The following is a 172227-nucleotide window of genomic DNA, read 5'->3' on the forward strand; positions in this document are numbered from 1 at the left end:
CTGCCCATAAGTCATGAAAACTGACTTATGGGCAGCCCGTTTTTATGCCTCACCAGATGGCCCCCACGTTTTTTGAAAAAAGTTGAATGTTTTTGATTTATCAATTATTTGATATGATTTGATTGAGTTTCTTCCAAAATGTAGTCAGAACACAAGTTCACCCTAGGGAAAGAGAACAATAAATCCAAGCATATTAATAAGTGGAAATCCTTTGTTAATTTATCTCTTGAAGAATATCAAGGGAATGAATCTGAACAAACATTACAAAATATTGTTCGACAGCATATTGCTACTAAGATCATAGAAGGCCTAGCGCATAGTTTGTTTATACTATAATTATCATGTTTGCAAAAAATAAAAACTAGTAAAATATAACTATGAATAAGAAAAACTTACCAGGTGATTATTATGATTAAATTTTTGAGGAAATGTAGAGTATTTTATTTAAGATTAATCATTAAAGATTGCATTGACGAATCTGTAAAAGTAAAAATAAAAGGAAAGATTATTCATCATGAAAATAAACTCAAAGAATATCAAGTTAATTCTTAGACAAAAGCACTCAGTTTGGGTGCTTTTTTTATACCCAAAATAGATAGAAGGGGGTCGTGATAGAAGAAGATGGGAGAGGTTAATATCGAAGCTTAGAAGCTGTGAGAATGTATCTTTTCGGAAATGTAAAGTTCTTGCATTTATTATTGTTGTTGATGGCATTAGATATAGTGACAGATGTATTTAAAGCAATAAAGAATGGTTGATTGTGTTCGCGTAAATTATTATACGGATACGCTAGTAAATTATTAATACTAGTAGTAATAATTTTAGCAAATGTAGTAGATCAAATACTTGGATTGAATGGTGTAGTCAATTATGCGACTGTGCTTTTTTATATTGCCAACGAAGGTCTAAGTATGAAATCTTGCTGAAGTATGAGTGGCTAGTGCAAGCTGGACTAGCTGAAAAGCTAAGAGCGATTGAAAAAGAGAATAGTCAAAGCATTACCGAAGAAATCCGGAATGAATTTAATGATAAGCAGGCAAAATAAGATGGTAAACATTAAAAAAATGATTGTTCTAGATGATGTTGTTTCCAAAGTAATATTAAATAATTCCTCCAACTTTAACAATAAATAATTAAATTCTAGCACATATAGCATATGATATGTAAAATGAAAGGCCCAGGTGAGGCCTGGGCTTAACTTTTTAGAAACATTAAAATACAGAAACAGCAGGTAAGCAAGTAATAGCGCAGAAGCAATTTAAGTCTACTGTAATACAGATACCAGTACGCTCTAAATCTTCCACTTTTTCGTGGTCAAGTTGATCGCAAGGGTCGCCGCAAGTTTCCTTATCGTTATCGAATACTAATAGTTCTAATACTGCACAACAGTCGTCCACTTCATTTACTCGGAAAATAAAACTACTAAAGCATTTAAATTTCCCTCTTTTAGCTTCTGTTCCGAATCCCTTGAATGGTTTCCCTTTTTTATCATATAAAATGAAAGGTACTGTATCTAAACCGTTACGCTGTACAGGTGATACTAAATCTTGAATGGATCTCGCACAGCTTACATCACATTCCATTTCCACAACGTTATCTTGTGCGTCAGCAATTGCACGGACAACATCGCACACACAGCCTTCTTTATTACTGATTACCTCGCCGACATTGTCTCGACGTTTTCCCATTATAATACACTCCTCCCAGGAAAGTTTTCGCTAGCAATAGTAGTTTATGTAGGAATGATACATTGGTATAGATGGACGTCTTGTTTTTCATAAATCAAATAACTGAAATTCCAATAAAATTTCTGCTGCATCATTTTTATAAGTTTACCTATACTAATAAGCGATGGGTTTATCTTCATTACAATTATTTGGAAATGTTATTTTATTGTGCTAAAATGTCATTCAAGGGAGTGTTTTCTCCCTTCTCACATTGTGTTCAGCCCTTACTATTACAGTCATGTAAAATTCCCCTAACCATTTACAGTTGTTTTGGTAAGGGCTAAAACAGGACATACACCTATACATAATTGTTGCTCAGTAAGATAATGAAGAGTAACCCCTCTTCTTTGGAAGTGCGATGTAAATTGTGTAAGTAAGAGTGCGTCCGGATATTTATTGTTGCAATTAAAATAGACAGCCTTAGCTGCCTACTTTTACCTTATTCGATTCAAACAACTCTTCAAGTAAAACCAATACCTTCTTTTGTATAGCCGGATTAAAATACCTCTGTTTTTCTTCTTTGCCGTTTAACATAAAAAGTATATTCTGTGAACTGATCATTGTATGTAGCGAAGATACAGAAGGATTTCTGTATCCTAAAATAAGAAGGGATCATGGTTGTGAGAAAAATTAACAATAACCACCATATCCACCAACATAAGATGCGCCAATGATGATTAGTAAGATAAACAGTACAACTACTAATGCAAAACCACTACCATATCCATAACCGGCTTTACCACTCATTTCTAGTAACACCTCCCTTAGCTTATATTGTGTATTGTATGTTTATCTCAGAAAATTGTATGGGCGCAAACGACATAGTGTAAAATGAGTAGGAGTTCTCAATTGATTGTGACAATCACTTATTTCAACAAAGCAGTGATGTTGATATGGAAAAATGTTATTGTACCTGAGACAGTTAAGACCTCTAGAAGATTCAATCATAAAGTACCTGGTCCAAAAAAATAACCAATTCATAGTGATAATGGAGGCTTTTCAAATGAGAAGTCTCTTTTTAATCTCAAAAATTGATAAAGTGAGACTATGCTCAGTGGGGGTACCTCTACTACTCATTAACGAAAGTTATAAGTGGATAGCGTCTGTTACCTCTAAACTTATCTTCTTGTTACTTGAAAGTTTGAAGTGGAGTTTTACAGACGGTTAGCACCCTGATAAAAGGTAATGAAAAGTAGATAAGAGATGGGCGCAGAATCAGTATGCAGTATGAGTAATCTCATCAAGAATTTTGATCAAGTTAATGTGTTGGCACCGTCCAACCTAGCAAATAAGCAAAAGCATATAAATGAATGAAGTGGCAAAGCCTGAGGGAAGAATTTCGAGAAGAGTTTGATGATCAGAGGAGGATAATGATGGTTAAAATTTATATTGATCCAGGTCATGGTGGTAATGATCCAGGTGCAACGGGTAACGGACTAAGAGAAAAAGATTTAAACTTAGCCATATCGTTGAAAATAAGAGAAAAGTTAAATCAGTATCAAGGCCTGTCTGTTCGTCTAAGTCGTACTACAGATAAAACATTATCGTTAAAGCAACGTACGAATGATGCTAATAAATGGGGAGCAGATTATTTAGTATCTGTTCATATTAATGCAGGTGGTGGAACTGGCTATGAAGATTATATTTATAATGGATTATCTAATAGCTCACATTCAGCTAAGTATCGTAACGTGATGCACCGGGCCATTATTGGCCAAGTTAATTTGTCTAATCGTGGTCAAAAAAAAGCTAATTTCCATATGCTGCGTGAATCTAATATGCCAGCATTACTAACGGAAAATGGCTTTATTGATACTGCTAGTGATGCAGCTAGGTTACAAAAGGATTCTTTTTTAGAGGACATTGCTCAAGGGCATGTAGATGGTTTGATTAAAATCTTTAATTTGAAGAAAAAAGTCAAAGCGATTAATCCTGATGCGGTTATTGGAAGGAAAAAAAGCAAGAAAGCTAATCTAAAAATAGATGGATGGTGGGGAGAACAAACGACACGAGCACTTCAAGAATATCTTGGTACCGTGGTTGATGGTGTTATCAGCAATCAATTACGCAATAAAGTTACGTCAAAGATCGTATCAGGCATCAGCTTTGGTAAAGGCGGCAGCTTAGTTATTAAGGCATTACAAGGTAAGATTGGCGCTAAGATTGACGGTTATTTAGGGCCACAAACAATCCGGAAACTCCAGCAATATCTAGGTACTGTGGTAGATGGGAAATTAAGTGAACCTTCACTTGTCGTCAAAGAATTGCAACGGAATTTAAACGATGGAACATTTTAATAAGTCGTGAATACAACAAAATCGCTGTAACGAAGGGGCGATGTGAAAAGAGCTCCTTATTCAAAAGTAAAGTGAGGCTATGCTCAGCGAGGATCTTATAGACGATTAGCACTGTGATAAAGAGCTTCAATTTATGGGCGAGTCTATCTATATATTTGTCAAGTAGTTCATACACTAGTTTCTTATTTGATAACTTAATTCTATTATTACATCTCATAGGTGCTGTTAAATTAAAATTTGAACTTTTATACCATATTATGTAATAAATGCCCACACAAAAACGCTCAAAATAAGTAAAATAAAGAGAATCCGAAATGGGTTAAAAAAACAACAGAAAGGGATGGAATAATATGACTCATCATAATTGTGGTGTAAAAGTTGAAGTTCCGGGAAAAATTCCTATAAAACCAAAAAACAAAAGGAAAAAGTATGACTGTCCACCAAAAAAACATGCAGCCGGTTGCGAGTGTAATGTTAAAAAACCCGCTCTTCAACCAGCACAATTGACGAATGATTGTGTAGTAGTTAATTCACTTGTAGGAACAAAGTCTGTTCAAAAGGTTGCAGAACTGACATTACCAATAACAGCTTTTGCAGGTTTAGATGTTTTAGAAGATCTTGTATCAGTCCAACTAGTTCCAAATATTAATGAGGTTACTCAAAATGCTCGTGTTTTAAGGGATAAAGTTGTTAACATTGGTTTGCTTCCAGTGACGATTACCGTTACAATTGCAGGTGTTGAGGCACCGGTCACGTTAGATACTACAATTCCTTTCCAGGAGCATACAGACTTCCCTGGAGCTTGTCCAGAAGATACCTTACAAGAAACACCTCTTGAAGTGGAAGGAATATTTACTCAACCTGGGGTACCAATAGTAACCGGACCTGTGGTTGGAGATTTGGTTACAGGTATTTTATTTAAAGTGGTGCTAAGAACAAATATAACTGTTACTCGACCAGTTATACAGGATGCACATGGAAATGTGTGTGATGTCAATCCAAATCGTTGTGATAACTTAGGGAATGCACCTTCTTTCACACTGCCTGCACCAGAAGGTAACGGTGGTATAATTCCAGTAACGTAATTAAAAGCTTGATGGGAATTTGAAAATTATATGCTTGGAAAGTCTTATACAGGTAGATGAAAGAGAAATAAGACCATATTTATAAGTGATGTAACCCTTGGCTTTTATGTCGGGGGTTTTCTATTTTAGCATATTATCTTAATTATTACATTTAATTTAATCTTAATACACCATTTCGAAATAAAAAATATAGCCTTAAAAGAATTAAAGAAGTAACTTATGTTAGTTAGCTTAGGATAGAAAATTATCAATAACGGATAGAAGAGAACTTTCATTTAAATACTATGCATAATAAAATTATGGGGAATAAGGGATAGTAATAAAGATAAAAATAAAAGTGCGACTTATATAAAGTACGCACTTTTTATTATGACTAGCTCATTTAGATATTACGATACAACCCAACTACTTTTCCTAAAATACTGACATTATTATAGATTAATGGCTCCATTGTCGCATTTTCAGGTTGCAGGCGAATATGATCCTTTTCTTTAAAGAAACGTTTCACAGTAGCTTCACTATCCTCTGTCATGGCAACTACAATATCCCCATTTTCTGCTGTGTTTTGTTGTTTAACGATTACCTTGTCTCCATCCAATATACCAGCTTCAATCATACTGTCTCCCTCAATGATCAATACAAATAATTGTTCACTTACATGCATTTCATTGTGTGGTATCGGAATATATTCTTCAATATTTTCGACTGCTGTAATTGGAAGACCAGCTGTTACTTTCCCGATAACTGGCGCAAATGTGGCTTCCGTTTTCGGGATTTCTAGTTCTCCATCTTGTGGAAGGACTTCTATCGCTCTTGGTTTAGTTGGATCACGTCTGATATAACCTTTCTTCTCCAATCTGGCTAGATGACCGTGAACGGTTGAACTTGATGCTAAACCAACTGCTTCTCCAATCTCACGAACAGATGGTGGATATCCTTTTAGCTCTACTTGCTCTTTAATATAAGCTAATATCTCCTCTTGTCGTTTTGATAGATTTGTCATATTTAAATCTCCTTATACGTATTATTTATTAATCAAAGTATAGCATAACAAGGTAATATTTACAAACATTAGTTCGATAAAACTGTTGACATGAACATCTGTTCGTGTATAATAAAGGTACGAACAAAAGTTCTGTGGAGGGATTTATCATGTTAAAAAATATTTCTAAGGTTGACATTTTCTATTTGGTTGCATTTATACTAGCTCTTATCTTTTTTTATGTTTCAGCAGTAACTAGTTTATAGAATGAAGGTGTAAATCTATGACGAAAGCAATCATTTATTGTCGTGTAAGTACAGAAAAAGAAGCACAAGAAACTTCTATTAAACGGCAGCAAGAAGAATTACAATTGTTTGCAAATAAATATCATTTCGAGATCATCAATATAATAGAAGAAAAACAGAGTGGATATGAAATTGAACGAGAAGGTATTTTTGAAATGTTAGAGTCATTTCAAAATGGAAATGCAGATACATTACTCATTCAAGATGAAACAAGACTTGGCAGAGGAAATACAAAGATAGCACTACTTCATCAGTTAAATCGATTAAAGGTCAACATATATACACTTTCACACCAGGGTGAACTACAACTATCGGAAGGCGATTCGATGGTGCTACAAATTGTATCGATAGTAGAGGAATATCAACGGAAATTACATAATGCGAAAATTAAAAGAGGGATGAAAAAGGCGGTAAGTAATGGATTTAACCCGGCTGAAAATCTTTCTAATCAACATCTCGCCAAAGGTAGAGAACGAAAAGAATTTCCGATAGAAGAAGTAGTCAGGTTAAAAGGGAATAATTTAACTTTCCAAGAGATCGCGTCCGTTTTAAGAGGAATGGGTTACGATGTATCTAAAGCAACTGTGCATCGCCGTTATCAGGAATATCAATCACTTGAAAACTGACTAAATCAAGATTAGAATGAAGAGAGAGAGTATACGATTCGTGTATACTCTTTTTTCATTGTAAACTAGGATAAATCAACCGTTATTATGGTATAGAAAAGAGGTGTCAAATCTCTATGTTATCAAAGGAAAAAATTGCTCGTATTAACGAATTAGCAAATAAAGCGAAAAAAGAAGGCTTATCAGATGAAGAAAAGCAGGAACAAAAATCTTTGCGCGAAGCCTATCTGAAAAATGTCAGAAAATCGTTTACAAATCATATGAAAGGGATGACTGTTGTTGACCCGAACGGGAATGATGTCACTCCAGAAAAGTTAAAACAACTAAAAGAGAAGAAAAAGTAGAGCATGCTACTTTTTCTTCAAAAACTAAAAAAATTTAGCAAAAACTGATATTTCTAAAGAAATTACGCGCTTTTTGTCTTGATACACTTGTCTTTAAACTGATTTCGTTATAGGATTATAAATGTGCGTACATATTTTGCAATTTTGAAAGGGGACAAATGAAAAGATGGCAAATCAAATTGAACAAATGTCTATTAATGCAATAAGAACATTGTCAATAGACGCGATTGAGAAAGCTAATTCTGGTCATCCAGGGTTGCCAATGGGCGCTGCTCCAATGGCATATACGCTTTGGACACAACACATGAACCATAATCCAAAAAGCTCTAAATGGTTTAATCGTGACCGTTTTGTATTATCTGCAGGGCATGGCTCCATGTTACTGTACAGCTTACTTCACTTGTCAGGTTATGATGTAAAAATTGATGATCTAAAAGGATTCCGTCAATGGGATTCCAAAACTCCTGGTCATCCGGAAGTACATCATACGGATGGGGTAGAAGCAACTACAGGACCACTAGGTCAAGGTATTGCGATGAGTGTTGGTATGGCTATGGCTGAAAAACACTTAGCAGCTAAATACAATAAAGATAAATATAACGTAGTAGATCACTATACATTTGCACTTGTTAGTGATGGAGATTTAATGGAAGGTATTTCACATGAATCTGCATCTCTTGCAGGTCATCTAAAACTTGGCAAGCTTATTGCTTTATATGACTCTAATGATATTTCATTAGATGGTGAGTTAAACAAAGCATTCTCTGAGAATGTAGAAGATCGTTTTAAAGCCTATGGATGGCAAGTAATTCGTGTTGAAGATGGTACGGATACAGAGTCGATTTCACAAGCTATTGCAGATGCAAAAGCAAATACGGACCAACCGACATTGATTGAAGTAAAAACAGTAATTGGTTATGGTTCTCCTAATAAATCTGCTTCAGCTGCTTCACATGGAGCACCACTTGGAGAAGATGAAGTAAAATTAACAAAAGAATTCTATAATTGGGAACATGAAGATTTCCATGTACCTGATGAAGTATATCAGGACTTTAATACGAAAATTGTTGAAAACGGTAAAGCAGTGGAGCAAGAATGGAATGAATTATTCGCTGCCTACAAGAAAGCATACCCTGAATTAGGTCAGGAACTAGATGAGGCTATTAACAATAAATTACCGGAAGGCTGGGATAAAGACTTACCAGTATATGAAGCAGGTAAAGACGAAGCTGCTACTCGTGCTACATCTGGTGAAGTGTTGAATGCTATTGCGAAAACTGTACCTTCCTTATTCGGTGGAAGTGCAGACTTAGCAGGTTCTAACAAAACAAATCTAAAAGGTGCTGGAGATTTCTCAGCTGCAGAACCAGACAAACGTAATATCTGGTTTGGTGTACGTGAATTTGCGATGGCAGCTGCGTTAAATGGTATGGCATTACACGGAGGTCTTAAAGTATTCGGTGGTACGTTCTTTGTATTCAGTGATTATTTACGTCCAGCAGTTCGTCTGTCTGCTATTCAGAATCTCCCTGTAACCTACGTATTGACACACGATTCAATAGCTGTAGGGGAAGACGGACCAACACACGAACCAGTAGAACAACTAGCTGCGTTTAGAGCTATGCCAAACCTGTCTGTTATCCGTCCAGCAGATGGTAATGAAGTACAAGCTGCATGGCGCTTAGCATTGGAATCCACATCACAGCCAACTGCATTAGTGCTTACTCGTCAAGGACTTCCTACACTAGCAGGTACTGCTGAAAAAGCATACGAAGGTGTAAAAAAAGGTGGTTATGTAGTAAGCCCTGCTTCTAAAGAAACTCCTGATGCAATTCTTGTTGCAACTGGTTCTGAAGTACAGCTTGCAGTGAAAGCACAAAAAGCTTTAAAAGAAGAAGGAAAAGACGTAAGTGTTGTAAGTATTCCTTCGTGGGATCGCTTTGACAAACAAGATGTAGCATATAAAGAATCTGTATTACCAAGTGCGGTAACGAAACGAGTTGCTATTGAAATGGCTTCTTCGTTAGGCTGGGAGCGTTATGTAGGCCTTGAAGGAAAAACTATTACAATCGACACATTCGGTGCATCTGCAAACGGAAACAAAATTATTGAAGAATACGGCTTTACTGTAGAAAATGTCGTTAAACACGTAAACGAATTATTCTAAGGTTAAACTAAATGGGACAGAGGAGCAGGTTCCTCGTCCCTTTTTTTGCTGTTGGAAATGAGTTGGAACGAATTGAAACCATTGTAGGCGTAAACTAAAATATGATCATATGCATTCTTTTTAAAGCGTAGACAAATTCACAAGCAAGTGCTTGTATTATTAAAGGACTTTTACTATACTGTATAAGAGACAACTTGAAGGAGGAACAAACGAATGAGCACTGTTCTTTGGATTATATTTATCGTGGTTGCTCTTTTAGCCGGGGTTGCCTTAGGCTTTTTTATCGCGAGAAAGTATATGATGAACTATTTAAAGAAAAACCCACCAATTAATGAACAAATGCTAAGAACAATGATGATGCAGATGGGGCAAAAACCATCGCAAAAGAAAATTAAACAAATGATGCGTGCAATGAACAACCAAATGGATAATAAATAACCTTAGGTTGTAACATAATTGTCGAATTAGAATCCTTGCTAATCTACAGCAAGGGTTTTATCATATGTATAGAGATAAAAGTTCTATAAAGTGAGACTATGATCATTAGCGAAATTTATCAAGGTGTTAGTGACTGTTAAACTTACACTTGTGTTATTAGAAGCCAGAAAAAGGGGTTTACAAAAGTTTAGCACCATGATAAATATCGAGGAGTCTGGAGTGACCGACTTGAATGAAGTAAATATTTTTATTGCATTTGGTGCAGGTTTTTTATCATTTATCTCCCCATGTGTATTACCGCTTTACCCTGCATTTTTGTCATACATTACTGGTATGAGTGTCAATGATATAAAGGAAGAAAAAGCAATGTTTAACTATAAAAGCATTCTACATACTTTATTTTTCCTTTTAGGTTTTTCTAGTATATTTGTTATCCTAGGCTTTGCGACAAGTTTCATTGGAGAGTTTTTAATTTACTGGGAAAATTTAATTCGCCAAATAGGTGCGATTTTAATTGTCTTTTTTGGTCTTATTATCATAGGAGCTTTAAATTTTGATTTTTTAATGAAAGAGAAAAAAGTACACTTTAAAAACAAACCAGCTGGTTTCATTGGATCATTTATTATCGGTATGGCATTTTCATTAGGGTGGACTCCGTGTACAGGTCCGATTTTAATGGCGGTCATTTCGCTAGCAGCTGCAAACACCGAGCAGGGGATACTATTAATGACTGCCTATTCATTAGGTTTCGCTATTCCGTTCTTTATTCTTGCCTTTTTTATTGGTAAAATGAAATGGATAAAGAGAAATTCACAAAAGTTAGTGAAAATCGGTGGCTATGTAATGATTTTTATGGGGCTCTTCTTGTTTTTCGATTTAATGACGAAGCTCACCTCATTTCTTGCAGGATTTTTTAACTTTAAAGGATTTTAACAAACAGATAAAGATATACTAACAATATCCGGAGGGGAAGTCTATGGCAAAAACTAATGATTTAATTTTAAAAACGATGACAGTATTAATTGCGTTTATTTTGTTTGGGTTTGCAGTAAATTTATTTTTAGCAGGGCACAATGAACCAGGTGGGGGGTTTGTTGGAGGTTTAATGACTGCAGCTGCAATTGTTTTGATGTATATGGCTTATGGTGAGAAAGCTGTTAATAAAGTATTGCCAGTTAATTATCGTACCATGATTGCAATTGGACTAATTATTGCAATTGCTACAGGTGTTGGCTCTTTCCTATTTGGTCAACCATTTCTTAGCCAAACATTTGATTATTTCCATTTTCCTGTTTTTGGAGAAGTGGAATTGGCAACTGCACTATTATTTGATTTAGGTGTTTATTTAACGGTTATTGGAGTAACGATGACGATTGTTTTAACTATTTCTAGTGACCGATAAAACGATAGCCACAGTTATCACTGTAACAAAAACGCAGCAAGACACGTTTAACTTAGAAATTAGCGTGTTTTAGCTGCGTATTTTTTATTGCGGTAATCTTCAGGTGAATACTGAAAATAAGGTTCATATTGGTTTATATCAATGGATTTTTCCTTAAGTTTCTTGCGTAAAAATTTATGATCTCGTTTAGGAGTTGCCATTATATAACCTTGAATTAATGTTTCTTGTGTAATATCGGATTCATTCTTCTCAATAGCCAATTGACCAATTTTTCCGGCAATCTTCTGTCTTGCTACATCACGAAATAATTCTGGTACGGGTGATATCAACTCTTCAAGAAAGGCTTTTTCATCTTCTCTCCATAGGTGTTTAGATTGTTCTATATAATATTTTTCCCAATCTAAATCAGATCTTCCATCATCTTTTGGCAAACTCTTTAAAAATTTGCGAAACATAAAATATCCACCGATTGCAATCAGACCTAATAAAATAAAAGTCCAAATCACAATAAATAGCATAAAGTTAAAGGACATAAGGGTGACACCTGCCATTCTTATTTATAATCATTTTATTTTTATGTAAAATATAGTAATATAACTATGAATCGTATATTTAGTCATGATTATTTATATTTCTCATATAATTTACTAGATCGTTGATATTATAGCATGATTAGACTTTTTAACAAAATAATTTTGATGAAAAAAGTTAGGGGGTAAGGCCTTGCTTAATTATGTCGATCAGCCAGATAGCACGAGTGTAAATGACGAAGTGGAAAAAAATATCATGCTTTCGGATTTACCAAAAGATATACTGAATAAGGTTGAAGCTAATGGTTTTGATCTTATAAGTATTAATAATTATTCTGGAAAGATTGAATATATATCGGAATCAGTTAGAAGAGTTTTAGGCTTTAGCAAAGCACAACTCATTGGTAAGTCAGTGTTTCGTTATATCATGCGTGATGATCAGAAATATATCAGAAATTTTTTTAATGTAAACAGTTCCGAGGAGCAGAAATTTTATATACATATACGTAATCAAATAGGCAGATTTATTGTGTTCGAAACGATTCTGCAAGTTATTAACTGGAACGGCGAAAAAAAGATTCTGTCCCTTTCAAAAGATATTTCTGATAAAAAACAAGCAGAGGAAATGTTGATACGATCTGAGAAAATGTCAATTGCGGGTCAATTAGCTGCAGGTATAGCTCATGAAATAAGAAATCCTCTTACTTCATTGAAAGGTTTCGTACAGTTATTGCAAGGCGGTATTAGTAGTAAAGATGAGTATTATAAAATCATGATGGATGAAATTGACAAGATTAACACGATCACATCGGAATTACTGTTTATTTCTAAACCAATGACAGACGATAAAAATGATGAGAATATAAATAAAATGCTACTCGATGTGATAACACTTTTGAAAACACAAGCTAACTTATATGATATTGATTTAGTATTAGAAGCAGAGGAAGATGATTGTATGGTGTACTGTGATCGTTCTCAAATTAAGCAAGTTTTTATTAATTTAATAAAAAATGCGATTGAGGAAATGACTGATGGTGGCATGATTCATGTTTTAGTTAAAAATTATGGGACAGAGTGTATGGTTGCGATAAAAGATCAAGGGCCAGGAATTCCTAAGCATCTTATTCATAAGCTGAAAGAACCTTTTTTTACAACCAAGAAGAATGGTACTGGTTTAGGGTTAATGATTTCCAACCAAATAATTGATAATCATAATGGAAGATTAGAGATTGAGTCAGAAAATGGTCAAGGAAGTACTTTCAGTATTTTCCTTCCTTTTAACGGAAACTGACACTAATATTTGGTATGAAACCCATAGATTTATAGACTTAATCGTTATTTTTGCTGTGAATCATTTTACTTATAAACCGATTTCATTTAAAATAGTATGGTGCATACTATGTTACATAGTATTTAGAGATATGAGAGATCAGATTTCGGTCTAACATTTTTTAAGGGGGTAACTGGGTGAAATGACTAATCAGAATCCATTTCAAGCAAAAAAGCAATTTGATCTGAACGGTAAAAAGTATAACTATTACCAGTTAAAAGCATTGGAAGATGCAGGTATTGGTAATATCGATCGTTTACCTTTTTCGATTCGTGTTTTATTAGAATCGTTAATTCGTCAACACGATGGACATGTTATTAAAGACGAACACGTTAAGAGTCTAGCAAACTGGGGTAAAGAGAAAGGGGAAGATGTACCATTCAAACCTTCTCGTGTTATTTTGCAAGACTTTACTGGTGTACCAGCAGTAGTTGACCTTGCTTCTCTACGAAAAGCAATGGTAGATATGGGCGGATCACCAGATAAGATTAATCCGGAAGTACCGGTTGATCTCGTGATTGACCACTCCGTACAAGTAGACGAGTATGGTACAAAGAATGCTTTGCAAGCAAATATGGAATTAGAATTTGAGCGTAATGCAGAACGTTATGAATTCTTAAACTGGGCACAAAAAGCTTTTGATAACTATCGTGCCGTTCCACCAGCAACTGGAATCGTACATCAGGTAAACCTTGAGTACCTAGCGAATGTTGTACACGCGGTGGAAAATGAAGACGGGAATGTCGATGCTTTTCCAGATACACTAGTCGGTACTGACTCACATACAACCATGATTAATGGTTTAGGAGTACTTGGTTGGGGTGTTGGTGGTATTGAAGCAGAAGCTGGTATGTTAGGACAGCCTTCATACTTCCCTGCACCAGAAGTTATCGGTGTGAAATTCACTGGAAGCTTCCCTAATGGTACAACAGCAACTGACTTAGCATTAAAAGTTACACAAGTATTGCGCGAGAAGAAAGTAGTAGGTAAGTTCGTTGAATTCTTTGGTCCAGGTCTTCAAGATATGCCATTAGCAGACCGTGCCACTATTTCTAACATGGCGCCAGAATATGGAGCTACCTGTGGTTTCTTCCCTGTAGATGAGGAGTCATTAAACTATCTTCGTCTAACTGGCAGAAGTGAAGAGCAAATAGCGCTTGTAGAAAAATATTGTAAAGAAAATAGCTTGTGGTACTCACCAGATCAGCCAGATGCAGAGTTCACTGAACTAGTGGAAATCAATCTTTCTGAACTGGAACCTAACTTATCTGGTCCAAAACGTCCACAAGACTTAATTCCACTATCAGAAATGAAGAAGTCATTTAATGAAGCTATTACAGCTCCAGCTGGAAACCAAGGCTTTGGTCTAGATGCTTCTGAATTTGATAAAGAAGTAGAAATCAATCATCCAAACGGACGTAAATCTGTGATGAAAACAGGTGCGGTTGCAATTGCTGCGATCACATCTTGTACCAATACTTCTAACCCTTACGTTATGCTTGGAGCAGGCTTGCTTGCGAAGAAAGCAGTAGAAAAAGGACTTGAAGTACCAGGATATGTGAAAACTTCACTTGCACCTGGTTCAAAAGTTGTTACAGGGTACCTAGAAGATGCTGGGTTAATGCCATACTTAGATCAATTAGGCTTCAACTTGGTAGGTTATGGATGTACAACATGTATCGGTAATTCAGGTCCGTTGCGTGAAGAAATCGAAAAAGCAATTGCTGATAATGATTTAACAGTTTCTTCTGTACTTTCTGGAAACCGTAACTTTGAAGGTCGTATCCACCCGTTAGTGAAAGCTAACTACTTAGCTTCACCGCCATTAGTTGTGGCATATGCTTTGGCAGGAACTGTTGACGTTGACCTTAAGAACGATCCAATTGGTCATGACAAAGAGGGCAATGCAGTCTACTTTAATGATATCTGGCCATCTATGGAAGAAGTTCGTGAACAAGTTGAAAAAGTCGTAACGCCGGAAATCTTCCGTGAACAATATAAGAATGTATTCGCTTCTAACGAAAAATGGAATGCAATCGAAACAACGGATGAACCATTATATGCTTGGAATGATGACTCTACTTATATTCAAAATCCTCCGTTCTTTGAAGGACTTTCAAAAGAACCTGGTACAGTAGAGGAACTATCCGGTTTACGTGCCATTGGTAAATTTGGTGATTCGGTAACAACTGACCACATTTCACCAGCAGGTGCGATTGCAAAAGATATGCCAGCAGGTAAATATTTGCAGGATAAAAATGTTTCTCCTCGTAATTTTAACTCTTATGGTTCTCGCCGTGGTAACCATGAAGTTATGATGCGTGGTACATTTGCAAATATCCGTATCAAGAACCAATTAGCACCAGGTACAGAAGGTGGTTACACAACTTACTGGCCAACCGGTGATGTAATGCCTATCTATGATGCAGCAATGAAATATCAACAAGATGGTACAGGTCTAGTTGTTCTTGCTGGTAATGATTATGGCATGGGAAGCTCTCGTGACTGGGCTGCCAAAGGTACAAACCTATTAGGTATCAAAACTGTCATTGCACAGAGCTTTGAACGTATTCACCGCTCTAACCTAGTAATGATGGGTGTGTTACCTCTTCAATTTAAAGATGGAGAAGGTGCAGATTCACTAGGATTAACTGGTAAAGAAACTTTTGAAGTACAAATCGATGAGTCTGTAAAGCCACGTGATGTAGTAAAAGTGAAAGCGACAGATGAAGACGGCAAAGTAACTGAGTTTGAAGTAATTGCACGCTTTGAAAGTGAAGTAGAAGTAGACTACTACCGTCATGGCGGTATCCTTCAAATGGTACTTCGTAATAAACTAGCTTAATAGATTGTAAGAAAAAGATAGCCTAATAATGGGCTATCTTTTTTCATTATTAGCACTAATCCATAAACTGCGAAGTAAAGTGGACATGAATTTGCTCCTCTTTCGGTCTGTTATTTTGAGAAGTGTTGTCATTCGCTACGGCAGAATACTGCGCTTTCCATGGGCACGGCCTTAGCCTCCTCGGAAAGCAAAAATCGCTTTCCTGCAGGGTCTTCGTACTCGCGTGAGTTCCCATAGGAGTCTCCGTATTCTGCCTCCGCTATTTTTGTTATTCTGATTATAGAAAGAAATGAACTCATGGAACTAAACTTTTCAGTATTATTACAGTGCTAATCGGCTGTAAACCCCGCCCTTGGGCATAGTCGCACCCTATGCTACATATGGTGGAGAAATCGATTGGTTGATTTCGGATTAGTGTTGTGGAGCATATCTCTTAACGAAGACCGCCCACTTCCACTCCTGTGGGACCTGTTTGGCCTGAAGATCCACTTTTTCGAGCGGTTTTTGCTCGAAAAAGTTAGCTGAAGGGCAAACCCCACGGAAAGAGAAGTGGGCAGCCGGAGTGGCGGTTATGATCACGATATATGTCAAAATTACTTCATAGGTGACTGTGCATTTAGTTTCAGAACAAACAGTATTATCATTACTTCGCAGTATTTATCTGTTACAAATAACAGATTTTTTTGTAGTTGATTGACTATTTTAGAATAAGATGGCGTTTATCTCATTTTAAAAATTAGACGCTTTGGTTGTTATCTTATATAATAGGTTTTAGTGCTATTGTAAAGGATGATCGTTATGTGGAAGAGGGGTTTATCGGTATCGGTTGTGTTGATTTTGGTCGTGATTTTACTAGTTACCAACTTTACAAATATTGGAGATAAATCATCTGAACCGAATATTATAGATGTTACAGAAGATACGTCTGTAGATGGAGTAGGTATTACTGCGCCAAATGTTAAACAATTGCAAGCTGGAGACCAGGCACCTAATTTTAGATTGCCTGATCTTTCAGGTACTGAAGTGGAGGCATTTGATGTCGAGCAAGATTATATCTTACTGAATTTTTGGGCAACTTGGTGTACACCTTGTCTTGAAGAAATGCCTGATTTGCAGACGTTTGAGAATGAAAATAAAGATACAGTAAAGGTAATTGCTGTAAATACTACGAATACAGAAAGTTCCATCGACAAAGTAAAAAAATTCGTGGATGAAGGAAATTTTCAATTTACAGTTTTATTAGATGAAGATGATACGGTGTATGAACACTATTCTATTATTGGTATGCCAACATCATTTATGATTCGAACTAGTGACCAAAAAGTTATCAAACGAATCAATGGTGCGATGTCATTAGAGCAAATGCAAGATCATTTGAATGAAGTACAGAGTTAGAAATGATTGGGGAGGAGTATGTTGGTGTCAACTAAAGAATGGCAAGAAATAGAAGAAAAAATCCAGAGTTGGAATTCACTCGATGAAATTCCCCCATACAATGAAGTAGAAATATTAAGGATCTTCGACAAAGTTGAGCAAGCTACATTTTCATTACAAGTAGACTCAGAAGCATTACTGTATAGTATGCTTACTTTTTATCGTTTGAAAAGAAATGTCACAGATGATCATTTAAATAAACATCTAGAGCAACTTAAAAAAGAAAGTAATCACCCGATGGTTGCAGATGTACAAGCATTAAAACACTATTTGTCCATCTATAATGATATCAAGGAGACTGAACTCGCTCAATTTCACATTCGGGAAACAGACTTTGATCCAGTTAAACTAAAGAAAGCTAAAGGTCTCCTAACGGAAATGGATCGTCTATCCCAATTGAAATTGATTCATACAGCATCCAATAATCGTATTAAAAAGACATATGATCAGATTTTTGATCAGGTGGAATATATAGAGGATGTCGCCGAAACGTTTGTTTACACTTTGGAACAACGCAAGTCAACGAAAGACATTCAGCCCTACAATGAGGCAGTTGAAAAATTAAGCTATTATATTACTCTTTTTTATGATGCACTACCTTCTTTCATTAAGGCAGAAACAACCTCTAATCCATTAGATGAATTAACGAAAATGGTTGGGCTGGATGAAGTGAAGCATTATATCAATCATTACTATCAGTATTTAAAATATCAGCAAAAACGAAAAGAAGCTGGATTTCAAATGGTCGATGAGCAAGGGTTAAATATGGTGATAACCGGAAATCCTGGTACTGGTAAGACAACAATTGCTCGGTTATTAGCGGATATATACTATAGTCTGGGGCTTTTAGAAACAAATGAAGTAATTGAGGTAAATCGTTCGCAATTAGTTGGTTCCTTTATGGGGCAAAGTGAAGAGAATACATTAAATTATGTTAAAAAAGCCCTAGGCGGAGTCCTGTTTATCGATGAAGCTTATAATTTAAAACGTGAAGACCAAACAGGCAATGATTATGGCCAAGCAGTCATCGATACGCTAGTTTCAAGTATGACCAGTAAGGAATATGCTAACAAATTTGCGGTTATTATCGCAGGATATCCGGAAGAAATGCAGCATTTTTTATGGTCAAATCAAGGGTTAAGAAGCCGTTTTCCAGATGGGAATTATATAAAGCTACCTGATTTTTCAAATGAAGAGTTATTACAAATTGCCGAGGATACAGCGTTGCAAAATGATTACTTTTTTACAGAACAGGCACGACATCGCTTCCTATCATTAATTGAAAAGGCGCGTGTGGATGAATCATTTGGTAATGCTCGTACTGTTAAAGATTTAGTTCTTAAAGTAATATTTCATATTGGTGCAAGTCACGAGCTGCCATTAGAAGACAACTGGTTAGCTCATATGCGCATATCTGAAGAAGATATTGCTGCACTGGATGATCAGAAGGATTCTACTGTACCAATGGAACAATTGGAACAACTCATTGGTCTTGATAATGTAAAAGAGGAAGTCAAAAAATTATCTGCATTCGTCCAAATACAACAAAAGCGCAAATCCCTACAGCTTCCAACTGTACCAGTTCAATTACATTCCGTCTTTTCGGGTAATCCGGGAACAGGAAAAACGACAGTTGCTAAATTGTTTGCCCAAATTTTAAAGCAATGTGGTTTACTGAAACGAGGCCATTTAGTTGTAGCTTCAAGAAGTGATCTTGTGGCTGGATTTGTAGGTCAGACCGCTACGAAAACAAAGAATAAAATTCGAGAAGCGCTAGGCGGCGTATTATTCATTGATGAAGCATATGCGTTATATCGTGGGGAAAAGGACTTTGGGAAAGAAGCGATAGATACGATAGTGGACGAAATGACCAAGCATAATGAAAATATCGTGATTGTTCTCGCTGGATATAAAAACGAAATGGAGCGATTTATTGCCAGTAATCCAGGATTGGAATCGAGGTTTAAGAAATACTTTCATTTTCAGGATTATACCAAAGAGGAACTGCTCGAGATGGTGCGATATCATGTACAAGCATTTCAATATCAATTAGATAGTAATGTGGTTGAGTATTTATTAAAACAATTTGAAGATACAACGATCAATGGAAATGGACGATTTGTTGTTAATTTGATTAACGAAGCGATTCAGTATCAAGCGTTGCGAATAGATATGGAAAATCCTGAAATAGAACAACTCGAACTTCTAACGAAAAAAGATTTTGAATTAGCATGGAAATCAATTAGGGGGACGAATCAACAATGATAGTAACTACACCAATTAAAGTAAGATACCAGGAAACAGATCAAATGGGTGTTGTCTACCACGCCAATTATTTAATCTGGTTTGAGATAGGAAGAACAGCTTTTATTGAAGAGTTAGGTTTTAAGTACCATGAAATGGAATCAGAAGGGATCGTATCTCCAGTGATTGATGCCCGAATTCAATTTAAACAGCCAATTCGTTATGGAGATGATGCCTATGTTGAGACATGGCTCGTGAAATATAATGGGATTCGTACAACGTATGGTTATCGAATTATTGATCAGGATGGGGAAGTTGCTGTTACAGGAGAAACCCAACATGTTATCGTAAAAAAAGATAATTTTCGACCGCTATCGTTAAAAAAACAATTTCCTAATTGGCATGAAGCCTATCAGAAAGCATTGGAGAGTTAGGCATAATTATGGCTTTTGGAATTGACAGAAATACGTTAAAAAAATGGAAAGCAGATGTCCGCAATGGGAAAATAGCTTTCTTAACACATTACTGGCTGGATGATCGATTTCCTGGTTGTACAACTGTTACTAAAGTAGGTTGTGCTGACTATCAGAAATTAATGGAATGGGGTAAAAAATACGGGCTGAGGAAAGAATGGATTCACCAAGATCCTAATTATCCACATTTTGATTTATTTGGAGACAGACAAAAAGAAATCTTGACTAATGAACAACAATGGGAACAGATTAATAAATTTCATTTGTAAAAGTAACGCTTAAACAGCATAGCATATCTTTGCATCTCATCAATAAGTTACATGAAAGCTGCCCAGCCTATGGATTTCTCTATACAACAAAGACCAAGCCTTAAGGCTTGGTCTTTTTGGTTGGGACAGGATCGAAGCCACCCGAGTGAAATGGATGGCATTTTAATATTCTTTTTACGGATAAATACGTTGCTTTAAATATATTAAATTGGCGGAAACACTCCAAACTATAATGTGAACATGTTGGCTGAAACCGGCAACTTGGTGGAAACATTGGACTGATAAAACGTTGATAAAAACGAATAAATGATATAATCAATTTTTTCAAATTACTCACCTCATCGATGAAGTGCTTTATCATACGTAATCGATGCAATGGCATCATGTAAATGAATGGATTCTTCATTTTCACATGTTACGGTGAACTTCTCAATAAACGGTAATTCATATAAATCGGCAGCGACCAACCGAACCATGTCTTCTACAAAGCGAGGATTTTCATACGCTTGTTCTGTGACCATTTTTTCATCTGGTCGTTTTAAAACGGGATGGATTCGTGCGCTTGCGTTGCTTTCTGCTGCTTCTAATAACGCTTGTTTCCAGTCTGCATCATCCTCTTTGTAGTTGTGTGATAATTCAGCAGTCATTTTAACATTACCTCGTTGGTTATGTGCACTATATTCACTGATTTCTTTTGAACAAGGGCACAATGTAGTAATTGTACCTTCAAGTGATACTGTTATGTTATAACCAGCATTTTTATCATAAATCATAGTGATTTCTGCATTGGCATGATTCATTCCAGCCATGTCTGAAGCTGGTCCACTTCGCTCAAAGAACCAAGGAAATGAAACAGTAATTTGATTATCGTCTTGTTCGAGTCGTTCTGCCATTTCTTTGGTAAATTGTTTTAATGTTGAGACAGACAACTCGAATGGATTTCCATCACTATAGTGCTGTATCATTTCTGTGAAGCGGCTCATGTTTGTCCCTTTATGACTTTTCTTAATCGAAGAAGTCATTTTGAAAGTTCCGATCGTTGTTTGCGTTGCGGGCTTCACTTTACTGTGCACTTGTATGGGATGTTTGACATTGGAAATTCCCACTTGATCTATATCAAATAAAAAGTCTTTCTGTGTATTTTGTAAATCAGGCATTTTATCTTTTTCAGTTGGTTTTGTTTTCTCACCTGGTTCAACTGAGCCAAACAATTTGTGTCTTTCTGTTTTGTTTGGAAGTTGTTTGGTGCTAAAATCTTTCATGATTAGACCCCTTTCGTCTTCAACTATTTCAAAGTATACTTAATCTGCGTATAATATTCAATTTAAAAAGCTTGAAAAAAGGATCTAACGGTACAGTTAGACCCTTCTTTTACATCCATTTAATTTTAGGCTCGGTTTTGTTGATAATTCTTTTTATATTTGCTTGGTGTCGATATATCACAAATGCTGTTAAAATAGAAATGACAACCGTTAAAGCAATATCTTGCTGCACAATGGTAACGATAATGGTAATAATACCAGTTAACATGGAAGCTAGTGATACATATTTTGTTAAATAAAGGATAACTAAAAAGCTGCAGACCATAATGATAAATAATAACGGATTAACACCCAAAATTACCCCTGAAGAGGTTGCTACTGCTTTCCCGCCTTTAAATTTCGCGAATACCGGGTACATGTGTCCAATTACGGCAAAAATTCCGACTAACAGAGGGTAAACCGTTTCAGCTTGGAAAAGAACCGGGAGTACAGCAGCTAAAGTACCCTTTAAGATATCGACTATAGTTACCGTAATACCAGCTTTTACACCGAGTACACGAAAAGTATTAGTAGCACCTAAGTTGCCACTACCGTGTTCTCTGATATCTTTTTGAAAGCCGACCTTACCTACGATTAGCCCTGTAGGTATTGAACCAAGTAAATAGGCAAGAATGATAAAAATAATATACTCCATCATCAAACTCCTTAAATATAATGTTATGATTGATATTGTTGACTTTATTTTAGCACGATGTTCACAAAAGAGATACATGCAATATTTAAATTTTTGTCCAACTATGATAAAACAGAAGAATAACTAGCAAGAAATGGATGAAATCAGGAACACTTTTTACGTGTTTACTTGCGTGAAATCCTATTAAATGGTTTAATCAATAAAAATGAGGTGTAACAAGATGAGTAATGAAAATGAACAACAATTAATGCGCGAAATGTTGGAAAAAGCGAAAACTATTGCGGTGATCGGGCTATCAGATAAATCATATCGAACCTCGTATCAAATTGCAAAAGCGTTGCAAAATGAAGGATATCGGATCATTCCGGTGAATCCGAATGTAGAAGAAGTTTTAGGTGAAAAAGCATATGACGCAATAGAAGACGTGCAAGAACCTTTTGAATTGATCAATATTTTCAGACGATCTATTTACTTAAAAGACTTAGCGAAAGAAATCGTAAAAACGGATGCCGACTATGTTTGGATGCAACAAGGTGTTATGGATCATGAAGCATATGACTATTTAACCAAACGTAACAAACAGGTTATCATGGACCAATGTATAAAAGTCGCACATGCCGTTTTAATGAAATAACTTTACAATTAGGAATGTATGTTCTATATTCTAGTATAGAGGTAGTGTAGGGAAGGAGTATCGAGAAAGTAATGAGCAATAATACAACGTATAGTGATGATTCGATTCAAGTTTTAGAAGGGCTAGAGGCTGTAAGAAAAAGACCAGGGATGTATATTGGCAGTACTGATGCCAGAGGTTTGCATCATCTTGTCTTTGAAATAGTAGATAATTCAGTTGACGAGGCATTATCCGGTTATGGTGAACACATTAAGGTCACGATTCATTCGGATCAAAGTATTACAGTATCTGATAACGGTCGTGGTATGCCAACAGGTATGCATCAAACAGGTAGACCGACTCCGGAAGTAATATTAACTGTATTACATGCAGGGGGGAAATTTGGTCAAGGAGGTTATAAAACAAGTGGTGGTTTACATGGTGTAGGTGCATCAGTTGTAAATGCTCTATCAGAATGGTTAGAAGTTACCATTGAAAGAGACGGCGCCGTTTTTTATCAACGATTTGAGAATGGTGGTAAGCCGGTTACAACACTAGAAAAAAAAGGCAAAACGAAAAAAACAGGAACTACAATCACATTTAAACCAGATCGCTCGATTTTTTCTACGGATATGTTTCAGTTTGATATATTGGCAGAGAGATTAAGAGAAGCAGCTTTCTTATTAAAAGGAATTACCATCGATCTAATTGATGAAAGAAATGAGGGTGTAGCGGAGTCTTTCCATTACCCAGACGGTTTAAAAGAGTTTGTCTCTTATTTAAACGAGGAAAAGGATGCACTCCATGAGGTAGTTGCTTTTGAAGGTGAGCAGCAAGGAATGGAGTTGGATTTTGCTTTTCAGTTCAACGATGGATTTGCTGAGAATATTTTGTCTTTTGTTAACAATGTTCGCACGAAAGACGGTGGAACTCACGAATCTGGCGCGAAAACCGCCATTACAAGAGTTGTGAACGATTATGCAAGAAAAGTGAATCTGTTAAAAGAAAAAGACAAAAACCTTGAGGGTAATGATATCCGCGAAGGTTTTACTGCGGTTATTTCCGTGAAAATTCCAGAAGAGAAGCTGCAATTTGAAGGACAGACAAAAGGAAAGCTAGGTACAGCTGAAGCTCGGTCTGCTGTTGATACGGTTGTAGCTGAGCATTTGCTTTATTTCCTGGAGGAAAATCCAGACATTGCTTCGATGCTGATTAAAAAGGCAATTCGTGCTAAAGATGCTCGTCTAGCTGCACGAAAAGCAAGGGAAGAAGCAAGAAGTGGTAAGAAAAAACGCCGTAAAGATGCCTTGTTAAGTGGTAAGTTAACACCAGCACAGTCTCGTAATCCAGACAAGAACGAACTTTATCTTGTCGAGGGTGATTCAGCTGGTGGCTCGGCAAAACAAGGAAGAGATCGAAAGTTCCAAGCTGTATTACCTTTAAGAGGTAAAGTGGTCAATACGGAAAAGGCAAAACTAGTAGATATTCTGAAAAACGAAGAGATTTCTACGATTATTCACACGATTGGTGCCGGTGTTGGCAGTGAGTTTTCTCTTGATGATGTCCAGTACGATAAAATCGTCATAATGACCGATGCTGATACAGATGGGGCTCATATCCAAATATTATTGCTTACCTTTTTTTATCGTTATATGAGACCATTAATTGAAGCTGGAAAAGTATTCATTGCTTTACCACCTTTATATCAAGTATCTAAGGGAAAAGGAGCCAAAGCACAGATAGAATATTGCTGGACCGAAGAAGAACTAACAGAGGTAACTAAAAATTTTAAAAATGGTTATCATCTGCAGCGTTATAAAGGTTTGGGAGAAATGAATGCTGACCAGTTATGGGAAACGACGATGAACCCTGAAACTCGTACGTTAATTCGTGTAACCATTGATGATTTAGCTAGAGCGGAACGAAGAGTAACCACATTGATGGGGGATAAAGTTGAACCGCGTCGTAAATGGATAGAATCCCATGTCCAGTTCAGCTTAGAAGAAGATGAAAATATTATTGATAATGAGAATATTCAAATGTAAGGCTTTTTTACGGTGCTAACCGTCCATAAAACCCTACTTGAAGATTCAAGTAAATCCAAATTAGCTAAGAGGGGTTAACGGTCGATACTAACACCCTGATTAATTTTGCTAATCAACAGTGGTAAAACCACCCATTGTTGGAAGTCTTACTTTATAGGAGGAATTTCGTTGGCAGTAGAAGAAAAGTATTTAGATCTCCCTCTAGAAGATGTAATGGGAGATCGTTTTGGACGTTACAGTAAGTACATTATCCAAGATCGTGCACTACCTGATGCACGTGATGGATTAAAGCCAGTACAACGCAGAATTCTGTTTGCAATGCACGAAGAAAAGAACACACATGATAAACCATTTCGAAAATCAGCCAAAACAGTAGGTACCGTAATCGGTAATTATCACCCGCATGGTGATTCATCCGTATATGAAGCCATGGTACGATTAAGTCAAACATGGAAACTTCGTAATGTGTTAGTGGAAATGCATGGTAACAATGGTAGTGTTGATGGTGACCCACCTGCAGCGATGCGTTATACCGAAGCGAGATTATCCGCTATCGCATCAGAATTGATTCGTGATATTGATAAAGGAACGGTTGATTATATTCCGAACTTCGACGATACCATTGATGAACCAGTTGTACTACCAGCAAGAATACCTAATTTATTAGTGAATGGATCAACTGGTATTTCTGCTGGTTATGCGACTGAAATACCACCTCATAATTTAGGTGAAGTCATCGATGCCATTATTAAACGTCTGGATAAACCTTCTGTAACGGTAGAAGAATTACTGGAGATTGTCAAAGGTCCAGATTTTCCTACTGGTGGAATTATCCAAGGTTATGATGGATTAAAGAAAGCTTATCAGACAGGAAAAGGAAAAGTTGTCGTACGTGGAAAGGCAAATATAGAATCGGTGAAAGGAAATCGTGAACAAATCGTCATTGACGAAATTCCATATGAAGTAAATAAGGCTGTCCTAGTTAAACGAATGGATGAGCTACGAATTGATCGCAAAGTTGAAGGAATTGCAGAAGTTCGTGATGAAACGGACCGAACTGGTTTACGAATCGTTGTTGAGCTAAAAAGAAACGCGGACAGTCAAGGTGTACTTAATTATTTATATAAAAATACCGATTTACAAATTACCTATCACTTTAATATGGTGGCAATCAAGGATAAAACACCGCAATTATTAAATTTATTACAAATGATTGATGCTTACATCGAGCATCAAAAAGAAGTGGTTACTAGACAAACAAAATTTGATTTAAACAAAGCGGAAAAAAGGGCACATATTGTTGAAGGTCTAATCAAAGCTGTTTCCATTTTAGATGAATTAATTCAAACGATACGTTCATCTAAGGATAAGCAAGACGCCAAGAAACGGATTATGGAAGCATATGGTTTTACGGAACCGCAAGCAGAAGCAATTGTAACATTGCAGTTATACCGATTAACCAATACAGATATAACCGCTTTAGAAAAAGAAGCAGATGAGCTTCAAAAAGCGATCGCTGAATATCAGGCGATTCTTGCAGATGAAAAAAAATTGCTATCTGTTATCAAAAAAGACTTGAGAAGTATGAAAAAGCAATATGCAGATGCCCGTCGTACCAAAATCGAAGAAAAGATTGAGGAATTAAAGATTAATGTAGAGGTAACAGTAGCTAGTGAAGATGTAGTTACGACTGTTACGGAACAGGGCTATGTAAAGCGAACTAGTATCAGGTCCTATACTGCTTCAAGCAATGAGGATTTTACGATCAAAGAGAATGACCATTTAATCTCTTTATTAGAACTTAATACAACCGATCATTTGTTGTTGTTTACCAACAAAGGTCGCTATGTGCCGATACCAGTTCACCAGTTACCTGATATTCGCTGGAAAGAATTGGGGCAGCATTTGTCTAATATAGCTTCTATTGATAAAGAAGAGACAATTGTAAAAGCTATACCAATTCGGGAGTTCTCAAAAGATAAATATCTTATTTTCTTTACGAAAAACGGTATGGTAAAGAAAAGTACGTTAGATTTATACTATTCCCAGCGTTATTCCCGTCCTCTGATTGCTTTGAACTTAAAGAAAGATGACGAGTTAGTCAATGTGTATGAAACAGACGGCAACCAAGACATATTTGTAGCTACAAATAAAGGTTACGGACTTTGGTATCATGAATCAGAAGTGTCAGTGATTGGACAACGTGCGGCAGGTGTGAAAGCAATCCAATTAAAAGCAGATGAATTTGTTGTTAATGCGGTTCTATTGGATGAACTGCAAGAAAATAGACATTTGTTTGTAGCTACCCAACGTGGTGCATGTAAACGAATGACGATTGATCGCTTTGAGAAATCTTCCCGTGCTAAAAAAGGATTGGTTATGCTGAGGGAATTAAAGTCAAAACCGCACCGCATTGTTGGATTTGATATAGTTGATAGTGAGGATGTTATCACATTAGTAACTACTAAAGATGAAATCCATGAAGTAAAACCGAGGGAGCTTCCAATAAGTGACCGCTACAGTAATGGTTCATACGTAATCGACACCGACCTTGCCGGTGAAGTAACAACCATCAAATCCAAAATGGAACTAACTAAAGCCTTTGAGGAAGAAAAAGAATAAAATACCCAGATACCCAGCATCTCGTTGGGTATCTTTTTTACATGAAACATGAATTAAAAACTGCGAATAATCCATAAACTACGCAGTAACGAGGACAAGGATTTCCTCTCTTCCATACTGCATTTTGATGAGTGCTGCCATACGCTTCGGCAGAATACTGCGCTTTCCGTGGGCACGGCCTCAGCTAACTTGGTAAAGAAAAGCACTTTACCAAGTGGATCTTCGGCTCTCGCTGTTCCCACAGGAGTCTCCGTATTCTGCCTAGAAATGAACTCATGGAACTAAACTTTCTGTTTTATTACAGTACTAATCGGCTGTGAATGCCCCTGTAGTGGAGAAATCAACTGGCTGATTTCGGATAAGTGTTGTGGAGCATATATTAACGAAGGCCGCCCACTTCAACTCCTGTGGGACCTGTTTGTCCTGAAGATCCACTTTTTCGAGCGGTTTGTGCTCGAAAAAGTTAGCTGAAGGGCAAACCCCACGGAAAGGGAAGTGGGCAGCCGGAGTGGTAGTTATCATCACGATATATTTCAAAATTATGTCTTAGGGTGACGGCACATCAAATTACCATATTACTTCGAACAAACAGAACTTTCATTACTTCGCAGTATATATCTATAATTCAGGTTCATCGTTGGAAATGGAAGAAAACTATTAGCCATAATTGTAAAAAATCAGTATAATGGGAAAATAGAATGATCAATCAAGGAGTTTAGATTATGTTGACAACAAGTAGCCAAAGAGTAGATAAGCAACAATTAGCGGACTTATATCATTTTTACGAACAAAATAAGGAACTAACACAACAAGAGCAAGTACTTGATTACTATGCTAAATTACAGCAACAAATGGTACATATTTGTTTTAGTGGGCATTTTTCAGCAGGAAAATCGACGTTAATTAACCATTTAATGAGCGAAGCATTATTACCTCAAAGTCCGATCCCAACCAGTGCTAATATCGTCGAGATAAAAAGGGGAGAAGCCGGAGTAATTGTTCATTTTGCTGATCAGCCTGCTATTAAAATGAAAGCTCTTCCGCCAATGGATCAACTGCATCAATTGTGTCGCGATAGTGATGAAGTGAAGAAGGTAGAGATATTTAAAAACATGGAGGCATTACCTCAAGGCGTAACATTTATGGATACTCCAGGTATTGATGCAGCCAATGATGCCGATCGCTTAATGACTGAATCCGCACTCCACCAAGTCGATGTGTTGTTTTATGTGATGGATTATAACCATGTTCAATCTGAGGTGAATGCACGTTTTTTGAAAAAAATAGATGAAATGAATAAGCCATACTACGTGATTATTAATCAGATGGATAAACATGATGAAGAGGAAATAACGTTCTCTGATTTCCAAACTAGTTTAGAGCAAGTTTTTCATCAATGGGCTATTACCCCTGAGCAAGTCTATTATACGTCCATGAATGGTACCGACAAGACAATCAATCAATTTAATGAATTAAGAGCAACGATCAATCGTTTAATAACGGCTAATCATCAGCAGATTTTACAGGACACTTTATGGCATGGTACAGCATATACGGTTTACCATAGTATCCAGGAAAGACAAAAGCAAATGGATGATAGACTCAGTGATTTAGAGGAAGAACTAAAAGTGATAGAACTGCCAGCATCGTCCTATCAAGAGGCTCAAGAGCGTTGCCAAGCCTTACAAGAAAAGAAACACAATTTAGAAAAAGATTATTTACATGAGGTTGAACAAACAACTAGAAATGCACAACTGATTCCATTCGAAATTCGTGAAAAAGCGGAGAATGTACTTCAATCCTTTGATCCCAAATTTAAGGTTGGACTTTTCCGCAATCGTAAAAAGATAGAAGCGGAACGTAATGACCGATTAGCTGCTTTTTATCAAGCGATAAAAGAGAAAGCAGAAGTAAGTCTAGAGTGGAAATTACGAGATAAAATGTCGGAATTTTTAAAACCTTATCTGTCTGTCCACTTTTCAGAGTCTATCTTTGAACAGCAATTCCAAGCAAATGAACTAGTAAATCTAATGAATGATGGTGCGACAGTTAATGGTGACTATATTCTTGTTTATACAGACCAGGTCGCAGCAGCGATAAAGAAAATGTATCGCCAGTTTTATAAAAACAAGTGGCATGAATTAAAAGAAGATATTCTTATGCCAATTGAAGCGCAATTAACCGAAAAGAAAACAGATTTAGAAACAATCGAAAAGTATCAAGCCATTCAGGCAGAAATAGATCACATGAAGCACAATTTTCATCTGTATAAAAATAACGCTGAATCTATTTTAAGAAAAGAGCTTACGTTTGGTGAAGAAGTAGTACATGAGTTGGAGAAGGAATCAGATGCCAGAATTATTGATAAGGTAATGGATATAGCAGAATTACCAGACAATAAAAAAACGGAAGCGAAAAAACAGCAACATTTACAGACTGATAACAATAAAGACACATCCTTGTTTTCTTTTAACGAAACGGTTAAAGATGTAGAAGAAGCAGACCAAATGTTTAAAGGAATTAACGGCTTGGATTCGATTCGTCAAGAAATACACAGTAAAAAAGATCGACTGCGTAACCGGTCGTTTACGATTGCACTATTTGGCGCATTTAGTGCCGGGAAATCTTCCTTTGCTAATGCATTAATCGGAGAGAAAGTGTTGCCTGTATCACCAAATCCGACAACGGCAGCCATAAATAAGATTAGTCCGGTAAATGAAAATTATCAGCATAAAGATGTATATGTCGTGATGAAACAAGAAAAAGTGCTTTTAGCAGATATAGAGGAAATGGTCGAAGAGTCCTTTCCAAGTCTTTCTAAAGCTTATAAATGGATGCAAAAAACTCAATTGGACAAATTAGATATTGCTGATCAACATAAATCATTTCTAACCGCATTTTACAATGGTTTTAATGAGATGCACAATAAAATTGGCACCGAATATGTTATTGGTTTTGATGATTTTCAGTCATATATTCGTGAAGAAGAGATTGCATGTTTTGTAAAGGAAATGGAGCTTTTTTGTGACTGTCCGTTAACTGAAAAGCAAATTACGCTAGTTGATACACCAGGAGCTGATTCCGTTAATGCACGACATACAGATTTAGCATTTTCCTATATCAAAGATGCTGATGCAATTTTGTTCGTCACGTATTACAACCATCCCTTTTCCAAGCCTGATCAGCAATTTTTAGAACGACTCGGAAAGGTGAAGGATGCGTTTGAATTAGATAAAATGTTCTTTATTATTAATGCGATTGACTTGGCAAAAGATGAACAAGAAGCTCAACTAGTTGTGGATTATGTCCGTAATGAATTATCTCAATTTGATATTAAAGACCCGAGAATGTTTTCTGTCTCCAGTAAAAAGGCAATGGAAGAAAAAAGTGAAAAGACTGGATTACCACAATTTGAGCAATCGTTTTATCGCTTTGTGAAAGAAGAATTAACTCAGATGAGTATGCGTTCTATCTACACAGATCTATATAGAGCAAATGCGCTGGTAACGAACTGGCTGTCGATTATCAATGGAGATCAGGCGGAAAAAGAACATCTAGTAGAGCAAGGTAAAACCAATCAACTAGAAATAGAGAAGGAAATCAAACAACGAGATAATCGCTCCTATTTCGATCAAGTCAAGCAAAAATTAACCAAACAAACTTTCTATGCAAAACAGCGGTTTTCGATTCAATATGCCGATGTCTTCAAGGATTATGTTAACCCAGGTGCTATTCAATCGAACGGTCGCAAGGGCAAGAAAGAAGTCGAAACAGCATTGTCTGCACTATCAAAAGCAGTAGACACACGCTTACAACATGAATATGAAGCTATCTCGATTCGTTTGGAGCAAAGTTTTAATCAAGCGTTACAGCAAATGCGCCAGGATATCCAAACGAAAGTAAAACAAGTGGACCCACAATTTTCGTTATCGGAGCTAGAGGATATCCGTTTACCACAGCCAGATTTACAGTTGGAAGAAACAGAAGTAGATAAAGGTTTGTTATCCAAGTGGAGCAATACCTACAAAGACTCAAAAAGTTTTTTTGCTGAAAATGGAAGAAAGGATCTCGAGGTCTATACCGGTGAATATTTCGACAAGAGTTGGGCTGAAGCTGTAACTAAAATGGAACAAGACTTGGTTACCTTTTACCAAAAACAATGGGAGCACTATGATCAAGAGATCTGGAATCACTATCAAGAAGAAACACAAGCGTATTATCATCAAATAATAGCAGGTATCGAAGATCAAGAAGAAAATAAAGAGCAGTTGCTAGCCATTAAAGAACATTTAGATCAAGTTCTAGATGATACATTACCCGTTAGTTAGTGTCAGTCATAAAAAATGAAGGACAAACCATGAGTAAAACAACCATTTGTCCTTCATTTTCATTACCTCTTAAATTTTAAATTCATCAAATCCACGTGCGATCGTCTTGGAAACGTGACTATCGGAACCAGGTTTACATTGAATACCTTTTTGTATCGCTTTTTTGATAATTGGAAGTGGTGGATATAGTTCAAGACATTCTTCTTTATAAAGTCCTGCTGTGTTAACATCTAATTCTAATTGATGCTTCTGTATCAGATCAAGTAACCGTTCGATTGTCACATGATACCTTTGATCGACAGCATATTTCCGTTGATATTTGTGAATTAAGGTTAAATGACCAATTCGATTTGGTTTATAAGCGCCAAGATCAGATATAATGGCTTTTTCTATTGTTCGGTAATATTTATCGTAGACTGCTTCCACACTGCCAAACTTCTGAATAATCTGAGCAAATTCTTCACTGCTAAAATCAATACATACATAGTTATAGTCAGATGTTTTGAGCATATGTACAGACAAAATGGCATCATCGATATAATGACCATATTGATTCAGAAATGAAGTAGTGGCATCTTCGTAGCCTTCAATATAATCGACCTCAAAGCCTAAATTTATTTTTATTTGTGATTTATATTGCTTTTTGGCCTTTTCAATGTTTTCAATATAAGCATCAAGGTCTTCCCATGACATCGCACTGTCTTGATCTGGAGTAGGATCTTGAAAATCTATCGGCAATGGCGCATGCTCGGTAAAGCTTAACTCTTTCATGTCCTTCTTAATGGCTTCTTCGATATACATCTCGATACTATCATTGGAGCCATGTGGGCAGAAAGGGGTATGCACATGATAATCTCCTTTCATATTCATATAAGGCACCTCCTTATGATTCTAATCAAGGTGCTAATCGTCTGGAAGCCCCCGATACAGGTTCAACTAACACAAGGAAGCTTAGTTGGGAGATTACAGACGCTAACATCCTAATGAGTCTCATTTTATTGTATACAGATTTAACTAAAATGAAAAGTGATGATTGACAGAATTAAAAAAAGTATGCTAATGTATATTTAGAAATAGACGCTTTATCACGGTAGAGTGGTAAATTAATAAAGTGCGGATAGGATGTGAACGATATGTTTTTACCAGCAGGAAGTCAAGATGAAACAGGTGTACAAATCTCTAACAGACTTCGAGCGTCAGAGATTTTTAGACAAGTAACAAAAAAGCGTAATTTCCAACAAATCTCTACTCCGGTAGTGGAATATGCTCAAACATTTACCAATGAGGTAGCAGGTATGGACTTACATTCGATGCTGAAATGGTTTAATGGTGAAGGAGAAATTGAAGTACTAAGACCAGACTGGACAGCAGCAATTGCTCGCGCGATTGCAGGGCAGCACCCATCTAAGCAAAAGTGGTCCTATCAGGGAAGTGTGTTTCGCTTTGACAAAGAAGATACTGAGAGCAGGCAGGCCGGTATTGAAATCGTTCATGCCGATCGTTTTTTCGGGGAGGCAGAGAGTCTGCTAACCGCTGTAGCTTATTTAAAACATTTAAATATTGAGGATTATGTCATAGAACTTGGTCATACAGGAATTTTTGATGCATTAATTGCACCTTTCACCTTTAGTAAACAGGAAGAAGCGGAATTATTGAAAGCTATGCATGATAAAAGGTCTGATCTTGTCGAGGAAATAGTTGTGACAGCAGGAAATGCAGAGCTGGCGAAGCCTTTAATGGCACTAATTGATGCATATGGTTCGCGCGATATCATGGAGCAATATCGCAATCGTTGGTCGGATCGTGATGACTTAACGGAAATATTAACACATATTGACAAACTGATTGATTTACTCGAAGCTTCTGGTGTAACAGAAGTTATCGTAGATCTAGGGCGTGTTAAGAACCTGCCGTATTATGATGGCATCATGTTTAGAGGTTTTTTGACAATTGATGGATCGACTTGCTTTTCTGGTGGCAGATATGATCGTCTTTACAAGCAATTTGAATTAATAACCTCTGCAGTAGGTCTTGCATTTGACGTCGATGTGTTAGCCACACAAATGGAACCTGAAAAAGAACCAGAAAAAATATGTATCATTGCTTCACCCGAAACACATGCGATTGCTGAGGAGTTTCGCATAGAAATGGAAGAACAAGTAGTCGATATCCAATACGAATTAAAGAATCAAACAAGCTATCATACCATTTATCAAGTGGTAGTGGAGAACAGTCAGTATAAGGTGGTTGAAAAATGAAACCTGTAATTGCACTAACAAAAGGGAGACTGGAAAAACAATTTTTGGAATTCTTTGAAGGTTTAGGTTATGAAGTGGAACCTTTATTGGAAAAAGGCAGAAAGCTGCAAATTGAAACAAAGGAATTTTCCTTCTTTTTTGCCAAAGGGGTAGACGTAACTACTTATGTAGAAAACGGTATAGCTGATATCGGTGTTGTCGGTGGGGACATTTTAATTGAACACCAGCCTGATGTTTTTAATTTATTTCCATTACCATTTGGTCATTGCCGAATGGCGCTGGCAACGAAAAGAGATTACCAATGGCCAGAACGAAAGAAACGGATTGCCAGTACATTCACGAATATTACAAAATCATATTTTAAGGGAAAAGGGGAATCTGTAGACATCATCAAGCTGGAAGGGTCTGTCGAATTGGCGCCAATATTGGGCCTTGCGGATGCAATTGTTGATATTGTCGAAACAGGTACGACGCTAAAAGAAAATGGTCTTGTAATAGAAGACGAATTTTTGTCGTTTAGTGCCAGGTTAATTGCCAACCGATCTTCATTGAAAATTAAACGTGATCAATTAGTTCCTGTTATTGAACGGTTTAGGGAAGGAGCGAGAAACGAATGATTCCTTTATTATCCGTCGAGAAATTTTTAGCTAAAGCAGCATCCGAACAAACCAATAGTCAAGAACAGCAAAAATTCTTACAAGCAGCAAGCAACATTATTGCAGATGTACAAAAGGACGGCGATCAAGCGGTAAGGTTCTATATTGAAAAATTCGATGGGCAAGCACCGGAAACATTTTTAGTACCAGAAGATGAGAGGAAAGCGGCATGGGATCAAGTAGATGACCAGGTAATTCGTGCATTACAACGTGCAGCTGATAACATTCGGGATTTTCACCGTAAACAATTAAATAATTCGCGAATGATGCAAGCTGATGGAGATATTATCTCAGGTCAACTTTACCGTCCGATCGATCGTGTAGGTGTTTATGTACCTGGTGGAACAGCAGTATATCCATCATCTGTACTAATGAATGCTATTCCAGCAGTCCTTGCCGGAGTTGGAGAAGTGAATATGGCAACACCTGTTAAAGGTGGTGAAGCATTGCCTCCGATTTTAGCTGTTGCAGCTGATATTGCTGGTGTTTCAAATATTTACCGAGTAGGTGGTGTGCAAGCTATTGCAGCCTTTGCTTACGGTACAGAATCGATACCAAAAGTCGATAAAATTGTTGGTCCAGGTAATGCTTATGTAGCTGCAGCCAAAAAGCTAGTTTACGGTGATGTTGGAATAGACATGATCGCTGGTCCAAGCGAGGTTGCGATTATCGCCGATAAATCTGCAAATCCTGTCTTTGTTGCTGCAGACCTGATCGCTCAAGCTGAACATGATACCATTGCTCGATCATTTCTAATCACTACATCTCCCTCACTAGTAGAAGAAGTTGATCGAGAATTAGCAAAACAATGTGAAGTGTTACCGCGTAAAGATATCGCCATTAAAGCTTTACAAGAAAAAGGAGCCAGTGTAGTAGTAGACACTTTAGCAGAGGCATTTGCTGTAGCAAACAGGATTGCACCAGAACATTTAGAAATTCAAACAGAAGATCCATTAAGCTATTTAAGCAAAGTAAAACATGCCGGCTCCGTATTTTTAGGTCATTACACGCCTGAAGCATTGGGTGATTATTTTGCCGGACCTAATCACGTATTACCGACTTCAGGTACAGCAAGGTTCTCATCTGGATTGTCCGTTGACGACTTTGTTAAAAAGACAACTTATCTTTACTATACAGAGGATGCATTGCGAGAAGCTGGAGATGATGTGGTGAAAATAGCGAATCAAGAGCAGTTAGAAGGACATGGGCTTGCGGTAACGAAACGTTTGGAGGAGAAATGATGAGAACAGCTAGTAAAAAAAGAGAAACATTAGAAACACAAATTGACGTGTCGGTGAATTTAGATGATCCAAGTGAAGTGACTATTGAAACAGGTGTTGGCTTTTTTGATCATATGTTAGAAGCTTTTGCTCGACACGGTCGAATCGGACTTATAGTGAAAGCAGATGGGGATTTGCATATTGACAGCCATCATACGGTAGAAGATGTCGGTATTGTAGTGGGTCAATTGATTAAGGAAGCACTTGGTGACAAGCAATCGATTAATCGTTTTGGAAGTGCCTATGTACCAATGGATGAATCATTAGGATTTGTTGCCTTGGACATTAGTGGTCGACCTTTCCTTGTATTTGACGCGGAGTTTTCTAATGAAAAGCTTGGAAATTTCGATACAGAATTAGTCCAGGAATTTTTACAGGCTTTCGCATTCCAATCTGCCATTACCTTGCACGCGAAAGTATTATATGGACATAACACACACCATAAAATTGAGGCGATTTTCAAAGCGTTAGGACGTGCATTGGGAGAAGCAATTCGAATTAATCCGGATATTAAAGGGGTTAATTCTACAAAGGGGTTAATCGAATGATTGCAATTGTAGATTATGGTATGGGCAATGTAGCAAGTGTCAGAACAGCTTTTCAACGTTTAGGATATGATGTGGAAATTACGGACTCTATTGAGCGGTTAAAAGTGGCAAGCCATATTATTTTACCTGGTGTTGGCTCATTTCAGGCAGCTGCTCGTGAGATTAATCAACGTCATTTGGCTGAACCATTGCGCAAGCTTGCAGAAGAAAAGCCCTTTTTAGGGATTTGTCTTGGTATGCAATTACTGTTCGATAAAGGCTATGAAAATGGTAGTTCAGATGGACTGGGACTGATACCAGGTGAGGTTAACAGAATGGAAACAGAATATATCCTGCCACACATTGGCTGGAACCAATTACAAATTGAAAATAATAATCAAGCTTTTGCACCATTCCAAGATAAGCATGTTTATTTTGTGCATTCCTTTCAAGCAAGAACAGAGCAACAATATCTTGTCGCAACAGCAGATTATGGTACAAAGGTTCCAGGCATTGTACAAAATGGTCATGTGTATGGTATGCAATTCCATCCGGAAAAAAGTGGGGAAGTTGGCGTGGATTTGTTAAAAGTATTTATGAAGGAGACCAATAGTGATAGGGGGCAACTAGCATGATTGCCAAACGGATTATTCCATGTTTAGATGTGAAAGAAGGAAAAGTTGTTAAGGGCACAAACTTTGTGGGATTAAGAGAATTAGGTGATCCTGTAGAGATGGCATCCAATTATTCGAAAGATGGAGCAGACGAAATCATCTTTTTGGATATCTCAGCGACAAATGAAGGACGACAAACAATGGTTGATATTGTGAGGCGAACTGCTGAACAAGTGTTTGTTCCTTTTACAGTTGGTGGTGGTGTTCGAACAATTGAAGATGTAAACTGTTTATTAAAAGCTGGTGCTGACAAAGTAGGAATGAACTCAGCTGCTGTTAACAACCCGCAACTAATTACAGAATCTTCTGCTCGTTTTGGTGCGCAATGCACGGTTGTAGCAATTGACGCAAAACGAGTTGGTGACAAATGGCACGTGATGACACATGGTGGTTCTAAGGACACCGGTATGGATGCTATTGAATGGGCAAAAGAAGCTGAAAGTAGAGGTGCGGGTGAAATTCTCTTGACAAGTGTTGATACGGATGGTGTCAAAGATGGGTATGATTTAGCTTTAACGGAAGCGGTAGTTTCAGCCGTACGTATTCCTGTAATTGCCTCAGGTGGAGTTGGCAAACCAGAGCATTTTCCTGAAGTTTTTAATCAAACAGATGTTTCCGCAGGTTTAGCTGCATCAATTTTCCATGAAAATACCTTTACAGTAAAACAAGTAAAAGAGGTCTGCACCGAACAAGGAGTGAATATTCGTGAAGCCTGATTTTTCCAAAGGACTTATACCAGCAATCGTAACAGATTATTATTCAAAAGACGTGTTAATGCTTGCCTATATGAATGAAGAAGCATATGAAAAAACGTTAGAAACGAAACAGACTTGGTTTTATTCGAGATCTCGTGATGAATTATGGAATAAAGGTGCGACGTCTGGAAATACACAAGAGGTACAGTCGATTGATTTAGATTGTGATCAGGATACATTGTTGATTCAAGTGATTCCGGCAGGTCCAGCATGCCATACCGGTGAAGTGTCTTGCTTTTTCAATCGAGTAGCTGAAAAAGAAACGAACTTTGATACTTCCATCATTGAAAATGTTGTGCAAGAAGTAGAACAGCGCAAAACAGAACGTATTGAGAATTCCTACACCAATTATTTATATGATAAAGGTGTCGATAAGATTGGTAAGAAGGTAATTGAAGAAGCAGGCGAAGTAGTAATCGCTGCGAAAAATAATGATAGTGAGGAACTAACAAACGAGGTTAGTGATTTGCTGTATCACACTTTTGTTATGATGGCGAATCAAGGTGTCACATTAGAAGATGTTAAACAGGAATTATCTAATCGTTTTGCTAAAAAAGGAAATAGTAAAGGTGATCGTGCTGCAATACAAAAATGGTAACATAAAAACTCCACTATGCATTGGTGGAGTTTTTTTAGGTTCAGTTAAGGTTTAATGTTAATATTAGTTGCGAATTAGAATTACCCATTAAAGAATTAAGGATTTATAGTTTTTATTAGACTAAGCAATTCGCTTATCACGGTACTAACCGTCTGTAAGTCCCGCATTGATCAAAGTGTCACTTTATTGAATAGCCTGAACTGTTATGGCCCAAAAATCAAAGTTCCCCAAACGTGGGATATAGGAGGGAAAAATAGTATCATAATTCCTAAATTACCATAAAAACCAATCTTTCCTACGATTTTAGTTACTGAACTCACTGTATTAAACCTTAGAAGTACCCAACCCATAAACCCAATAATGAAACCTAAAACACTAATACCATAAAAAACTATAAAACTTGACTCAAATACAGAAATATCAAATAAAGCACTGAATATACAAAGGATTAAAAGCATAAATCCTAACCAACTGCAAGTTTTTACAAATATCTTCTCCAAAAACTCTCCTCCTTTTTATTAAATTTGAACAATTGTGTTCATCTTTAAAAAGTGTTCAGTCTGTTCCGTGGGCAAAATAAGAAACGGTATTTATATGGTAAAACTGCATAGTCAAAGCGTATCATAAATTTCCAATTTTTATCACTATAAGACAAGCCTCCACTGATCATCGTTTTACTTTATATCCTCCAAAACTGTGTGCCTCTTTAATCCTCACGTTTTTTATGCTATTATGGATAAAAATGGATGGTGGTGAAATGCTTGTTAGATAATCGCGAAAATGATTATAAGCTGATGCAGTATTTTGGATATATTGTTGTGATTATTATGATATTTACTGATCAAATAACTGCGAATTGGATTGGGGAAATAGGTTCTTTTTCTATTTTTTCATTGTTTGGCATTTTCTTCGGTGCGAGCTTAACTTTTATCTACCGATTTAAGGAGAAGAAACTTAATAATCATAACTAAACCTATAAAATAAGTAAGATACTTTAATGATAATCTGAAGGGGAAAGTAATGAATTATATTATTGCGGTTGCTACCATTTTGATTATTATTTTTAATGTAGTCGATAATAAAAGTCTGCTTAAAAAGCTATCAGTCTTGTAAATAATCGGAGTTGTATTATTGTAGCAGTTCATTATGTTATTACTCAGTAAAACTTCAGACAAGATAACAAACGGCATTCTAACAGAACAGCCTTATGAATCCTAGTAAGGCTGTTCTTCATTGTCCCAATGTTTTTCAATAAATTGATCTCTTCCTGATTTTTCTCGATCTTCCTGGTATTCTTCTTTATTTTTCTTATAAAAGTCTTGATGATATTCTTCTGCTGGATAAAACGTATCAGCAGGTAAGATTTTTGTAACGACCTTTTTTTGGAACCGGTTGGAATTTTCTAATTCTTTTAAAGAATCATTAGCTAATGCTTTTTGCTCGTCATTATGGAAAAAAATCGCTGTTCGGTATTGTGGCCCTCTGTCGTGAAATTGACCACCATCATCGGTAGGGTCGATTTGCGGCCAATATAAATCGAGAATTTGTTGATAAGATATTTTCTCAGGCTCATAGATGATTTGTACCGCTTCATAATGACCTGTCGTACCTGTTTTCACTTCTTCATAGGTTGGATGTTCTGTATTCCCTCCAGTGTAGCCTGAAATAACACTTTCGACACCGTCCCATTGATCAAAAGGCTTGACCATACACCAAAAACAACCTCCAGCAAATGTAGCTTTTTCTAATTTTTTCATCTTGAATGTTACTCCTTTGTGTTGCAAAATCCTCTTGTAGCATTTAATATACAAGTTATATGGAAAGAAGTAAATCAATTAAACTTAGAGGGTGAATAAATGACTGATAGATCTCACGTCCTTATTATAGATGGGATGGCATTATTGTTTAGAGGATTTTTTGCAACTGCATTTACCGGTAATTTTATGGTCAATAGTAAAGGCATTCCGCGAAATGGACTATTTGGTTTCTTGAATTATTTTACCAATGCGGTAGAGACTTTTCAGCCAACACATGTTGTTTGCTGTTGGGACATGGGAAGCCAAACGTTTCGTAATGAATTGTATACTGGATATAAATCAAACCGTGACGCACCTCCAGAAGAGCTTGTACCACAGTTTGACTTGGCAAAAGATATGGTGACAGCATTTCAAGTTCCAAACATTGGAGTTATGGGATTTGAAGCGGATGACTGTATTGGTACTCTTGCCAAACAACTGCACAATGAACACCAAGTGACAGTCGTTACTGGTGATCAAGACTTATTACAATTAGTAGATGACAATATTAATATTGCTATCATGAAAAAAGGGCAAGGTAATTATGATGTTTTTAATAACGATAACTTCTATGAGAAGAAAGGATTAACTCCTAAACAAATAATCGATTTAAAAGGATTGATGGGAGATTCATCGGATAATTATCCAGGTGTAAAAGGTGTAGGGGAAAAGACAGCTTTAAAATTATTAATGCAGTATGAAACGATAGAGAACTTATTAGCAGACAAAGAGAATTTAACTAAAGGCATGCAGAAAAAGTTGGATCAATATGCAGAGGATCTAGCAATATCTCGAAAATTGGCGGCTATTCACACGGAGGTACCGCTGACATTTTCTATAGAAGCAGCATTATGGAGCGATGATTTAACCAATATTCGCACTTATCTAATCGATGAGTTAGAATTCCAGAACCCTGGACGTTGGTTGGATAAATTATGGGAAAAAGCTACAGGATAAACCTCAATCATTTACAGTTAGCAGAGCTAGCCATGACGCTAGCTCTTTTCTGTATAAAAATTCCTTCATTGAAACCTCTGTAAAATCGAGAAGAATTCCTTTATAAATTCATAGAATACTTGTTCAGATGGTGCAAGTTTTCTGTTCTTAGGAATAATAATCCCCACTGTACGTTTTAATTCTGGATTTTGAATCGCAACTTTTGCACTGTAGTATGGATTCAAATCATTAAATGCACTTTCCGGTAATAAGGTAATCCCAATACCAGCTGCAACCAACCCCTTGATTGCATCTAAATCTTCTCCTTGAGATGATACATTAGGTGTAAAGCCTGCTTGTTTACATCCGTCAATAACGAGTTGATGTAGAACAAAACCTTCTGGGAATAATACAAATGATTCATCATGTAGATCACGTAAATTCACACTGCTCTGTTCGGCTAATGGGTGTGAATTTGGTACTAATGCATAAAAATTTTCTCTAAATAAGATATCCCCTAAAATATCCGGGTGCTCTGTCGGAACAGGACCTAAAAAAGCGACATCAATTTCCCGGTTTTCTACAGATTCGATTAAAAAATTATAAGAACCTTGTCGCAATTGAAACCCGATTTTAGGGTGTTTTTTCTTGAATTCCGAAACAACAGTAGGTAACAGGTTACTGGCTAGACTGGTCGGAAACCCAATTTTAATCGAGCCTCTTTCAGGATCGATATATTCATCGATTTGTTTCTTTGCATGATCAATTGCTTTTAATGCCGTTTTGGTATGAGTCAGAAATATTCTTCCTATATGTGTTAAACGCACATTCCTTCCTTCTCTTTCAAATAATTCGACACCAAGCTCTGCTTCTAAGTTAGCTATTTGTCTACTGATTGCAGACTGTGCTACATGTAATTCTGCTGCCGCATCTGAGACATGTTCACGCTCTGCAACCTCAACAAAATAGCGTAATTGGCGTAATTCCACTAGTTTCACCTCATAATGTATATCATAATTAGAACGATTTTATATTTATTATATATTGTTTCGATTAATAAGAAAACTTACAATAGTAATAGACACCTTAAAAGTATATTGAATGGGGGCGACATATATGACGTATCGTGATTTACCTAGTGCCCAAGGGTTATATAATCCAGATTTTGAACATGACGCTTGTGGGATTGGATTATATGCGCATATAAAAGGGAAACAAACACACGAAATTGTAAAAAAAGGTTTAGACATGTTATGTAAATTAGAGCACCGTGGTGGACAAGGGAGTGATCCACTAACAGGTGACGGATCTGGTTTAATGGTACAGATCCCTGATAAATATTTTAGAAGAGAATGCAAAGACTTTCAACTACCAGCTGTCGGACGCTATGGAGTTGGTATGCTTTTCTTATCTCAAAATGAGAATGAACAAAAACAAGCAATCGAAAAAATTAATCAATTAATCGAACAAGAAGGACAAAAAATAATCGGTTGGAGAGATGTTCCAACAGATCCTTCACACATTGGTAAAGGTGCAGTTGAAACATTACCAACTGTTCATCAGGTTTTTATTGAAGCAACGGATGAAATCGAAGACGATTTAGCCTTCGAAAGAAAATTATATATTATTCGTAAACAAGCTGAAAATTGGGCGAATGAAAAAGAAATCCGTTTTTATTTTCCAAGTTTGTCAAACAGAACAATTGTTTATAAAGGTTTATTAACACCTGATCAAGTTGATAAATTTTATTTAGATTTACAGGATGAAGAATTTGTCTCTGCATTTTCACTTGTACACTCCCGTTTCAGTACCAATACATTCCCTTCTTGGGAAAGAGCGCATCCAAACCGTTACCTTATTCATAATGGTGAGATTAATACGATGCGTGGTAATGTAAACTGGATGCGTGCAAGAGAGAAGCAATTTGTATCAGAAGCATTTGGTAATGATTTAGACAAGGTATTACCAATTATTAATGGTGGTGGAAGTGACTCAGCTACATTAGATAATGCATTGGAATTTTTCACCTTGGCAGGCCGTAAACCCGCACATGCTGCGATGATGCTGATTCCAGAACCATGGGACAAAAACCCGCACATGGATGAAAACAAACGTGCATTTTATCAATATCACAGTATGATGATGGAGCCATGGGATGGTCCAACTTCGATTACTTTTACAAATGGTAAACAAATTGGAGCGATTTTAGATCGTAATGGTCTTCGTCCAGCACGTTATTATGTAACAAAGGACGATTACATCATTTACTCTTCAGAAGTTGGTGTAATTGACTATGAAGAAGAAAATGTGTTATTAAAAGAACGATTAAGTCCTGGTAAAATGCTGCTTATTGATATTGAAGAAGGACGGATTATATCTGACAAAGAAATTAAAGAAGAGGTTGCAAGTGCTCATCCTTACCAAGACTGGTTAGATGATCAAATTGTACCGTTAGAAGTAGAAGCCAAAAATGATGACTATATAGATCCACAACTACTTCAGAAGCAAAAAGCATTTGGTTATACAACAGAAGATGTCGAGAAATATCTCCTTCCTCTAATTGAGGGTGGAAAAGATCCAATTGGTGCGATGGGGAACGATATGCCATTAGCGGTTTTATCCGAACGCCCGCAAAGTTTGTTTAACTATTTTAAACAATTGTTTGCCCAAGTAACAAACCCACCTATTGACGCATATCGTGAGCAGCTTGTTACATCAATGCTGACATGGTTAGGTGCAGAGGGTGATCTTCTTCACCCTGCAAAAACGAAATCAAGCAGAATTCGCTTAGATTCACCCATTTTGTCTAATACACAAATAGAAAAGTTAGAGAATAATGAAATAGAAGGGTTCCGATCAGAAGTTATCGAAACATTATTTACGGACAATATGGAAAAAGCCCTTCACAATGTGTATGAACAAGCGAAGAAAGCAATTGAAACTGGAAGCAATATTATTATTTTAAGCGATAAGAACATGGATCTGAACCAAAAAGCTATTCCAACACTTCTTGCTGTTAGCGGTTTGCATCAATATTTAGTACGAGAAGGAATTCGTACGCAAGCAAGTATTATCGCTCAGTCAGGTGAAGCTCGTGAAGTTCATCACTTTGCAACGATGTTAGGATACGGTGTAGATGCGATTCATCCATATCTTGTGTATCAAACGTATTACACGGCTATATTGGACGATCGTTTAAATATGACGCTTGCAGAAGTACAAGATAAATTTATTAGCGTAGCAACAGAAGGTATCATTAAAGTCATGTCGAAAATTGGTATCTCTACTGTACAAAGTTATCGGGGTGCGCAAATATTTGAAGCAGTTGGTATTAGTAAGAAGGTAATTGAAGAGCATTTTACCGGTACAGCATCACAGATTGATGGAATTGGTTTAGACGTTATTCAAGAAGAGACGGAAAAACGTCACCATGAAGCATATAAAGCTGCTGTTCAAGAATCACTTGAATCAGGTAGTGATTTCCAATGGCGTAAAGTAGGAGAGCATCATGCCTTTAACCCAACTACTATTTATACGTTACAATGGGCTTGTCGACGTGGTGATTATGACCTTTTCAAGAAATTCTCTAAAGCAGCAAACGAAGAACGTATCGGCTTTTTACGTAACCTATTCGATTTCAAAAAGAATCATGCTATCCCGATCGAAGAAGTAGAACCTGTTGAATCGATTGTCAAACGTTTTAAAACGGGTGCGATGTCGTTCGGTTCAATCAGTAAAGAAGCACATGAAGCTCTTGCCATCGCCATGAATCGTCTAGGCGGTAAAAGTAATAGTGGGGAAGGTGGGGAAGACCCCGACCGATTTAGTAGAGATGAAAATGGTGAATTGCGTTCCAGTGCAATTAAACAGGTAGCATCTGGGCGTTTTGGTGCCAAAAGCCATTACCTTGTTAACGCACAAGAATTACAGATTAAAATGGCCCAAGGTGCAAAGCCTGGAGAAGGTGGACAGTTACCTGGTATGAAGGTTTATCCATGGGTAGCAGATGTTCGTGGTTCAACTCCAGGTGTAGACTTAATTTCACCTCCGCCACACCATGATATTTATTCTATCGAGGATTTAGCACAGTTAATTCACGACTTAAAGAATGCTAATCGTGATGCAAGAGTTAGTGTAAAGCTCGTAGCAAAATCAGGTGTTGGAACGATTGCTGCAGGTGTTGCAAAAGGTAATGCAGATGTTATTTCCGTTGTTGGTTATGATGGTGGTACAGGTGCTTCACCAAAAACAAGTATTAAACATGCAGGCTTACCATGGGAATTAGGTCTGGCAGAAGCTCACCAAACCTTAATGCTAAACGGACTAAGAGATAGAGTTATTTTAGAAACAGATGGGAAATTGTTAACAGGTAAAGATGTCGTGATGGCTGCACTATTAGGTGCAGAAGAGTTTGGATTCGCAACAGCACCATTAGTTGTTGTCGGGTGTATAATGATGCGTGTGTGCCATAATGATACATGTCCAGTAGGGGTTGCAACACAAAATCCAGAGTTACGTAAGAAATTCACTGGTAACCCTGATCATGTAGTTAATTATATGACATTCATCGCAGAAGAAGTTCGTGAAATCATGGCTGAATTAGGTTTCCGAACTATTGATGAAATGGTTGGAAGAACAGATGTATTAGAAGTTTCCGAACGTGCAGAAGCACACTGGAAAGCTAAACACTTAGATCTATCTACACTCCTTTACCAACCTGAAGGAACACGTATTAATACAACAACACAAGATCATGAATTAGATAAGTCATTAGATGTGAAACAGATTTTACCGGCTGTGCAAAAAGCAATTGATACCGGAGAAGCATTAGAAGCAGCCTTTCCGATTAAAAATACAGACCGTGTGGTAGGAACGATTGTTGGAAGTGAGATTTCTAAGAAATATGGCGAAAGAGGTCTACCAGAAGATACTATTAATCTACACTTTACAGGGTCAGCAGGTCAAAGTTTTGGTGCCTTTATTCCTTCCGGTATGACGTTAACCGTAACAGGAGATGCAAATGATTATGTTGGTAAAGGCTTATCAGGTGGCAAAGTAATTGTTCGCGCTTCTGAGAAAACAACGATTGATCCTGGAAATAATGTTATCGCAGGTAACGTATCATTCTATGGTGCGACAAGTGGTGAAGCCTACATCCAGGGCTACGCCGGAGAACGTTTTGCTGTAAGAAATAGTGGAGCGAAAATCGTTGTAGAAGGCGTGGGTGACCATGGTTGTGAATATATGACAGGTGGTCGAGTAGTGATTCTCGGAAATGTAGGTAAGAACTTTGCTGCTGGTATGTCTGGTGGTATTGCCTATGTGAAACCAGATAATATCGAGCAATTTAAACAATTATGTAATACAGAATTGGTACAATTTGAAGAATTAACAGATGCTAAAGAGATCGAAGAAGTAAAAGAATTAATTATGAATCATCACGAATACACAAACAGTGATAAAGCAGCAGTAACGTTGCAAAACTGGGAAGATGAAGTGAAGAAATTCGTGAAAGTAATCCCAACAGACTATAAACTAATGCTAAAGCAAATTGATTGGTTTGAATCTCAAGGCTTATCAGTGGACGAAGCTAGACTTGAAGCATTTACAGCAAAAAAAGACAATAAAATGACAGTGACTCTAAATCCAGAAGAAGTATTGACTAAATAGAAAGGAGACAGATGATATGGGGAAAGCAACAGGTTTTATGGAGTTTGAAAGACAAACGGCAAATGAGCGCGATCCATTAGAAAGAATTCATGATTGGAAAGAATACTCTGCTCCTTTCTCTGATGAAGTAGCAAAAACACAAGGAGCACGCTGTATGGATTGTGGTACACCATTCTGTCACATTGGGATGGATATAGATGGGGAAACATCAGGTTGTCCTATCTACAACTTGATCCCAGAGTGGAATGATTTGGTGTATAAGGGAAAGTGGAGAGAGGCATTAGATCGTTTAATGAAAACAAATAACTTTCCAGAATTCACGGGAAGGGTATGTCCAGCACCATGTGAAGGATCGTGCACGGTTGCCATCAATGATCCTGCCGTTACTATCAAAAATATTGAACAGAAAATTATTGATAAAGGTTTTGAAGAAGGCTGGATAGAGCCGCGTATTCCGGAGCAACGTACAGGAAAGAAAGTTGCCATTGTCGGTTCCGGACCAGCTGGTTTAGCGGCAGCAGATCAATTGAATCAAGCTGGACATAGTGTAACAGTTTATGAACGCGCTGATCGCGCAGGGGGTCTATTAACGTACGGTATTCCAAACATGAAATTAGATAAAGGTGTCGTAGAACGTCGAGTTCAGTTACTTCGTGAGGAAGGTATTGAATTTGTGCTAAATACGGAAGTAGGTAAAGACATTTCTGCAGAAGAGATTAAAGCAAACTATGACTCCGTAATTTTATGTACTGGTGCACAGAAACATCGCGACCTACCTATTGAGGGGCGTGAAGGTAAAGGTGTACGCTTTGCAATGGACTATTTAACCAAAGCAACTCAAAAAGTATTAGATGAAAGTGTTGAAGTGGAAGAAGAACTAGATGCCAAAGGCAAAGACGTTATTGTTATCGGTGGTGGGGATACGGGCGCTGATTGTATCGCTACAGCTCTACGCCAAGGTGCCAAAAGTATTGCACAATTCGGTAAACACCCGCAACTGCCAATTAAACGTTCAGAAGAAAACCAATGGCCAGCATATCCACAAGTATTCAGCTTAGAATATGCACACAAAGAAGCAAAAGAATACTATGGTGAAGATATTCGTCAATATTCTATCCAAACGAAAAAATTTGTGACGGATAAGAATGGTAAGCTAAAAGAATTACACACAGTTGAAATGAAGAAAACTCGTGATGAAAAGGGTATGTTTGTATTTGAGGAAATTCCAGGTACAGAAAAAGTTTGGCCAGCACAACTAGTATTAATCGCTATCGGTTTTGAGGGTGCAGAACACCCGGTATTAGAAGCGTTTAATGTAAAAACAGAGCGTAACCGTGTTGATGCCGCATATGGCGATTTCCGTACAAATGTAGAGCATGTATTTGCTGCCGGTGATTCACGTCGTGGTCAAAGTCTTATCGTTTGGGCAATTAATGAAGGGCGCGAAGTAGCATACCATGTTGATCATTATCTAATGGGCGAAACTGCTTTACCATCCGTTGCAAACATGTAAGAGAACCGAAAAACCTACGCATTGTCGTAGGTTTTTCTTTATGCCTTTTCTAAAGAGGACTGCATATTAACCAAAGAAAAAAACTCTTAATTTACACAGTAGATACATACTGCGAACTAGTAAAAATTTGTGGAGTGAGGCTTTTCTCCATTCTTTCCATGGGGCGTACTGGAATACCGCTCCGGCAGAATACTGCGCTTTCCGTGGGCTCGGCTTCAGCTAACTTGGTGAAGAAAGGCACTTCACCAAGTGGATCTTCAGCTCTCGCTGTCCCACAGGAGTCTCCGTATTCTGCCTACGCTAATTTTAGTGTTCTGGTTATTGTAAGAACGGAACTTAAGGAACTCTATTCTTTGGATTTCCTGTCTTTTTATCAGAACGCTACACTAAGCTGCGGAAAAAATGCGAGACTCCTGTGGGAAAGGAACAGTCTGAAGACCCCGCGTGATGCACCTGCGTCTCCTACGAAGTAGGCTTCCTTGGTGCAAGGGAACAAAGATGTTTAATCAAGAAGTTCCCTGGCTGAAGTGTTCCCCACGGAAAGCGAGTATTTTTTTCCGCAGCGGTGACTTAGCACTCATCATTAATCAGAATGGAGGAGAGTAATTCCATGCACGTTACTGCGTAGTATATGGAAACTACGACAGTTAATCTGTTATTTAAGTAACATTTGCTTAGCCGGTAATCCTTTGGTTTGATCTGACATTGCATGATGTACTAGGTATGTTTAAGCAGTGGGAAGTTGTATGTTTTCAGTCGGATTAGATCCCATGAGGAGATGATTCCTATTGGTGGCTCTGCTGCTGTACCAGTTTCCGTAATAATGATTGCTTCTATTTTTTTATTTTTTTCTAAATATTCTCTGAATATTGCTTCAATATCCATTACAGTAGCACTTTTTGCTACAATCTTTGTATGTTCTTTCTTCTCAATTGGAAATATCTCTCCAATAGACTGATCCATGCCAATCGATAATTGATCGATATTAGCAGCAAACCAATTTGCAATATCACCATCTGTCAACATTCCAATTAATTTACCCTCTTGATAAATGGGGTACTGTGAGTATTCTTTTTCCTGCATTTTCGTCATTAATTTATTTATTGGTGAGGATAAATCAAAATACTCGACTGGTCTGGAAGCTATGGATAAGGCAGTTGGAGGTTCGGCTAGTAATTCTGCCAATTGCTCCAATTCCTTGACTACCTCTTGGTGTGGTTCTGCAATATAGAAATCCTCCTTGATTTTCCGGTGCACCATTGCATTTCGCAGTTTACTGCATTGTTTTAATAATTCATAATATTGATCAATTATCTGATGTTGGACTCTTGCTTTTGTCAATACTTCTGTAAATGATGCATGATTGTTATGTTCATTTGCATAATCACATAATTTATCATGTATTTGGTTAAAAGCTGCTTCAAACCGTTCGGAAAGTTCATAGCCCATGATAATACTCCTTTAATTGTTAGAAAATTTTCAAAATAAATGGTTGTCATATCTAGTCGTTTAGTAATAAAATATAGATTATAGGTTATTTTACCGAAATTTTATTGAATTCATTCAAATGAGGAGTCTTTTTTTATGTCAGAGTATACGATTACTTATATCAAAAACGAAAATCCAAAAGAAAAACCGAAATCAGATCAATTATCTTTCGGTAAATACTTTACCGATCATATGTTTATTCAAGACTATAATCCAGACAAAGGCTGGCATAATCCACGCATTGTACCGTACCAACCACTGGTTCTTGATCCGGCAGCTATTGTTTTCCATTATGGTCAAACGGTATTTGAAGGATTGAAAGCATATCGTACCAAAAGGGATAAAATTCAATTATTCCGTCCAGATAAGAATATGGAACGCTTAAATCGATCCAATGATAGATTGTGCATCCCGAGAATTGATGAAGAATATGCTATCGACGCAATCAAACACTTGGTTCATATCGATCAAGACTGGGTACCAGATGCGCCTGGAACATCTCTTTACATTAGACCATTTATCATTTCTACGGAGCCGTATTTAGGTGTAGCTCCTTCTGCTACTTATCAGTTCATTGTGATTTTATCACCAGTTGGTGCCTACTATGAGGAAGGTATTAATCCTGTGAAAATCGCGGTGGAAAATCAATTTGTTCGTGCAGTAAAAGGTGGTACAGGAGAAGCAAAAACTGCCGGTAACTATGCATCCAGTTTGAAGGCGCAAGAACAGGTAGCTGACGAAGGATTTGCGCAAGTATTATGGTTGGATGGTGTTGAGCAGAAATATATTGAAGAAGTTGGCAGTATGAACGTTTTCTTTAAAATAAATGGGGAAGTCGTAACACCAGCGCTTAACGGAAGTATCTTAGAGGGGGTTACAAGAAACTCTGTTATTCAATTGTTGAAGCATTGGGATATTTCGGTTGTGGAGCGCAAGATCTCCATGGAAGAGCTATATGAACATTATCAAAATGGAGAACTAGAAGAAGCGTTTGGTTCAGGTACTGCTGCTGTTATTTCTCCAGTAGGAGAGCTTGCTTGGAAAGGTAAGAAAATGGAAATCAATAATGGAAAAACAGGAGAAATTGCTAAACGTCTATATGATACTTTGACGGGTATTCAATATGGATCCGAAAAAGATCCATTTAATTGGACTGTAAAAGTGAAATATTAATACTTGAGATTTGTGTAACTATTTTCTATAATAGCTTTAGAATAAGTAAAAGTAATGACTAGAGCCAGTAGTTAGGAATATGGTGACAAGAGAGTGGAATTCACAGGCTGAAAAATTCCATCACCCGCTACCCTAATGAACCTACTCTATGAACTGTTAAGCATAAACTTAATCGTCACTCTGCGTTAAAGAGTTAAGGGGAACATATTGTTAATATGTTCAACCAAAGGTGGTACCGCGGAAATGACTCTTTTCGTCCTTTACGATATGAAGGATGAAGGGGTCTTTTTTAGTTTTAGACCTAGACAATATTTTAAGGTGTTAGAGAAAAGTGAAAAGATACTCTAACACGTTAATAAATGAAGGCGTGAAAACTTATGGCAAAGCAGCGTATTGTAGTGAAGATTGGGAGTAGTTCATTAACGAACAAAAACGGTGGTCTTGATCTCATTAAATTAAAAGAACATACTGCAGCGATTGCAGCACTGAAAAAGCAAAACTACGAAGTTATCTTGATATCATCTGGTGCCGTGTCTGCTGGTTTCTTTGATTTAGGTTACCCAACAAGACCTGTTACTATAGCAGGAAAGCAAGCAGCAGCAGCTGTTGGGCAAGGTCTGCTGGTTCAAGCCTATACGGATGAGTTTCGAACATATAACATGGTTACTGCTCAACTATTACTAACGAAAGATGTATTTAGTAATGAGAGACAATACAGTAATGTATATTCGACTTTGACGGAATTATTGAAACGAGATGTAATCCCGATTATTAATGAGAATGATACCGTAGCAATTGATGAATTAACATTTGGTGATAACGATATGTTATCCGCGCTAGTAAGTGGCCTTGTTCATGCAGACTTCTTAGTAATGTTAACTGATATTAATGGTTTATATGACAAAAATCCAAAAACAGATCCAACAGCTAAAAAATATCATCGTCTCAAGAAATTATCTGCAGAAATTTTACAGCAAACGAAGCATGAATCTGGATCTAAATTCGGAACTGGAGGGATGAAATCCAAACTACTAGCAGCCAAAACCGCTCTTTCACTTGGTGTCAAAGTGTTTGTTGGTACCGGTGAAGGCAAAGATAAACTAATTCGCATTATGCAAAACCAAGGTGATGGAACATATATTGGTGAAGATTTAACGAATAGTTATCGCAAACAGAAACAATGGATTGCTTTTCATTCCAATGTTTCGGGGAAGCTACACGTTGATAAAGGGGCAAGTGATGCCATTCTTTACCAAGGAAAAAGTTTATTGCCTGCAGGGATAAAATGGGTAGATGGAGATTTTCAAGTTGGAGCTGTTGTTGATTTAGTTTTTGAAGATCATGTTATAGCAAAAGGGCAAGTCAATTATTCGTCGGATGATTTAATCAAATTCAAGGGGGAGCCGAGTCAGATTGCGATGGAACAATCTGCAAGTAATCGACCAGAGGTTATTCATCGTGATCGACTCGTATTATCAATAGAGGAGGCTTATAATTATGAGTGATTTAATTCAAAAAGCAAAACTAGCCAATGCAACAACAACTGCTTTGGCAACTAAATCAACCGAACAAAAGAATCAGGCTTTAAAATTGTTAGCTAATGAACTAAGAAAACAAAAGGATTATATCATGACGGAAAATAACCGTGATATCGTTAATGGTCGTAATAATGGCTTACATGAATCATTAATTGATCGTCTTATTTTAAACGAACAGCGAATTGCGGATATGGCAGATGCATTAATCCAGCTAACTGATTTAAAGGATCCAATTGGTGAGATTATGGAAGAGTGGACCCGGCCAAATGGTTTGAAAATCCAAAAGGCACGTGTACCAATAGGTGTTGTCGGAATGATTTATGAGGCAAGACCAAATGTAACCATTGATGCTGCAAGTCTTTGCTTAAAAACTGGAAATGCCGTATTACTTAGAGGAAGCTCATCAGCGATTTATTCCAACACTGCTTTAGTCAAAGTAATTCATGATGCTTTAAAACAATCCGACTTACCGGAAGATGCTGTACAGCTAATCGAAGATACAAGTCGTGAGACAGCATCACAAATGTTCAAACTGAATGAATATTTAGATGTTTTAATTCCTCGTGGAGGAAAAAAATTAATTGATACGGTTGTTGCAAATGCATCAGTGCCAGTATTAGAAACAGGTGCAGGTAATTGTCATTTGTTTATCGATGAATCAGCAAACAAGGATATGGCCATTGAGATAGCGATTAATGCGAAAACACAACGACCTTCCGTATGTAATGCGATCGAGACTATCTTAGTAGAGCGTAACTGGGCGGAAAGTCATTTAGCTGCATTAATTCAAGCGTTACAGGATGCCAATGTCGAAATACATGGAGATAGTATCACTGTGTCTAAAGGTAATCATATTATCAAGGCAACAGAAGAAGACTATGAAACAGAGTATTTAGATCATATCGTCGCAATCAAGGTTGTAGATTCGGTGCAAGAAGCGATTGATCATATTAATCAATATGGCACCAATCATTCCGAATCAATTATTTCTGAAAACGATGGGCATGTTGTAAGCTTTATGAATGAGGTAGATGCAGCAGCTGTTTATCATAATGCATCAACAAGGTTTACCGATGGATTTGAGTTTGGATTTGGCGCAGAAATTGGTATTAGTACACAAAAATTACATGCTCGCGGACCTATGGGTTTAGAAGCATTAACATCGACGAAATATTTATTATATGGTAACGGACAAATGAAGTAAACTATTTTTCTTTCGTCACAATTCCTGTATAATAGAGTTGGAGATAAACATTTGGTAAATAAAGGAGTATGAATCATGGCAAACACATTAATATTTGGACACAAAAATCCGGATACAGACACGATTTGTTCAGCAATTGCATATGCGGAGCTTAAACAAGCGCTAGGGGAAGATGTAGAAGCAGCGCGTTTAGGTGAAGTGAACAATGAAACACAATATGCATTGGATTATTTCAAACAAACTGCACCACGCATGGTTGAAAATGTGTCAGATGAGGTTGATCAGGTGATTTTAGTGGATCATAATGAACGTCAGCAAAGTGCCGATGATATCGATCGCGTACAAGTGTTGGAAGTTATTGATCATCACCGTATCGCAAACTTTGAAACAAAAGATCCAGTATATTACCGTGCAGAACCGGTTGGATGTACAGCGACTATTCTTAACAAATTATACAAAGAACATGGTGTAGCAATTAAAAAAGAAACAGCTGGATTAATGCTTTCAGCAATTATTTCTGATTCACTTTTATTTAAATCACCAACATGTACAGATCAAGATGTAGAAGCAGCGAAAGAATTGGCTGAAATCGCTGGTGTAGATGCAGAAAAGTATGGTCTTGAAATGCTAAAAGCTGGTGCTGATTTAAGCGATAAATCTGCAGAAGAGCTAATTTCCATGGATGCAAAAGAATTCGATATGAATGGAAACAAAGTGGAAATTGCGCAGGTAAATACGGTAGAAGTAAATGATGTACTAGCGCTACGCGATAAAATAGAACCAGCTATTGAAAAAACAGTAGCGGACAAAGATTTAAAGCTATTCGTTTTCGTCATCACAGACATCTTGAATAATGATTCTGTCGTACTTTCAGTAGGTGAAGCAGAAGAAAAAGTAGCAGAAGCATTTGATGTAACGCTTGAAAACAAAACAGCCACATTAAAAGGTGTTGTATCACGTAAGAAACAAGTTGTTCCAAATCTACAAAATGCATTTTAATAGAGGAAATACAGAGGTGCCAGACATTAAATAATGACTGGCACTTTTTTTATTGTCTAGAAAATTATAAATTTTTGGGATGTGGATGATATGTAGGCAACCTGTCTAGCCATGTCCAGCTTCGAGCGCAAAAAACTCAGGTGAGCTTGAACGTGGATATACCGTTGATTTTGAAAAGTATCTACCAAGTGGTGAAATAGAAATACATATCGCTACATCTTAAATAGCGTATATTATGCTCTTTGTTTTTATCACGATGCTAAACGACTGGAAAAGCCCCACTGATTACAGTTTCACTTTATAAAAAGTCGTACAAAAATGGACCTCATCTGTAGGTAAGGTCCATTCGATAGAAACTAACTCTAGAACTATTTCTTAAATAATACTCTCTCCAATTCTTCTAATGTACGCCCCTTCGTCTCAGGTACGAACTTCCATATGAAAATAGCAGAAATTAAACTCATCAGACCGTAAAAGCCATATGTCAAGCCACCACTAAACTCCATCATCGCTGGATAAGTAGAGGAGATGAAGTAGTTTGCAGCCCATTGTGCAGCTACTGCAATTGCTACTGCTTGTCCACGAATTTTATTAGGAAAGATTTCAGAGATTAATACCCAAACAACAGGCCCCCAAGACATCATGAAGGAAGCAGTATAGATAATGATAAATACAAGAGTAGCGATTCCGATTATATTAGAAAAGGCTAATCCAGCTACACCGAACATACCAACAGTCATACCTAGTGAACCAATGATAAGCAGAGGTTTACGTCCGAATTTATCCACTGTTAAGATGGCAATGACGGTAAAGATTACATTCACTAACCCCATCGTAATCGTTTGGAGCATTGCCGCATCTCTTGCTGCTCCCATACTTTCAAAGATTCTTGGAGCGTAGTAAAGGGCTACATTAATTCCAACAAATTGCTGGAAAACAGATAGTAAGACACCGATTACAATGATTGCTTTACCATATGTGAAAAGCTTTGCTTTTTTCACATCAAAGGAGTTTTTGATTTCAAATAAAGTAGCTTTTGCTGCGGTCTGATCATACAGCTTGTTCAGAATATCCATTGCGCTTTCATTTTTACCTTGAGAAACAAGGTAACGTGGTGTTTCCGGAACAGCAAATAAGGATAGTAAGAACAAGGTGGCTGGAATCGCTTCAGATAAGAACATATAACGCCAACCGAAGTCGTTGATCCATTCTATTGATTGACCTCTTGCAATTCCCCAATTCACAAAATACACAACTAACATTCCAAAAATAATGGCAAATTGGTTTAAAGAAACTAAACGTCCACGAATAGAAGGTGGTGCAATTTCACCAATATACATTGGAGAAACAGCTGATGCAAGACCTACACCAATACCACCAATGATTCTATAAAGGTTGAATGTAGCTAAAAGTGCAATCGATGCTTCCCCTTGTTCGTAAAATAGAAACTCAGGAAACGCTGAACCTAGCGCTGAAATTAGAAATAGAATTGCAGCCACAATCAGAGACTTTTTACGTCCTATATTTGTCGCTAATAAACCAGAGATTAAACCACCAATGATACAGCCGATTAATGCACTAGATACGGTTGCACCATGGATAAATGAGCTCAAATTTAATTCATCAATGAAGAACGCTTCCAAAGCTCCTTCTGCTCCAGATATAACAGCCGTGTCATATCCAAATAAGAGACCACCTAATGTAGCAACTAAAGTGATTAACGTTATATACACATAATTCGCTTTCATAAAATATTGAGAGTGTTCTGCTCTCTTGCACCTCCTGATGTAATTTTTAACAAGCTTGATTGTATCAACTGAAACTTACTTTGTCAATCGAATGAACAAAGTTTAAAATTGCGGGTAATTTGTTTAATTATGTTCTAAAAATAGTTATAATATAATGAAAAAAGTGGAATAGGAAGTATTTGATGATTTTAACTACGGCAGGTCGCGCAACACCAAAATTAATACAAGATGCACAACAATTATCCACTAAATATCAACTTCCCTACATGAAACGAAGTGGACGTTCGATTCAACAATTAAAAGACGATTATCAAGAAGATGTCATGGTTGTAGAAAAAAACCGATTATCACTTTCTCCTTTAGACGAGCAAATGAACCTCTTTTTCCACCCGAATTTGGCAATGGTTCGGGCAAAACGGCTGCTACGTAAGGAAGAAGATCCATTTGTTAGAGCAGCAAAGTTAGAAAAGGGTATGTCTATATTAGATTGCACCTTAGGGCTGGCATCAGATAGTATCATAGCTAGTTTGGCGGTAGGTTCGGATGGTTTAGTAACCGGATTAGAAGGAAGTAAAACCATTTATATCATTGTGAATGAAGGATTACAACATTTTATCAGTGCTGATGAAATGTTTAATAGGGCAATGAGAAGAATCAAGGTCCAGCATGTTCAGCACCTGGAATATTTACAACAGCAAAAATCTAATGCTTTTGATGTTGTATATTTTGATCCGATGTTTCATGAAGCGATTGATGCCTCGGATGGTTTAAACCTAATAAGGGCAAAAGCTTTGGAAGACGACCTTACAGCTTTAGTGTTAGAAGAAGCAAAAAGAGTTGCGCTAAGTCGTGTAGTCTTGAAAGATCATTGGAAAAGTGAACGCTTTCGACAATATGGTTTTATACAATATAAACGAAAAAACTCATTATTTCATTATGGCGTTATAGAATTAGGTTAAGTAAGCAAAAAATAAGAAATCGACTGGATCACTCTGTGCTATAAATAGAATTAGCTTAGAATGAGAAAGGGAGTTTTCTATGATTGATAGTACATGCCAAATTACTCTTTTTGTTAAAAATAAAGAAGAGGCAAAGGATTGCTACACGGAAAAGTTAGGTTTCATCATTCGAGATGAAGAACAATTCACGGATGATTGGAGTTTTTTACAGTTGCACCACGAGCAAATAGTGAGATCGTTATAGAGTTGGTAGAAGCGGTTACTGCTGAGGAAAAACAACTTGTAGGAAGGTACAGAAGCAAATTCAGTTGCTTTTGAATTTAGTGGTTCCACTCTATGGCTTGATTGTATGGAAAATTATGCACAACAGGATGTATGGTTGGAACTTAAGTCGAGTCGGCTTGATGAAACCTCACAATTATTTAATAAGGAGAAGATACCGAGACACGATGAACTAGAGATTCATGAACATTCATCGGGATTTTGGATATCAGATCCGACGGGTACGATTCTCAGGATAAACCCTAAATAATATATCACGGGGATAATTTCCTGATAAGTTTCAACAGGTTCCCTGTGGACATAATAGCAGTCATGAACTATTGAATTGTTTCCGCAATCGCAGTCATAATAGCACCAGTGGCTTGAATCCAATTCCCAATAGCGTTTAATTCTTCTGCTTTTGGAGTATTTTGGTTGGCAATTGACTGTAGGCTGTTACCAATTGCTTGTAGTAAATTGCCAACTCCACTATAAATCACTTCTATTGTAAGCTCTTTGTGCCATTCTTCTGTAAAAGCAATACTCCCCCCAAGTGCTTGCAGTAGGTTCCCTTGGATATTTAGTAGCCTTTTTTTCTTTACCGATACAGGTAAATGTAATGAAGCTACCTCCGTTACATTGCCCACCGCTTGAATTTCGTTAGCTATGCTGTTTATATCCTTTAAAGAAAACTGTTCTACCTGTAGAGCGTTGCCTGTTGCCTGCATTACATTCCCTATTAAATCAAGATTCTCTTTCACTTCAGAAGTAAGAGCAATGGAAGGTGTATTTCCTACTGCAGACAATACTGTACCAAGTGCTTGTTCCCAAGCCCCAAGTAAGCTGTTTTGCTGTTTAACCAATATACTCACCGTCTTCCTTCTAGCATAGAATTAGTTTATGGTAAAATTAGCATTTTGTTTTGGCTTTTGAAGAAGTAACAAATAATTATTGGTTGATAATGATAACGTTTTCTTATAAGATGAATGTATTGCATTAGTTGATACAGTGAGAATAAATGGGGAGTGTTGAGCATGGTTAAACGTATAGATGAAGTTATGCCTCGTATTGCATTTGGTGGGGATTACAATCCAGAGCAATGGGATGAAAGTGTTTGGTTAGAAGATGCTAAGTTAATGCAAGAGGCAGGGGTAAACCTTGTTTCTGTAGCCATATTCAGCTGGTCCGTGCTAGAACGGGAAGAAGGTAAGTTGGATTTTAGTTGGTTAGACAGAGTGTTGGATATTTTACACGATCACGGAGTTGGCGTGTCTTTAGCGACAGCAACAGCCTCGCCGCCAGCTTGGCTGTCAAAAGAATATCCAGAGGTGTTAGCCGTACAAGAAAATGGAGTACCTTATCAGATTGGTTCTCGCCAACATTATTCACCTAATAGTAAGCGGTTTCGATACGCAGTTAAACAATTGGTTAAGGAAATGGCCAACAGATATAAAGACCATTCCGCATTAAAAATGTGGCATATTAACAATGAATATGGCTGTCACTTAGCAGAGTGTTACAGTGATGAAAGCTTGTCAGCATTTCGCGAATGGTTAAAAAACCGTTATCAGACAATAGAGAACTTAAATCAAAAATGGGGAACGAATTTCTGGAGCCAGCGTTATAATGAGTGGGATGAGATTCAATTTCCGGTTAATTTGCCTACTTTTTATAACCCAAGTCAAAAATTAGATTATAAACGCTTTATGAATGATGCTATTTTTGATTTATATAAAATAGAGAAAGAGGTATTACGTGAGATCACTCCGGATATACCAGTATTTACTAATTTCATGTATGAATTCAAGCCGTTGAATTATTTTGGGTGGGCTAAAGAAATGGATTTAGTGACATGGGATTCGTATCCAGATCCGAGAGAAGGAAAACCTTATCGACATGCGATGCACCATGATTTAATGCGCAGTTTAAAAAATGGACAACCTTTTTACTTAATGGAGCAGGTAACATCACATGTAAACTGGCGTGATATAAATCTGACGAAAAAGCCTGGGGAAATGAGGTTGTGGAGTTATTCTACTGTAGCACGTGGTGGAGATGGTGTCATGTATTTCCAATGGCGTCAAGGAAAAGCCGGAGCAGAGAAGTTCCATGGTGCCATGGTTCCCCACTCCAATGATCCGAATAGTCGTGTTTATCAAGAGGTAAAACAATTAGGGAATGAATTAAAACAATTGGATGGACTGGCAGGAGCGCGAGGTACGGCAAAAGTTGCGATTGTTTTTGATTGGGAAAATTGGTGGGCTGTGGAGCATGAAGGAAAACCACATAACCGGTTATCCTATTTAGATCAAGTCTACCAATATTACCGCTCATTCTATGAAAAAAATATTGCGGTTGATTTTGTAGAACCGAACGGAAACTTAGCAGACTACCAGTTCGTAGTGGCACCAATGCTATATATGATTCGTGATGGTGAGGAAAACAATCTAGAACAATTTGTAAAAAACGGTGGAACATTAATAGTAAGCTTTTTCAGTGGCATTGCAGATGAGCAAGACCATATCCATTTAGGAGGATATCCCGCGCCATTACGATCACTTTTAGGCTTAACAGTGGAAGAATTTGCTCCAATGGCAGATGATGAAATAAATACAATTGTTGCGAATGGAGAGAAATTTACTGTCAATACGTGGGCGGATATTATTAAACTGGAAGGTGCTAAGGCAATTGCTACTTTTAAAGAAAATTGGTATCAGGACAATCCTGCTGTAACGATTCATCGATATGGACAAGGAAGCTCGATTTATGTTGGTACAAATCCGTCAGACGACTACCTTGATCAATTAATAAGTGGAATCTTACAGCAATTAGAAGTCAGCGCACCGCTAGATGCACCAAAAGATGTGGAAATTGCAGAGCGTGTAACAAATGATAAGAGATATTTGTTTATTATTAACCATAATACTGACCCTGTGACGATTGCTTTAAAAGAGGGTGTTGTCTATCAGGATTGTTTACAAGGTAAGCAAGTAAGTCAGACAATCACAGTCCAAAACACTGATGTAGCTATCTTAGTCTACTAAAAACAAGAAAAATAAACGAGTAAAAATATTTTCTATTCCGCTTCTTTATGTTAGTATAAATCTAACAATCGAAGTAGGAAGGGTTCTAATCATGAGTACAAAAGTCAATCCAATTCAAGTGAGAGATATCATAATTGCAAATCAAGTACTAAAGGATGTAGTCGTCAAAACACCGCTGCAACGCGATCCCATTTTATCTGATAAATATGATTGTAATGTTTATCTCAAAAGAGAAGACTTACAAGTTGTCCGTTCATTTAAAATTCGCGGAGCATATAATTTGATGCAAGGTTTGTCAAAAGAAGAATTAGAAAATGGAGTGGTTTGTGCTAGTGCTGGTAATCATGCACAGGGTGTTGCTTATTCCTGTAAAGCGTTAGGAGTAAATGGTGTGATTTTTATGCCTAGTACAACACCACGTCAAAAAGTAAACCGAGTTGAATTTTTCGGTGGTCCGTTTGTGGAAATCCGTTTAATTGGTGACACATTTGATGATTCTTTTGATCAAGCAATGGAATATTGCAACGAACATAATGCATCATTTATCCATCCGTTTAATGATACGAGAACCATTACAGGACAAGGTACAATCGGTTTGGAAATATTGGACAGCATGGAAGAGCCAATATCCCATGTCTTTATGGCTGTAGGCGGAGGCGGACTAATTTCTGGTGTCGGGTCTTACATAAGCAGTATCAGTCCAGATACAAAAATTATCGGTGTTGAACCAGAAGGTGCAGCTTCCATGAAAGCAGCGCTAGCAAAAGATGAAGTGGTCAAATTAGATAAAATTGATAAATTTGTAGATGGTGCTAGTGTAAAACGTGTTGGAGATATTTCGTTTGACATTGCTAAAGAATTTATTGATGATATCGCAGTTGTTCCAGAAGGTAAGCTATGTACAACGTTATTAGATTTATATAATGAAAATGCAATCGTAGCTGAACCGGCAGGAGCGTTACCTGTATCTGCACTTGATTACTATCGTGATGAGATTAAAGGGAAAAATGTCGTTTGTATCGTAAGTGGTGGAAATAATGATATCGATCGTATGCAGGAATTTAAAGAACGTTCTTTAATCTATGAAGGATTTAAGCATTATTTTATTGTGAATTTCCCTCAACGTGCCGGTGCATTACGTGAATTTATGGATGAGGTCTTAGGCAAGGATGATGACATCACCCGCTTTGAATATACGAAAAAGAACAACCGTGACAAGGGACCTGTTCTGGTAGGGATTGAACTCCAACAGGCTGAAGACTACCATCAAATCATTTCTCGCATGGAGAAAAAAGGCTTCACTTACATTGAAATTAACAAAGACGAACAACTTTTTCAATTATTAATTTGACAAAAGGAAGCGACTTAGCCGCGCTTCCTTTTTATTAAATCCACATATATAACAATGAGTTAATTTATGAGGGACTGGGAAATGTCCCATTTTTGTTTAAAGGGGGCAGAAGCATTTGGATACGTTCTTATACGAGGAACTAATGAAGGAAACAGAAGAAGAGCTTGCGATATTAAAAGGAAATCAAGCGGTTAATAAAAAAATATATACAGATCTTACATCTGATTTTGTTATCCAAAGTGAAAAGTTTCTAAAAGACGATCTGATCATGGTTCGCAAACACCCCAGGTATATTAATTTTCCCAGACACTCTCATGATTATATCGAAATGAATTATGTCTTCCATGGTCAATTTCATCAAAAGGTAGCTGATCAGCCAATTACTTTAAAGCAAGGTGATATCCTGCTACTAAATCAACATATCGAACATGAGTTAGCTGCATGTGAAGAAAGTGATATTGTTATCAACTTTATTATTCATCCAGCCTTTTTTGATTATATTCTATCTCATTTATCTACTGGATTTGTCCAGAGCCAAATGCTAAACTTTCTCATGAATAGTATTTTCGATTTTAGCCAAAAAGCAGAGTATTTATATTATCCAGTGTCTAATTCCGACCGTATTCAAGACATTATGCAGCAAGTATTAAAACAAATGATGGAAGAATCAATCTTATCGAAGTCAAAAATTAAATTTTTAATGGGATTACTCATCATTGAGTTGATCGAACAACAAAATCAAACTAATGAAAGTACTATTCAATCCGAACAGCACGCCTTCTTAACAGAAGTATTTCGCTATATCGAAGAACACTATCAAGAAGCTAATTTACAATCATTAGCGAATCGTTTTAATCAAACGGTTTACTGGGTAAGTAAAGAGATCAAGTCTTTAACCAATCAAAATTTTAAAGATTTGGTTCAGCAAAAACGCCTGTTAGTAGCAAAGAACTTATTAGTATATAGTGATTTACCGATGCAATCCATAGCCGAAGAAGTGGGTTATGAAAATATAAGCTACTTCTATCGACTATTCAAAAAGAAATACGGGATGACGCCCAAAGCTTATAAAATGCAGTTAATCAAAGAAGATTAACTGCATTTTTTCATTACAAACAATAAAAGTGCATGGAATCTATAAACTGCGCAGTAACGAGGAGAAGAATTTCCTCTCTTCCATTTTTGACTTAGAGAGTGCAGATAAACCGCTTCGGCAGAATACTGCGCTTTCCGTGGGCGGTTTTTAGCTAACTTTGCAATGTGGATCTTCATCTTTCGCTGTCCCACAGGAGCTCTCCGTATTCTGCCTACGCTATTTTTGTTCTCTGATTATAGAAAGAAATGAACTCATGGAACTAAATTTTCTGTTTTATTACAGTATTAATCGGCTGTGAATACCCCTTTAGCATAGTGGTACCCTAAGCTACATATGGTGGAGAAATCGACCTGTTGATTTCGGATTAGTGTTGTGGAGCATACCTTAACGAAGGTCGCCCACTTCCACTCCTGTGGGACCTGTTTGGCCTGAAGATCCACTTTTTCGAGCGGTTTTTGCTCGAAAAAGTTAGCTGAAGGGCAAACCCGACGGAAAGGGAAGTGGGCAGCCGGAGTGGCGGTTACGATCACGGTATATGTCAAAATTACTTCATAGGTGACTGTGCATTTAGTTTCGGAACAAACAGTATTTTCCTTACTTCGCAGTATGTATCAAATTTAATTTTACAATTGGTTGATTTATGCCTGATTTTTTTATCAACTAGATGTTTTTTTCATAGTTGTATAAATATGATTGTGAATCAATGGAACAATAAAATGAAATCAACTATTCATTCAGGAGGATAGATACATGGATCAAGAAATGAATTACGGAAGTGATTATCATCATATTCCTGCAACGTCAATAGGAAGTGGGGTAAGCACGCAAGTATTACCAGATGTACTTTGTCACACGATTCAAATTGTCAATATTATGTTGGTTGGAAATCCAGAATCAAATGACTTTGTTTTAGTAGATGCAGGGATGCCGGATTCAGCGAATGAAATTATTTCGGTTACAGAAGAGCGTTTTGGAACAAATAGCAGACCGAAAGCCATTATATTGACGCATGGCCACTTTGACCATGTTGGTGCTGTTGTGGACTTAGCAAAGCATTGGGATGTCTCTGTATATGCGCATGAGAAAGAATTGCCTTTCTTAACAGGGAAAAAAGCATATCCAGAACCTGATGCTACTGTTGAAGGCGGCATGATAGCAAAAATGTCTCCAATGTTTCCTAATCAACCGATTGATTTAGGTGACCATATTGAAATGCTTCCAACTGACGGAACTATTCCACATATGCACGGCTTTACATGGATCCATACTCCTGGACATACCTCAGGACATGTTTCTTTGTTTAGAGAAGAAGACCGAACTTTATTGGTAGGAGATGCGTTTGTGACTGTTAAACAGGAAAATCTGTATAAAGTACTTACACAACAACAGGAAATAAGTGGCCCACCGCGATATTTGACCACTGATTGGAAAGCTGCGAAACGATCAGTGGAAACATTAAATCAATTGAACCCTAACATTGCTGTTACCGGTCACGGATTACCGATGACTGGTGAGGAATTAACGAATGGCTTAGCAAAACTAGTAAAAGAATTTGACCAAATTGCCGTCCCTGATTATGGAAAATTTGTAGACAAAAAAATTCATTAAATTGATGAACATAAATTTGTGAAAACCCTATGAATTAGAAGTTTAACAGCGTCTAACTCATAGGGTTTATTAATGTGGTTTAGCCTTTTTACCTTATTCGCAAAAAAGGACAATAAGTATGTAATTTTGGATATATATTATTCTGGGTAATTCCTTTATGATAGAATTATAAACCGTTTACAAAGAAGAGGTGATAAACTTGCAAAAATGTTATTTAGCCGTTGACATTGGTGCTTCGAGTGGACGTGTAATTGCAGGCTATCTTCAACATAACAAACTAGTATTAGATGAAATCCATCGGTTTGAAAACGAGATGGAAGAGAAAAACGGCCACTTGTGTTGGGATATGGACGGACTATTTCAAGAAATCAAGATCGGTTTAAAAAAGAGTGTCGAAAAACATTATCATCCTTTAACCATCGGTATTGACACGTGGGCAGTTGACTTTGTGTTACTAGATCAAGACAAAAACAGAATCACTGACGCAGTTGCTTATCGTGATCACCGGACAGATGGGATAATGGAGGAAGTTTTTCAACTTATCGATCAAAAAGACATCTATCAAGAAACAGGCATACAATTCCAACCTTTTAACACGATTTACCAGCTATTTGCCTTACAAAAAGAAAAACCGGACATATTAGAAAAAGCACAATACTTTTTGATGATTCCTGACTATCTTCATTTTCTACTTACTGGAAAAATAACGAATGAATACACCAATGCTACAACAACCCAACTATTAAAGGCTACGAATCAAAAATGGCATCAAGATTTCTTAAAAAAATTAAACATACCTGCACATATATTTTCTGAACCTAGTCATCCAATGCAATCAATTGGTTCCTTAAGAAAAGATTTACAAGAAGAGCTTGGCATTAATCTAGAAGTTGTCTTACCTGGCACACATGATACAGCCTCAGCAGTCATGGCAGTACCGGCTCAAGATACGATTTACATTAGCTCGGGTACATGGTCTTTAATGGGAGTTGAGCATCATGAACCAATCAGTACACCACAAGCTTATGATTATAACTTCACCAATGAAGGTGGGGCTAACGGAAATATCCGTTTTTTAAAAAATATCATGGGACTTTGGATGATTCAGGAAGTAAAGCGTGAATGGAACGATCAGTATAGTTTTGCTGAATTTGTAGAACTCGCTTATCAGGTATCATCATTCACAGCAAAAGTAGATGTCAATGATCAACGCTTTTTAAGTCCACCAAGTATGAAAAAGGCGATTCAAAATTATTGTCAAAAGACTAACCAACAAGTCCCAGAAACAGCTGGGGAATTTGCAAAGTGTATTTATGATAGCTTAGTAGAAAGCTATCATCAAACAGCAAAAGAAATTGAAGAGTTAACAGGGAAAACGTATAACTCGATCCATATCATTGGTGGTGGCAGTAAGAACCACTATATGAATGAAAAACTAGCGGCTGTTAGTAAGAAAACGATCTACACAGGACCAGGTGAGGCTACAGCGATTGGGAACCTTATAGCGCAAATGATAGCTACTGGTCAATTCGATTCGATTGAACAGTCGAAGCAAATGATTAGTCAATCGTTTAATATTAAAAATTTCAATTAAGAGGTGAAAACGCATGAGTGTAAGAGAGAATTTTCAAGCAGCGAAAAAGCAGTATGAAAAATGGGGAATTTCAGTAGAAGAAGCTTTTGAAAGGTTAAAAAATGTACCGATTTCGATTCATTGCTGGCAAGGCGATGACATTGGCGGATTTGAAGTAGAACAGCAAGAATTGTCTGGTGGAATTGATGTAACTGGTGATTATCCTGGCAAAGCAACAACTCCAGAAGAATTGAGAAGGGATTTGGAAAAAGCATTATCATTGATTCCAGGAAAACATAAAATCAATTTACATGCGATTTATGCAGAAACAGATGGACAAAAGGTAGATCGAAACGAATTAGAACCAAAACATTTTGCAAATTGGGTGAAATGGGCAAAAGAAAACGATTTAGGTCTTGATTTTAACCCCACCCTGTTTTCCCATCCAAAAGCAGCGGATGGCTTAACACTTGCACATCCTGACAAAGAGATTCGAGATTTCTGGATCGAACATTGCATCAGATCGCGTAAAATTGGCGAATATTTTGGAAAAGAATTAGGTCAGCCGGCATTAACAAATATTTGGATCCCGGATGGGTATAAAGATATTCCAAGTGATCGACTGACACCACGCAAGCGCCTAAAAGAATCATTAGATGAAATATTTGCGGCGGATGTTGACGAGTCGTTAAATATTGATGCAGTAGAAAGTAAGTTGTTTGGTATCGGATCTGAAGCATATGTTGTTGGCTCTCATGAATTTTACATGGGATATGCCCTTAAAAACAACAAGCTTTGTTTATTAGACAGTGGTCACTACCACCCAACAGAAGTGGTTTCTAATAAAATATCTGCCATGCTTTTATTTAGTGAAAGGTTAGCCTTGCACGTCTCGCGACCAGTTCGTTGGGATAGTGACCATGTCATTATATTGGATGATGAACTCCGCGAAATCGGGCTGGAAATTGTTCGAAACGACGCACTAGATAAGGTCATGATTGGTCTGGACTTCTTTGATGCCAGTATTAATCGTGTCGCTGCATGGACAATTGGTACAAGAAATATGATCAAGTCATTACTATACGCATTACTATTACCTAACGAACATTTAAAACAATTACAGGAAGAAGGCAATTTCACAGATCGATTAGCGCTATTAGAAGAATTTAAAACATATCCGTTCGGTGCTATTTGGGATTATTATTGTGAACAGATGGAAGTACCCTCCCAAGAAAACTGGCTCGAGGAAGTAAAAGATTACGAGAATAAAGTATTATCCAAACGAAATAGTGGATAACAAATCTTTGTTTGTGTTGATTTATTTTTGTTTTGTAGTATAATCAAAACAGAACCAAACAAATAAAACAAAACAAAAATGTTGAGGAGGAAATGCAGTGGTACAAAACAAATGGAATGACAGTCAGGTTGAACAAGGTGACGGATTAGCATCATTAGTTTACCGTTCCAATCTATTAGGTTCAGATCGTGCAGTTGTTAATATCGGTGGGGGAAACACATCATCTAAGACGATGGAAAAAGATTTCAAAGGTGACGACATTGAAGTAATGTGGGTAAAAGGAAGCGGCTCTGACTTGGCAACGATGAAAGCTCATAACTTTACCGGACTCAAATTGGATGATATCCGCCCGCTCCTTGAGCGTGAAGATATGTCTGATGAAGAGATGGTAGAATATTTATCACATTGTATGATAGATTCCAAACATCCACGTTCATCTATTGAAACATTATTACATGCCTTTCTACCGTTTAAACAGGTAGACCATACACATCCAGATGCAATCATTAGTATTGCTTGTGCAGATAATGGGAAAGAGATTGCAGAAGAAATTTATGGAGACCGCTTTGTATGGGTACCGTATATTCGCCCGGGTTTCAAGCTGTCTAAAATGATTGCAGAAGGTGTAAAAGATAATCCTAGAGCAGAATTAGTTATTATGGAGAAACATGGTCTGGTAACATGGGGGGAAACATCTAAGGAAAGTTACAATAAAACAATTGCAATCATCAATGAAGCAGAAAGCTATATTAACCAAAAAGCACAAGGTCAGACCTTATTTGGTGGTGACAAATATCAGTCGGTAGCAAAAGAAGAACGTGAAAATCTTCTCGCAGAAGTAATGCCACTTGTACGGGGACAAGTTAGTAATGATAAGCAAATGTTAGCAACCTATAATGATGATGACGATGTCTTAGCATTTGTGAATAGTGTAAATGTAGAACAGTTATCTCAGGTGGGAGCTGCTTGTCCAGATCACCTTGTTCATACTAAACGAGTACCATTATATATTGACTGGGATCCACAATCAGGTGATATCGATTTATTAAAAGAAAAAATTACAAAAGGCATTAAAGCCTATCAAGAGGAATATGTCGCGTATTTTGAACGTAATAAGAATGAAGGCGACGAAATCATGGAAACGGCACCTCGTATTATATTAATTCCAGGTCTGGGAATGATCAACACAGGGAAAGACTGGAAAGCAGCAAACATTAGTGAACAACTTTATCATCGTGCAATTGCAGTTATGAGTGGGGCAACAGTTCTTGGGAACTTCGTATCACTTAATGAAGAAGAATCATACTTAATTGAATACTGGCCATTAGAACTCTATAAACTAAGCCTTGCACCACCAGAAACAGAATTTTCTCGTCAAGTTGCCTTTGTAACGGGAGGAGCTGGTGGTATCGGTACCGCAACAACATATCGTTTAATTGAAGATGGTGCCCATGTAGTTATTGCCGATATCAACCTAGAAGGTGCTGAGAATCTAGCAAAAGAAATCAACGATAAATATGGTTGGAATCGTGCTTTTGCGGTGAAAATGGACGTTACAAAAGAAGAAGAAGTACAAGCAGCGATAGCAGCATCTGTACGTGAGTATGGCGGTATTGATATCTTAGTTAATAATGCAGGTCTAGCAAGCTCCAGTCCTTTCGAAGAAACAACGATGGATCAATGGAACTTAAATATTAACGTTTTAGTAACAGGGTATTTCCTTGTCGCACGTGAAGTGTTCAAATTAATGAAAGACCAAGGAGTTGGAGGTAACATGGTATTTATCGGGTCGAAAAACTCGATTTATGCTGGCAAAAATGCCGCGGCATACAGTACAGCAAAAGCGGCGGAAGTGCATTTAGCTCGCACAGTTGCTGCTGATGGTGGTGCATTAGGTATTCGAGTTAACTCTGTCTTACCGGATGCTGTTATTAGAGGATCTAAGATTTGGGATTCCTCTTGGAAGAAGGAACGTGCGTCTTCCTATGGTATCGGTACAGACGATTTAGAAGAACATTACCGTAAACGTACGATCTTAAACGTTAATATTTTACCAGAGGATATTGCTGAATCTGTTGCTTTCCTTGCTTCATCAAAAGCAGCAAAAACAACAGGTTGTATGGTAACTGTTGATGGTGGGGTAGCAGCAGCATTTACTAGATAATGCTAGAACATGGATAAACTCTCGTTATGAGGGTTTATCCATTCTACTATATGCTGAAAACATGATAGAATGATAGAAAGAGCAATGGTGATGTTCCTAAAAGGGGAGTAAAAACATGAAAATATCATTTTTTGTTACATGTTTAGGAGATATGTTCTATGTGAATGCAGGGAAAGCAGCAGTCGAATTGTTGGAACATCTCGGCTGTGAAGTCGATTTTCCGAAAGCGCAAACATGTTGTGGCCAGCCTGCTTATAACAGTGGATATCATAAAGAGACACTTGAGGTGGCAAAGCATTTAGTGGAAACTTTTGAAGATGCAGAATATGTAGTAGGTATTTCAGGCTCTTGTGTTTATATGATCCATGAATATGTACATTTATTTGAAGAAGGTTCAGAATGGCAGAAACGAGCAAGCAAATTAAAGGATAAAACATATGAGTTAACACAGTTTATTGTCGATGTGCTTGATGTAGAAGATGTTGGTGCAAGCTATGAAGGTGTTGCTACTTATCATACATCATGCCATATGACCAGATTATTAGGTGTAACAGAAGCACCATTTCGGTTGTTAGAGAATGTAAAGGGATTACAGATGATTGATTTACCAAATCGCCATGATTGTTGTGGATTCGGTGGAACATTTTCGGTCAAGATGAGTGACATTTCAGAACAGATGGTTGATGAGAAAGTGGAGCATATTGAAGAAACGAAAGCGAACCTTTTACTAGGGGCAGATGGTAGCTGTCTTATGAACATCGGTGGACGTTTGTCTAGGAATGGAAGTTCTGTTGAGGTAAAGCATATCGCGGAAATTTTAAATAGCAGAGGTGACCTATAATGCCGATGCACATTGGAGAGAAAGACTTTAAAAAAAGGGTAACAAAAGGATTAGAAGATGATTTTATGCGAGGTGCTGTTCGTTCTGCACAAGGAAGGTTGCAAGACAAACGAGCAACTGCAGCAGATGAATTAGGTGATTGGGAAGATTGGCGGACACTTGGCTCAGAAATTCGGAGTCACACGATTGAACATTTGGATTATTATTTACATCAATTAAGTGAAAAGGTTGCGGAACTAGGCGGTCATGTCTTTTTTGCCGAAACGGGAGAAGAAGCGAACGAATATATTCAGAAAGTAGCGACAGAAAAAGAAGCAAAGAAAATTGCTAAATCAAAATCGATGGTAACGGAAGAAATCTCCATGAATGAAGCTCTCGAGGCTATCGGCTGTGAAGTAATTGAAACAGATTTGGGCGAATATATTTTGCAAATTGATGATCATGATCCGCCTTCACATATTGTGGCGCCAGCACTTCATAAGAATAAAGAACAGATCCGTGATGTCTTTCATGAGAAATTAGATTACTTGAAATCAGAAAAACCGGAAGAGTTAGCGTTGTTTGCCCGTGAAAAATTACGAGAAGAATTTCTTTCCGCTGACTTAGGAATTACCGGATGTAATTTTGCGGTTGCAGAATCTGGTTCATTTGCTTTGGTTACGAATGAAGGTAATGCTCGCATGGTATCAGCACTACCGAAAACCCAGATTACCGTTATGGGAATGGAAAGAATTGTTCCAGGCTGGGAAGAGCTTGATATCGTTGTTAGCTTGTTAACGAGAGCAGCCGTTGGTCAGAAATTAACGAGTTATATTACAGCATTAACTGGTCCTAAGCAACTAGAAGAAGCAGATGGACCTGAAGAGTTTCATTTAGTTATTGTAGATAACGGAAGGTCAAAAATCTTAGGCACGGAATTTCAGGAAGCATTACATTGTATTCGATGTGCAGCATGTATCAATGTCTGTCCTGTATATCGTCATGTCGGAGGGCATGCCTATGGATCGATTTATCCTGGACCAATTGGTGCGGTGCTTTCTCCTTTATTATCAGACTATGATGAATACAAAGAATTACCATATGCCTCATCCTTATGTGGAGCCTGTACAGAAGTTTGTCCGGTAAAAATTCCACTTCACGAACAATTGATTATGCATCGGAGAAAAATTGTCGAAGATGAGAAAAAATCAACCTTGTCAGAACGTGTGGTGATGAGAGGTTTCGAACAACTCGTCAATTCAGCAAATCTTTATCGGACCGCAACGAAAATGGCACCATTTTTAACGACACCATTTGCTAAAAATCAGTTGATCACGAAAGGTCCTGGACCATTAAAACATTGGACACACGCGAGAGATTTTCCTCAACCTGCCAATGAACGCTTTCGTGATTGGTTTGAGAATCGCCAAAAACGAGGTGAAAAAAATGCCTAAAGGTAATATTATCAACCGCGATTCCTTTTTAACAAATATTCGCGAAAAGATAGGTGGCATTGCTGCCGATAAACCGGTAGAAAAACCTAGCTGGTCTGTGAAACCACAGAAAAAAGTATTAGAAGGATATGATCAAGACCAATTAATTAGTGTGTTAAGAGAACAGTGTAAAGAGATTCACACAGATTTTTATCAAACAACATTAGCGGAATTAACTGGAACCATAACAGAAGTGATGGAGGAATACGAATCAGAATCCATTGTTTATTCAGATGATCCGAGATTTGATAATGCTAACATAGAAGAGTACTTACAAGGTTTGAATGCTTTTAAGTGGGACCGTAATGATCGGGAAAATTCCATTAAAGTAGCAGAAAGAGCTGAAGTGGGGATTACGTTTAGTGACATTACTTTAGCAGAATCGGGTACAGTTGTTCTATTGAATGATAAAGGACAAGGGCGATCTGTTAGCTTGTTACCAGCCAATTATATAGCTATTATTCCGAAGACCTCCATTGTAAAAAGAATGACCCAGGCAACTGACTATATTCACGCCAAAGTCGAAAAAGGAGAAGATATTGCCTCCTGTATTAATTTTATTACCGGCCCAAGTAACAGTGCTGACATTGAAATGAATCTAGTAGTTGGTGTCCACGGACCAATTCGAGCAGCTTATATCGTTGTGGATGATTTGTAAATATATTGAGTAATGTGTTTGTTATTGTAAAGTACTAAGAGGAGTACCTTATTTCCGAAATGTGAGGAAAGTTCCATCCATATTTATTTCCTTACTCATATCCCAATTCTCCGATTTAAGTATGATGCTTGTATTTATCGAGGATTCCTTGCTATGATAGGAGAAGATGTTGTAGGAAGGGGTAGGCAGATGAAGGTTTATCAAAATATGACGGAGTTGATTGGAAACACTCCTTTAGTTAAATTAAATCGTCTTGTACCTGAAGGTGCTGCAGATATTTATGTGAAATTAGAAATGTTTAATCCTTCAAAGAGTGTGAAGGATCGAGCTGCTTATAACATGATTGTCGAAGCAGAAAAGGCGGGAATGTTGAGAGAAGGTTCTACTATTATTGAACCAACAAGCGGAAATACAGGTATCGGACTGGCACAGACATGTGCTGCCAAAGGTTATCAAGCTGTTTTGGTGATGCCGGATAACATGACACAGGAACGTATCAATATTTTAAAAGCATATGGTGCTAAGGTGGTTTTGACACCTAGTGCAGAAAAAATGCCTGGAGCGATTAAAAAGGCTAAAGAATTAGTAGAAGAAATTCCAAATAGCTTTATGCCGCAACAGTTTGAAAATAAAGCAAATCCAGATATTCATCGAACCACCACTGCTCGTGAAATTTTAGAGCAGACAAATCATGACTTAGATGGATTTGTTGCAACCGCTGGAACAGGAGGAACTATTACAGGTACTGGTGAAGTATTAAGGGAAGAATTGCCTGACCTGCATATAGCTGTTGTCGAACCAAAAGGATCTCCTGTATTATCTGGTGGTAAACCTGGTAAACACAAACTGGTTGGCACAAGCCCTGGTTTTGTTCCAGATATTTTAAATACTTCTATTTACGATGAAATTATTCAAATCGCAGATGAAGACGCAGTTAACACATTCAAACGGCTAGCATCTGAAGAAGGAATCTTTGTTGGTCCATCAGCAGGCGCAGCAGTTTTTGCTGCTATCCAAGTAGCAAAAAAACTGGGAGCAGGTAAAAATGTTGTCTGCATTGCTCCAGATACAGGTGAACGTTATTTAAGTATGCACTTGTTCTAAAAGCATAAGCGATTAGGAACAATGCAATTCCTAACGATATACACAAAACGCTTTAAGAGATCAGTCAGAAACTGATCTCTTTGTTATACGATGGAAGTAGGGTACCTCTGTTCCTTGAAAAAAGCTTTTCCTTGCTTGGGTAAAAAGCTTTATCTAAGTAACAGAAACAAATATCTAAAGAAGCATCTATCTTACTCCTCGAATTATTTTTCTTCCATTTAAATTAAGCACTTTTGCATGTTCTTTATTTTACAATATTGAAAGTTACTTTCTAATAAGGGCCAAAATACGGACCTGGTCCATATGGCCCTGGTGAAATTGGTGGTCCATATGGAGGATAATTGTAATAAGGTGGATATGGTGGGTATGGATAAGGTCCAGGAGGCCCGTCAAGAATTTCCCCTCCTAAAAATCCTAATCCAAATCCTAATAAACCTGCACCTAAAGGTCCGATTGGCCCAAAAAATCTTTCATCTGCATGTGGCTGGTGAGGATGACGTACATGTTGTGGTGTCATCTGATGGTAGTGGTGATGATACATATAACATTCCCCTTCCTCTGTAAACTTTCATCACTTGGTAGTAGCCTATGCACGAAATACAATTTGGGATGGGATATTCACCTATTTTTGAAAAAATAATTTATGGAAGGTGGTTGGTCCATTGCAAATAATTGAGAAAGACAACGTAAAATGGGAAGAGGAGTTTTTACATCAAGATGTTCCAAGTATTACGCCGTATTTAACGAAAGACGTTCAGGAAGCTCCGATTATACTAGTGATTCCCGGAGGTGGTTATGGTCATCGTGCTTACCATGAAGGGGAGCCTGTCGCAAAGTGGTTAAATCAAAATGGATTTCATGCATGTGTATTAAGATACCAAGTTGCACCGATTTCACAACAAGAAACGATTGAACAGGCACAAAAGGCTATACAAACGATGAAAACCAAAAGAACTGATTGGGGATTGAATGATCAACATAAAGTAGGGGTATTAGGTTTTTCTGCCGGTGGTCACCTTGCAGCGATAATAAGTAATCGTTATCTGGAATCAAAAGGTTATACATCAAGACCTGATTTCCAAATCCTTTGTTATCCAGTGATTACCATGGACGAATTTACACATGAAGGTAGTAAAACAAATTTACTCGGTGAAAATCCAGATCAACAATTGATTGATCAGTATTCTTGTGAGAAAATGGTACATGAAAATACTCCGTCCGCATTTATCTGGTCTACTGCAAATGATCAATCGGTGTTATCAGTAAATAGCTTAAAATATGCAGAGGCATTGCAATGCTATCAAATACCTTATGAGTTACATATTTATCAAGATGGCAGACATGGTTTGGGTCTTGCTGATGAACATCCTAATACAGTAAACTGGAAACAAGCTTGTATTCGTTGGCTAAGTGCTTATATAACAGAAGGTGAGGAAGACTAATGGCAAAAAAGGTAAAAATGCTCGTGCAATCCACCTATAACAAGGAATTACTGCGAGCAGGTAAAGTATATGAAATCAATGATGAAACAGCAAAACGTTGGCAAATTAGCCGAATTGCTGAAATCATTGAAGAAGAGGAAAAAGATTAATATAGCTCCAATAGCTTTCGTAACTTCAAGCGGAAGCTATTTTTTTGTTCATCGGTAAATTTCTTTGGGCCTTTCGTTCGTATACCAGCTTTTCTAGCTTTAGCATTTACATGTCGCTCTTGTAACATTTGGTTTATTTTATCTTTTGAATAAGTAAAACCAACATGATGCATGACATAGCAACCTTTCTCTAAACAAAGTGCTGCAAGCCCATAGTCCTGTGTAATGACGAGATCATCACGCTGAACCATTTGTACAATGCGGTAGTCAACTGCATCAGCTCCGTCATCTACATATTTTACTGTTACATGTTTAGGCGTATCTTGTATTGAAAAATGACTGTAGCTTTTTACTACAATCACGTCTATTAGAAAACGTTTTGCCTCGTCCATGATGATATCTGTAACAGGACAAGCATCTGCATCAACATATATCTTCATAAAATACGCTCCATTCTTAATATTAGTAGCCATGAATAGTATAGCAAATTTGCCAAAATTATAGTATGATTTTCTTAATCTATATATAGAAAGTTAGGAAATGAAATGAAAAGTTATTTGAAAGAACAACAAGAGCATATGCTGAACATGTTAGAACAGTTAGTCAATATCGATAGCGGCTCTTACGATAAAGCTGGTGTCGATAAAGTAGGAGCAGTCATGAAACATTTATATCAACAAATTGATTTTGAAGTGGAAGAAGTGCAACAAGAAGAAGCAGGTAATCATCTAATTATTCGAAAAAAGAATGTGGATCCTTTAAAACCAACAATATTAATCCTTACACACATGGATACCGTTTTTGAAAAGGGAACAGCTAATGAAAGACCATTTCATATCAATGGAAATCGAGCATACGGACCTGGAGTAATCGATATGAAAGCAAGCCTTGTTTCTGTATATTATGCGATGAAGGCATTACTAGAACATAAGAAAGCGGCTGTCGAACAGGTGGAAATATTACTTACTAGTGATGAAGAAATCGGTTCTCCAACCTCCAGAGCATTAATCGAGAAACATGCACAAAATAAAAAATTTGCTTTAGTAATGGAACCTGCCCGAAAAAATGGAGCAATCGTCTCGGCAAGAAGAGGAAAAGGGCTTTATAAATTAGAAGTGATCGGAAAAGCAGCTCACTCTGGTATTGAACCGGAAAAGGGGAGAAGCGCTATCGAAGAGTTAGCGTATAAAATAATTCAATTATACGATATTACTGATGAAGAAGAAGGGATTCATGTCAATGTCGGATTAATAGAAGGAGGAACTTCTGTAAATACTGTTTCCGATCATGCAACAGCACAGATAGATGTGCGCTTTCGAACACAAGAACAAGCAGAAGAAATTAAAGAACAAATTGCTGCAATTATGGCTAATACGGAAGTAGATGGAACAAAAGTCAAAATCGAAGGTGATATTAATCGTCCCCCGATGGAAAAAACTGAACAAACAGAAAAACTACTTCGGATTATTAAACGAGTCGGGGACGAACTAGATATTTTTATTAAGGATACAGAAACAGGTGGGGGATCTGATGCTTCATTTACGTCAGCATTAGGTGTACCAACTGTTGATGGACTAGGACCTATAGGAGGACGAGCCCACCGAGAAAGCGAATATCTGGAATTAGAATCATTTGTCCCAAGAACAATACTTTTAGCACACGTAATTGACGAATTAGCAAAGTAAAAAAGAGGCTAACTATATAAAGTCAATAGGGTGGTTACCCCCAAAAGTTAGAGTTTAATTATGCAGCTGATTGGCTGAATTGAGTTCGATATTCGACTGGACTCAATCCAGCCAATTTTTCTTTTGACCGTTCATGGTTGTACCAGTCAATATATTCTTCAATTCGGCTTTTTAATTCCTCGTAGCTTACTAATTCTTCTCCATAATACATTTCTTGTTTCAATTTGAGTTCGAATGCCGCTTTTGCCTATGCTTTTCGTGGAACGCATTCGGATTCTCCCGAAAAGCTCTCAACTTTTTTAGGTAGGCATTTTCTAACCTTAGTAGTTCATTCTCACGTTCTAATTCTTCTTCACGTGATAACTTCTTACCCTGCGCTTTATAGGCGTTTACCCAATTTTTTAATGGAGTGGAACTGGGCATATTATATTTTTTCGACAACGAGTTATATCCAAGGCTCCCATACAAATACTCGTTGACAAGCTTTATTTTAAATTCTTCACTATATTTGGCCATAAAAACACCCCCGAAAGTTAGATTTTCCACTCTAACTTTCGGGGGGTGGTACCTAGTTAGCCTCTTTTATTATCCTGCATAATAATTTTCTTGAAGGAAATGTAAATGGTGTCTTAATATTTGCATTTCTTCTTCGTTTAATGGTACTAGTGGTAAACGGACATTTCCTACGTCTATACCATTCATTCCTAGAGCTGCTTTTACAGGTGTTGGGCTTGGTGCCATAAACATCGTTTGCATGATTGGCAGCAAATATTGATGTAATTGCTGTGCTCTTAATATATCACCATTTTGACAAGCAGCAACCATTTCATTCATTTCGTTACCAATGATATGTGAAGAGACTGATACTATTCCATGTGCTCCAATTGCAACAGCAGGAAGTGTTAAATGATCATCACCACTGTATAGTGAGAAGTCCTGGTCTGTTTCTCGAATGATTTTTGTCATAACATCAAGGTTACCACTAGCTTCTTTAACAGAGACGATATTATCGATTTTAGCAAGTTCAATAATGGTTTCAGGATTCACATTTACACTTGTTCTACCCGGTATATTATATAACATCACTGGGAGAGTAGTAGATTCCGCAATGACTTTAAAGTGCTGATATAAGCCTTCCTGTGAAGGTTTATTGTAGTATGGCGCAACAAGCATAACCCCATCTACACCAATCGTTTCCACCTTTTTTGTCATTTCAATAGATTCACGAGTATTGTTTGATCCTGTCCCTGCTATGATAGGTACGCGACCATTAACTGTTTTAACAGTAAATTTAATGAGTGATAATTTCTCTTCTTTTGATAGTGTAGGAGATTCTCCAGTTGTCCCGGCAACAACTAGTGCATCTGTTCCATTTTGTAGTAAATAGTTAATTAATCGTTCTGTTTTTCCATAATCAATGTCTCCATTTTGATCAAAGGGAGTTACCATTGCGGTTAATACACGTCCAAAGTTCATGATATATCCACCTCTATTCAAAGATTTAAAACAATTTGACTAGTTCCATTGAATAGAGGGTATCTCATCGCCAATTGAAAATAAAAAGATGCAACAATGAGAGCATTGTTGCATCTGGAATTCAAATTGGATTCGATGCGTGAGATAGCCCTCCATATAGTGTGGCACTATATGACAGCCCTACATTTGTTCAATGAAGGACCAGTAAAATAAGTTGATGCATACTTATTTTACTTCGGCAAATTCCCCTTTCGATAGCTTTCTCAGGCAACACCAGCCTCCCACTATGTACTAATGGTTTTTGCACCTCTATTCTCACTTCAATAAAAATTGAAGCAAAATATTTAATTGTTTTACGTTGATACCAACTATATCAAAAAATATCGATTCATGCAATCTGATTTACAAAAAAATTTTCTTGACAATATGGAAAAATTTGATATGATGAAGTCGAATTAAATATTATCAACACATTCCACTAGGGGTGTCTTTTAAAGACTGAGATTAAAGTAATACTTTAAGACCCTTAGAACCTGATCTGGTTCATACCAGCGTAGGGAAGTGGCTAGTATCTAATAAATTGCAATACTTTTTATATGGATAAGTATAGCCACTATCTCTACGTATGTATGGATAGTGGCTTTTTGTGTTTGGAGGAGGGTTTTGCTGTAACTAAGTGACTCATCAAGAACGGGTAAGACTAGACGAATACTTATTCTTAATTAAAAAAAGGAGATGGATGTAGATGAAAAAAACGTTAACTTTGACTGATATTTTGATAACCATTGTTATTGCCTTTATTTTTAGTGTTATTTACAAACTGTGGGGTCCATTATACAGCTTTGTAGGGATACTTGGTTTACATGTGGATCAGTTAATATACGGTATGTGGTTTATGGCTGCAACAGTAGCTTTTCTGATTATTCGCAAGCCGGGTATTGCTTTATTAGCAGAACTCGCAGCTGCTCAAGGAGAATTTTTATTTGGTGGACAATGGGGTATATCACTCCTTCTATATGGTCTTATACAGGGATTAGGCTGTGAACTAATCTTTGCTATGTATCGATATAAGAGTTATCGTCTGTATGTTACTTGTCTAGCAGCAATAGGCGCTGCGATAGGATCACTCCTATTAGATGTTTTTTATGGATATATCGATTCATTAGCACTTTGGAACCTTACCTTGTTGATCGTTGCCAGATTAGTAGGATCGATATTGATTACAGGTGTATTTGCTTATTACTTAGTAGAAGCATTGGACAAAACGGGTGTCACCAAGGCAATCCGTCCAGTATCTAATGATGATTATCAAAGACTCGAAGATGAGATGAGGTAAATTGGCATGCTTGAAGTGAAAAATTTACGAGCTAAATATCCAAATGAAACATCATTATTATTTAAAGATGTTTCACTATCCATTCAACAAGGTGAGAAAGTATTGCTTGTCGGTCCATCAGGATCGGGAAAGTCCACCTTACTCCAAATATTGGCTGGCTTAATACCTGACGTGATAGAAGTACCTATTAAAGCAGATAAACGGAAGATTTCAGAATCGTATGGTATGGTTTTTCAGGATCCAGATGCTCAATTTTGTATGCCTTATGTAGATGAGGAGATTGCTTTTGTACTAGAAAATAGAAACATATCTCAGCAAAACATGGCTTTCTTAATTAGCCAATACCTAGATCGGGTTGGTTTACAATTAGCGGATGAACACGTTTCTATCCAGCAATTATCAGGCGGAATGAAACAGCGGCTTGCGATAGCATCGGTATTAGCCTTGGAACCTGAAGTGTTGTTCTTAGATGAACCAACCGCTATGTTGGATCAGATTGGCACGAAACAAGTTTGGGATACCTTGAAGGAAGTTTCAGAAGATAAGACAGTGGTGATTGTAGAACATAAAATTGATCATGTTTTACCCTTAGTTGATCGGGTCATTATTTTAGATGAAATAGGTGCTATAGTGGCTGATGGTGAACCAAACGATATCTTCAGTCGATTCCGAAGTAAGTTGTATCAGTATGGGATATGGTATCCAAACATTTGGGATGACTATGCCCAGCAACTTCCTAATTATGCGCAATATGATAACATGCATCAACCGATCATAACCATGGATTCCTTTCATGGTTACTACCAAAAACAAATAAAAATGCATGTTAATGATGCAGTGATTCATCGAGGAGACTGGCTAGCGATAACTGGTGAAAATGGTTCAGGCAAAAGTACATTGATGCTTGCGATAATGCAACTGATAAAAACATCAGGCGAGATTAACTATTTTTTATCAGATAATAGTAACACATGTGATTATCGGAAGATGGGGTATGTGTTCCAAAATCCTGAACTGCAATTTATCACGAATAGTGTTTATGCCGAACTAGAGCACTCTTTGAAAAATAGTGATGTTCACCCAGAAAAGTTTGCAGATAGGTTAGAAGCACATTTAAAAAGATATAACTTATATCATGTTAAAGACCACCATCCCTATCAATTATCGATTGGTCAAAAGAAACGATTAAGTGTAGCAACCGCTACCATTGCAGATGTAGATATTCTATTATTGGATGAACCGACCTTTGGCCAGGATGCCAAAAACACTTTTCAAATGCTTGAACTTTTTGAAGAATGCCGGAAAAATAATATCACCATTGTGATGGTTACCCACCAGCCTGAAATAGTTGAATTATATGCAACGAAGGAATGGCGAATAAAAGATGGGGAACTTATGGAAATCTTAGACCTTTCCAGAGTGCAAGAAAATATCTCGAAGGATGATATGTATGTCTATTAGTGTTAGTTACCAACCAACCTGGTTACATCAGATAAATCCTAGTTTTAAATTATTGACATTAACTGCTCTATTTATTGGTTTGTTGTTCGTCCATAATCCTAACTTTTTGTTGTATATGATTACTGGAATTGCTGTGCTTTATCTTTTTGGTACCGGTCATCGTTGGAAAGTTATCGGCTTATTAGCTATTCCGCTAACGATTATTTTTCTTTCCTCCTCTACAACGATGATCTTTTTTGGGGAGGGAGAGCAAACGTGGTTTAAATTCGGTCTCATACATATCACAGAGGAGAGCTTTTATCGTGGCATTCACTTAGGATTAAGAAGTATGGTTTTTGGCCTTTTAAGTTTACTATTCGCTTTAACGACAAGACCCGTATATTTATTTTACTCCACGATGCAGCAATTAAAGTTAAAGCCAAAGTATGCTTATAGTTTTATGGCAGCAATCCGTATGTTACCGATCATTGTGGAAGAATTTCAAACATTACGTCAAGCATTAAAAGTAAGAGGTGTCCAATATTCCAAAGGTGTTAAAGGGATGTACGAAAAGGTAAAATTATATGCCATTCCTTTATTAGCCCAAAGTATTCGGCGAGCTCATCGAATTGCCGTAGCTATGGAGGCGAAACAATTCTCGAAAAATAATAAGAGAACTTTTTATTATCATTTAGGTTATACGAATAAAGATCTGTTATTTTTTTTCATCTTAGTTGTTTGGTTAATTATTTCGTATGTTTGCAGTAATCAATTTACAGTATTTCCAGTTGAATATGTGCGGTGAAAAGATAAACGATTGAGGAATAAACCTGTTTAATTAAACACGGTTTATTCTTTTTTTATTTCAAGACGGATGTCATTTAAGTAGCTTTCAATACAATCATAAAAATAATGAAAGCAATCTCTTAACATAATTAGAAGATGATTTGCTTGGAGAAAAGAAGGTTGGCACACATACAAAACGAAAATTAAGTACTTCTTCATTTAAGTAACTCAGGAAATCTTCATATTTAAAGCTAGCTTTTTTTATCATAATGTCTAAAATCTCATGAAAAATGAGGCATCATCATAATAAAATGGAGACAACCATGTAGCTACCCGATGTAAGTGAATATATAGCTTTAAAAAATCTGTTATACTAGTAAAAGAAATAAAACTAGCAGGAGAGCAAATATGAATCATTATTTAACACATGAAGAAATTATAAAGAAATGTAACGAATTAAATGAGAAATACCAAATTAACGAAGATGCTTTCTATCAAATTGTTGATCAATTAATAGAGAGCAAGCTTTCCACAGATCAAAAATTAGTCAAAAGTTTTCAGCTTCTGCTTGAAGCCATATCAACGGAAATTAATCAAATGGAAAAGGCTGTAGACTTAGAGCCAACTTGCCGAATGGGTTGTGCTTTTTGTTGTTACTTTCCCATTGTTATTAATAAGATGGAAGCAAAGTTAATCAAGCGTTCTATTAGACAAATGTCTGCAGAGCGAAAAGAAAAAATAGCGGATCATTTTGCCCATTACTATCGAGAGTATAAGGATAAGGTGGATCAGTTTTCTGACTTGAATGTAACAGACCACAACCACAAGTATGACTATAAAAAATCTTTATTACCTTGTGTTATGTTAGACACTGATACGAATCAATGTTTGGCATACGAGATAAGACCTTTACCCTGTCGAACATACGTTAATTATAGTGATCCTGAAGTTTGTGCTGATCAAATCATGCCTGAGGAGACGATCAGCTATGAATTTTTGTATCAGGAGTACATGGGAGCTATCAATGAGTTATTAATGTATCTATATGAGCAAGAGGATACAGGAATTATTGAATATCCGAATGACTTGTATCAGGAAGATTTGCTAATAAACTGGATGAAAGATTTCAGCTAATCACCCTGATTTTTCGCATAAGTATGCAAAAGTTTGCAATACTAAGGAAAAAAGGAGTGTGATCAAATTGCGGAAGATTTTTATTGCGTGTTTATTGTCGATCTGTATTGGAGGACTATTCCTTTCATCTGTACAGGCAGAAACAGAGGAAGTGAAGCTTTCTGATGAGCAGATAGATGAAATCAAAACATTGAAACAGGAAGTAATGGAAAAAGAAAAGCAAATCATTGAGAAGTACGTAGAATATGGTGTGTTTCCAGAAGAAAAAGGTCAAAAAATTATCGAACATATGGAGAAAAAATATGAAAAGCTCCAGGAAAATAACTTCATTCCAAAATGGGATCATAAACATCACATGAAACATGATAACGAAAATTAATAAGAAAAGCGTAGAGCGCCCGATTAGAAACGTAGCGACTTCAGAATCAACGGAGATAAAGGAATCACGGTGAGTTTACGAACCGATGATGACTTATCGTAGGGCGATTCGTGAAGTCGCCTAGTTTCTGGGTGCTTGGAGCTAGACAAATCCAAAAAATTTATACTTACCTAATTACAAATAATGCTTACCTCTTGAAGGTAAGCATTATTGTGTTAAATACGTTTCGGTATAGAATGGTTGCCCATCTTCTTGAAAAGCAACCCCTACAGACATTTGTCTAAAATCAGAGTTTAAAATATTGTCCCGATGCCCTTTTGAATTCATAAGTCCCTGATGGGCAAATATACTACTAGGTTGACCTGCTGCTAAATTTTCTCCAGCCATACGGAATGTGATGTTATCTTCCTCTAAGCGATCAAATGGCGATTGGTTATCTAAATTGGTATGTCCAAAATAATTATTTTCTGCCATGTCTTCACTATGATTTTGAGCAGTTACCCTGGAGGTTTCATGCCAATCCAAAATGGGTTCTTCAAATTTAGCTCTTGCAGCATTTGTAAGGTCAAATAGTTGATATTCTAATCCTTCTGCTAAGGCACTATCCGGAGCTGCAAAATAGTCTTCTTTTTGGTCTTCCATACTATCATGAATGATTTGAATAGCCGCTATTTTGTTCTCTTGGTGAATATCATAAAAAAAGGTGACATAGTTATCATCGATTAAATAGGTGTCCTGTTCATCGTTATCATTGATACGATATTTAACAAATCCCTTTTTGATGGAATCAAGAGGTTCTCCAAATGCTCCTCTTATATCCTCCTTATTATTTTGTAAGGTTATATCAACACTCGAACTAATCAGGTCTTGATTAGTGTATAGCCCAGCCACCTCATTATCATCGTTATAAGCAACCATGACAAAATTTTGATAATGATCATGGTAAGTGTACCAATTAACCCCATATTCATTTAATGTATTTCGTTTCGAGTCGTTAAGGATATTTTCAACCTCTGTTTTTTTATCATTAATTTCGACATTATGAATCGAAAAAGTTTGTTCAGAGGGTTTCGTGAGATTAGGTGATTCTATATTTGGGGAAGGTACATTTTCAGCTTGATCGTCAGTAACGGAGTCAAAAAAATTATCTAATTCGAAACGAAGGTCTTTGATTGTGCTGCTTATCTGGCTATTATTTTTCAAATGATTAAAATCATCCTTCATCTCGTACCAAACGCCAGTTAATCCTTCTTGCTTATAATCATTTCCATAGAAAAACCAGATTAATCCTCCTATTAACAGGAAGAAAACAATTGTTCGAAACTTGGGCAAATCCTCACTCCTGACTACTTTGGTATTCTATTCTTTCATTATATCATGATTATAGATAAATATAAGTGAAAAATTTTAATATTTTTGTAGTCATTCTCCTTTTTTAAACGTCAATAAAAGAGGAGACATAAAAAAAGGGAAGGGGGGAGCATCATTCAAGATGAACAACTGATCAAAAAAATAAAAGCAGGCAATCAACATGCGATCCGCTTATTGATAGAGCGATACAAACATCATGTTTTTAAAGTAACTTATAGTGTGGTACACGATGAAAAAACCGCAGAAGATCTAGCGCAAGAAACCTTTATTAAAATGATTGATGCTCTTTCTTCTTATCAGCATAAAGGCTTTAAAACTTGGATTAGTCGTATTGCCCTACATAAAGCAATTGATTATCAGCGAAAAAAAACAAGGCAGAAAGAAGAATTAGAAACCTTTGAAGCTTTTGAACCTGTAAGTACACAGGCAAATCTGGACGAACAAGTCATTAGTAAAGATACATTGAACAAGGTTCATCAACACATTAATGGCATGCCGGAAAAGTTTCAAATCGTGGTTAAAGCTTATTATTTTGAGGAATTATCTTATAAACAAATTGCACAAAAGTTAGGTGTGGAACAAACGAATGTCAAGATGAGATTATATCGAGCAAGAAAATGGATGAAGGAAAACTGGAAGGAGGAGGATTTTTAACATGAAACATATGACAAGAGACGCTCTACTGGCTTATATAAATGCTGAGTCTAACCAGGAGACAGAAATTGAAAATCATTTATTAGAATGTGAAGCATGCACGGATTTATATTTATCAATCGTAGAGGAAGTCGAGATGAACAGTGGGCTATCTGCTGATTTTACAGATGTTACACTTCAACAGATGGAAATTAGACTACCTGCTCCTCCGAAAAAGAAACAAAACAGTGTATTGGTCCATTATCTTGTAGCAGCTTGCTTAACTATTTTACTGACGATAACTGGTGTATTCCAAGGGGCATTGGATGTATCAGATATCCAGCAGAAGAAAGGTGGATCTATCACGGACCACCTAATGACGAAAACAGATGGTGTATTAGAAGAAATAAAGGGGGTTCATCGTCATGAATAAATCAGGATTAGTAGCATTTTTTCTAGGACTCATTCCTGGATTTGGACATATTTACTGGGGGCATAAAATCCGTGGTGTTCTTTATACACTAGCGTTTGCTGGAACTGTTGTATTAGCTTTTTATATGGTAATATTCGGGTTTGATCCCTATCATGACACTTTTTTTATGCTAGCCTTTTTAGCTCTAATGATATGGGGAATTAATATGATGGATATTACAATTACACTATTCATAGCAAAAGTGCATAATGGTACAAATGAGAGTAGTAGTGAGACACATACCCTAAAGGAAACTTCTAACGAGCGAGTGACTACAATGTTGTTGTCGGTAATACCTGGAATGGGACATTTTTATTTAGGATTGTCTTATCGCGGGTTAACGATACTGGCTGCTTTCTTCGGTGTCATAATCATGGTGTTCTTTATCAGCTTTCTAACAAGTGCTGTATTTTTAATTTTTCTATTAGCACTGCCAATTATTTGGATTTATAGCATGTTTGATATTATCCAGCTATTAAATCAAAAGCAGGCAGGTAAAGAATTAGTAGATCGAACCATCATGGACGATTTTAACCGAGTACATGATAATGAGAAAAAAAGTAAGATGATCGCCACTATCTTGTCGATTTTCCCTGGAGCAGGCCATTTATATTTAGGCTTGCAAAAAAGAGGCGTTCAGTTAATGGCATCCTTTCTATTTTCCATTTATATTTTAGATGTATTAAATCTATCACTTTTCTTATTTTTGATTCCGTTGATTTGGTTTTTTAGTTTCTTTGATGCCTTACAGTTAGCGAATCGATTTGAATATGAAGTACTGGAGGATGTTCCGATTATAAAATATTTAGCTAATTATCAAAAATGGATTGGAATTGCGCTCATTATACTTGGTTTGTTCTATTTACTTGATTCGGTGTTGATGCCCGTCTTTGCTAGTCATTTAGAAGAGTTATTTCGTATCGACTTTTGGCGATTATATCAACAGTATTTCCAAGTTACAGTTATTAGTCTTTTACTAATAGGTGCAGGAATTCTACTTGCTATCAATCAAAAAAAAGCTAAAAATAAATAACGAAAATAAAGAAGGGGAGTTTAAGTTTTCCCTTCTTTTTTCATTTATAATGAACTTATTGCATGATTCAATACTCTTATATAGGAGAGGGGGACAGCGGTAATGAATGTAGCACTGGTAAAGAAAGCAAAAAAAGGTGATAAAGAAGCACTTTTAAGCCTGATTTTAAGACAAAAAGATGATTATTATCGCTTGGCATTTTCCTATATGAGAAAGGAAGAGGATGCTTTAGATGTCATAGAAGATATGATTGTTAAACTTTATGAAAACATTCACTTATTAAAAAACAACAAATCCTTTTACAGCTGGAGTAAAACAATATTAGTTAATTGCTGTCATAATGCCTACCGCAAAAGAAATAAAACCGTTCTATTAGATGAACAGAAAGCTGAAAATACGTTGAAACAAAATCATAATGATTTTGAACGTGTTGAGAGGCAATTAGACATACAGACTATGTTGGCACATCTTAGTGAAAAGCAAGCGGAGGCGATACGCTTAAGGTATTTACATGACCTTGATTTCCAGACTATCGCCACCATGACAGATACTTCTATTGGAACGATAAAATCAAGAGTGTTTTACGGTTTAAAAAAATTACATTCTTTGTATCGAGGTGATCGAAATGAGTAGTTTAAAGAAACAGATACAAAAAGAGAAACAGCAACTAGCTTCTCTACAGGCTCCAAATCAATTAGAAGATCGCTTACGTGTTGCATTAGAAACAAAAGATCGAAAAAAATCTAATAAAACAAAGGTCATTTGGAAATTTGCTGTAGCTATTATCTTTTTTTCGATCTTGATAAGTTATAATTACCAAGGACTAGCTTATTATGGTAAGAAAATAATTGGCTTCGATAACGTGGATGTCATTTCGGATACATTACAAGACTTAAATGAAATGGGAAACGGACAAAGTATTAACGAAAGTATAACATTAGAAAATGGGATTACTTTTACTGTGAATGGTGTAATGGTAGACGATAATCAGCTCATTCTTTACTATACCGTAACGAGTGAGTCCAGTAATTTAGATGACGCCGAGTTAGATTATACACCTATTAAACTATCTGGTTTTCTTACCAATTCTCATATGAACAGCGGGGCAGCTAATTTGAATGAAGATAACAGTACAGAAAAGGGGACATATTCCTTTGAACCACCAAATGGCTTTGCTAAGGAATTAACTTTACATTTTCAAATGTCAGACAAAACACTAACATTTGACTATGATCCAAATAAAGCGATGGGTGCCAGTTTAAAACAGAGAATCGATCAAAGAATGCATTCTGATAATGGTTATGTAGACTTTAAGATGATTACGGCATCACCAACTGCAACCGTGATAAGAGGCGCTACAACGAAAGAAATGATCGATCAAAATTTGTTCGATAAGATAGAGCTTGTAGCTGATGGTAATAAAAAAGAGCAAATGGGTAGTGGTTACAGCAGTAAATGGACTGGTGGTTATCAATTTGAAATACGCTTTGATGCATTGCCTACTGACGTATCCCATCTGGAAGTTAGGTCAGATGTATCAGAAGACAGAATAGAAATTATCGCCGATTAAAAATGGTTAGGGTTGTCCCTTTATACAGGGATAATCCTTTTTTAATCCTTACATACCGTCAAGCATTTCCAATTCGCGTAAAGTAAAGCGAGAAATAAGATTAAAACCTTTACCTTGACCCAGTGGTTCAATCATAACTATACCCATGTTTGGAATTGGTCCTAACCCAATATGATTAGGAAAACTGTGGGCAATAATAACCTTGTTTTGACCAGCAGGTGGTTTAATTTCTAAAAGGGAGTAGAAGTATTTTATGATGCTTTCCGTCTGTTCTATACTCAAATCGGCACTTAAATGATATACTTCAACCCAAAAAGGATCGACTTGATAGCTAGTATTTCCAAAAGCTATCATAGCAGTTTCGATACTCCTACAAAAAGGACTAGTTATCACAGGGATTTGCACAGGAATTTGCAGATTGCGAAATGTGATTCCATATGAAGAAGCTTGCCATCTACCCAGATCAGATAAGTTTCGTTGTGTAGAGCAATCTTCAAAGTTTAGATTTGGTAGGTCTTCTCCTATAGTGGCCTCCGCATGCCTTGTATACAGTATATAACCACCTTGTTGTAATTGGTTCAAAAGGGGAATACGATCATAACAGACATTCCATTGATTAATAATGATTCACCTCCAGCAATGCTTTCCGTTAAATATTACATGAGTATGTTTTAGTAGCCAGTTTTATTAACTAGTTACAATCTAAACACATGTCAATAATCTTGTTGTTATTTTATTTTGTCATCGCAATATAAAGTAAACTAAATTCACAAATGAATCAAATTAAATGTTTAATCGTAAAGTATATCAAGGAGGGATAACTTGAGGTATTTTCTTATCGGCATTATTTTATCTGTGTTAGGTGTTGTACTATCCATCATTTTGTGGGGAGTCGATCAGGCATATATGATCACTGGTGGTATTGGAATCGTGTTTATTGGAATATCAATGATTTTTTCGGGTGCCCTGCTAAGTGGAGACAGAATGAGAGCCAATTATGGAACAGAATCTACCGAGGATAGAAGAAATCGAAATACGATAACTATTCGAACAGGGTTAATAGGAATAACTAATCTTATCATTGCGTTATTTATTTACTACATTATCAACTAAAATACATGTAAGTAAATTTCTAGTTCTATATCTTAACTAGCACTTATAATTTTATACATTTAAAATTTATAGTATTCCAAACAAGCCTATAATTTCTAGGAAGATGGGAAGAATTTTAACTAAAATTGGTTCATTTAAACCCTAATGAAAAATGATATCCAAAGAGTAATGGAAGATCGGATTTTCATTCTTTATCTTATCTTTACATGCTTCTGTTATTATTATTTTAGTGGATACGCAATAATTCGTAATATATTCATATTTGGATAAATAAAGGAAGGTTTGAATGAGTATAACAATATTGATCGCAGATGGTGAAGACATATAAGTATACCAATGCGTTCTTCTGCGAGACCACCCAGATTAATTGCTCGGAGTATTGCTTATTTGGTGGTTTAAGAGATTAAACCTTTACTTATTTTTACGAATTGTACCAAGCATACTAACTGTAATTGCTGCAATTATCTTATTTTACAATGTTTTTTTGAAAGCCAATCTTCTGTTAAAGGGCGCGATAGTAGAAGAGCGGAAAATACTTGGGCATCGGAATATAGAATTCCACACTATTTTCCGATTACCCCATTTCTTATAAGTGAATTCGTACCAGTTTCACAAATAATATCGGGTATATATCTTTATCTCATCTTTACATCGTTATGATATCTTTCATAGGCCCATACCTTTTAACATTGCGAAGGGAGACAAAAAATGAATAAATTAATATTAATTGTAGAAGATGAAGACATTTTACGTGAAATAGTTAAAGATTATTTGTTGGATGAAGGATATGAGGTATTAGAAGCAACAGATGGAAATGAAGCTTTAGCTATATTTGAAGAATATCAAGTGCATTTAATTATCCTAGATATTATGTTGCCTGAGTTAGATGGATGGTCTGTTTGCAGACGCATTCGAAAATATTCTGATGTGCCGATTATTATGCTGACTGCCCGTTCAGATGAAGATGATACCCTGCTTGGTTTTGATTTAGGTGCTGATGATTATGTTACAAAACCATACAGTCCGCCAATTTTATTAGCAAGAGTAAAACGATTAATAGATAGCCGCTATTCTCGCGAGGATAAGTTTTCTAATGAAGATACTTTGGCTGGAAATGGCATCCAAATCCATTTCCCTTCACATTCAGTGAAAGTAGACGGAGACGATATAAGTCTGACACACACAGAGTTTGAAATATTAGCTTATTTAATGCAAAATCCAGGGATTATTATTACGAGGGAACAACTAATCATTAAAATCTGGGGGTATGAATTCGCCGGTGATGATCGCACAATCAATAGTCACATCCGTAATTTACGGCATAAATTAGGTGATAAAGCAAATAGTATCGTAACCGTTATTCGTGTCGGTTATAAATTTGAGGTCAGAGCATGAAAAAAGGAATCGTATTAAAATTATTTTTACTGACAACGTTGTTATGTATGCTCATTTTAGCAACCATTTTTATTGGACAAACCATATTTTTCAAGCAATATTATGCAAACCAAAAGATAAACGATATTGAAACAGGTATTCAATCTTTTAAGAAGGAGTACTTAAAGGCTGAAGAAGATGTATCAGCGATTCAAAAGCTAGAGCGGGATTTCTATAAGGAACATGCAACATGGATTACAACATTAGATAGTGCGGGCAATATTAAATACGCCAATGATTTTTCTGTAAAAGTTCATATAGTCAGTACCAAAAATAAGGATTTCATGGACCGTGACATTACTATACCATTATATAGCTACATTGGCTTAGAAGATATTGAAAGATTAAAGTTTAATTTAGAACAGGGAAAGAACATTATGATTGATGGGACAATAAAAGATGATACTGTCGTTCCCGTTATTTTAACGGAAGAAGACGGGAATTTCACCCTAGAGAATAAGCTGCTATCAAAAAAATTATATGGTAATAGGACTGAAACGGAACCTTCCACCAAAAAAGACTCACAGATACTTTTAATAGGACTTATTAAGGAATTGCAGTTACCTGAAGGGACTATACGTTCAAACATATATACAAATCGTGTGTTTATAGAACGAATAAAACAATTTCAACAAAACCTGCTATTTAATGAAAACCCTAATAGCAATGCTAAAACAATGGACTACGAGATAAATAATATTAATTACAAAGTATTAATTAGACCTATTAAAAATACAAATGGTGAAACTACCTATATTTTTGCAATGACATCCTTGCAACCAATTGATGAAGCTGTGCAAATGCTGGAAGATTATTATGTATATTTTATTATATTTGTACTGTTTTTGATTGTTCTCGCATCATTTTATTATTCAAAAAAGATTGCTAGACCATTGTTACAAATAAACGATACAACTAGCAAGATTGCAAACCTAGATTTTTCGGAGACAATACCCATTACATCAAAAGATGAAATTGGCACCCTGTCACACAATATTAATACGCTTTCTAATACTTTACATTCATATATTAATCAGCTGCAGCAGGATGTAGAGAAAGAAAAACAATTAGAAAATACACGTAAGGATTTTATTTCCGGGGTTTCCCATGAATTAAAGACGCCTTTAAGTATTATGAAGAGTTGTATCTCAATTTTGGAAGATGGTGTAGCGAGTAATAAAAAAGATTATTATTTTAAAGCAATGTCCAAAGAAGTAGATAAAATGGATATGCTCATTGTAGATATGCTCGAATTAGCAAAATTTGAATCTGGTACGTATAAAATGAAAATGGATGTTTTCTATATTGATCAAATCATTGAATATATATGTGAGCAATTAGCTTTAGACATTACGAGCAAGCAATTACATGTTCATAAACAACTTTCTAAAACTAAGGTAGTTGCGAATCAACATCGAATTGAACAAGTTATTACTAATTTTATTACCAATGCGATTCGTTACACGCCAAAAAATAAAAGTATTATTATTTCCACGATAGAGGAGCAGGAGCGTGTAAAAGTATGTGTGGAAAATAAAGGGACTCATATCGAGCGGGAAAATTTAGAAAAAATATGGGATCGTTTTTATCGTGGAGATACTTCTCGCAGGCGTTCAAAAGGCGGAACAGGATTAGGACTTGCTATTTCAAAGAATATTTTAGAGCTGCATGGAGCGCAGTACGGTGTATCGAATACAGAAGATGGCGTGCTGTTTTTCTTCTATTTAAACAAAAAAGAGTAGAACTTTTCATTCCGCATTCCGCCAACCTTAAGGGATCATTAACTTTTATATTTATTTGAGCCATCTGTTCAATGAATGCATTGAACAGATGGTTTTTTCGTGTACGCTCATTGACTATATTCAAATCACAATACTATTTATAAATCTTTAAATGATATCAACCTCATCTTTATCTCATCTTTATCTTTCACTATTAGTATTTAAAAAGTACAAGCCTGCAGGGATGATTGAAGATGGACTTGGGGTTGGAATGCATGGAGTGACCCATAATGTCAATCACTTTTACCGTTCCAAACACCTTTCTTACCGTCTGTCAGGTCTCAATCATGTTAACAGAACAAGGTTTCCAAATGAAGAAACTTGATGATTCAGTTGAACCAATACAACTCAAATGCTATGACCGTTGCCATCGTCTTGATGCTTAATAGCACTCCTAAACTATAAAAATAGAAAGAAGGTAGAAGTATGAAAAAAAATGTGTTAAAGATTACATTATTCTTATTTTTAATATTAATAATGTCGGCTTGCAACAGCAACTCAAGTGACAATAATAATAACGAAAGTCATACTAACGACAAAGATAATAAATCAGAAACAACTTTGAAGGTTGTAATTGATCCGGGACATGGTGGTAAAGATAAAGGGGCAACAGGTGCCAGTGGTAAGTATGAAAAGAGTTTTACTTTAAGCTTGTCGAAAAAGGTGGAAAAACTATTAAAGCAGGAATTTGGAATAGAAGTTTTTATGACAAGAACGGATGATAGCTTTATTTCACAGGAAAGCAGATACAGACCTAAATATGCCAATAAACTAAATGCGGATCTATTTATATCTATTCACGGAAATACTTTTTCAAATCCCGATGTTTCGGGTACGGAAACATTTTATTATCATAAGAATTCTCACCTTTTGGCTGAAGTTATACAGAACCATGTGGTAGAAGCAACTGGATTTAGGGATAGAGGAATAAAGAAGAAGGATCTATTTGTTGTAAAGGATACGGAAATGCCTGCAGCTTTGATAGAGGTAGGTTATCTAACAAATGCTCAGGACGAGTCCAAAATGCGGACTGATGATTTTCAATCACGCGTTGCCTCTTCGATTGTGGAAGGGATTAAAGAGTATAAAGAAAGTTCGGAAAAACAAGGTGTTTTAGAACGAATCTTTTAACGACCTGTCCAAAATAATAAATTTTATAGTATATAGGGGGAGAATGGTGTTGAGGGATATTTTCATTGTTCTCTCTATTTTTTATTAAATTATTATAATGCATGTTATATATAAAGGAGTGACCATGCAAAAATAAACAATAGTAAACGAAATGATTAATATGGATCAATCCACTAGTGGTGCAATCTCATCTGGAGAGAAATCTATTGATCAATCTTTTTTCAGAATGGATTCTTTTTATTAGTCATAAAATATGGGGTTGTGAGCTGTTTTCGATCAAACTTTATTCACGTAGTCGACTATTTTAAGTATATAGATAAGAATAATCTGCTCTCACCGAGATTTCTTTAGAAAAAATAGATAGTATTTAACCGAAAGCCATCTAACAATTGATCAGAAGATCATAAGTTGGATGGCTTTTTGTAACTGTAAATGTATGGTTTCCTCCAATTTTATAAATGTTTTAATCTTTAACAGATATTCATTCCATCTTTATCTTATATTCATTTCACTCTATTACGCTATTAATATGCCAAATCAAATAAGAGAGTACAGCGAAAGGAATGTAGGATATATGGTAAAAAAAATTCAACTAATCATCATTTGTGTATTGGCGTTACTGCTTATTTTTCTACTAGCAGACAAAAATAAATCGGTATCGAAAAGCACGACGAGCAATCAACAAATGAGTGAGCAAAGATTAGAAAATGACTTAGAAGATGGAATAGCAGAATCGGAAGATACAAAAAAGGATAAGGACACAAGCCATGCTGATCAATCCATAAATGATGAAAGTACTAGCAAAACCGTTTACTTAACATTTGATGATGGACCTAGTTCTGCATCAAATGAAATTATCGATACGCTTGATCAATTTAATGCAAAAGCAACATTTTTTATGCTTGAACCTGCAATGAGAATGTATCCAGAGGTAGTGAATCGTACTGTAAAGGAAGGGCATGCCGTTGGTTTACACGGCGTTACCCATGAGCGAGATAAATTTTATCAATCAGAACAATCTGCATTAAACGAGATGAATGTAGCACAGGAAACTTTAGAGGAAATTTCAGGTGTGCACTCCAATTTAGTACGCACACCTTACGGCAGTATTCCTTATTTAACTGATTCTTTTCGAACAATATTTGATGAAAATGGATTGAAACTATGGGATTGGAATGTAGATAGTAGTGATTGGAGTTTATCAAAAGACGAATACGTACAGAACGTGATTTCACAGGTGGAGAAGTTAAATAAAGACGGGGTAGCACCAATTATTCTCATGCATGATCAAGATGAAACAGCTCATCACCTGTCAAATCTATTACATTATTTGCGAGAGCATAATTATCAAACAAAAAAAATTGATGAAAACCTAGAACCTTATAACTTTAATTGCTATGATCGTTGTTATCGCCTTGAAGAAAGTTAAACAACGTAGTTCTATCATGTTCCTCGTAGAACAATTCTTTAAAAGTGAGGTTATTAAATTGAGTACACAAAAAGCAAAGTCAAAGAAATGGAAAAAACGAATCCTAGGGATATTATTATTTTTATTGATCTCTGTTATTGGCTATGGCTTTTATTTATTCATCCATGAAACTTCTAACATCCAAACATTTTCAATAGATGACCAAGATCAAATCATGGATAATATCTATTATTTCATACCGGCAGAAGATAGCATATATCATGTAGCAAAACAATTAAAGCAAGAGTTGGAGTTACAAGAAGATGGTACTAGTGAAGGTTCTATATATTAAAATGAAATAAATAAGGAATATAAACGTTCCTTATTTATTTGTTTATATCTAATCAAATGAGGTTATATGTGCAATATAAAGGGATTATCCATGATTCACCCAAGTTCTCCATATAAAAATAAAATGTCAAATATTACAAATATATTAAATATAGTAAAGCTAGTAAACTTTTGCAAGCCTATTACATATATTATATGGAGAAGAAATTCTAGAAGGGGAGGATGACGTATGGCACAAAAAAAGGTTCATTTGATACCCTACACGATTCAATCGATTGAGGATTCCAAAAATGAGACCCCAGCAGGTGTTCAACTAGTACAGGCTCCTGCCATTTGGGAGAAAAGTAACGAAGGGGAAGGTATCGTTGTTGCCGTTATAGACACTGGTATTGAGTCGAATCATCCAGATCTTAAGGATCGAATAATTGGTGGAAGAAATTTTACATCAGATTATAATGGAGACCAAGACAATTTTGAAGACAATAACGGTCACGGAACACACGTATCAGGAACCATTGCAGCAAGCCTTGATGGTGATGGTGTTGTAGGTGTTGCTCCTAAAGCTAAAATATTAAGTCTCAAGGCGTTGACAGGTGTAGGTTCCGGTGAGTATGACTGGATCATAGATGCGATTAATTATGCAGTTCAATGGCGTGGTCCCAGCAATGAGCGAGCTCGAGTTATTTGTATGTCCCTAGGCGGTCCTAATGATGTTACTGCGATGCATGAAGCGATACAACATGCAGTTAATCAAGATGTAGCTGTCGTTGTTGCGGCGGGAAATGAAGGAGATGGGGATGAGGAAACCCCTGAATATGCTTATCCTGGAGCTTATACCGAAGTCATTTGTGTTGGTGCTGTAGATATGGAATTACAGCTTGCTCCTTTTTCTAATACAAACAAGGAAGTGGATCTTGTAGCTCCCGGTGTAGATGTTTTATCAACATATATAGATAATAAATTTGCTAGACTATCAGGAACCTCCATGGCAGCACCACATGTTGCAGGTGCTTTAGCATTATTGATTAATTTAAGTGAAGAAGAGTTTGATAGATCTCTAGTTGAACCAGAAATCTATGCGCAACTTATTAGACGTACACTTCCACTTGATTATCAAAAAAGCGCGGAGGGAAATGGCTTTCTCTTATTGAACCTAGTTGACCAATTAGATCGGATTAGTGATCCAAGTATGGAGGGAACTGATTGACCTTAAAACTAGATAGGAAAATCATTGCCTAACTATCAAGAAATAACGTGCGTTGTTAAACATTAATCTAATGGACAGGTAGGACTAAAATCCTCCTTCCTGTCCATTTCTTTTAGCAATAAGAAGGAGGAAAAATCATGCATGTGTTGGAAGAGAAAGATATAAAGACCACACTGATGGAATTGAAGGAATATCAAAAGAAAATTAAAAATATTAAAGAGTATTATGATGAAAAGGAAGACTCTCGCATTGTCACGGATTATTATCATGACATTAACTTTGATGGAGCGGATAAATCTAAATTATTTGAGCAATTACATCAATTAACAACTACTACACATAAAAATCAACTCCCCTATAATTCTGAAACGCGTGATTATCTTTATTCTATAATTGACATTCATATGGACGGGAACCTAAAAAGTATCTATTCCGGTAGCCACAAGGATCCTGAGCAAACCATTAGAGAAGATTATGAAGCAGCGCTAAAAAGAAAAGAAGAATATGATAAGTTGTTAAATAATAAACCTAAAAATGATGATGTTTGGAATAAAGCAGTAGCGGTCATTGAAAGTGAAAACATGTTTAATTGTGAACATGTCATACCACAATCATGGTTTGATCAAGAAAGTCCAATGAGAGGTGATTTACACCATCTTTTTACATGCGAAACAAAGTGTAATTCGACCAGATCCAATTATCCTTATTTTGATTTTAAAGACTACACGCCAGTAATGGACACCAAAACGATAAAAACAAATTGCGGGAAATACGAAGAAGAGAAGTTTGAACCCGAAAGTGGAAAAGGTGAGGTTGCCAGAGCGACATTGTACTTTTTGATAAGATACCCAGGGGAAATTAGCCAATACAACGATAAAGACATTGACATGTTATTAAATTGGCACAAAGATTTTGAAGTATCCGTCTACGAAAAACACCGAAATAAAGAAATCTATCATGTACAAAAGAATAGAAATCCTCTAATTGACTTTCCAGAATATGCAGCCAAAATCGATTTTTTGTTAGGTTTATTTAAATAAATATCATATCCCATTTGAACAATAGAGTGTGGTGAAGCCTCATTAATTTTCTTCACACTCTCTTTTTTACGAATATTGAACTGATAAAATTTCGTCAAAAATTAAGCAACAAAGGTCGAGTTAGAAAAATTCAGTTAATATCGATAGTTAAATAAAGGAATTTTTAAATGAATATAGAATTAGTATATATTGTTGAATTTTAATAGAAAGGGTTGAAAAATATGGATAAACGACAAATGGGGTGGAATAAAATTAGAGAGATTGCCGGTGAACAAGGGGTTAAAACGATGGAAGCTGTGCAGGCGTATTCACCAAGGTTAGCCAATATGGCTTTAGAATTCGGGTATGGAGAAATTTATTCTAATGATATTTTAGATTCACGCCAACGTGCTTTGATTACGTTATCTTCTCTTATTTCACAAGGTGATCAAGGAACTGCGCTAATTTTCCATTTCAAAGCCGCTCTTAGGGTAGGATTAGCAAGAGAAGAAATTCTAGAATTGATTAATCATTGCAGTGGTTATGTCGGTTTTCCTAAAGCAATAGCTTCTTTGAACCTTTTTCAACAAGCATATAGTGAATTTGAAACTGAAAGTAAAAATGTAAGTTTATCTGAATAAGAAGCATAAAGGAGGCAGATTGATGCTTGACTATAGAATAACACCTAGAGAAAAATTTGATGACAGAATTGGAGAACTTGTTTCCATGCTAGAATTAACAAGGAATGTAACTCTTCAAGAAATTTCAAATTTGAGTCAAGACGATTTAGATTTCTTAGCTACTAATACTTCGAATTCGATTGGTGCTCTTTTATCTCATATTGCGTCCATTGAATTTGTCCATCAAATCATTTCATTTGAAGAAAGAGACTTAAATGAAAGTGAACTTGCAGAGTGGCGAACAGCTTTAGAACTAGGTGAAAAAGGCAGAAAAGATATTAATAATCAGCCTCTAGATTATTATGTAAATAATTTAACACAAGTAAGAGAACGTACATTAACCTATTTGGAGTTTAAGAACGATAGCTGGTTGTTCAAGGAGCATCAGTGGGAAAACGATGTGTCCTATAATCATTATTATCTATGGTTCCATGTCATGGAAGATGAGATTAACCATCGCGGACAAATTAGAACAATAAAACGAGTGTTAAAAAACAACAAATAACATTACCAAATGAAAGAGATTTTTTCACTTTCTTCTCAATCTAAATTTGAAGGTACATTAGGTGAAAATAAATGATAATGTTAAACAACTTATTCAATCGTTATTAGGTAACAGCAGTTATTATGTTATTGCAAAAGTAAATAGTAACTACTCAGATGGATACAAAGGATAAATGGCTGAAGAGAAAAAAAGGAGGAACGAATAGTTGTTAATGGAAAGTGAATACGGAAATATTATTATTCTAAACGGCTCACCTAGATCCGGAAAGTCTAGCATTGCATTATGTATTCAAAACACTTTTGAAGGTGTATGGATGAACATAGGTGTTGATCAGTTTATGAAAATGACACCAGATCGATTTCAGCCTGGTATCGGTTTACGACCTGGAGGTGAACGCCCTGATCTTGAGCCATATATCGATACCATGTATCAAGCTATGTATGAAGCAATAGCGGCATTTAGTCGTTTAGGATTAAATGTTGTGGTAGACGTAGGTCATCATGAAGGATATTCCGTTCCACTACGAATTCTTCAAAAATGTACCAAGATACTAGAAGGGTTTCCGGTTTGGTTCGTAGGTGTACACTGTCCGATAGAGACTGTTATGGAAAGACGAATAAACACATGGAACGTTGGTTACAACAATGACGGTACTGTGCCAAAATCGGTTGTTTTATGGCAACAGCTTGTCCATGAACCTGGAATTTATGACATAGTAGTCGATACTTCGATGCATCGTCCTGAAGAGTGCGCCCATTTAATTCGTCAAAGGCTCCGTGATGATCAGCCCGCAATGGCTTTCAAAGACATTAGAAATATGGAATGAAAGTAATCAAATCGTTTTTATGATAATGAATTTATTTTAAGTTATATCACTGCAAGGAGGATGAATGATGATCATTCTAGATACAGGTGAATTTATTAAAATGACTAGACAACATGATCATGCGAGGTTTTCTGGAAACCTTGCAACTCACTTAAAAGAAGACTTTTTTATTAACAATAATTATCGAGACACAGTCATACTTGCTATAACTGAACATGATCGCGCATGGATTAGATTGGATCAAGTTCCTATTTGGAATGATCAGCAAAATTCACCATATTCATTTACAGATTATCCTCTTTTGCCGAAAATAACAATGTATAAAAAGGGAATTGATGAAGTAGAAAATATGAATCAGTATGCTGCTTTGTTATGTAGTATTCACTTTACTTCTTTCGGGGATATCCGCCAATCTGAACAGCAGGATTGTATAGACTACATGAAAGATGAACTTCAAAGACAACAACAAATAAAAACGAAATTACCTGATCTCAACGATAAAGTGATTACACAACATTATCGATTATTGCGGTTCTTAGATGAACTATCTCTTTACGTTTGTTTAAACGTGGAAGGGGCGACCAAAAATGAAGAGCATCACTGGTTTGTTAATGGGTTTGATACATGGATAAATGGTCAACAATATGCTGCTGAGTGGAGAAGTAAAAATGAAATTAGAATAACTCCATTTCCATTCAAATCAGATTTTGACATTACCTTAAAAACAAAGTATGTGTCAAAAGATTTAAGAGAAAAAAACGGTATCAACTCAGCATATCATGACACTAGTTATACGTTTAGTAGATTAAGAATAGTACGTTGAAAATGGATAAATTGTATGGAACGCCCCTTAAAACGAAAACAATATTCGTCTAAACCCTATTTAAAATGGGAGGAGTCTCATTTGGATCAACCATTACTTCGATAACTGTTGGACCAGCATCTTTTTTTAGTGCCTGAATAATAGCATTTTTAATATCCTCTGTATTGCGGCAAGAATAAGATGTCGCTCCTAATGATTCCGCAAACATGGTAACATCTAATGCATGTTGATATGTAGCGCCTATAGAGTGTCCAATCATTTTTCTCATTCCTTTATCTACCATATCAAGAGCAATGTTATTAAATACAAGATAAATAACAGCTAAATTTTGATCGACAGCAGTTGCGATTTCAGTGCCATGCATAAACGTACAACCATCACCAGTTAAGCATGCAACCGTTTTTTCTGGAGAAGCCAATTTTGCACCGATGGAATATCCAATTGCATGTCCCATTGTTCCAAACACATCATCAAAATAAAATGTTCCTGGTTCATAAATGTCGTAGTGTTTAATTGCATAAAAAGTATGACTGCCATCGTCCCCAAATAGTATGGAATCCTTTGGTAAACTTTTTCGAATTTCTTTGATTGCTGTTTCAGCTGATAGATATTGCTCATGTTTCTGAATATTTTCTGAAGATTCATTTTCATCCACATAAAGAGAAGGTTGTTTTATTTTTACACTATTTGTTTCAGATCTTCGCTGTAATTCAACTAAATTAGCTTTAATATCGCCTTCAATATACAGTGTAGGAAGCCGAAGAGATTTTTGTATAAACGTTTGGTCAATATCGAAATGAATGATATGCTTCGGATAGAGTGCTTCTGAAAATCCTGCTAAGGACATATCACTAAGCTTACTACCCATAACAATCATTTGATCGACTCCATCTTCAAGAAACCTTGTAGCTTTTTCATTACCACCCAACCCAAATGCACCTAAAGATAGTGAATGATTAGTTGGAAATGTCCCTTTACCACCAGGAGTGGTCATAACCGGAATTTGCCATTGTTCTGCTAACCACCTTACTTCTTCATAAGCCCGTGATAGGTGGACGCCTTTACCAAGAAATAAAACAGGCTTTTCTGCCTCATTTAGCTTAGAAATGACAGTTTCCATTTGATTGGATACTACAGAATACGTGAAAGCTGGCATATCAACTGTAAATGCTGGAATTTCTTCTTGTAGAATATCCATCGGTATTGATAGATGCACCGGTCCCTTTATACCTGATGTTGCTTTTTCAATTGCATGCTTAATCATCAGTTCTAATTGATCCCCTCTGTCAACCCGTGCACTAAATAACGTTACAGCTTCAAACATTCTGACAAGATCAGTACCAAATATAGAAGAGTCTTGTCCTTGAGCTTTACCTGTATCCTTCGCCGATGGATGTCCCGTGATAAACAAAGTAGGGGAGTGATAAGCTTTCGCTTGGCCAGCAGCTGTTAAAAGATTAGTTCCCCCAGGTCCGGATGTACCCAAAGCTACACCTATTCCTTTTTTTAGCGCATAACCAGCAGCAGCAAAACCTGCTCCAGATTCATGTCTTGAAAGAACAAATTGTATATCCTGATGCTCACATTCAACTAATAATGGTACGATTGCTTTACCTGGTATTCCAAATACATGGGTAATTCCTAATTGTTTAAAGTTTTCTACCAATACTGTTGAAACTTTTTTCATCATTGATTTTCCTTTCTTATTCAATTATTTTTAGGTAGGATTAAATGTACTACAGTTCCTTTACCTTTCTCAGAATCAAATTCAATTCTTCCGTTGTGAGCATGGATGATATCAAAACAAATAGGTAAGCCCATACCAAGTCCGTTTTCTTTGGTAGTGAAAAACGGTTTACCTAAGTTTTTCACTTGTTCCTTTGTCATCCCTATTCCTTCATCCTTAATAGAGATATGAACCTCCTTATTTTTTAAATCTGTTTCTATTTCAACACAAATGTTGCCGCCATTAGGCATAGCCTCGAAGGCGTTTTTTATAAAATTAATGAGTACTTGTTTGATCTTATGTTTATCAATATAAACTTCGGTATTTTTCACTGAAGGTTCGACGTATATGTTGACATTGTGAAGACGAGTATTATTGTCCATTAACTCAACAGTTTCACGAATCAGATCATCTAAACAGCAGCTTACACGACTAATAGTAGACGGCTTTCCATATGAGACAAATTGATTCACTAGATTTTTCATTCGTTCTAATTCAGCAGTAATAATATCAAGATATTCAGCTTTATGGTTATTTTCTTTCATTAGATGGGTGAGACCGATAATTGATGTGAGAGGATTTCTGATTTCGTGTGCTAACCCGGCCCCTAATTTACCTATTGTAGATAGTTTTTCAGACTCTATAAGCTTCTGTTGTAATTCGTGGTAATTAGTCATATCTCTAAATTGAGCAAAGGCACCAATCATTTGGCCTTCATCAAAAAGAGGTAACACATCGAGAAGAAGTTTTTTAGAGCAATCGCTTTCTATCAGTTGAAACGAAAATTCAGCGTTCTCTACTTTTTTCTCCGTCTCTAGAACATAATTAGTATATTCACCTATCTGACCAATTTGTTTTATCCCGTTATCGATTACTTCTTCTTTTTTAATTCCAATTATTTCTTCAGCACTGGAATTAAATTCTAGCAAATTACCATTTTTGTCTGTCATTACAATACCTATAGGCGTTGAATCTATCAATACTTGATTTAACAAATGAAGTTGGTGATTTTGTTCTTGAAGTTGAATTTCCCGCTCGATGGTATCAACGGCCGACGACAAAAGTCCAAGATAGAAGTTACTTGCAAAATTAACCGTCGTCATCATAGAAACAGTACCAACTAATCGACCATTAGCTGAAAAACAAAAAGGCGATGAATAACATGCAGCTTCTGATAAGCAATCATGAAAATGTTCTTTCCCAATTATGGCGATCGGCTTTTGGTGTTCTAAGGCTAACGAAACTGAATTTGTGCCAACATCCTTTTCATCAAATCTAACACCAAGCGTTATCCCGAGAGAATCTACCATCTCTTTAATACTCTGATCTCCGTAAATATCCAATATATACCCTTGATTATCAGTAGTAATAATTAACGTTGGGATACCTTCCATATATTGAATTAGTTTTTTCATAAAGTGTTGAACAACACTTAATTCTTTACCAAATCTTTGCTTTCGAATTTGTAACTCTTTCTTAGTAAGTCCAACTTTCAAAAAAGGGATTTCATCGGGAGTCATATTAAGGATCGTTTCACATTTTTTTTTAGAATTTTGTATATATATATCAAAATCGTTCATTGAATTCCTCCTAGCTACTAGTAAACAAGGTTTAATTAAATTGTAACAAATTATTCAAGATTACGACAATTTTCCTTATTTTGATTATGTAGTTTCAACTTCTGATAAAGTATGATTTTCTCATCAAGCTGTTTACTTAGTTTTAGAATTTCCCCGATAGAGTACTGATTAGTCTGATTTCCTAATTCATACAATTGGCTTTGCAACGAACGAATTTCTGCTTCTAATTTTCTTATTTTCAAAAGCAACATCCTAACAATTTACATTTTCTTATAGAATACCATAAGTAATCATTAACTTCCTTATCTTAACTCTAAAACAGGATATTTTTCCTATAAAGGTGTAATTTTTTCTAGGAAATAGATTGTAATGTTAAACTAAATGATATTGAAAACAGTTTTTAATATTGCTATGAAAATGATTGAATTGACTACTAAACTAGTCCACGCTCTTTCTTTCTTATTTACGTACAGTGATAATAAGAGGGGAGGTAATATGATGACGTGTAAAAAGGAACACAGTCATTCATGTAGTTGTCATCATAAGAAAAAACGTTGCCCTAAATGTAGGAAAAAGCATAAAAAACGATCTTGCCATCGGTGTAATTAGTATTACTAGGTCGGCTTTCAGTAAAGCGCCGGATTAATCCGGTGCTTCCTAAAAAGAAGTTACAGTTGAGGATAAGGTAGAGCCAAATAGTATTGGCATCAAAACCGTTTAAAGAAAAATGGTTGGTCCTTTTTATTAATCCAACATTAAGACCTCACTTTTCGTATTTTACTAACAATTAATACAATTAAGGGCATAATAATTAAGGTAATAGTACTTAAAAAAGGCCAATGAAAAACTAAATCTTCCTGTACCTTTGTAACTTCTTCGGTATGAGCAATAGCGTATACATACACAATTAGTCCGAATGGAAGTAAAAATGGTTGATAATTCTCGCATTCAAATAGTTTGGATAATGAAGTTAGAAAGGCATATATAGCAATTATTATTTTAAACATAATACAAATAACCCAAACAAGTGCTATTAATACCTCTAATCTCTCAAAGAATTCTGCAATACTTATTTTTTTCCCTAGTGTGTAAGTAGGGTATACGTTTCTGCTTACAACTTCCCAACTTAACACAAGTATGTTCATTAAAATGATAATAACAGTAAATATTCCAGCTATGATGACAGCAACATAGAAATATTTTTTCCCTTTATTAAAATTATTCACATAAGGTAGAATCATAAGGAATAACAACATTTCACTATACGGAAAATTAATTGAAGAGTACAAGCTAACTATAATCGGTAATACACCTTCAGTTAAAAGCGGTTGGATGTTATCTAATTTTATTTCCTTCAGTAATAAAATTAGAAATAGAAAACTCATTAAAATAATTAGGGGTAGAAATATTTCATATCCTCGAGCAATCACTTCTAAACCTTTTCTTAAGCCATACAAGGCAACACCTATACTAATAATAAATAGAGCCTCACTAGGAGTTTCAATTAGGATATGTGTATTTAAAAAGAACACTAAAACTTCTAAGTTACCCAAAATAATAATGAAAATGGAATACATATACACTATCGTAAAAGCTTTTCCAATCCATTTCCCTAACACCAGTTCATGGATGTCTACCAGTGTTTGACGCGGAGATATAGTCGCAATTTGATTGTATAGATAAACTAATAGAACAGAAATCCCAATCCCGATTAACATAGTAATCCAAGCATCATTTTTGGAAATTTTCGTTAAAATAGCAGGCAAAATTAAGACAGAACTTCCTAAAGAGAAACTTATAACTAAAACTGTGAATTGGCTAACACTTAATTGTACTTTCATATTTTCCCTTCTTTTATGCAAAATGTTGGTCAAGATATTGTTTAAGTCGCGTAGAAATGGGTTCAAATATGGAGATGATCACTTCAAAAAAACGAGGGATAGTAATATCATTTAGTTCCAACTGATATAATGTCACTCCAACTATTAACAGCAGTATATAGATTGCCCTTTCTTTATTGTTCCATTTAGTCTTGAATCCAGTAAACTGGCTAAGAAAAATAGCAAATCCTATGAGAAATGGAAATAAAATATTAAACATCGAATTACTCCTTTGTATTGCTTACTAATAATATGTACCAATGTGTAGTTTTTTAGACAACATTTAGCATTAATGGATAAAATCATTAATAATGCTAAAAACTAATTGTAAATGCAGTTAATGAATAGGAATGTGAAGATATGTTTAGGAGAAGAATACAACAACCAGTTGAAATCGAGAATAATGTTAAAAATGAAAAACTTTCTACTAACATCAATGTGAATGTTTCATATACTCAATCTATTATGGGTCGTAGCGATGATCTAATTATACAGAGATTCTCAGCTGCAACAAATAATAAATTGCAACTCGCCATTTCTTATATTGACGGAATAGTAAATTCTGAAGTAATAAATAGTGAAGTCATGGAAAGAGTATTATTAGGTTTAAAAGGATCCACTTTGTCACAAAAAGTTTTGAACGGTCCATTGGAAGATTTCTTAGTTTATTGTGATCTGTCCGTATCACAATATCGAATCGTACATCAGAAGCAAGAAATGATCGATCACTTACTTATAGGAAATGCTATTCTATTTATTGATGGTTTTTCAAGTGCCGTCGCTATTTCGGTTAAAGCTTGGGAAGACAGAAATGTATCTAAACCTGATTCACAAACAGTTGTTAGAGGACCCAAGGATGGTTTCATCGAAACATTACGAACAAATACGTCTTTAATCAGGAGAAGGATTAAAAGTCCTAAGTTACGTTTCATAACGAAAACAATAGGTGAATTAACCAAAACAAATGTATGTATAGGATATATAGATGGAATAGCTAATGATAAAATTATAACTGAATTAGAGGCAAGACTCGACCGTATAAATATTGACGCCGTTTTAGAAAGTGGAAATATAGAGGAGTTAATCCAAGATGAAACTGCTAGCATTTTTCCAACTATATTAAATACGGAACGGCCAGACGCTGCATGTGCAGGATTGTTAGAGGGAAGGGTAGTTGTTATTATCGATGGGTCACCATTTGTTCTCATCTTACCTTCCTTGTTTATACAATATATACACGCTAGTGAAGATTACTATCACCGAACACATATTGCTATTGCGATTAGAATGCTAAGAGTAATAGCATTATTCTTAGCAATATTTACCCCTTCCATTTATGTGGCGCTTTCAACGTTTCATCAAGAAATGATTCCAAGTCCGTTATTAGTAAATTTAGCTTCACAGAGAGAAGGAGTACCATTTCCTTCGATATTGGAAGCTGTTGTTATGTTACTGGCGTTCGAAATTCTCCATGAAGCAGGTATTAGAATGCCTAGAGCTGTAGGGTCTGCGATTTCCATTGTAGGAGCTCTAGTATTAGGCGAGGTAGCCGTACAAGCGGGTTTTGTTTCTTCGGTAATGGTGATCGTAGTAGCTTTAACAGGAATTTGTACATTTGTAATTCCTGCCTTTTCAATGGCTATGCCAATACGATTGATACGTTTTTTGTTTCTGATTTTCTCTTCTTTGTTTGGTTTGATTGGAGTATTATTTGGCACATTTCTGCTGATCTTTCATCTTTGTAGTTTAAGATCCTTTGGAGTTCCATATATGACACCATTTGGACCATTTATTTTACAAGAACAGGAAGATGCGATTTTAAGATTACCGTTATGGCGGTTAATCTATAGACCATTAAATATTGTACAAAAAGATAAAATAAGACAACAAAATCCAAGACAAGCAAAACCAAAACCGCCAAAGAGATGACGGAGGATGAAGATGAAATATAAAATATGCCTTTTATGGATAATATGTTGCATGTTAACTGGTTGCTGGAGTTCCAATGAATTAAATTCATTAGGACTTGCTTCAGCCATTGCAATCGATAAGCAAAATAATAACTACAGGTTAACTGTTCAAACGATAAATCCAGACGAAGTAGCAGAACAAAATCGCACATCAAGAACTGCTGTAACAACTTATTCCGCTACCGAGGAAACAATCTTTGAAGCTTTGAGGAAATTAACGGAAATTACACCTCGAAAAATATACGTTGCACATTTAAGAATTTTTGTAGTAAGTGAAGAGATTGCGAAAGAGGGAATTAACGATGTATTAGATTTCATTTCTAGAGACCATGAACTTCGAACAGATTTTGCAATAATAGTCAGTACCGAAGATGACGCAAAAAGTGTGTTAGAAATAGTAGCACCATTAGAAAATATAGCAGCGGATAAATTGTTATCTTCTATTGAAACAGCACAAAATGCTTGGGGGAGTGTACAAGCTACGTATTTAGATCAGCTGGTGGAAGATATATTAAGTGAAGGTAAACATCCCGTATTATCTGGTGTAGCGATTAAAGGTAATAAAGAAATTGGAAACCAGATAGATAATGTAGAACAAGTTCGTCCGACTGCAAATTTAGAATATGTAGGACTTGCTGGATTTAAAAAAGACAAGCTAATGGGGTGGTTAGATATCGATGAAAGTATGGGATATAATTTTATTGCAGATAATATCAATTCCACTGTATTTTCGATTCCATGTGATGAAGGAAAAACAGTTTTGGAAGTACTAAGTAACGAAACAAAACTTACAGGAAAAATCCAAAATGGCATCCCAAATATAAATATTCATGTAGAAACAGCAGTGAATATTGGTGAGACCAATTGTGCTATAGAAACTACAAAATTAGAATATATTAAGCAGTTAGAAAAAGAAGCATCAGTATATTTAGAAAACTTAATGAAATCAAGTATAAATGCCGCAAAAAACGAACTACAATCGGATATTTTTGGATTTGGTTCCGTAATTCATCGTTCAGATAAAAAAGGTTGGAACAAAGTGAAAACTACTTGGGATGAATTATTTTTGGAAACGGAAGAAAAATTTAATATTAAAATCATAGTAAGAGGGACAGGAACGATTGAAGACCCATTACAAAGTGAATCATAATTATAAGAAAATGAATTGATGATGAGACTGGGCTTACAGTTAATTAGTATGTTCCAGTTTCCTTTTAAATTTTAGTTTACATAATATATATTATAGGAAGTTGTATAGAGAAAAGGTCTCAACATCTCAAATACAAGGTATACTTAAGATATTGAGACAAAATTTAATTTTCGATATCTATTTTCTTTAAATGTTTAGTTGCCGGACCTTCAATGATTGTACCGTCGTATGAAAATCTGGATCCATGACACGGACAATCCCAGCTTTTTTCAAGTTGATTCCAGTTACATTCACATCCAAGATGTGTACATGTTGTATCAACAGCATGAATTCGGTTCTGTTCATCTTTATAAATTCCAACAATCTGTCCATTACGTTTTCTTTTTACAGCTGTTTCTGGCTCAAGCTTGTCTTGTTCGTTCTGGACATCTAGTTTTCCTTTTACAAATTCTTTTGTTACATTTGAGTTGTAACTGATAAATTTCTTTACATCTGGATCAGCATGAAAACGCTGTGGCTGATACAGTTCTTTGTAAGGATTATCCTTATCCATAATGAGGTCTGTTAACAAATGTGCTGCTACAACACTATTGGTCATGCCCCATTTGCGAAATCCAGTTGCAACGTATACATTGGGATGCCTTCTGTTTAATGACCCGACATACGGAACTTTATCTAACGTAGTAAAATCTTGTGTTGACCATCTATATTGCCAATTTTTTACGTCTAAGTATTGTGAACCAAAATGTCGCAAGTCACGATATGGATCGGTATTTTCTTTGTTATATTGCCCTGTTTTATGTGATTCCCCACCTAATAACCAAACTGTATTATTTGCATGCTTCACATAACGAATAGATCGTTTCGGTTGATCAATATCTAAATACATCCCACCAGGATAATCCTGATTAGAAGTTAATCCTAACACATAGGATCTCGAAGGATACATTCTGGTGCTATAAAATGCTTGCCCTTCGTAAAATGGAAACTGTGTAGCAATAATAACATGATCGGACAAGACATTATGATTACGAGCGGTTCTTACGATTACTTTGTTTTGATAATCAATATCCACTGCTGTCGTATCTTCATATATTTCCCCACCATTTTCTAGTATCTTATCGATCATAACTTTTAGAAAATCAGTAGGATGAAATTGCGCTTGTTCATACATTACTAACGCCGAAGTGAGCGGAATAGAAAAAGGTATACGATTCTTTAACTCCCCGCTAATCTTCAATTTGTGATAAGCATTTGCTTCTTCTTCTAATTTTTGTTGATTTTGTTCACTGTTTGTATATAAAATCGCATCTTGTTGATCAAACTGACATGGTATTTGATATTGATCTGTAGTATCTTTAATAAACTGAATTGCTTCTACTTGACTTTGGTAATATTTTTGCGTATTTTCTAAACCAAAATGTTCCAGTAATTCATGATATACTAAACCATGTTGGGCTGTTACTTTTGCTGTTGTATGTCCGGTCGTCCCATGAAGCAATCTGCCTCTTTCCAATAACGCTACGCGGATACCACTCTGAGACAGAAGGTATGCGGATAAAACACCGGTAATCCCACCACCAACAATGGTGACATCGGATTGAAGGCTTTCATTCAAAACAGAAAATTGTTTAATATCTGTTTCTAACCAAATTGATTGATGCATAAGACATCCCCTTTTTTAAATACTATTTCTAGCATTACCAAAAAAAAGAGGAATATCCCAATTTCACCGTTGTTTTCGCATCATATTAAAATATGTAACAGGTTTGTCGACTTTCACTTTTACTTTCATCATTGGTTGTTTTGCTATATCGATACTATTTTCGTTTTCATCGATCATCCAGGTGATTTTTTGCTGAAAACGATAGAAATCAGGTCCGAAAAATTCGACGTCATCTCCGATTTTAAATGGATTCCGTTGTTGGATAGTTGCTAATTGTGTTTGACCATCATAATCTAACACTAAACCGCAAAAGTTATATTTCGGGATCTGTTCAGGTTTACCGAATAACTGATCTTCCTCACTTGGATCTTTAAAATAGAATGCTGTTGTTAAGGAACGTTGTGCAGCTTTCCAGATTTCATCAATCCACTCTTGATCTATATGGAAATTTACTGGATCCTCCATATAGGTATCAATTATTTTACGATAAACGTTGACGACTGTAGCGAGATAATGGACGCTTTTCATCCGTCCTTCGATTTTTAAGCTATCCACACCATTTTCAATTAATTGCGGAATATGTTCAACCATGGATAAGTCTTTAGAACTCATGGTATAGGCTAGTTCGCTTGTTTCAGACACATTTACTGTTTCATCTGTACCATCTTCAAAAAGGTCATATTTCCAACGGCATGATTGTGCGCAGCCACCTCGGTTAGCATCACGGTCAGTCATATGATTAGAAAGAACACACCGGCCGGAATAGGAAATACACATGGCACCGTGTATAAATGTTTCAATTTCTACATCAACTTTTTCTTTAATTTTTTCAATTTCTCCCATTGTTACTTCTCGAGCTAAAACTACTCTTTCTACACCTTGGTGTTTCCAAAATAACACACTGCGCCAATTAGTGACAGATGCTTGCGTGCTTAGGTGAATCTCTAAATCTGGTGCAACTCTCTGGCACACTCTAATTAAGGAAGGATCAGCTATAATGACTGCATGTATTCCTATATCTGCTAATTGCTCAAAAAAAGCTTCAGCACCTGTTAGGTCTTCATTATGTGCAATAATATTAGCAGCTACATATACTTTTGATCCATATCGATTAGCAAAAGCTATCCCTTCTTTCATGTCTTCATAATCAAAATTTCCTGCTTTGGCTCGCAATCCAAATTGTTTACCACCGATGTAGACGGCATCCGCTCCATAATGAACGGCGAATTTCAGTTTTTCTAAATCGCCTGCTGGGGCCAATAATTCTGGCTTTTTCATTGCTATCAACCTCACTAATAAATCTGTTCTTTAAAATAAAATCCGGTTCCCAGCTTACGTTTTGATGGTTGTATCGATAATATTTGTTGTTCCCATCCCCCAATAAGCTGATGAAACTGATTTGGATCATCTGAGTAGCTCTTTATCGCTTCCTTATATACCCGAGAGACTTGTACATTATAGTTAATGGTTTTGAAGATATTATATATTCGTAAACAGTTGATTCGATTATCTAAGAGCTGAGGCAGATACCTTAGCATACAGATATCTTCTGTACTCATAATATGCGTACCATTACGGTCTTCGAAAATCGGATAGTGAGTCTGATCTGATTTCGTTTGTTTTACATAGCGTATTTTTTCTGGGTTCCAATCATCATCTATTTTTTGATAATAATTACGAACTAGCTTTCTTTTGGATTGGAAAATACATGTCATGCCGTGCACTTGTACTTCTATCGGAATAGCTAATGACTGATTAATATCAATTATTTCATCTAAAGATAATTCGTTAGATAAAACAGCACGTGTTACACCGATATCCTGCCAGAACTTAAGTGTTTCATGATTGGTTGCTAATGTTTCTGGATTCCAATGGATCGGAATTTGTATATTTTTTTCTTGTAGAATCGTAAAGATGGAGGGATCACCGCAAATAATTCCATCGACTGATAGGTCGCTTAGTTTTTCTACATAATTTGTTACTTCCTCTAAACGCTCGTCATGAAAAATAGCATTTACTAATACATATAATTTCTTACTTCGGCGCTTAAGGAAGTGGTTTATTTTTAGGATCTCTTCGAAACAAATATTACCAATGCTTCTTAATCCAAATCGTTCTTCCCCGCAAATAATCGCATCAACATTTGCTACTTCCACTAATTGTGTTGCTTCGTCTACATTTCTAGCATATGAAACAATCTCTGTCATTCTCTACCACCTAACTTTTTTGTCCATTTCTTATCATAAGAAAAATTAATAAGAAAATCAGTGATTTTGGTCACATAGTAAGTTGTTATTTCAAAATTTAACAGCATTCCTCACCTGAGAAATGCTGTTAAAAAGAAAAGCACCTAAGTGTTTTTTTGAGCGGTTTTTGCTTGAAAAAGTTTTTAGCTGAAGGCCGAACCCCACGGAAAGGGAAGTGGGCAGCCGGAGTGTCGGTTAAGCAGTTAATATAATTCCATAATGGCTAATAGAGAAATCGTAAATCCTTAGCATTTATAGTGATAAAGACAGTGCGGAATTTGCTCAGGTTTTCTTATCACGGCGCTAAACGTCTGTAAACCCCTCACTGATCATAGTCTCACTTTATAGTACATCCATCCGTAATACGTGATCCAGAAAACGAAAATGATGAGTAATGTATAATGATTGTGACTCCTAGGAAGAAAATAAATAAGTACTAGTCCCAAAACGATAAATGGTATTAGTAAAATAACGTATTTTTTCTTGTCCAATTGCCACACTCCAATCAATTATGACGATAAATCTTGCACAGCAGGATAGCCTAAGACCGTTTTTGCTTTTTTAACACTATCTATAATGGCTTCAGATACAACTTTTGTGGCTAGAATACTTATGATAGTCGGATCTACTTCTATTTTATTAGATGTCATAATAAATAAGGTATCACCATCCATCAGTGTATGCGAAGGATTGATTGTTTTTGCAATTCCATCATGTGCAATGGAAGCAATTTTGTTCGCTTGCGCTTTCGTTAATTTACCATTTGTCATGATTGTTCCTATCGTTGTATTTCCATCATAACCATTTTCCTTAAATGGTTGCTCTACTTTTGATAATAATATGTCAGAGGTAGATAATAATTGATTCTTTTTTCTGTCGAATAATCCCGCTATTTGTTTACCTGTTAATGGATCGATGACATCACCTACTGCATTAACGGCAACAGTAGCTGCAATTTGTAATGGTCCAAATTTATAACCTGCATAACCAATCCCAGCTTTCATGCTGTATTCTGACCCTAAAGCTTTTCCTATTGTTGCACCTGTACCTGCTCCAATATTTCCGAACAATTTCTCACTTTGATAAGCATTCTCACAAGCTTTATATCCCATATTCTGATCTGGCCGCACTTTGGCATCCCCGATCCCAAGATCAAAAAGTATAGCACCAGGTACAATTGGTACTTTTATCGTCTGCACATCGATGCCGATTTTTTTTCCTCAAGAAATCTCATTACACCACTTCCAGCATCCAGTCCATAAGCACTTCCACCGGCTAGAAAAGTTGCATGAGCTTTCTCCACTGTGTTTTCTGAAGCTAACAAATCTGTTTCTCTAGTACCAGGTGCTCCTCCTCTTACGTCAACACCAGTTACAGCTCCTTCTTCACAAATAATTACAGTACATCCAGTTAAGGCAGTTAGATCTTGATTATGACCTATTTTAAAATCTTCTATTTGATTTAAGTGAAGCGTTTTCATTTTAAACTCCTTTCTTTAACTTTTGAATTGTGAAATTTTCAATGATACTATCATAGGAAAGAGGTGATTATATTGAGACAAGTTCATGTGATAGTTTCAGGTCGTGTACAAGGTGTAGGTTTTCGTTCCTTCACGCAACAGGTAGCTGTCGAGAACGATATTGTTGGGTGGGTGAAGAATCTTGATGATGGCTCAGTAGAAATCGAAGCACAAGGTGAAAATAATAAAGTTGACACATTTTTGATGCAAGTAAAAAAAGGTCCCTCCTTCTTTGCAAAAGTGAAAAATATTGAAATTACAGAAGAAGAAGTAGAAACTGCATTTCAAAAATTTGAGATTAAGTATTAAAAAACCGCTATAATGTAATAGCGGTTTTTTAACTTGGATGGAAAGAAAGTATAAAGATTGGATTTCTGTCTAGCTCGGAACGCCCAGAAACGTAGCAACTTCACGAATCGCCCTACGATAAAGAAGACTGGCTGATTGGTGAAACCAGCGACTTAGTCGCACTTATACCTTTAGGTGGAAGTCATCATTGGTTCGTAAACTCACGTGTTTCCTTTAACTCAGTTGATTAGTTCCAGTCGCTACGTTTCTATGTGGGCGTACTGCGCTTTTCTTATATGGTTTAGCTTTCTTCAAAGAACTTGCGGTTTAATGAGATATATTCATGCTCATCATCTGGTACTTCATCTTCCATATAAATTGCTTCTACTGGGCATACAGCTTCACATGCGCCACAATCAATACAAATATCGGGATCGATATAAAACATATCCTTTCCTTCTTCTATACAATCTACAGGGCAAACTTCTACGCATTCGCCTGCTTTTTCTTCTTTACAAGGTGAAGTAATTACAAATGCCAAGACGGTCCCCTCCTTTAACGATTAATCGTTATGTATCTCTATACATACACATTCTATCACAACTTTTAAAGTTCGAATACCATTATAGCTTATTTCATAGAGTTTGCAAATCATATTAATAAAGGTGAGATTGATTTTCTTCCCAGATTCTTTCTGTAATGTATTCGCCACCAATGCGTTGAATTAAGAAGGCATCTGGGTTAGTAAGTGTCTTCCATTCGTGAAATCCGAAATCAACATGAAATTTCTGCAACATAAGAGCAAGTAAGTTGCCATGTGTTACAATAATAATATTCTCATTTACCTCATCTTTCATGCACTCATTTAAAACCTGTTCTGCACGTTGATATGCTTCGCTTGACGATTCTCCACCAGGTAGCTTGAAATGGAAATTTTGAAAAGATTCTTCTAAAATATCGATCCAGTCATCTACCGGTTGCTCACTTAGCAACCGTTCCTTTAGTCGCTCGTCAGTTTCAACTGGAATACCTTGGCGAGCAGCAAAAGGTTTGATACTTTCTTGAGCACGCAAATAAGGACTTGTAATGATACGATTTATTTGAAAGCTAAGTCTTTCTAATTGTCTAGCCAATTCATATGCTTTTTGAATGCCTTTTTTTGATAGAGGCGAATCACTGTGTTGGCCTAAAGCCTGACAATGACGGATCAAAAGAATTCTTTTCATTTTATCAGCTCCTATGGAGAATCTTTGAAAAGTCTATCATTTCACATAAGCAAAACGTGACTAGCTTTACGGAAAAACATCCGTTTTGCTTATACTAAAAAATTATTCGCTTATATAGTATAAAATCCCTATTATTTATGTTTTCCCAATATATTCAATTAATAAACATTATGAAACAATTTCGAAGTAATCCTTTTTAAAACCAGCTATTCGATTGGTATTATCGATAACGAAATAAAATTCCTCAGTTTCATTTTTCACTTCATATATTGCTCCTTCAGATAAAACAGAATTTACTTTATATTTTTTAGCATTAGTATGGACACATTTAATTTTTTTAATTGTACGATTGTTTTCCCAATTTTGATGAATCATTTATGTCCCTCCTTCCCTTCTATCATAAACATTTATCGGCTGTTACACAAGGGTTTTCACCAGGTTAACATAATATTGTTATGGTTTACTGAATGAAGAAGTCACTTTCTTAAGGATAAAAGGTAATACCAAAATAATAAATAACAGTCGTACCAGTTGCAATGATCCTACTATCGATGGGTCTGCACCTACTTCACCAGCGGTAATGGCCATCTCTACCAATCCACCTGGTGCAAGGCTAAGCATTGCTGTAGCAAAACTGAGATCAGACATGATAGCAAAAATATATCCAAGAGCAGTCGATATCATGATAATAATGCAAGTGAATAGAAAGAAAATCCAGGAGAAATTACCCGCTTTTTTTATGTCCGATATTGTTATGGATAAGCCTAAATGAATACCAATCGATAATTGAGCTACATGATATAAACTTACCGGTACATCGCTGACTGGTATAGAGAGCAGCTTCAGACTAGCGATAACCAACATAGAAATCAGAACATAGGGTGCCGGAATTGTATAGCGTAACAGGTATGCGATTCCAAATAGCAGTATATACAACAACACTGTCCAACCATTTAATGCAATGGCTGTATCGGTTAGCATTTGTTGTGCATTTGTCTGAGTAAACATAAATGATGCCATAAGCGGTACAAGAAATAGGACAGCCATTAGTCTAATTGTGTGAAAGATGGCTACTAAACCAGTATTAGCATTCATTGAATCACTCATAGCTACCATAACGGATAATCCGCCGGGAATACTTCCTAACAAACCTGTTGATGATTCAATATTTGCATATTTTGCTAATAGTTCTCCGCTTTTCATACATAGATAAATGAGCAATAACGTAATGATTAAAAATGGAATAAAATAAGGAATCACTTTACTTAAAGTATTAGAGGTAAAAGTAGATCCAATTTGTGCACCAGTAAGTAAAAAGCTGATGCTCAAGATCGTTTTGTTCTGTGACAGTGGTTCACTTATTAACCAATTCATGATAAAGACGGCAATTAGTGGCCCTAGTATCCATGGTAACGGGAAATGTAAAAGAAGGAATATTCCGGTTATAACTAATGAAGCAACATACATGAACAAAAGATAACTAATATTTCTAACCATAGTACACGCCCTCTTTTATGAAAAAACTTCCCGAAAACAACGGGAAGTTATTCGAATAATGCCAGGTATTCTTCAAGACCTTCCTCTTTTAGCTTATGCTTCGGAATAAATCGTAAGGCAGCGGAATTAATACAATATCGCATTCCGCCTTTGTCAATCGGTCCATCATCAAATACATGACCAAGGTGAGAATCAGCCTCATCACTCCTGACTTCAACTCTTCGCATTCCATGTGATGTATCTAATTTTTCTGCAATTCTATTACGGTTTAACGGCTTGGTGAAACTAGGCCATCCACAGCCTGCATCATATTGATCAGTAGTTGAAAACAATGGTTCACCACTAACGATATCTACATAGACCCCTTCTTCTTCGTTACGCCAATATTCATTGTCAAACGGTCTTTCCGTACCATTTTCTTGTGTAACGTGATACTGAATTGGAGTTAGGCGTTCTTTTAACTCCTCTTTTGAGTAGTGTTTACCCCAGTTTCTTTTAATAAAATCCGCTCTTCCTGAACCTTTTTTATACATCTGATAATGAAAGCTCTGTTTTTTATAGTAATCCTGATGCTGTTCTTCTGCTGGATAAAAGGGCTTGGCAGGTAATATATCTGTTACAATAGGTTCACTAAACTTACCGCTATTTTCCAGATCTTGTTTCGATTGTTCTGCTAGGCTTTTTTGTTCATCATTTGTATAATAGATGGCGGTTTTATAGGATTCACCGCGATCATGGAATTGGCCGCCAGGATCAGTGGGATCGATTTGCTGCCAAAATATATCTAATAGCTTTTGATAAGGAAAAATGGTTGGATTATACGTAATTTCAACTGCTTCACGATGACCTGTTGTATTGGTGCACACTTCTTCATATGTTGGATTAGGCTTGTCTCCACCTGTATAGCCAGATACCACTTGTTCAATACCTGGTTGTTCATCGAATGGTTCCACCATACACCAAAAACAGCCACCTGCAAAAATTGCTTTCTCGCTAGATTGCTTTGTCATGAAAAAGCCTCCTACTTAACGTGATTACTTTTATTGTGCTCTTAGTATGAAAAAAAAGCAAGTGGTCTGTTTTTGTTTGTTATGAACGCATAAAAATTTTAGCGCTGAAGTAACTAGACATAGTGAATACTTTGTAGTATGAATAAAACTTTGGCAACCGCTTATAGTTTTTCTAAAAGAAATGCTAAATAAACAGTTTTGGTTGAGATTCGCTTGTGCGAATTGGAGCATTGTTTTTCGTTTGTTTTTGAGTTGATGGTGTGCTTTCAGTCATAGTTAATTCTTGCGCTTCCTCTACTTCTTCCACATCATCCGTATACTCATTTTCATCTTCATCATCATTTATTTCGTTTAATGCCTTCATCATATTAATTAATTTTGGGGCGTTTTTTATCATCGGTCCGTATTCTTTAATTAGTGGTGTTGCCTGTTGTGCTACTTTTAAAACTTGTTGCACATTATTTAGTGTTCCCATTAGATTAGAGCCGCTACCTGCTGCCATATTTGTTGCCTGGGTCATGTTAGAAGCTTGTGATGGTAAGAACCGTTGTAATATTCCTTGGAGCCCAGTTGGATTAGTCATTTGATTTGGAACTGGACCACGAGGAAATAGTCCCTGTGTCGGTATATTTTGTTGTGGGAACATTGGTGGTTGGTTTGGTGGACGAAACATATACATTCTCCTTCCGTATTGCATGTTGATATAGTATATGTTCGTTTGTCTAGAATGGTATAGGCTGAATAGGAACAAGATAAATTTACATTAAGAAGGTATATACGCTCTTTATGAAGTACGTATATACCTTATTCTATATCTCTACTACTCTGATAGAACATCTGCTGAAATAATTAATGCAACGGAACCACTTATTACTAGGCCACAAAGTACTGCTGATAACATCTTTGTTCCTCCCCGTACCTTTATTGTTATTTCTATCATATTAAACGAAAAGGATAATTTCTATAACGGGAAATGAACATTTGACGACAAATAATATTTCCTGGGTAAGCGCAAGTTTTGACAGCATTTATATTGCTTTTGTTGAATTTTGTATCATTATGCGTGTTTTTAACCTATGCTGAACTTCGCAGTAGAACCGTTAGGAGACGATTCCACTACAAGTTTTGCTTTAATTTCTTCTTTTAATTGTGCTACATGGGAAATAACGCCAATGACTCGATGATCTCGCTGCAAGTCTTTCAAACATCTAATGGCTTGCTCCAGTGATATTTCATCAAGCGTACCAAACCCTTCGTCAATAAATAGCGTATCTAATTGTACACCGCCTGCATGAGCTTGGACAATATCAGCCATTCCTAATGCCAAGCTAAGAGCCGCTTTGAATCCTTCCCCGCCAGAAAGGGTTTTTACTGATCTTTTCTTACCGGTATAGTGATCAAGCACTTCAAGATCGAGACCACTCTGTGCACCTCGTTTTGCCAACTCTTCACTTCTAATTAATTGATAACGATGGTCTGTCATTTGATCTAGACGTATATTGGCTTGTAACAATATTTCATCTAGAAAGGTCGATAATACAAATCGCTCAAATGAAAGTCTTGCCGTATTATCACCTCGTGCTAAATCAGCTAACTCTCCAATGTGGTAATAATCATCATTTATTTTCTTCATTTTTTCTTCTAATTCTGCTGTTTTGCGAATTGTATTAACTAACTGTTCGATTTGATATGCTAAAGATTGGGTTTGTTTATTTTTTTCATCTTTATCTTTTTCCACTTGTGCTATCTTTTCTTCCATTTTTGTTAAATTAGGTTTTTCTATATCTTTTATCCATTCTCTTAAATTGTCTAACCGACTATTCACAAGATTTTTTTGCTCATCATGCTGTGATATCTCTTGTTCTATTTCCTGTTGCTTATCAAAAGAAAGTAGTGCTTGTTTATAGTTTGAAATCGAGGCAAATTGATAATTAGCAAGAGCTTGATTGAATTTTTCTTCTTGTTGTAAGTATTTTTGTTGCAACTGATTCGCAAACTGTTTTGCTTCCAGATATTTTGTGTCCGCCTTGTTCTTATCTTCGATCATTTTTTCATAATAAGCCTTGATGCTTTTCCACTGTTGTATCTTATCATTGAGTTTCTCTTCCAATTTCATAACTTGTTGCTTAAAAGCGGTAGGTGATTCCACATCTGTTGGAAGTTGGGCTTTAAGCTGTGTATATTTAGCATGTATTTGATGGTAATCATTACTTAATTTTTGATACTTATCTTGTGTTTGTGCTAAATCTTGCTTTAATCGATCATAATTCTTTATTGTGGTTTGTATTTGTTTGAACTGCTTTTGTAAATCTAGAACGCTAGTGCTATGCTTTTCCGTTTCTTTTTTATTGTTTTGAATGCTTTCTCGTAAAGATGTATCTTTTTGTTGCAATTGTTCTTTTGTAATCTGATCGGTATCGATATCTAATGCTTGCATTAATCGTGTAACAATTTGCCTCTTCCCTTCTCCTTGCTCTTTAATTTGCAGGAGTGTCATTTGTATACTTTTTGTTTCTTCTTGTAATGTCGTAAAATATTGGGTCTCTTGTTCAATCATTTCATCCGAGATGGTTGAATCTTCTAAGTTGGCGAGCTCGGGATGATGAACAGATCCACAGACTGGACATGCATCTCCACCTTCTAATGATGCTGCCAAATAACTTGCAAAATGTTTTTTTCTTTCTTGTTCTAACTGTCCACATCTTTTTGCCTGTACATCAGCTTTCATTTGTAATTTATTAACTACATTTTTATATTGCTGGTAATCTTTTCTTAACACGAGAAGTTCTCGATATTCGTTCTTTAAATCTCGCATATCTGTCGCTTTTTGTTGCAGTTGCTCCTTTTCATACGTTAGCTGTTGCAAAGTACCGTTTAATTCATGGATCTTATCTCTAATCTCGTAACTCGTCTCTTTCATTTTTTCCAGTTCTTTTATTTTATCTTCTAATAGAGTTTGGTTTTCCTTTGTTTGCTTTCTTTTTTCATTCAATTTATTTAATTCTGTTCCGGCAGCTTCCAGTTCATCCATTCTCGCTAGTAATTGCTGTTGTTCTTTTAATTGAAATTGTAAGGTTTCACGTTCTTGCTCTTTCTTTTGCTCTACTTCATATTTACCTTTAGCCTGTTCAAAATGAATGTGCAATTCCTTTTGTTGTTTGGCTATAGCTTCAAATTTCTGTTGTTGAGTTTGCCACTCTTCTTGTCTTGTCTGCATTAATTCTTCTAGTGGCTTTATTTTCTCAGCTATTTTTGACAATTCAAGTTGTTCGTGTAATAAATTTATTTCATTTTGCTTTTGCTGCAACAATTTTTGTTTTTCTAGCAGTTGTTCGTACTCATGAAAATGATCTACGAGCTTTTTTTGCTGGTAATATTGTTCATGTAAAAAGGTTAATTGATTGTTTACTTGCTCTAATTCTTTAGTAAGTGATGATTTTTGTTCTTCTAGCTTGAGATAATGATCTGTTAGCTGTTCATTTATCTTTTTATCGGAGTCAGGATTGATAATTTCATTAGGTAGCTTCTCTAATTCTTGATGATATTGCCAATCCAGCTTTTCTAGTTGCTCTTCCAAAGCTTTGGCTTGTTCTTTTAATTTATCAGTAATATTTTTATAGAAATAAGTCCGGAAGATTTTTTGTAGAACTTCTTCTCGTTCTTTACTATTTTCAGAGATTAATTTACGGAATTCACCTTGAGGAATCATAATCATTTTCTTAAATTGCTCATAATCAAGACCGATCATTTCCTCGATCGTTTCATTGACGTCTTTTATTCTCGAAACGATTAATTCCCATTGCTGCTCTTGATTATAAACATAAAGACTTGCACTAGCCGCTTCTTCTGTATACCCTTCTCCTCTTGCTTTCGGCTTTTGTTGTTTTGGACTACGAATAACTCGATATGTTTTATGATGTAACTCAAAGGTGAAACGAACGGAAGTCAGCTCAGAGACATTGGCGAAGTGACTACGAAATCCATCTTGGTCCCGGTCAGTTCCACTAGCTTTTCCATATAAACTGTAACAAATCGCATCAAAAATCGTTGTTTTTCCTGAACCAGTTGGACCGGTAATTAAAAATATCGGTTCTTCTCCTAAATCGGTAAAATCTATCTGTTGTTGTTTTCGATAGGGTCCAAATGCGATTAGTTCAAGGTTTAAAGCGCGCATATTATTTCTCCCTCTCTTCTACCATAACTTTCTTTATGACGTCTTGTACATATTTCGCCCGTTCTTCGGAAAGTTCCGATCCTTTGATTTCTTTGTAAAATGATGCAAATAGTTGTTCGTGGGTCATTTTTTGCTTTTCCTTTATCGATTGGATTTCTTTAAGAGATTGATGAACTAAATGATGCTTTCGTTCTAACCGTAAGATATTAGGGAAAAGCTTACGAAGTTTTGTGACAGGATCTATGATTTGCCCATCATCCAGCAATCTTATTTGCAAGTAGTCTTTCGTCGCTTTTACTACTTTTTCCTCTAACAATTCTTCGAAGTAACCTTCAACAATTTGTAAGTCTTTTGGCGCGTTTAAGGGAATCGTATATACTGTTTTCTCCATGCCATCTAATTCTAGGATGGTTACAGATTTTTTATGGTTTGCTTCTGAAAAGGAATATTTCATGATTGACCCGCTATATCGGATAAAATCACTTTTTATTTTTTGAGGTTGATGGAGATGGCCTAAGGCAATGTAATCAAAAGATTTAAATATAGAAGCGTCGATATAAGGAGTACCACCAATCATCGTGAGTCTTTCTTCAGACTCCGATTCCATTCCGCCTGCAATAAAGGCATGTCCGACTAAAATATGTTGAGCTTGATCTGTCATTTGTCTTTCGAGCTCCTTCACTATCCGCTCCATCGCTTCTTGATGTGTTTCGATGGAATTCTCTTGAAAATAGTGCTTCACTTGTTCTGGTTCGATATAAGGCACTAAATGAAAATAGACATCATGTTGACCATCGTTAAAATGTATCGGTTGAAACACATCCTCAATGGATGTTGCTAAATATAATTGTTTGGATCGAAATAAGCTTGCTCCGAACCCGAGCCGATCAGGACTATCATGATTACCAGAAATGGCAACGACCGGTATCTCCATTTCAACGGATACGGTAGTAAAAAATGAATTTAATAATTCAACAGCCTCCCTTGGTGGCACCGCTCGGTCATAAAGGTCACCTGCAATGATGATTACATCCGGATTTTCTACTTGGATAATTTCAATCAAATGCTGGAGAACTTTTCCTTGATCTTCAGTCATGTGCATTCCATGAACAATTTTTCCTAAATGCCAATCTGCAGTATGTAAAATCTTCATAGTCGCCTTCACATCCCTTCCATATTTTCACTATTCATTATACACGAACAGGCGCTCTAAAGTCTATTGATAAAGAACTAATGTTCGTGTATAATAATACTGAGGTGATTTTTTTGATACATGATCGAGGTAAAATAAAATGGTCTTCTTTAATGTTGCCTGAGCATGTTGAAATGCTTCAAGATTTCTTTGCTGACGCCCCCTTTCAGGAAAAGCCAGTTTTAAATGAAGATTATGTTAGCGAAATGGAGTTAACGTTACAACAAGCGATACACACTCAACAAAAGGTAACATTACGCTATTATCAAATTGGTTCTTTTAAAGCCGCTATTGGTCATATTACCAAAATGGATTCAATCGAAAGAAAGCTAACCATTCAAGAAGGAGCATTAAAACAAAAGGTTCCATTTGAAAATATTGTAGCAATAGAATTATTACATGAGCAGGAAAAGCCATGAGTGGTTAGCGTCTCACTCATGGCTTCACTTCATCTATATACTCCTCCCATAAATGATCATATGTTGCAGCCGCTTCTGGAAAAGGAGTATGCCATTCCAGATAACTGCTAATTTCATAATAATCGTTAGAATGCTTGGGAAAGTCATGATCATAAAACATCCAATCAGCTAACCTCCGAGCATCATCAAGTTGTTTATTTCCACGATAACGCATCATAAAGTGATAAAAAGACTTCATACGCTTTCCTCAATCCTTCATGTTAATTTTCCATAAATTCACGATGGTTTTCTTGTTTTTTGCGGTATACTATTCGAGATAACATAATACTGATTTCATACAGTATGATTAGTGGAATTGCAACGACAATTTGCAAGATAAAATCTGGTGGTGAAATCATAGTTCCGATAATAATTAGGATAAAATAACCGTACTTTCTTGTTTTGCTTAAAAATTGTGGTGTAACAATACCTAAACTAGTTAAAAACATCATAATAACCGGGACTTCAAAGAATACAGCAAATGGTAATGTCACTTTAAATATAAAGCGGAAATAGTTTTCCACTGTGAACATCGTATCAAACATTCCATCATTTAAAGATAATACAAATGGAAGAATAAGCTGTATAAAGATGAAATAGCCAAAGGCAAGTCCAGAAACGAATAAAATAAAAATAACTGGAATATAAGCCAATGAAATTCGTTGTTCTCTTTTCGTTAATCCGGGTTTAACAAATAACCATAATTGCATACATAGAAATGGTAATGTTGCAGCAAAGGCAACAATAAAAGCAATCATGAAGATAATCCAAATAATTTCTTCTGGTGAAATGAGGTTTAATGTGATATCTATATGACTTAAAAAGAAATTCCTAATATCTTCTACAAAATAAAGGCCGCCAATAAAAAACAATACAAATACTAGTGCGGTCCATAACAGCCGATTGCGTAATTCAGCGAAATGGTCTAAATATCCCATTTCCTTCTCATTTGGTAATGATTTTTCTTGCTTCATTGTAAACGTCCCTTCATCATAAGCAAGTGATATATGTAAAGCAAAACGAGGCTTATCACCAAATGCTGGCAAAAAAACTTAGTTTTACTTGTACTTTATGTTTTTAAAACTTTCGTTACGTCGAATTATTTCTTGCTAAAATTTTAGCGCTTCTAACATGCAAGAAAAAGATGTAAAAGAATGTCTTTTACATCTTTTCTTTCCTTATTTGCCTCCTGAATTATCTTTATCTTCACTCATCATGTCATTGGTTGCTTTCTTAAACTCACGTAAAGAATGGCCAACAGCTTTACCGATCTCTGGTAATTTAGAAGGCCCAAAAATAACCAATGCAATAAGTAATATTAAAATCAACCCTGGAAAGCCAATATTAGATAACATGACATTCACCTCGTTTAATGATCAAAAAATTACGAATTGTTTTCTTTTTGCTCTTTTTCATCATCTGTCAAATCACGTGCAGATTTTTTGAATTCACGCAATGTTTCCCCTGTTGCTTTACCGATTTCAGGCAATTTTTTCGGTCCAAAAACCACTAATGCAATAACTAATATTAAAATCAGTCCAGGAATACCAATAGAAGATAACATTTTTTATGCGCCCCTTTATGTATGTCGTCAATTTATATCATCTTTTATCTTACCATGATTTCGCGTGCTTGTCTTGGTTAACGATAAAAATAGAGTTACTTTTCCCGATCGTATTGAATAAAGTAATAATCGTAGCGGTTTTTCTCATCTTTTTTACCTTTTTCTTTCTTTGTTATATGCCACTCTTGTTCATCAAAATCCGGAAAAAAAGTGTCGCCTTCAAATTCTTCATCAATATAGGTCATATAAATTCGGTCTGCAAAACCAAGCACTTGCTTAAAAATTTCTTCACCACCGATGACAAACCATTCTTTTTCAGGATTTGCCTTGTCCATTGTTTTAATCGCATCAACGGAATGAATCACTTTGCATTGTTCGTATTCAAACTCACTATTAGTCGTTAATATAATATTATCACGATTCGGCAGAGGTCCATTCATCGACTCAAAGGTTTTTCGTCCCATAATAATAGCATTTGACGTTGTTAATTCTTTAAAAAACTTAAGGTCGTTAGGTAAATGCCATGGTAATGTATTATCTTTTCCAATTACTCGATTTTTTCCCATTGCAAATAGTAATGATATCATTTTGCTCCTCCTTTTATACTGCGACTGGTGCTTTTATAGCGGGATGTGGTTGATAATTATCTAGCTTAATGTCTTCGAGTTCGATATCAAAGAGGGATACACCTTCTTTGATAGAAATGGTTGGTAACGCTTTTGGCTCGCGTTCTAATTGCGTTTCCACCTGGTCAAGATGATTGGCATAAATATGTGCATCACCGAATGTATGAATAAATTCACCTGGCTCTAAGCCGCATTCATTAGCAACCAACAGGGTGAGCAATGCATAACTAGCAATATTAAAAGGTACACCCAAAAAGATGTCACCGCTTCGCTGATACAACTGGCAGCTTAATTTACCATCTGCTACATAAAATTGAAAAAGGGTGTGACATGGCGGTAGTGCCATACTTGGAACATCTTCTGGATTCCATGCAGAAACAATATGTCTCCTTGAGTAAGGGTTATGTTTAATTGCTTCGATCACATCCTTTAGTTGATCGATTGTTTCTGTTTGTGACGTTTTCCAAGCACGCCATTGTTTTCCATATACTGAGCCTAAATCTCCATATTTACTTGCAAAAGCGTCATCTTCTAAAATCTTAGCTTTAAATATTTCCATTTGCTGATCATATGCTTTTTTAAACTCAGGGTCCTGTAGTGATCGGTGACCGAAATCTGTCATATCAGGTCCATCGTACTCATCGCTTTCCACCCAGTTCTTAAAAGCCCACTCGTTCCAAATATTGTTATTATGCTTTAAAAGGTAACGAATATTCGTATCACCTTTGATAAACCACAATAATTCACTAACAATTAAACGAAAAGGCACTTTTTTAGTTGTTAGTAATGGAAATCCTTCTTGTAAGTCAAAGCGCATTTGATGCCCGAATATCGATAACGTACCCGTGTTGGTGCGGTCATCTTTTTTTGTTCCTTCTGCAAGTACTTTTTTGCATAAATCTAAATAATTTTGCTCACTTATTGACATCTTTCATCTTCCTTCCTTGCCATCATTTATCACAGCGCTATCCATCAATTACGGTCATCTCCACTGATGGAAGTCTCACTTTATTACAAATACGTAACAAAGTTAACTTAAGATCATATTTCCCCTATTTTAACATAAATTTTTCTGTAAGTAATTATTTCGTAAGGGGTGGTTTTATGTTGTTACAAGATCAAATATCACGAGTAGTAAAACACTCCGTCGCTTACAGCTTTGCATTTAGCCAGCCTTTTTCTTTTTATGTCGATGCCTATCCTATGATGCAGAACGAGATATTAGAGCAATCGAACATGCTAAAATACGGTATGCAACATGAATCGGTTCGAATGCTACAGCATAAATTACAAAGATTATCGTACTATGATTCGTCTATTGATGGAGAGTTTGGTGTTTTGACAGAATATGCATTAAAGAAATTCCAAGAAGATCATTTAATGGACCAAAATGGAAAAGCGGATCAAGATACTATAAAAGCCATCATAAACAAGGAAGAAGATTATTACGAAGACATATTAGAACAACATGAACTAACATTTTCCTTTGGTGATCGTGGAGATGATGTCAAAGAGGTGCAGGAAGCTCTATTTTATTTTGGTTACTACCGCGACGATATCGACGGTATATATGGTGAAAAATCAAACGAAGCAGTAAAAGCTTATAAACAGGATACAGGAATGGAAATTCACCATATTGAAGCAGAGGTACATGAAGAGACAGTTGAAACACCACAAATAGCATCGGTAGAAGTAGAACAAACCGAACAGGAGTCCGCAAATAAGCAATCAGATAACATGACCAATGAAGCCACAGAAACGAATCCAGAACCTTCTGTACCGGAAGAAAATACTTCATCTTCTACATCATCAGTGAGTGTCAGTGAAATCATCTCAAGTGCTAAAGATCATCTTGGCACACCATACCGATGGGGTGGCACATCCACTTCAGGGTTTGACTGTAGTGGTTATTTACAGTACGTATTTAATCGATTAGGAGCAAACCTCCCACGAACTGTAAGTGAAATATGGAATGCAACCAAGCAAGTTGAACAGCCGTCCGTGGGAGATATCGTATTTTTTGAAACATATAAACCAGGCCCATCCCATGCTGGTATTTATTTAGGTGATGGTAAATTTATTCATGCCAGTGAATCTAACGGTGTAGATATTAGTGAGTTAAGTATGAGTTATTGGTCAGAAAGATACTTAGGAGCGAAACGAGTCACATTAGATTAAATCAAAAAAGTCGATCTGTTTAGGATGTAACCCTTGATACGTTATATCGAGTAAATCTAATAATTGTTTAGCATTATCAGTAGCATCTCCGCCTGAATTATTATTAAATAATATGGTTATTTCTTTTGCTTGTTTTTTTAATTTATGTATGCGTTTCACCCACTCCTGTAATTCTGTTTGATTATAACGATATAAAAAGCGAACCTCCCTCCAATTTTCTTGACCGTGATTATTCCATCCATGAATATTTCTTCCATGGAACCGGATTAATACGCGGTCATTTGTTGTCTCTAAAACGGTTGGAACAGATCCTTCTCCTGCTTGTGGTTCATCACATATTACGTGTGTTACCCCTATGTCTTTTAAAAATGCCAATGTTTCTTGTTGATGACCTTCAAACCAAGTTCGATTTCTGAATTCAATCGCTATGGGAATATCTCTCATCCATTGTTTAATTTTTCTGATTTTCTGTATATTCCGTTGTTTTAGATCAAACCATGGTGGAAACTGAAATAATACAGTATTTAATTTATTAGCAGCTATTACAGGTCGGATAGAACTGATAAAAGCATCTACTAATTCCTTTGCTTCACGATTGGTTAAATGTTTGCGGTCATGACCTGTTAAACCTTGATACGCTTTAATAACAAAAGAAAACGTTTCTGGTGTTTCGTTCACCCATTTCTGATAATTTTCGGTAGTTTGGATCGCATAAAATGAACTGTCTACTTCGACAACCGGAAAATGTGAACTGTAGGCGGTTAATTTGTTTTGTCTATCCTTTGCATGATCGTAAAGTGTGGGATGATCTCCCCATCCTGTTAATCCAATTAGTATTGTCAATCGTAACACCTCTAAAGAAAATTCTGTTATTACAATACCATGTTCATTTCATAATGAAAAGGTTTTATTCGTTGTAAACAAAGGATTTATATCACATGAATATCTTGACGTAATTGGTAAAATAAGCTATAGTAGTAACAAGCAAAGAAGATGTTTGGGTTCATTATTATCAGGTAGCTTCTATAGAAGTAAATGGAATGGTGATCCTATACTTCTATGGTTGCTACCTTTTTCATTATCCGCCATCTTGTTTGTATTAACACGTTTTTGCGTGAAAGGTTTTAGGAGGAAAGATAACATGGAAAACGGTGTAGTAAAATGGTTCAACGCAGAGAAAGGCTATGGATTTATTCAATTGGAAGAAGGAAATGATGTATTCGTACATTACTCCGCTATTCAACAAGAAGGTTTCAAAACACTAGAAGAAGGTCAAGAAGTAACGTTTGAAATTGTTGAAGGTGAAAGAGGCCCACAAGCTGCTAATGTTGAAAAAAAATAAATGAAAATGAACAAGGCGATGATTTAAATCATCGCCTTTTATAATGGTCTAGGAGACATAAACCAGGATCTCCATCTCTTGAAAAGCTATCATTTACTTTAACGCCAATGCAGTGTAATAGATAAACGACAGCAATCCGTATTATCTTCTTTTGATGAAAACGCTAAACGTAACCCATCAGGGTTGTAATTAATGTCAACATCTGACGTTATGCCTATAGAATCAATTAAGCGCTTGACCTCTACAATATCTGAAGATTGTGCAGCATACATTAATTCAGCATCAAATTCTTTCGACTCAGATAATTTATTGAGAACCATACTGGCATCTTTCATCAGTTTTTTAGACTCAATCGCTGATTGGTACAAAAAATAAGGATCAACTGGTTGAAATTGACGGGTTGGCCAATAAGTACTATGACAGGATAACGGTTGATATTTAGGTTGATTGAAATAATTCATGTACAGGCTTCCTCCTTGGAAATACACTTTAATACATAATATGCAGAAATGCTTGTTTAAGGGAATATTACATATGAACTTAATAGGCAGGGTGAAATTAGGCTAACCTTTTTAAATCTACACTTTTCTAAAGTTATCCTTCTTATAACCTGTTGTACTTACATAAATCCTAAAACTATGGTAATTTTATGTATTGACTGTAAATGTAAAGAATTTGATATAGAAAGGCAGGAACAAATTTTGGTAAACGAACTGTTATGGATTATATTTGCTATTATTAACTTTGCGTTATTATTATTGATGTATCGAATGTTTGGGAAAGCTGGTTTATTTGTGTGGATCGGCATGTCTACTGTAATCGCTAATATTCAAGTATTAAAAACCGTAGAAATCCTCGGTTTAGTAGCTACATTAGGTAACATTACGTATGGAACGGTATTCTTAGCTACGGATATTTTAAACGAAAATCACGGTAAGAAAGAGGCAAAAAAAGCTGTATGGATGGGGTTCTCTTCTCTGTTAATCATGACAATTGTGATGCAATTTGTGTTGCGGTTCACCCCGCATACGGATGACTTTGCACAAGATGCACTTGAAACCATCTTTGAACTAATTCCTAACATTGCTATTGGAAGTATGTTGGCATATGTTGTGAGCCAATATATTGATGTATGGATTTATGGAAAGATAAAGCAGCTATTACCGTCCAGCAAGTATTTATGGATCCGAAATAATGGCAGTACGATGATCAGTCAGTTTATTGATACACTTATTTTCTGTTCGATCGCGTTTTACGATGTCCATGAATGGGATACATGGCTCAGTATTTTATTTACAACTTATTTCATTAAATTTGTTGTATCTGCACTTGATACACCATTCTTATATATAGCAAAAAAAATAAAGTGAGACTATGATGATTCAGGGGTGCCACCAATCATCATTAGCGAAACTTATCAGGGTGTTAGCGTCTGTTAATGTTACATGAAGCTTGAAGTGGCGGTCTTACAGACGATTAGCACCGTAAGCATAAGATTAGACATAAATAAGGTAAACGTTAGGGGGATGATAATGATTGAAGTCTATACAGATGCTGCCAGTCAAGGGAATCCAGGTTCAAGCGGTATTGGCATTTATATCAAATCTGGACAATTACAATTGAAGGAATCTCTATTTATCGGAGAATACTCCAACCATGAAGCGGAATTTATAGCAGTTATAAAAGCGTTAGAGTTATGCAAAGAACGCTTTCCGGATGAGATCATTTCCTGTAGATCAGATGCAAAAGTAGTAGTTGACGCCATTGATAGAAATTATGTAAAAAGAGATGTATTTCAGTCATACTTAAATCAGATTAATCACTTATCAAGTTCTTTTCCCTATTTCTTTATGAAATGGATTCCTGAGAAACAGAATAAGCACGCAGATGAATTAGCTCGAAAAGCTCTTAAATTGCATAACTAACTATTTCATTAAGCCATTTTGTGTTAAAAGCAAAATGGCTTCTTTTTTATTTTGAATGTTATGTCGGCTAAATAACTCCAGTAAACTAATATAAAAACTCCTGTCAAATGACATTTGCAGCTGTAATGTAAACGATAATGCTAGCTTGACATGCTCTACGGAAGTATTCGTGAATTTTTGCCCAAAATAGATAAAGCTAACTTCTTCATCTGTTAACTTGAATCCTTTTGACCACAAATTTTCTAAGAAATATGCCAATATTTCACTGTCTTTCACTAGAAATCCCTCACTCATGTAAAAACTTTTATCTTGAATACAAAATTGATTATATCGCTAGTATAGATTTTTTTAGATTAGAAGTCTAGTGTTCTTTTGCCTTCTAATCAGTAAATCATAAATAGCTTGATAGAAATTAAAAAGTTTCATTTTTCGTTTTATTTTTGATCTCGCATCTTTTACCTTCCTTTATTTTCCATAATTTTCACACAAATGACACATACTTTTTTAACATAAATGTTCATAAAACACGGCTGATTTGAGTTGCCGCAATCCGTGACTTTTTTGTGAAAACCTTGATATAACAACGTTTTTGTTGAATTTATTTAGTATTATAAATAGTATAGAAAGTCTCTTTGGAAGGAGGAACATGTATGAAGCCAGAACGAGATAACATATCAAGAGAAACAATGGTGAATCCAAAAAAAGATAACACATTAAAAGGAACATTAATTTCTGTTCTATTATTAGGGGCTTTTATTCTTATAAGCTGGTTTATTGTTTTTGCAATATTTATTAGTCGGTGAGGAGGTTATTTAGATGCGTATTCATAAGTACGAGAAAATATGGTTAATCTTTGGTGTTGGATCTCTAATATTGTTTTTAATTATTCTGGCAATAGGAGCATTTTATAAAGGAGTACACCCACCTAGTCATATGGATACAATTGATCCGAAAAATGTACAGGAAAATGAAAGCTTTAAAGAAGAAAATCTTGGATTACGCCAGGTTGGCGAAAATGAATATATTGTAAATGTACTATCTTCTGGTTTCTATTATGATTTGGGTAAAGACGAAGACGGTGAAGCTGTTAACACCATTCGAATTCCAGTTGGTGCAAAAGTATTGTTTCAAACTACTTCAACAGATGTTGTTCATGGATTTCATATTGCCGGAACAAATGTCAACATGATGGTAGAGCCTGGTCATATAAGTACTCTGGAGACTGTTATGCAAAAACCGGGGACTTATACATTATTATGTAATGAATATTGTGGCAGTGGTCATCATTACATGGCTGCCACAGTGGAGGTGTATGAACCATGATGGAGAAACATTTATCAATTTCGCCAAAAGAAGCACGTTTAGTAATGGCCCATATGTATGTGGCTTTTATCTCTTTGTTAGTAGGAGGATTAATGGGCCTGTTACAGACTTTTGTTAGATCTGGCTCGTTTGATTTGCCTTTTGGTATTGGCTATTATCAAATTTTAACAGCACACGGTGTTATTCTTGCACTCGTATTAACAACATTCTTTATTATTGGGTTTCAATTTGCTTTAATGAGTAAAACGGTTGGCATATCAGATAAGCAACGATTAAGTGCGTGGATTGGCTTCTGGACGATGCTGATTGGTACACTGCTGACTGCTGGTACCATTCTTACCGGTAAAGCAAATGTACTTTATACCTTTTATGCACCACTAAAGGCATTTCCAACTTTTTATATTGGCTTGGCTTTAGTGGTTGTTGGTAGCTGGATTGCTTGTTTTACTAATTTTCGGCAATTAGCAGTGTGGAAAAAAACACATAAAGGTGAAAAATCACCACTCTTAGCCTTTATGGTGGTTATCAATATGTTGTTGTGGTACATTGCGACACTAGGTGTTGCTGCAACAGTATTAATTCAATTTATACCATGGTCACTGGGTATGGTAGATACAATAAATGTTCTGGTCAGTCGTACACTATTTTGGTATTTTGGTCATCCATTAGTATATTTCTGGTTGTTACCAGCATATATGGCATGGTATGCCATTATCCCCAAAATTATTGGTGGTAAAATTTTCAGTGATGCTTTAGCAAGACTTTCTTTCGTATTATTTTTAATGTTCTCCATTCCTGTTGGTTTTCACCATCAGTTAACAGAACCAGGAATAGATCCATTATGGAAATTCATTCAAGTCGTGTTAACGTTTATGGTTATTATACCATCATTATTAACAGCATTTTCTATGTTCGCTACATTTGAAATGGCTGGAAGAAGTAAAGGTTATACAAGCCTGTTTGGATGGATTAAAGCATTGCCTTGGAAAGATGTTCGATTCTTTGCTCCAGTTGTCGGTATGCTTGCTTTTATTCCCGCAGGTACCGGTGGGATTATTAATGCTTCTCACCAGATGAACCAGGTGATTCATAATACGATTTGGGTGACAGGACATTTTCATCTTACTGTAGGAACAACAGTTATTCTCACCTTCTTCGGAATCTCTTACTGGTTAATTCCATCACTTACAGGAAGAAAGTTAACAAAGAAAATCAATACATTAGGGATCATTCAAACGATTGTTTGGAGTGTGGGAATGTTTATCATGTCCGGGTCTATGCACATTGCCGGATTATTGGGGGCACCTAGAAGATCAGCATATTCAACCTATACAGGTGCTGAACAGGTGGATACATGGATCGGCTATCAACTAGCGCAGGCTATTGGAGGAACAATACTATTTATCGGCATAGTATTAATGGTATATATTTTCTTCTATATGGTTTTGGGAGCACCTAAAGGAAAAGCAAGTTTTCCAATTGCGGAAGTTTCTGAAGAGGCTGAGCCTACACCACAATATTTAGAAAATTGGAAATTGTGGATTGGTATCACCATTGCCTTAATTTTATTCGCTTATACTATACCATTTATCGATATCATCCAGCATTCCCCGCCAGGTTCAGAAGGTTTTGAGAATTTGATAAGATAAATTATTATAAAACAAAAACCCATTTCATTTATTTCCATGAAATGGGTTTATATCATAAGACCAGAAAGTATAAAATCAATGACCGTGTTAAGCGAAGTAGTTATTGTAAAATGTTTAATGTGTATGGACAATGCGGTAATAATTTGAACTCAATAGGATACTTTTTCTATTTATTTATTTTCTTTCCAAAGTACTGATAATAATCTGTTTTTATAAACGCGTTAAACAGTTTTCGTTTCTTAGAAGCTTTTTGACCGAATAATGCTTCGAAGTTTTCATTTGCCGTGAGAATGTAAATACTCCATGTCGGATAATCTCTTAATACTTTACCAAGCTTTTGATACATCTCTTCTACTTCTTTTTTATCGCCAATTCGCTCACCATATGGCGGGTTACTGACAACATATCCACCGTTTTCATTGGAGTGAAAATCCGTCGCCTCCATTTGCTTCCAATGCACTAAATCAGCAAGACCTGCTTCCATCGCATTACCTCGTGCAATTTCAACCATTTTTGGATTTAGATCAGACCCGTAGATAGCAAGCGGTTGATCATAATTAGCTAAATCTTCCGCTTCTTCTAAAGCTTTGTCCCAAACAGCCGAATGAATAAATTCCCATTCTTCCGCAGCAAAAGATCGGTTAAAACCAGGGGCAATATTTTGTCCGAATAATGCAGCTTCAATAGGAATGGTACCTGAACCGCAAAATAAATCATAAAATGGATCATCTACACGCCAGTTGGTTAGTTGCACTAATGCTGCAGCAAGGGTTTCTTTTAGTGGAGCGTCGCCCTGCCCTACACGGTAGCCTCTTTTATGTAAACCAGCACCTGAAGTATCTAATGTTACGGTTACTTTGTCCTTTAAGAGAGCCGCTTCAATTTTATATTCTGCACCAGATTCTTCTAACCAGTTAGCAATTCCATGTTTCTGTTTTAATTTTTCAACAATTGCTTTTTTAACAATCGCTTGGCAATCTGGAACACTATACAATGTTGATTTATGTGATTTTCCAGTTACAGGGAATTTTCCATCTTCCGGAATATATTGTTCCCAAGGTAATGCTTTAATCCTTTCAAACAATTCATCATAGGTTTTCGCTTCAAATTCCCCTATCAGTAATTTCACTCGATCTGCAGTTCGTAACCAAAGATTACAACGTGCGATTGCCTGGTAATCTGCTTCAAAGATAACTTTACCATTCTCAACCGTCACGTCTTCATACCCTAATTGGCGGACTTCCTTTGCCACAACTGCCTCTAATCCCATCGCCGCTGTGGCGATTAAGGTAACTGTTTTTGTCATGTATAAAAATCCTTCCTTTTTATCTTCTTATGGAATTTCGTTCTTTTATAATTATGTACAACAAAACCCCTTTTAATAAGAAAGGGGTTTGAAATCCTATTTAAGACCGGAATGAATGTACGTAAGCCATGTTCTGTCCTTGTCGTACTACAAACGGTGGTCAGCCTCGTACCAAAGGAGTAATCATCTGTCTACAAGCTCCTGGAAGCTTGTCCTTCGTTCGGTTGAATTCCCTACTAGAAGATGCCCCTACCAATATTTGGGTTGCTCACTCGAGGGGTTTACCTCGTTCCACCTAAATAGTTTCCTATTTAGCTACGTCACTGTGGCACTTTCAAGGTATTCACACCATATCCAAAGACGTAGGTGTTTTCCCTGCCGTTAACCTCCAAAAGGTTACCTTGACTTATGGTTTCGTCAAGCACGAACACTACAAGCATCTCAGCTTGTGTGAGCATGGACTTTCCTCTACACATGAAAAATGTGCAGCGATTACTTCAACATTCATTCCTTTATTTAAGCCTCCATTATTGTAACACGAATGAAGGAATAGTCAATGGAAATCTAAAGATAGAATGGTAGCTTATTCCTCATATTTCTTTCCAAAGACTGCTTTCTCCAAATTAGATAGTCGTTTCAAAATGTCATAATTAACTTGATGATTAGACGTACTTGGACGAATTCGTGTGTGATCAGATTGTTTTTTCAGGCGTTCATTTTCCTGCTGTAGTCGATTAATTTCTTCCTGAAAATATTCATAGTCCTGAATAATCATATCTAAATACTCGTCCACTTCTTCTTGATTATAACCTCTCATTGCCGTTTTGAAATTCTTCTCTAAAATGTCTTTTCCATTTAGTTGATTTGCCATTATTTCCACCTCATTTAATCGTTAATAATCATTTTTTCAAAAAAGATATGAGTTGTCAATTTTTAATCTAAATGACTTTCATTATATTCCTGCTGGTCTCTGACAATGTCTTCTAGATCATTCGGTGTAATGTACCAAATCGAATAGTTAGAAGTTTCTGCAGCTTTTTTCATTTTGTCCAATATATACATTACACTACCTGGGTATTCCTCATCGACAAGCGCTAAACACCCATCTGTTTTTTCAATGAACCAAACATCTTTGTTAATAAACTGATAGGGCGCTTTATATGTTTCATTATACAGAGGTTGGTAAAAATCAGCTTGCTCGATAATTTGCAGAAAGGTTTCCTGATAAACATCCGGCCATCTAGATTCATATTCTAAAAATGGCGGGAATATGCCTAATTTTATAGGATATTCTTCTTTTAATTCTGCTATCACTTGTGCTGCCCAAAGTTCAATTCCCATTTGGCCGGACATAATCACCCATTCTAAACCTTCGTCAATGAACGAAATCAATCTTTGCTTCAGTGCGATCTTTATAAAGGGGATTCGATGATCATTTTCATTTCGAATATTTAATTCCATTGGTTTATTTCCGACAACTGTGATAACTTTCAACTTGAACACTACCTTTTTATATAGAAACTGTATGTAATAGTATAAAGGAATTGACCATTATATTCTAGTGATGCCAATATTTCATATTATTAATTGGCCAATATTGTTATGTATAAAAAACTCTAGTATGTCGATTAAACATACTAGAGTAGATCTGTTTAGAAACTATCTTCAGTGAAATTCACTCTGGAACATTATGATTTGCAATGGATAATCGGTTCCAGCAGTTGATTGTTATAATAATCCCTACTAAGTCGATATATTGCTTTTCATCGAAGTGCTTGCGGACATCCTGAAATACTTGATCAGGTACACCTTGCTCTGCAATGTCAGTAACACACTCAGTCAATTCCAGAGCAGCTTTTTCTTCTGCAGTATAGAATTCTGTCTCTCTCCAAGCACTGAGGCAATAAATTCTTTGCTCAGTTTCTCCTAATGCTCTAGCGTCCATTGTGTGCATATTAATGCAATACGCACAATTATTAAGCTGGGATGCACGAATTTTGACTAATTCAATCAGTTTCTTATCAAATTCTGTCCGATTTTTGTACAACTCCAATTGACTAATAAGCTTGATTAAATCAGGTGCTACCTCCACATAGTTAATTCTTTGTTTCATGTCTCTTCCTCCTTTTTTTTGCTTTCACTTATAAGACAAATTAAAAGGAGAAATTGTGACCTATTTCTTGTAATTTATCCGGGTTCATTACAATATAAATATGTTGAACACCGGTTTGGGTATAATCGAAGGTAATCAATTTGACTGGCTCACCTTGCCTTTGCTGCAGAATCCCGATACCGTCATTGACGTTCACCACTCTAAGCTGCCCTTGAAAACTCCCTCTTTTATGAATTCCTTGTAAAAAGGCAACTATACGATCTTTATTATAAATTGGATACATAGCTGAAAGCACTTTGCCTCCTCCATCTGATACGAGTATGACATCTTTGGCTAGGTGGTCAATAAAAGGTTCAAAATCACCACTTTCCACAGCACGTAAAAAAAGTTTAGCCAGTTCCTCAGCTTCCTCTCTAACTGCTTTTTTAAATGGTTTCATTTTTTGTAATTTTTGCTTTGCTCTACTATATACTTTTCTACAGCTTTGTTCTGACCTATTTAACATCACCGAGATAAATTTGTAATCAAATATAAGTACTTCCCTTAGTATATAAATGCACCTTTCAAGCTCAGTTAGTTGATGAAGAAGTACAATAAAAGCATATGAAATAGATTCTTCTTTTAGAAGATTGTCTAAAGGTGTATTTGCATCTGGGTTAACAATAGGTTCCGGTAGCCATGGCCCCGGATATATTTCACGTTTCTTGATAGACGATTTCAGATAATTCAAACTTTTATTGGTGGTCATTTTTGTTAAATATGCTTTCAAATCATCAATATTAGCTAGATCGACATTCTCTAACTGTACGAAAACATCATGCACTATATCTTCTGCTTCTTTGATTGTACCTATCATTCGATAAGCTACTGTAAAAAGCAATGGTTTATACGCATCATATAAATTGCCGTAGTCCATATTTATTACCAGCTTTCTTTTTAAATTTATAATGAACAGAAATACGTGTTTCTTGTTGTTCACTATAAATTATAGCAAATGATGGAAAGATACTGGTAATAAATTTCATAGAATTCGTTTAATAAGTTCAGCTATTTTTTGATCGGTAAGTTGATTATGATAATCCTCTAAACTGCTGTTTATTTTTTCCTGGTTTTCTTTACTTTCGAAAAAAGTGAATAATTGACTCTCGATATCATCCCAATTGTTTAGGTAATAAACTACACCTAGTTGCTGTAATTGATCAAGGTTAATCACCTCTTGCCCCGGTAATGCGTGATAGATAAACGTGGGAATTCTTTTTCTTAAACATTCACTGATCGTCACGCCACCTGGCTTGGTTAAAATACCGTCTATTGAATCGTATAATTTATTCATTTCTTTTCTCGATGTAATATATGCTAAAGGGATGATGTTTTCATTATTTAATTTTTTCAGTTTTTGGTACAGTAGCTTGTTTTTTCCACACAAAACATGGAACTTGATTTTACCACTCGTTTGTATACTTTGTAACAGATCTTCCATCGCACCAACCCCTAGGTTTCCTCCCGTCACCATTATCGATAATGTGGGTGGATGATCTTTTCTCACCGAAAAGCTGTTAGACTTGATCTCAGGGTGGGTGGGAATACCCGTAAACCATATACGCTGTTTTGGTACTCCTTTGTTTATTAAAAGTTCTATCATATTAGGAGAGGAGACAAAATGAAAATCAATCTGATTTGTTCCCCAAAAGCGATGAATAAAAAAATCAGTGTACACATTAATCACAGGTATATTCAGCATCCCTTTTTCTTTCATCACGTTTAACATATAAGATGGCAATGCATGAGTGCAAACCACACAATCTGGTTGCTTTTCTTTAATGAGTCGTTTCATTTGAGCTAAAAAAAGTAGTTCATATATCTTGAAGTTTTTCGGCTGTTCGATATTTTTATAAACACATTGCTGATAAATCCAATTATATACGTGAGGAAATGCATGAATCCATTTAAGATAAATACCTGAGATGAAAGCTTCTATTTTTCCATAGCTATAGGAGAATATTTCTGCTTTTTCACACTTCATTTTTGGTTCGTTTAATTCCATTTCATGAATAAGAGAATCTGCAACCTGATGATGACCAGAAGGTATGTTTAAAAAAGGAAGAAATAAAATCTTCTTTGAATTTAGTGTCATGATGCACCTCATACATGTCAGAGTGTATTGGAAATCTATCCATGAATTACCGTAACAATTAAGGATAAAAACCTGTATAATTAGAACTAGAGGAGTGATGAGTATGTTCTTATTCTTATTCATTAGTTTTATTATCCTAGTTTGTCTAGTTATTTTTAAAGCGTATAAAAACACTCAAAATATTGTCGTACGAAAAGTTAAGATAGATAACAACGAGACAGAATCCGTTTCGACCTTGAATATTTTGCATCTCTCTGATTTACATTTGGAAAATATCTCGATATCAGCTGAGTTGCTGTATGAAAAGCTAAAGAATGAAGCAATTGATTTAATTGCTCTAACTGGCGATTTTCTTGATCGTAAACGGACAATCCCAAAGCTTATTCCTTATTTAAAGGTTTTTAATAAATTGAATCCTAAGTATGGCATTTACACCGTTTTAGGTAATCATGATTATGTTTTAAAAGGTGTACATTTGCAATCGTTAATCGACACACTAAATGAATACAATTGCCAGGTCATGCAAAATAGTAGTGAAACCATTTATATTGAGAATCAGCCAGTAAATATTATAGGAATTGATGATTACAGCACAAATCGCAGTGATTTGCTCAGCTCTTATCATTCCATCAAAAAAGGGACAAATCTAGTGCTGACACATGATCCCAATGTTGTGCTTGATATGAAGAAGTACCATTTTGATTATTTGTTAGCAGGTCATTTCCACGGTGGACAAATTTGTTATCCTAAAGCATACCATCTCGCTAAAATGGGGAAACTTGCCAAAATGAACGTTATCAAAGGGCTTCATTCTCATGATGGTCGTCCTTTCTATATCAGTGAAGGACTCGGTCAAACTGGTGTAAACATCAGGGTTGGAAGTCTACCTGAAATAACACTCCACCAATTATCGATTGCAAAGGATAATACCGATTTATATTCAGCGATTTAGTCGGTCTGTTATTATTATTCATTGGTTAGCTCAAGCTATGCATTCCTATATTTGGATTTATAAACTTCAAAAGAGGCTGGAACACGAGTATATCTAAATCAAATAAAGATCCGAACTTTAATTCCATAACACATGGAATAGTTCGGGTCTTTTTTAATGCAAAGTTGTGATTATTATAATTCTTATCCATAAACTGCGCAGTAACGAGGACAAGGATTTGCTCTCTTCCATACTGCATTTTGATGAGTGCTGCCATACGCTTCGGCAGAATACTGCGCTTTCCGTGGGCGGTTTTTAGCTAACTTGGTGAAGAAAACCACTTCACCAAGTGGATCTTCAGCTCTCGCTGTCCCACAGGAGTCTCCGTATTCTGCCTACGCTATGTAGATAATTCTACCCTTTTATAAGAAAAAATACTAGGTAACCAATTTCTGTGTATTACTTCTTTCAAAATTCAGAACACTACACAAAGCAGAGGCAAGATACGTAGACTCCTACGGGACCAGCACGTGTCCGAAGACCCCGCAGACAAGCGTTCTTCGCTTGTTGAGGAGGCTGAGGCCGTGCCCGTGGAAAGCGAAGTATCTTGCCGGAGCGTATGTAAGCTCTCAGTAAAAATCAGAATGGAGGAAAGCCTCACTCCACAAATTTTCACTAATTCGCAGTATATATCTACTATGAACAAATAAGCAACATTTGAATAAGTTAGATCTCTTGTCAAGGTTCGTCTTTAGCTTGGAATATTTTAGTTTCGTACCAGTTTCTCTTCGTTTTTATAAAGTGTTACATCTGCTGGAAGTATTTGTTGAGCAATTTTTCTTTCGACATGAATAAATAACATGGATGATGTTTTTTTAAATTGTTAGAGGAAAGCGAATTAACCGATAGCCAATAAATCGGGAGTAAAGCAATACATTTGAAGTACTTATAAAAAGAATTGCTAATCTCTACCGTTTCAAACCCTAATTTAGAACTGCCCCGATTAAGCATTGTTATACCTATTATTCCTTTTATATCTGAAGCGTTAGAATGATTATTTACATACTCAGCAAGCTGAGGTAACGATTTCTGTACATTTTGATGAATGATCATCGCCTTTCTGACATCGCTTTTTATATTTCTGATGTTTTTCATCAATTGTGCATTATGCAGATGAATTTTTATTAATAGATCATTTTTATGGATGACTGTACCATCAGATAAGATCGATTCCTTTCCTTTATAGCGAGTTAAACGAACTCTAAAAATATTTCGATCGTTTCCCTTTAAATCATCAATATAAGTAAGCCGAGTCAACATAAAATAAATAGGGTCAATGATTTGCCATAATGTAAGTACATATAACTTGATATTCATTATCTCTTTTCCTCTCGTAAAGTAATACCAATACTATTTTGGCATAGGTTCATATGATTATTCTGTAAGATGTTACCTATTTAGGTATTTAGAGAGGAAAGTACTGTTATAAGGATAATGTAGACACAAATGGCAAATGATCAGAAGCTATTGGGATTGAATCGTTAATCTGTACATCCAAAATTGTAAAGTCCTTACTAACAAAAATATAATCCAGTCTTTTCCGCGGATTTTTGGCTGGATAAGTCAGCCCATCTTGACTGTCAATGGAATCCCATACATCTCTATACACCTTTACTACTCTTTTCCATCTCTTTGATCGTACTTTCATATTCCAATCTCCGATAATAACTGCTGGGCTCTTCGCTTTGGTGATGAGGAACTCACTTTGTTGCCTATGTAGAGAAGGATTTAAGCTCAGGTGTGTAACATAAAAATGCACCAATTTATTACATAGTGGAATGGTTACTTCAAGTATAGACCTATCTTCAATCCCAAAAAGGCGCTTGTTAAACACATAACTCTTAGGTGCATCAATAGGGAAACGAGACAGAATTCCATTGCCATATTGCCGAGTTAAATATTTTTTTCTTGGTTGTAAGGCCAGTGAAGGACTGAAAGCACCAAAGTAATTTAATTCCTTTGTTAGATACTCCATTTGGTCTTGAAAATGACTTCGTTCGGAATAATACCTATCTACTTCATTTAGACCGATAATATCTGCATTACTGTCAGCTATAACTTTACAAATACGGTCAAGGTTTACTTTCTTATCTAACCCCTTACCGTGATGGATATTATAAGTCATGACTTTAATATGCATGCAGTCTTCCTCCATCTACTTCCGTTCGATTAAATTCTCTTATCAAGGCACAAACAAGCAGTAAAGATCCAAAAATTCTACTGCAGGACAGGATTTTTCCTTTATGGACTAGTATCATTTAATATTCTTAAAAGCCATTCTTTTAAATCAACCATTCGCCTATGTTCTGGTTTCAGCTCTGTTCCTGTAACAATCATTGGAAAATGACTATCATGCTTATATAGCGATCCGTGACTAGCCCCATTCACATGGGTTGGTGAACCTTCACCAACAAATTCAAAGCCAGGTTTTGCGTCTACAATCAAATACCTCCCTGAATGTGAATAAAAAGAACTATATAACCGTGCAAGTCCATCAGGAAAATCTTGATAAGTCACCTTTTGATCCTTTGATAGAGATAGATCCAGGATTTTTTCATTACCTTCTATCTCCCATTTCTGTCCATAAGTATCCGTAAATTTTCCATCAGGTTTAAATGAAAGCTGACCAACTCTGTCCCCAGAAATAACGTTGACCCTATCATCTTGTTTCCATGCTATGAAATTAATTCTTTCATCGGTTTTCAATTGAGTGGCAATGTCCTTTTGCTCTAGTTTACTATCTAACAGGTAAATAAAAGACATGCGCTCATTTAAACCAAGAACGATTTGATCTTGTTCTTGAATAGGGCCGCTTATCTGATGTATGTTATAATTTTTTAGCAACTCCCTTAAATCAATTAATGCCAGTTCCTCATCCTTTCCAATGTCACTCTGACCACTATCACCCATTATAATCCATATATTATCCTGTATCGCATCTTCCCATGATGGATAACTATTAAGAATTTCTTGCAATTGCTTATCAGCATCTTCTATTCCCTTCGTTTCTTTTACTCCATTTTTATGTACTTTTTTATCATTATCAGAGAAATAGACGAGAGAATAAGCAGGTAAATAATCTTCCTCAATCAAGTATTTAAGTTCTTTAGTTGAAAACTTATCATTAAAACCAAATCCTTGCCAAAATTGTGTCTTATGATTATTAGGGTTAAGTTTTGATAATATGCCATAGGAAAAATATTGAGGACCATTGATCGAATCTCCCTCATCTAAAAAACCGGTCATTTTTAATATTCTCGGTACATTGAGTAATTGTTTATGGTTTGCCCGAAATACAAGTGTGTTTATCGATGCAGAATGTCCATTTAATTCTTCATGAATGGTTTTTACCTCACTACTTAAGTGACGGTGATTTAGTTGAAATAAACTATTATGTAAAACTTGCTTTACCCCTACTTTCATTATTTCTTTTCTTGCACTGCCGTAACTAATAAACTTTTTATTATGCGCATCATACCAGGCTAGTGCAGGAACCTTATGTTCATTTGGATAGGTTCCCGTTAACAATGTGCTATCAATGGTTACCGACATAGTTGGATAACTACTCACCATATCTGGATAATAGTTGCCATTATGAATTAAAAATTCTAATGCAGGCGCTTTTCCTTCTCTTATGGTATGTTGTAACGATTCATCCATTATGGAATCAATTATAATCATAACAACACGTTTAGATGTATAATCGGAAGCTTGTTCTACTTTATTTATTTTCGTGACTGGTTGGATTACATATAAATAAGTAAGAACAAGTATTAACAAAATAATGAGAATAACAATAGTTAGTTTTAACACGTTATTTAATCTCCTTTCTTTCATATAATGAATCCCTCTTCCATTTAATCATTTTAAAAAGATCAGAATTAACAAGTCCTCCACCAACAATAAAATGGGACTATGATCAGTGGGGGTAACCTCTACTGATCATTAGCGAAACTTATCAAGGTGTTTTATCCCTAAACTTATCCTTGTTGTTACTTGAAACTTGAAGTGAACGGTTAGTACCGTGATAAAAAAGTATTACAATGATTAAGAAACCTAGATAAATACCGACTCCTATCACTAGATGTTGAATCGATTCGAATAACTGATTGCCTATAAAAGCATAAACAATCATGCCAGGAATTTGGCCAATAGCGGTTGCTAGAATGTATGTTTTAAATGACATAGCACTTAAACCTGAATAAATATTAATGACAGGTGGTGGGATAATCGGAGTCATCCGACTAAATAAGACGGCGATAAACGCATTATGGCTTATCAAATCATCAAACTTTTTAATCTTATTAAACTTTGTAATCAGCTTTTGGAACTCTTTTACAAAAACAAAACGAGCAAAAAGAAAAAAGAGAGCTGATGCTCCGACTGAACCTATCCAATTAATCATTGCCCCCATTATAATTCCATATTTTGCTCCCATTAATGCACCAAAAACCGAAAAAGGTACAACTGGAATAATTCCGAATAAAACTGCAAGAAAAAACATCAATGGTAGCTGAGACCTGTCACTTTGGTTTAACCAATCTAATAGGGCTTCATGAAATAAGTAAGCTATCAACAACATGACTCCATATGAAATGAATACAATTATGCCTTTCTTCATGCGCGATCTCCTTAAAGCTTGCTATATTAGAAATATCACCATTGAAATTTGCCTAATCGTCTTGCCAGAACTGAAACGCATGAAATAAGTAAGAAATTTACCACAGGACTAAGCATCCGTAAATCCACTTCAAACGAATATGTGATAAGTTTCGCATTACCATTATTGATTACTGAACCACTTCGTAATCTTTGTTCCTACTCCTACAAATGTTTCGATGATTGCTTGTGCACCAGCTATGGATAAAATAAAAATAATGGGCCATGCAATAGATGGAATAAACATATAAGAAATTGCAATAATAATCGCACTCCACACTCCAGCACACCAATAACAGTTCAGGAGATAACCAAATTTCGAAGTAGGAACGTTTTTAATATGTTCTATTCCTTTGTCATCAATTACTTTTTCCTTTTTTAAAAATGGTTTTCTAATAAACTCCGTAATCTTATCAAACACAATCAAATGAGTTAAACGGTAGCTTGCCAAAATAATAATGAAATACGTTAGCCAATTTAAATTATCCACGCTTTCCTCCCTGTTAACCTCTGTACTTTGAATTTAGTTAACATAATAATAATATTGTTACCTGATTAACTTTTAGCCAAAAAATTCACGAAATGACTGAAAAGTTGCTTCACGATTAATTTTTGCAATTGACGTAGTTAACGGAACACCTTTCGGACAGACTTGTACACAATTTTGAGAATTACCACAAGATTCCAGGCCACCATCCCCCATAAACGCATCAAGCCTGTCCTGTTTATGCATCTCCCCTGTTGGGTGTATATTTTTTAAATCTATTTGAGCAAAAACAAATGGTCCTAAAAATTCGGCCTTACTATTTACATTAGGACATGCTTCTAAGCAAACACCACAAGTGAAACACTTCGACAACTCATATCCCCATTGACGTGTTGATTCATCCATCCGTGGTCCTGAACCGATATCATATGTACCATCTATTGGAATCCATGCTTGTACCCTTTTTAAAGCTTGAAACATTCTTTCCCTCTCAATGACTAAATCACGAATAACTGGAAAAGTCTTCATCGGCTTTAACCTAATCGGTTGTTCTAATCGATCTACTAAGGTTGAACATGCTTGACGTGGTATACCGTTGATAATCATCGAGCATGCTCCACAAACTTCTTCTAAACAGTTCATGTCCCATTGTACTGGTGATGTATGCTCGCCTTGTTTATTAACCGGATTACTTCTAATCGACATCAAAACGGAGATAATATTCATATTGGCACGATAGGGAATGAGAAACTCTTCCTCATATGGATTAGAATCCGGATTGTCTTGCCTTTGAACAATTACTTGAATATTTTCCATCGAATCCCTCTCCTCCCGGTTCATTTGATAAAGTGAGACTACGATCAGTGGGGGTCTTACAGACAGTTAACACCTTGATAAAATACCAATCTTAACAGTTTGCTTATTCCTATCTATCAGGAGTCACCAAAAAATTTAAATCTACGTTGAAATTTTTGTTTACTGAAACTATCAAACATTCCGCGGAATGATTATTTTGCTTTTCGAGTGCTTGAAATGTATTTCTATTAGTGTATGTATTCTCCTCCTGTTTTCTTATAGTATGGAACAATCAAAACAGGAATATGCATGGATTGTTAGGTAGACTACCTATTTTGCTTTGAAATACAACTCCATACAAAAAACTGCCATGAATTAAATCATGACAGTTCATTCGTTTAAATTTTTCGCTATTTTTTAGTTCGTTCAATGAGCACATGGCTAATCGTCCGTAAAACCCCAGTGATTGTTTATCTAGGCATCATGTTTGGTTGATTCCATTGGCCAGGGCCAGGTTGGTTGCCTGGTGTATTCCACGGCCCTTGCATTGGTCCGCCATATACATTGACTTGATCAACTGTATTTTGGTAAGAGGTTGTGTGTGGATAGTAATGCGTGTTTTTCACTAAATGATGATTAACACAAGTAGTATGGGAAGGATGGATGTGCTTTACTTCACTTTCACTACAAGTGTGCACTTCGTTAGTCTTAGTTGGATATACAACTGTCGGTGTTGGTGGCATTCCACAACCAAAAGGTCTTCGATGTCTCATTTCTAGTCACCTCACTATTTATTATTCTATACTAGCGTATGTCACAATTGGGAGGATTGTCTAAGACATCAACCTATACTATCAATTTTTTTTAAAGATTATCCATGTCGTTTTTTAATAAATCAAAAACATACATGACCGACTGATATAATTCCATGTATCTTTTTCTTTTTACATCTACATAATAACTGTGAAGTAATAACAATTTTATATTTTCCTCTGTCGACTCAATCTGTTGAGGATGTACATGAACATCCCTATCCTTTACAAACTTTAACGCTTCACTATACCATTGGTCTACCGTTTCAAAAACTGGTTCCGTATTTTCCTTTACAAAAGCAAAAAAATCAGGGTCCCTTTTATTTTCTGGCCGTTCATGAGTAAGGTAATATTCTTTTAACCTGCCTAACTCTCTTTCTAAATCTTCTATAAATGTTAACAGTAACAAACTATTGAACCGCCTTTCTGTACCTGTAATAGCCATCATTACTGTAACATGATTCTTTAAATAAATCTATTATGCCCCCTCTTTCTTGTAGATGTCATTAACTGGCCAATACTGACGTTGTGTCTCCTTATCAGTTTTTAATTTCCATTGTTGCTCGATTTGTTCTACAAGCTCCATTAATTCACCTAACTTCTTTTCACACGCCTCTTTTGGAAAAATATCTTGATTACTATTCATATATATCCCTCCTTATTTTCTTATTAACTGTATTCGATTAAAAGGTTTGAAATTCCTTGTCCTTGACAAAACTAGAAATAAGCTGACATGAACTTTCCAATATACGTATGATTTATACAAAAAGAGTCAAACTATAACCAAAGGAGGGATTGTGATGCGTGTGAACAAAAAACGAAAGATGAATAATGTGCGGGAAAAGCAGCAGAACAAAGATATACCGACGCAAAATGACAAAAAATTAAATGGACCAAATCGTCCATCAACTTAGAACAAAAGTCGACATTGCCTCTCGTAATGTCGACTTTTTACGAGCTAATAATATAGATTTATAAATCAGCCCCCATATAAATGTTACAATTTTCGAAAATTTAAGCTAGGGATTTACTGTCCCAGCAAGCTTTTTATGTACTTTTTGATTGAAGATTTCAGTTGCTTAGCGTATGATGTATCTATCCATGATATGATGGATGTGCCTGATGATATAGGAGGGAGTTTATGCAGTATCCAAATGGAAAAAAATCATCAGCCTATACTAAACTTAAATCTAGTCAAACTGTATACAGTAACCGGGGAATGTCATTGGAAGATGATATAAATGATACGAATCAATATTATTTAACTCATAATATTGCCATTATTCATAAGAAGCCAACACCGGTTCAAATTGTACATGTTGATTACCCAAAGAGAAGTGCAGCAGTTATTAAAGAAGCTTACTTTAAACAGGCATCGACAACGGATTATAATGGTATATATAGAGGAAGGCATATAGACTTTGAAGCAAAGGAAACAAAGAATAAACATTCCTTACCACTTCATAACATTCATCAACATCAGATAGATCATATGAAACAAATAGTGGATCATGGTGGAATCTGCTTTCTATTGATTCGTTTTAGTCTAAGTCAAGAAACATTTCTATTCCCTGCTGAAAAGTTATTTCTTTATTGGGATCACCAGTTCCATGGTGGTAGGAAATCTATTCGTTATGAAACTGTGAAAAAGCTAGGTTATATAATACCCATTCGATTTCAAGCAAAAGTAGATTACTTAGCTGTTATTGACGAGTATTATATGGAGAACGGAGGAACAACAAATGGCAGATAAAAGCCAATCTCGAATGGAAAGAAGAAAACAATTAAAACAAAAAAACACAAAAACCAAACCAATGTGGAAAAAAATAATGAAATTTGTACTAATCGCCGTTTTAGTAATCGGTTTAGGTATTGGCGCGTTATTTACGTATTATATTGCTACGGCGCCGGACTTAGATGCTGAATTATTATCTGATCCAGCCTCTACAAACCTTTATGACATTAATGGCGATGTATTTGCAAAACTAGGAGCAGAGAAGAGAACAAAAATAAATTATGATGACATGCCTCCTGTATTATTGAATGCAATATTAGCTACAGAAGACGTACGATTCCATGACCATATCGGGATCGACTTTAGGCGAATCGGCGGAGCTGTTATCGCAAACTTCCGAGAAGGATTTGGAGCTCAAGGTGCAAGTACCATTACCCAGCAGGTTGTGAAGGGCTCATTCCTGACAAACGATAAGAAATTGAAACGGAAAGTACAAGAACAATGGCTTGCATTACAACTAGATCGTGTATATTCCAAAGAAGAAATTATGGAAATGTATGTTAACAAAATCTATTATGGTGCTGGTGCCTATGGTGTAGCAATGGCTGCAGAAGTATACTTTGGTAAAACAGACCTTACTGATTTAACGCTTGCAGAAGCGGCAATCTTAGCTGGTTTACCACAGCGACCAACAGCCTATGATCCATTTGTTAATCCTGATCTTACGAAAGAAAGAATGAACACGGTATTAAATTTAATGGTGCAGCATAATAAAATTAGTGAAGAAGAAGCTGATGAGGCTAGAGAAGTCAATATTGAGGATTTACTAACAGAAAAGAAACCTGACTTTGTTAAATATGAAGGATTTATTCAACAAGTGCGCAAAGAAGTCAATGAAAAGACTGGTGCGGATATTTATAAAGATAGTTTAGATGTCTACACCACACTGGATCCAGACGCACAAGAACAGGTTGAATTTTTATTAAGTGATGCAGATGATAATCCGATAGACTATAGTACTGATGAAGATATGCAAGTTGGTTTAACAGTACTTGATACCAATACAGGTGCTATCAGAGCAATTGGTCCAGGTAGAAATCGTGAAAATGATGGTTGGAATTATGCTATTGACGGTGATGGACGTCAAGGCGGATCTGCCATGAAACCAATTGTTGCCTATGGTCCGGCAATCGAGGAATTAAAATGGTCTACTTATCACCAGATAAATGATGATGAACCATACCCTATTGCAGGTACAGATGATGTTGTTCGAAATTGGAATCGTAGTTATCAAGGGTGGATGTCCATAAGATACGCACTAGAACAATCCTTAAATGTTCCTGCTGTTAAAACCCTAGAAGAAGTCGGATATAACAATGCACAGGAATTCGCAGAAGGCATTGGAATGGATTTTGAGAGTGATTTTACTCTTACAGATGCAATTGGTGGATCTGGTTCGAGTGTTACACCAATTGAAATGGCTGGGGCATATGCAGCCTTTGGAAATGAAGGTGTGTATCATGAACCTTTCTCAGTTATCAAAATAGATTATTCGGACCGAAGATCAGATGAATTAGAATCAAAATCTACTGTGGCAATGTCTGATTCTACTGCATATATGATAACTGATATGTTAAAATCTGTTGTAAGAGAAGGTACTGGTACAAGAGCTAATGTTTCAGGGTTACCTATGGCTGGTAAAACTGGGACCACTAACCTTACTGATGAGGAAGGTGGCGGAAGCCCTGATTCATGGTTTGCAGGATATACAACCAATTACACAGTTGCTGTTTGGACCGGTTATGATGAGCGGAAAGCACTTAATAATACGAAGATTGCACAAGACCTATTTAGGGAGACGATGAGTTTCATTTCTAAGGATGTGGAGACAGAAGACTTTGTAAGACCAGATTCTGTAGTGGAAGTCCAAGTTGAAAAAGGGTCTAACCCTGCTAAACGACCAAGTGAATATACACCAGATTCCGAAATTGTCACAGAGTTGTTTGTTAAAGGAACAGAACCAGGTGAAGTCTCAGAGAAATTTGATGAACTAGAACCAGTAACTAATCTAAATGCTTCCTATGACGAAGGGAATGAAATGATTACAGCTGCATGGGAGCATGAAGATGATGATGTAGAATTCAAGGTTTCTGCTGGTACAGATGGTTCATTAAATGATTTAACAACAACTGATAATAAAGAAGTAGAAATTTCGAAAGTCGAGAAAGGAACAACTTATACAATTGAAGTTATTGCTGTGAATGACGATATGGAAAGTGAGCCTGTTACGGTGACAGTCGAAGTTCCTGAAGATGAAGCGGAAGATCTTCCACAGGTCAGTCAATTAAATCAAACTTTTGATCCGGCGAACCGATCAGCATTAATAAGCTGGGAATACGATCAAAATGGTCCTATTGAGTTTGAAATTGTCGTACAAGATGGTGGTCAGACGATAGATCAATTTAACACGAATAAAAAATCTGTGAATATTACACAGCTTGAACCGAATAAGAACTATAGCGTTCATGTTACTCCGTTCCTTAAGAATAACGATGTACGAGGACCTTCTGCAAGTGTTCAAATATCTACACAAGGAATAGAAAATGATGAAGAAACTGACGAGAATGAGCAGGAAAATGAAGATCAAGAGGAACAACCAAATGAAGACGAACAACCTGATGAAGATCAGCAGAATCCAGGAGATCAACAGCCTGAACAAAATGAGCAAAATCAAAACAACGAACAAGAGGAATCAGAAGGACAAGAAAGCTAAAAAAGCAGCAAGGTATTGCTTATACCTTGCTGCTTTTTCTCATTCTTTTTTGACCTTCACGACAAAGGTCAAGAAGTGGACAAATTTCACATTGAGGACTTTTTGCCTTACAATGATAACGCCCAAAGAAGATCAACCGATGATGTGTGTTACTCCATTCTTCTTTGGGAATTTTTTTCATGAGGGTTCTCTCTACTTCTAGTACACTATCCTTCCAACGGCAAATACCCAATCGTTTTGAAACTCTTTCAACATGTGTATCAACTGCTATGGCGGGCTCTCCAAATGCTACGGAAGCGACCACATTAGCCGTTTTACGACCTACACCCGCAAGATTTTCTAATTCTTGTTTGATGTTAGGAACAACTCCACCATATTCTTCAATTAAAGTTGTACAAAGTTTTCGGATATTTTTTGATTTATTGCGATATAGTCCAATAGAGCGAATATCATGCTGCAATTCTTCTAAAGGAACGTTTAAATAATCTTCGGGTGTCTTATATTTTTTGAAAAGGTCTTTTGTCACCTTATTTACTAGAGCGTCTGTACATTGTGCAGATAAAACAACAGCTATTAATAACTCAAAAGGATTATCATGAACCAATTCACATTCTGCATCTGGAAACATTTCCTCAATTTTTTCCAGAACGATATTTATTTCTTTTTTCGTTAACATTGCTCTCCCCTATTCCTCTAACCAATTGTAATATAAAGATTTATCATAAGGATGTTCTTTTTTAACTGCATTGTTTTGTTGATTAGTGTGAAACGATTTGCTTGACTGCTGAGCTTGTAAGGAAGATTTAATTCCCTTCTTTTGCCATTCTATTAAAATACGGTCAATATATTTAAAATTAACTTTTCCCATCAATACGGCTTCCCTTAATGCAGCGTATATTAGCGAAATGTCATGGTTATCTTCATCTAACCAATTGTTGATCATTTCGATTTCAAAAGGTGATAATGGTCTGCCAAATTCACGTTCGAATTTTTGAAAAACTTCACCAATCTTATTATCAATCTTTTCTACTTTTTGATCAACTGTGTATAGCTTTTTCCATAATGGATCTAATGAGTAAGATTCTTTTATGATGTTGTGATCTGCTTGATCCTCTTCAATCGACAATAAATCTTTTTGTATCAATTGTCGAAGTAAATTAGTGCAGATTTCATTTGAAATAGTTAGATGTTCGGCGATCTCTTCCGGTGTTGGAAAATTGTTACCCTTTCTTTGTGCCGTATAAATTTGCAAAATGATAGCTAATTGTGTCTCATTCAACCCCAACGAAGCGAACTTTTCAATTAATAAAGCCGGAAAGTTTATTTGATCATGTAAAATATATTGCATGTTTTGATTCATCGTTTATAACCACCTTCAACCAATATGATAACACTATATTAGAAAAAATACCTGTTCCTGCATCGACCAATTATTTTATAGTAGATACAAAGTTCTGTTTGAAGTAGCGTAGTAATTAGATATGCGGTCAGCTTAGACATAATTTTGAAATATATAGTGATGATAACTACCACTCCGGCTGCCCATTTCCCTTTCCGTGGGGTTTGTCCTTCAGCTAACTTTTTCGAGCAAATACCGCTCGAAAAAGTGGATCTTCATGCCAAACAGGTCCCACAGGAGTGGAAGTGGGCGGCCTTCGTTAATATTTGTTCCACAACACTAATCCGAAATCAACCAATCGATTTCTCCACCATATGTAGCAATAGAGCGCGACTATGCTCAAGAGGGATTTACAGCCGATTAAAACAGAAAAGTTTAGTTCCATGAGTTCATTTCTTTCTATAATCAGTGAACAAAAATAGCGTAGGCAGAATACGGAGACTCCTGTGGGAACTCACGCGAGCCGAAGATCCACTTGGTAAAGTGCTTTTCTTTACCAAGTTAGCTGAGGCCGTGCCCGCGGAAAGCGCAGTATTCTGCCGAAGCGTATAGCAGCACTCATCAAAATGTAGTATGGAAAAGAGTAAATCTATGTCCACTTCACTTTGCAGTTTATGGATTTTGCGTAGGTTTTCTAGTTTTTCTTTATAAAATAGATAATCCTTTGCACGTTTAGCAAAGGATTATCTATACTTATGGGTATAAACGGTTTAATAGTCTTGGGAACGGTATTGTTTCTCTAACGTGCTCAACACCACTGATCCAGGCAACAGTCCGTTCTAGTCCCAATCCAAAACCAGCATGTGGTACACTACCGTATTTGCGTAAATCTAGGTACCATTGATAAGCATCTCCTGAAAGGTTATGCTCTTCATAGCGTTGTTCCATTAAAGACAGATCATCAATTCTCGCGGATCCGCCAATGATTTCACCATAACCCTCTGGTGCAATTAAGTCAGCACATAACACAACATCTTCACGATTAGGATCAGGTTTCATATAAAAAGCTTTAATATCTTTCGGATAATGGGTAATAAACACTGGTTGATCAAAGCTTTCAGCAATAGCAGTCTCATGTGGAGCACCAAAGTCTTCTCCCCATTCGATATCAGTAAATCCTTTCTCTTTTAACATTTCAATTGCTTTATCATAGGTAATACGCGGAAAAGGTGCTTTGACTTTTTCTAGAGCTTTCAGATTTCGCTCCAATGTCTTAAGCTCTAATATACAATTTTCCAACACGGATTCCATAATAAATTGCACATAATTTTCCTGTATTTCTAGGCTTTCTTCGTGTGTAACAAATGCCATTTCCGGTTCAATCATCCAAAATTCTATTAAATGCCTTCTTGTTTTCGATTTCTCTGCTCTGAACGTTGGACCAAATGAGAATACACGTCCAAGCGCCATAGCTGCCGCTTCCATATATAATTGACCACTTTGAGATAGATAAGCCTCTTCATCAAAATATTGGGTATGAAATAGCTCAGTAGTACCTTCTGCAGCGGAACCAGTTAAAATCGGTGGATCAACTTTAACAAATCCTTCTTTTTGGAAAAATTGATATGTAGCCTGAATAATTTGGTTCCTAATTTTCATAATGGCATGTTGCTTTTTGGATCGTAGCCATAAATGACGGTGATCCATTAAGAATTCCGTACCGTGTTCTTTCGGCGTGATCGGATAATCCGTTGCTTCATGAATAACCTCTATGTCTTTCACTTGCATTTCATAACCAAATGGAGATCGAGTATCCTCTACAATCGTTCCTGTTACATACAGCGATGATTCCTGTGCGATCGACTTTGCCAATTGAAATGTTTCTTCTGATACTTCTGCTTTTACGACAACTCCTTGGATGAAGCCAGTACCATCACGCAATTGTAGAAAAGCGATTTTTCCACTGGACCGTTTATTGGCAAGCCAAACACCGATTGTCACCTCTTGATTAAGATAATTTGCTACCTGATTAATTGTTGTTTTCATAAAATTCCTCCACTATCTTCCGTACTTATTGATGATTTTCAACAAATCGTTTAATGCGATTGGCTGCTTCTTCTAGTTGTTCTAATGAAATAGCATAGGAAAGACGAACATTATTTGGTGCACCGAATCCTGAACCTGGAACTAATGCTACTTTTTCTTCTTCTAATAAAGCTGTCACCCATTCGTCCACCGTATCAAAGCCATTCATTTCTACTGCTTTTTTCACATTTGGGAAAAGATAAAAAGCACCTTTAGGTTTTACACATTCAATTCCTGGTATAGCGACTAACCATTCATATAATTTTTCAAGTCGTTCACTAAATGCTTCACGCATATCGGCAACCGGTTTTTGTGAACCACTGTAAGCTGCCTCTGCCGCTACTTGTGCAATCGATGTCGGATTGGATGTAGAATGTGATGCTAAATTGGACATGGCTTTAATAAGCTGTTTGTTCCCAACAGCATAACCAATTCTCCAACCTGTCATAGAATGTGACTTGGAAACGCCGTTAATGATAACAGTCTGTTCTTTTAATGTTGGTGATAGCTCTGCTACAGATACATGTTCTGTTGCTGTATAGGTTAATTTTTCATAAATCTCATCTGAAACGATTAAAATATTATGCTTGAGACATACTTCACCTAAAGCTTCTAATTCTTCTTTCTCATACATAACACCTGTTGGGTTGCTAGGTGAATTGATAATAACTGCTTTTGTTTTTTCTGTTATGGCATTTTCTAATTGTTCCGGTGTTAATTTAAATTCATTTTCTTCTTGTGCATCCACAAATACCGGCTTACCCTCTGCTAATTTAATTTGTTCAGGATAGCTTACCCAGTAAGGTGCTGGAACGATGACTTCATCTCCTTTATTGAGCAACACTTGAAATAAAGTGTAAAGCGCATGTTTCGCACCGATTGTAACAATAATTTGGTCGAGATCGTAGTCTAAACCTTGATCTTGCTGCATTTTTTTCTGAATAGCCTGCTTTAATTCAATCGTTCCTCCGGCTGGTGTATATTTGGTAAAACCTTCATACATAGCTTTAGATGCTGCCTCTAGAATATGTTCTGGTGTATTAAAATCGGGTTCTCCTGCACCTAAACCAATCACATCATGCCCTGCTTGTCTTAACTCTTTAGCTTTTGCTGTAATGGCAAGCGTTGATGATGGTGTTAATGTTTGTACTCTGTTTGCTAATTCCATACTTTTTAATCACCTTTCTATTATTGAAATGATGGCTTTAAAGTTAATCGATAGTGTGTTTTGTCCTCTAGTAAAACATGTTCATACACCAGTCTATCTGATGTATCAAGGTATTTAATTTCAAGAACGGGATAACCACTATCTAATCCAATTGTTGAACCTAACAACTCACAAGATGTACATCGGTCACGCCATTCAGATAAGAGAATATCTTCAGCATAAAGGGATTCTTTATTATAAATATCATATTCCCATTCCTCTTCTGCTTGATACATATATACTAACGAAGCTTGATTATCGTTCGTTTCACCATCTAATACATAGTATAATTGATCGCCATGAAATCGTTCAATGCTATGTATCACTTCAAGTGAGGTATTATCTAATGCTAAAGTTCTCACCTCGTCAAAATGTTCTGTTTTGCTATTGATAACGTCTTGGTAAAGCGAAATAAAGTAGTATAAAGCGATCAATAAAAAGATAAATATTAATGCCACGATAATCCATAATTTATTGCGTTCGATAAATGGTAAAGATTGCTTTTTCATCATTATCCTCACTTAGTGTTAATCCAAACAAAAGATTTTCTTCTTTCAGAGTTCGATTCAAACTATCGACAATTTTATACAAATCGTCTGCATATTTCAGCTGAACAGTAGACAGTGTAGTAATTTTTGAATGACTTATTTGAGACACCTCCAACAGATATAAGATAGGGAAAGCAAAGATTTCTTTCCCTATTGTGTAAAAAGACATTTCTCTATTTATTTTGATAGACTTTGATCAATTTTTCAACTGAAAACATGGTAGATTTTAAAATATATATGGTTATTTAAGAAGGTAACAGGCTGACTGAACTATTTTCCGTGAGAATTTCGTAGTCATCCTTATTTAAACGGACAAATACGGTACCAGACTGCTTCAAAAAGTAAACATCAATCCATGTTGCGTTTAATCGCTCAATTAATGATTCATTAATCTTATGTGTTTGACTCGGAAAAATAATACTCATATATGGATCAATATGTTCCAGAAAATTTTGTGACGGTGAATGTCCACTACCGAAAGCTGCTACTTTTAATATATCTACATCTACAGTTTGCTCAATTAATTTTTGTTCAATGGTTGTTTCTTTGTCATTCAAAAACAAAATGGATTCTTTACCATATCGCATTAAAAAAGAAATATCACCATCCTTTGTTTCATCCAACGGTCGGATATTTACATCTTCCCAGAGTGCAAACTCTTCATTCAGGTTCCAAGTTTCCACCTCAACACCTTCTAAAAATTCCACATTCATGTTCGCAGGAATGATTAGTTTTTCAACTTGATAATGCTCCAGAAAATATAATAAGTTTCCTGTATATTCTTCTGATTGGTTCGTTACAACAATCGTTTCAATTTTGTCAACATGAAGTTTACTTAATTGTTGATATAATGTTTTTTGACTCCGTTTAGAAGCTGTATTCACTAAAGTGTGCTCACCCTTATGATTAGTTAATAAACTTGCTTCACCATGAGGTACATTAAAAAATATAATGTCTAATTCATCAGTATTTAATTTTGGTATATCAGGCATGGCTAGTAACGGCGGACTAATCAAGAACGATAATAATATAAAGCAGAACAAACGTTTTGTCATTAGGGAACCTACCTCTTTGATTTTTGATTATATATGTAGGTTTTCACAAATACGGAAGTTTATCATAGCCATTTTTTACTTACACGATTTAGTAAGTTTTGCATGTTTTCATAATGAATCGGAATTTCAGGTATAGATTGAATAAAGGTCTTACCATAACGCTTTGTCATAATTCGTTCATCAAAAACAAAAATCATACCATGGTCTGTATCTTTCCGTATTAATCTGCCAAATCCTTGTTTGAATTGCAATACCGCTTGTGGTAAAGCTAATTCCATAAACGGATTCAGTCCATTAGATTTAAAATAATCTGCTTTTTTAATATATACTGGATCTTGTGGCGACTGAAAAGGTAGTTTCACAATGATTAAACACGACAAGTCATTACCTGGAATGTCAATACCTTGCCAATAAGCATTTGTGCCTAAAAGGATCGATTTATCAAATGCTTGAAATTGTTTAATTAATCGATTCCTGCTGCCAGTCGAAACACCTTGTCCAATAATCATATAGTCCATCAACAGATCTGTTTCTTTTAAAATAAAATAGCTTTTTCGCAACATATCATACGAAGTAAAGAGTACTAGCATTCTCCCCTTCGTCTTCTCGGCTATCGAAATAATTGCTTCATTTATAGCAAATATAAAATCGTCATTATTAGGATATTGTATAGCCGGGAGATCGTTAGGTATCATTAGCTCTACATTATTTTGGTAATCAAAATGATGTTCAACAAGATACTCCTTCGTATGTTCCATATCTAGCCCTAATCTTTCTTTTATATATCGAAATGATTGGTTCATGGTTAAAGTAGCACTAATTAAGATAATCGATTGCTTTTTCCGAAATAAACAAGACTGTAATGTATCCTTAACTGAAAATGGTTCGTGCTGAATAAATACAGCATTCTCTGCACCTTGTTGATCAATCTCCAGCCATGTAACAGCTGCCTGTTTTTCTTCGATTAATAGCTGTCGAAGCAGTTCTTCTATTCGTAAAAATTGTTTCTTCTCATCTGCTGTATCATCTGGGAACAATTCAGCTAATTCTTTTATTACCATCATTGTTCGATAAATGCTGTCGACCACTTCTATTGATTTATCCTGATTCCAGACAGTTTTCAAACGTCCTACATCTGTCACAGATTTTTGTTTTTTATTCTGTTCTTTGACATATTGATATAATTGACGGAATAATATATCTGTTTCATATTTGACCGTATCTAAACATTGTTGAAGGGTTATGCTATTGTCAACGCTTTTTTCTAATTGTTGATACAAGTGAGTTAATTCAAAATAGCTTAGGGAATCTCCAAGGTAATTGGTTGCCATCTGTTCAAGTTGATGTGCTTCATCAATAATCAATCTTTGATACGCAGGCAGAATGGGCTTTTCTGCTAACATGTCAATTGCTAACAGAGAATGATTAGTTACAATGATAGAAGCGTTCGTTGCTGTTTTTATCATTTTTTGATAGAAACAATAATTCTTCCACACCTCATTCGTTTTTTCGTTATTCACCACAATTTGATAAAAGATAGGGTGTTTTTCAACCGAAAATTGTATTTCATCTAAATCACCTGTCGTTGTTTCAGTAAGCCAGACGACAATCATAGCTTTGAGTAATATGTCCTGATATGACCGATAATTGGAATCATGAAAGAATTGCTCGAAATTTTGCAAGCTTAAATAATGACTTTTTCCTTTCATAATGGCTGTTCGAACGGGTAAATTAAGTTTTGCTAAATCTTGATCAATCAATTGCGATTGTAAATTTGTATTAGTCGTACTAATCACTACTTTATTATGGTGATGTAGTGCTTCATATGCAGCCGGAATTAAATATCCAATCGTTTTCCCAAGGCCTGTTTCCGCTTCGATTAGTGCATGTTCATTCTTCCGGAAATGATCATAAATCTTCTCACTTATGTAGATTTGTGATTTTCGCTTCTCATACCTAGCATAAACTTGTGCCAGCTTGCCATGATCACCATACATTTCGTCTAAATATCTAGAAAAGTCTTGCGAAATATCAGCCTCTTCTTTCTGTATTTCTTCTTGTTTCTTTAGAGAAAAACCTCTAAATTCTTCAATATCTTTGCGAACCGCTTGTTGATTTAATGATTCACACAATTTAGCAAAATCTGTACGTAAAGGATGAGATATGGATAATACCTGATCGATGACGTTCTCCGGTAAGGATTGTAATTTGTTAATTAGCATAATTAGCAAATCAGCTGTTACCAATGCATCTGATATAGCCCTGTGTGGATTAGCATGACTAATCAATAAATATTCTGCTAATTCATTTAATTTATAGCTGGGTGCTTTTGGCAATAAAATTCTTGCTAATTCTACAGTATCGACAACATAAGGGTGGATTTTCGTTTCCCCTACTCGTTCAAGCTCTTCATTTAAAAAAGTTAAATCAAATGGTACATTGTGTGCAACTAAAATAGCATTGTCAAGTAAACCTTTAAACTCGGTAACAACTTCAGAGAATACAGGCTGTGTATCCACATCTTTATCCGTTATTGAGGTTAATTGTGAAATAAAGGTTGGAATAGGTTGTTCTGGATTGATTAGCTGATTATACTGTTGTGTAATTTGGTTGTTTTCGATTACTACTAAGGCTATTTCAATTATTCGGTCACCTTTTGATGCGGATTGTCCAGTAGTTTCGACATCTATTACAACAAATTTTTGCAAAGGATCATCCCCGATACTTGATATTACATTTTAATTTATAGTTTATAACTTATAACGAATAAATATATAAACATCGCTTGATCATAGTTCACACTAGATACACATACTGCGAAGTAATGAAAACTCTGTTTAGTGAGCTTTTTTCCATTCTTCTGAAGTTGCGTGCTCATTCGTCGCTGCGGAAAAACACTCCCTTTCCGGGGGCACGGCCTCAGCTAACTTGGTGAAGAAAATCACTTCACCAAGTGGATCTTCGGCTCGCGCTGTTCCCCCAGGAGTGTCGCATTTTCCGCAGCTTAGTGTGTATTTCTAATCAAGTAAGAAGAAATTCACAGAATATATCTACCAAAAGTTCTCTTCTTTCGAAAATCAGAACACTACGCTTAGCGGAGGCAGAATACGGAGACTCCTATGGGAACTCACGCGAGTCCGAGGAGGCTGAGACCGCGCCCACGGGAAATACGTATTCTTCCGGAGCGTATGGCAGCACTCATCAAAATGCAGAATGGAAGAGAGCAAATCCATGTCAAGTTACTGCGTAGTATATTACTGTGCATCGTTAGTTGCTGTTTTCAAAAAACAAACTCTTATCTTGGCGGATAAGAGTTTGTTGTCATGAAAGGCTTGATAATGGTGGTTCTTGCTCTAATACTTCTTTAATATTGTTATGCTCATCCATTACAGCTACTTTTGGTTTAAATTCTTTTAGCTCTTCGTCTGATATGATGCCGTATGAAACGACTATTATAATATCATCAGGCTGAACAAGACGAGCAGCTGCACCATTTAAACAAAAAACCTTACTGCCTCTTTCTCCAGCAATCACATATGTCTCTAAGCGTGCTCCATTATTGTTGTTTACTATTTGCACTTTTTCATGCGGTAAAATACCCACCTCATCTAAAATATCCTCATCAATCGTAATACTACCTACATAATTTAAGTTTGCCTCTGTAACACGTGCGCGATGAATTTTCGATTTCATCATAGTACGTAACATAATAGTTCCCCCTAAACAATTGCTTTAGGTACAGTTCCAGTCTCACTTATGATAAGATTATCAATTAATCTTGCTTTCGTAAATTGAACAGCCACAGCAATGATAATTTGTTGATCAATAATATCTATTTGCTTTAAAGATGGAAATGATAACAAATCTACATAATCAATTTTACCGTTTGTTTCTCTGTCTAAATATTTTTTAACTTCCTCTATAATCATAACAGGATTTTTTTCACCGTCAATAATTAATTGCTGTCCTGTACGTAATGCTTGATGTAAGTGAGTGGCTTCTTTCCTTTCTCTTTCAGACAGGTAGACATTTCGACTGCTTTTTGCTAAACCATCTGCCTCTCTCACTGTTGGTACGGCAATAAGTTTGATAGGGAAATTTAAATCATCAATAAGCCCCTTTACAACAGCAACTTGTTGTGCATCTTTGAGACCCAAAAAAACAAAATCTGCTTTTGTAAGATGAAAAAGCTTTGTCAATACGGTGGCAACACCATCAAAATGACCTGGTCGACTTTTACCACATAAAACATCTGTACGTCTCTTCACATGAAGTTTAATTGTTGCATCTTGAGGGTACATTCCCTCCACTGTAGGCAAAAATAGAATATCGACGTTATGTTGTTCAGCAATCTTTTGATCCCGCTCTTCATTTCTTGGATAGCGTTCAAAGTCTTCATCAGGACCGAATTGCAAGGGATTTACAAATATACTTGCAATTAAAACATCTGCATAATTTTTGCTCTTATCCATTAGTGTTGTATGTCCTTCATGTAAATAGCCCATTGTAGGGACAAAACCGATCGTTTTATGGTCCTGCTTCAATCTGTCTGTAATGGCTATCAGTTCGTTAACAGTACGTACAATTTTCACTTCTATTCCTCCAAATTCAGATCATTGGCTAACTGTTCATCCATAACAAACGTATGCTCCGAGCTCGGGAATTCACCGGATTTCACTTGCTTATGATACTGCTGAATCGCTGATTGAATATCTGATCCAACTTCATGAAATACTTTTACGAAAGAAGGTTTAAAATCTACTCCGTATTGTACAATATCATGATAAACAAGCACCTGACCATCACAATCCATGCCTGCACCTATACCAATAGTTGGAACCGATAATTGTTGACTTATATGCTTGGCTAATCGATCTGGCACACATTCTAATACGACGCTGAATGCTCCACTATTTTCTAAATGCTTCGCATCAGTTATTAAATGTTGAGCGGTTTCCTTATCTTTTCCCTGGATTCGATAACCACCTAACACATGTACTGACTGTGGCGTTAAACCTAAATGGCCAACGACAGGCACACCTGCTTCTGTTAGTTTCTGAATCAACTTTAAGGTATCTGCAGACGCTCCCTCGACTTTAATGGCATGTGCATTCGTCTGCTGCATTATTTTCTGTGCATTCTCCATCGCTTTTTCTAATGATAAGTGATAAGACATAAAAGGCATATCAATTACAGTAAATGTATCCGGGGCACCTCTTGTAACAGCTTTTCCATGATGGATCATATCTTCTACCGTAACCTCGATAGTAGATTGATAGCCCAATACGACCATCCCGAGAGAATCACCAACTAATAGCATATCAACTTCCGCTTTTTCTGCTAATTTTGCAGATGGATAGTCATATGCTGTGACCATAGAGATTTTTTCACCGTTCTTTTTCATCTTTTGAAATTGAATTGTATTTTTCACCTTCATAACCCCTTACCATGTAATTTCTGCACTATATATAACCTTCTCATCGTGATTTTCTTTTAATACAACTAATGCCCCTTCATCTGTTATCCCATTAACAGTAGCATTGTACTCTTCTTGGTTTGTTTTCACATGGATTTTTTCATTTAATTTATAAGCATGCTCTAACCATTTTGCTTTGATTGGTTCAAAACCGGTTCGCAAATAGGCTTGATATGCTTTTTCAAAATCCTGTAAAACATTTTGAATAACCTCAAGCCGGTTCCACTCCTGTCCAGATGCAATCCGGAGAGAAGTAGATTTCCCTTCTAATTCTTCGGGAAAATCTGCAGATGATTGATTGACATTAATTCCGAAACCGATGATTAAATACTGAATGGCTTCCAATTCAGCCTGCATTTCGGTTAAGATTCCAGAGATTTTTCTTCCATTAATAAAAAGGTCATTCGGCCATTTAATTTGGATCTTTTGTCCTGTGAGTCGTTCGAGTGTGTCTACTAAGGTAACAGCTACAAATAATGTCATTTGAGATGCCTGATGTGGAGGAATGCTAGGTCTTAGAATGATACTCATCCATATTCCTCCATCATGATCAGAAACCCAGCGCCGATCCATGCGTCCACGACCAGATAATTGTTTACTTGTCGTAACAACAGTACCATGTTCTGCACCTTTTCTTGCTAAAGCATGTGCTAAATCCTGTGTAGACGCTACTTCTTGTCTAAATTCAATACGTTTGCCCAACCAGTCTGTTTCTAGGCCCCATTTAATCGTGCTTTCATTGAGTTGTTCCGGCTTAGCTATAAGGCGATACCCTTTTTTAGGCACTGAATCAAACTGATAGCCATCTTTTTTTAATTCATTTATATGTTTCCAAATAGCAGTACGGGATACGTCTAATTTCTCAGACAAAGCCTGTCCAGATATATATCGATCATCTTGTTCCGCCAAAATGGAAATTAATTCGTGGCGTTTATTGGTTGTCATATTGTAACCACTCTCTTATATCATTTTTATCGTTTTTAATTAATTCTGTAACGACTGCCTTCTCCGTTTCAAGAAGCAAGTTCTGAATCCAAGAGCCTTTAGAGCGATTAGGAAAAAAGGAAATAATATCTTTTCCATTAATCGCTAAATCTTGTCTATCTTTGATTACTAAGTTCTTTTGCACCATTTTAATTTCTTCTTGGGTAAATGGGTTCTTTTGAAATAACGTACACAATATGGTGAAATCTTCAATTAAATCTTCAGGTAATCGATACAGCAACCATTTTAATGGTTCTTTTGGATAATCTTGAACAAGTTGAACTAATAAACGACTAGATTTTTTTAGTTGATTGGATAGTTTCCAACTGTTTGTCCAATCAGCTATAGCTATTTCTGATACAGTTAAATTCATATAAGCAATAAAAGCTGCAAGACTTGGCAGTGAACTATTCAACCTTTGCAATGACTGTTGAATAATATCTTCAGATAAAATGGGTAAATGATTGACCAAACCTGTCCGAAATAGTGATCGTTTCGCATCACTGAAATAGTTACCTTTTAGCGTTTTCTCCCATTCAACCGCAATTCTTTCTACCGCAATCTTATCTAGCCATTTTCTATTATCATAAATAGCATGTAAAACTTCTTCAGCCAATTCAAACCCTAATTGACTCTGAAAACGAATTGCTCGCATCATTCTTAAAGGATCTTCTAAAAAACGCTCCTGTGCTCTTCCAACAGTACGAATTATTTTATTGTTGATGTCAACTTGACCATGATATGGATCAATCAGCTGTAATGATTGATCCATCGCTATTGCATTCATAGTAAAATCTCTTCTTGCAAGATCTTCCCTTAAATCTGTCACAAATTTAACTGTATCTGGCCTTCTAAAGTCACTATAACTTGTTTCGGTTCGAAATGTTGTTACTTCAAAGGATGTACTCTGATAACGTACTAATACAGTACCGTGCTCAATCCCAGTAGGTATCACCCTCGGAAATATTTTTTGTATTTGATCAGGATACGCTGATGTTGCTATATCAATATCATCAACAGTTCTACCAAGTATCGAATCTCTAACAGCACCACCTACAATGTAAGCTTGAAATCCGTAGTTGCGAATTTCTTGTACTACTTGTTGAGCTAATTTAAATAGGTTAGCTTTCATTATTTTCACCTAACACCTTAGTATACAACGCTTCATATTGCTGCTTAATCTTATCAGATGAAAAATGTTGTACAACTCTTTCCTTTGCCTTGGCTGAAAATGAATGCCATTTATCCATATCACTTATTAACTCTAGTGTTCTCGCGGCAAAAGCATCAATATCTCCCAGTTCTTCTATATAACCTGTTACCCCGTCTTCAATAACTTCAGGAATCCCTCCAATATTTGAACCAATACAGGGAATGCCGCAAGCCATGGCTTCTAATAAAACAAGTCCAAAGCTCTCTTTCTCAGATAATAGTAATTTAATATCTGCAATCGAAAGCAGACAAGGAATATTTTTCTGTTTACCAAGGAAATGGACTACATGGTCCAATTGTAATTCTCGAACTAAATCATATATTCTACCGTATTCAGGACCATCACCAATTAACAAAAGTCGAGAAGGTGTCTCTTTATATACTTTTGCAAAGGTATGAATAACATCTTCTAATCGTTTTACTTTTCGAAAGTTAGAAATATGAATCAATACTTTCTCATTCTTTTGGATACCAAATTCTTGTTTCAATTCTTCCTTGTTCTCTCCTAGATATTCCAGTTCATTCACAAAATTATATATGACATGAATGGGACGCTTAATCCCTAACATCTCTTTCGTTTGGTTCACCAGGCTATAAGATACAGCGGTAACCGCATCTGACTGTTCGATACCAAATTGAATCATCTTTTTTAAACTTAGATCAATTCCCAGTACGGTAATATCTGTACCATGTAATGTGGTAACAATTTTCACTGGGTGCCTTGCCATTTGCTTTGCTAAAATAGCACAAATTGCATGTGGCACTGCATAGTGAGCATGAATAATATCTAATTCTTCCGTATCAATAACTTCTGCTACTTTTGTTGCCAAAGCTAAATCGTAAGGCGGATATTGAAAAACAGGATAATGATTTAACTCTACTTCATGAAAATATATATTAGGATTAAATGAATTCAAACGAAATGGAACACTAGATGTAATAAAATGAATTTCATGACCTTGTTTTGCTAGCATTTTACCTAACTCGGTCGCAATAATTCCTGATCCACCCACTGATGGATAACAAATTATTCCTATTTTTAGCATGTGGCAACCCACCTATCATCTTGAATTTAGGACTGTAAATTACGCCATTCAAAAAAGCCTGCATCGAGCGCTCTTATCATGACTTCTGCTCCTCCTAAATTAGTTACAAGAGGAATTTGATAAACATCACATAATCGCATTAATGCACTTATATCTGGCTCATGAGGTTGAGCTGTTAATGGATCACGGAAGAATACAACGAGGTCCATTTCATTAGTGGCAATCTTTGCTCCGATTTGCTGATCTCCACCTAATGGACCAGACTCAAAGCGTTGAATAGCTAGACCTGTTGCTTCGTTAATTCTTTTACCAGTTGTTCCTGTTGCATATAGTGTATGATTTTTTAAAATTGCTGAATAAGCTACCGTAAAATTTACCATGTCCGTTTTCTTTTTATCGTGTGCAATTAAAGCTATATTCATTTGGCTCTCTCCCTATTCAAGTATATTTTCTAATCCATAAACTAAAATATCGAGCTTCATGACATTATCAATGGCCAACTTGACTCCTGTCATAAAGGAACTGCGATGAAACGAATCATGTTTAATTGTAAGATTCTCTCCAGTAGAACCGAATACCACTTCTTGATGTGCAACTAAACCTGGTAAACGCATACTATGGATCCTCATACCGTCGACATCAGCACCTCTGGCACCAGCAATCGTTTCTTTCTCATCAGGATGCCCTTGATTTTTCGTTTCTCGTACTTCTTTAATCAATGATGCTGTTTTAACTGCAGTTCCGGATGGAGCGTCCAGTTTATTATCATGATGTTTTTCAATGATTTCAACATCTGGGAAATATTTAGCTGCCCATTTCGCGAATTGCATCATCAGTACCGCTCCTAAAGCAAAGTTTGGTGCAATGATAACTCCAACTTCTTTCTCTTCTGCCAAGTCAGTCAGCTCTTGTAGTTGGTCGTCTGTAAAGCCAGTAGTACCAACTACTGGTCTAATCCCGTAGTTAATGGCAGTCTTTGTATGTATATATCCAAATTCAGGCGTGGTCAGATCGACCAATACATCTGCCTCTACGGATTGAAAGCATGTTTCAATATCGGTATAGATTGCAGCATCCAAATTCGGTAACTCTTCAAACTCCTTTATTTTTTTACCTTCAAATTTATGATCTAAACAAGCGACTAATTCCAATTCTTCTTGTTTTTCAATCATTCTTAATGCTTCGCTACCCATCTTTCCTCTAGGTCCTGCAACAATTACTTTTACTTTATTCATTGTTATCCTCCTGATTCGCTATTCTTGTCCAACGATCTTTGTCTCTTGTTTCGATTTTACTCATTGTCTTTGCAAATGCTTCACTTAAGCTAATATTTTGCGAATTAGCAAAACATATCATCACAAAGAGAAGATCTCCCAATTCTGCTTCGATCGTATTATCGTCTTCAGAATTTTTCTTAGGTTTTTCACCATAATGATGGTTTACTTCTCGTGCTAGTTCACCAATTTCCTCTGTGAAACGTGCCAGCATACTTAATGGCGAAAAATAACCTTCTTCAAATTGCGAAATATACTGATCTACTCTTTTTTGCATACCTTGCATACTTTCTTTATTATACATTTAACACCCTCCAGAGATAAAGTAAAAAGACAGATGTATACACATCTGCCTTTCATCATATTTAATCTTATTCCTCATTTGCAAGTAAAAACATCGAAGCAAAACGGATTAACTCTGCTACAGCAACAAGTGCTGCTGCAACGTAAGTTAATGCTGCTGCATTCAACACTTTTTTCGTTTGTCGTTCTTCATTATTACGGATGATCCCGGAAGAAACAAGCTGTCCCATTGCACGGTTAGAGGCATCAAATTCTACTGGTAATGTCACCAGTTGGAACAGAACAGCGAATGACATAAAGATTACTCCAACTAGTACCAAATCCATCATTCCTAAGAATATTCCGGCTAGGATAAAGATAAACGACATCTTATCTCCTAGACCAGCTATTGGTACTAATGCATGGCGAAATCGCAAAAATGCGTATGATTCAGCATCTTGTATTGCGTGACCTACTTCGTGAGCTGCAATGGCTGCTGCTGCTGCAGAATAACCATGATAGTTATCACTAGATAAGCGAACTACCTTTTTGCGAGGATCATAATGATCAGACAACATACCTTTGGTTTCTTCTATACTTACATCATATAAACCATTATCATCTAAGATCTTTCTTGCGACTTGTGCACCTGTTACCATGTTAGAATTCATTACTTGCGAATACTTTTTATAGGTGTTTTTAACTTTCGATTGTGCCCACAATGGCACAAGAATTAATATAGCAAGATAGACAAAATACCCTAGCATTTTCATTCCTCCATCAAAAATAACATCTTTCTAAGGTCAATTTTAGTCAAATAGTGACATTATGTCAATTAAAATGTTCACACAGATTCTCCCTTGTATTTTGCCCAGGCAACATAAGATAAACTCAGGAAAATAAAACCGATTACTATAAAAATTAGCCACTTTGTATAATGAGCATTTGCATTATTAAGCGTGTCAATATTAAGTTTAGATATTTGTGCAAAAGATTCTTCTAATTCCATTTCATCATATGATTGATGGCTATTCATTATGACACTTAGTGACTGTTGATAATCTTGATATTGCTCTTCATTTAAATGTAATTTTACAACTGGGGATATTGCTTCCACATAAAAGACAATTTCCTCCATTTCAGCTTGACTTACTTGCTCCTGATCTAATAGTTTATTCATCTTGTCATCTAATTCATACTTCCAAGATGTCCATAGTGGGGCACTATCTGATATCATAGCATCCCATAAAATAATGGTTTGTTGCGCTACTAACGATTTCTCATAATCCGTTGTTTGCCTATCTTGAAGTACATCTAAACATTTATCAAGGTATTCTTTCATTACTGGTTCATATGTTCTCTTTTCTTCTGCAACTCCTTGTAAAATGATCTTTTGATTGTTTTCGATGGTTTGGACCGCAACATCATAACGTTGCTCTTGTACAAGTCGTTCAAAAGTGTACATATAATGATCATTATCTTGAGCAGAGAGATCGAATGGATGAAAAGCTTGTATTACTATTAAGATGAAAAAAAATGAAAACACATAAATAATTCGCACAACTACCCCTTCTTCCATCTTTCTTTTTAAAAATGTATGAAAGATCTGTAGCAGTTATGCCTTCTAATCCTATCCAATCAAAAACCCCATGAAATCGTGTTATATAGTTCATTAATATTAAAAAAGAATGATTCTCTTCAAGAAAAAAATATTTAATAATAGCACAAAATCCATAAACTACGCAGTAACTCTCTTGAGGATCTGCTCTGTCCATCCTCCCATAGAGAGTGCACCGAATACCGCTTCGGCAGAATACTGCGCTTTCCGTGGGCACGGCCTCAGCTAACTTGGTAAAGAAAAGCACTTTACCAAGTGGATCTTCGGCTCGCGTGAGTTCCCACAGGAGTCTCCGTATTCTGCCTACGCTATTGTTGTGCTCTGGTTATAGAAAGGATAGAACTCATGGAAATACATATGGTGGAGAATTCGATTGGTTGATTTCGGATTAGTGTTGTAGGGCATATCTTAACGAAGGCCGCCCACTTTCACTCCTGTGGGAATTGTTTGACCTGAAGATCCACTTTTTCGAGCGGTTTTGGCTCGAAAAAGTTAGCTGAAGGACAAACCCCACGGAAAGGGAAGTGGGCAGCCGGAGTGGCAGTTATGATCACGATATATGTCAAAATTACTTCATAGGTGACTGTGCATTTAATTTCGAACAAACAGTATTTTCA

168 protein-coding genes, 1 other RNA gene, 2 riboswitches and 1 other annotated feature are annotated in these 172227 nt (G+C 36.1%); of the genes, 86 read left to right on the forward strand and 83 right to left on the reverse strand.

Annotated elements, in window-relative coordinates:
* The first annotated feature begins 758 nt into the window (after positions 1-758).
* Positions 759-926 carry a phage holin family protein gene (locus J5J03_RS22050; RefSeq protein WP_231710789.1) on the forward strand — a complete coding sequence of 56 codons (168 nt, stop codon included), beginning with the start codon at positions 759-761 and terminating at the stop codon, positions 924-926.
* A gap of 285 nt (positions 927-1211) precedes the next feature.
* On the opposite strand, the gene J5J03_RS15930 is transcribed toward J5J03_RS22050, so the two are convergent.
* Together J5J03_RS15930 and J5J03_RS15935 are read right to left on the reverse strand one after the other, a co-directional pair.
* Positions 1212-1688: a CotY/CotZ family spore coat protein gene (locus tag J5J03_RS15930; RefSeq protein WP_208590843.1), complete on the reverse strand. Its 477-nt coding sequence runs from the start codon at positions 1686-1688 to the stop codon at positions 1212-1214.
* A 669-nt stretch (positions 1689-2357) separates the two neighbouring features.
* Positions 2358-2474 (reverse strand): YjcZ family sporulation protein, encoded by a 117-nt coding sequence (locus J5J03_RS15935; protein WP_208590849.1) that lies wholly within the window; start codon positions 2472-2474, stop codon positions 2358-2360.
* 626 nt (positions 2475-3100) lie between these two features.
* Between J5J03_RS15935 and J5J03_RS15940 the strand changes: the two genes are divergently transcribed.
* Entirely contained in the window at positions 3101-4024 is a 924-nt protein-coding gene (locus J5J03_RS15940; protein WP_208590852.1) for an N-acetylmuramoyl-L-alanine amidase family protein, read from the forward strand.
* A gap of 350 nt (positions 4025-4374) precedes the next feature.
* A complete protein-coding gene (locus J5J03_RS15945) occupies positions 4375-5109 on the forward strand; it encodes a hypothetical protein (RefSeq protein WP_208590854.1) in 735 nt (244 codons plus the stop codon).
* Between the two features lie 382 nt (positions 5110-5491).
* On the opposite strand, the gene lexA is transcribed toward J5J03_RS15945, so the two are convergent.
* The gene (gene lexA, locus J5J03_RS15950) at positions 5492-6112 is read right to left on the reverse strand and encodes a transcriptional repressor LexA (RefSeq protein ID WP_208590856.1); all 621 of its coding nucleotides are present in this window, start codon (positions 6110-6112) and stop codon (positions 5492-5494) included.
* A gap of 262 nt (positions 6113-6374) precedes the next feature.
* On the opposite strand from lexA, the gene J5J03_RS15955 reads away from it, so the two are divergent.
* The 6 genes from J5J03_RS15955 to J5J03_RS15980 all read left to right on the forward strand — a co-directional run bounded on the left by J5J03_RS15955 (position 6375) and on the right by J5J03_RS15980 (position 11373).
* The gene (locus J5J03_RS15955; protein ID WP_208590858.1) at positions 6375-7022 is read left to right on the forward strand and encodes a YneB family resolvase-like protein; all 648 of its coding nucleotides are present in this window, start codon (positions 6375-6377) and stop codon (positions 7020-7022) included.
* 116 nt (positions 7023-7138) lie between these two features.
* Positions 7139-7366, forward strand: a complete 228-nt coding sequence (locus J5J03_RS15960) for a DUF896 domain-containing protein (protein ID WP_208590860.1) — start codon at positions 7139-7141, stop codon at positions 7364-7366.
* Positions 7367-7532: 166 nt separating this feature from the next.
* Entirely contained in the window at positions 7533-9533 is a 2001-nt protein-coding gene (gene tkt / locus J5J03_RS15965; protein ID WP_208590862.1) for a transketolase, read from the forward strand.
* A gap of 213 nt (positions 9534-9746) precedes the next feature.
* Complete coding sequence (locus J5J03_RS15970) at positions 9747-9971, forward strand: YneF family protein (RefSeq protein WP_208590864.1); 225 nt, start codon at positions 9747-9749, stop codon at positions 9969-9971.
* Between the two features lie 228 nt (positions 9972-10199).
* Positions 10200-10904, forward strand: coding sequence for a cytochrome c biogenesis CcdA family protein (locus J5J03_RS15975; RefSeq protein WP_208590865.1), 705 nt, complete (start codon positions 10200-10202; stop codon positions 10902-10904).
* A 43-nt stretch (positions 10905-10947) separates the two neighbouring features.
* Entirely contained in the window at positions 10948-11373 is a 426-nt protein-coding gene (locus tag J5J03_RS15980; protein ID WP_208590866.1) for a Na(+)/H(+) antiporter subunit B, read from the forward strand.
* A gap of 59 nt (positions 11374-11432) precedes the next feature.
* Here the strand turns inward: J5J03_RS15980 and J5J03_RS15985 are convergent, their stop codons facing one another.
* Positions 11433-11906, reverse strand: coding sequence for a DUF2621 family protein (locus J5J03_RS15985; protein ID WP_208590867.1), 474 nt, complete (start codon positions 11904-11906; stop codon positions 11433-11435).
* A gap of 190 nt (positions 11907-12096) precedes the next feature.
* Here J5J03_RS15985 and J5J03_RS15990 point away from each other — a divergent pair, with 190 nt between their 5' ends.
* The 6 genes from J5J03_RS15990 (at position 12097) to J5J03_RS16015 (ending at position 20501) form a co-directional block, all read left to right on the forward strand.
* Entirely contained in the window at positions 12097-13197 is a 1101-nt protein-coding gene (locus J5J03_RS15990) for an ATP-binding protein (protein ID WP_208590868.1), read from the forward strand.
* Between the two features lie 181 nt (positions 13198-13378).
* A complete protein-coding gene (gene acnA, locus J5J03_RS15995; protein ID WP_208590869.1) occupies positions 13379-16081 on the forward strand; it encodes an aconitate hydratase AcnA in 2703 nt (900 codons plus the stop codon).
* A gap of 798 nt (positions 16082-16879) precedes the next feature.
* Positions 16880-17476, forward strand: a complete 597-nt coding sequence (locus tag J5J03_RS16000) for a redoxin family protein (RefSeq protein ID WP_208590870.1) — start codon at positions 16880-16882, stop codon at positions 17474-17476.
* Between the two features lie 18 nt (positions 17477-17494).
* Positions 17495-19780: an AAA family ATPase gene (locus tag J5J03_RS16005; protein WP_208590872.1), complete on the forward strand. Its 2286-nt coding sequence runs from the start codon at positions 17495-17497 to the stop codon at positions 19778-19780.
* Positions 19777-20193 (forward strand): acyl-CoA thioesterase, encoded by a 417-nt coding sequence (locus tag J5J03_RS16010; RefSeq protein WP_208590874.1) that lies wholly within the window; start codon positions 19777-19779, stop codon positions 20191-20193. The genes J5J03_RS16005 and J5J03_RS16010 overlap by 4 nt, the downstream gene beginning before the upstream one ends.
* An 8-nt stretch (positions 20194-20201) precedes the next feature.
* Entirely contained in the window at positions 20202-20501 is a 300-nt protein-coding gene (locus J5J03_RS16015; RefSeq protein WP_208590876.1) for a hypothetical protein, read from the forward strand.
* A 100-nt stretch (positions 20502-20601) separates the two neighbouring features.
* On the opposite strand, the gene yidD is transcribed toward J5J03_RS16015, so the two are convergent.
* The 3 genes from yidD to plsY form a co-directional block, all read right to left on the reverse strand.
* The gene (gene yidD / locus J5J03_RS16020) at positions 20602-20862 is read right to left on the reverse strand and encodes a membrane protein insertion efficiency factor YidD (protein WP_407927843.1); all 261 of its coding nucleotides are present in this window, start codon (positions 20860-20862) and stop codon (positions 20602-20604) included.
* Positions 20840-21763, reverse strand: coding sequence for a GTP cyclohydrolase FolE2 (gene folE2 / locus J5J03_RS16025; protein ID WP_208590879.1), 924 nt, complete (start codon positions 21761-21763; stop codon positions 20840-20842). Before folE2 ends, yidD begins: the two co-directional genes overlap by 23 nt.
* A gap of 109 nt (positions 21764-21872) precedes the next feature.
* Positions 21873-22457 (reverse strand): glycerol-3-phosphate 1-O-acyltransferase PlsY, encoded by a 585-nt coding sequence (plsY, locus tag J5J03_RS16030; RefSeq protein ID WP_208590881.1) that lies wholly within the window; start codon positions 22455-22457, stop codon positions 21873-21875.
* A 220-nt stretch (positions 22458-22677) separates the two neighbouring features.
* Between plsY and J5J03_RS16035 the strand changes: the two genes are divergently transcribed.
* From J5J03_RS16035 to J5J03_RS16050, 4 genes are all read left to right on the forward strand, one after another.
* Positions 22678-23091 (forward strand): CoA-binding protein, encoded by a 414-nt coding sequence (locus J5J03_RS16035; protein ID WP_208590882.1) that lies wholly within the window; start codon positions 22678-22680, stop codon positions 23089-23091.
* Positions 23092-23162: 71 nt separating this feature from the next.
* The gene (gene parE / locus J5J03_RS16040; RefSeq protein ID WP_208590883.1) at positions 23163-25115 is read left to right on the forward strand and encodes a DNA topoisomerase IV subunit B; all 1953 of its coding nucleotides are present in this window, start codon (positions 23163-23165) and stop codon (positions 25113-25115) included.
* 168 nt (positions 25116-25283) lie between these two features.
* Positions 25284-27737, forward strand: coding sequence for a DNA topoisomerase IV subunit A (gene parC / locus J5J03_RS16045; RefSeq protein ID WP_208590884.1), 2454 nt, complete (start codon positions 25284-25286; stop codon positions 27735-27737).
* A 722-nt stretch (positions 27738-28459) separates the two neighbouring features.
* Positions 28460-32065, forward strand: a complete 3606-nt coding sequence (locus J5J03_RS16050) for a dynamin family protein (RefSeq protein WP_208590885.1) — start codon at positions 28460-28462, stop codon at positions 32063-32065.
* Positions 32066-32134: 69 nt separating this feature from the next.
* Here the strand turns inward: J5J03_RS16050 and hisJ are convergent, their stop codons facing one another.
* Positions 32135-32935 (reverse strand): histidinol-phosphatase HisJ, encoded by an 801-nt coding sequence (gene hisJ / locus J5J03_RS16055; protein WP_208590886.1) that lies wholly within the window; start codon positions 32933-32935, stop codon positions 32135-32137.
* Between the two features lie 263 nt (positions 32936-33198).
* Between hisJ and J5J03_RS16060 the strand changes: the two genes are divergently transcribed.
* Genes J5J03_RS16060 through hisIE form a run of 7 tightly spaced genes read left to right on the forward strand, consistent with a single transcriptional unit; the run spans position 33199 to position 38813 of the window.
* Positions 33199-34323, forward strand: a complete 1125-nt coding sequence (locus tag J5J03_RS16060; protein ID WP_208590887.1) for an ATP phosphoribosyltransferase regulatory subunit — start codon at positions 33199-33201, stop codon at positions 34321-34323.
* Complete coding sequence (hisG, locus tag J5J03_RS16065) at positions 34320-34940, forward strand: ATP phosphoribosyltransferase (RefSeq protein WP_208590889.1); 621 nt, start codon at positions 34320-34322, stop codon at positions 34938-34940. Before J5J03_RS16060 ends, hisG begins: the two co-directional genes overlap by 4 nt.
* Positions 34937-36220 carry a histidinol dehydrogenase gene (hisD, locus tag J5J03_RS16070; RefSeq protein ID WP_208590890.1) on the forward strand — a complete coding sequence of 428 codons (1284 nt, stop codon included), beginning with the start codon at positions 34937-34939 and terminating at the stop codon, positions 36218-36220. The genes hisG and hisD overlap by 4 nt, the downstream gene beginning before the upstream one ends.
* Entirely contained in the window at positions 36220-36807 is a 588-nt protein-coding gene (gene hisB / locus J5J03_RS16075; RefSeq protein ID WP_208590891.1) for an imidazoleglycerol-phosphate dehydratase HisB, read from the forward strand. Before hisD ends, hisB begins: the two co-directional genes overlap by 1 nt.
* Entirely contained in the window at positions 36804-37421 is a 618-nt protein-coding gene (gene hisH, locus J5J03_RS16080) for an imidazole glycerol phosphate synthase subunit HisH (protein WP_208590892.1), read from the forward strand. The genes hisB and hisH overlap by 4 nt, the downstream gene beginning before the upstream one ends.
* The gene (gene hisF / locus J5J03_RS16085) at positions 37418-38176 is read left to right on the forward strand and encodes an imidazole glycerol phosphate synthase subunit HisF (RefSeq protein WP_208590893.1); all 759 of its coding nucleotides are present in this window, start codon (positions 37418-37420) and stop codon (positions 38174-38176) included. The genes hisH and hisF overlap by 4 nt, the downstream gene beginning before the upstream one ends.
* A complete protein-coding gene (gene hisIE, locus J5J03_RS16090; RefSeq protein ID WP_208590894.1) occupies positions 38166-38813 on the forward strand; it encodes a bifunctional phosphoribosyl-AMP cyclohydrolase/phosphoribosyl-ATP diphosphatase HisIE in 648 nt (215 codons plus the stop codon). Before hisF ends, hisIE begins: the two co-directional genes overlap by 11 nt.
* Before the next feature lie 203 nt (positions 38814-39016).
* Here hisIE and J5J03_RS16095 read toward each other — a convergent pair whose 3' ends face one another.
* Positions 39017-39313, reverse strand: a complete 297-nt coding sequence (locus J5J03_RS16095; protein WP_208590895.1) for a hypothetical protein — start codon at positions 39311-39313, stop codon at positions 39017-39019.
* Positions 39314-39574: 261 nt separating this feature from the next.
* Between J5J03_RS16095 and J5J03_RS16100 the strand changes: the two genes are divergently transcribed.
* Positions 39575-39784, forward strand: a complete 210-nt coding sequence (locus tag J5J03_RS16100; protein ID WP_208590897.1) for a hypothetical protein — start codon at positions 39575-39577, stop codon at positions 39782-39784.
* Positions 39785-40027: 243 nt separating this feature from the next.
* Here J5J03_RS16100 and msrA read toward each other — a convergent pair whose 3' ends face one another.
* Positions 40028-40570: a peptide-methionine (S)-S-oxide reductase MsrA gene (msrA, locus tag J5J03_RS16105; RefSeq protein ID WP_208590898.1), complete on the reverse strand. Its 543-nt coding sequence runs from the start codon at positions 40568-40570 to the stop codon at positions 40028-40030.
* 99 nt (positions 40571-40669) lie between these two features.
* Here msrA and J5J03_RS16110 point away from each other — a divergent pair, with 99 nt between their 5' ends.
* Positions 40670-41566 (forward strand): 5'-3' exonuclease, encoded by an 897-nt coding sequence (locus tag J5J03_RS16110; RefSeq protein ID WP_208590899.1) that lies wholly within the window; start codon positions 40670-40672, stop codon positions 41564-41566.
* A gap of 65 nt (positions 41567-41631) precedes the next feature.
* On the opposite strand, the gene J5J03_RS16115 is transcribed toward J5J03_RS16110, so the two are convergent.
* A complete protein-coding gene (locus tag J5J03_RS16115) occupies positions 41632-42534 on the reverse strand; it encodes a LysR family transcriptional regulator (RefSeq protein WP_018933991.1) in 903 nt (300 codons plus the stop codon).
* A 127-nt stretch (positions 42535-42661) separates the two neighbouring features.
* On the opposite strand from J5J03_RS16115, the gene gltB reads away from it, so the two are divergent.
* Together gltB and J5J03_RS16125 are read left to right on the forward strand one after the other, a co-directional pair.
* Positions 42662-47215: a glutamate synthase large subunit gene (gene gltB / locus J5J03_RS16120; RefSeq protein WP_208590900.1), complete on the forward strand. Its 4554-nt coding sequence runs from the start codon at positions 42662-42664 to the stop codon at positions 47213-47215.
* A 16-nt stretch (positions 47216-47231) separates the two neighbouring features.
* Positions 47232-48728: a glutamate synthase subunit beta gene (locus J5J03_RS16125; RefSeq protein ID WP_208590901.1), complete on the forward strand. Its 1497-nt coding sequence runs from the start codon at positions 47232-47234 to the stop codon at positions 48726-48728.
* 717 nt (positions 48729-49445) lie between these two features.
* Here the strand turns inward: J5J03_RS16125 and J5J03_RS16130 are convergent.
* Positions 49446-50177, reverse strand: coding sequence for a CBS domain-containing protein (locus tag J5J03_RS16130; RefSeq protein ID WP_208590902.1), 732 nt, complete (start codon positions 50175-50177; stop codon positions 49446-49448).
* Positions 50178-50312: 135 nt separating this feature from the next.
* Between J5J03_RS16130 and J5J03_RS16135 the strand changes: the two genes are divergently transcribed.
* From J5J03_RS16135 to J5J03_RS16150, 4 genes are all read left to right on the forward strand, one after another.
* A complete protein-coding gene (locus J5J03_RS16135; protein ID WP_208590903.1) occupies positions 50313-51389 on the forward strand; it encodes a branched-chain amino acid aminotransferase in 1077 nt (358 codons plus the stop codon).
* A gap of 45 nt (positions 51390-51434) precedes the next feature.
* Positions 51435-51653, forward strand: a binding site (T-box leader).
* 113 nt (positions 51654-51766) lie between these two features.
* Positions 51767-52894, forward strand: a complete 1128-nt coding sequence (gene proB, locus J5J03_RS16140) for a glutamate 5-kinase (protein ID WP_208590904.1) — start codon at positions 51767-51769, stop codon at positions 52892-52894.
* Positions 52887-54131: a glutamate-5-semialdehyde dehydrogenase gene (locus J5J03_RS16145; protein WP_208590906.1), complete on the forward strand. Its 1245-nt coding sequence runs from the start codon at positions 52887-52889 to the stop codon at positions 54129-54131. The genes proB and J5J03_RS16145 overlap by 8 nt, the downstream gene beginning before the upstream one ends.
* A 75-nt stretch (positions 54132-54206) precedes the next feature.
* Positions 54207-55130: a manganese-dependent inorganic pyrophosphatase gene (locus J5J03_RS16150; protein ID WP_208590907.1), complete on the forward strand. Its 924-nt coding sequence runs from the start codon at positions 54207-54209 to the stop codon at positions 55128-55130.
* A 368-nt stretch (positions 55131-55498) separates the two neighbouring features.
* Here the strand turns inward: J5J03_RS16150 and xylE are convergent, their stop codons facing one another.
* A complete protein-coding gene (xylE, locus tag J5J03_RS16155; protein WP_208590909.1) occupies positions 55499-56878 on the reverse strand; it encodes a D-xylose transporter XylE in 1380 nt (459 codons plus the stop codon).
* Between the two features lie 182 nt (positions 56879-57060).
* Between xylE and J5J03_RS16160 the strand changes: the two genes are divergently transcribed.
* Together J5J03_RS16160 and J5J03_RS16165 are read left to right on the forward strand one after the other, a co-directional pair.
* A complete protein-coding gene (locus J5J03_RS16160; protein ID WP_208590911.1) occupies positions 57061-57837 on the forward strand; it encodes a class I SAM-dependent methyltransferase in 777 nt (258 codons plus the stop codon).
* A 79-nt stretch (positions 57838-57916) separates the two neighbouring features.
* Positions 57917-58081, forward strand: a complete 165-nt coding sequence (locus tag J5J03_RS16165) for a VOC family protein (protein WP_208590912.1) — start codon at positions 57917-57919, stop codon at positions 58079-58081.
* A gap of 355 nt (positions 58082-58436) precedes the next feature.
* Here J5J03_RS16165 and J5J03_RS16170 read toward each other — a convergent pair whose 3' ends face one another.
* A complete protein-coding gene (locus J5J03_RS16170) occupies positions 58437-58970 on the reverse strand; it encodes a DUF6944 family repetitive protein (RefSeq protein WP_208590913.1) in 534 nt (177 codons plus the stop codon).
* Positions 58971-59132: 162 nt separating this feature from the next.
* Between J5J03_RS16170 and J5J03_RS16175 the strand changes: the two genes are divergently transcribed.
* From J5J03_RS16175 to cysK, 11 genes are all read left to right on the forward strand, one after another.
* The gene (locus tag J5J03_RS16175; RefSeq protein ID WP_208590914.1) at positions 59133-61142 is read left to right on the forward strand and encodes a beta-galactosidase; all 2010 of its coding nucleotides are present in this window, start codon (positions 59133-59135) and stop codon (positions 61140-61142) included.
* 91 nt (positions 61143-61233) lie between these two features.
* Positions 61234-62493 carry a threonine ammonia-lyase IlvA gene (gene ilvA / locus J5J03_RS16180; protein WP_208590915.1) on the forward strand — a complete coding sequence of 420 codons (1260 nt, stop codon included), beginning with the start codon at positions 61234-61236 and terminating at the stop codon, positions 62491-62493.
* Positions 62494-62608: 115 nt separating this feature from the next.
* Positions 62609-63589: an AraC family transcriptional regulator gene (locus J5J03_RS16185; RefSeq protein ID WP_208590916.1), complete on the forward strand. Its 981-nt coding sequence runs from the start codon at positions 62609-62611 to the stop codon at positions 63587-63589.
* Positions 63590-64339: 750 nt separating this feature from the next.
* On the forward strand, positions 64340-65197 hold the full coding sequence (locus J5J03_RS16190) for an MBL fold metallo-hydrolase (protein ID WP_208590918.1): 858 nt from the start codon (positions 64340-64342) through the stop codon (positions 65195-65197).
* Positions 65198-65396: 199 nt separating this feature from the next.
* Positions 65397-66791, forward strand: coding sequence for a rhamnulokinase (gene rhaB / locus J5J03_RS16195; protein ID WP_208590919.1), 1395 nt, complete (start codon positions 65397-65399; stop codon positions 66789-66791).
* A 13-nt stretch (positions 66792-66804) separates the two neighbouring features.
* Complete coding sequence (gene rhaA, locus J5J03_RS16200; protein WP_208590921.1) at positions 66805-68067, forward strand: L-rhamnose isomerase; 1263 nt, start codon at positions 66805-66807, stop codon at positions 68065-68067.
* A 97-nt stretch (positions 68068-68164) separates the two neighbouring features.
* Positions 68165-70231: a bifunctional aldolase/short-chain dehydrogenase gene (locus J5J03_RS16205; RefSeq protein WP_208590923.1), complete on the forward strand. Its 2067-nt coding sequence runs from the start codon at positions 68165-68167 to the stop codon at positions 70229-70231.
* A gap of 115 nt (positions 70232-70346) precedes the next feature.
* Positions 70347-71072, forward strand: a complete 726-nt coding sequence (locus tag J5J03_RS16210; protein ID WP_208590925.1) for a (Fe-S)-binding protein — start codon at positions 70347-70349, stop codon at positions 71070-71072.
* Positions 71072-72505 (forward strand): LutB/LldF family L-lactate oxidation iron-sulfur protein, encoded by a 1434-nt coding sequence (locus J5J03_RS16215; protein WP_208590927.1) that lies wholly within the window; start codon positions 71072-71074, stop codon positions 72503-72505. Before J5J03_RS16210 ends, J5J03_RS16215 begins: the two co-directional genes overlap by 1 nt.
* Positions 72498-73202 (forward strand): LutC/YkgG family protein, encoded by a 705-nt coding sequence (locus J5J03_RS16220; protein ID WP_208590929.1) that lies wholly within the window; start codon positions 72498-72500, stop codon positions 73200-73202. The genes J5J03_RS16215 and J5J03_RS16220 overlap by 8 nt, the downstream gene beginning before the upstream one ends.
* Before the next feature lie 189 nt (positions 73203-73391).
* Entirely contained in the window at positions 73392-74306 is a 915-nt protein-coding gene (cysK, locus tag J5J03_RS16225; protein ID WP_208590931.1) for a cysteine synthase A, read from the forward strand.
* Between the two features lie 271 nt (positions 74307-74577).
* On the opposite strand, the gene J5J03_RS16230 is transcribed toward cysK, so the two are convergent.
* Entirely contained in the window at positions 74578-74847 is a 270-nt protein-coding gene (locus tag J5J03_RS16230; protein WP_231710790.1) for a hypothetical protein, read from the reverse strand.
* A 121-nt stretch (positions 74848-74968) separates the two neighbouring features.
* Here J5J03_RS16230 and J5J03_RS16235 point away from each other — a divergent pair, with 121 nt between their 5' ends.
* Together J5J03_RS16235 and J5J03_RS16240 are read left to right on the forward strand one after the other, a co-directional pair.
* Positions 74969-75748, forward strand: a complete 780-nt coding sequence (locus J5J03_RS16235; protein WP_208590932.1) for an alpha/beta hydrolase — start codon at positions 74969-74971, stop codon at positions 75746-75748.
* Complete coding sequence (locus J5J03_RS16240; RefSeq protein ID WP_018933964.1) at positions 75748-75897, forward strand: hypothetical protein; 150 nt, start codon at positions 75748-75750, stop codon at positions 75895-75897. The genes J5J03_RS16235 and J5J03_RS16240 overlap by 1 nt, the downstream gene beginning before the upstream one ends.
* On the opposite strand, the gene J5J03_RS16245 is transcribed toward J5J03_RS16240, so the two are convergent.
* The gene (locus J5J03_RS16245) at positions 75894-76337 is read right to left on the reverse strand and encodes a YaiI/YqxD family protein (RefSeq protein ID WP_208590933.1); all 444 of its coding nucleotides are present in this window, start codon (positions 76335-76337) and stop codon (positions 75894-75896) included. The two genes, J5J03_RS16240 and J5J03_RS16245, sit on opposite strands and share 4 nt — an antisense overlap.
* Positions 76338-76442: 105 nt before the next feature.
* On the opposite strand from J5J03_RS16245, the gene J5J03_RS16250 reads away from it, so the two are divergent.
* Positions 76443-77582 carry a M20 family metallopeptidase gene (locus tag J5J03_RS16250; RefSeq protein ID WP_208590934.1) on the forward strand — a complete coding sequence of 380 codons (1140 nt, stop codon included), beginning with the start codon at positions 76443-76445 and terminating at the stop codon, positions 77580-77582.
* Between the two features lie 58 nt (positions 77583-77640).
* On the opposite strand, the gene J5J03_RS16255 is transcribed toward J5J03_RS16250, so the two are convergent.
* From J5J03_RS16255 to dapA, 3 genes are all read right to left on the reverse strand, one after another.
* The gene (locus tag J5J03_RS16255; protein WP_208590935.1) at positions 77641-77805 is read right to left on the reverse strand and encodes an IS3 family transposase; all 165 of its coding nucleotides are present in this window, start codon (positions 77803-77805) and stop codon (positions 77641-77643) included.
* Positions 77802-78098 carry a transposase gene (locus J5J03_RS16260; RefSeq protein ID WP_208590936.1) on the reverse strand — a complete coding sequence of 99 codons (297 nt, stop codon included), beginning with the start codon at positions 78096-78098 and terminating at the stop codon, positions 77802-77804. Before J5J03_RS16260 ends, J5J03_RS16255 begins: the two co-directional genes overlap by 4 nt.
* Positions 78099-78167: 69 nt before the next feature.
* The gene (dapA, locus tag J5J03_RS16265) at positions 78168-79058 is read right to left on the reverse strand and encodes a 4-hydroxy-tetrahydrodipicolinate synthase (protein WP_208590937.1); all 891 of its coding nucleotides are present in this window, start codon (positions 79056-79058) and stop codon (positions 78168-78170) included.
* A gap of 137 nt (positions 79059-79195) precedes the next feature.
* Positions 79196-79378, reverse strand: a riboswitch (Lysine riboswitch).
* 150 nt (positions 79379-79528) lie between these two features.
* Positions 79529-79635, forward strand: a riboswitch (TPP riboswitch).
* Positions 79636-79803: 168 nt separating this feature from the next.
* Between dapA and J5J03_RS16270 the strand changes: the two genes are divergently transcribed.
* From J5J03_RS16270 to J5J03_RS16290, 5 genes are all read left to right on the forward strand, one after another.
* Positions 79804-80394, forward strand: a complete 591-nt coding sequence (locus tag J5J03_RS16270) for an ECF transporter S component (protein WP_208590939.1) — start codon at positions 79804-79806, stop codon at positions 80392-80394.
* A gap of 6 nt (positions 80395-80400) precedes the next feature.
* Positions 80401-81855, forward strand: coding sequence for an ABC transporter ATP-binding protein (locus J5J03_RS16275; RefSeq protein ID WP_208590941.1), 1455 nt, complete (start codon positions 80401-80403; stop codon positions 81853-81855).
* Positions 81845-82639 carry an energy-coupling factor transporter transmembrane component T family protein gene (locus tag J5J03_RS16280; protein ID WP_208590942.1) on the forward strand — a complete coding sequence of 265 codons (795 nt, stop codon included), beginning with the start codon at positions 81845-81847 and terminating at the stop codon, positions 82637-82639. Before J5J03_RS16275 ends, J5J03_RS16280 begins: the two co-directional genes overlap by 11 nt.
* Before the next feature lie 389 nt (positions 82640-83028).
* Complete coding sequence (locus tag J5J03_RS16285; RefSeq protein ID WP_208590943.1) at positions 83029-83754, forward strand: YkgJ family cysteine cluster protein; 726 nt, start codon at positions 83029-83031, stop codon at positions 83752-83754.
* Between the two features lie 67 nt (positions 83755-83821).
* A complete protein-coding gene (locus J5J03_RS16290) occupies positions 83822-84133 on the forward strand; it encodes a YckD family protein (protein ID WP_208590944.1) in 312 nt (103 codons plus the stop codon).
* Positions 84134-84340: 207 nt separating this feature from the next.
* Here J5J03_RS16290 and J5J03_RS16295 read toward each other — a convergent pair whose 3' ends face one another.
* A complete protein-coding gene (locus J5J03_RS16295; protein ID WP_208590945.1) occupies positions 84341-85465 on the reverse strand; it encodes a CAP domain-containing protein in 1125 nt (374 codons plus the stop codon).
* Positions 85466-85636: 171 nt separating this feature from the next.
* Here J5J03_RS16295 and J5J03_RS16300 point away from each other — a divergent pair, with 171 nt between their 5' ends.
* From J5J03_RS16300 to J5J03_RS16320, 5 genes are all read left to right on the forward strand, one after another.
* Entirely contained in the window at positions 85637-86158 is a 522-nt protein-coding gene (locus J5J03_RS16300) for an RNA polymerase sigma factor (RefSeq protein WP_331460515.1), read from the forward strand.
* A gap of 1 nt (position 86159) precedes the next feature.
* A complete protein-coding gene (locus J5J03_RS16305) occupies positions 86160-86570 on the forward strand; it encodes a hypothetical protein (protein WP_208590946.1) in 411 nt (136 codons plus the stop codon).
* Positions 86563-87642 carry a hypothetical protein gene (locus tag J5J03_RS16310; RefSeq protein ID WP_208590947.1) on the forward strand — a complete coding sequence of 360 codons (1080 nt, stop codon included), beginning with the start codon at positions 86563-86565 and terminating at the stop codon, positions 87640-87642. The genes J5J03_RS16305 and J5J03_RS16310 overlap by 8 nt, the downstream gene beginning before the upstream one ends.
* Before the next feature lie 102 nt (positions 87643-87744).
* On the forward strand, positions 87745-88275 hold the full coding sequence (locus tag J5J03_RS16315) for an RNA polymerase sigma factor (protein WP_208590948.1): 531 nt from the start codon (positions 87745-87747) through the stop codon (positions 88273-88275).
* A complete protein-coding gene (locus tag J5J03_RS16320) occupies positions 88268-89212 on the forward strand; it encodes a DUF4179 domain-containing protein (protein ID WP_208590950.1) in 945 nt (314 codons plus the stop codon). Before J5J03_RS16315 ends, J5J03_RS16320 begins: the two co-directional genes overlap by 8 nt.
* 48 nt (positions 89213-89260) lie before the next feature.
* On the opposite strand, the gene J5J03_RS22055 is transcribed toward J5J03_RS16320, so the two are convergent.
* Positions 89261-89566, reverse strand: coding sequence for a histidine phosphatase family protein (locus tag J5J03_RS22055; RefSeq protein ID WP_231710792.1), 306 nt, complete (start codon positions 89564-89566; stop codon positions 89261-89263).
* A 468-nt stretch (positions 89567-90034) separates the two neighbouring features.
* On the opposite strand from J5J03_RS22055, the gene J5J03_RS16330 reads away from it, so the two are divergent.
* The 12 genes from J5J03_RS16330 to J5J03_RS16385 all read left to right on the forward strand — a co-directional run bounded on the left by J5J03_RS16330 (position 90035) and on the right by J5J03_RS16385 (position 101490).
* The gene (locus J5J03_RS16330) at positions 90035-90325 is read left to right on the forward strand and encodes a DUF5316 family protein (protein ID WP_208590952.1); all 291 of its coding nucleotides are present in this window, start codon (positions 90035-90037) and stop codon (positions 90323-90325) included.
* A gap of 708 nt (positions 90326-91033) precedes the next feature.
* A complete protein-coding gene (locus J5J03_RS16335) occupies positions 91034-91720 on the forward strand; it encodes a response regulator transcription factor (RefSeq protein WP_208590954.1) in 687 nt (228 codons plus the stop codon).
* Positions 91717-93501, forward strand: coding sequence for a sensor histidine kinase (locus tag J5J03_RS16340; RefSeq protein ID WP_208590955.1), 1785 nt, complete (start codon positions 91717-91719; stop codon positions 93499-93501). The genes J5J03_RS16335 and J5J03_RS16340 overlap by 4 nt, the downstream gene beginning before the upstream one ends.
* A gap of 465 nt (positions 93502-93966) precedes the next feature.
* Positions 93967-94671: an N-acetylmuramoyl-L-alanine amidase family protein gene (locus tag J5J03_RS16345; protein ID WP_208590956.1), complete on the forward strand. Its 705-nt coding sequence runs from the start codon at positions 93967-93969 to the stop codon at positions 94669-94671.
* A gap of 574 nt (positions 94672-95245) precedes the next feature.
* Positions 95246-96100 carry a polysaccharide deacetylase family protein gene (locus tag J5J03_RS16350; protein WP_269435844.1) on the forward strand — a complete coding sequence of 285 codons (855 nt, stop codon included), beginning with the start codon at positions 95246-95248 and terminating at the stop codon, positions 96098-96100.
* Positions 96101-96158: 58 nt separating this feature from the next.
* Positions 96159-96431, forward strand: coding sequence for a hypothetical protein (locus J5J03_RS16355; RefSeq protein ID WP_208590957.1), 273 nt, complete (start codon positions 96159-96161; stop codon positions 96429-96431).
* Positions 96432-96659: 228 nt separating this feature from the next.
* Entirely contained in the window at positions 96660-97637 is a 978-nt protein-coding gene (locus J5J03_RS16360) for a S8 family peptidase (protein WP_208590958.1), read from the forward strand.
* Between the two features lie 137 nt (positions 97638-97774).
* A complete protein-coding gene (locus J5J03_RS16365) occupies positions 97775-98677 on the forward strand; it encodes an endonuclease I family protein (protein WP_208590959.1) in 903 nt (300 codons plus the stop codon).
* 221 nt (positions 98678-98898) lie between these two features.
* Entirely contained in the window at positions 98899-99297 is a 399-nt protein-coding gene (locus J5J03_RS16370) for a carboxymuconolactone decarboxylase family protein (RefSeq protein WP_208590961.1), read from the forward strand.
* Positions 99298-99319: 22 nt separating this feature from the next.
* Positions 99320-99841: a DinB family protein gene (locus J5J03_RS16375; RefSeq protein WP_208590962.1), complete on the forward strand. Its 522-nt coding sequence runs from the start codon at positions 99320-99322 to the stop codon at positions 99839-99841.
* A 211-nt stretch (positions 99842-100052) separates the two neighbouring features.
* Positions 100053-100667 (forward strand): chloramphenicol phosphotransferase CPT family protein, encoded by a 615-nt coding sequence (locus tag J5J03_RS16380; protein ID WP_208591067.1) that lies wholly within the window; start codon positions 100053-100055, stop codon positions 100665-100667.
* A gap of 67 nt (positions 100668-100734) precedes the next feature.
* Positions 100735-101490, forward strand: a complete 756-nt coding sequence (locus J5J03_RS16385; protein ID WP_208590964.1) for a DUF3891 family protein — start codon at positions 100735-100737, stop codon at positions 101488-101490.
* Positions 101491-101539: 49 nt separating this feature from the next.
* Here J5J03_RS16385 and J5J03_RS16390 read toward each other — a convergent pair whose 3' ends face one another.
* From J5J03_RS16390 to J5J03_RS16410, 5 genes are all read right to left on the reverse strand, one after another.
* Positions 101540-103177, reverse strand: coding sequence for a thiamine pyrophosphate-binding protein (locus J5J03_RS16390; protein ID WP_208590966.1), 1638 nt, complete (start codon positions 103175-103177; stop codon positions 101540-101542).
* Between the two features lie 20 nt (positions 103178-103197).
* Complete coding sequence (locus tag J5J03_RS16395; protein ID WP_208590968.1) at positions 103198-104796, reverse strand: ATP-binding protein; 1599 nt, start codon at positions 104794-104796, stop codon at positions 103198-103200.
* 50 nt (positions 104797-104846) lie between these two features.
* Positions 104847-105038 (reverse strand): Spo0E family sporulation regulatory protein-aspartic acid phosphatase, encoded by a 192-nt coding sequence (locus J5J03_RS16400; RefSeq protein WP_208590969.1) that lies wholly within the window; start codon positions 105036-105038, stop codon positions 104847-104849.
* 513 nt (positions 105039-105551) lie between these two features.
* Entirely contained in the window at positions 105552-106637 is a 1086-nt protein-coding gene (locus J5J03_RS16405; RefSeq protein ID WP_208590970.1) for a GerAB/ArcD/ProY family transporter, read from the reverse strand.
* Positions 106638-106650: 13 nt separating this feature from the next.
* A complete protein-coding gene (locus tag J5J03_RS16410) occupies positions 106651-106896 on the reverse strand; it encodes a hypothetical protein (RefSeq protein WP_208590971.1) in 246 nt (81 codons plus the stop codon).
* Positions 106897-107036: 140 nt separating this feature from the next.
* On the opposite strand from J5J03_RS16410, the gene J5J03_RS16415 reads away from it, so the two are divergent.
* Positions 107037-108605: a spore germination protein gene (locus J5J03_RS16415; protein ID WP_208590972.1), complete on the forward strand. Its 1569-nt coding sequence runs from the start codon at positions 107037-107039 to the stop codon at positions 108603-108605.
* A 12-nt stretch (positions 108606-108617) separates the two neighbouring features.
* The gene (locus tag J5J03_RS16420) at positions 108618-109796 is read left to right on the forward strand and encodes a Ger(x)C family spore germination protein (protein WP_208590973.1); all 1179 of its coding nucleotides are present in this window, start codon (positions 108618-108620) and stop codon (positions 109794-109796) included.
* Between the two features lie 163 nt (positions 109797-109959).
* Here J5J03_RS16420 and J5J03_RS16425 read toward each other — a convergent pair whose 3' ends face one another.
* From J5J03_RS16425 to J5J03_RS22280, 5 genes are all read right to left on the reverse strand, one after another.
* Positions 109960-111462 (reverse strand): FAD-dependent oxidoreductase, encoded by a 1503-nt coding sequence (locus tag J5J03_RS16425; RefSeq protein WP_208590974.1) that lies wholly within the window; start codon positions 111460-111462, stop codon positions 109960-109962.
* A gap of 63 nt (positions 111463-111525) precedes the next feature.
* Positions 111526-112740, reverse strand: a complete 1215-nt coding sequence (locus tag J5J03_RS16430) for a peptidase U32 family protein (protein ID WP_208590976.1) — start codon at positions 112738-112740, stop codon at positions 111526-111528.
* Between the two features lie 14 nt (positions 112741-112754).
* Entirely contained in the window at positions 112755-113669 is a 915-nt protein-coding gene (locus J5J03_RS16435) for a peptidase U32 family protein (protein ID WP_208590978.1), read from the reverse strand.
* A 548-nt stretch (positions 113670-114217) separates the two neighbouring features.
* On the reverse strand, positions 114218-114907 hold the full coding sequence (locus J5J03_RS16440) for a P1 family peptidase (protein WP_331460512.1): 690 nt from the start codon (positions 114905-114907) through the stop codon (positions 114218-114220).
* Complete coding sequence (locus J5J03_RS22280; protein ID WP_331460513.1) at positions 114895-115188, reverse strand: P1 family peptidase; 294 nt, start codon at positions 115186-115188, stop codon at positions 114895-114897. Before J5J03_RS22280 ends, J5J03_RS16440 begins: the two co-directional genes overlap by 13 nt.
* Before the next feature lie 63 nt (positions 115189-115251).
* On the opposite strand from J5J03_RS22280, the gene J5J03_RS16445 reads away from it, so the two are divergent.
* Entirely contained in the window at positions 115252-115536 is a 285-nt protein-coding gene (locus J5J03_RS16445) for an acylphosphatase (protein WP_407927844.1), read from the forward strand.
* A 280-nt stretch (positions 115537-115816) separates the two neighbouring features.
* Here the strand turns inward: J5J03_RS16445 and J5J03_RS16450 are convergent, their stop codons facing one another.
* The 8 genes from J5J03_RS16450 to J5J03_RS16485 form a co-directional block, all read right to left on the reverse strand.
* Positions 115817-116056 (reverse strand): indolepyruvate ferredoxin oxidoreductase subunit alpha, encoded by a 240-nt coding sequence (locus tag J5J03_RS16450; protein ID WP_208590982.1) that lies wholly within the window; start codon positions 116054-116056, stop codon positions 115817-115819.
* Positions 116057-116171: 115 nt separating this feature from the next.
* Entirely contained in the window at positions 116172-116741 is a 570-nt protein-coding gene (locus tag J5J03_RS16455; protein WP_208590984.1) for a histidine phosphatase family protein, read from the reverse strand.
* 168 nt (positions 116742-116909) lie between these two features.
* Positions 116910-117116, reverse strand: a complete 207-nt coding sequence (locus J5J03_RS16460; RefSeq protein WP_018933786.1) for a DUF6501 family protein — start codon at positions 117114-117116, stop codon at positions 116910-116912.
* A 78-nt stretch (positions 117117-117194) separates the two neighbouring features.
* Entirely contained in the window at positions 117195-118238 is a 1044-nt protein-coding gene (locus J5J03_RS16465; protein ID WP_208590986.1) for an AbrB family transcriptional regulator, read from the reverse strand.
* A 47-nt stretch (positions 118239-118285) separates the two neighbouring features.
* The gene (msrB, locus tag J5J03_RS16470; protein WP_208590988.1) at positions 118286-119248 is read right to left on the reverse strand and encodes a peptide-methionine (R)-S-oxide reductase MsrB; all 963 of its coding nucleotides are present in this window, start codon (positions 119246-119248) and stop codon (positions 118286-118288) included.
* A gap of 184 nt (positions 119249-119432) precedes the next feature.
* Positions 119433-119921, reverse strand: a complete 489-nt coding sequence (gene vrrA / locus J5J03_RS16475; protein WP_208590990.1) for a VrrA/YqfQ family protein — start codon at positions 119919-119921, stop codon at positions 119433-119435.
* Positions 119922-120317: 396 nt separating this feature from the next.
* The gene (locus J5J03_RS16480; protein WP_208590991.1) at positions 120318-123422 is read right to left on the reverse strand and encodes an AAA family ATPase; all 3105 of its coding nucleotides are present in this window, start codon (positions 123420-123422) and stop codon (positions 120318-120320) included.
* A 1-nt stretch (position 123423) separates the two neighbouring features.
* Positions 123424-124575, reverse strand: coding sequence for an exonuclease SbcCD subunit D (locus J5J03_RS16485; protein WP_208590992.1), 1152 nt, complete (start codon positions 124573-124575; stop codon positions 123424-123426).
* Positions 124576-124688: 113 nt separating this feature from the next.
* Between J5J03_RS16485 and J5J03_RS16490 the strand changes: the two genes are divergently transcribed.
* Positions 124689-125033, forward strand: coding sequence for a YolD-like family protein (locus J5J03_RS16490; protein WP_208590993.1), 345 nt, complete (start codon positions 124689-124691; stop codon positions 125031-125033).
* 16 nt (positions 125034-125049) lie between these two features.
* Here J5J03_RS16490 and J5J03_RS16495 read toward each other — a convergent pair whose 3' ends face one another.
* The 6 genes from J5J03_RS16495 to J5J03_RS16520 all read right to left on the reverse strand — a co-directional run bounded on the left by J5J03_RS16495 (position 125050) and on the right by J5J03_RS16520 (position 128190).
* Positions 125050-125271 carry a YozE family protein gene (locus tag J5J03_RS16495; RefSeq protein ID WP_208590994.1) on the reverse strand — a complete coding sequence of 74 codons (222 nt, stop codon included), beginning with the start codon at positions 125269-125271 and terminating at the stop codon, positions 125050-125052.
* Positions 125272-125293: 22 nt separating this feature from the next.
* Positions 125294-126046, reverse strand: a complete 753-nt coding sequence (gene tatC, locus J5J03_RS16500) for a twin-arginine translocase subunit TatC (protein WP_208590995.1) — start codon at positions 126044-126046, stop codon at positions 125294-125296.
* A gap of 204 nt (positions 126047-126250) precedes the next feature.
* Entirely contained in the window at positions 126251-126427 is a 177-nt protein-coding gene (gene tatA, locus J5J03_RS16505; protein ID WP_208590996.1) for a twin-arginine translocase TatA/TatE family subunit, read from the reverse strand.
* 29 nt (positions 126428-126456) lie between these two features.
* Positions 126457-126636 (reverse strand): twin-arginine translocase TatA/TatE family subunit, encoded by a 180-nt coding sequence (locus tag J5J03_RS16510; RefSeq protein WP_208590997.1) that lies wholly within the window; start codon positions 126634-126636, stop codon positions 126457-126459.
* Positions 126637-126731: 95 nt separating this feature from the next.
* Entirely contained in the window at positions 126732-127223 is a 492-nt protein-coding gene (locus J5J03_RS16515) for a dihydrofolate reductase (protein WP_208590999.1), read from the reverse strand.
* A gap of 13 nt (positions 127224-127236) precedes the next feature.
* Complete coding sequence (locus tag J5J03_RS16520; RefSeq protein WP_208591001.1) at positions 127237-128190, reverse strand: thymidylate synthase; 954 nt, start codon at positions 128188-128190, stop codon at positions 127237-127239.
* 176 nt (positions 128191-128366) lie between these two features.
* Between J5J03_RS16520 and J5J03_RS16525 the strand changes: the two genes are divergently transcribed.
* Entirely contained in the window at positions 128367-129440 is a 1074-nt protein-coding gene (locus tag J5J03_RS16525; protein ID WP_208591003.1) for a C40 family peptidase, read from the forward strand.
* On the opposite strand, the gene J5J03_RS16530 is transcribed toward J5J03_RS16525, so the two are convergent.
* A complete protein-coding gene (locus J5J03_RS16530; protein ID WP_208591005.1) occupies positions 129432-130283 on the reverse strand; it encodes a DUF72 domain-containing protein in 852 nt (283 codons plus the stop codon). The genes J5J03_RS16525 and J5J03_RS16530 overlap by 9 nt on opposite strands.
* 298 nt (positions 130284-130581) lie before the next feature.
* Between J5J03_RS16530 and J5J03_RS16535 the strand changes: the two genes are divergently transcribed.
* A complete protein-coding gene (locus J5J03_RS16535; protein ID WP_058307618.1) occupies positions 130582-130782 on the forward strand; it encodes a cold-shock protein in 201 nt (66 codons plus the stop codon).
* A gap of 98 nt (positions 130783-130880) precedes the next feature.
* Here J5J03_RS16535 and J5J03_RS16540 read toward each other — a convergent pair whose 3' ends face one another.
* Positions 130881-131243 carry a hypothetical protein gene (locus J5J03_RS16540; protein ID WP_208591007.1) on the reverse strand — a complete coding sequence of 121 codons (363 nt, stop codon included), beginning with the start codon at positions 131241-131243 and terminating at the stop codon, positions 130881-130883.
* A 240-nt stretch (positions 131244-131483) separates the two neighbouring features.
* Here J5J03_RS16540 and J5J03_RS16545 point away from each other — a divergent pair, with 240 nt between their 5' ends.
* The gene (locus J5J03_RS16545) at positions 131484-132152 is read left to right on the forward strand and encodes a queuosine precursor transporter (RefSeq protein WP_208591009.1); all 669 of its coding nucleotides are present in this window, start codon (positions 131484-131486) and stop codon (positions 132150-132152) included.
* A 162-nt stretch (positions 132153-132314) separates the two neighbouring features.
* The gene (locus J5J03_RS16550; protein WP_208591011.1) at positions 132315-132707 is read left to right on the forward strand and encodes a ribonuclease HI family protein; all 393 of its coding nucleotides are present in this window, start codon (positions 132315-132317) and stop codon (positions 132705-132707) included.
* Here J5J03_RS16550 and J5J03_RS16555 read toward each other — a convergent pair whose 3' ends face one another.
* A complete protein-coding gene (locus J5J03_RS16555; RefSeq protein WP_018933768.1) occupies positions 132708-132983 on the reverse strand; it encodes a DUF6123 family protein in 276 nt (91 codons plus the stop codon).
* Positions 132984-133357: 374 nt separating this feature from the next.
* Between J5J03_RS16555 and J5J03_RS16560 the strand changes: the two genes are divergently transcribed.
* The 3 genes from J5J03_RS16560 to J5J03_RS16570 are packed head-to-tail and all read left to right on the forward strand — an operon-like array spanning position 133358 to position 135679.
* Positions 133358-133510 (forward strand): cytochrome c oxidase subunit 2A, encoded by a 153-nt coding sequence (locus J5J03_RS16560; RefSeq protein ID WP_208591013.1) that lies wholly within the window; start codon positions 133358-133360, stop codon positions 133508-133510.
* A gap of 13 nt (positions 133511-133523) precedes the next feature.
* On the forward strand, positions 133524-134030 hold the full coding sequence (locus J5J03_RS16565) for a cytochrome c oxidase subunit II (protein ID WP_208591014.1): 507 nt from the start codon (positions 133524-133526) through the stop codon (positions 134028-134030).
* Entirely contained in the window at positions 134027-135679 is a 1653-nt protein-coding gene (locus J5J03_RS16570) for a b(o/a)3-type cytochrome-c oxidase subunit 1 (RefSeq protein ID WP_208591015.1), read from the forward strand. Before J5J03_RS16565 ends, J5J03_RS16570 begins: the two co-directional genes overlap by 4 nt.
* A gap of 166 nt (positions 135680-135845) precedes the next feature.
* On the opposite strand, the gene J5J03_RS16575 is transcribed toward J5J03_RS16570, so the two are convergent.
* From J5J03_RS16575 to J5J03_RS16605, 7 genes are all read right to left on the reverse strand, one after another.
* Positions 135846-136985 carry a THUMP domain-containing class I SAM-dependent RNA methyltransferase gene (locus J5J03_RS16575; RefSeq protein ID WP_208591016.1) on the reverse strand — a complete coding sequence of 380 codons (1140 nt, stop codon included), beginning with the start codon at positions 136983-136985 and terminating at the stop codon, positions 135846-135848.
* A 117-nt stretch (positions 136986-137102) separates the two neighbouring features.
* Positions 137103-137490: RNase P RNA component class B (gene rnpB, locus J5J03_RS16580), an RNA gene on the reverse strand.
* Between the two features lie 78 nt (positions 137491-137568).
* Entirely contained in the window at positions 137569-137856 is a 288-nt protein-coding gene (gpsB, locus tag J5J03_RS16585; protein WP_208591017.1) for a cell division regulator GpsB, read from the reverse strand.
* A gap of 62 nt (positions 137857-137918) precedes the next feature.
* The gene (locus J5J03_RS16590) at positions 137919-138488 is read right to left on the reverse strand and encodes an SLOG family protein (RefSeq protein WP_331460514.1); all 570 of its coding nucleotides are present in this window, start codon (positions 138486-138488) and stop codon (positions 137919-137921) included.
* Between the two features lie 172 nt (positions 138489-138660).
* Positions 138661-139098: a carboxymuconolactone decarboxylase family protein gene (locus J5J03_RS16595; RefSeq protein ID WP_208591019.1), complete on the reverse strand. Its 438-nt coding sequence runs from the start codon at positions 139096-139098 to the stop codon at positions 138661-138663.
* 40 nt (positions 139099-139138) lie between these two features.
* Positions 139139-140014 (reverse strand): sigma-70 family RNA polymerase sigma factor, encoded by an 876-nt coding sequence (locus J5J03_RS16600; protein WP_208591020.1) that lies wholly within the window; start codon positions 140012-140014, stop codon positions 139139-139141.
* Between the two features lie 105 nt (positions 140015-140119).
* Positions 140120-141232, reverse strand: a complete 1113-nt coding sequence (locus J5J03_RS16605; protein ID WP_208591021.1) for an MGDG synthase family glycosyltransferase — start codon at positions 141230-141232, stop codon at positions 140120-140122.
* 103 nt (positions 141233-141335) lie between these two features.
* Here J5J03_RS16605 and J5J03_RS16610 point away from each other — a divergent pair, with 103 nt between their 5' ends.
* Positions 141336-142184 (forward strand): metallophosphoesterase, encoded by an 849-nt coding sequence (locus tag J5J03_RS16610; protein WP_208591022.1) that lies wholly within the window; start codon positions 141336-141338, stop codon positions 142182-142184.
* 783 nt (positions 142185-142967) lie between these two features.
* Here the strand turns inward: J5J03_RS16610 and J5J03_RS16615 are convergent.
* The 9 genes from J5J03_RS16615 to J5J03_RS16655 all read right to left on the reverse strand — a co-directional run bounded on the left by J5J03_RS16615 (position 142968) and on the right by J5J03_RS16655 (position 149622).
* On the reverse strand, positions 142968-143540 hold the full coding sequence (locus J5J03_RS16615; RefSeq protein ID WP_208591023.1) for a YkoP family protein: 573 nt from the start codon (positions 143538-143540) through the stop codon (positions 142968-142970).
* Positions 143541-143646: 106 nt separating this feature from the next.
* Complete coding sequence (locus J5J03_RS16620; protein WP_208591024.1) at positions 143647-144363, reverse strand: endonuclease/exonuclease/phosphatase family protein; 717 nt, start codon at positions 144361-144363, stop codon at positions 143647-143649.
* A gap of 101 nt (positions 144364-144464) precedes the next feature.
* On the reverse strand, positions 144465-146060 hold the full coding sequence (locus J5J03_RS16625) for an alkaline phosphatase family protein (RefSeq protein ID WP_231710793.1): 1596 nt from the start codon (positions 146058-146060) through the stop codon (positions 144465-144467).
* Between the two features lie 121 nt (positions 146061-146181).
* Positions 146182-146844 carry a TVP38/TMEM64 family protein gene (locus J5J03_RS16630; protein ID WP_231710794.1) on the reverse strand — a complete coding sequence of 221 codons (663 nt, stop codon included), beginning with the start codon at positions 146842-146844 and terminating at the stop codon, positions 146182-146184.
* A gap of 162 nt (positions 146845-147006) precedes the next feature.
* On the reverse strand, positions 147007-147372 hold the full coding sequence (locus J5J03_RS16635) for a DUF1360 domain-containing protein (RefSeq protein WP_208591025.1): 366 nt from the start codon (positions 147370-147372) through the stop codon (positions 147007-147009).
* Between the two features lie 72 nt (positions 147373-147444).
* Entirely contained in the window at positions 147445-148185 is a 741-nt protein-coding gene (sdhB, locus tag J5J03_RS16640) for a succinate dehydrogenase iron-sulfur subunit (protein WP_407927845.1), read from the reverse strand.
* A gap of 449 nt (positions 148186-148634) precedes the next feature.
* Positions 148635-148937, reverse strand: coding sequence for a CotD family spore coat protein (locus tag J5J03_RS16645; RefSeq protein WP_208591028.1), 303 nt, complete (start codon positions 148935-148937; stop codon positions 148635-148637).
* 91 nt (positions 148938-149028) lie between these two features.
* A complete protein-coding gene (locus J5J03_RS16650; RefSeq protein WP_208591029.1) occupies positions 149029-149385 on the reverse strand; it encodes a DUF1798 family protein in 357 nt (118 codons plus the stop codon).
* A 69-nt stretch (positions 149386-149454) separates the two neighbouring features.
* A complete protein-coding gene (locus tag J5J03_RS16655; RefSeq protein ID WP_208591030.1) occupies positions 149455-149622 on the reverse strand; it encodes a hypothetical protein in 168 nt (55 codons plus the stop codon).
* A 495-nt stretch (positions 149623-150117) separates the two neighbouring features.
* Between J5J03_RS16655 and recU the strand changes: the two genes are divergently transcribed.
* Both recU and J5J03_RS16665 read left to right on the forward strand, forming a co-directional pair.
* Positions 150118-150729: a Holliday junction resolvase RecU gene (recU, locus tag J5J03_RS16660; protein WP_208591031.1), complete on the forward strand. Its 612-nt coding sequence runs from the start codon at positions 150118-150120 to the stop codon at positions 150727-150729.
* The gene (locus J5J03_RS16665; protein ID WP_208591032.1) at positions 150719-153484 is read left to right on the forward strand and encodes a penicillin-binding protein 1A; all 2766 of its coding nucleotides are present in this window, start codon (positions 150719-150721) and stop codon (positions 153482-153484) included. The genes recU and J5J03_RS16665 overlap by 11 nt, the downstream gene beginning before the upstream one ends.
* A 19-nt stretch (positions 153485-153503) precedes the next feature.
* On the opposite strand, the gene nth is transcribed toward J5J03_RS16665, so the two are convergent.
* From nth to J5J03_RS16760, 19 genes are all read right to left on the reverse strand, one after another.
* Positions 153504-154160 carry an endonuclease III gene (gene nth, locus J5J03_RS16670; RefSeq protein WP_208591033.1) on the reverse strand — a complete coding sequence of 219 codons (657 nt, stop codon included), beginning with the start codon at positions 154158-154160 and terminating at the stop codon, positions 153504-153506.
* A gap of 9 nt (positions 154161-154169) precedes the next feature.
* Positions 154170-154844, reverse strand: a complete 675-nt coding sequence (locus J5J03_RS16675) for a DnaD domain-containing protein (RefSeq protein ID WP_208591034.1) — start codon at positions 154842-154844, stop codon at positions 154170-154172.
* Between the two features lie 732 nt (positions 154845-155576).
* Positions 155577-156869, reverse strand: a complete 1293-nt coding sequence (asnS, locus tag J5J03_RS16680; RefSeq protein WP_208591035.1) for an asparagine--tRNA ligase — start codon at positions 156867-156869, stop codon at positions 155577-155579.
* A 25-nt stretch (positions 156870-156894) separates the two neighbouring features.
* Positions 156895-158076: a pyridoxal phosphate-dependent aminotransferase gene (locus tag J5J03_RS16685; RefSeq protein WP_208591037.1), complete on the reverse strand. Its 1182-nt coding sequence runs from the start codon at positions 158074-158076 to the stop codon at positions 156895-156897.
* Between the two features lie 20 nt (positions 158077-158096).
* A complete protein-coding gene (locus J5J03_RS16690) occupies positions 158097-158624 on the reverse strand; it encodes a cell wall elongation regulator TseB-like domain-containing protein (RefSeq protein WP_208591038.1) in 528 nt (175 codons plus the stop codon).
* Entirely contained in the window at positions 158587-158763 is a 177-nt protein-coding gene (locus tag J5J03_RS16695) for a YpmA family protein (RefSeq protein WP_407927846.1), read from the reverse strand. Before J5J03_RS16695 ends, J5J03_RS16690 begins: the two co-directional genes overlap by 38 nt.
* A 145-nt stretch (positions 158764-158908) precedes the next feature.
* Positions 158909-159718, reverse strand: coding sequence for a ComEC/Rec2 family competence protein (locus J5J03_RS16700; RefSeq protein WP_208591040.1), 810 nt, complete (start codon positions 159716-159718; stop codon positions 158909-158911).
* 62 nt (positions 159719-159780) lie between these two features.
* Positions 159781-162426 (reverse strand): ATP-dependent DNA helicase DinG, encoded by a 2646-nt coding sequence (dinG, locus tag J5J03_RS16705; RefSeq protein ID WP_208591041.1) that lies wholly within the window; start codon positions 162424-162426, stop codon positions 159781-159783.
* A 613-nt stretch (positions 162427-163039) separates the two neighbouring features.
* Positions 163040-163426, reverse strand: coding sequence for an aspartate 1-decarboxylase (panD, locus tag J5J03_RS16710; RefSeq protein ID WP_208591042.1), 387 nt, complete (start codon positions 163424-163426; stop codon positions 163040-163042).
* Positions 163427-163437: 11 nt separating this feature from the next.
* A complete protein-coding gene (gene panC / locus J5J03_RS16715; RefSeq protein ID WP_208591044.1) occupies positions 163438-164310 on the reverse strand; it encodes a pantoate--beta-alanine ligase in 873 nt (290 codons plus the stop codon).
* A 2-nt stretch (positions 164311-164312) separates the two neighbouring features.
* Positions 164313-165149, reverse strand: a complete 837-nt coding sequence (gene panB / locus J5J03_RS16720) for a 3-methyl-2-oxobutanoate hydroxymethyltransferase (protein ID WP_208591045.1) — start codon at positions 165147-165149, stop codon at positions 164313-164315.
* Positions 165150-165161: 12 nt separating this feature from the next.
* Positions 165162-166139 (reverse strand): biotin--[acetyl-CoA-carboxylase] ligase, encoded by a 978-nt coding sequence (locus tag J5J03_RS16725; RefSeq protein ID WP_208591046.1) that lies wholly within the window; start codon positions 166137-166139, stop codon positions 165162-165164.
* On the reverse strand, positions 166126-167310 hold the full coding sequence (locus tag J5J03_RS16730; RefSeq protein ID WP_208591047.1) for a CCA tRNA nucleotidyltransferase: 1185 nt from the start codon (positions 167308-167310) through the stop codon (positions 166126-166128). The genes J5J03_RS16725 and J5J03_RS16730 overlap by 14 nt, the downstream gene beginning before the upstream one ends.
* A complete protein-coding gene (bshA, locus tag J5J03_RS16735) occupies positions 167300-168436 on the reverse strand; it encodes an N-acetyl-alpha-D-glucosaminyl L-malate synthase BshA (RefSeq protein ID WP_208591048.1) in 1137 nt (378 codons plus the stop codon). Before bshA ends, J5J03_RS16730 begins: the two co-directional genes overlap by 11 nt.
* A gap of 26 nt (positions 168437-168462) precedes the next feature.
* Positions 168463-168858, reverse strand: coding sequence for a methylglyoxal synthase (gene mgsA / locus J5J03_RS16740; protein WP_208591049.1), 396 nt, complete (start codon positions 168856-168858; stop codon positions 168463-168465).
* A gap of 12 nt (positions 168859-168870) precedes the next feature.
* The gene (gene dapB, locus J5J03_RS16745; RefSeq protein WP_208591051.1) at positions 168871-169671 is read right to left on the reverse strand and encodes a 4-hydroxy-tetrahydrodipicolinate reductase; all 801 of its coding nucleotides are present in this window, start codon (positions 169669-169671) and stop codon (positions 168871-168873) included.
* Positions 169664-170014, reverse strand: a complete 351-nt coding sequence (locus tag J5J03_RS16750; RefSeq protein ID WP_208591053.1) for a nucleotide pyrophosphohydrolase — start codon at positions 170012-170014, stop codon at positions 169664-169666. The genes dapB and J5J03_RS16750 overlap by 8 nt, the downstream gene beginning before the upstream one ends.
* Positions 170015-170081: 67 nt before the next feature.
* A complete protein-coding gene (locus tag J5J03_RS16755; protein WP_208591055.1) occupies positions 170082-170759 on the reverse strand; it encodes a zinc metallopeptidase in 678 nt (225 codons plus the stop codon).
* 77 nt (positions 170760-170836) lie between these two features.
* Positions 170837-171553, reverse strand: a complete 717-nt coding sequence (locus J5J03_RS16760) for a sporulation protein YpjB (protein ID WP_208591057.1) — start codon at positions 171551-171553, stop codon at positions 170837-170839.
* Between the last annotated feature and the right edge of the window lie 674 nt (positions 171554-172227).

The sequence above is a fragment of the Gracilibacillus suaedae genome, assembly GCF_017599345.1.
Classification (GTDB): Bacteria; Bacillota; Bacilli; order Bacillales; family Amphibacillaceae; genus Gracilibacillus; species Gracilibacillus suaedae.

Coding starts and splice junctions, on each gene's coding strand:
- J5J03_RS15930 (WP_208590843.1), bottom strand. CDS start 1,688: ATGGGAAAACGTCGAGACAATGTCGGCGAGGTAATCAGTAATAAAGAA.
- J5J03_RS15935 (WP_208590849.1), bottom strand. CDS start 2,474: ATGAGTGGTAAAGCCGGTTATGGATATGGTAGTGGTTTTGCATTAGTA.
- J5J03_RS15940 (WP_208590852.1), top strand. CDS start 3,101: ATGGTTAAAATTTATATTGATCCAGGTCATGGTGGTAATGATCCAGGT.
- J5J03_RS15945 (WP_208590854.1), top strand. CDS start 4,375: ATGACTCATCATAATTGTGGTGTAAAAGTTGAAGTTCCGGGAAAAATT.
- lexA (WP_208590856.1), bottom strand. CDS start 6,112: ATGACAAATCTATCAAAACGACAAGAGGAGATATTAGCTTATATTAAA.
- J5J03_RS15955 (WP_208590858.1), top strand. CDS start 6,375: ATGACGAAAGCAATCATTTATTGTCGTGTAAGTACAGAAAAAGAAGCA.
- J5J03_RS15960 (WP_208590860.1), top strand. CDS start 7,139: ATGTTATCAAAGGAAAAAATTGCTCGTATTAACGAATTAGCAAATAAA.
- tkt (WP_208590862.1), top strand. CDS start 7,533: ATGGCAAATCAAATTGAACAAATGTCTATTAATGCAATAAGAACATTG.
- J5J03_RS15970 (WP_208590864.1), top strand. CDS start 9,747: ATGAGCACTGTTCTTTGGATTATATTTATCGTGGTTGCTCTTTTAGCC.
- J5J03_RS15980 (WP_208590866.1), top strand. CDS start 10,948: ATGGCAAAAACTAATGATTTAATTTTAAAAACGATGACAGTATTAATT.
- J5J03_RS15985 (WP_208590867.1), bottom strand. CDS start 11,906: ATGTCCTTTAACTTTATGCTATTTATTGTGATTTGGACTTTTATTTTA.
- acnA (WP_208590869.1), top strand. CDS start 13,379: ATGACTAATCAGAATCCATTTCAAGCAAAAAAGCAATTTGATCTGAAC.
- J5J03_RS16000 (WP_208590870.1), top strand. CDS start 16,880: ATGTGGAAGAGGGGTTTATCGGTATCGGTTGTGTTGATTTTGGTCGTG.
- J5J03_RS16005 (WP_208590872.1), top strand. CDS start 17,495: ATGTTGGTGTCAACTAAAGAATGGCAAGAAATAGAAGAAAAAATCCAG.
- J5J03_RS16010 (WP_208590874.1), top strand. CDS start 19,777: ATGATAGTAACTACACCAATTAAAGTAAGATACCAGGAAACAGATCAA.
- J5J03_RS16015 (WP_208590876.1), top strand. CDS start 20,202: ATGGCTTTTGGAATTGACAGAAATACGTTAAAAAAATGGAAAGCAGAT.
- yidD (WP_407927843.1), bottom strand. CDS start 20,862: ATGATAAAGCACTTCATCGATGAGGTGAGTAATTTGAAAAAATTGATT.
- folE2 (WP_208590879.1), bottom strand. CDS start 21,763: ATGAAAGATTTTAGCACCAAACAACTTCCAAACAAAACAGAAAGACAC.
- plsY (WP_208590881.1), bottom strand. CDS start 22,457: ATGGAGTATATTATTTTTATCATTCTTGCCTATTTACTTGGTTCAATA.
- J5J03_RS16035 (WP_208590882.1), top strand. CDS start 22,678: ATGAGTAATGAAAATGAACAACAATTAATGCGCGAAATGTTGGAAAAA.
- parE (WP_208590883.1), top strand. CDS start 23,163: ATGAGCAATAATACAACGTATAGTGATGATTCGATTCAAGTTTTAGAA.
- J5J03_RS16050 (WP_208590885.1), top strand. CDS start 28,460: ATGTTGACAACAAGTAGCCAAAGAGTAGATAAGCAACAATTAGCGGAC.
- hisJ (WP_208590886.1), bottom strand. CDS start 32,935: ATGAATATGAAAGGAGATTATCATGTGCATACCCCTTTCTGCCCACAT.
- J5J03_RS16060 (WP_208590887.1), top strand. CDS start 33,199: ATGTTTTTACCAGCAGGAAGTCAAGATGAAACAGGTGTACAAATCTCT.
- hisG (WP_208590889.1), top strand. CDS start 34,320: ATGAAACCTGTAATTGCACTAACAAAAGGGAGACTGGAAAAACAATTT.
- hisD (WP_208590890.1), top strand. CDS start 34,937: ATGATTCCTTTATTATCCGTCGAGAAATTTTTAGCTAAAGCAGCATCC.
- hisB (WP_208590891.1), top strand. CDS start 36,220: ATGAGAACAGCTAGTAAAAAAAGAGAAACATTAGAAACACAAATTGAC.
- hisH (WP_208590892.1), top strand. CDS start 36,804: ATGATTGCAATTGTAGATTATGGTATGGGCAATGTAGCAAGTGTCAGA.
- hisF (WP_208590893.1), top strand. CDS start 37,418: ATGATTGCCAAACGGATTATTCCATGTTTAGATGTGAAAGAAGGAAAA.
- msrA (WP_208590898.1), bottom strand. CDS start 40,570: ATGAAAAAATTAGAAAAAGCTACATTTGCTGGAGGTTGTTTTTGGTGT.
- J5J03_RS16110 (WP_208590899.1), top strand. CDS start 40,670: ATGACTGATAGATCTCACGTCCTTATTATAGATGGGATGGCATTATTG.
- gltB (WP_208590900.1), top strand. CDS start 42,662: ATGACGTATCGTGATTTACCTAGTGCCCAAGGGTTATATAATCCAGAT.
- J5J03_RS16125 (WP_208590901.1), top strand. CDS start 47,232: ATGGGGAAAGCAACAGGTTTTATGGAGTTTGAAAGACAAACGGCAAAT.
- J5J03_RS16130 (WP_208590902.1), bottom strand. CDS start 50,177: ATGGGCTATGAACTTTCCGAACGGTTTGAAGCAGCTTTTAACCAAATA.
- J5J03_RS16135 (WP_208590903.1), top strand. CDS start 50,313: ATGTCAGAGTATACGATTACTTATATCAAAAACGAAAATCCAAAAGAA.
- proB (WP_208590904.1), top strand. CDS start 51,767: ATGGCAAAGCAGCGTATTGTAGTGAAGATTGGGAGTAGTTCATTAACG.
- J5J03_RS16145 (WP_208590906.1), top strand. CDS start 52,887: ATGAGTGATTTAATTCAAAAAGCAAAACTAGCCAATGCAACAACAACT.
- J5J03_RS16150 (WP_208590907.1), top strand. CDS start 54,207: ATGGCAAACACATTAATATTTGGACACAAAAATCCGGATACAGACACG.
- xylE (WP_208590909.1), bottom strand. CDS start 56,878: ATGAAAGCGAATTATGTGTATATAACGTTAATCACTTTAGTTGCTACA.
- J5J03_RS16160 (WP_208590911.1), top strand. CDS start 57,061: ATGATTTTAACTACGGCAGGTCGCGCAACACCAAAATTAATACAAGAT.
- J5J03_RS16165 (WP_208590912.1), top strand. CDS start 57,917: ATGATTGATAGTACATGCCAAATTACTCTTTTTGTTAAAAATAAAGAA.
- J5J03_RS16175 (WP_208590914.1), top strand. CDS start 59,133: ATGGTTAAACGTATAGATGAAGTTATGCCTCGTATTGCATTTGGTGGG.
- ilvA (WP_208590915.1), top strand. CDS start 61,234: ATGAGTACAAAAGTCAATCCAATTCAAGTGAGAGATATCATAATTGCA.
- J5J03_RS16190 (WP_208590918.1), top strand. CDS start 64,340: ATGGATCAAGAAATGAATTACGGAAGTGATTATCATCATATTCCTGCA.
- rhaA (WP_208590921.1), top strand. CDS start 66,805: ATGAGTGTAAGAGAGAATTTTCAAGCAGCGAAAAAGCAGTATGAAAAA.
- J5J03_RS16210 (WP_208590925.1), top strand. CDS start 70,347: ATGAAAATATCATTTTTTGTTACATGTTTAGGAGATATGTTCTATGTG.
- J5J03_RS16215 (WP_208590927.1), top strand. CDS start 71,072: ATGCCGATGCACATTGGAGAGAAAGACTTTAAAAAAAGGGTAACAAAA.
- J5J03_RS16220 (WP_208590929.1), top strand. CDS start 72,498: ATGCCTAAAGGTAATATTATCAACCGCGATTCCTTTTTAACAAATATT.
- cysK (WP_208590931.1), top strand. CDS start 73,392: ATGAAGGTTTATCAAAATATGACGGAGTTGATTGGAAACACTCCTTTA.
- J5J03_RS16230 (WP_231710790.1), bottom strand. CDS start 74,847: ATGTATCATCACCACTACCATCAGATGACACCACAACATGTACGTCAT.
- J5J03_RS16240 (WP_018933964.1), top strand. CDS start 75,748: ATGGCAAAAAAGGTAAAAATGCTCGTGCAATCCACCTATAACAAGGAA.
- J5J03_RS16245 (WP_208590933.1), bottom strand. CDS start 76,337: ATGAAGATATATGTTGATGCAGATGCTTGTCCTGTTACAGATATCATC.
- J5J03_RS16250 (WP_208590934.1), top strand. CDS start 76,443: ATGAAAAGTTATTTGAAAGAACAACAAGAGCATATGCTGAACATGTTA.
- J5J03_RS16260 (WP_208590936.1), bottom strand. CDS start 78,098: ATGGCCAAATATAGTGAAGAATTTAAAATAAAGCTTGTCAACGAGTAT.
- dapA (WP_208590937.1), bottom strand. CDS start 79,058: ATGAACTTTGGACGTGTATTAACCGCAATGGTAACTCCCTTTGATCAA.
- J5J03_RS16270 (WP_208590939.1), top strand. CDS start 79,804: ATGAAAAAAACGTTAACTTTGACTGATATTTTGATAACCATTGTTATT.
- J5J03_RS16275 (WP_208590941.1), top strand. CDS start 80,401: ATGCTTGAAGTGAAAAATTTACGAGCTAAATATCCAAATGAAACATCA.
- J5J03_RS16280 (WP_208590942.1), top strand. CDS start 81,845: ATGTCTATTAGTGTTAGTTACCAACCAACCTGGTTACATCAGATAAAT.
- J5J03_RS16285 (WP_208590943.1), top strand. CDS start 83,029: ATGAATCATTATTTAACACATGAAGAAATTATAAAGAAATGTAACGAA.
- J5J03_RS16305 (WP_208590946.1), top strand. CDS start 86,160: ATGAAACATATGACAAGAGACGCTCTACTGGCTTATATAAATGCTGAG.
- J5J03_RS16310 (WP_208590947.1), top strand. CDS start 86,563: ATGAATAAATCAGGATTAGTAGCATTTTTTCTAGGACTCATTCCTGGA.
- J5J03_RS16315 (WP_208590948.1), top strand. CDS start 87,745: ATGAATGTAGCACTGGTAAAGAAAGCAAAAAAAGGTGATAAAGAAGCA.
- J5J03_RS16320 (WP_208590950.1), top strand. CDS start 88,268: ATGAGTAGTTTAAAGAAACAGATACAAAAAGAGAAACAGCAACTAGCT.
- J5J03_RS22055 (WP_231710792.1), bottom strand. CDS start 89,566: ATGATAGCTTTTGGAAATACTAGCTATCAAGTCGATCCTTTTTGGGTT.
- J5J03_RS16335 (WP_208590954.1), top strand. CDS start 91,034: ATGAATAAATTAATATTAATTGTAGAAGATGAAGACATTTTACGTGAA.
- J5J03_RS16340 (WP_208590955.1), top strand. CDS start 91,717: ATGAAAAAAGGAATCGTATTAAAATTATTTTTACTGACAACGTTGTTA.
- J5J03_RS16345 (WP_208590956.1), top strand. CDS start 93,967: ATGAAAAAAAATGTGTTAAAGATTACATTATTCTTATTTTTAATATTA.
- J5J03_RS16350 (WP_269435844.1), top strand. CDS start 95,246: ATGGTAAAAAAAATTCAACTAATCATCATTTGTGTATTGGCGTTACTG.
- J5J03_RS16360 (WP_208590958.1), top strand. CDS start 96,660: ATGGCACAAAAAAAGGTTCATTTGATACCCTACACGATTCAATCGATT.
- J5J03_RS16365 (WP_208590959.1), top strand. CDS start 97,775: ATGCATGTGTTGGAAGAGAAAGATATAAAGACCACACTGATGGAATTG.
- J5J03_RS16370 (WP_208590961.1), top strand. CDS start 98,899: ATGGATAAACGACAAATGGGGTGGAATAAAATTAGAGAGATTGCCGGT.
- J5J03_RS16375 (WP_208590962.1), top strand. CDS start 99,320: ATGCTTGACTATAGAATAACACCTAGAGAAAAATTTGATGACAGAATT.
- J5J03_RS16380 (WP_208591067.1), top strand. CDS start 100,053: ATGGAAAGTGAATACGGAAATATTATTATTCTAAACGGCTCACCTAGA.
- J5J03_RS16385 (WP_208590964.1), top strand. CDS start 100,735: ATGATCATTCTAGATACAGGTGAATTTATTAAAATGACTAGACAACAT.
- J5J03_RS16390 (WP_208590966.1), bottom strand. CDS start 103,177: ATGAAAAAAGTTTCAACAGTATTGGTAGAAAACTTTAAACAATTAGGA.
- J5J03_RS16395 (WP_208590968.1), bottom strand. CDS start 104,796: ATGAACGATTTTGATATATATATACAAAATTCTAAAAAAAAATGTGAA.
- J5J03_RS16405 (WP_208590970.1), bottom strand. CDS start 106,637: ATGAAAGTACAATTAAGTGTTAGCCAATTCACAGTTTTAGTTATAAGT.
- J5J03_RS16410 (WP_208590971.1), bottom strand. CDS start 106,896: ATGTTTAATATTTTATTTCCATTTCTCATAGGATTTGCTATTTTTCTT.
- J5J03_RS16415 (WP_208590972.1), top strand. CDS start 107,037: ATGTTTAGGAGAAGAATACAACAACCAGTTGAAATCGAGAATAATGTT.
- J5J03_RS16420 (WP_208590973.1), top strand. CDS start 108,618: ATGAAATATAAAATATGCCTTTTATGGATAATATGTTGCATGTTAACT.
- J5J03_RS16425 (WP_208590974.1), bottom strand. CDS start 111,462: ATGCATCAATCAATTTGGTTAGAAACAGATATTAAACAATTTTCTGTT.
- J5J03_RS16430 (WP_208590976.1), bottom strand. CDS start 112,740: ATGAAAAAGCCAGAATTATTGGCCCCAGCAGGCGATTTAGAAAAACTG.
- J5J03_RS16435 (WP_208590978.1), bottom strand. CDS start 113,669: ATGACAGAGATTGTTTCATATGCTAGAAATGTAGACGAAGCAACACAA.
- J5J03_RS22280 (WP_331460513.1), bottom strand. CDS start 115,188: ATGAAAACGCTTCACTTAAATCAAATAGAAGATTTTAAAATAGGTCAT.
- J5J03_RS16455 (WP_208590984.1), bottom strand. CDS start 116,741: ATGAAAAGAATTCTTTTGATCCGTCATTGTCAGGCTTTAGGCCAACAC.
- J5J03_RS16460 (WP_018933786.1), bottom strand. CDS start 117,116: ATGATTCATCAAAATTGGGAAAACAATCGTACAATTAAAAAAATTAAA.
- J5J03_RS16465 (WP_208590986.1), bottom strand. CDS start 118,238: ATGGTTAGAAATATTAGTTATCTTTTGTTCATGTATGTTGCTTCATTA.
- msrB (WP_208590988.1), bottom strand. CDS start 119,248: ATGACAAAGCAATCTAGCGAGAAAGCAATTTTTGCAGGTGGCTGTTTT.
- vrrA (WP_208590990.1), bottom strand. CDS start 119,921: ATGTTTCGTCCACCAAACCAACCACCAATGTTCCCACAACAAAATATA.
- J5J03_RS16480 (WP_208590991.1), bottom strand. CDS start 123,422: ATGCGCGCTTTAAACCTTGAACTAATCGCATTTGGACCCTATCGAAAA.
- J5J03_RS16485 (WP_208590992.1), bottom strand. CDS start 124,575: ATGAAGATTTTACATACTGCAGATTGGCATTTAGGAAAAATTGTTCAT.
- J5J03_RS16495 (WP_208590994.1), bottom strand. CDS start 125,271: ATGAAGTCTTTTTATCACTTTATGATGCGTTATCGTGGAAATAAACAA.
- tatC (WP_208590995.1), bottom strand. CDS start 126,046: ATGAAGCAAGAAAAATCATTACCAAATGAGAAGGAAATGGGATATTTA.
- tatA (WP_208590996.1), bottom strand. CDS start 126,427: ATGTTATCTAATATTGGCTTTCCAGGGTTGATTTTAATATTACTTATT.
- J5J03_RS16510 (WP_208590997.1), bottom strand. CDS start 126,636: ATGTTATCTTCTATTGGTATTCCTGGACTGATTTTAATATTAGTTATT.
- J5J03_RS16515 (WP_208590999.1), bottom strand. CDS start 127,223: ATGATATCATTACTATTTGCAATGGGAAAAAATCGAGTAATTGGAAAA.
- J5J03_RS16520 (WP_208591001.1), bottom strand. CDS start 128,190: ATGTCAATAAGTGAGCAAAATTATTTAGATTTATGCAAAAAAGTACTT.
- J5J03_RS16525 (WP_208591003.1), top strand. CDS start 128,367: ATGTTGTTACAAGATCAAATATCACGAGTAGTAAAACACTCCGTCGCT.
- J5J03_RS16535 (WP_058307618.1), top strand. CDS start 130,582: ATGGAAAACGGTGTAGTAAAATGGTTCAACGCAGAGAAAGGCTATGGA.
- J5J03_RS16540 (WP_208591007.1), bottom strand. CDS start 131,243: ATGAATTATTTCAATCAACCTAAATATCAACCGTTATCCTGTCATAGT.
- J5J03_RS16550 (WP_208591011.1), top strand. CDS start 132,315: ATGATTGAAGTCTATACAGATGCTGCCAGTCAAGGGAATCCAGGTTCA.
- J5J03_RS16560 (WP_208591013.1), top strand. CDS start 133,358: ATGAAGCCAGAACGAGATAACATATCAAGAGAAACAATGGTGAATCCA.
- J5J03_RS16565 (WP_208591014.1), top strand. CDS start 133,524: ATGCGTATTCATAAGTACGAGAAAATATGGTTAATCTTTGGTGTTGGA.
- J5J03_RS16570 (WP_208591015.1), top strand. CDS start 134,027: ATGATGGAGAAACATTTATCAATTTCGCCAAAAGAAGCACGTTTAGTA.
- J5J03_RS16575 (WP_208591016.1), bottom strand. CDS start 136,985: ATGACAAAAACAGTTACCTTAATCGCCACAGCGGCGATGGGATTAGAG.
- gpsB (WP_208591017.1), bottom strand. CDS start 137,856: ATGGCAAATCAACTAAATGGAAAAGACATTTTAGAGAAGAATTTCAAA.
- J5J03_RS16595 (WP_208591019.1), bottom strand. CDS start 139,098: ATGAAACAAAGAATTAACTATGTGGAGGTAGCACCTGATTTAATCAAG.
- J5J03_RS16600 (WP_208591020.1), bottom strand. CDS start 140,014: ATGGACTACGGCAATTTATATGATGCGTATAAACCATTGCTTTTTACA.
- J5J03_RS16605 (WP_208591021.1), bottom strand. CDS start 141,232: ATGACACTAAATTCAAAGAAGATTTTATTTCTTCCTTTTTTAAACATA.
- J5J03_RS16610 (WP_208591022.1), top strand. CDS start 141,336: ATGTTCTTATTCTTATTCATTAGTTTTATTATCCTAGTTTGTCTAGTT.
- J5J03_RS16615 (WP_208591023.1), bottom strand. CDS start 143,540: ATGAATATCAAGTTATATGTACTTACATTATGGCAAATCATTGACCCT.
- J5J03_RS16620 (WP_208591024.1), bottom strand. CDS start 144,363: ATGCATATTAAAGTCATGACTTATAATATCCATCACGGTAAGGGGTTA.
- J5J03_RS16625 (WP_231710793.1), bottom strand. CDS start 146,060: ATGAAAGAAAGGAGATTAAATAACGTGTTAAAACTAACTATTGTTATT.
- J5J03_RS16630 (WP_231710794.1), bottom strand. CDS start 146,844: ATGAAGAAAGGCATAATTGTATTCATTTCATATGGAGTCATGTTGTTG.
- sdhB (WP_407927845.1), bottom strand. CDS start 148,185: ATGGAAAATATTCAAGTAATTGTTCAAAGGCAAGACAATCCGGATTCT.
- J5J03_RS16645 (WP_208591028.1), bottom strand. CDS start 148,937: ATGAGACATCGAAGACCTTTTGGTTGTGGAATGCCACCAACACCGACA.
- J5J03_RS16655 (WP_208591030.1), bottom strand. CDS start 149,622: ATGAATAGTAATCAAGATATTTTTCCAAAAGAGGCGTGTGAAAAGAAG.
- recU (WP_208591031.1), top strand. CDS start 150,118: ATGCAGTATCCAAATGGAAAAAAATCATCAGCCTATACTAAACTTAAA.
- J5J03_RS16665 (WP_208591032.1), top strand. CDS start 150,719: ATGGCAGATAAAAGCCAATCTCGAATGGAAAGAAGAAAACAATTAAAA.
- nth (WP_208591033.1), bottom strand. CDS start 154,160: ATGTTAACGAAAAAAGAAATAAATATCGTTCTGGAAAAAATTGAGGAA.
- J5J03_RS16675 (WP_208591034.1), bottom strand. CDS start 154,844: ATGAATCAAAACATGCAATATATTTTACATGATCAAATAAACTTTCCG.
- asnS (WP_208591035.1), bottom strand. CDS start 156,869: ATGAAAACAACAATTAATCAGGTAGCAAATTATCTTAATCAAGAGGTG.
- J5J03_RS16685 (WP_208591037.1), bottom strand. CDS start 158,076: ATGGAATTAGCAAACAGAGTACAAACATTAACACCATCATCAACGCTT.
- J5J03_RS16690 (WP_208591038.1), bottom strand. CDS start 158,624: ATGAAAAAGCAATCTTTACCATTTATCGAACGCAATAAATTATGGATT.
- J5J03_RS16700 (WP_208591040.1), bottom strand. CDS start 159,718: ATGACAAAACGTTTGTTCTGCTTTATATTATTATCGTTCTTGATTAGT.
- panD (WP_208591042.1), bottom strand. CDS start 163,426: ATGTTACGTACTATGATGAAATCGAAAATTCATCGCGCACGTGTTACA.
- J5J03_RS16725 (WP_208591046.1), bottom strand. CDS start 166,139: ATGACAACCAATAAACGCCACGAATTAATTTCCATTTTGGCGGAACAA.
- J5J03_RS16730 (WP_208591047.1), bottom strand. CDS start 167,310: ATGAAAGCTAACCTATTTAAATTAGCTCAACAAGTAGTACAAGAAATT.
- bshA (WP_208591048.1), bottom strand. CDS start 168,436: ATGCTAAAAATAGGAATAATTTGTTATCCATCAGTGGGTGGATCAGGA.
- mgsA (WP_208591049.1), bottom strand. CDS start 168,858: ATGAATATAGCTTTAATTGCACACGATAAAAAGAAAACGGACATGGTA.
- dapB (WP_208591051.1), bottom strand. CDS start 169,671: ATGAATAAAGTAAAAGTAATTGTTGCAGGACCTAGAGGAAAGATGGGT.
- J5J03_RS16750 (WP_208591053.1), bottom strand. CDS start 170,014: ATGTATAATAAAGAAAGTATGCAAGGTATGCAAAAAAGAGTAGATCAG.
- J5J03_RS16755 (WP_208591055.1), bottom strand. CDS start 170,759: ATGCTAGGGTATTTTGTCTATCTTGCTATATTAATTCTTGTGCCATTG.